Consider the following 230686-nt stretch of genomic DNA (forward strand, 5'->3'; position numbering starts at 1 on the left):
CATCCAGAAAGCTGCCCGCTCGCGTTATGGTTCTGAAACCAACATTCGTGCGGATATCAATTCCAAGACCGGCGAAATTCGTCTTCAGCGTCTTCTCGAGGTTGTCGAAAAAGCCGAAGATTATTCCACGCAGATCCCGTTGGAACTGGCGCGTGATCGCAACCCGGATGCTAAGATCGGTGACTTCATTGCCGATCCGCTGCCGCCAATGGACTTCGGTCGTATTGCTGCGCAGTCTGCCAAGCAGGTTATCGTGCAGAAGGTGCGTGAAGCCGAGCGTGACCGCCAGTTCGACGAGTTCAAGGATCGTATCGGCGAAATCGTCAACGGTACCGTGAAGCGCGTTGAATACGGCAATGTCATCGTTGATCTGGGCCGTGGCGAAGGCATCATCCGTCGTGACGAGATGATTCCACGCGAAAACATGCGTTACGGTGACCGCGTTCGTGCCTATGTTTACGACGTGCGTCGCGAACAGCGTGGCCCGCAGATTTTCTTGTCGCGTACCCATCCACAGTTCATGGTCAAGCTTTTCACCATGGAAGTGCCGGAAATCTACGACGGCATCATCCAGATCAAGTCGGTTGCCCGTGACCCGGGTTCGCGCGCCAAGATCGCCGTTATTTCCAGCGACAGCTCGATCGATCCGGTCGGCGCCTGCGTTGGTATGCGCGGTTCCCGCGTTCAGGCGGTTGTTGGTGAACTGCAGGGCGAAAAGATCGACATCATTCCGTGGAGCCAGGATCCGGCTTCCTTCATCGTCAACGCCTTGCAGCCTGCTGAAGTGGCCAAGGTCGTTCTCGACGAAGATGCAGAGCGTATCGAAGTTGTGGTTCCTGATGAGCAGCTGTCGCTGGCCATTGGTCGCCGTGGTCAGAACGTACGTCTGGCATCGCAGCTGACCGGCTGGGATATCGATATCATGACGGAGCAGGAAGAATCCGAGCGCCGCCAGAAGGAATTCAACGAGCGCACCAACCTGTTCATGGATGCACTCGACGTTGACGAAATGGTCGGTCAGGTTCTGGCATCCGAAGGCTTTGCCCAGGTTGAAGAGCTTGCCTATGTCGACCTCGACGAAATCGCCTCTATCGACGGCTTCGACGAAGACACTGCAAACGAAATCCAGACCCGTGCACGCGAATATCTTGAGCGCGTCGAAGCGGAAATGGATGCCAAGCGCAAGGAACTCGGCGTTTCCGACGAACTGCTGCAGATCGAAGGTCTGACATCGCAGATGATGGTTGCTCTCGGTGAAGACGGCATCAAGTCCGTTGAAGACTTTGCCGGTTGCGCTGCTGACGACCTGATTGGTTGGAGCGAACGCAAGGACGGTGAGACCAAGAAGTTCGAGGGTATCTTCTCGAAGCTCGATGTTTCGCGCGTTGAAGCTGAAAACATGGTTGTTCAGGCTCGTCTGCTCGCTGGCTGGATCACCCAGGAAGACCTGGATGCCCAGCAGCCTGCTGAGGAGGAGGCAGACGCCGCTGAACAGGAATGAGTGGCAAGTTACGCCAGTCGGATGCCGTCATCGAGGATGACGGCTTCGGCGCTATCAACGGTCGCATGTGCATTGTGACCCGCGAGAGCGACAAGCCAGATGATTTGATCCGGTTTGCACTTGGTCCTGACGGCGTTGTCGTCCCGGATATCAAGCGTCAACTGCCGGGTCGCGGCTGCTGGGTGAAGGCCGAGCGGCACTATGTGGAGAAAGCAATCGCGAAGAAGCTCTTCGCGCGCGCTTTCAAAAAGGAAGTGAAGGCTGGTCCTGAGCTTGTCGACATGGTGGACAGGCTTCTGGTGCAACAGCTTGCCGGAATGATGAACCTGGCCCGTAAGGCCAGCCAATTCATTACCGGCGCAACAAAAGTCGATGCGGCTGTGCGTTCCGGTGCAGCCCTTGCCGTCTTCCATGCCGCTGATGCGGCGCCGGACGGCGTTCGGAAAATAAACCAGGCCCGAACGGCCTGGCATCTCGGAATGGAAACCGAGGCAGCAATACCGTCCATTCGGCCGTTTACAGCGGCAGAAATGGACGAGTTGATGGGTCAGAATGCTTTTATCCACGCTTGCGTGCTTGCAGGGCAGGCAGGTGAGGGTGTAGTGAAGCGCGCAAACATGCTCCTAAGGTATCGCGATGGCGGTCAGTCCGGGGCAGAAGGCGGCGCTGGCCGGAATGAAGAATGACGCGGTTATCGGCTAAGGTCGACGCTGTGTTTCGGATACAGCAATTGAACGACGGGGCCTGATGTTTGTCATCCGGCCCGCGTCCGAAGGAACGGGAACGGAATGACCGACAACAACGACGACAAGACACTCAACGCACAGCCCAAAAAGACTCTCACTCTCAAGCCGAGCGGGATGAGTCAGGGTACTGTGCGTCAGGATATGGGTCGAGGTCGCACCAACGCGGTTGTAGTGGAAACACGCAAGCGTCGTCCCTCGCGTCCTGAAGACGAAAAGCAGGCTCCAGTAGCGGTTGCACCGGCTCCCAAGCCAGCGGCACCGGCAGCACCAGTTGCCGCCCGTCCGCAGCAGCAGCCTGCGGCGCCTGCGCCACGCATCCACCAGCCATCTTCTGGACAGCAGCCAAACCGTCCGAACCAGCAGCAGAACCGCCCGGGTCAGCAGAGCCAGCCATCGCGCCAGCCTGATCGTCCGCGTGGCAATGTTCTGCACGATCTGTCGGCCGGTGAAATGGAAGCCCGTCGCCGCGCGCTGATAGAAGCGCAGGCTCGCGACGTGGTTGAAGCCAAGCAGCGCGCTGAAGATGAAGCCCGCCGCAAGGTGGAAGAAGAACGCCGTATTGCTGAAGAGCGTGAAGAGGCTGCACGTCGTGTAGTTGAAGAAGCTGCTGCTGCCAAGGCCGCAGCAGCACAGGCTGCCGTGGCTGAACAAAAGCCGCAGCCTGTTGCTCCACGTTCTGCCGCTGCACCACAGGCAGCCCGCCCGGACGCTCGTCCGCAAGGCTCACGCCCTGTTCCTGCAAATGAAGAACCAGCTCCGAATGCTGCAGCACGTGTCCGTCGTCCAAACACCAGCGACGATGATGATCGTGGAGTGCGCCGTGGTCCGGGTATGCCTGTCCGTGGCAAGGTTGCCACGCCGGTTCCCGCCAAGCCTGCTGCACGTCTGAAGACAGAAGATGAACGCCGTCGTGGCAAGTTGACTGTGACTGCTGCCGGTCTTGACGAAGAAAAGCGTGGCCGCTCCTTGGCCTCGATGCGTCGTCGTCAGGAAAAGTTCCGTCGCAGCCAGATGCAGGAAACCCGCGAAAAGATTACGCGCGAAGTCATTCTGCCGGAAACCATTACCATTCAGGAACTGTCGCAGCGTATGTCCGAACGGGCCGTTGACGTGATCAAGTACCTGATGAAGGAAGGCCAGATGATGAAGCCGGGTGACGTCATTGACGCCGATCTGGCAGAACTGATCGCTGGCGAATTCGGTCACACGGTTAAGCGCGTTTCGGAATCCGACGTTGAAGAAGGTATCTTCAACGTGGTTGATGACGAAGGTGAAATGCTGCCACGTCCTCCGGTCGTTACCATCATGGGTCACGTTGACCATGGTAAGACCTCGTTGCTCGACGCAATCCGTAAGGCGAACGTTGTTGCTGGCGAAGCCGGTGGTATTACCCAGCATATCGGCGCCTATCAGGTTGAACAGAACGGTCACAAGATCACCTTCATCGACACCCCCGGTCACGCCGCATTTACCGCGATGCGTGCACGTGGTGCGCAGGCAACCGATATCGCCATCCTGGTGGTTGCTGCTGATGACAGCGTGATGCCGCAGACCATTGAATCGATCAACCATGCCAAGGCAGCTGGTGTTCCGATCATTGTTGCGATCAACAAGATCGACAAGCACGAGGCAAATCCTGAAAAGGTTCGCCAGCAGCTGCTGCAGCATGAAGTGTTCGTGGAATCCATGGGTGGTGAAGTTCTGGACGTCGAAGTTTCGGCCAAGAACAAGCTCAACCTCGACAAGCTGCTTGAAGCCGTGCTTTTGCAGGCCGAAATTCTTGACCTGAAGGCTGATCCAAGCCGTACGGCGGAAGGTACCGTTATTGAAGCTGAACTTGACCGTGGCCGTGGTGCCGTGGCTACCGTTCTGGTTCAAAAGGGTACACTGCGTCCGGGTCAGATCATTGTGGCTGGCGACCAGTGGGGCCGTGTCCGCGCTCTCGTCAACGACAAGGGTGAACACGTCAAGGAAGCCGGTCCGGCCATGCCTGTCGAAATCCTCGGCCTGTCCGGTACGCCATCTGCTGGTGACCGTTTCGCGGTTGTTGAAAACGAAAGCCGTGCTCGTGAAATTTCCGAGTACCGTCAGCGTCTGGCACGCGACAAGGCTGTTGCCCGTCAGACGGGTCAGCGCGGTTCGCTCGAACAGATGATGAGCCAGCTGCAGACGTCGGGACTGAAAGAGTTTCCGCTGGTCATCAAGGCTGACGTACAGGGTTCGGTCGAAGCGATTATCGCATCGCTCGACAAGCTCGGTACCGACGAAGTGCGTGCCCGTATCGTGCATTCAGGCGCCGGTGCGATCACGGAATCGGATATCTCGCTTGCCGAGGCATCCAACGCCGCGATCATCGGCTTCAACGTCCGTGCAAATGCCCAGGCCCGTACGGCTTCGGAACGTGCTGGCATTGAGATCCGCTACTACAACATCATCTACGATCTGGTAGATGACGTTAAGGCAGCAATGTCCGGTCTGCTCTCGCCAGAACGTCGCGAAACCTTCCTCGGTAACGCAGAAATTCTGGAAGTGTTCAACATCACCAAGGTCGGTAAGGTTGCCGGTTGCCGTGTTGTCGAAGGCAAGGTCGAGCGTGGTGCCGGTGTACGTCTGGTACGCGACAACGTTGTTATCCACGAAGGCAAGCTCAAGACGCTCAAGCGCTTCAAGGACGAAGTCAGCGAAGTGCCGGTCGGTCAGGAGTGCGGTATGGCCTTCGAAAATTACGAAGACATCCGTGCAGGCGATACGATCGAGTGCTTCCGCGTAGAGCATATCATCAGAACGCTCTAAGTTCGCTGCTCGAAACGACTAGAAAATGTGACGGGCGCCGGTTAGTCGGCGCTCGCTCCGTTTGAGGCTAATAAAATGGTAAAAGCAACTTCTTCCGCCCCGTCACAGCGCATGTTGCGCGTTGGCGAACAGGTGCGCGCCGCAATAACTCAGGTCCTGCAACGTGGTGAAGTCCGCGACGATCTCTTGGAAAAGACGGTCGTATCGATTTCAGAAGTGCGGATGTCGCCTGATCTGAAAATGGCAACTGCCTATGTGACGCCGCTTGGCGTTGCTGATCACACCCAGACGATTGACGCTTTGAACCGGCACGCGAAATATATTCGTGGTCGTCTCGGCGCGCAATTGCGACAGATGAAGTACATGCCGGAACTGCGTTTCCGGGATGATACGAGTTTTGACAATTACCAAAAGATCGATGCGCTGTTGCGCTCGCCGGAAGTCAGTCGTGATCTTGGAGCGTCTGCAGGCAAAGTCTCCGAAGATAAAGACGAAGAATAGAAATACGGCATGTCCAAACAGCGTAAACCACAACACCGCAAGCCCAAGGGCCGCCCGATTTCCGGCTGGCTTATTCTCGACAAGCCGTTGGATTTCGGTTCGACCGAGGCTGTTTCCAAAATCAAGTGGCTGTTTAACGCCCAGAAGGCCGGTCACGCGGGAACGCTTGACCCTTTGGCGTCCGGCATGTTGCCCATCGCCCTCGGTGATGCAACCAAGACTGTGCCATATGTCATGGATGGCCGGAAAATTTATGAATTCACGGTGACGTGGGGCGAAGAACGCGCGACCGACGACCTTGAAGGCGAAGTAGTCGAAAGTTCCGAGGCTCGTCCGGAAGAACAGGCGATCCGTGACCTTCTGGCGAAATACACCGGTACCATTCTTCAGACACCGCCGCAGTTTTCGGCCATCAAGATTGCCGGCGAGCGTGCTTATGATCTGGCACGTGAAGGTGAAACCGTCGAAATTCCGGCACGCGAAGTCGAGATTTACCGTCTGAGCTTGCTTGCTGTTACCGATAACAACCACGCGCATTTTGAAGTGGAATGTGGCAAGGGTACTTATGTGCGTGCACTGGCGCGCGATATGGGCCGCGACCTTGGCTGTTTCGGGCATATCTCTGAACTGCGTCGCACCATGGTCGCACCATTTGGTGAAGACGTCATGGTGCCGCTTGCAAAGCTTGTCGAGTTTGAGGCGGTTGAAGATCGTGACGAGCGGCTTGCCGCTCTCGATGCCTTCCTGATCGATACGGCGGAAGCCCTGTCGTCGCTGCCACAGCTGGTCATTAGTGATGACCAGGCGCATCGCCTGAAGATGGGTAATCCAATTCTGTTGCGCGGCCGTGATGCCCCGGCCGATCACCCCGAGGCCTATGCCATGGCACGTGGCAAACTGGTTGCCATCGGTGAAATCGGGCAGGGAGAGTTCAGGCCCAAGCGGGTTTTCGGATAAGACCATGCAGGAGGGGGGCGATTAATCGCCCCTTTTCTTTGTGTTGCAGATGGTTTATAGGCAGCCCCAGCTTAAGGCTTTTGCCTTTTGCCAATGAATGGCCAGAGCTGGACGACATCCCGGCTCTAGGCGTCCCGATTTTCCTTAGACAATAGAAAGGATCGTACGATGTCGATTACTGCAGAGCGCAAAGCCGCCCTTATCAAGGAATACGCAACCGTTGAAGGCGACACAGGTTCGCCTGAAGTTCAGGTCGCAATTCTGACGGAGCGGATCAACAATCTGACGGAACACTTCAAGGGTCACAAGAAGGACAACCACTCACGTCGTGGCCTTCTGACCATGGTTTCGAGCCGCCGTTCGCTTCTTGATTATCTCAAGAAGAAAGACGAAGCCCGTTACACAAAGCTGATCACAGCTCTTGGTGTACGCCGCTAAAAAAAATCCGGCGGGTCATCGGTTCGATGCCCGCCGGTTTTTCTATCCGGCAGTCTGCCGGACTATGCCCCGAATACCACACAGGTATCGCCGGGGAACAGGAAGATGGGCCGGATGGGCCGGTACCGTCTGAAACAACCGATGACCTGTCATGGGGCAGGATTGCCGGATGCTTTTGCAACGCTGATGACGTTGCAATGAACAAAGCCTCCAGTTGTCTTGCCCGTGATGTGTCGTAGCTGCGAAGACGAAACAATTTCGCAGCGACAGTTAAGGACAAAATATGTTCAAGCAACATTCCGTGGAAATCGAATGGGCAGGCCGCCCGCTCAAGCTTGAGACAGGCAAAGTTGCCCGTCAGGCTGACGGCGCCGTCATCGCAACCTACGGCGAGACCATGGTTCTCGCGACAGTCGTTTCTGCCAAGGCTCCAAAGCCAGGCCAGGACTTCTTCCCGCTGACCGTAAACTACCAGGAAAAGACCTATGCTGCCGGTAAAATCCCAGGCGGCTATTTCAAGCGCGAAGGTCGTCCAAGCGAAAACGAAACACTGGTTTCGCGCCTGATCGACCGTCCAATCCGTCCGCTTTTCCCTGAAGGCTACAAGAACGACACGCAGGTTGTCGTGACCGTTATCCAGCACGATCTGGAAAACAACCCTGATATCCTGTCGATGGTCGCAACTTCTGCTGCGCTGACACTTTCTGGCGTTCCTTTCATGGGCCCGGTCGGTGGCGCGCGCGTTGGTTACATCAACGGCGAATACGTACTGAACCCACACCTTGACGAGATGGACGAGTCTGTTCTCGATCTGGTTGTCGCCGGTACGCAGGATGCAGTTCTGATGGTTGAGTCCGAAGCAAAGGAACTCAACGAAGAAATCATGCTCGGCGCCGTCATGTTCGGCCACAAGGGCTTCCAGCCAGTTATCGACGCAATCATCAAGCTGGCCGAAGTTGCTGCCAAGGAACCACGCGAATTCGAACCGGAAGATTTCTCCGCGCTCGAAGCAGAAATGCTCGGCCTTGCCGAAGCAGAACTGCGCACCGCGTACAAGATCACTGAAAAGGCTGCACGTTACGCTGCTGTCGACGCAGTAAAGGCAAAGGTGAAGGCTCACTTCCTGCCGGAAGAAGGCGAAGCAAAGTACACAGCCGAAGAAATTGGCGCAGTGTTCAAGCACCTGCAGGCCAAGATCGTTCGTTGGAACGTTCTGGACACCAAGAGCCGTATCGACGGCCGCGACCTGTCCACCGTTCGTCCGATCATTTCGGAAGTTGGCCTTCTGCCACGTACGCATGGTTCGGCGCTGTTCACACGCGGCGAAACGCAGGCGATTGTTGTTGCCACACTAGGCACCGGCGAAGACGAGCAGTATGTTGACAGCCTGACCGGCATGTACAAGGAACGCTTCCTGCTGCATTACAACTTCCCGCCCTACTCGGTCGGTGAAACAGGTCGCATGGGTTCCCCAGGCCGTCGTGAAATCGGTCACGGCAAGCTGGCATGGCGCGCAATCCGCCCAATGCTGCCAACCGCTGAGCAGTTCCCGTACACACTGCGTGTGGTTTCTGAAATCACCGAGTCCAACGGTTCTTCCTCGATGGCAACCGTTTGCGGCACATCGCTCGCTCTGATGGACGCTGGCGTTCCTCTGGCCAAGCCAGTTGCCGGTATCGCCATGGGCCTTATCCTCGAAGGCGACCGTTTTGCGGTTCTCTCCGACATCCTCGGCGACGAAGATCACCTCGGCGACATGGACTTCAAGGTTGCTGGTACTGCGGACGGCATCACCTCGCTTCAGATGGACATCAAGATCGCCGGTATCACCGAAGAGATCATGAAGGTTGCTCTCGAGCAGGCTCAGGGCGGTCGCAAGCACATCCTCGGCGAGATGGCCAACGCCATCACAGAAAGCCGCGGCCAGCTTGGTGAATTTGCTCCACGCATCGAAGTGATGAACATTCCGGTCGACAAGATCCGTGAAGTTATCGGTTCGGGCGGCAAGGTCATCCGCGAAATCGTTGAGAAGACCGGCGCAAAGATCAACATCGAAGACGATGGTACCGTGAAGATCGCTTCTTCTTCCGGCAAGGAAATCGAAGCTGCTCGCAAGTGGATCCACTCGATCGTTGCAGAGCCGGAAGTCGGCGCAATCTACGAAGGCACAGTCGTCAAGACCGCTGACTTCGGTGCATTCGTTAACTTCTTCGGCGCACGTGATGGTCTGGTTCACATCTCGCAGCTCGCTTCCGAGCGCGTTGCCAAGACCTCCGACGTCGTCAAGGAAGGCGACAAGGTTTGGGTCAAGCTGATGGGCTTTGATGAGCGTGGCAAGGTTCGCCTGTCCATGAAGGTTGTCGATCAGGCAACTGGCAAGGAAGCCGAGAAGAAGGACGGCGAAGCAGCCGAATAAGGCCTTCGTTTCTTTCCGATATCGAGGCGCGGAAGATTTCCGCGCCTTTTTTCTATTTTCAAAAAGGTCGCAAATATGAGCCGTGACGCCGTCAAAACCCTGTTCCACCCGTTCGCCGCAGGCATGGTCGAAGCACCTGCGCAGGGTGAACGCGTACTGTTTCTTGGAGCCGAAGCCGGCGCACCAAGGCTCGAAGGATTTGAGGCCGAGATTGTTGCGGTTCAGAGCCTTCGTCCGCTTTACCGCGCCTTGCAGGCCGAACATGCCAATGTCACACCTGACCTGTCAGGCGAGGCGTTCGATGCGGCGCTTATCCTGTGCGGCAAGCACCGTGGTGAAAATGAAAACCGCGTTGCTGAAGCGCTTGAACGCGTCAAGGCAGGCGGCACAATCGTCATTGCCGGTTCAAAAGAAGATGGCATCGCCACCATGCGCAAGATGCTGTTGAAGCTGGGTGTGGAAGTCGAATCCACACCAAAATATCATGGTATTGCAGTGTGGTTTAAGCGCCCCGAAGAGGTGACTGCTTACGTTGCGAAACTGAAGCATGACGCCGTCACGGTTGATGGACGGTTCACGGCAATGCCGGGCATGTTCTCGCATGATCGTATCGATGATGGCTCCGAATTGCTGGCATCGCGCCTGCCAACCGATTTTGATGGCAATGCCGCAGATTTTGGCGCCGGCTGGGGTTATCTCTCGGTCATGCTCGCAGAGAAGTCTCCGCGCACCGCCCGCATCGATTTGTTTGAAGCAGACTGGAATGCATTGGAATTCGCCAAGACCAATCTCGAAGAAAACTGCCCGAAACTGACGACACGTTTCTTCTGGCAGGATCTTGCTGCTGAGCTACCAAAAGAGAAGTACGACTTGATCATCATGAATCCGCCCTTCCATGCAGGTGGACAGGCAGCTGAGCCTGCCTTGGGTCAGGCACTGATCAAGACAGCGGCAGGTGCTCTGCGTAATGGCGGCAAGCTGCTGATGGTTGCCAACCGTGGTCTTCCCTATGAAACCATTCTTGCCGGCGAATTCAAAACAAGCGGTGAAGTATGCCGTAACTCCCGCTTCAAGATCCTGAGCGCACAGAAGTAAGAGACAAAAAAGATGTTCCGCAAAACCGAAAGCAATGGTTTTGCGGGATTTTTTGATGTCAGGACTTTCTGACTTTTTGCGATGCCAGCACATTGCGGATCGCAAAGCTCGAATGAATACGTGAAACGCCGGGTAACTTTGACAGAATGTCCTTGTGGACACGCTCAAAGTCTCCGGCGCTTTCAATTTCCACCCGCACGAAATAATCGGCGCCACCGGTCATCAAAAAACACTCACGAATTTCAGAGTGTTTGCGCACTGCCACTTCGAAACGGTTGAGATAGTCTTCCGTCTGTCGATCAAGGGTTATCTGAACGATGACCGCAATACCTTCTTCGCCCGACGTATTGCCCGTCAGTACCGTGTAGCCACGGATTGCGCCGGACTGTTCCAGAATATTGATACGGCGCAGGCATGCCGAGGGTGACAAACCAACGGCCTCTGCAAGTTTGGTGTTGCTGATGCGCGCATTGGCGCGTAGCGCCCTGATGATATGCCGGTCTATCGCATCGAGTCCTGACATGTGGTTTCTTTCATTTCGTCGCAGATTGTTTCAATAAATAGCAATAATCTGAATAATCAACACATCATAGCCGGAAAATTCGACAATACGTGCATTACCATCCTTCATTAATAATGAGGGTGAACGATAATGAACATGCAAATCAGCCGCACACATGCGAGCGGTAATGCAAGCGGTTGGCTGACAATCGATCTGGGCGCTCTATTCGACAACTACCGGTTTTTGCAGGCGCAGGCACCAGCAAGTGCCGTGGCTGGCGTGGTGAAGGCAGATGCCTATGGGCTGGGCGCAGACCATGTCGCGACCACGCTATACGCCGCCGGATGTCGCGACTTTTTCGTTGCGCATATCGACGAGGCTATCAGCCTTCGCAAACTGATTGCGCAGGACGCACGGTTTTATGTGCTGAATGGATTGCAGCCCGGCAATGAAGCAAGCTGTGAAGCGTTCGATATCACGCCCGTTCTCAATTCTTTGGCGCAGGTCGCGCAATGGTCCGACTTCGCAATCAGCATCGGCAAGACGCTGCCAGCAATCTTGCAGGTCGACACCGGCATGTGCCGTCTTGGCCTGCCGCCGGAAGAACTTGAAATCCTGGCGAAGGACCAAAGCCGACTTTCGGGGCTGCGCATTGATTATATCATGAGCCATCTTGCTTGCGCTGATGAACCGGAAAACCTCGCCAATGCAGCGCAACTGGCTGTCATGTTGGAAGCGGCACTTGGCCTGCCGAATGCCAAAATCTGCTTTTCAAATTCCGGCGGTATCTTTCTCGGTCGCGGATATCACAACCACCTGATGCGGCCAGGTATTGCACTTTACGGCGGTGCACCGTCGGTGCTGCGACCAAATCCGATGAAGCCGGTTGTCGGGCTTCAGGTCGCTGTGGTGCAAACCCGCATCGTACCCGCAGGCTCACAGGTTGGTTATGGCGGTTCCTTCGTTGCAAAGGACCAGATGCGTCTGGCGACACTGGCGGCCGGTTATGCGGATGGGCTGCCACGGTCTTTGAGTAACATCGGAGCGGTGTGGTTTAATGGCCAGCGCTTGCCGATTGTCGGACGTGTGTCGATGGACAGTATCATTGTCGACATATCCGCTTTGCCTGAGGGAACCTTGCAGCACGGTTCACTCGTTGAAGTGATTGGGCCGCAGCAGAGTCTGGAAGACGTGGCCGATGATGCCGGTACCATTGCCTATGAAATTTTGACGAGCCTCGGCCGTCGTTATCAGAGAAAATACATCCAACCTAGGGACGCCGCAGCAGCACTGACTGACCGTGCCCCCAATGCGTGAGAATGGCATGAACATTACGATCCTTGGAGCCGGTGTTATCGGCGTGACATCTGCGTGGTACCTCGCCAAGGCAGGGCATAAGGTAACGGTTATTGACCGGCAGTCGGGCGCGGCACTGGAAACCAGCTTTGCCAATGCCGGCGAAATTTCTCCCGGCTATTCATCGCCTTGGGCAGCGCCAGGTATTCCGATGAAGGCGCTGAAATGGCTGTTCATGAAACATGCCCCGTTGATCGTGCGCCCGACGCTGGACGCGGCAACATGGAGCTGGATGCTGAAGATGCTGTCCAACTGCACGGCAGCCCGGTATGCGACCAACAAAGGTCGCATGGTGCGAATTGCCGAATACAGCCGCGATTGCTTGATGGCACTTCGTGATGAAACCGGTATTCAGTATGACCATCGCACGCAGGGCACATTGGAAGTGTTCCGCACCCAGAAGCAGTTTGATGGTATTGCCAAGGACGTCGCCGTCCTGAAGGCGGGCGGCGTACCGTTTGAAATACTCGACAGCAAGGGATGCGTGGCAATTGAGCCAGGCCTTGCGCCGTCGAGTGACAAGATCGTGGGTGGTCTGCGCCTGCCAGGCGACGAGACCGGTGATTGCTACATGTTCACCACGGAGTTGGCGAAGCTGGCCGAGCAGGCTGGCGTGACCTTCCTCTACGATACGGCGATCCATCGTCTGGTCACAGAAGGTTCGGTCGTCAAGGCAGTTGAAACCTCCAAGGGCCGGATTGAAGCTGATGTGTTTGTCGCGGCCCTTGGCAGCTACTCGCCGGCGCTGGTCAAGCCACTCGGCCTTGATCTGCCAGTTTATCCAGTGAAGGGCTACTCGATTACCGTGCCGATCATCGATGAAGCACGGGCACCTGTTTCGACCGTCATGGATGAAACCTACAAGGTTGCCATTACCCGCTTGGGCTCGCGCATCCGTGTGGGCGGCATGGCGGAAATCGCCCGTTTCAGCAACGATCTGCCCCAGGCACGCAAGGAAACTCTGACCCATTCCGTGGAAGATCTGTTTGGCGGGGCAGGAGATCAGTCGCAGGCCCTGTTCTGGTCGGGCCTACGCCCGATGACACCAGATGGTACGCCGGTTATCGGTAAGACCCGTTATGGAAACCTGTATCTCAACACCGGTCATGGCACTCTCGGCTGGACCATGTCTTGTGGTTCCGCCCGCGTTCTTCCTGATTTGATCAGCGGTCAAAAACCAGACATTGAGACGGCCGATCTTTCGATTTCCCGCTACGGCCGTTGAGGCCTCGGTATAGAGTCGAGTGAATAAGGGATTATGTAGACGGGGCTTTCAGGATGATATCCGAAGGCCCCGTTTGTCTATGCAGAAAGCACATAAAACAAAAAGGCCGGGCAAGCCCGACCTTTCACAACCGCTTTGCTTCATGCCAGTACATCCGTGGTCATGGCGAAGCGATTTTGTATTTCTGGACCACAACCTGAGGTTTTCGTCTCGTTGCTCACATCCTCGCGCCAATTGGTTAACATCAAGTTAACGTCAAGGCAGCGAATGCAGTAATCTTGTGCCGTGAGCGACGTGTGAAATACATGTGAACCCTATATGCCGTCGCATAAGGGCTTTTTCAAGGCCTGCTAAAATAAAACAGCTTTTGCAACCTCAAATATAACGCCAATAAAAAAGGCCGGTAAAACCGGCCTTTAATCGTGTGCAAAAAACTGAAAGCTTATTAAGCCTGCAGGTTGTCTGCAGACATCTTGCCCGAACGACGGTCCTGAACCAGTTCGTAGGTGATCTTCTGGCCATCCTTGAGGCCGTTCATGCCAGCGCGCTCAACAGCAGAAACGTGTACGAATACGTCCTGTGTGCCGTCGTCAGGCTGAATGAATCCGTAACCCTTGGTCGAGTTGAACCATTTAACTGTACCAGTTGCCATAACGATTTCCTTCCGTTGGCAAATTGAATTAGCCTCGAAAAATAGTCCTTTCGAGAGCAGTTGGTCGAATTTGCAGAAAAAAGATCGTCGTTTGCGTCTATGCGGCGCCGAAGTCTGGTCGTCAAACAAATATCGATGGCGCCGACATAATTGGCTTTGCAGTTGCTTGTCAAGAGACAGGAAAGTTTGTCAAAGGCTTGAAAAGCAAAAACCCGGTGCGGGAGGAGGTGCACCGGGTTCTTGAAACTGACTGACAATTGGGAGGAGGAGTATTGTCAGTCCAAATCGGCGGGCGCTGGGAGGAGGAGTGCGCCGCGTCGATGATTTAAATGTACCGGAAACCCGCACAAAATACAGCCACATGATTGCAGCGCAGCTTTGCAGTTAGTGCATGGCTTGGGGCTGTTCTATTGCCATTACTCAATCGGCCGCCTATCATTTAAGCATGAGCATTGAATCGGTCCGTACATATTTCGCCTCCAGATCCCCTGACATCACCGTCATCGAGACGGAGAAAAGCTCCGCAACGGTGGCACTCGCCGCTGAGGCGCATGGTGTGGAGCCAGATCAGATTGCTAAAACTATCTGCCTGCGTGCCGGTGAGACTGTTCTTTTGGTTGTAACAGCCGGAACCAGGCGGCTTGATAACAAGAAGTTCCGGGAGCAGTTTCAAGCTAAACCCCGCATGTTGGATGGGGAAGAGGTCGTGGCTGTTACCAGTCATCCGATCGGTGGTGTGTGCCCGTTCGGCCTTGCCACGGATGTTCCGGTTTATTGCGATGTGTCATTGAAGAACTATCAGGAAGTTGTGCCTGCGGCTGGCGCTACCAATGCTGCTGTCCGCATCTCGCCGGATCTGATGGCATCGCTCACCAACGCACAATGGGTTGATGTCTGCCAATAACATAAAGTTGGTAGGCCCGTGAGTTTAACCGCACCTTAAATCGCCGTATTTTATTCTCATTCGAATGAAATGCAGATCGAGCGTCGAAACACGCCCGTTTGCAAGGGCTTATCGTATCAGGAGTGGTTTCGGCCATATGGCAGGCAAAAGCAAATCAGGTCGCAGAATAGAACCTTCATTCGAGGATGATGAGCTCGAAGATGAAGAGATGCGCCTTGATGCTGGCGACCGCATTGCCGGAAATTCCGCCGTTCGCCGCAAAACCGCCGCTACTGCGGCCGCACCCAAGAAATCCAGAAAGAGCAAAGCAGCACCTGTAAAAGTCGCGAAATCAGGAGGGTTGGTCCGCTTGGTCAGGCGCTTGTTTTATTGGTGTGTGGTGCTGGGCATCTGGGGCGGCATCGCCGTCACGGGTTTGGTTCTTTATTATGGTGCACGCATGCCTGCTGCCAGCACCTGGTCTATTCCTGAGAGACCACCGAACGTCAGGATCGTTTCCGTTGATGGCGAAGTCATTGCCAACCGCGGGACTACCGGCGGTGAAGCTGTCGCGCTTGAGGACATGTCTCCTTACATACCGCAGGCGGTCATGGCCATTGAAGACCGGCGGTTCTATTCGCACTTTGGTGTTGACCCGCTCGGTTTGGCGCGTGCCGTGGTCACCAACGTGACCTCAGGGCGTATGGTACAAGGTGGCTCCACACTAACCCAGCAGCTTGCCAAGAACTTGTTCCTCTCCCAAGAGCGCACGCTTGAGCGCAAGGTACAGGAAGTGCTGCTGTCGTTTTGGCTGGAGCAAAAATACAGCAAGGACCAGATTCTTGCGATGTATCTGAACCGCGTTTATTTCGGCTCGAATGCCTATGGTGTGGAGGCCGCATCCCGCCGTTACTTCAACAAGTCTGCACGGGATGTAAACCTTGGAGAAGCCGCTCTCTTGGCTGGCCTCCTGAAGGCGCCGTCCCGTCTGTCGCCTGCGCGAGATCCACAAGCCGCCGAAGAACGGGCACAGATCGTTCTCTCTGCCATGCGCGAGGAAGGTTACATCACCGATAGCGAAAGCGCGACGGCGATGTCGCAGCCGCCAACCAAGGCCAAACATTTCTGGTCGGGTGCCCAGCACTACGCTGCCGACATGGTGATCGATGAGGTACGCTCGCTGGTCGGTGAGGTGAAGCAGGATCTGGTTGTCGATACCACCCTTGATCTCGGCCTTGAAGAAAAGGCTGATGAGGCCATTACCAAGGCATTGGCTTCCGAAGGAAAGAAGCTCGGCGTTTCGCAGGCCGCTCTCGCGGCGATCGATGGCACCGGCGCCATTCGTGCAGTGGTCGGTGGCGCAAGCTACGCTGACAGCCAGTTTAACCGCGCAACCAGAGCCAAGCGTCAACCGGGTTCGGCCTTCAAGCCATTCGTTTATGTGGCAGCTCTGGAAGCCGGTCTGCGTCCCAACTCCATCCGTAATGACGGTCCGGTTCGCATCGGCAATTGGACGCCTGAGAACTATGACCAGAAATATAGGGGCGAAGTGACGCTGTCATCCGCTCTGGCACAATCACTCAATACCATCGCTGCGCAATTGGTGATGGAGGTCGGTCCTGAGCATGTGACCAAGGTGGCGCATCGTCTGGGCATCGAATCTCAGTTGCAAGCCAATGCCTCGATTGCGCTCGGTACTTCGGAAGTCTCTCTGACAGAACTGACGGCCGCCTATGCGCCTTTCATGAATGGCGGTTACAAGGCCACGCCTCACATCGTCAAACGCATTTCTGACATGGACGGCAACATCCTCTATGAAAACAAATATGATAATCCACCTCGTGTGCTAAGCGAAGCGATCGTCGCTGCCATGAATAGCATGCTGACGCGTGTTGTCGATGAAGGCACGGGTAAGGCCGCCAGGCTGAAGGGTTGGCAGGTTGCTGGTAAGTCCGGCACAACCCAGTCATTCCGCGATGCGCTGTTCGTTGGTTACACAAGCAACCTGACGACCGGCATCTGGCTCGGCAATGATGACGGTACGCCCATGAAGAAGGTGACCGGCGGTGGCCTGCCTGCAAAAGTATGGCATGACTTCATGATCGCCGCGCATTCGGGCCTGACCCCATCACCATTGTTTGGTCAGGGTTATGTGACCGATGAACCGGTTTTTCCACCCGATCGTCCCAACGAGAACCAGCCGGGGTCTATAACTGACATTATCTCTGGCGCCTTCGGTGACCGTCCGTCATCGCAAGGCATGCCGCCTGAGCAGGTTGGTTCGGCCAATGGTCAGCCGATGGATATTCCGCAGCGCTCTTATCCGGGCGAGCCATCCTATTCAAATGGGCCGGTGCCGCCCGCCGATGTTGGAGCAAGTGATCAACGCGGTCCTCAGCCGGCAAGACAGACGACGCTTCTCGATTTTCTGATGGGAAATTGACGAGCAGGAGGCTGCAGGTGAGTCTTGTCTCTTAATGCGACATCCTGGTGCCGGGCGATTGCCAGCGATGTTACCGACGCCTTGGGCAGAATTCGTTCATTCGGCCTTCAAAATTTGGAATTCGTGTTTTGGTTGATTTTTCCAATCGTTTTTCTAAAGTTCTGATTTTTATCAATAATATCTAATTTCTAACGCCCGTTTGGCTCGTTTCAATTAACCCTAAGGCTTGTTTTTTCATTGGCTGCCCCATTTCTGATGACTTTCCAGGGTAAATGAATTATTACTTATGATTATTAGAATGCTTAGTTGCTGTACTAAATTTTTTTAATTGAGGATTAAGATGTTTAGACTTGGCGAGGCTCGCGCAGGTGGGTTCGAAGAGATTCAGCAGTCTGGTAGTATTGTTCTAGAACCACAAAATATTTTATTTGAGAATGATCAGGTTGAACAAACACCTATGCTGAAATTGCAGTTTGCAGTTAAGCGCCTTATTGATGTTTTCGGTGCTTTTTCTGCTCTCTTAATGTTGTCTCCACTCTTTGGTGTCGTCGCTCTTCTTGTGAAACTTGATAGCAAGGGGCCGGTATTCTTTTCCCAGATTCGCTGGGGAATGAATGGAGAGAAAATCCGCGTTTATAAATTCCGCTCAATGAGAACAGATCTGTGCGACGCAACGGGTGTCGCGCAGACCGTAAAAAATGATCCTCGTGTTACAAAGATGGGCGCTATTTTGCGCAAGACCAACATTGATGAACTGCCACAGCTGATCAATGTCCTAAAGGGTGACATGTCGCTGGTCGGACCACGTTGCCATGCCATTGGCATGTTTGCAGGCGGCCGTCTTTATGAGGATCTCGTACCAAACTACCACAAGCGTCACACTGTGCGTCCAGGCATTACCGGCCTTGCGCAGATGCGTGGCCTTCGTGGCCCGACGGACCGTGCGGACAAGGCAAGAGCCCGTATCGCATCGGATATCTACTACGTCGACAATTTCTCGGTGTGGCTGGATATCAAAATTATTTTCGGAACTTTGTGGTCCGAACTCAAGGGTGGCAAAGGCTTCTGATTTTTTGGCCTTTGTCTGATATTTTTTAAAACGCCTTTATTTTAGAAAGCCCCGCTCCGGTGATCCGAAGCGGGGCTTTTGTTTATTTCGCGGCCAGCGCATCCATGATCCGGATCCAGGAGCGGATACCCTTATGGAAGGACTGCAGGTCGTACTTCTCGTTCGGGGAGTGGATACGGTCATCGGTCAGGCCATAACCGACCAGAAGCGAATCCATGCCGAGCATCTTCTGGAAGTCACCAACGATCGGGATCGAGCCGCCCATGCCGATGACAACGGCAGGCTTTGGCCATTCGTCGGAGAGCGCATTTTTTGTCTTCGTCAATGCCGGAGAATCATAAGACAGCTGGATAGCCGGTGAGCCACCATGTTCGTGGAACTCGACCGAGCAATCCGCTGGAATTTTGGCGCGAACATAGGCGCGGAATGCTTCACGCACTTGGGCCGGATCCTGCTTGCCAACCAGACGGAAGGAGACTTTTGCCGATGCCTGCGCGGCGATAACGGTCTTGAAGCCATCGCCGTTGTAACCGCCGATAATTCCGTTCACTTCGGCGGTTGGTCTGGCCCATGTCAGCTCAAGAACCGAGCGGCCTTTTTCACCTGAAGGTACGGACAGGCCAACTTCACCAAGGAAGGCCTCTGCGGTGCGGCCGAGCGTTTCCCAGGAAGCTTTGATATTGGCTGGCGTTTCTTCAACACCGTCATAGAAACCGTCAAGCGTCACGCGACCTGTCGTGTCGTGCAGACCGGCCAGGATATTGGCCAGAATGTGGATCGGGTTGGCGGCGGCACCACCGAAGAGGCCGGAATGCAGATCGCGGTCCGCAGCGGTGATGACGACTTCTTCGCCAACCAGACCACGCAATGCGCCCGCAATCGCCGGTGTTTCCCGGTCCCACATGCTGGTATCACAGACGAGTGCGAACTCTGCCTTCAACTCGCTGGCATTGGCTTCGAGGAATGGCTTGAGGGACGGGGAGCCTGACTCTTCTTCACCTTCAAACAAGATGGTCACACGGATCGGCAGCGAGCCGTGAATTTCCTTGTAGGCGCGGCATGCCTCAACGAAGGTCATCAACTGACCCTTGTCGTCAGATGTGCCACGGCCGGTGATGACCTTGCGGTCGTTGCCAAGATCCTTGATTGCAGGCTCGAACGGGTCGTTTTCCCACAGGTTTAGCGGGTCGACCGGCTGTACGTCATAATGGCCATAAAACAGAACGTGTGGAGCATCCGCTGTCGCCGCCGCATGGTGCGCAACGACCATCGGGTGGCCTGCGGTATCACGAACCGACGCGTCGAAACCAATCGACGACAGCGAGGCTGTCAGCCATTCGGCGGCCTTGCGGCATTCAACCTTGAAAGCCGGGTCGGTAGAGATGGACTTTATTCTGACAAGTTCAAACAACCTGTCGAGGCTCGACGTCAGATTTTCATCGGCCTTGGCCAAAACGTTGGAAATATCAGTCATTGGGTATCCTGCCATTGGACAGCATTCTGAAACCCGCGCGGTTTGATGGGAATGCTGCCTTTTAATTCTAAGCCGGGCTTACGCATTTAATCGAAATGCGCAGTCAGTTGCCGATAACAACGTTATCGCATCGACCTACATCGCGGAAGTGTTTTTGAGCGCGCGCTGTACATACTCAATCAGCAACTCGCGCTCGAAGCGGCGGAAGCCGGAAAATGCCAATTCATCCGCCTCTTTGGCAGCGGTAATAGCCTGTTCCTCGAGCGAGCGACCCTGCGCGGTAAGTTCGATGATCTGGGCGCGTTTGTCCTTGGGGTGCTGCTTGCGGGTGATCAGGCTGTCGCGCTGCATGCGGGCCAATGTATTGGCAAGCGTTGCCTGCTCGATATCCAGCCGATCAAGCAATTGCCGTTGTGTGATGCCATCTTCATTCCAGAGCTCGAGCAAGATCGGAAATTGGCCTGGAGAAAAGCCAAGTGCCGAGGCTTTTTTATGCAAGGCACGTGAAAAGGCCTTGGCCAGCTGGGCAGTCAGATAGGCAGCAGAATCGGTTCTTGAAAAGCGCATGCGATTTGAGGTCCTGAAAACAAGTCTCGCACTGGTCGATGGCATCGACAGGGCGGCATACGCATAATGGTCCATTCTTTCCCCAAACATGCGGCGGCATTTTTAAGCGTCAAAGCTGAGGTACTTTTGCGGGGTAATGGCAATAAAAAAACCGCCACGGCCGGGAGGGGGTCGGCCATGGCGGCTTATCGAGGGACAAAGGCCCGGAGAGGGGGGAAGGCCTTTGTCCGGTCTGACGCGGCGGGGGACGAGCCAGCTATCAGACTACGGCGTGATCAGGCGCCGTTGAGTAATAATTGTGGTTGCAAATGAGGCTTTTCAAGGGAAGAAACTATTACAAATCGGTAACGTTAAGGTGAGCGGTGAGCACGGATTTTGAGTGAATCTTTCTGGGCATGAAACCGGGCCAAATCTAACTTTCTGTGGACGCAAGATGAGGCGCAAGGTAACGATGGCACCATGAAAAAAGGCGATCATCTCTTCCTCGTTGACGGTTCCGGCTTTATTTTCCGGGCGTTTCACGCAATTCCAGCATTGAACCGCAAGTCTGACGGCTTGCCGGTGAATGCAGTTTCCGGCTTCTGTAACATGCTCTGGAAATTGCTCAGGGATGCACGCAACACCGATGTTGGCGTTACGCCCACGCATTTTGCCGTCATTTTTGACTATTCCTCAAAGACATTTCGCAACGAGCTTTATGACCTTTACAAGGCAAACCGCTCTGCACCGCCAGAGGACCTGATCCCGCAGTTCGGATTGATCCGTCATGCGACCCGTGCGTTCAACCTGCCGTGCATCGAAAAGGAAGGATTTGAGGCCGACGATCTGATCGCCACCTACGCCCGGCAGGCCGAGGCGGTGGGCGCCGACACCACCATCATTTCGTCTGACAAGGACCTGATGCAGCTCATCACGGCCAACGTGCACATGTACGATGCCATGAAGGACAAGCAGATCGGCATCCCGGAAGTCATCGAAAAATGGGGTGTACCGCCGGAAAAGATGATCGACCTGCAGGCAATGACGGGAGATTCGACCGACAATATTCCGGGCATTCCAGGCATCGGTCCGAAAACGGCGGCCCAGCTTTTGGAAGAGTATGGTGATCTCGATACGTTGCTTGAGCGTGCGGGCGAAATAAAGCAGCAAAAGCGGCGTGAAAACATCATTGCCAATACCGAGCTTGCTCGGCTTTCCCGCCAGCTTGTGTCGTTGCGCACAGACGTACCGCTTGAAATGCAGCTCGACCAGCTGGTGCTGGAGCCGCAGGACGGACCCAAGCTGGTTGCCTTCCTGAAGGCCATGGAGTTCACGACGCTGACCCGCCGTGTGGCAGAGGCCACAGGTGCGGAAGCCGGCGAGATTGAGGCTGCAGTCGTACCCGTCGAATGGGGCGCAGATGCCCATGGTCCTGATGTCGGTGCTGGCACAACAGCTGCACCACAGCCATCGCAGGCAGCGGCGTCGGCAGACGCTGTAGAGGTCGTCCACAAGGACGGTTTTGCGCCGTCTGATCTGGCAGCATCGCGTGCTGCGCTGTTTGCATCATCGCCCATCGACACGACCGGCTATACGACGATCCGTGACGTGCAGAGTTTGGATAGATGGATAGCGGATGCGTACGAGACAGGCGTTGTTGCTTTCGATACCGAGACAACGTCTCTTGACCCGATGCAGGCCGAGCTTGTCGGTTTTTCGCTGGCACTCGCTGATAACAACAAGGATGGTTCCGGAACAACCATTCGCGCCGCCTATTTGCCTTTGACCCACAAGACTGGGTCTGGTGGTGACCTATTCAGCGATGGCATCAAGTTGAGCGAAGGCCAGATACCTTTCCGTGATGCTCTTGAGCGGCTGAAGCGCCTGCTTGAAGACCCTTCCGTCCTGAAGGTCGCACAGAACCTCAAATACGATTACCTGCTGATGAAGCGCCACGGCGTGGTGATTGACGGTTATGACGACACGATGCTGATGTCATACGTGCTGGAGGCGGGCAAAGGCACGCACGGCATGGATGCTCTGTCTGAGCGTTGGCTTGGTCACAAGCCGATTGCCTATAAGGACGTTGCGGGCTCTGGCAAAGCCAGCGTCACCTTCGATTTCGTCGACATTGAGAAAGCCACCGCCTATGCCGGTGAAGACGCGGATGTCACACTCCGCCTCTGGCTCGTGCTGAAACCGCGTCTGGCTGCTGAAGGCCTGACGTCAGTCTATGAAAGGCTGGAGCGGCCGCTGGTGGCTGTGCTGTGCCGCATGGAAGAGCGCGGCATCACCATTGACCGTCAAATCCTGTCGCGTCTCTCTGGGGAGCTGGCGCAAAAGGCCGCTGCCGCAGAAGAAGAGATCTATACGTTGGCAGGTGAACGGTTCAACGTCGGTTCGCCCAAGCAGCTTGGTGACATCCTGTTTGGCAAGATGGGGCTGCCCGGGGGTTCCAAAACCAAGACCGGACAATGGTCCACCTCTGCACAGGTGCTGGAAGATTTGGCTGCCGAGGGTGCGGAGCTGCCCTCGAAGATTGTTGACTGGCGTCAGCTGACCAAGTTGAAGTCAACCTATACAGATGCACTGCCGGGTTACATTCATCCCGAGACAAAGCGTGTTCATACATCTTACGCAATGGCCTCGACAACGACAGGACGTTTGTCATCGTCCGAACCGAACCTGCAGAATATTCCGGTTCGTACAGCCGAAGGTCGCAAGATCAGAACGGCATTTATCACCACGCCCGGTCACAAGCTTCTGTCTGCCGACTATAGCCAGATTGAATTGCGTGTGCTGGCGCATGTGGCGGATATTCCGCAGCTGCGGCAGGCCTTTGAGAATGGCGTCGATATTCATGCCATGACCGCCTCTGAAATGTTTGGCGTGCCGGTTGAGGGCATGCCTTCAGAAGTGCGCCGCCGCGCCAAGGCCATCAACTTCGGCATCATCTACGGCATTTCCGCTTTCGGTCTTGCCAATCAGCTGAGCATTGGCCGCTCGGAAGCCGGCGAATACATCAAAAAGTATTTTGAGCGTTTCCCCGGCATCAAGGACTATATGGAAGCGACCAAGGCCTTTGCACGAGACAAGGGTTACGTAGAAACAATTTTTGGTCGCCGGGCCTATTATCCTGAAATCCGCTCGTCCAACCCGTCTGTCCGTGCCTTTAACGAACGGGCGGCTATAAATGCGCCTATTCAGGGTTCTGCTGCGGATGTCATTCGCCGCGCCATGGTGCGTGTCGAACCGGCACTGTTGGCGGAAAAGCTTTCGGCGCGGATGCTGTTGCAGGTGCACGACGAATTGATATTCGAGGTTGAAGACGCGGAAATCGACAAGGCGTTGGAGCTTGTCGTGTCTGTCATGGAAAACGCGGCAATGCCTGCCGTATCCATGGCCGTGCCGCTGAAGGTTGATGCGAGAGCCGCGACCAACTGGGATGAGGCGCACTAATCCCGGTTTTGGAGCATCCATCAAAAAACTTCATCAACCGGATCACCGTCAAAGGATCGTCAGTCGATCATGCATCTGTCATGGAAGAAGCTGAAAACGCGCCTAGCAGCAGGCGTATTTTAAAAGCGTTGTGACAGGAGTAGCGAATGGAAAAGCTGACGCTCTATATAGGCAACAAGAATTATTCCTCATGGTCCTTCCGGCCATGGCTTGCCATGGAAGCGGCGGGAATTCCTTTTGAGGAAGTTCTGATTCCCTTCGACTTTGCGGCAGGCAATCCGAAGTTCAAGGATATCTCGCCCACCAAACTGGTTCCTGTCCTGCACCACGGCGATCTGCGTGTATGGGAATCACTTTCGATCATCGAATATGTGGCTGATCTCTTCCCTGAAAAACAGCTGTGGCCGACAAATATAAAAGACCGGGCAGTCGCACGCTCTGTTTCCATGGAGATGCTGGGCGGTTTCCGCGCTTTACGACAGGCCTGCCCAATGCACATGCGCAGGAAAAAGAGTAAACTTGAGGTCTCCGACGCGGTTCGCAAGGATGTCGAGCGTATTGAAAACATCTGGCGTGAATTGCGAGCCCGCTCTGGCGGACCCTATCTTTTCGGGGCTTTTTCGGCTGCAGACGCCATGTTTGCACCGGTAGTCTGCCGTTTTGATGTCTATGATCTGGTTTCCAGTGAAGATATTGTGGAGTATATGCAGGTGATCAAGTCGCATCCTGCATGGCAAAAGTGGTACCAGGCGGCAATTGTCGAGCCGTGGACTGTTCCCGAGGGTGAGGCATAACCCTGCAAAACCTGAAAAAATATGCGTGGGGACTGGTCAAGACCCGGTAAGGCATGTATAAGCGCGCCAAATTTCCGATTTCGAAACATGCGGCATTCAGCCATAAGTGGCAACATGCTCCGTTTCGTCCGTTAAGTGGAGTAACACAAATGGCTGTACCTAAAAGAAAAACAAGCCCGTCCAAGCGCGGTATGCGCCGTTCGGCTGACGCTCTCAAGGCTTCGACATACGTTGAAGACAAGAACTCCGGCGAACTGCGTCGCCCACACCATATCGATCTGAAGACCGGTATGTACCGTGGCCGTCAGGTTCTGACGCCGAAGGAAAGCGCATAAGCGTTTTCTGACTGACGGATTAAAAAAAGCTGGCCTTGTGCCAGCTTTTTTTGTGCCTGTAATTGGCCGACGACTCAGAGGGCAGCACAGTGCGTATTGGCCATCTTGGAAATCGGCAATCTTCCACATACACTCCCATCGAGGATGGAGACCCGGGCGACTGTTCGGGATTGCGTGAAAGCGCTGTATTGGAGGAAATGACCGGTGAAGCATCGCTGGATACCCGTGGCTGTCGTGTGTCTGGTCCTGGGCCTTGTCGCCATGACCAAGGGCAGCGAACTTGTTTCCCGCCATTTCATGAATGAAGCCTCCTCCCAGGCTCATACAACGCTCAGGCTGGCCGTTTCGGCTCTCGGTGGGCATCTGAGCCGCTACGAGCCTTTACCCGCCCTGATGGCCGATCACGACGATATTGAGGAACTGGTCAGCAACCCTTCCAACCAGTTGCTGCGTGACCGCGCCAATATCTATCTGAAAGAGATCAATACGCTTCTGCACTCGTCGGACATCTATGTCATGACGCTGGACGGTGAAACGATTGCTGCCAGCAACTTCGATGGACCGGCCACCTTCATTGGCCAGAATTTCAGCTACCGGCCCTATTTTCAGGAGGCAGCAAAAGGCCAGCAATCGCGGTTCTTTGCTCTTGGCACCACCTCGCATAAGCGTGGATATTATTTCTCCTCACCCATTTTGTTCGAGAATGTCATCAAGGGCGTGATCGTTTTTAAGGTCGATATTGAAGGCATTGAGGCTTCTTTCGGTAATGGTGAAAACCGGATCATCGTGTCTGATCCTGAAGGTATCATCTTCATGACTGGTACGCCGGAGTGGCTCTATGCCTCACTGCTGCCACTAACCAAGGATCGGTTGTTGCGAACCGAAACATCTCGCCGCTACTCCGATGCGACATTGCGTGAATTGCCATTAAGCATCGAAAGCAGTGACGGACATACGCTATTCAAGATCGCCAGCGGGCAGGGGGAGCAGGAATATCTCGCCCTGTCGCAACTGATGCCAGAAGCCGGCTGGACCGTGCGGGTGTTGATGGACACCAGTTCGGTGCGCAACCAAGTACGTACGACGGTCATTGCCGTGGTGCTCTGCCTTTGCCTTGCAGGGTTCATCCTTGCCGCCGTTTTGCAGCGCCGAGCACGTTTACAGGAACGTATGGTGCTGCAGGCCGAAACGCAGGCCGAACTGGAACGAAGGGTGGCGGAGCGCACGCAAGATCTGGCGCGGGTCAATCGCCATATTGAGCGTGAAATTGCCGAACGCCGGCAAACCGAAAAACAGCTGCGAAAAACGCAAGGGGACCTCATTCAGGCCGGAAAGCTGGCCGGTCTCGGCCAGATGTCGGCCGCCCTGTCGCATGAATTCAACCAACCATTGGCGGCAGCAAAAACCTACGCCGACAGTGCGGCCCTCCTTATTGGACGTAACAGGGTGGAGGAGGCCAGCGACAACCTCAAGAGGATCTCGGCTTTGATCGATCGCATGGCGTCAATCAGTCGCCACTTACGTAACTTCGCCCGCAAGCCGAATGAAAAGATGACGTCTGTCTCGCTTGAAGAGGCAATGCAGGACACGCTGGAAATTCTGCATGCGCGATTGAGGGCCGCCAACGCCGATCTTATCGTGGATTTTGGGACCAACCCCTTGAGCGTCAAGGCGGGCCTCGTCCGTTTGCAGCAAGTTCTGGTGAATATCATTTCAAATGCTGCGGATGCGGTGGAGACTTTGGAAGACCGCCGGATCTTTGTTACTGCGAAACAGCATGATGGCAGGGTCCTGATTTCGGTGCGGGATTATGGCCCGGGAGTGCCAGCCGCGATCATGGAACGTATCTTCGATCCGTTTTTTACCACCAAGGGCGTCGGTCGTGGCTTGGGACTTGGCCTGTCCATCTCGTACAACATTATCAAGGATTTTGGCGGAGAACTGCGCGTACGGAACCCCGACGGCGGCGGTGCCGAGTTCGTTATCGAATTGTCGGTGGCTGAGCGTATTGCGGAGGTCGCTGCGGAATGAATGGTGCCCGTGTCTTGCTGATCGATGATGAGGAAGAGCTTCGCCTTTCCACGGCGCAGGCGCTGGAACTGTCCGGATTTTCCGTGACCATGCTGTCCAGTGCCGAACATGCCCTTGAACTAATCGGTTACAGTTTTGATGGTGTTGTCGTCAGCGATATCAGAATGCCTGGCATGGATGGCATGACATTGCTGCAAAAGGTCCGGGAGCTTGATGCGGAAATTCCGGTTATTCTGGTAACAGGCCACGGGGACGTGCAGCTGGCCGTTAATGCCATGCGCAATGGCGCTTACGACTTCATGGAAAAGCCCTTCACTGCGCAATATCTGTCAGGTGTCATTCACCGCGCCATGGATAAACGGTCGCTGGTTCTGGAAAACAGACGCCTGCGCGCCGTCGCTGGCAAACGTGATGATCTTGAAACGAGGCTTCCCGGGCGCACCCAAGTCATGGTGGATCTTCGCTATCGTATCCGAGCGATTGGTGCCGCCGATGCCGATACCTTGATTATTGGCGCAACCGGTGCCGGCAAGGAAGTCGTGGCGCGTGCCCTGCATGATGTCAGCAACCGCGCCAATCGTCCGTTCGTGGCGATCAATTGTGCGGCCTTGCCACAGAACCTGATTGAAAGCGAATTGTTTGGCCATGAGGCAGGCGCCTTTCCCGGGGCCATTCGTGCCCGCTACGGCAAATTTGAACACGCTCGTGGCGGTACCATTCTGCTGGATGAAATTGGTTCGATGCCAATCGACATTCAAGCAAGATTCCTGCGCGTACTGCAGGAGCGGGTTATTACCCGTCTTGGTTCCAACGACATTGTGGAACTGGATGTCCGTTTTATTGCCACCAGTAAGGTCGATCTTGAGGCAGAGGTGGCTGCCGGCCGTTTTCGGCCTGATCTGCTCTATCGGCTAAACGTCGCAACCGTGCACGTGCCATCGCTGGCACAAAGGCGGTCCGATATTCCGCTGCTGTTCCTGCATCTGGTGCGTGAGGCGGCGGCTCGTTATGGCCGCGAGGATAGGGAAGTTCCGCAAAGTGTTATCGCGGATATAGCGACGCGGGAATGGCCAGGAAATGTGCGTGAACTGCGCAATGCTGCCGACCGTTTTGTGCTTGGCCTTTCATCTGAAAATGCCGAGCAGGTGGTCACCGATGATGATAACAGGCAACCACATCGTCTGGCGGATAAAGTGGCGTCTTATGAGCGCGATCTGATTGCCCGTTCAATCGCCCTTAATGCCGGAAATCTGAAGGCTGTCTATGAAGCGCTCGGCATTTCACGCAAAACGCTGTACGAAAAAATGCAGAAATACGGCCTCGATAAACGCCATTTGGGGAGTATGACCCAACTTGATGAAGAAGCTTTGTAACGCCAGCTGGCCAGATGGGTGGATTTCCACCCGTCATTTTTCCGCAATGTTTCGAATTCCACCCATTTACCATTTGTTCATAGCAAAAGATGCTGCGGCGTCATGCGAAGCCGATTGCAGTTTCGTTTCCCCCCGCTGCAAATGACGTATCCGCAGGTTCCGATTGAGGAGTCGGTTCTTGCGAACATCATCGTCACATTCTGGGAGGAACCGATGAATTTTTTTAAGACACTGTCGTCTGCCGTCATGGCTGCAACCGTTTCGCTGATTGCGATGTCTGCTTCTGCGCAGACCTATCCCGATCGCGGTATCACCATGGTGGTGCCTTTTGCAGCCGGTGGTCCGACCGATACTGTAGCCCGTCTGGTTGCGGAATCCATGTCCAAAGACCTTGGCCAGCAAATCGTCGTTGAAAATGTTGGCGGTGCCGGCGGCACGCTTGGTGCCGGTCGCGTCGCCGCTGCTGATCCTGATGGTTACACGATCCTGCTGCACCATATCGGCATGGCAACCAGCGCCACGCTCTATCGCAAGCTGGCCTATGATACGCTCAATGCATTCGAATATGTTGGCCTCGTCACTGAAGTGCCGATGACCATCCTGTCACGCAAGGATCTGGAGCCGACGGACCTCAAGGGCCTGATTGAATATGCCAAGGCCAACAAGGACACAGTAACGGTTGCCAATGCCGGTATCGGTGCCGCCTCGCATCTGTGCGGTATGCTGTTCATGAGCGCGATTGAGACACCGCTGGTGACTGTGCCTTACAAGGGAACTGGTCCAGCGATGACTGACCTTCTCGGCGGCCAGGTTGATATCATGTGCGACCAGACAACCAACACCACCAAGCAGATCCAGGGTAAAACAGTAAAAGCCTTCGCAGTGACCTCGCCAAATCGTCTTGATGTTCTGCCTGACGTACCAACTGCTGTTGAAGCAGGCCTGCCCGGCTTTGAAGTGGGTATCTGGCATGGTGTCTATGCACCAAAGGGCACACCGCAGGAGGCTGTCGATCGTCTCTCGAAGTCGCTTCAGGTCGCATTGAAGGACCCGAACATTGCAGCGCGCTTTGCTGAACTTGGCACCATCCCATCCCCGGAAGCAGATGGTACGCCAGCCGCGCTGAAGGCCAAGCTTGAAAGCGAAATCGCCCGCTGGAAGCCGGTCATCGAGTCTGCTGGCCAATACGCCGACTGATACCTCTATCTGAAAGAACCGGCGGCAAGGCCGCCGGTCCCTTTAGCCCTTTCCATGGTGCGCTAGCGTCTGATGCATGCGCGGAAGCGGAGCTTCTATGAAATCAGTTTCCTTCAATATGTCCGAAGCCGTTTGCGGGTTGATCTTTGTCGGTCTCGGCGTGGCGTTCGGTTGGCAGGCTTTCGAGCTCGATCTTGGCACGACATTTCGGATGGGGCCGGGGTATTTCCCCTTTGTCCTGTCATTGGTTCTCGTCGTGTTAGGTGCGGTCATATTCCTGCGTTCTGGCAAGGTGGCACATGAACCGCTGGGCGCTATCGCCTGGCGCGGCATGCTGCTTATTCTGCCCGCACCAGTCTTCTTCGGTTTGACCGTTCGCGGGCTAGGGTTTGTGCCGGCAATCTTTTTCACGGCGCTGATAGCTGCCTTCGCCTCCCGTAAAATGAAAGTCCACACCGCCGTTCTTCTGGCGGCCGGGCTGACTGTCTTTTCGGTCGTCGTGTTCAATTATGGTCTTGGCCTGCCGTTCCAGCGGTTTGGTCCATGGCTCAAGTTCTAAGAGGTTTCGATGGAACTTTTCGATAATCTCGCACTTGGTTTCAGCACGGCTTCTTCGCTTGGAAACCTGTTCTTCTGCCTGATTGGCGTGTTGCTGGGAACCTTGATCGGCGTGTTGCCGGGCATTGGCGCAACGGCAACCATCGCCATGTTGTTGCCGATCACCTTCCAGCTTGAGCCGGTTTCGTCACTGATCATGCTGGCCGGAATTTATTACGGCGCGCAGTATGGTGGCTCAACCACCGCTATCCTGATCAATATGCCCGGCGAATCCTCATCTGCCGTAACGGCCATCGATGGTTATCAGATGGCCCGCAAAGGTAAGGCGGGTGTTGCACTTGCCACAGCGGCAATTGGTTCTTTTTTTGCAGGGACAGTTGCGACATTCCTGGTGGCGATCTTTGCGCCGCCACTGACGGTGATTGCACTAAAGTTCGGTGCTGCCGAATATTTTTCACTGATGGTCGTCGGCCTGGTGTCGTCCATTGCCCTGGCGCACGGCTCCATCGTGAAGGCACTGGCGATGGTGGTGCTGGGCCTGCTTCTGGGTCTTGTTGGCACCGATATCTACAGCGGTACACCGCGCTTCACGCTCGGCATCCGTGAATATGCCGATGGCTTGAATTTCGTGGCGCTAGCAGTTGGTGTTTTCGGCATAGCGGAAATCCTGCGCAATCTCGAAGATGAACATTCCCGCTCGGTGCTGATGTCCAAAGTCAGCGGCCTATTGCCAGGCAAGGATGATTTCAAACGTATGATTGCACCTATTCTACGTGGCACCGTCATTGGCTCGGCTTTGGGTATTCTGCCCGGTGGTGGCGCAATCCTTGCCTCGTTCGCGTCCTATACTGTTGAAAAACGTGTGTCGAAAAACCCTGAGGAATTCGGCCACGGCGCGATTGCGGGCGTGGCTGGTCCAGAATCTGCCAATAATGCCGGTGCGCAGACATCCTTTATCCCGCTGCTGACGCTTGGCATTCCCGCCAATCCCGTTATGGCGCTGATGATTGGTGCGATGATCATTCAGGGCATTGTGCCCGGCCCAAATGTGGTGAGCGAACAGCCTGCCTTGTTCTGGGGTATCATTGCGTCGATGTGGATTGGCAACCTGATGCTGGTGGTGTTGAACCTGCCGTTGATCGGGCTTTGGGTCAAATTGCTGACCATTCCCTATTACGTGCTGTTCCCGATCATCATGGCCTTCTGTGCTATCGGTGTTTACAGCGTGAACTCCAATGTCTTCGACCTCTACGCCGTCGCCTTCTTTGGTTTCATTGGTTACGTGCTGGTGAAATTGCGCTGTGAGCCAGCGCCGCTGCTGCTCGGCTTCGTGCTTGGGCCGCTGTTGGAGGAGAACCTGCGCCGTGCCATGATCTTGTCGCGTGGCGATCCGACAACATTCGTCACACGGCCGATCAGCGCCATCCTGTTAGCTATTGCAGCTTTGGTTCTGGTTGTCGTCTTCCTGCCAAGCGTCAAGGCAAAGCGTGAGCAGGTTTTTCAGGAAGAAGAATAATCCTCATCAGCTTCCATTACTCGCAACCCCGGCATTCCTTGCCGGGGTTTTTCGTTGGTGAGTGTGTCGTCTGCCCCGTCATGTCATAGCGCGCATTCTGAAAATCAATTCCGATTTTGTGGGTGCTGTTGTACAATCTTGAAAATACCCCGCAGAAGGGATGCGCATGAAAAACGACGACGACCTTGAGATGACGCCGGAAGAAGCCCGGCAGGATCATTGGGACATGTTATGGTTTCTAGCGCGTAATGCCGGATTTGGGGCAAGCCTTGGCCTATTTATCGCGGCTGGTTTGATGTTCTTTGATATCGGCGGTCTTGGAACCCGGATTGAACATTCCCAAAATCCGCTGTTGCCGATGTTGCTGATTTCTCTGCCTCTTGTCACAACCTTTGCCGGTGCCGTGACGGCATCCGCAATCATGTTGATGCCGTATAAACGGCGTAAGGAAAGGTGAGGTAACATTATGCCGTCGGTTGACATTCTGCCGGTGTGGGTTGAATGCAGCACTGTGGAATAAATGAGGATATGCATGCCGACTGATATGGAAGCACGGGTAGTGTCACTGGAGGAAACGGTCGCCCATCAAAGCCGTGTTATTGATGAACTCTCGGATCAACTGGCGGAGCAATGGCGCGTCGTGGAACAAACGCGTGCCAAACTGGACCGTTTGACTGAGCGGTTTTTGAGCCTGGAAGAACAGTCATTGGACGCGCCCGCCATTACCAGGCCGCCACATTACTGAAATCCCCACATTGCAGAGGTAACAGCATTGATAGCAACAGCAGCCGAAATCATCACCTTCTGGAAAAATGCAGGTCCTGAAAAGTGGTTTGCCAAGGATGAGGATTTCGACCAGGAGTTCCATGATCGATTTAAAGCTGCGCATTTTGCAGCGGCTGCCCGTGAACTGGATGACTGGTTGAACAATGCGGAAACTGCACTGGCTCTTCTGCTATTGTTGGATCAGTTCCCACGCAACTGTTTCCGCGGAACGGGCCATATGTACGCGACGGATTCGCTTGCTCGACATTTTGCCCATAAGTCCATCGCACAAGGTCTTGATACGGCGGTCGATGAGGCGCTGTGCGTGTTTTTCTATATGCCGTTCATGCACTCGGAAGAGTTGGATGATCAGGAGTTCTGCTGCCGCCTGATAGAGATCATTGGTGGCCCGTCATTACACCACGCCATCGAGCACCGTGACATCATCAAGCGCTTTGGCCGCTTTCCTCATCGCAACAGAATTCTCGGCCGCGACACGACGCCAGAAGAACAGGCGTTTCTCGATGAGGGTGGATTTGCCGGATAATAAAAAGGCTGGAGATTGTCACAATCTCCAGCCTTTCAATTTTATGCCGTTACGTCAGACGCTTAGCCGTCAAAGAATTCCTTCATGCGGGCAAAGAAACCCGACGATTCCGGATTGTTTTCCTTCGACGAAAGCTGCTCGAATTCCTGCAGCAACTCTCTTTGACGTTTGCTGAGTTTCTGCGGCGTTTCGATCTGAATCTGGATATAGAGATCGCCCGTCTGCGCAGAACGCAGCACCGGCATGCCCTTACCCTTCAAACGGAACTGCTTGCCGGCCTGTGTGCCCTCAGGCACGGAGACACGCGATTTTGTGCCATCCAGTGTCGTCACATCGAATGTACCGCCCAGGGCTGCCGTAGTCATCGAAATTGGCACGGCGCAGTAAAGATCGGCACCATCTCGCTGGAAAAACTCGTGCGGTTTTACAGACAGGAAGATGTACAGGTCACCGGTCGGTCCACCGCGCATCCCGGCTTCACCTTCGCCTTGCAGACGAATGCGTGTGCCGTCTTCGATACCCGATGGAATGTTGACGGAAAGCGAACGTTCTTCGGTGACACGTCCCTGGCCATGGCACTTGCTGCACGGGTCGGTGATTGTTTGACCACGACCATGACAGGTAGGGCAGGTACGCTCGACCGAGAAGAAACCTTGCGCTGCGCGCACACGACCGGAACCCTGGCAGGTGCCACAGGTCTTGGGCTGCGTGCCGGGCTTCGCGCCAGAACCAGTGCATACGTCGCAAGTGATGGAGGTCGGAACCCGGATCTGCGCCGTTTTGCCGGTGAAGGCTTCTTCAAGCGAGATTTCCATGTTGTAGCGCAGGTCAGCGCCACGTTCGCGGCCACCGGACGAACGGCGTGCTCGACCGCCACCCATCATCTCGCCGAAGATGTCTTCGAAAATGTCCGAGAAGCCGCCATTGGCGAAACCACCGCCGCCACCGCCACCCATGCCGCCTTGTTCAAAGGCAGCGTGACCGAAACGATCATAGGCCGCGCGCTTTTGCGGGTCTTTCAGCGTTTCATAGGCTTCGTTGATTTCTTTGAATTTCTTTTCAGATTCGGCGTCATCTGGATTCTTGTCCGGATGATACTTCATTGCAAGTTTGCGAAAGGCGCTTTTCAGCTCCTTTTCATCGGCGGACTTGCTCACACCGAGGGTTTCGTAAAAGTCTGCTTTCGCCATGAAGATAACACGCCCCAAAATGGATTTCCGGCTGCACGAGGCAGCCGGATTTTAGTCATTCAATCAAGTACGTTCAGAAGCCAGCATTAAGCAGACTTCTTGTCGTCCTTGATTTCCTCGTAGTCTGCGTCGACGATATCGTCCTTGGCGCCTTCAGCATTGCCTTCACCGGCTTCTGCCTGCTGCGCTTCGTAGATCGCCTGACCAAGCTTCATGGAGACTTCCATGAGTGTCTGGGTTTTGGCCTGAATATCGTCTGCATCCGGCTCGGAAGCTTCAACGGCTGTCTTGAGCGATGCAATTGCATCTTCAATAGCCTTGCGGTCTGCTTCCGAAACCTTGTCGCCATACTCCGTCACCGACTTTTCGGTCGAGTGGATGAGGCTTTCAGCCTGGTTCTTGGCTTCAACGCCTGCACGGCGTTTCTTGTCGGCTTCAGCATTGGCTTCAGCGTCCTTGACCATCTTCTCGATGTCCGCGTCGGACAGACCACCAGATGCCTGAATGCGGATCTGCTGTTCTTTGCCTGTGCCCTTATCCTTGGCCGATACCTGAACGATACCGTTGGCGTCGATGTCGAAGGTCACTTCGATCTGCGGAACGCCGCGTGGTGCCGGTGGCAGGCCAACCAGGTCGAACTGGCCGAGAAGCTTGTTGTCCTGTGCCATTTCGCGCTCGCCCTGGCTGACGCGGATGGTTACAGCAGACTGGCTGTCTTCAGCGGTCGAGAAGGTCTGGCTCTTCTTTGTCGGGATCGTCGTGTTGCGGTCGATCAGACGGGTGAAGACGCCACCCAGTGTTTCGATGCCCAGCGACAGCGGAGTTACGTCGAGAAGCAGAACATCCTTGACGTCGCCCTGCAGAACGCCAGCCTGAATGGCAGCGCCCATGGCAACAACTTCGTCAGGGTTTACGCCCTTGTGCGGCTCTTTGCCGAACAACTGCTTTACGATTTCCTGCACCTTAGGCATACGGCTCATGCCGCCAACCAGAACGACTTCGTCGATCTCGGAGGCAGATACGCCAGCGTCCTTGAGAGCGGCCTTGCACGGCGCAACGGTGCGCTGAACGAGGTCATCAACCAGGCTTTCGAACTTGGCGCGGGTCAGCTTCAGTGTCAGGTGCTTTGGACCGGTAGCGTCTGCCGTGATGAATGGCAGGTTGATTTCGGTCTGTTGCGAAGACGAAAGCTCGATCTTAGCCTTTTCAGCAGCTTCCTTGAGACGCTGCAGCGCAAGCTTGTCGCCCTTCAGGTCGATGCCCTGATCCTTCTTGAATTCACCGGCCAGATATTCGACCAGACGCATGTCGAAGTCTTCACCACCAAGGAACGTGTCGCCATTGGTGGACTTTACTTCGAAAACGCCATCGCCGATTTCCAGAACGGAAATATCGAAGGTGCCACCGCCAAGGTCATAAACAGCAATCGTCTTGCCGTCCTTCTTGTCGAGGCCGTAAGCGAGAGCAGCCGCAGTCGGTTCATTGATGATGCGCAGAACTTCAAGACCGGCGATACGGCCAGCATCCTTGGTTGCCTGACGCTGTGCGTCGTTGAAGTAGGCCGGAACCGTGATAACGGCCTTTTCGACCTTCTCACCAAGGTAAGCTTCTGCGGTTTCCTTCATCTTCTGAAGAATCATCGCGGAGATCTGCGATGGGGAATATCCCTTGCCCTGGGCTTCTACCCATGCGTCGCCATTATCGCCCTTGACGATTTCGAAAGGAACGAGGCCCTTGTCCTTGGCGACGGTCGGGTCGTCATAACGACGGCCAATCAGACGCTTTACCGCGAACAGTGTGTTTGTCGGGTTCGTTACCGCCTGACGCTTGGCAGGCTGGCCAACCAGACGCTCACCATCGTCGCTGAACGCAACCATCGAAGGGGTTGTGCGTGCACCCTCTGCATTTTCAATGACCTTGGTGTCCTTGCCGTCCATAACTGAGACGCAGGAATTGGTCGTGCCAAGGTCGATACCGATTACTTTTGCCATTCTACTCTCTCCTTGAAGCGAGTTGTCGGAACCCCGGTAGGCATTCCATTGACAACTCCTTGACTTGGATTGTCTTGATATCTGTTCAGCATTTTTGCTGTTCTGGGGCGTATATAAGGAGCGATTTTTCCGGCTGCAAGGCGGTAAGCGGTGTGGAATGCGGCAAAACAAAAGAAATGGAATGGCCTACCACAGTTTATTGCCACAACATGCGTTCGCAGCCGTCAAACTCCTGAGCTCATATAGGTGCTGCTGGGTGAATAATTAGAAAAAATGACGTTTTTGGTATATTTTTTCTGGTAGGATCAACTCAAATAAAAACGGCCCCGAGGCGGGGCCGCAATCGTCACGGAATTTCACGTATTTCAAATGGCGAGCCACTTGCGCGGTGAATCCGGTGACTGGATTTTCAGCCACTTCAGATTGACACTGTGCCAGGGCTTTACTTCATTGGTGCGGTTGTCGAGCACATAGTCACCCTGGTCTGTTGTCACGACAAGTACGGCATGGCCGATGCCATTTGGCAGGCGAGCGACCGCGATACGCAGGGCGCCGGAGGGCCAGCCAGCAGCAAGCAGTTTGTGGCGTTTTGTCAGTGCGTAATCTTCGCAATCGCCTTGGGTGACATTAATCTCCCATGCGTCATTATCATCTTGATCTGACGTGTATTTTATGGCGCGGTTGATGCTGCTATTGATGTTTTTCAGCTGGCTCATCTTGTCGGGTGACAAAGATACTTTTTTACCGCTGCCCTGAACATCGCAATCTGCAGAGTTGGTTGTGCAGAAACTCGCGAAAGAAAATGGAGCAATGGTTGTGCGGCGGGTCGAAATATGCTGATCCGGCTTCGGTGCAGCGCTGCGCGCCAATCCACTTAAGGGTGCCGCAGCGAGGCTGCTGGTACCTGTCATTAACATAGCGAAAGACAGGAATGTTGCAGTTGCTGTTTTCTTGATAAGCATGTTAGCCCCGTTTCATTGCAACCTGAATTGTTTTTATTGGATGCTTGATATCAGGTAGTTTTTGCGGGCCAGTTAAGTGTGTATTTAAAATTTTAATGGTTGTAATTTAATTACTCATTCTGGACATATAAGTGCCATAAGGATTCTAAACAGTTTGCTTGTTTATTGAATTTTCTGCTCGGCAGGTAAATCGAGTGATATAAATGTGACGGCTTCCAGGGGTTGGAGAGGCTGGCGTTTATTGTTTTAAGCCTACTGTATTGCGCCATAACGCCGTGTGGCTTATGGAGTCTGTGATTTAAAGGGACTTGATTATATTATGCGTTTTTCGAGTGTGTTGCTTTTAAGCACAGCAGTTCTTTCTGGCTGCACTGTAACCTCTTCTTCGGGGCCGGATTTTAGGTCGATCGAATCTCAGGCATCCGTCAAACTTGTCGCTGACAAGAAGGGTGGCAATAAGGGCGTTGCAGGCATCGATTATGCGCTGATTGAAATCAACAGCCGAGTGCTTGGTTATATTGGTGGTGCAACGGGTGGTAGCATGGCGACCGGCTTCGGCGGTGGACGCGGCGGTCCACCATCTCTGCCGCTTGGCGTAGGCGACGTTGTTCAAGTCTCAGTCTTTGAATCCCAAGCCGGTGGTCTTTTCATTCCGCAGGACGCAGGTAGCCGCCCAGGCAATTATGTTTCTCTTCCAAACCAGACGATTGCGCGCGACGGTACCGTGAGCGTGCCTTACGCTGGCCGTGTACGCGCAGCAGGTCGCTCGGTGGAAGATGTTCAGGCCGATCTCGAAGAGCGCCTGGCAAACCGTGCTATCGAGCCGCAGGTGATGATCAACAAGATCAGTAGCCGCTCAGCGCAGGTTTCCGTTCTGGGGGATGTCAAATCCGCAGCTAAAATTGACCTGACAGATGCTGGCGAGCGTATCCTTGACGTGATCTCTGAAGCTGGCGGCTTGAGCTCGCCGGGCATTGAATCTTATGTCACACTTATCCGTAATGGTCGCTCTGCGAAGGTTCATTACGACTATCTGACCAGCCATCCGCAGGAAAACATCTATGTGATGCCCGGCGATGTGGTGATGGTTGATCGTGAGCGTCGTACATTCATGGCCTTTGGTGCTTCTGGTCTGAACGGTCGTTTCGATTTCGAAGAGTCTGAACTGAAATTGTCTGATGCACTCGGCAAGGCCGGTGGCTTGCTGGATTCAAGAGCAGATCCGGCGCAGGTCTTCCTGTATCGCGTCGTCAATCGCGACCTGCTGGTAAAGCTTGGCCTTGATACTTCGAAGTTCGTCAAGGACGAGGTTCCTGTGATCTTCCGGGCAAACTTGAGAGATCCAGCCACGTTCTTTGCCGTTCAGAAGTTCCCGATGCAGGACAAGGACATTGTCTACGTTACCAATTCGGATGCAATCGAACTGTACAAGGTTCTTGATCTGGTTGGTTCTGTACCTGCAACTGCAGCTGATGTTTCGAGTGACGTTCTTGCCACCCGCAATTCGGTTCGGGCACTTAAAAATTAAACATAATAATGGAAGCCGGTCAGGCTTTCTTTATTAATATTGCGTTAATCGTCCGTCTGTGTGATGGATTGAAAACAGATACTTATAGCCATTTATTTTGGGGATATTTGCATGGTTATTGTCAAGCATATGCTTGGGTTGCTCTCAGCTGCAGCCATCGTTGTAGTGGCTGGGCAGTCTTCGGCAATCGCTCAGGCAACTGCACCGCAAGTTGAAGCTCCCGCAGTTGAGCAAGTTAATACTCCTGCTGCTGAGCAGGTTGCTCCGGCGCCAGTTGCTGTTTCAAGAGCGGAAGGCGAGGCTATCGGTGCGTTCCTCGCTCGTGTTCAGGCTGGTATCGCTGGAGGAAGCGTTCAAGAGGAAGCTATGGCAGAGCAGGTTGCACTGCTGTTGCCACCTGAAACCACGGTAACGGACGCGACGCGTGCAATTGTGGACGAGGTTCTTGCATTTGCCCAAGCGAATTCGCCATCTGCCGAAGCTGTGGGTGACGGGTTGGCGTTGGCTGCAAATGCGGCAAGTAACGCAAACAACGCAGCTCTTGCTCGAATGATCCGTGTTCGCGTTGAAGGTGCTGCTGGTTTACTCGCTCAGGCATTCTCTGATAACTTCACGGCGACCGCAGCTGGCGGTGGCGCAGGAGCAGGCGGTGCCGGCGCTGGTGGCGGCGGTGCAATTGGTGGTGCGGCAGGTGCTGTCGGTGGCGGGACTGGTGGTCTCGGCGAAGGCTCATCACCGGTCACCCAGACCAATTCGACAACTGCTCCAACTGGTGGCAGTACGACGAGTTTTACTGCCGGTAACACTATTATCGGTGATGTTAGCCCAGGTTGACGCAATCTGTGCTCCACATTTTTCGATCCAGTAAAAAGGTCGAATTTCGATGTGGGGCACAATTAGGCCCAGAACTTTCGGCATCTACTTCTGACGTTAGGGATGTCACCTGAACTGTCCTGAAGTATCGTATTTCAGAGGTGAAAGTTTGCAGCTACATAATAGACAAATTTCAGAAAAAATTTCTCACGATAATATTGATGACGAAAACCGCGTTGATTTTATCGATTTTGATGCCTTGCTTGGTGCTGCTCGGCGCCAATGGTTAGTGGTGGTGGTTTGTGTCGGCTGTGCTGCTCTTGTCGGATTTGCAGTCGCCACGACTTCTGTTCCTCTTTACACTGCGACGGCTAAGGTTCTGATGGACCGCGATGCCAATCAGGTGGTTCAACAACTTTCTGTTATTGGCGGTGCGCTTGATGATGAAGCGAGTGTATTAAGTCAGGTAGAGCTGTTGCAATCTGAGACAATCGGTTTGGCTGTTGTCGATAAACTCGATCTTTCCAACGATCCCGAGTTTATGGCTGGACAGTCCTCGCTGCTGGGAAGCGTGGTAAGTTTTGTAAGATCTGTCGTTAACGTCTCCCAATGGTTCTCGAGTACCGAAGAGGATAGTATCGCTGCTGAGGCGAAACGGCGAGTGGCGCTTGGTCGAGTTTTAAAAGACATAGATGTATCGAGAGTGGGACGAACGTATGTCTTGCAGGTGAGTTACACGTCTCCATCACCAGAACTTGCTGCGCGCGTGACAAACGCCATTGCTTCGGAATATCTGCTGGATAAGCTGAACTCCAAATACGACGCAACCCGCCGAGCTAGCGTCTGGCTGCAGGACAGAATCGACGAACTTCGCCAAAAGGCAATGGAAACAGACCTTGCTGTTCAGAAGTTTAAATCGGCCAACGGCCTCGTAACTGCCGGCAATTCCCTCGTTTCAGACCAACAACTATCTGAGCTGAATAGCGCGTTGATTGTTGCTCAGTCTGACTCGGCAAAGGCTGCTGCAAAGCTTGATGGCATCCAAAAAGTGATTAGCGCAGGTCAGTCAGACGCAATTGTCACCGACGCACTTGATAGCTCCATCGTCAATGAAATGCGTAAGAAGTATCTTGCGGCCTCCAAGCTGGAGTCAGAAATCTCCACACGCCTGGGAACTCAGCACATTCAGGCAATTCGTCTCAGGAAAGAGATGGAAGAATACAGACGCCTGATGTTCGAGGAGCTGGGCCGTATTGCGGAAAGCTATAAGAGTGATCTCGCGATTGCAAAAGCGCGAGAAATGTCTCTTCAGAATAGCGTAACTTTGGCAACCGGTGTTAGCGCCGTTGCCAACGAAACACAGGTTCAACTGCGTGAGTTGGAGCGTGAGGCTGAGACGTATAAGAATCTCTACCAAACATTCTTGCAGCGTTATCAGGAAGCTGTGCAGCAACAGTCATTCCCAGTTACGGACGCACGTGTAATTTCTAGCGCAACTGCCCCAGACTCACCAAGTCAACCACGTAAGTTACTTATGCTTGCTGCTTTTTGTTTTGTTGGTGCTGCCTTCGGTGCAGGTGTTGGCGCATTCAGGGAATTCAGGGATCGGTTCTTCCGTACGGGAGAGCAGGTTCGTGATATCCTTGGCCTTGAATTCCTTGGCATCGCTCCGTTGATGAATGATGGTCTGCGGGTTGTTGATAACGCAACGGAAAGCAATCCTCGCAGTATTCGCAAGGCGACTGAAGTCACCAATTACGTGATTGACCATCCGCTATCATCGTTCGCTGAGACGCTTCGCAGCGCGAAGATTGCAGCTGACCTTGGAATTTCTGAGAAGGAATGCAAGGTCATAGGTATTGTTTCGACGTTGCCGGGTGAGGGCAAGTCCACGGTTTCAGTCAATTTCGCGGAGTTGCTGGCGAGCCAGGGATCCCGTGTTATCCTGATTGATGCCGACTTGCGCAATCCAGGTGCGACGCGCGCCATTGGTCGCCACGCGCAGGAAGGTCTTCTTGAAACCCTGCTTGAAGGGAAGAGCCCGAAAGATTGTTTCCTTTATAATGCCCGCACAGGCATGGCTTTCTTGCCAGCAGTGGTCAAGCATCGCGTTCCGCATTCCTCTGAGTTGCTCTCATCTGTTGCGATGAGGAAGCTGTTGAGCACGCTTTCTTCCAGTGCAGACTACATCATCATTGATCTACCGCCTCTTGGGCCGGTTGTGGATGCGCGCGCCATGGCAAGCCGTATCGATGGGTTTGTATATGTTGCAGAGTGGGGCAAAACGGCACGGCGTGTCGTGCGCCAGACACTCGAGACTGAGCCTTTGATCCGCCAGAAGTGCCTTGGTGTCATCCTGAACAAGGTTGATCAGGAAAAGATGAACCTTTACCGCTCCTACGGCTCGACCGAATATTATTATTCGCGCTACTCAGAATATTACCAGGAAAAGACCTGATTATGAGAGCGACGATTTTTGCTGCCGCCATTGTTATGGCGGCATCTTTATTGGTGCTGAGCTATGCATTTAAGGAGACTTGGTACAGTTCCAGGTTTGCGAATGTTTTGTCAATCGCGCAGGATGTGGATACCTATGGCAGCGTTCCCAACGAAACGCTATTCGCTTCGATGGACAGTCTTTCAGACATTGTCGATGACAATGTATGCCGCTCTGACATCGTCAAGGCCGGTATGTCGCTCGTTTTGAAGGATCTGGACTACCGCTACCAATTGCAGGAAATTGCGAGCAGATCCAACGGATTGATTTTTGCCGAACGATATCTCCGTCATGCTCTGAAGTGTTTGCCTGTTGATGGCAATGTCTGGTTACGTTTCGCAATGGTTCGCTATGCCAGAACGTCAAATTTGGACGAATTGGCGCACTCGATATCGCTGTCCCAACAACTCGCTCCAGCCGAGGAGAATATTATTCTCGGCCGGTTTGCACTGTGGAATTCGGCTCCCGCGCAGTTACAACAAAAAGCCGCCGCGGCCTACAATGCTGACAAAAATGCTGTTTGCGGTAGTCGATGGAACTTGGTCCGGAAGCAGTTACCGGATTTGTGCCCCAAAACCTCGTAGTTTGACACTAGGGTATAAACCGAAACCCGTGATTATCTCGCTGAGTTTTTAGACACGTGAACGGGATTTTCGAGCCGCGTTGTATTTTGATAATTCCGGCTGTCGCTGCGCGTCACCAAGTGTAGAGAGCTAAGTCTCGCTACTCTGCAGGCGGTCGCAAAAAAATAATCTCCAAAAGTAGCAGATACACTCAAAGGCTGTAACGCCTTGGCGTGAAAGGCATGTCAGCGTATGCTTTCACACAAACAGAATGCTGTGTTTTCTGCCGAAGCGCTTTTTTAAATTCGCTTAGGTTTTCTTTAACCATATTGGTGTTTTCTGTGGCCAACGAAACGGCCAGTTAACTATATTTATTAATAAGTTAGTAAGCATGATGCTGACGGCTGTTCACCGGTGTGTACCCGGAATGTCCCCTCCCTAAAATCAGCCAATTCAAGGGGCAACTTCCAATGACTAGCATTCTGACAAACATCGCAGCCATGTCTGCGCTGGAAACTCTCCGCAACATCAATTCCAACATGGAAACAACCCAGGGCCGCGTTTCGTCCGGCCTGCGTGTTGGTGAAGCATCCGACAACGCCGCTTACTGGTCGATCGCGACCACCATGCGTTCTGACAACATGGCTTTGGACGCCGTTTCCGACGCACTCGGTCTGGGCGCCGCCAAGGTTGACACCGCTTACACTGCGATGGAATCCGCCATCGACGTTGTTAAGGAAATTAAGAAGAAGCTCGTTACCGCGCAGGAAAACTCTGTCGACAGCAAGAAGGTGCAGGAAGAAATTGACCAGCTGCAGGACCAGCTGAAGTCGATTTCGGAAGCTGCTTCCTTCAGCGGCGAAAACTGGGTCATCGGCTCCGGCACGCAGTCTGTTGTTTCCGGCTTCGTCCGTGACAGCAACAACAATGTTACCGTCAAGCACACCGAATATGTTTTGAATAACGCTGGTACGGATGCGAACGTTCTGTTCGGCGTCAACACAGCTGGCAGCCTGGTAACAACAGCAGGTATTCTCGGTCAGGTTACGACCGTTGGCAGCGTTGGCTTCTCGGTTATCGAACTGGATGTTACCAACACAGCAACTGACTACCTGAAGAACGCTCTGGATATCGTTGAAACCGCTCTGAAGCAGATGACAAGCGCTGCTGCTGACCTCGGTTCGATCTCCATGCGTATCGACCTGCAGGAAGAATTCGTTGCCAAGCTCAACGAGTCCATCGAAAGCGGTATCGGTCGTCTGGTTGACGCTGACATGAACGAAGAATCTACCCGCCTGAAGGCTCTGCAGACACAGCAGCAGCTCGGCATCCAGTCGCTGTCGATTGCAAACAGCAACTCGGAAAACATTCTGTCGCTCTTCCGTTAATACACGGAGCAACGCTCACAAAAAGAAAGCCGCGCCAAAAGCGCGGCTTTTTTTTATTGGTTCGTTGGAGGAGTGATTGTCGATTTCAAAATTATTCTAATAAAACAATATATTGTCAGGCGAGCGCGTGGTTTTTCGACTTCAACTGCTCAAGCAATTTTTTACGATTTTATTAACTTTAGTAAACGACCGTTTAACCTTTGTTAACCATTTCTTCCTTAAATGACCTCATCGAAACGATGGGTTAACCAAGACGAAGAAATGGTTAACGGGCATCAAGCCGCTCCATTGTTCCCGGTGAAATCCGGAATGTCCCTGTTTATCAGCCAATTTAGGGGCAACGAAAATGACAAGCATTCTGACAAACACCGCAGCAATGGCAGCACTCCAGACTCTGCGTGGTATCAACACGAACCTTGAAGGTGCGCAGGAGCGTGTCGCATCCGGTTTGCGTGTTGGCGAAGCCGCAGACAATGCCGCTTACTGGTCGATCGCGACCACCATGCGTTCCGACAACATGGCTCTTGATGCCGTATCCGACGCAATTGGTCTTGGCGCCGCCAAGGTTGACGTCGCCTACGCTGCAATGGAAAGCGCCATCGACGTCGTTAAGGAAATCAAGAAGAAGGTCGTTGCTGCAACCGAAAACGCAGTCGACAAATCGAAGATCCAGGAAGAAATTCGCCAGTTGCAAGAGCAGCTTCGCTCGATTGCACAAGGTGCATCCTTCAGTGGCGAAAACTGGGTAGCTGGCAATGCTGGAACGCAGTCTGTCGTAACTGGCTTTATCCGTGACTCCTCGGGCAATGTGTCGGTTAAAACAACCAGCTATTACCTCGACCCGACATCTTCCCAGGGTAACGTTCTGTTCGGCACCAACACTGCAGGTGCAATCGTGACCACGACCGGTCTGGTTGGACTGGTATCGACCATCGGCACCATCGGTTACTCTCTCGATACACTGAACGTTGAAAGCACCACTGGCGACTACCTGACGGGCGCTTTGACCCACGTTGAAAGCGTGCTGAAGTCGATGACCAGTGCCGCGGCCGCCCTTGGTTCGATCTCTATGCGTATCGACCTGCAGGAAGAGTTTGTAAACCGCCTCAAGGAATCCATCGACAGCGGTATCGGGCGCCTGGTCGATGCGGACATGAACGAAGAATCCACGCGTCTCAAGGCCCTGCAGACACAGCAGCAGCTGGGTATTCAGGCTCTGTCTATCGCCAACTCCACCGCAGAGAACATCCTGCAACTGTTCCGTCAGTAAGCGGCGTCCCGGCTGGGGACGACTTCGTCCCGCTCTGGCAAAACAGTTACAGGCAAACGAAACCGCGCTTCGCAAGGAGCGCGGTTTTCGCATCTTCAGCGGCGATTAAACTAACGACCACCGGACCAAGAGGCACCAGAACCGGCGTGTGTGATATGGAAAGAGCCGCTTAAGTCAGGTGAAATCGTCTGAAAATGCCATGTAGCTTGCGTGAAACCTGCCATGCGCGCAGGAAGTGCAATTTAGCATGTGGCTAGTGCTTGCATAACGGCACAGATGTTTGTTACCTGTTCGTTAATGATTTGTTAACGAACGACAGGCCGATTGGCGAGTTTACGCCGCGGTGAGCATGATGCCCTCTGGTCGTTTCCGGTTTGCAACCGGATTTCCCACGCATATCGACCGAGGCCATATTTATGACCAGTATTATGACGAATGCCGCCGCTATGGCAGCACTGCAAACCCTGCGTATGATCGATAGAAATCTGGAAACAACGCAGGGCCGTGTATCGTCTGGATACCGCGTTGAAACCGCAGCCGACAACGCCGCCTACTGGTCAATCTCCACCACAATGCGCTCAGATAACAGCGCCTTGTCGGCTGTGCAGGATGCGCTCGGCTTGGGTGCAGCAAAGGTTGATACCGCCTATGAGGCGCTTGAGAGCGCCATTGAAGTGGTCAAGGAAATCAAGAAGAAGCTGGTGGCTGCTTATAGCGTTGGCGCCGACCGCGTAAAAATTCAGGAAGAAATGCAGCAGTTGCAGGAGCAATTGAAGAGCATTTCCGAATCCGCGTCCTTCTCCGGTGAAAACTGGCTGCAGGAGCGCATTGGCAATAGCGGCACTCTGCCGGCCGAAGAGCCGATTGTCAAAAAAATCGTTGCGTCCTTCATCCGTACATCATCAGGTGGCGTTGAAGTTACGACGGTTGATTACAGCCTCGATTCAAAGACCGTGCTGTTCGATTTGAGCGGCGGTAAGTTCGGTATTCTGGACAAGGAAGCGATCTTTGTTGGCCCGAACGAGGCGCAGGTCAATGTGAAGGTCACCGCAGGCACCACAACGACAACAACCGGTTACGTTGTCGAGAAGCTGAACGACACACAGATCGCAGCACTCAATGCCGCAACACCGGATACCAATACTGATCCGAATATCTACAGCGATGGTACGGACACCTATTATCAGGTAGCGACCAACAGCTGGGTCAAGATGGCCGGTACGCCGTCTACCGGTGCCGGTACTGAAGTGGCCTATACCGATGGCTCCGGCACTGACTGGTACTACGATATTGGCGCGACACCGGTTCTGGCGACGGACCGCTCGCTCTCGTTCTCCGTAACGACCCTTAACATCAACGAGCTCAACTCGGTTGCTGGCGTCATGAACGGTATGGTCACAGGCGGAAGCTATACCGATGCGGAAGCATTGGATGTGATGGTTCAGTTCGTGAACACCCAGCTAGAAGCCATGACCAGTGCGGCATCCAGCCTCGGTTCGCTGCAAAGCCGCATCAGCATGCAGGACGACTTCGTGTCGGCACTAATGGACGTGATCGATAAGGGTATCGGTCGTCTGGTTGACGCAGACATGAACGAAGAATCCACCCGCTTGAAAGCCCTTCAAACCCAGCAGCAGCTTGGTATCCAGTCGTTGTCGATTGCGAACTCCAACGCTGAAAATATCCTGATGCTCTTCAAGTAAGTATTTGCTGGCGTTGGGTGATTTTTAAGGGCGAGGAGGGGGCTCCTTCATCCTCGCACAAGTTTGAAGTTCTAGCGTTTCGAGTGAGTATCCTCGGCTTTTTCTGGCAGAGGGTGGAATTGACGATCTTCGAACATGGTGACGGGAATGATTTCACAACCGCATAGAAAACATGGCTTCTGGAGGCAGCACGGTGCCGCCACTCTCATGGCCATGGGCGGAGGAAGACGATGAGCGCGTCCATTGCCCGTTATCTGAAAGACTTTGGCGAAAGCCAGCCTGTCCTGCATGCGATGGATGAGACCGTAGCATTGCCGTCCTCATTTCCAGATTTTGATATGGGCGAGGACGACAGTTTTGCCATGCCCGCACCTGTCGATGTCGATGAAGAAAAGCGCATCTCCTATGCCGAAGGCCACGAAGCGGCGACTGCGGCATTGACCGAGCAATTCGAGGCTGAAAAACGCGCCATGCTTGAAAGCCATGCGGCGGAAATTGCCGAGTTTCAGGCGCGTTATCATACCGAGATGGCCGGTTTCATCACAAGCCGTCTGCAGGAAAATCACGACCTGGTGGTCAGTAACCTCGATGAACAGATTTCGGCTGTGCTGGCACCGGTCCTGAGTGATGCCCTAGCGCAGAAGGCTGTGGCCGGGTTGGCAGACATTATTCGCCCATCATTGACCGATGGAGAGGCCGTGACTTTGACCGTGAAAGGGCCAAAGCCACTTTACGACCGTTTAATTGAACTCCTTGGCGGCAATGAAAAGGCGTTTCGTTTTGTTGAAAATGCGGATGTTGATCTATCCGTTGAGATGGACAACAGCGTGCTGGTGACCCGCATGTCTGCGTGGGCGTCTAGCGTCCGGAAGGTGCTGAAATGAGTGAAAGCGAAAATCACCACCACGGCAAAAACGAGGTCATTATTGTCAAGCGCAAGGGTGGAGATCACGACGGCGCGCATGGTGGTGCATGGAAGATCGCTTACGCTGACTTCATGACCGCGATGATGGCGTTCTTCCTTGTTATGTGGCTGGTTAACGCCGCAAACGAAGAAACCAAGGCATCCGTTGCAAGTTACTTCAACCCGATCCAACTCTCTGATGAAAAGCCGACGACCAAGGGCCTGGAAAAGCCTGTCGATGAGAAGGATGGGTTGGAGAAGAACGAACGCTCCAAGGTTAAGGCGGAGAATGCGACAGTCGGGTCTGCGGCCGCAACCGGCGAAGATCAGACATCGCAAACCGGTGAAGAGGCCAATTACTCGGAAGCCGACTTCTTCCAAAACCCCTATTCGGTTCTTGCTGAAATCGCGCAGGAAGTTGGTCAGCAGGCCAATGTCAGCGCGAAAGGTGAGGGCGGTGCTGCCGATTCCGGCCCGGCAACGGGTGCCAGCGGCGGTGAGGCATATCGCGATCCGTTCGACCCTGATTTCTGGACACAGCAGGTGCGCATAACCCGCGCCGATCAACGTTCCGAAACCCAGCCGCAGGACACACAGGCCGCGCAGCAGGAAACTCAGGCGACCGAGAACCCGCAGGTGGCGGCTGCATCGCAGCAGAACCAGCAGCAAAACGAAGCTCCGCAGTCCAACGACATCATTGCTGACGTCGCCAAACTCAACGAGCAGAAACAGAATGACCACGAGCAGCAGGAAATTGCCGCGGTTATCCCGCAGCAGAAACCTGCTTTTGATCCAAATGAGATCAAGCCAACGCCGGATCCGGAAGAGGCTCAGCACAAGCCAACCCCTCTCGAGGAAAAGGAAGCCAAGGAGCTTCGTGACGAGATCGAGGCGCAGATCAGCGGTGTCAGCGGAAAGCTTGCAGAAGGCTTGATCGTGACGCCAGCCGAAGGTGGTATGCTCGTGACGATTTCCGATCAGAGCCAGGCGCCGATGTTCAATGTCGGCTCTGCGGTCCCGCGCCGTGAAATGGTTCTGGCGATGGAAAAGATCGGTCAGCTGTTGCAGGACAAGGGTGGTAGCGTTGTCATTCGCGGCCATACCGATGGTCGCCAGTTCAAGGGCAGTTCAAACGACAACTGGCGTCTGTCCATGGACCGTGCCCACAGCGCCTATTACATGCTGGTGCGTGGCGGTCTTGAGGAAAACCGCGTGAAGCAGGTATCCGGTTTTGCGGATCGTAGACTGCAGATTCCGTCAGATCCTCTGGCTGATTCCAACCGACGTATCGAAATTCTTCTGGAAGCGGATCGGGGATGATGCGGATGCGGCTTCCAAAACGCTGGGTATCTCTATTGGCTGCGGTCAGCACCTTTGTCGGTGCTGCCGAAAGCTTTGCCCAGTCGCCTGACAATCTGATGCCCTATTCGATGCTGCGGTCACTGCAGTTCGTGCAGGATTCCGTTGTACTTGGTGACCATTCGGCGGCCGAAATGCAGCGCTTTATGCTGACGACCATCGATGAACGTCTAAGAGATGCACCGCCGTCAATCTTTGCTGACCCGCGCAATGTGGACGCCGCACTGATCTATGCGATGAGTGGTGGTAATCCAGCGACGCTGGAATTGCTGGTGGCCAAGGACGTCGACGGCAATTTCGACACGCGCGTTGCAGATGCGCTGCGAAAATATCTCAGCGGCCGAGGTACCCTGATTGCCAAGGGTCTGGGCGCCATGGTGCCGGAATATCGCAAGACCCGCATCGGACCCTATCTGGCTTTGATCAGCGGTAACGTGACATTGGCGCAGGATCCGGTAGCCGCGTTGAAATTCTATGATATCGCCCGGCTTGAAGCGCCCGGTACGATTGTTGAAGAAGCGGCGTTGCGCCGCTCGCTGGCCATTGCCGTTGAGGACGGAGATGCAACACAGGGCTTCAAATACGCCCAGCGTTATGCACGTCGTTTTCTGCATTCGCCCTATGCTAGCCAGTTCGCTGATTTGATCGTGGCCCTTTCTGTGCGTCGCTATGAGCACATTGAAGAGGCGACGATTACCGATACGGTCGCACTGATGGATGCAGACCGTCAGCGCGAGACATATTTGCGTATGGCACGCATGGCGACAGTCGCAGGCAAGGAAAAACTGGCCCGTATGGCGGCAACGAGAGCCAAGGACCTTTCAACGGGTCTACCTGTTGTCGATGGGGCACCGGCAAATCTTTACGAAAGTCTCGCAAACATCGGTACTCCGGATATCGTCAGCGCGATCAAAACCATCACCAGCATCCCGGACGAACATCTATCTGACCGCGACAAGATCTTGCGGGACGCTGCAAAGGCCATTGCTGAAGAAGTCGTGCGCCCACCTGTGGCGAGTGCCGCGTCCTTGCAGCCCGGTACGACGGGCTGGGAAGGAGAGGCGACCTTGCCGGTCGCGGCAGCGCCTGGCAGCGAACCTCAGGCGGAGGGCAGTGGTGTTTGGCGCAATCCGACGCCTGTCATGGAAGACCTTAGTCCTGAATACAAGAGCACCGTCTCAAGCGGACGGTCAAAGCTGGATGAAATAGACGCACTGCTTAACAAAGAAGGCTCCTTGCAATGATCGATACGAGCGCATTTACACTGACGCCACCAGTATCTGACGCAAAACCTGCGAGCGCGGGCATTAGCAAGGGCGACTCTCGGCCGAGCGGGTTTGACGACGCGATGTCGGGTGCACGGAACGACCGTTCCGGGCCGCACGCGTACGACCGTCAGGCGAATGACCGTGGATCTGATGATGCCGCATCGGAAGACGATGCGAACTCGGCAAATGGCCGGCTGCAGGAAGATCAGGTCAGTGCACATGGCCAGAAGAACAAGTTGAATGGCTCGGCAGAAAATCTCCGTGCCCATCTGTCTGCCTATGACAAGATGACCAAAACAGCCGATGACACATCGACTGCCAAGCCGGGCAAGGCCGACCAGGTCAAGAAACGCCTTAAGGACATGGATGAAGGCGACGCGCTCAAGGGTGCGACTGTCGCCGACGCTGATCTTGCTGCCGACGACACGAAAGTACCGACAGTTCTTTCTGTCCTTGATCCGGGCGATGCAGCCGTGCACGAGCTGGCAAAAGCCATTGGCAAGGAAAATCCCGGCGTAACCTCACGCAGCGATGAGAAATCGACAACGAAGTCGAAGGCATCCAATGCTATCGACATGCTGTCTTCGGCCAAGACTGACAGTGACGCTGAAGATGTTGATGTGAATGCCGACCCACTGACAGTTCGCTTTTCTTCCTCGCGCGCCAGTTCCGGCCGTGACATGGACATGTCGATCCGGTCGGGCAGCGATGGCATCGAGTTCAAGGTCAGTGATGCAAAGGCTGGAGCGATGGAGAACGTCACGGTTCTCGATTCACGCCGGTTCATCGGCCTTTCCATGTCGACAAATGCGTCCGCATTGACCAGCCTGATCGCTGGTGACCCTGAATGGGTCAGCGCCATGCAGCCCGGCTCCGAGCTGTCGAATGCAGCCGCACAGAGCAGCACAGGTAGGGTCGTCCATACGCTGAAGCTGCAAATGACGCCGATCGACCTCGGCACGGTGACCATGTCACTGCGCATGGTTGGCGACGAATTGAACGTTCATGTGACCGTTCAGAACACTGCCGCCTATAGAAAATTGAGTGACGACAGCAAAAGCATCGTCGATGCGCTGCGTGCTCAGGGCCTTCAGGTCGATCAAATCACGCTAAATATTTCTTCGACAGAAAAAAGTGATCAGTCGAGTTCGCAAAATAATGGACAGCAAGGTCAGCAAAACAATCAGCAGGCTTTGAGTGGTCGCAACCAGGACGAGTCAGGCAGCCAGCGCGGGCAGTTCGCGGGACAGGGCAACGAAGGGGAACTTGATGTCATTACTGAAGGGAATTCTGGTCTCGCTTCCGGTAATCACAGTTCTGGCCTTTACCTCTGACGCATTAGCGGTTGGCGTGCAGGGTGCTTGTGAAAATGAGATCCGTTCTGCGGCTGCCAAATACGGCGTGCCCGAGGGGATCTTGTATTCCGTTGGCTTGACCGAAACCGGCCGCAAGGGGCGCCTTGATCCCAACGCGATGAATATCGAAGGAAAATCAGTGTTTTCCGCGTCGCGCAATGAGGCAATGGCGGCATTTGAAGAGGCAAAACGTAACGGCGCAAAACTGATTGACCTTGGCTGCATGCAGATCAACCAGTACTTCCATGGAGAAAATTTCAGTTCTCCGCAGGAAATGTTTGACCCGAAGCGCAACGTGGAATATGCGGCGATGTTCCTTAAAAATCTGCACGACAGGCATGAAACCTGGACGATGGCAGTTGCCAGATATCACGCAGGACCAAACAACGATCCGGCACAGAAGAAATATGTGTGCCGCGTGATATCGAATCTGGTCGCGACCGGGTACGGAAAATGGACCACGAACGCAAAGAATTTTTGCGACCAATAACAACTATAAATTGAGTTGCCCTATATGTGGCTGGAATCTGGAATTGTGGCGATCGTTTGCCGCAAATATGGTCCGGCAAGAGGGATTCTTATTGAATCGTACCTTTCTCCACATTAAAATAGTGTCGATTAGTTAAAATGCCTACTAAATGTAGATCAAATCGGCACTCAAAAGTTAATCAATTATTAATTTCTATAGTTAACATTCCACAGTTGTCGCTGATTCCCCCGATTCGTACCAATGCCAACATTGGCAACACCACACTGATTCGGAGGCGGACGAATGATCGTAGTGGTTGATGAGCGCGAGCTCGTTAAGAACGGATACACATCTTTATTTGGGCGTGAGGGCATTCCCTCGACGGGTTTCGACCCGCGCGAGTTTGGCGAATGGGTCACGACGGCTGCAGACACAGATCTGGCAGCTGTTGAGGCATTCCTCATCGGCCAAGGTAACGCGTACGCGAATTTGCCACGGGCAATTCGCGACAGAACCATGGCGCCGGTTATCGCGGTAAGCGATCAGCCTTCGCTGGAGGCTACTCTCGCATTGTTCGACAGCGGAGTCGACGATGTCGTGCGTAAGCCGGTTCACCCACGCGAGATCCTGGCACGTGCAGCGGCTATTCGCCGTCGCCTGAAGGTCATCAACAATTTTACGGACATCGGCCCGATCCGCGTTTTCTCGGATGGTCGTGATCCTGAAATCAACAGCGAAGTCTTCCCGTTGCCACGCCGTGAGCGTCGCATTCTGGAATATTTGGTCGCCAACCGTGGCCGTCGCGTTTCCAAGACACAGATTTTCAATGCCATCTACGGCATTTTTGATGATGACGTCGAAGAAAACGTCGTCGAAAGCCACATCAGCAAGCTGCGCAAAAAGCTCCGTAAGAAGCTTGGTTACGACCCTGTCGATTCCAAGCGCTTCCTCGGCTATTGCATTGATTGGCAATGATTTTTTGAACCTTTGCCGCATTTCATCGGAATGCGGCAAATGAGACAGCTTCACGCAAGGCCCATCTCTTAAGTTGCTATTCAACGACCACCACGAGGGTTCTTTTAATGAGTATTTTTGGAACGATGAAGACCGGCGTTTCCGGTATGAATGCGCAGGCTAATCGCTTGGCTACAGTCGGTGACAACATCGCCAACTCCAGCACAATTGGTTACAAGCGCGCTTCGACCGCGTTCTCGTCCATGGTTCTTCCGTCCTCGGGTGGAAACTACAATTCCGGTGGCGTCAGCTCCAACATTCGCTACAGCATTTCTGAATCTGGCGGTTATTCCTACACCACATCGGCGACTGATATGGCGATTGAAGGCAGCGGATTTTTCATCGTTGCAGATTCCCGTGATCCAGATGCGGCCCAGTTCCTTACCCGTGCAGGCAACTTCGCTCGTGAAACAGTGGAAGAGCCTGCAGGTTCGGGCGTCTACAAGACCTTCCTCAAGAATGCCGCTGGTTACTACCTGTTCACGCCTTCCCAGGCGACGGCTTCCAGCAACCGTTTCTCCGGTAGCGTTGTTGAAATGCCAGGCAATGACATCCAGTCGACACCGACAACGGCCGGCACGATGAAGTTCAACCTTAATAATCAGACTAAAATTGCCCCCGCGTCACCAGCCCTTCCCACGGCTGAGAATATTTGGAAAACTTCCATGACCGGTTTCGGCTACCAGGGTGTCGAGATCGTTTACGATTTCACGTTCACGCGAACTGCGGCAAACGAATGGTCATTGAGCGTCACAGACAAGCGGGACCCCTCCACAGTTCTGGTGGGGCCGGAGACGCTTACTTTTGACCCAGTAACTGGCGCATTGGATGCAGCCACAGGTAACCTGATAATTCCTGGTGTCGCCGGCCAGAATGACGACATCGAGGTCAGCCTTGCAGGTTCTACCACACAGAACACCGGCAGCACCATCATGAGCGGTGGCTTGAACGGTAACGGCGCTTCGGCGGTGAAAGATGTCATCATCGAAACCGATGGCAGCATCTACATTCAGTACCAGAACGGCTCCAAGGTGTTGACGGAAAGCAGGCTGATGCTTGCGACCGTTACCAGCCCGGATAACCTTAATCCGGTTAACGGCAATGCGTACAGCGCCAGCAACACGTCTGGCATTCTGATCGCCAACGATCCCGGCACAAAGGGCGTTGGTAACCTGATGACCAAGACGCTGGAAACCTCGAACGTCGATATCGCCAATGAATTGACCGAGATGATTGAATCGCAGCGCATCTACAGTGCTAACTCCAAGGTTTTCCAGACAGGTTCCGAATTGTTGGATGTCCTGGTCAACCTGAAGAGATAATAGATCTCACGAGGACAGATGAATGTCACTTTCGTCAGCAATGATTACTGCACAGTCAATTTTTAATAATACCGGCAAGCAAACTGATGTTGTCTCAAGCAACATCGCCAATGTTGGTAATAAAAATTACGTTAAAAGAACTGCAATTCTGAGCGCAACAGCTTACGGCGCATCGGTTGTTACGACGGCCCGCGTTCAGAACGACAGTCTTCTGCGGCAGACACTTGCTTCGTCCTCACTTTTTTCCGGTCAGAATGTCCTTCTGACCGGCCTCGAAGAAGTAAAGAGTATCTTTGGCGGAAATGACTACGAAAGCTCTCCGAGTGCATATCTCGGAGCGCTCCAGAAAAGCCTCGATACTTACGCTGGCAAACCCGGTGACTCTGCGCTCGCAGCAACCGTTGTCAACGCAGCAACCGACCTTGCGACCTCTCTGAACACCGCTTCCAATGAACTGCAGGCTATTCGTACCCGTGCAGACAAGGAAATGGCACTTCAGGTCGACAGCCTCAATCAGTTGCTTGCCCGTTTTGAAGTCGCTAACAATGCGGTGAAGTCGGCAACAGCATCTGGTGCTGATCCGAACGACGCCCTTGATATCCGCGACAGCCTCCTGAAAGACATTTCAAGCATTGTCGGCGTGTCCGTTGTGACGCGCGGTGACAATGACATGGCTCTTTACACCAGCGATCAGGGTATCACTCTGTTCGAAACCATTCCGCGCCAGGTCAGCTTCACACCGAAGATCGGCTACACCGCATCGATGGACGGCAATTCGCTGTATATTGACGGCGTTGCAGTCAAAGCCGGTGAAGGTAGCAACACTACGGCATCCGGCAGCCTTTCCGGTCTGTTGCAGTTGCGTGACGACGTCGTTCCGACGATGCAGAACCAGCTGGACGAAATTGCTCGCGGTCTGATCACTCTTTTTGCTGAAAAGCAGGCAGACAGCACCGGTACCGATCCGGATCTGCCAGGTCTGTTCACCTATAACGATCCTGCTACAGCCACCGTCCCGGCCGCTGGTACCATCACCAGAGGTCTTGCGGCTGCCATTAAAGTGCACCCGGATCTGATTATTTCCCAGGGTGGCAACCCGGAACTTCTTCGTGATGGAGGTATCAATGGTGCAGCTTACGTCAAGAATGATCTGTCGAATGGCGGTGGCACGGGCTACTCCGCGCTTATCCGCAGCTATGTAACGGCACTCGACACATCGATCGATTTCGATCCGACGACCCGTATCGACACGGACACGAGCCTTCTAAAATACGCTTCCAACTCAATGGGTTGGCTGGAGCAGATGCGTCAGGGCGCGACCAACGCCAACGATGTGAAGACTGCAGCTTATGAGCGCGCAGAAGAGGTTTATTCAAACACGACCGGCGTCAGCCTGGACGAGGAACTGTCTCTGCTGCTCGATATCGAACAATCCTACAAGGCTGCCACGAAGCTGGTCTCGACGATTGATGAAATGTTGCAATCTCTGATGAGCATGGTGAAGTAACATGAAGACATCTTTCATATCCTCACTGGCAATGCAGAATAGCATGCGTAGCACGATCCTGAAGGCTCAGCTTGAGATGACGGATCTGACCACGGAACTGACAACAGGCAAGCACGCTGATCTCGGCGTGGCTCTGGGTGCCAACACGGCACGCAGCCTGGACCTTAACCGTGATGTGCAGCGCCTGACTTCGATCATCGGCGTAAACTCGATTGCCACCCAACGTCTGGAAGCATCGCAGCTGGCACTGAAGAACATGTCGGAAGCGGCAAATGAAATTCAGAAGGTGCTTGTCCCGAACACCAGCGCGGAAGAACCGACGCTGAGCACTGTTCGCAACACGATCACCAATGCATTCAACAACTTCATTGGCTTTGCCAATACGTCCGTCAACGGCGAGTTCCTGTTCTCCGGCATCAACACCGATGTGAAGCCGGTCGATGATTACTTCGCTGACGATTCCAAGTTGAAGCAGGCCTATGACGACGAGTTGAACTACTACATGACGAACGTGGTATCGCCTGCAGTTGGCGATGCCTCGCAGTTGACCAAGGAACAGGTCGCGACGTTCATGTCCGACATGGAAAAGAAGTTCAACGGCGAAACCAAGGTCACCAACCCGCCGCACTCCACGTTGACGGCTGGTACGGACTACGATTTCTGGACCGCCTTTGGCTCGGATTCCAGCGATGTAAACATGACAAGCCGTATCAGCCAGACGGAAGTCGTCGAAACATCGACAAACGCCAATTCCAAGGGCATGCGTTACTTCGCCTTCACGGCAATGACCACCATGACCTTCCTTCAGGACAATATCGCTCCTGAAATCCGCGAACAGGTTTCCATGGACGCGGTCAATAACATCAAGTCCGCAATTGACGGACTGAACCAGCAGGCCAGTAAACTCGGTCTTTCTGAAGAGCGTGTTTCCAAGGCAAACGACGCTTTGTCAGCACAGAAAAAGATCATCGAAACGCACCTCATTGATCTCGAGGGCATCGATACATACGAGGCAAAGACACGCCTTGATCTGCTGAAGTCTCAAATAGAAATTGCCTACAGCTTGACGGCACGGCTGCAACAAATGAGCCTTGTAAACTACCTTTGATGATTAAAGGTAGCCGTAGATAAAGGATACAATGAATGTACCAGTTTTCCTATGCGGAGATAATGGAGGACGACGTCACCGACGCGAAGGATCGCGAGCGGCAGGCCTTGTCCAAATCTTTGGAATTACTGGACGCCGCGCAAAAAGACTCCGGGCAATACCGTCTGACGGTCGAAGCGCTCTATTACACTCGACGGGTTTGGGTGAGGTTCATAGAAGATCTCAAACACCCGGAGAACCAGTTGCCGAACGAACTTCGTGCCAATCTGATCTCCATCGCAATCTGGATTTTGAAGGAATGCGAGCGGATCAGAAAGAGGGAATCGAGCAACTTCCAAGGCATAATTGACGTAACAACCATCATCAGGGATGGACTTAAATGAAAAGTACTCTGCGCATTTCGCTCAAATCCGGCGAGAAAATCTTTATTAACGGGGCGGTGTTGCGTGTTGACCGCAAGGTTGCACTCGAATTCCTGAATGATGTTACCTTCCTTCTCGAGAACCATGTTCTCCAGCCAGAGCAGGCGACAACTCCACTGCGTCAGCTCTACTTCATCGCTCAGATGATGCTCATCAATCCAGAAGGTCGTGAACAGTCCACGACCATGTTCCGCAAGTCGGTGACGATGCTGCTGTCATGCTTCCAGAACGATGAAATTCTGGCCGAACTGAAGCGTATTGATGCGCTGGTTGCAACGGGCAAGGCGTTTGATGCCCTCAAGGCCATTCGCTCCATGTATGCGACTGAAGAGCAGATCTTGAGCAACCAGGAAATGACGCCAGCGACTATCGAACATATTCGCAAGGAGATTGCACCATGGCGGTAGATATTGTCGGCTCCACAGCTGCATCAAACCCTTGGGCAAATGCAGGTTCCGACACCTCGGCAAGCGACAAGGCGTCGCTGAATTATGACAGTTTCCTGAAGCTCCTCATTGCACAGATGAAGAACCAGGATCCGACAGAACCGATGGATGCCAGCCAGCAGATGTCTCAGCTGGCAAGCTTCTCGCAGGTCGAGCAGTCGATCAAGACGAATACGCACCTCAAGAGCATGCTGCAGGCTGAAGCCCTGACGCGCTCGACAGATCTTATCGGCAAACATATCACCAGCGCCGATGACAAGACCTCGGGTATCGTCAAGGAAGTCGAAATCTATTCCGACGGCATTATCGCCATCACGGAAGAGGGCAAGGGCATCCTGCTGCAGGTTGGCGTCAAATTCGGTGAGAAAAGTGGGACTTCCACATCGGACACCACAGATTCCACTTCGGATTCGAGCAGCGAATCTGATACTTAAGGTCAACAATTGTTGTTCTGAGGTTTTGCAATGAACGAGGCGGATGCGCTTGATATCATGCGGGCAGCCGTTTGGACCATTCTGGTCGCATCCGGTCCTTGCGTCATTGCGGGCATGGTGGTGGGGGTAACGATTGCCTTCATTCAGGCCCTTACCCAGGTCCAGGAAATGACCCTGACCTTCGTTCCTAAAATCGTTGCCATCATGGTGACGATTGGAATTGCGGCGCCTTTTATTGGCGCCCAGATTTCTCTTTTTACAAATCTCGTATTTTCTCGGGTGCAAACCGGGTTCTGAATTTTGTTGCAGCAATGCGCGGTTACCATTTTCGCGCAAGCTTCGGTCGCTAGTGATGGTGTGAAACCATGCGGCGGCCCTTATCGGTCGCCCCTTCTCATGAAGAGACAGGACGTTATCGATGGCGCAACCACCTGCAATATCAATACCGAAGGTCACTCCCAGCACGCGTGATGTTGGATTTGCCCTTGGTATCGTTGCAATTCTTTGCATTCTCTTTTTGCCAATCCCGGTTATTCTGGTGGATATGGGGCTGGCGTTTTCCATTGCGCTGTCCGTTCTGATCCTGATGGTATCCCTGTGGATCCAACGCCCTCTCGACTTCTCGTCGTTTCCGACAATCTTGCTGATTGCGACCATGGTGCGCTTGGCACTGAACGTGGCCACGACGCGTGTTATTCTCTCGCATGGTCACCAGGGACATGACGCCGCTGGTAGCGTGATTGCAGGCTTTTCCAGCCTCATCATGTCCGGCGACTTCGTTATCGGTCTGATCGTCTTCCTTATCCTGATCACGGTGAACTTCATCGTTATCACCAAGGGTGCGACGCGTATCGCGGAAGTGGGCGCGCGCTTTACCCTCGACGCGATCCCGGGCAAGCAGATGTCGATCGACGCCGACCTTTCTGCTGGCATTATCGATGAGAAGGAAGCTCAGCTTCGCCGCAAAGAGCTGGAAGCTGAAAGCTCGTTCTTCGGCTCCATGGACGGTGCGTCCAAATTCGTGCGTGGTGACGCCGTCGCCGGCCTCATCATCACCGCCATCAATATCTTCGGCGGCATCATCATCGGTTATTTCCGTCACGGCATGGAAATCGGCGAAGCTGCTGACGTTTTCGTAAAGCTGTCGGTTGGCGATGGTATCGTTACCCAGATCCCGGCTCTTATCGTTTCTCTGGCCGCTGGCCTTCTGGTGTCGCGTGGCGGCATGTCCGGTACCACCGATAAAACAGTTGTCGATCAGCTGAGCGCCTACCCGCGTGCGCTGTTCGTTGCGTCCCTTCTGATGGGACTGCTTGCTGTTATGCCTGGCCTGCCTTTCCTGCCTTTTATGGCGCTCTGTGGCGTCATGGCCTTCGGTGCCTGGTACATTCCAAAGCAGGTCGAGGCGATGAACCTCGTGCGTCGCGAAGAGGAAGAAAAGAAGGTTATCCAGAGTAAGGAAGCCGAGAAGGACTCCGTCAAGCTGGTGCTTAAAACCGCAGAAATCGAACTTGCCCTTGGCAAGCAGGTTTCGACACGCTTGCTGGGTGCCCATCAGGAGCTGGCGTTCCGCGTTGGCAAGATGCGCAAGAAATTCGCCAGCCAGTATGGTTTTGTGGTGCCCGAGATCAAGGTGTCCGACGACATCATGATCCCCGAAAAATCGTACCAAATTCGTATTCATGGAACGACGATTGCCTCCAGCTCACTGCGTGTCGGCGACGTTCTTGTCGTGACCGGTTCCGGCCGCAAGCCAACCATTCCAGGCGACGACATTCGCGAACCGGCTTTTGGCATGCCGGCTGTCTCTATCCTCGAAGCGTTTGCTGACGACCTGCGTCGCGAAGGTTTCCACCCGATTGATAACGTCTCGGTGGTTCTGACCCACCTGAGCGAAGTCATTCGCAACAACCTGCCGCAGCTTCTCTCCTATAAGGACGTGAAGGTGCTGATCGATCGTCTTGATCCGGAATACAAGAAGCTAGCAGATGAAATCTGCTCGTCGCACATGTCCTATTCCGGCCTTCAGGCTGTTCTCAAGCTGCTGTTGGCCGAGCGTGTGTCCATTCGTAACTTGCACCTCATTCTCGAAGCCGTTGCAGAACTTGCACCGCATGTTCGCAAGACGGAACAGATCGTTGAGCATGTTCGTATCCGCATTGCCCAGCAGCTGTGTGGTGACCTTGCCGACAACGGGGTCCTGCGTGTTCTGCGCCTCGGCAACAAATGGGACATGATTTTCCATCAGGCGCTGAAGCGTGATGGAAAGGGCGAAATTGTCGAATTCGACATCGATCCGCGCCATCTGGAAGAGTTCAGTGAGCAGGCATCGAAAGTTATCCGTGAATTCATGGACAGGGGCCTACCTTTTGTTCTTGTCACGTCGCCTGAAACACGGTCCTATGTGCGCATGATTATCGAGCGACTCTTCGCCACCTTGCCTGTGCTGTCGCATGTTGAACTGGCCAAGGGGCTTGAGATCAAGATTCTAGGCGCTATTTCATGATAACCGACCCGCAAGGGACAATATTGGCATTGTTCCTTGCATTTTGCCGCATCGGTGGCTGTTTCATGACCATGCCGGGCTTCTCAAGTGCCCGTCTTAACATGACCATCAGACTGCTTCTGTCCGCTGCGGTATCCATGGCTTTGACGCCGATTCTGTGGGATTCGGTCTATCCCAAAGTAGCGGGCGCGACACCCGGCGCCATCGTTGCGCTGATCTTTTCAGAAACCATTATCGGCGCCGTCTACGGCATGATTGCAAGGCTATATGTTCTCGGCCTGCAATTTACCGGCGCTATCGTTGGTAACGCCATCGGCTTCAACGCGCCCGGCGGTGCGGACGTTCTGGAAGATAGCCAGGAAAGTCAGTTGACCAACATGATCGTCTTTGGTGGCCTGCTGATGCTGTTCATCTTCGACTTTCATCATGTGGTTCTGAAAGCGGTTATCGATTCCTACAGCTCGACGCCCGTCGGTTTTGTGCTGGATTCGCAAAAAACACTGATCACCATGACCGATACCTTACGCGCGACCACCAATGTCATGTTGCGTCTGGCAAGCCCGTTTTTGATCTATGGCCTGATGTTCAACGTCGCGGTCGGTTTGATTAACAAGCTGGCGCCGCAGGTCCCGGTCTACTTCATTTCCACCCCCTATTTGCTGATGGGTGGTCTGTTCATGCTTTACCTTTCCATCGCAGCGCTGATTCGACAGTTCGCGGATGGGTTCGGACCGATATTCTTCGGTTATTGAGTGACGTGTTCGGCAAGTTGTCTTCGTAAAGGCCCGCCGTGAAGGAGAAGCGCCATGGCGCAGGATAAACGCTCCCGCAAGCTCAAGCGGCTTGTCACAGTTCAACGCCATATGGAAAAAATGGCGGAAGTGACGCTTGCCGATACCACCCGCCAGCGTGCGGAAGTCGCAGATTCCATGGATAGTATTCTCGGTGCTTTAAGCTCCATGGACCCGGTGCATCATCAGTTCTCAAAAATGTATTCGGAACGTTTCGGACGTCTCACCGTCAAGGACCGGCAGTTGGCCGGCGCGCAGCAATTGCAGGAAATGGCTGTTCTCAAAGAGAAAACCAAAGGCGATCGCCTGCAGGACAAAATGTACGAAGCGCGTGATGATGAAGATCGCGAAACCGATGACAATGCAATTTATGATCTATTGGAAATCATGAATGCGACACCAGCACCAGCCTCCAGCAAGGTTCGCGATACATAGTCGTCGCCACATCATACATCGCCCTTTAGTGGTGGTGAATATTCGTGATTGATGAAATGCAGATGTGGTGGGTCAAAACCTGCTGCATTCCTTTCAGGAGGTAATTGCGTGGCGATATCGATTGTTAGCGACCTTGTCATGGACGTTGTCCGTGCAGCCGATCCAACGGACGTGCAGGTTGCTCAGGATAAGCTCAAGGCAAACAAGGCGGCGTTTGCAGCGTCCAGCCTTGCCGATGCAGGTAAGGGATTTGATGCCGCTGTCGGCGTTTTGAACGATGCCGCATCCAAAGCCGGGTTGGGAGACACCAATCTGCGCGCTGAGCGTAAAGAAATTCCGGAAACCTTCCGTCAGTTTGAAGCATCCGTGCTGCGGACCTTCATTGGCTCCATGCTCCCGCAGGAGAGCGAGGAAGTCTATGGCAAGGGTAACGCTGGCGAAATCTGGAAAGGTATGCTGGCCGAGCAGTTGGCCAACAGTATGACTGAGAACGGTGGCATCGGTATTGCTGAGCAGGTCTACAAGGACACGCTGCGCAAGGCTGAAAGCCAGGGCTTCGAAAGCGTCTCCTCCGTCGAAGACAAGGATAACAATGCGGCCCTGCGTATGGTTGCAGAGTTCGAACGCAAGATTCTCGGTGTATCCAGTGACATGAACGACGAGGCTAGAAATGTATAATCATAACGGAACAGAAGTCATGGAAGCAGTGTCGAACGATCATCGTATTCAGTCGGTTCTCGGACGTCTGGAAACGATCATTGATAATGAAAACGAAAAAATTGGCAAAGACCCGAAATTCGATCTGAAGGTCTCCAACGCCCACAAAAGCCGTTGCCTTTATGAACTGACCATGCTGTTCCGTGATACACCGCATGAAGAAATTGCCGCCGGTTACATCAACCAGGTTCGTGGCATCAAGGAAAAGCTGGCAACGAATGCCCGCCGCGTCGAGGCACATCTCAATGCAGTGCGTGCGGTTGCCGACCTGCTGAAAAATGCCATACGCGAAGCTGACACCGACGGCACTTACTCGCAGGAACAATTTCTTTACGGCGCTACCTGATGTTAAAACTTCTCCTTACCGGCGTATGGGTTTGCGCAATCACGCTCGGCGCAGTGTATTTTTCCGTGCAGATGGCAATGCCACCGGCGCCGGTCAGCGAGGAGGAGGCCCGCAAGGCGTCGCTGGCTTTGGTCAAGGGAGAGCAGATTACAGTCCCGGTTATTAGTGAAGGGGCTGTAAATGGTTATTTCCTCACGCTGATCTCGTTGAATGTCGACAAGACAAAGGTCAACCTGATCGAAGGACCAAAAACAGAACTGATGACCGACGAGTTGATCACGCTTTTGGCTGGTTCCAACATGATCAACATTGCCAATGTTTCGACCTTTGATGCGGATGAGTTCAAGAAACGCATTCGCGAAGGACTGAACAAGAAGCTCGGTGATGACGTCGTGCAGGAAGTACTGATCGAAAAACTCGATTATCTTTCCAAAGCAGACATTCGTGCCCAGCAGGGTGGTGGTGAACCGCACTCTGTGAAGATTGTTGAAGGTGAAAAGGTCGAAGCGGCTCCGGCAGCCGAAGCAGCACCCTCACATTGAGTCAGGAAAGTTCGTCCAGACACCAATCAAAGGGCCGCTCTTGCGGCCCTTGTTGTTCCTGCATTTTTGAAATGATTAATATTCTCTTAAAAAAATGCTTCATATTCGAAAACGCTATTTGAAAGTAAATTCAATTCTGTCAAATAATATGCCTGAACAGCAAAGTTGCTGTTTAAGAGGAACTGCTAGCGCAGGACGGGTGTGGGTGTGAGTAAGTTTTCTGGATTTTCTTTTTCTGCATTTGAATTACCCGAAAAAACCACGCCTTTGGCGCATCGCGTTGACGTGAATCGTGCACGCAATATGCAAGCCAGCAAGACCTCGCAGGTTCACTATTCCACTGACCAGGAACCGGTACCAGAGGTGTTTTCGCGCCTTGGGTTTGAATGGCTTTATCGCATCATTCGCCACTGAAACGCGCCGCCGGAAACCTATCCGGCATTTTGGGCCGACAACCGCCTATATTGGCCTTTGTTAACTGTTTATTTGCCTTGTTGATTTAGGTTTCATTAATATTACGGGGGCTCCAACCAGTTCCGACCCGGAATATTGAGGTGGCTTGACGTGGCAGATCACGCGCAAAATATTGAACATTCGCATTTGTCGGATCGATTTGGTGTGCCAGCACAAACGCGCGGTGAAGCAAGTGCCGTGGCGCGGTCCTCGACGGGTTGGTTGAGCACCGTTTTCAAGAAAAACCCTTATCGGTTCGCAGTCAGCTGCACTGTACTTTTTACGCTGGCGGGTATCGCACTTGGCCTGATGATGACGCCGTCATCTGAGCCCGAAAAGCTGACGCAGATCCGTATCCAGTTCAATGTCGCTTCAACACAGCAGTCTGATTCCAAGACATTGATGACGGTAGCACAAAATGCCGTGCTGTCCGATGAGGGAAAGGCCGAGCTTGCACAACAGATCATCAATGACGGCCTGGTCCTGACATCCGCTCACGAGGCGACATGGTGGGGCCTGTTTGGTGAAGTGGTGCTCGGCAAGGTGCCAACGCCATCGGACCCTGTTCTGCGCGCCAGACATGATATGCGTGGACGTATTTCTCTGTCGCAAGCCGCTGATGGCAGTGCAATTTTTGTAACGACCTACGCCGAAACATCAGGTGCAAGCGCGCGGTTTGCGCAACATGCCGCCAATCGCATCGTAACTCATATCAATGCCAGCGCGACTGGTTCTATTCAGGGACATAACGACAGCAACCGTGCACTGTTTGAAAACGCGGAAGCGGCCGTTACTGGTTTTCAGGTCCGGCATGGCAACGACGCCATGGCAAAGATGGAAGCTGCGACACAGGATTTGGCGCTTGTTTCAGGATCGGTAGCCGAGCTGGAATCCCGTCTGGCGGACGTGACCCATAAGCTGTCAAATCTGACGCTGTTGCAGGGCGACAAGGCGCTTGCCCGTGAAATTCCAGATGATACGACGTTTCTTCCCCTTCAGGATGCTGTTCGGCAATATGTCGGCGCGTCCAAAGCGCTCGCCCAACTGTCTGTGCAATATGGCCCGAAACATCCGCACGTCATTGCGGCAACGCAGACCCAGCAGGAAACCAAGGCAAATGCTGCCCGTGCGTTGAAAAGCATCACCAGCGAACTGAAGCAGCAGGAGCAGGCGGCCAAGACAGAGCTTGCACAAGCCAGAAACAGACAGCAGGCGCTTGAACAGGAATTGGCGGTTTTTGGCGATGCGCCTGCGGAGCTAAACAGGTTGGAAGCAGAGCTGTCGCAAGCCCGCGAAACCTATTTCAACGGGCTGGCTGATAGTGACCCGAAATCGACACAGGCCGCTGCTCCATTTGCTGTCGCAAACGCACCGCTTGCGGTCAATATTCCGGCTGGTTTCCGCCAGATGATTTCAATGGCGGTGATTGGTGGTGGCTGCGGTCTTGGCCTTGGCGTGTTGACACTTGTTGCCTTGTACATCCGTTTCCGCAAGCGTGAGGTGTCAATACCTGCTCACGAGTCCGCCAACGGTCCAGACATTGGCTTTTATACGGATACGCCGCAGCCGGATGCCATTTTCCCGCAGCCGGAAAGCGATGACGCTCTGGATTATGCTGAAGAGGACTTTGCAACCCCTAAAGCCGCTGATGCCTACGATCTGGCCTACGACATCGCAGCAAATGACATTCCGCTCGATCAACGTGTCCGCGAAGTGTTGATGCGCAGAAGTATCAAGGCATCACCACAAGCCATCGCTGATCTGCCGCCTGTGTTGGCAGCGGCCCTACAAGGCCAATTCGAAGTGCAGTCCTACGACAAACCAGCTTTCAGCCAGCCAGTCTATGACGAGCTTGATGAAGTGCTTGAGGTCCGCCGCGACATCGCCGCCCTCCGTCAACGTTTGCACGATTACGCAAACCGCAGGGCGGCATCCTAAGCCTGAGATTATTGTCGCTTCTGTCGCAGCCTTTTTGCTTGCAATCGATATCATTCAGCAGCATTAGGGGCGAAACTCACACGGCTATCCGGTGTGATAGGGCAAGTCGTTGCCGGTGTTCTGCTGGCAGGCTGTTATTGGAGGCAGGCACATGGTTCAGGTTATTGACGGAAAAGCGAAAGCGGTATCGGTAACGGAGGCAGTTCGTGTTGCTGCTGAGACGCTGGAAAAGACCGCTGGCGTAAAGCCGGGCCTAGCCGTCATCATCGTGGGCGACGATCCCGCCAGCCATGCCTATGTTGGTTCCAAGAGCAGAATGGCCAAGCAGTGCGGTTTTAACTCCGTGCAACACACATTGCCGCTGGAAACCGGACAGGCTGAGCTTGAGGCACTAGTCGCATCCTTGAATGACGACCCTTCTATCCACGGGATCCTCGTGCAGTTACCGCTTCCAAGACACCTTGATTCCGAACCGGTCATTCAGATGATCCTGCCGGAAAAGGATGTCGACGGCTTGAGCGTCGTCAATGCAGGTAAGCTCGCCACTGGTGATCTGGCCTCGGGCCTGATCTCCTGCACACCGGCTGGCGCCATGCTTCTGGTCAAAGATATTAACGGCGAAGACCTGTCGGGTTTGAATGCCGTTGTCATTGGCCGTTCCAATCTATTTGGAAAACCGATGGGGCAGCTTTTGCTGAACGCAAACGCGACTGTCACCATGGCACATTCACGCACCAAGGACCTTGCAGCCGTGTGCCGTAACGCAGATATTCTGGTGGCCGCCGTTGGTCGTCCGCAGATGGTCAAGGCTGATTGGGTCAAAGCTGGCGCAACGGTGATCGATGTCGGTATCAACCGGATTGACGCGCCGGAAAAAGGCGAGGGCAAAACCCGCCTGGTCGGCGACGTTGCGTTTGAAGAAGCAAGTCAGGTTGCTGGTGCAATTACGCCGGTTCCCGGCGGCGTTGGCCCGATGACAATTGCCATGCTGATGGCAAACACAGTGATCACCGCCTACAGAAAATGCGGAAAGACTGCGCCGACATTCTAACGCGCTTTGACTTAAGCGTAGAAGCACGTTGCAATCGTTGACAAATGCAGCGTGCTTGAACCGCCGAATTAGGCCGGGGCAGGTCCGGTCGATGCGCGCACCACAAGCTCTGCTTTCCACAGTTCCTGCACCGGGTCCACCTCATCAAACGAAATGCGATTGATCAGTCGTTGTGCCACCCGGATGCCGGCAGCTCGCAGCGATGAACGGGTGGTGGTCAGCGGCACGGAAAAATTATGAGGCTTCAGCAGCGGCAAAACATCGTCATGAGCGATCAGAGAAACGTCTTTGCCGGGTTTCAATCCCCGCTGGTTGAGGGAGCGAATGGCACCGAGCGCCAGTGTGGTACTGGCACAGAGAATGGCAGTCGGTGGATTTTTCTGCGAAAGCAACTCTTCCATATTCAGAAAACCGATCTCGTCGGTCATGGCACTGTGCCGCAGACAGTCGGCACGCAGCGCGAGGCCATATTCCGTCAATGCCTTTTCGACACCGGCCTTGCGTCGGTAGGTGAAATCCAGACCTTCCGGGCCGTTCAGAAGGCCAATCCGGTTGTGACCAAGTTGCAAAAGCAATTTGGCGGCATCGTAAAAGGCACCTTCATTGTCGACATCGAGAAACGGGTAATCGGCATCTGCACCAAACGAGCGCCCATGCACCATGAACGGGATGTTGAACGACTTGAGAAGCGCAATGCGCGGATCGCGTTCCCGCATATAGGCCAGATAAATTCCATCGACATTGCCGCTGCCGGCTAGCCAGCGCAAAGCGTCTTCCTCGTTGCTGGGATCGGCAGGCATGATCAGCATGTGAAATGAATGCCGGGCAGCCTCTTCACCGAGACCGCTTAGAAACTCGCCAAAATGCATGTCGGACTGATGGGCGGGGGCAGTCGGCATGACCAGACCGATCGAGCCGGTCTTGCCTGTAGCCAGTCGACGTGCTGTCAGGTTGGGACGGTAACCCGTATCCTTGGCTGCTTGAAGCACGCGCTGGCGTGTTTCGGCATTGACTTCAGGGTAACCGTTCAAGGCGCGGCTAATTGTCGTTTGGGACAGACCGAGCAACTGGGACAATTGCTTCAGGTTCATCTTTTCTCCTCCTCCGCACGCTTCCAAATTTTAGCGAGACGAGCCAACGTCTCAAAAATTCAACTCCAAAGCGCTTTGAATTGTGTAACGCCACATTCCTTTTTGCTCAATGGAAAATACAGCTCAAAACTGCAATTTCGTTGCAAAACCTATTGAAGCAAGATAACTGCAACGTTACAGTTAGAGAAGGCACTTGACTCCTCATGTTTGTGCGGAGAATTAATAGCGTCCAAAGCGCTTTGAGGTGTTTGTATAGGTTTAAATCTTGATGTGATGGGAGGTAAGTCACATGCTTAAGACATTCCTGGCGACAACAGCAGCCATGGCCATTTTCATGAACTCCGCAATGGCTGCGGATTTGAAATTCGCCCCTGGCGAAGATGCAAAATTCAACTGGAAAAGCTACGAAGATTTCAAAGCTGCCCATGCCGATCTCAAGGGCCAGACCCTGACGATTTTCGGACCATGGCGCGGTGAAGATGAAGCCCTGTTCCAGACGGTCCTGGCATATTTCGCCGATGCGACCGGTATTAATGTAAAATATTCTTCTTCTGAAAATTACGAACAGCAGATCGTTATCGATACACAGGCTGGTTCTCCTCCCAATATCGCAATTCTGCCACAACCGGGTCTGCTGGCTGACCTCGCCGCCAAGGGCCTGCTCGTGCCACTCGGCGATGACGTCGCATCCTGGGTCAAGGACAATTACGGCGCCGGTGAATCCTGGGTGAACTACGGCACCTATAATGGCAAGGACGGCAAGCCTGCTTATTTCGCATTCCCGTTCAAGGCTGATGTGAAGTCGCTGGTATGGTTCGTGCCGGAAAATTTCGAAGAAGCCGGTTATGAAGTGCCTGAGAGCATGGAAGACCTGCTAGCTCTGTCCGACAAGATTGTTGCCGATGGCGGTACGCCATGGTGCATCGGTCTGGGTTCAGGTGGTGCAACCGGCTGGCCAGCCACCGACTGGGTGGAAGACCTGATGCTGCGCCTGCACAGCCCGGAAACCTATGACAAGTGGGTCAAGAACGAAATCAAGTTCAATGATCCGGCCGTCGTTGCCGCTATCGATGAATTCGGCAAATTTGCCAAGAATGAAAAATATGTCAGCGGTGGCATCGCGGCCGTTGCATCGACCGACTTCCGTGACAGCCCGAAGGGTTTATTTGATATTCCACCGAAGTGCTACCTGCACCATCAGGCATCCTTCATTCCGTCCTTCTTCCCTGAGGGCACCAAGGTCGGAACCGATGTCGATTTCTTCTACATGCCAACTTATGCTGCAAAGCCTGAGCTTGGAAAACCGGTTCTCGGTGCAGGTACGCTGGTGACCGTGACCAAGGAATCGCCAACTGCAAAGGCATTTGTCGAGTTCCTGAAGACGCCAATCGCACACGAAGTATGGATGGCGCAGTCCAGCTTCCTCACACCTTTCAAGGGTGTGAACACCGATGCCTACGGCAATGAGCAGATGAAGAAGCAGGGTGAAATTCTCACCTCGGCAACGACATTCCGCTTTGACGGTTCTGACCTGATGCCGGGCAAGATCGGTGCTGGCGCATTCTGGACCGGTATGGTGGATTTCGTCGGAGGTAAGTCTGCCGAAACCGTGGCGACTGATATCCAGAAGGCCTGGGACGGCCTGAAGTAATCATTTCCTGCCCCGCCCGGTAACATCGTTGCCGGGCGGTTGTTTCTAAAGCTTTTCGTTCTCGTGATCGGCAAAAGGTCGGACGACCGGGAATAAGGGAGGGGAATGTGATCGCTCAGATCGTTTCGGCAATCGGCGTCATGATTGTCGGTGTATTTGCTTGTGCCGCCTATTATTGGCTTTCCGACAAATTTTTGCAGGTTCTGTTCCCTGTAAGCGCAAAAAATGTCATCGACGCCTCTCGCAATCTCAATCGAAGAGCCGCTGTGCGTCCATGGCTATTCGTCGGGCCAGCGCTTATCCTGCTGTTGGTCTATCTCGTCTATCCTGTCATCGCGACGTTCTATCTGTCTTTTTATGACAGGACTGGCGTGAATTTTGTCGGCCTGGCGAATTACCGTTGGGCGTTTTTTGATGCCGGTTTCCGACAGTCGATTTTCAACAACATCCTCTGGCTTGCCGTTGTGCCGGCTGCCTGCACCTTCTTCGGGCTGGTTATCGCCGTGATGACCGACCGCATCTGGTGGGGCAATATTGCCAAGAGCATTGTGTTCATGCCGATGGCGATTTCCTTCGTAGGCGCCTCGGTTATCTGGAAATTCATTTATGAATATCGCGGTGAGGGGCAAACCCAGATCGGTCTTCTGAATGCTGTTGTCGCGTTTTTCGGCGGCAATCCGGAAGTGTGGATCTCCATGCCTTTCTGGAATAACTTTTTCCTGATGGTCATCCTGATCTGGATCCAGACCGGTTTTGCCATGGTCATTCTGTCAGCAGCACTGCGTGGTATTCCCGAAGAAACAGTTGAAGCTGCTGTCATTGATGGCGCCAATGGCTGGCAGATTTTCTGGAAAATTCTGGTGCCGCAAATCTGGGGCACAATTGCGGTTGTGTGGACAACGATCACCATTCTCGTTCTCAAGGTTTTCGATATCGTGCTGACCATGACCAACGGCCAGTGGAACACCATGGTTCTTGCGAACCTGATGTTTGACTGGATGTTCCGCGGCGGCGGCGATAGCGGCCGAAGTGCGGTTATCGCGCTGGTCATCATGGCAGCTGTGACCCCGATCATGATCTGGAACATTCGCCAGGCCAACAAGGAAATGGAGGGTCGCTGATATGGATATTGTAAAACGTATTCGCCGTGTCGGCCTTCCACGACTGATCGTTCATGCCAGTGTGCTGTTGATCGTCATTCTGTGGTTGCTGCCAACACTCGGCATCCTCGTCAGCTCGCTTCGTGACAAGGATCAGATCACCGTCTCCGGTTGGTGGACGGCTTTTTCCAGTTCAACGCAAACGGAAGCGGTGCGCCTGGCTGATCCGTCGACACAACGGCAGGAGGGTGACAAATTCATCATCTCCGGCTCGGTGTTCGAGAATGGCAAGGGTGGTCAGGTCTCCGCATTTGGTGTGCGCGTTCAGGACCCTGCTGCCTATCCGGCCGATGAAGTTGTCGATCTCGGTGATGGCGAAAACCTTCTGCTACAGAAGGACGGCGCTTATGAGTATAGCAAGAACGCCAGCTTTGAGGGTTCTCGCGGCAAGCGTATCTACATATCCGTTCTGTCTCCGCCGGTCTTCACTTTCGACAACTACCGCACCGTGCTTTTTTCAGAAGGCATAGGACAATCCTTCGTCAACTCGCTGACTGTGACAATTCCCGCGACGATCATCCCGATCCTCATTGCCGCCTTTGCCGCTTATGCCCTGTCTTGGATGCGCTTTTCCGGCCGTTCTTTGATGATTGCCATGGTGGTCGGCCTGATTGTGGTACCGTTGCAGATGTCGCTCATCCCGTTGTTGCGACTTTACAACGAGATCGGCAACATCTTCGGCGTACCATCCAAAACCTATGCCGGCATCTGGTTGGCGCACACGGCGTTCGGCCTGCCGCTCGCTATCTATCTGTTGCGTAACTACATCTCCGGTCTGCCCAAAGAAATCATTGAATCGGCGCGTGTTGATGGCGCCAGCGATTTCGAGATTTTCGTCAAGATCATCCTGCCGCTGTCGTTCCCGGCACTGGCATCCTTTGCAATCTTCCAGTTCCTGTGGACATGGAACGACCTGCTTGTCGCCATGGTCTTCCTTGGCACGCAGAAAGATCAGCTGGTGCTGACCGGCAGCCTTAATGCGTTGCTTGGTTCACGCGGCGGCAACTGGGAAATTCTTACTGCATCGGCCTTCGTCACCATCATCGTGCCGCTCTGCGTTTTCTTCGCCCTTCAACGTTATCTCGTACGCGGCCTGCTGGCCGGCTCCGTCAAGGGAGGCTGATATTCTATGAATGCTTATACCAAGGATAATGCAATGACGTCTTCGGTTACATCCGCTCTTAAGTCTGACAAGGATTGGTGGCGCGGTGCTGTCATCTATCAGATTTATCCGCGATCGTTCCAGGATTCCAATGGCGACGGCATCGGCGACCTGAAAGGCATTACCGACCGCCTCGAACATATTGCCCGCCTCGGTGCAGATGCGATCTGGATTTCGCCTTTCTTCACCTCGCCGATGAAAGATTTTGGTTATGACGTGTCGAACTATGTCGACGTCGATCCGATGTTTGGCACGCTGGCTGATTTCGATGGTTTGATCGCCGAAGCCCACCGACTGGGCGTGCGGGTCATGATCGATCTGGTGATGTCGCACACGTCCGACCAGCATCCGTGGTTTGTCGAAAGCCGCTCCAGCCGTGATAATCCGAAGGCCGATTGGTATGTGTGGTCGGATGGCAAGCCGGATGGCACGCCGCCTAACAACTGGCTGTCGATTTTCGGTGGCCCGGGCTGGCAGTGGGACCCGACCCGCATGCAGTATTACATGCACAACTTCTTGACCTCGCAGCCAGACCTCAACCTGCATAACCCGCAGGTGCAGGACGAGTTGTTGAATGCCACCCGTTTCTGGTTGAAGCGTGGCGTGGACGGTTTCCGTCTCGACACCATCAACTTCTATTTCCACGATCTGGAACTACGCGACAACCCGGCTCTTGCACCAGAGCGCCGCAATGCTTCGACTGCGCCGGCCGTTAATCCGTATAACTTCCAGGAACATCTCTACGACAAGAACCGTCCGGAGAACCTGGAATTCCTCAAGCGGTTCCGCGCCGTGTTGGACGAGTTCCCGGATATTGCCGCCGTCGGCGAAGTCGGCGACAGTCAGCGTGGTCTGGAAATTGTCGGTGAATATACCTCCGGCGATGACAAGATGCAGATGTGCTACGCCTTCGAATTCCTGGCTCCAGATGCACTCACCCCGCAGCGTGTGGCAGATGTTCAGGCAGCCTTTGCGACGGCTGCGCCTGAAGGCTGGGCGTGCTGGGCATTTTCAAACCACGACGTTGTCCGTCACGTCAGCCGCTGGGGTGCAGATGTGGCCGACAAGGATGCCTATGCCAAGGTGCTCTCAGCCCTGTTGCTGACGCAGCGCGGTTCGGTTTGCATTTACGAAGGTGAGGAACTTGGACTGACCGAAGCCGATATCGCTTTCGAAGACCTGCAGGATCCATACGGCATTCAGTTCTGGCCGGAATTCAAGGGGCGTGACGGCTGCCGCACACCAATGGTTTGGGATGCCGGTCATGCACAGGCAGGTTTCAGCACCTCTGAAAAGACCTGGCTGCCTATTCCTGCCGAGCACAAGGCCCGTGCCGTCAGCACGCAGGTAGGCAACGACGCCTCGGTTCTGGAGCATTATCGTCGCTTCCTGTCGTTCCGCAAGCAGCACCCGTCTTTTGCCAAGGGCGGGATCGAGTTTCTGCCGGTCAGCGACAGCGTCGTTGGTTACACCCGTTCCAAGGGCAACGAAACCATCGTCTGCTTCTTCAACCTGTCTCCGGCAGCTGCCACGGCGGCACTGCCTGACGGCAACTGGGAAGTTCTGGAAGGCCATGGCTTTGAAAGCAGTCTGAACGGACGCAATATTGAATTGCCTGCATGGGGCGCATTTTTCGCGCGTTATGCCTGAGAAAACGGGGAGGGTAAAATGGCGGGTCTGACACTTAAAGACATTCGCAAGTCCTATGGGCAGGTAAATGTTCTGCATGGTATCGATCTCGATATCAAGCAGGGCGAATTCATCGTATTCGTCGGTCCTTCCGGTTGCGGAAAATCGACCTTGTTGCGCATGATAGCCGGGCTTGAGGACATCACTGGCGGAGAGATGTTTATCGATGGCCAACTGGTCAACGAAATCCCTCCGTCCCGTCGTGGCATTGCCATGGTGTTCCAGTCTTATGCGCTTTATCCACACATGACTGTGTATGATAACATGGCGTTCGGCATGAAGATCGCTAAGGAAAGCCGGCAGGAGATTGACCGGAGGGTGAGGGCCGCTGCAGACATCCTGCAACTGACCCAGTATCTGGAACGCCTGCCAAAGGCGCTGTCCGGTGGCCAGCGTCAGCGTGTCGCAATTGGTCGCGCCATCTGCCGTAATCCGAAGGTCTTCCTGTTTGACGAGCCGCTTTCCAACCTCGATGCAGCACTGCGTGTTGCAACGCGTATCGAGATTGCCAAGCTCAACGAACAAATGCCCGACACCACGATGATCTATGTAACGCATGACCAGGTGGAAGCCATGACGCTTGCGGACCGTATCGTTGTTCTGAATGCCGGGCGTGTGGAGCAGGTCGGGGCACCGCTTGATCTCTATGAACGCCCCGCCAACTTGTTTGTCGCCCAGTTCATCGGTTCGCCTGCCATGAACATCCTGCCGGTCAAGATAACCGCTGCTGGTCCGGAAACTGCGCTCGAACTCAACGGCAACCAGAACCTTCGCATTGCCATCGAGACCGCGCAAAGCGAGGTTGGCAAGACGGCAAGTTTTGGTGTTCGCCCTGAGGATCTTTACATTGCCAAGGACGGTGAAGATTACCTGTTTGAAGGCAAGGTTTCCATTGTCGAAGCCTTGGGCGAGGTCACGCTTCTCTATATCGACAGTGGCTTTGTTCAGGAGCCGGTCATCGCAAAAATCCCCGGCATCGCGAATGTCCAGAAAGGCCAGACGTTGAAGTTTAATGCGATGAGAGAAAAACTGCATCTCTTTGACGCGAACGGGGCGACTTATCGCAAATAGAATGAATTTGTAAACCTTCTGCTAACCTTCAAGTTGCGTAATTTGCGGTTTGAAGGTTAGTTTCTGGAGGCGAAAGGTGAGGGAAATTCAAGTGTTTGATGGGTGCGGAGTGCCTGAAAATCAAGCCATTTTCTGCCGGTTACACTGCATTTACCGAAGTGTTTCATATCGAAACGCGCAAACAAACTTTTAAAGATTCTGATCTTAGTATGAACCCATAAATTCAGTGGGGAAATATTGTGAACGCCCGTCCTAATATTCAAAAAAGCAGTTACTTTAGCAGGGAAGAATCTTTCATGTATGACCGCGAGGGGCGGTTTAAGATGGAAGATACGATGAATGCGGCGCGCATCGAATATACTGAAAAAGCAGTCATGAATATGGCTTCCCGTCGTTGTGATGTTATCAAGATTTCACAGTCGGAAGCAGTTCTTGCTCTTTTGACACAGTATAACCTGCCGCAGCAATTTTATCTGGATATCCCTGACGCCCGTATCAGCAAGATTGGCTGCGTGTTGATGCGAGTCCACGCCAACAACACCATGCAGGTACGTTTCCTCCGTCTGTTGACGCAGAAGGAACTGGACCGGATTTTTGTGTTCAGCACGCATCCGGCGCATCGCGATAGGACCCTTGATCTTCGATCCTGGTAATCAGGAGCATGTCCATCGTCTGGATATGAAAAAGCCGCGTTGTCACCAACGCGGCTTTTTATATTTAGGGAAACTGGTTCAGTTGAACAGAACGCTGGCGCCCTGGTCTGCCGGTCCGGCATTCCGGCGGAATGTCGCAAACAACTCGCGGCCCATGCCCCATTCATTGCCAGACAGGTCCACCGTGGCCGGTTCGCGGCGAGCAAGTTCTGCCGCACTCACCAGAATCTCCAGCGTGCCGGTGACGGCGTCGAGGCGCAGGATGTCGCCATCGCGAACACGCGAGATCGGACCGCAGTCAACGGCCTCTGGGGTCACGTGAATGGCGGCAGGCACCTTGCCTGATGCACCAGACATACGACCATCAGTCACCAGCGCCACCTTGAAGCCACGGTCCTGCAACACACCCAATGGTGGTGTCAGGCGGTGCAGTTCGGGCATGCCGTTGGCTTTTGGTCCCTGGAAGCGCACGACAGCGATAAAGTCGCGGTTGAGCTTGCCGTCCTTGAAGGCGTCGTGAAGTTCCTGCTGATCGTTAAACACCACAGCCGGTGCCTCGATAACATGACGCTCGGGCTTGACGGCAGAAATCTTGATCACGGCCTTGCCGAGATTGCCGGTCAGCATTTTCAGGCCGCCCGTGGGCTGGAACGGTGTTTCGATGCTGGCAAGAACCTTGGGATCATGGCTGACCTCAGGGGACGCTTCACGAATGACCGAGCCGTTTTCACCAAGTTTTGCGTCAACGGTGTAGGCTTCGAGACCCTGGCCGAACACCGTGCGCACATCATCATGCAGGAAACCATGCTTGAGAAGCTGCTTGATGAGGAAGCCCATGCCGCCTGCAGCATGGAAATGGTTCACATCGGCAAGACCGTTCGGATAGACGCGAGCCAGCAGCGGCACAGCGTCGGAAAGATCAGAAATGTCCTGCCAAGTCAGGACAATGCCTGCAGCGCGCGCCATGGCGATAAGGTGCATGGTGTGGTTGGTCGAACCGCCAGTGGAGTGCAGACCAACGATGCCGTTGACGATAGAACGTTCGTCGATCATTTCGCCCGCTGGGGTAAATTCATTGCCCTGTGCGGTAATCGCCAGTGCGCGCTTTGTCGCTTCACGCGTCAATGCATCGCGCAGCTCGGTGCCGGGATTGATGAAGGAAGAACCGGGCATATGGAAGCCCATGATCTCCATCAGCATCTGGTTCGAATTGGCTGTGCCGTAGAAGGTGCAGGTGCCAGGACCGTGATAGGACTTGGATTCCGCATCGAGCAGTTCGGCACGACCGACCTTGCCTTCCGCATAAAGCTGGCGAATACGGGACTTCTCGTCATTCGGCAGGCCTGTTGTCATGGGACCGGCAGGAATGAAGATCGAGGGCAGATGACCGAAGGTCAAAGCGGCGATCACCAGACCGGGTACGATCTTGTCGCAGACGCCGAGGTAGACGGCAGCGTCGAACATATTGTGCGACAGGCCGATGCCGGCAGTCATGGCAATGGCATCACGCGAAAACAGCGACAGTTCCATGCCCGGCTGCCCCTGAGTTACACCGTCACACATGGCTGGAACCGCGCCGGCAACCTGCGCTATGCCGCCTGCTTCCTTTGCCGCATCACGAATGATGTTCGGGTAGATCTCATAGGGCTGATGCGCCGAGAGCATGTCATTATATGCAGTGATGATGCCGAGGTTTGGAACCTTGTCGCCGGCAAGGATGTCCTTGTCGGCGGGGGAACAGACCGCAAATCCATGCGCCAGATTACCACATGAGAGAACAGAGCGGTGAACACCCTTTGAAACCTGAAGCCTAAGTCGCTCCAGATAGGTTTCACGGAAAGGTTTGGAGCGTTCAACGATACGGTCTGTGATTGCCTGAATACGGGAATCGGCGGCCATGGGCGTTCATCCTGTCTGTTGGTGACCATCGGCCTCCGCTTGGGACGGACAGGCCGATGTTCATGTTGTTGTCAGTCTTGGGTAAACCCGGTTTCTGGCCGGTCACGATCCGGCCGGAGAAATCAGGGTGCCCAATAGATGTTTACGGGCGAATCTGCCCTGTTCAGTACGGCCCGAATGGGCATTTCGTCCTCATCCAGATCGGCTTTCGCTTTTTCAAGCGTTTCCTTCTTGGCGGCACCTTCAATGTGAAGAACAAGCAAGCGGGCATCGTGCAGGCTGGACAGATTGAAGGTCAATCTTTCTTCGCCTGCGGTTTCCGCCGCCATTGTCAGAACGCTGCGCGGTTCATCGAGGTCGAGTGCTTCTTCGAGATTGTCTCCACCGGGAAAAAACGAAGCGGTGTGCCCATCGGTTCCCATGCCGAGAATAACCACGTCGAACGGATCGCAGAACGGCTCCGTCTTTACCGTGGCAAGGGTCGCAGCATCTTCCGGTGTTGCGGCCGCCTGATAAAGCGGAATGAAATATGCGGACTTTGCGTTATTCTGTAGCAGATTGTCGGCAACCAGCTTGTGGTTGGACCGGTCATTATCTGCGGCAACAAAACGCTCATCCACCAGCGTCACATTAACCTTGCTCCATTCCAGATCGTGCTTGGACAGCGCCTGAAAAAACAGCTTTGGCGTAGAGCCGCCGGAAACGGCGATACTGGCCGTCTCCTTCTCGGTGATCGCTGCCTTGAGGCGTTCGGCAACGTCGGCGGCCAGCTTTTCAGCAAGCGCCGGGCCGTTTTCGAAAACATGCATCTGTGCGTCCATAAGCATATCTCCTTAGTCGGCGTCATGCCAGGTACGGCCGTCGCGCTCGATAAGAGCAATCGCACCGCTTGGACCCCATGTGCCAGCCGTGTAACCCTGAACGCCCTGTCCGATGTCTTCCCAGCTTTTCAGAATAGGATCGACCCACTCCCATGCGGCTTCGACTTCGTCGCGGCGCATGAACAGGGTCTGGTTGGAGCGGATGGTGTCCATCAGCAAGCGCTCGTAAGCGTCCGGGCTGCGCACGCTGAAGGCTTCTGCAAAGCTCATATCCAGCGAAACCTGACGCAGACGCATGCCACCTGGACCTGGATCCTTGATGAGCAGGGACTGCTTCACGCCTTCATCCGGCTGTAGGCGAATGACCAGCTTGTTGGCTTCGATCTTCCCGGCTGCATCGTCAAAGATCGAGTGCGGGATCTGCTTGAAGGTAACGACGATTTCCGAAACGCGCGTGGCAAGACGCTTGCCGGTGCGGATGTAGAAAGGAACGCCGGCCCAACGCCAGTTACCGATTTCAGCCTTGATGGCAACGAAGGTTTCCGTGTTGGAAACGCCACCTTCAAGCTCGTCCAGGTAACCCTTGACCGGGCCACCGGCAGATGCGCCAGCACGGTACTGGCCGCGGACGGTGGCCTTTTCGACATTTGAGCTGTCGATGGGTCTCAGCGAACGCAGGACTTTCAGCTTTTCGTCACGAACGGCTTCGGCATCGAGTGAAGATGGAGGTTCCATTGCAACAAGGCACAGAAGCTGCAGGATATGGTTTTGCACCATATCGCGCATCGCGCCAGCCTTGTCGTAATAACCTGCGCGACCTTCAAGGCCGACAGCTTCGGCGACGGTGATCTGCACGTGGTCGATATGTGCGGAATTCCACAGCGGCTCGTAGAGAGCGTTGGCAAAACGCAGCGCCATCAGATTCTGAACTGTCTCTTTGCCCAGATAATGGTCGATACGGAAAATCTGCTCTTCCTTGAAGACATGACCGATCGTGTCGTTCAGGTCGAGAGCGGATGCGAGATCACGGCCGATCGGCTTTTCAACAACGATACGTGTCGACTTGGTAATCAGCTTGTGTTCGCGGATCTTGTCGGCGATGTCGCCAAAAATGCCCGGTGCAACGGCGAGGTAAAATGCGCGAACGCGTTCCTTACCTTCTTCCAGCAGCTTCTTGAGAACATCCCAGCCATTGTCTGACTTCGCATCGACTGGCACGTAGAAAAGGCGTTCGCAGAATTTTGTGACCTGCGCTTCGTCATATTCACCTGACTTCAGATGCTCTTTCAGAGCATCCTTGGCAAATTTGCGATATTCTTCATGTGTCATGACCGAACGTGACGCGCCGATAATACGGGTCGGGTCCGTGAGTTGGTTCTCTACCTGACGATGATAAAGCGCAGGCAGAAGCTTGCGCTCTGCCAGGTCGCCTGTGCCGCCGAAAACGACGCAATCAAAGGGGTCAACAGGAATAATTTGACTGCTCATACCGATTCTCTCGATCTTCACGGGTTGGGGGCATTGATAATCTAATCGATTTAAAAACGCCAGAGTTTGTTGTCGGGAATTATTATTTTGATGTCACTTCGCTTTTATCCGGCGAAAATGAAAGTTTATCTATTGTTATGCCCACTGACAGAAGCGGGCGATTAAAAACGGTCTCGCAGCGCAAACCATGACAATGCGAGGAAAAGCAGAGGCGCACGCAACGTTGCCCCGCCGGGGAAACCTGGGACATTCAAGGAGGAGAACTGCTCGAGCGCTCGATCCTTGTCCGTCAGCATATCCGCATACAGCTTGCCGCAGTAGTTGGAAAGCATCACACCGTGACCGGAGTAACCACCGATCGACATGACGCCAGGCATCACCTCACGCACGAAAGGTTGGCGCGGCATGGTGATACCAACCGAGCCGCCCCATGCATGGGTAATCTCGATATTGGCAAGCTCTGGATAGATTTCGGCAATTTGCTTGCGAATATGGGTGGAAATGTCCCGTGGCGTATCGGCCGTATAGGCCTCGCGCCCGCCAAACAACAACCGGTTATCCGGCGTCATACGGAAATAACGAACCACGAAACGTGAATCGGCAACCGCCTCCTTGCCCGGCAGAATGCTCGGGAACTTGTCCAGTGGCGCGGTCGCACCAATAAAGGAGCGGATCGGCATGATATGGGCAGCGGTGACCGGTTCCAGATTGCCGATATAGGCGTTGGTCGCCAGCAACACGCGACGGGCTGTTATATTGCCCGTCGGCGTTTCGATGATTGTTTTGCCGCTTGACTGGCGAAGGCTGGTCGCAGCTGTCATCTCATAGATTTCAGCACCAGCGGCCTTGGCGGCTTTTGCAAGCCCCACCAACAATTTCAGCGGATGGATATGGCCGGTGCCGGTGTCACGAACGCCACCATAATAATGTGTGGAGCCAAGGCGTTCTTCGGCCTCTGCCTTGTCCATATAGGACATGTGCGGGTAATTATAACGCTCGACCGCCGCCTCGACACTTTTACGATAATGTTTTTCATAGGCCTGTTTGTGGGCCACATTCAACTGACCCGGCAGATACTCCATGTCGATGCCATGGGCTGCGGCGAAATCCAGCACGTAATGTTTGGCATTTTCTGCCAGATCGAACAGGCCCTTGGAGCGCTCGTAACCGATCTCGTCTTCCAGTTCATCCGGCCATGACCGTTGACCGGTGCCGAACTGGCCACCGTTGCGGCCCGATGCACCGTCACCAAAGCGGTTCGCTTCAATCAAGGCAACGGAAATGCCTTTCAAAGCCAGATTATAGGCGGCTTGCAGGCCAGTGAAACCGCCACCGATAATGGCGACCTCAACCTCTCTCGACCCATCCATCGCGGGATATTCAAGTCGGTCAGCAATTGTTGCCTGATACCAGGAAATTCCGGGAGCTATCGGGCTTTGCCATGTCATTGCACATTCCTTGACGGTGTTGGAGCGCCCACCCTTCGGCCAGACACATGAGCGTGCTCCAAGTTACTCAATTCTACGCATCGTGTTCCAAAGGTCGGCCTCGACCATGGCAGCGATGCCGTAGGATCAAACGTTCAGCAACAGGAATTCCCGCTCCCACGGGCTGATAACCTGCATGAACGTTTCGAACTCCCCCCGTTTCAGGCCAGCATAAAGACCAACGAACTCATGGCCAAACACCCGCTCCAGTTCCGGTTCTCCCTCCAGCAGCGCAACCGCTTCCAGCAGACCGCGCGGCAACTCGATGGAGCCTTCATTGGCAGTTTCATAGGTTGGTTCTGTCGGCTGTATTTCATTGACGATGCCAAGCCAACCACACGCCAGCGATGCGGCCAATGCCAGATATGGATTGGCGTCAGAGCTGGGCAGGCGGTTTTCAACACGCCGTGCCGACGGACCGGAAATCGGTACGCGGAAAGCGGTGGTGCGATTGTCATATCCCCACGCATTGTTCACCGGGCAGGCCATGTCAGGCGTCAGGCGGCGATAGGAATTCACGTAAGGCGCCAGCATCACCAGTGCATTGGGAACATAACGCTGCATGCCACCAACAAAATGGAAGAACTCCTTCGATGCGTCGCCGCTATCGGTCGAGAAAATGTTCTTGCCGGTTTCAATATTCAGAACCGATTGGTGAATATGCATTGCCGAGCCTGGCTGTCCCTGCATGGGCTTGGCCATGAAGGTTGCATAGATACCATGCTTGAGGGCTGCTTCGCGAATGGTTCGCTTGAACAGGAAAACCTGATCGGCAAGCTCGATGGGATCGCCGTGGCGAAGGTTGATTTCAAGCTGTGCCGGACCTTCTTCGTGGATCAGCGTGTCGATCTCAAGACCCTGCTTTTCCGAGAAGTGATAGATATCGTCGATCAACTCGTCGAATTCGTTGATGCCGGCAATTGAATAGCTCTGTCCGCCTACGATTGAACGGCCCGAACGTCCCTTTGGTGGGTGCAGCGGGTAATCCGGGTCATCGTTCATGGCGACCAGATAAAATTCGATTTCCGGTGCAACAACCGGTTTCCAACCCTTGTCGGCATACAGCGACAGCACGTTTTTCAGCACGTTGCGTGGAGTGTAGGGAACGGATTGTCCTTCGGCGTCAACCACGTCACAGATAACCTGTGCGGTCGGATCGCTTTCCCATGGCACAACCGACAGTGTCGAAAGATCAGGGACGAGCTTGAGGTCGCTGTCGCGTGGCTCATAACGGAAGTTCGCGGTTTCGTCCGGATATTCGCCGGAAATCGTATGGCGATAAAGTGCCGATGGCAGCGCCAGCGATGTATCGCCGGTAAATTTCGAGGTCGGCATCATCTTGCCGCGCGGTACACCGCCAAGGTCCGGTGTAATGCACTCAATGTCCTCGATACCCCGTGCCCGCAACCATTGTGCGGCTTCACGCCAGGAGGAAACACCACGAGTAGAGGAAAGGTCTGGAGCTGCCGGTTTTGCCATGGTTGCCGATTTTTTTGGGCGGAGCATGGTTCTCTTTGCAGGCATAAATCACCGAAGGTCTGTTTCGAATGGCGCTATCATAACCAGAGTTTGGCAATTGGCGAGGGGGAAACCGCATTGACATTGCTCCATGTTCTGAAAAGAGAAGGCAAGAGATAGCAAAGGATGAAAAATGGTTCGGCGATGCGATGTTCTGGTGGTGGGAGCAGGGGCTGCGGGCATGATGTGTGCCATCCGCGCCGGCCAGCGTGGACGCTCGGTCATCATTGTCGATCACGCCAAGGCACCAGGTGAAAAAATCAGAATTTCCGGTGGTGGGCGGTGCAACTTTACCAATATTCATGCCACGGCCAAAAACTACCTGTCGGGAAATCCTCATTTCGCCAAGTCGGCACTGGCGCGTTATACGCCCGCCGATTTTCTGACGCTGGTCGAAAAACACGGCATTGCCTGGCACGAAAAGACCCTTGGGCAATTGTTTTGCGACAATAGCGCCAAAGATATTATTGCCATGCTGCTAAAAGAGATGCGCGGCGTTGGCGCTGAGCTTCTGTTGCAGACAGAACTTTCCGGCGTCGAAAAAACCGACAGTGGTTTCAGCGTCTCCACTTCATCAGGTGTGATCGAGGCACAAAGTCTGGTTATTGCAACCGGTGGCAAATCCATTCCCAAAATGGGCGCGACTGGGTTTGCCTATCGTGTGGCCGAACAATTCGGCCTGCCGATTATCGAAACGCGGCCCGGCCTTGTGCCCTTAACACTTGATCCGACCATGCTGGAAAAGCTGTCCGTGCTTTCAGGCGTTGCGGTGCCTGCTGAAGTATCCTCAGGCAAAACGAGTTTCCGGGAAGCCTTGCTGTTTACCCATCGTGGTCTGAGCGGGCCGTCGATCCTGCAGATCTCATCCTATTGGCGGGAAGGCGAAACCATCCGCCTGAAGCTGGAACCGGACACAAATATTCTGGAACGGCTGAAAGAAGCCCGCAAAAGCAACGGCAAACAGTCACCGCAGACGGTGCTGGGAGATATCCTGCCGAAACGTCTGGCGCAGTATACCGTCGAAGCTTCCGGTATAACCGGGCCCTTGGCGGACATGGCTGATCGCAAGCTGGCGACCCTGGTTGAAGCTATCCGGAACTGGCAGATAAAGCCCTCCGGTTCGGAAGGATACCGCACCGCCGAGGTCACGCTCGGCGGCGTTGACACGAACGGCCTCGACTCCAGGGATATGCAGGCAAAAACCGTCCCAGGCCTGTATTTTATCGGTGAATGTGTTGATGTAACCGGCTGGCTTGGCGGTTACAATTTCCAGTGGGCATGGGCGAGTGGCCATGCGGCAGGCGAAACGGCCTGATCTGTAATAAAACAACGAGTTAAGTCATTTTTAATGGCGATGGTGAAACACCACGTTCATTAAGGACTTGTTAACAAGCGTCGAGGCATCCTGCTTGATACCAGCGCGGTTTATGCCGTTACATGATGTGCTGCTGGGCGCCGCCAAGCGGCATGCCGGTTATGTTTCTCGTTAGGAACCGCTTATGAAAAACAACAGCAGACGTGCCCGCGCAATTGCTATTGCCCGCGCAGAGGACCGTAAGCAGCTCCTCATCTTCAGGCTGACGCTTATTGCTGCTGGTGCTTTCGCCACGCTTTGCGCGCTGTTGTTGGCGTAATTTCTCGCAATCCAAATAGAAAAAACCGGGCAGTGGACCGCCCGGCTTGTTGTGTGCAGTGTAAAATCAGGCTGCCGCGTTGTTCTGGGCAACGATAACAGGGATCAACAGATCACCCCAATTACCGCCGCCGCTGTGGTGGCGTGCCGAGCGAACCAGCTCAACCGAAACACCCGCCTCAACCGCATTCATAACCGCCTGATTGAGGCGATGCAGATCATTGGCCAACATACGGATGGCGGCCTGCTGGTCTTGTGTCATGGCCGAAGACTGTTCCTCGGCCCGCTCACGAACTCTCGAAATAGAAGCCATTTCCTTTTCCTCCTTTGACGCATCGGTCCGGACCGGACTTTTGATGCGAGGTTTTGCAGTGCCAGTTATTCAGCCGCAGGGCGGAACTGGTCGTGTTCAGTCGATTCATGCATGGCGGTTGTGGATGATTGCCCGCCGGTAATCGCCAATGAGACCGCATCGAAATACCCGGTGCCAACTTCACGCTGGTGTTTTGTCGCCGTGTAACCGTTGATCTCGGCTTCAAATTCAGCCTGCTGCAATTCCGAATAGGCGGCCATCTGCCGGTCCTTGTATCCGCGTGCCAGTTCAAACATGCCGTAGTTGAGCTGATGGAAACCGGCAAGTGTAATAAATTGGAACTTGTAACCCATTGCTCCAAGCTCACGCTGGAACTTGGCAATGGTTGCGTCATCCAGGTTCTTTTTCCAGTTGAACGAGGGCGAGCAGTTATAGGCGAGCTTTTTGCCCGGATGAACCTTGTGCACGCCTTCGGCAAATTTGCGTGCCTGCTCGAGGTCCGGTTTTGATGTCTCACACCAGATCAGGTCGCAATAAGGCGCATAGGCATTGGCGCGTGCGATGCAGGGTTCAAGTCCGTTTTTGACGCGGTAGAAACCTTCAACCGTGCGGCCAGCATCGTAATCGACGAAGGGCTGATCGCGTTCATCGATATCGGATGTCAAAAGCTTGGCAGCCTCGGCGTCGGTGCGGGCGATCACCAGCGTGGAGACACCCATGACGTCTGCGGCAAGGCGCGCAGCGGAGAGATTGCGGATATGGGCCGCTGTAGGGATCAGCACCTTGCCGCCCAGATGTCCGCATTTCTTTTCCGATGCCAACTGGTCCTCGTAGTGAACACCGGCGGCACCCGCCTCGATAAAGGCCTTCATGATCTCAAACGCATTGAGCGGGCCACCAAAGCCGGCCTCCGCATCGGCAACAATTGGTGCAAACCATGTCTCCACCGACAGGCCCTTGCCCTCAGATGTTTCGATCTGGTCCGCCCGCTGCAGGGTGCGGTTGATGCGTTTTGCCAGCTCCGGTGCCGCGTTGGCGGGGTAGAGAGACTGATCAGGATACATGGCCGATGCAGTATTTGCGTCGGCGGCAACCTGCCAACCCGAGAGGTAAATGGCCTTCAAGCCGGCGCGAACCATCTGCATGGCCTGATTGCCCGACAGTGCTCCCAGCGCATTGATAAAATCATCCTGCTCCAGAAGCTGCCACAGTCTGTTTGCACCCATTTCCGCCAGGGAGTAACGAATGTCCACAGACCCGCGCAGACGCTTCACGTCTTCAGCGGTATATGTCCGCTCGATGCCGTCAAAACGGCCTTTGGGTGCGTTTGGTACCAGATTGTAAAAATCAGTCATATCTCTCTCCCGTATGTAAAATAGAAAAGGAGACGTTTCTTCCCAAAAGAATGTCTCAGATTTTCTATGACTGAATTTACATAATCACTCCGTTTGGTTCTATTGGAAACATAAAATCAGTGACTTGAAAGAGGTTAGGATGTAGTATCTTTTACTGACGGCTGTAGTAATTTTGTAAAAATTGTAAAAACAACGACAGCTCGATCTTGTAATATTCTTGTCAAAGGGAGGAGCCTGTGGCGGAGAATAAGATTTTTGCAGGCCCGCGTGTGCGGCGCGTGCGCAATGGCCTTGGTTTGACGCAGACCTCCATGGCAGAGGGGTTGGGCATTTCGCCGTCCTATCTCAACCTGATCGAACGCAACCAGCGGCCCTTGACCGTGCAGCTGCTGTTGAAACTGGCGTCTGTGTACAAGATTGACCTGGATGAATTACAGGGTGAAAGCGGCGGTGTTGCCACGCAGTTACGGGAAGTGTTTGCCGATCCGCTGCTGACGGGGGAGGTGCCATCTCCGCAGGAACTGGTCGAGGTGGCAGATGCTGCACCCAATGTGGCCGGCGGCATCATGAAACTGTATCGGGCCTACCGTGAACAGGCTGAACGGCTGTCTGACCTGGCGGGCTTGATGGCCAGGGATGGTCAAGGTCCGTCGCTGTCATCGGCGCGGTTGCCGATCGATGAGGTCCGCGATGCCTTTGAACATTGCAGCTATTATTTTGCCGTGATCGATGACGCGGCCGAAACATTCCATGAGCAATTGAAACCGGGTGACGACCTGCCGGCAGCCTTGAAAACCTGGCTGCAGAAAATGCACGGCGTCGTGGTGCGCACCTTCCCCATCCATGCGATGCCAAATCTTCGCAGGCGGTATGACAGGCATTCCATGCGGTTGTTTCTGTCCGAGCGGTTGTCACCTTTTGACCGGCTGCAGGAAATGGCGATGGAGGCATGCCTTCTGATGCTCCAGCCGGAGATACAGGCGTCGCTGGAAACCCTGGACCTCAGTAGCCCAGAAGCCAAACGCCTGGCGCGTTTTGAACTCGCCCGCTACGCTGCTCATGCCCTGATCATGCCTTACGGCTCATTTTTCGCGGCGGCGCAACGTTTCAGATATGATCTGGATCTTCTCGCGTCACGGTTTCAGGTGTCCTTCGAGCAGGTCGCCAATCGACTTGTCTCTTTGGGACGGCCGGGTGCGCCTGGCATTGCTTTTTTCCTGATGGAGATTGATCAGGCGGGCAATCGCTTTCGCAAGATAGGAGCGCATGGCTTTCCGCATTCAAGCTTTGGTGGCCACTGTCCGCGGCTCAATATCCATGCCGCCTTCAGTCAGCCGGGACAACTTATGGCCGAAGCGGCCGAGGTGCTGGATGGGGACACATTTTTAACAATCGCCAGAACGATCGAGGGTCCCAAAACAGCCTTTGGTGAAAGGGTGCGGCGCACAGCGATTTTGCTGGCCTGCGATATCACTCAAGGCGCCGAGACAATCTATGGTGATGTTGCCAGAGTAACGAGTGGCACCGTTGGCATCGGTGTTTCCTGTCGCCTGTGTGAACGCTCCGGTTGTCTCTCAAGAGCGCAAGCGCCGGTAACCCGTCCATTGGGTTTGGATGAAATGGTTACAGGATTGAGTGTTTTTGATTTTCAGTAACTCCAAAAAAGTGAAGTGGGAAAATTCTGCACTGCACATTTCCCGCTTGCCGATAATCTTTTTCCTTTCTAGTCTCATTCAAAAAGGGGATGCCGCCTGCTTCGAAAGGCGTATTAACAGGAGAAATCATGACGCAGCGCTCACTTGGTATGTCTGTCGCCTTCGCCGCAATGTTGATGGCCGGTACGGCCCTCGCACAGGAAAAAGTGGTCCATGTTTACAACTGGTCCGATTATATCGACGAATCGATCCTGACCGATTTCACCAAGGAAACCGGCATCAAGGTTGTCTACGACGTTTTTGACAGCAACGAACTGGTTGAGACCAAGCTGCTGGCCGGTAACTCCGGTTACGACGTTGTCGTGCCAACTGCACCGTTCCTCGCCCGCCAGATCCAGGCAGGCGTGTTTCAGAAGCTCGACAAATCCAAAATTCCAAACCTCAGCAACATGTGGCCGGAAGTCAGCGAGCGTCTCGCCAAGTACGACCCCGGCAATGAATATGCCGTGAACTACATGTGGGGCACAACAGGCATTGGTTACAATGTCGACAAGGTTAAAGCAGCTCTCGGTGACGTGAAAATCGATAGCTGGGACATTCTGTTCAAGCCTGAAAATGCCGAAAAGCTGAAGAGCTGTGGCATCAACATTCTTGATGCTTCGGACGAAACCTTCGCAATTGCAATGAACTACATCGGCAAGGATCCGGACAGCAAGGAAGCTGCTGATCTGGAAGCTGGTGGTGAAGTCTACAAGGCGATCCGTCCATCGGTAAAGACCTTCAACTCGTCTGCCTATATCGACGAACTTGCCAATGGCGATACCTGCATCACCATCGGTTGGTCCGGCGATATTCTTCAGGCAAAGACGCGTGCTGAAGAAGCCAAGAACGGTGTGACTGTCGACTACGTCATTCCGAAGGAAGGCACCTACATGTGGTTTGACAACCTTGCCATTCCTGCGGATGCCAAGAATGTTGACGAAGCTCATGCCTTCATCAACTACCTGATGAAGCCGGAAGTCATCGCCAAGGCGTCTGATTATGTTCAGTACGCCAACGGTAACCTGGCATCACAGGCGTTGATGGATGAAGCCGTTTCCAAGAACCCGGCAGTTTATCCTGACGAAGCGACAATGAAGAAGCTCTTCACCATCTCGCCTTATGGACCGAGAGAACAGCGCGTTCTGAACCGCGTCTGGACACAGATAAAAACCGGTAGCTGATTTTGGGCCCGCTGGTTCAGAAACGGCCGGCGGGCACGTTTCTGACCATTGGTTGCCAGCTTGTTGGGCTGGCAGCTACCATTTGCCCGCCTCATTGTTATTTTTAGGGGATTGCGAATGGCGAAGTCTCTCGGACCTGTAAAACGAAAATTCAGTCCCTGGGACGATCCCGCATCCGTACCCTTCATCCGCTTTGAAAACATCACCAAACGCTTTGGTGATTTTGTCGCTGTCAACAATCTGACACTTGATATCTATGAACGTGAGTTCTTCTCGCTGCTGGGACCATCCGGCTGTGGCAAGACCACGCTGATGCGCATGCTGGCCGGTTTTGAAGAGCCAACGGAAGGCCGTATCCTGCTGCAAGGCAAGGATATTTCAGGTACCCCGCCGCACAAACGACCGACCAACATGATGTTTCAATCCTACGCACTTTTCCCGCACATGACGGTCGAAAAGAACATTGCGTTCGGCCTGGAGCAGGATGGTTTGCCCAAAGCGGACATATCGGCGCGCGTTGAAGAAATGCTGCGCATGGTCAAGCTGACAGAGTTTGCAAAACGCAAACCAAGTCAGCTGTCGGGCGGTCAAAGACAGCGCGTTGCTTTAGCGCGATCGATTGCCAAACGCCCGAAGGTTTTGTTGCTGGATGAGCCGCTTGGCGCGCTGGACAAAAAACTGCGCGAAGAAACCCAGTTTGAACTCATGGATATCCAGCAAAGCCTGGGCCTGACCTTCCTGATTGTGACTCACGATCAGGAAGAGGCGATGACCGTTTCCGACCGTATCGCGGTCATGGACAAGGGTAATGTGGTTCAGGTTGCCACGCCTGCGGAAATCTATGAGGCACCCAACAGCCGTTATGTTGCGGACTTCATTGGCGATATCAACATATTCGAGGCAAGCGTGTTGTCCAATATGGCAGGTGTCGGCAAACCCGGAACCGTCCTTCTCGATTGTGAAGGTTTGGGTGTGACAGTCGAGCAGGATTGCAAGGCCGTAGTCGGCAACAAGGTTGCTTTTGCCATTCGACCGGAAAAGGTCCGTATCACTATCGATCCACCAGCAGATACCACGACAAATGCAGTCAGTGGGCAGGTCTGGGACATCGGTTATCTTGGGGACTTCTCGGTGTTCCTCGTCAAGCTGGCGGATGGCCGCATCATGCGTGCGGCTCAAGCCAACGTGTCCCGCCTTGTTGATCGCCCGATCACCTTTGATGATACGGTGTGGCTCAACTGGCGACCAGATTCCGGTATGGTTTTGACCAACTAAGGGAGGTTCTCATGGCAACGGCCTCTTCGGAAAACAAACAAAGTCTTGCACGCTGGTTGGTAGTAGCAGTTCCTTATTTCTGGCTGCTGCTGTTTTTTGCCGTACCGTTTTTTATCATTGTCAAAATATCGCTGTCTGCTACGGCGATTGCCATGCCGCCTTATACGCCGGTTTTTGAGGGTTTCGGCGCTATCGGCGATTTTCTGTCGCAACTCAATTTTGACAATTACCTCTTTCTCACCGAAGACGCACTTTACGTGAATGCCTATTTTTCTTCGGTAAGAATTGCCTTCATTTCAACGCTGATGTTGCTGCTGATCGGATATCCGATGGCACTTGCCATGGCGCGTGCACCGTCCACCATTCGCCCGACCTTGGTGATGCTTGTGATCCTGCCATTCTGGACTTCGTTCCTGATCCGCGTTTACTCATGGATCGGAATTCTGAAACCAGAGGGGCTGTTGACGGTGTTCCTGCAATGGCTGGGACTTATGGCGCCTGATCAGCAGGTCCATATCTTCCGTACGGAAACGGCCGTGTTTATCGGCATGGTCTATTCCTATCTGCCATTCATGGTTTTGCCGCTTTATTCAGCCTTGGAAAAACTCGACAATACCCTATTGGAAGCGGCAACCGACCTTGGTTGCCCACCATGGAAAGCCTTTTGGAAAATTACCTTCCCGCTTTCCATGCCGGGGGTGATTGCTGGCTCGATGATCTGCTTCATCCCGATTACCGGTGAATTTGTTATCCCTGATCTGCTGGGTGGTGCGGAAACATTGATGATCGGCAAGACATTGTGGACCGAGTTCTTCGGTAACCGTGACTGGCCAATTGCCTCGGCTGTTGCCGTTCTGCTTCTTCTGGTGCTGGTGGTTCCGATCGCCATCTTCCAGAACCAGCAGCAGAAAGCGTGAGGGCAGGGCAATGAAAAACAGAAAGTTCGACGTAACCGTCCTTACCCTTGGGTTCGCGTTTCTCTACATCCCGATCATCATTCTGGTGATCTATTCGTTCAATGCCTCGAAGTTGGTCACTGTATGGGGTGGTTTCTCCCTGCAATGGTACAGTGCCATGTGGTCAAACCAGGGTCTGATGGATGCCGCCTGGGTGACAGCCCGGGTCGGTGTATTGAGCGCCACCCTTGGCACGATCCTCGGCACATTGGCAGCGCTGTCGCTGGTACGTTTTGCCCGTTTTCCGGGACGCATGCTGTTTTCCGGTATGATCTATGCACCGCTCGTCATGCCGGAAGTCATCACCGGGCTTTCGCTATTGCTGTTGTTTGTGGCGGTTGGTGTCGACAGAGGTTTCTGGACGGTGGTCATTGCCCACACCACATTCACCATGTGTTACGTGGCAATCGTCGTGCAATCACGCCTTTTGACCTTTGACCGCAGCCTTGAAGAAGCAGCGCAGGATCTTGGTTGCCCACCTGTCAAAACTTTCTTCCGCATTACCTTGCCACTTATTCTCCCGGCGGTTCTGGCAGGCTGGATGCTGGCATTTACCCTGTCGCTTGACGACCTGGTTATTGCCAGCTTTGCGACAGGTCCGGGAGCCACGACGCTGCCCATCAAGATCTACTCGCAGGTTCGCCTTGGCGTGACACCGGAAATCAATGCGATATGTACGATCCTGATCGGTCTGGTCACCATGGGTGTGATCTTTGCGTCGATTGCCTCGAAACGGACCGAACTGCAACGCATTCGTGATGAGCACGCGGCGGCCAAGGCTGCGGCAGGCTGAACAGCATTGTAGGTTTGAACCTATCAGGCGCGTCAGGGTCAAACTCTGGCGCGCTTTTGCATTCGGCTCTAAGGCAATCCGGTGTCGGTTTAAGGCATGTGTCAAAAGACATGCGCGAGTTTTTGCCATTGATAGATTGGGGCGGTTTTTAACACACTGTTAAGAGGCGTTTGACAAAAGTAAACCAACGTGGGGCCATCCGATGAGTGGATGGCGCAAGGACCTCTGGTCCTACAGACATGATGTCGGCCTACTCCTCCTTTCGTTGAACAGCATTAATTTTTAAGGCAGCGTTAGCTGCCTTTCTTTTTGGGTGATTACTCAGACGGTCGCTGTTCGAGCGATCGTGAAACCAGTGCCACCGGAATAAGCCCTGCTGCAATGATGATGATGGCCGCGACAGATGCATCCTGCACCTTGGAGCGCGAGGCATCTTCATAGACAAGTGTTGCCAGCGTATTGAAGCTGAATGGGCGCAGCAGAATTGTCGCTGACAATTCTTTCAAAGATTCGATAAACACCAATAGCGATGCGGTCAGCGCTGCCGGCCGCATATTGGGAATGAGCACCGAGACAAGCGTTTGCAGTTTTGTGCGGCCCAGAGTGCGTGACGCCATATCCATATGTGGTGAAAGCTTCTGGAAGCCGGCATCCAGCGATCCTTCTGCCATGGTCATGAAACGCACTGTGCTTGCGTAGATGATCGCAAAGGCCGTTCCGCTCATCATCAGACCGGTTGAATAGCCAAATGTGCCGCGCATGAAAGCGTCGACCTGATTGTCAAAGCCGGCAAGCGGAATAAGCACGCCAATCGCCAGAACCGTGCCGGGTATTCCGTAACCCAGCGAGGCGACCCGGCCAGCTGTGCGTGTCACTGGTGAGGAATTGGCGCGGGCGGCATAGGACAGCACGAAACCCATGGCAAGTGTAAGGCAGGCCGCGGTGCCTGAAACAGACAGGCTATGCCATAGGGCTTCCAGCAGCTTAGGAGACAGAAATCCGTCAAGCCTTTTGGCCGCATAGGTGCCAAGCACCAGAACGGGAATGGCAAAACCGGTCAAAACCGGTATCGCACAGGTAACGGTCGCCAGCCATTTCCTGGGACCGGTTAGCGGTTTCAGCAGAAACCGTTGCGCCATCATCGTGGTTTTCGGGGTGGAAAAGCGTTGACGTTTACGCGCTGTTCTCTCCAACAGGATCAGCGCACCAACAATCAGCAGTACCACCGCAGCAATCTGCGTGGCGCCAGCCAAGCTGCCACGGTTCAACCATGTTTCGTAGATCGTGAAGGTAAGTGTCTGCACACCGAGATATTCGACAGCGCCGATATCATTGAGTGTTTCCATAAGCACCAGTGTCAGTCCGATCATGATCGCCGGGCGCGCCATCGGCAATTGCACCTGCCAGAAAATCCGCCAGGAAGAAGCGCCCATGGTACGCGCAGCTTCGGCCGCAAACCGTCCCTGCATACTGAACGCCGACCGGGCAGACAGATAGATGTAAGGGTAAAGTACTGAGCTGAGCACCAGCACCGCGCCACCCAGCGAGCGAATGTCCGGAAACCAGTAATCCTTGATGCTGTGATAGCCGAACAGGCTACGCACTGCCGACTGCAATGGCCCGGTAAAATCGAAAAATTCGCCGAAGGCATAGGCCGCCAGATAGGCGGGGATGGCGAGCGGCAGAACGAGCGCCAGAGACAGGATACGCCGCAGCGGAAATTCGAACGTCGTGACCAGCCAGGCGGTCAAGGCACCGAAGAAAGTTGCCAGCAAGCCGGTGCACAACAACAGCAATACCGTCCTACCACCGGCGCGTGGCAACACATAGGCAAACAAATGCTCCCAGTTTCCAACACCACCGCTCATGGCAATCCAGAAAACCGCAATGATGGGAATGGCGACCACGAGCGCCACGAGAATTGCAATGAGACTCAACAGGTTAAAGCGTGTGCTTGGCCCGGAGACATGCTGGAGACTGGTATCGGCTGACTGCAATTGTCTGATCCTTCCACCGGCTGTCCGGCAGAAATCCGTTACTGCAAAAGAAGTCCGCTATTTACAGCATCGTTACTCAAACAGGAACTGCTTTCATAAAGCATCATGTGAAAATCCCGCGGCAAAAGCACGCTGTCAAAAGCGGCCGCGGATTTGCGTGGCGAAGTTAACGTAAAAAGGGCGTTGCATTCCTGTGACGGGATGCAACGCCCTCTTAAAAATAATTCACTCAGGTGGCGAGAACGCGCTGCGAGGGAAAGTTGATTTCAACCAGCGTGCCTTCATTTTGCGAAGAACTGATCGAAAAATTCGCCCGGTTCGCATCAACCATCGCCTTGGTCAGCGGCAGGCCGAGGCCGGTACCATCGCCACGAATGCGGTTGCTGGACGCCACCTGCCGGAAAGGCTTCATCGCCTGTTCCAGTTCGGAACGGCTCATGCCGATGCCGGTGTCGCGAATACGCAGGTTGACACTGCCATTCGGCTCGTAGGCGGTTGACACAACAATCTGCCCGCCAGCCGGTGTGAAGCGGATGGCGTTGGAAAGAATGTTGAGCACGATCTGCTTGATCGAACGAAGATCGGCCACAATGGCGGGAACCGACTGCGACAGCGACGTGCGGATGATGACGCGCTGGTTGTTGGCCTGTGGCTGCACCAGCGATACCGCTTCGGAGATCGTTTCGTTCAGTTCAACAGCCACGAAATCGAGATCCATCTGGCCGGCTTCGATTTTCGAGATATCGAGCAGATCATTGACGATATCCAGCACATGGCGTCCAGAGCGGCCAATATCATTGGCATATTCGACATAACGCGGGTGTCCAATCGGCCCGAAACGTTCCGTTGCCATCATGTCGGCAAAACCGATAATGGCGTTAAGCGGCGTGCGAATTTCATGACTGACGCGGGCAAGGAAGTCGGTCTTGTGCGCGTTGGCGGTTTCCGCCACACGCTTTGCATTGCGCAATTCTTCTTCGGTACGTTTCCACTGGGTAATGTCGCGGATGACCGCGCAGAACCCTCTGGAAGACTTGAGCCGCCCAATGGTCATGAACAGCGGCAGGAAACCACCGCTTGCTTCGCGGCCGATAACGTCACGGCCGTCGTTCAGAACACTGGCGACACCATTGTTCGACAGGCCCGAAAGATAATCGAGAACGGCCTTCTGGCTTTCATGCGCAAACAGAACAACGAAGGGTTTGCCGCTGATCTCGCCATTGTCGTAATTGAACAAGGCGCTGGCAGACCTGTTGAGGGAGCGTATGGTGCCTTCCTCGTCCAGGATGACGATGCCATCAGTTGCCGTTTCGAGGATCGAGTGCAACTCATCGACTTCACCCTGCAATGTCTCGACCGCAAGGGTGTTCGCAGGAGCTTCGATCACCTCGGCCACTGGAGTGACAGGGGCTGGCTCCACGACCTTGTGGACCGGCACCAGCGACAACATCAGTGCGGCGGCGCCATTCCAGCGAATGGACTGCAGGCGGGCATTGACGGGAATCAGATCGTTTTCGGCACTTACGGCAACCATGCCGCCGCTGCCTTCGCCGATATTCTCCAGATCCTGTCTTTGCAGCAGCGCGTCAATGCCACCAACCGAAGCCAGTTCCTCAACAGAGCTATAGCCAGTCAGACGCAGGAAATCCGGGTTGGCGTGAATAAGGTCGTCGCCTGTGTGGATGAGCAGCGCCAGCGGCAGCGCATCAACGGTTTCTTCCGTCAATGTACCGACCTCACGGGCAGATGGCGCTTCGTGTTCCACCTCGGTGATCTCAGGTTCTACGTCGGTAACCTCAGGCGCTTCCGGTGCGTCAGCCTCTGACGTGGCTGTGATTTCTTCTTCTGCCGGTGTCAGCTCGTCAGTGAGCGAGATGGGCGCTTCAACAGCGATCTCTTCAGAAACGTCCGAGACATCAGCAACCGGGCTTTCCAGCTCAACCTCTTGCACGGGTGACAGAGGCTCGGACACCGGCGCAGGTTCCAATTCGTCCTTGGGCGTCAACTGGCGCGCAATTTCACGGAATGCAGCCTGTTCGCCGGGGCTCAAGCCATCGCGCCCACGGGAACGATGTTCTTCCAGCTGAATGATCTTGTCCGAGAAACGTCGATTTGGGGTTTCGCTGATCCGAAGCACAGGAACTTCTTCGTGCGGCGGCTGCAAAGCGGCAGGCTTTCCGCGTTCTGCTTCGCTCTGCTCCTCCGCGACGATAACCGGCTCGTCGGTCAGTTCGGCTTCCGGCTCATGGTCTTCGACCTCGGCGACTGGCGCCTCGTCTGCCTGTGGCTCTTCCTGAGGCAGAATAGTCTCGGCCTCTGGCAGCGTCGTGTCGACCACGTCTACCAAAGGAGCGATATCGGTTTCGGCAAGTGTCAGGCCGATAGCATGCGGGTCTTCAACGGCATCGGCCAATCTCACGATGCCGAAACCGCGAAAACCGTCAAACTCGCGGGTGCGCGTATAGGTCGGCAGGGCTGCCAGATCGATCGGCACAACAAGTGATGTGCCTTCGACCGGCCAGAAAATCGTTTTGCCGGACCATGTGTCACGTTTGCTGAGCAGTTCGGTAATCTTGCCGTCCTTGTCGAGGTTCAGCAGGCTCGAAACATCCGCAAAGGACATGCCCTCGACAGCGGCAGAGCGCGGTCCGACCGCTTCGGCAAATTCGTGCGAGATCGAACTGAAGCAACCATTCGCATCGATTTTCCAGACAAACCGCGAAGCCCGGGCCGATGGGTTGAATATGAATGTGCCCGCCGCCGCAGATGGTGCGTCGTCAGCCTGTTCAATTTCTTCGGCCACAGCTTCTGTTTCTAAAACAGTTTCTACAGCTACATCCGCGACGGTAACTGGTTCGATGTCGTCAAAAACAGGAAAGTCGAGGTCCTTGGAGCGCTCATCATAATTTTCGGTAACAGAGCGCTGTACTTCTTCCTCTGCAACATCAATGTTTTCCTCAGCCTCAGCCTCAGCCTCAGCCTCAGCCTCAGCCTCAGCCTCAGCCTCAGCCCGTTCAGGCGCTTCAACGTCAGAGAAGATCAGCGACGCCTGCGCATCAAGTGCTTCCGACGCATCAAACTCTTCGTCCTGCTGCGGCAGATCTTCAATGGTGGCGATATCGTTGATCAGTGTCTCGAATTTGTTTTCAGCTGGTTCAATAACCTGTTCTGTCACCTCTACAGCTGCCACGGGCGCTGCCAGAGCGACATCGTCTTGCTCACTGCCGTCGAAAACCGGGTCGAGTGTCCCGATTGCAGTTTCCACCACAAACAACAGGTTCATGATCGGTGTCTGGCTAAGCTGGCCGGTCGCAGCTGGCAAATAACCCTTGCCGGTTGGAATAGGGCGCTTAACCAGATGCCCGGCTTGATGCTGGGTCATTGTTGTCAGCGTTTTTACGGTATTAGGCGTGATGCCGAGATTGCGAAAATTATCCGACGCAGCAAGGATCAGCCCACTCTCATCCAGCACCGCCAAATGAATGTCGGGATCGCTGAAACCTTCGATCATGCGATTTGCACAGTCCTGCGCCGACGGTTGTTGCACATCAACGGGCGATGCAAAAAGAATGGCCTGGGTATTGTTATCGACCTCGATCAGTTCGACGATTGCCTTCACCGGAAAGGTTCTGAAACCCGCGGCAATACGCGCGGTAAAAAACTGGGAATCGCCAACGGCGGATAGCTTGCTCGCCGCCATCGAAATCTGTCGGAAGGTGATATCCTGCGGCTTCGGGCCATGATCCACAAAATCATAGATTGAAGGCGTGCCGAACAGCGAGGCGCCGCGACCGTTTGCCCACAGGACATGTTCGAGATCGACAGAAAACAACACGAGGGCTTCGCCCCGGCCAAAACGGTCACGCACACGCTCATGAACAGCTATATCTATGAAAGGATATTGAACGGCGGGCATCTCGAAACCTATTCTGGTACTGCTGACCCCAGCATGTTTCTGTCGCTTTTCCTCATGAAAAGCCAAGCATTAATGCGTACAGGGCATGTTAACAGAATATTAAATAACTTCCCAGCGCGCGGCGGTCCATAATCACCAGCAGGGAATTGGCAAACAGAGTTAATTGCCAGAAGTTTGGTTGTTGGTGGGCCTGCGGTCAATGATCGGCATTTGCTATTCCACGTCTTTTTTTGTAAAAAGTTCAAAGGGTCTTGCAAAAACGGAAAACACCCCGTATGTGACCCCCATAGCGGCCTTGCGGCCGGTCGTGTGCGGTTGTAGCTCAGTTGGTTAGAGCGCAGGTTTGTGGCACCTGAGGTCGGTGGTTCAACTCCACTCAACCGTACCATTTTTCCACATAAATTCAGACAGTTGTAAGACGCTAGGGATGTAAAAAGCCCCGGTTGCCCTGTCTGCTATGGTTTCTCACCATGTGACCGCTTTCTGGAGTTTTCGCAAATTTGCGTCCGGTGCGCCCGGTTTGTGTGTTCAGATCGAAATCACCGGCTTTGAAACGCGACTTGTGGCGCACTACGCCTAAAGCAGCACATTGATTCGCTTAAACGCGATTTTATCTCAACATTCTAACTGCATCTGTTTGTCGTTCAGGCAATCACTTTGGCGAGACTGAAAATGCGACAGATGAGGTCAAGCCACAGCAGAATGTCGCAAATCAGAACATCCTGATGTGTGAGAAGCCCAGTATTTTCATACAGTTTTTACGCACGGTCCCACAGCAAAGCATCATTCATTGCCTCGATATAGCGAGTGGTGCAGCATGGGGGAAAGGCCCGCAATGCAGGCCGACAAACGTTCCGTCACACGCTCTCCATCAAACGAATGCATTCTGTTGTGAGGAAAGCAGTTTTCGGGCTTGTGGTTGATTGACGAATCGCGCGCAATAACTACTATATGTAGCGTTCTAGGTTCTTCCGGTCGCAAGACATGGAAGCTAAGATGGGAATATGGTGAGCCAGCGTAGTCAGGCGATGCCATAGCTGCCCCCGCAACTGTAAGCGGATAGCGTCTACTTAATTCCGTCACTGAAGCATGTGTGCTTTGGGAAGACTGGGTATGATGCCGTGACCCGCGAGCCAGGAGACCTGCCTCGAACAAGACAATCCACGGGCGGGGTGTCCGAAGGGTGCGTGTTATCCCAGGCATAGCTTGGCATGCGCACATTTGACCCCTGCCAAAGCTTCGGGGTGAAAGCATGCTGTATGAAATACGTGTTCCGTTCGTCATGACGCGCGCGCGGTATTTAATCTGATGTGATTTCAGACCCCCGAGAATTTTAAGAACCAACGGTTTTGTCGTCAAGACGTAACCGAATGCATCCGCTTGCCCAATTTTATCGACCAACGAGGAACGTCATGAATATCACCGTCTACAGCAAACCTGCATGCGTACAGTGCACGGCCACGACACGCGCTCTCGAGCGACAGGGTATTGCGTACAATGTCATCGATGTTTCCGTTGATGATCAGGCGCTGATGCATGTGCAGAATCTCGGTTACCGTCAGGTGCCGGTTGTTGTGGCGGGTGACACCCATTGGGCCGGTTTCAGGCCGGATATGATCAGCACGCTGTCGTGACGGACGATCGGCATGGGGCTGATAGTCTATTATTCATCGACATCGGAAAACACCCGCCGTTTTGTTGAAAAGCTGGGGTTTCGGGCGCTGCGCCTACCAGTTGCGGCAGATCAGGTCCCGCCGCTGGTGACAGAACCCTATGTGCTCGTCGTGCCGACCTATGGTGGTGGCGGCGCAAAAGGTGCGGTGCCGAAACCGGTTATCCAGTTTTTGAACTCTACGGAAAATCGAAGCTTAATTCGCGGTGTTATCGCCGCTGGAAACACCAATTTCGGCGAGGCCTACTGCCTTGCCGGTGACATCATATCCCACAAATGCGACGTGCCCTTTCTCTACAAATTCGAGCTGTTGGGTACCGGGGAAGATGTTGCGAAAGCCAAACATGGATTGGAACGATTTTGGACGTCACAACACTCGAGCGCCCACTAAAGGCGGGTGAAACGGCGCTGGATTATCACGCGCTGAACGCGATGCTGAACCTCTATGATGAGGATGGCAAAATCCAGCTCGACAAGGACAAGCTGGCGGCACGGCAATATTTTCTGCAACACGTCAACCAGAACACGGTCTTTTTCCATAACCTGCGGGAAAAGCTCGATTATCTGGTCCTGGAAGGCTATTACGAACAGGAGGTTCTGGACCAGTATTCCTTCAATTTCGTGCGTGATCTTTTCGACGAAGCCTATGCGCGTAAATTCCGCTTCCCGACCTTCCTGGGTGCGTTCAAATATTACACCAGCTACACGCTGAAAACCTTTGACGGCAAGCGTTACCTTGAGCGCTACGAAGATCGTATCTGCATGGTGGCGCTGACGCTGGCGCGCGGTAATGAGCAGCTGGCCCGCGACCTGATGAATGAGGTGATTTCCGGTCGTTTCCAGCCGGCAACGCCGACATTTCTCAATGCCGGTAAAAAGCAACGCGGCGAGCTGGTGTCTTGCTTCCTGTTGCGCATCGAAGACAACATGGAAAGCATTGGCCGCTCCATCAATTCCGCCCTGCAATTGTCCAAGCGTGGCGGCGGTGTCGCCCTGTCCCTGACCAACGTCCGCGAAATGGGCGCACCGATCAAGAACATCGAAAACCAGTCATCCGGGGTCATTCCGGTGATGAAACTGCTGGAAGACGCATTTTCCTATGCCAATCAGCTCGGCGCACGCCAGGGGGCAGGGGCGGTTTATCTGCATGCGCACCACCCTGACATCATGCGGTTTCTCGACACCAAGCGCGAAAATGCCGATGAAAAAATCCGCATCAAGACCCTGTCGCTCGGCGTGGTCATTCCCGACATCACCTTTGAGCTGGCAAAGAACAACGAGGATATGTACCTCTTCTCGCCTTATGACGTGGAGCGGGTTTACGGTGTGCCGTTTACCGAGATTTCGGTGACTGAAAAATACCGCGAAATGGTTGCCGACAGCCGCATTCGCAAGAAGAAGATCAAGGCGCGCGAGTTCTTCCAGATCATTGCAGAAATCCAGTTCGAGAGCGGTTATCCATACATCATGTTCGAGGATACGGTGAACCGGGAAAACCCTGTTGCCGGTCGTATCACCATGAGCAATCTGTGCTCCGAAATCCTGCAGGTCAGCGACGCAAGTGTCTTTAATGATGACCTTTCCTACAGCCATATGGGCAAGGATATTTCCTGCAATCTCGGTTCTTTGAATATTGCTGCCGCGATGGACTCTGCAGATTTTGGCGCCACCATCGAGACTGCAATTCGCGCTTTGACCGCCGTTTCGCAGATGAGCCATATCTTATCCGTGCCATCGGTCGCAAAGGGCAATGAGGAAAGCCACGCGATTGGTCTCGGCCAGATGAACTTGCACGGTTATCTCGCCCGCGAGCGCATTTATTATGGTTCACCAGAAGGCGTCGATTTTACCAATATCTATTTCTACACTGTGGCTTACCACGCAGTCCGCGCATCGAACCGGCTGGCTACGGAACTTGGTGAAAGCTTCAAGGGCTTTGAAAACTCCAAATATGCGTCCGGCGAATATTTCGACAAATACACACAGCGCGAATGGACGCCTGCGACTGAGAGGGTTCAGGAACTGTTTGAAAAGGCCGGTATTCACATTCCGACCCAGGACGACTGGCAGGAATTGAAAGAAGCGGTCATGACATCTGGACTCTATAACCAGAACCTGCAGGCCGTGCCGCCAACCGGCTCGATCTCCTACATCAACCACTCGACGTCATCGATCCATCCGATTGTCTCGAAAATCGAGATCCGCAAGGAAGGCAAGATTGGCCGCGTCTATTATCCCGCAGCCTATCTGACCAATGACAATCTTGAATATTATCAGGATGCCTATGAGATCGGTCCTGAAAAGATCATCGATACCTATGCCGCGGCCACGCAACATGTCGATCAGGGACTGTCGCTGACACTGTTCTTCCGCGACACCGCCACCACCCGCGATATCAATCGCGCCCAGATCTATGCGTGGAAGCAGGGCATCAAGACCATTTATTACATTCGGTTGCGCCAGATGGCGCTGGAAGGCACGCAGGTTCAGGGCTGCGTTTCCTGTACGCTGTAAATTTGAGGGACAAGCAACATGAACATGCAAATCAAGACGGCCAGCCGTCTGCGTGCAATCAACTGGAACCGCATCGAGGACGACAAGGATCTGGAAGTCTGGAACCGTTTGACCGGCAATTTCTGGCTGCCGGAAAAGGTGCCGCTCTCCAATGATATCCCATCCTGGGCAACATTGACCTCGCAGGAACAGCAGCTCACCATCCGTGTGTTTACCGGACTTACACTGCTCGACACCATTCAGAACGGTGTCGGTGCGGTAAAGCTAATGGCAGATGCCACCACGCCGCATGAAGAGGCAGTGCTGTCCAACGTTTCCTTTATGGAGGCGGTGCATGCGCGCTCCTATTCTTCTATCTTCTCGACGCTGTGCCTGACACCTGATGTTGATGATGCCTATCGCTGGTCGGAAGAAAACGAGTTCCTGCAGCGCAAATCGACATTGATCATGGAGCAATATGCCTCCGATGACCCTCTCAAGAAGAAGGTCGCCAGCGTCTTCCTGGAAAGCTTCCTGTTCTATTCCGGCTTTTACCTTCCTATGTATTGGTCCAGCCGCGCCAAGCTGACCAACACGGCTGACTTGATCCGCCTTATCATTCGCGACGAAGCCGTTCACGGTTATTACATCGGCTACAAGTTCCAGCGGGCGCTGGTTCGTCTCAGCGATACCACGAAACAGGAGATCAAGGACTTTGCCTTTGATTTGCTGCTTGAGCTTTATGACAACGAGGCGAAATACACAGAGGAACTCTATGATGGTGTTGGCCTCAGCGAAGACGTCAAGAAATTCCTGCACTACAACGGCAACAAGGCGCTGATGAATCTGGGATATGAGGCCCTGTTTCCGCCGGAAGCATGCAAGGTTAATCCGGCAATTCTTTCAGCGCTTTCACCCAATGCAGACGAAAATCACGACTTCTTTTCCGGCTCTGGTTCGTCCTACGTCATCGGTAAAGCGGTTGCGACTGAGGATGACGACTGGGATTTCTAAACCGCGACCTGTTTGTCCAGTTCGCACGCAAAGTGGGGTGCACTGATTTTTTGTGATTGCGGTTGTGGTGTCAGGCTGCCGCCGCCATTGGGCAAAACAAAAAACGGTTGGCTAAAATGCCGTGTGCTGGTATGTTCTGCCCAACGAAACCTTTAAACGCCTGCGGCATTGCTTCTCGCTTTGCGCGGCGAAATGGACAAGACAGTGACTGACCCCGGCAGCGGCGAAAAGCCGTCAGAATCAGGGGCGTCGACGGTAAACAAGAGCAGAGCGAAACGCTCTCGACGTGGTAAAGGCAAGCGCAACGGTACTAACCGTGGCGCCCAAGTTGCTACGCCGGTTGTTGTCGTCGGTTCCTATGCTGATTCTCAGCATGAAACCTCACCCGGCCAGGATGCCGGTGAGCGCAAGCGCAAACGGCGCAGGCGTTCGCGCGGCAGCGGACAAAATTCCAATCCAGAAACAAAATCTACCAACGATGGTGCGCAAGCCAATGGCCAGGCCGCCAAGGCGGCGGGACCAAATGCCGGTTCACCCGAGGGACGCAAATCTCGCGACCGTCGCCGTGGACACCGCGGGCCGCAAGGCCGGCCGCTGGTTCCGACGCATGTTGCCAAGAACGGCAAGCCGCAAGGCCAGTCGTCCGGGCAGGACGGAACGGGATCGACATCGCGTGGTGATGGTCACCGGCATGGCCAGCGCCAGCACAGCCATGACCGTGATGCGGATCAGGCCGCCGATATGTATGCGGCGCTTGATCTCGGCACCAACAATTGCCGCCTGCTGATTGCCCAGCCAACGCGTCCCGGCCAGTTCCGTGTGGTTGATGCCTTTTCGCGTATCGTGCGCTTGGGAGAGGGGCTGATTTCAACCGGCCGCCTTTCTAATGAAGCGATGGACCGTGCCGTGGAAGCACTGCGCGTTTGTGCTGCAAAACTGTCGGGGCGTCCCATCCGGCGCATGCGCCTGATTGCGACCGAAGCCTGCCGCGCTGCCGAAAACGGGGAGGAGTTCCTTTCCCGCGTCACCCGCGAGACCGGCCTGGACCTCGAAATCATTAGCCGTGAAACTGAAGCGCGTCTTGCTGTCTCCGGTTGCTCGTCGTTGATTGGCCGTGATGCTCGCTCGGTTGTGCTGTTTGATATCGGTGGCGGTTCATCGGAAATTGCCGTTATCCGCGTTGGTGAAAATCGCTCCAACCGTCTTGCCAACCACATCACCCACTGGACATCGCTGCCGGTTGGCGTGGTCACCCTGTCGGAACGTCACGGTGGTCGCGATGTTACACCGCAGGTGTTTTCTGCGATGGTGACCGAAGTTGAAGGCCTTCTCGATTCGTTCGTGTGCCCGCCATTTGCGGCAAGCGACGTACTGGAAGATTTCCACCTGATCGGCACCTCAGGCACGGTCACCACACTGGCAGGTGTCCATCTGGATTTGCCACGGTATGATCGCCGCAAGGTGGATGGATTGTGGTTGTCGGACCGCGAAGTGACAGCTATGCAGAACAAGCTGCTGGATTGGGATTTTGCCGGCCGTGCCGCCAATGCCTGCATTGGCCCGGATCGTGCCGATCTGGTGCTGGCGGGTTGCGCTATTCTGGAGGCCATCCGTCGCCGCTGGCCAGCTCGACGTATGCGGGTCGCGGACCGCGGGCTGCGTGAAGGCCTGTTGACCGATATGATGGCGGATGATGGCGCGTGGCGACGCAATCGTCTCCGCCGCCAGCAAAACGGTGCGAGATAAGGAACAAAGTTTATGAGTAAGCCTCCAGTCGGAAGCAATCGCACCGGCCGCAAAATTGGCCAGAAGGTGAAAAAAACCAAACTCAAGGCGTCATCGCGCCGTTGGATTGAACGCCATATCAATGACCCCTATGTGCAACGCGCCAAGCTGGAAGGCTACCGCGCCCGCGCAGCCTACAAGCTTCTCGAGATCAACGACAAACATCAGATCTTGAAGGGTGCGACCCGCATTATCGACTTGGGTGCCGCTCCGGGCAGCTGGTCGCAGATTGCCGCCAAGGTTACGGATTCGACCGAAGACGATATCCGCGTTGCCGCGATCGACTTCCTTGAGGTCGATCCTATTCCGGGCGTTCGTCTGTTGCAGCTCGACTTCCTTGATCCGACTGCGCCAGAAAAGCTGAAGGAAGCAATCGGCGGCACACCGGATCTGGTATTGTCGGACATGGCAGCGCCGACCACGGGCCATCAGAAAACCGACCATATTCGCACCATGCATCTATGCGAAGTCGCGGCGGACTTTGCCATTGAGGTGTTGGCTGAAGGCGGACACTTCCTTGCAAAAACCTTCCAGGGTGGCACGGAGAAGTCGCTGCTTGATCTGTTGAAGCGCAACTTCAAACAGGTTCTACATATCAAACCTGCGTCATCGCGCTCCGAGTCGGTAGAAATGTTCCTGCTGGCCAAGGGCTTCAAGGGTCGAAAAGATACAGGTGTGGCCGTCCACCATGCCGACGAGCGCGATACTTTGGAGCAGGACGCCGACGAAGACGTCTAAGCGAAAACGTTTCGATCTTTAATGGCTGCGCAGCCCTTTCTAAAGCGCTGCGCAGTGTTGTTTTCCGTTGTTATCTGATTTTCGGACGATGCCCGGATATTGCTTCACCTGCGTTTTTATCCAGGCGGAACAGCGGTATCAGGGCGAGAAGCGAAAATGCCGCGACAATCACGAATGCCAGATGGAAGTCCGCAAGCTGCAGGTGCGAACCGGTCAATGCGGCACTGACTTCCAGAATGGTCGCCGCAAACGCCACGCCCAGAGCAAGGCTGATCTGTTGCAGAACCGACGACATGGATGTTGCCTGGCTGGCCTGATTGTTGTCGATCTCCGAATAGCTCAGCGCATTTGAGCCGGTGAAGAAGAACGATCGGGCAAAACCAGATACGACAAGAACACTGATGATGATCGCGTGCGGTGTTTCTGGCACAAACAGCGCATTGGCCGCTGTTGTAAACGCGCCAACTACCGAGGCGACAATCAATGTGGTCTTAAACCCCGTCGCGGCGAACATCCGCTTTGCAATAAACTTCGTAGTGATGGCACCGATCGCGCCCGCAAAGGTCACCATGCCGGACTGAAATGCATTCAATCCGAACCCGATCTGCAACATCAGCGGCATCAAGAAGGGAATGGCACCGGTCGAGATACGGAAGATCGTGCCGCTGACCGAGGTTATCCTGAATGTCGTATTCTGGAAAATCTTGAAGTCGAGGATCGGAGCCGGGTGCCTGCGGGCATGAATCACGTAAAGCACGCCAGCGACGATACCGGTGAGAATTGAGACGATGCCGATGGTCGGCGGCAGAGCGGGAAGGCTGATAACCGAAACACCGAAAACCACGCCCGATGCGGCGACGGATGACAGAATAAAACCTCTCACATCCATGGCCGGCGGATTGGTGGTTTCGATCACCGGCAAGTATATGCTGGACAGCACGATACCGGCGACACCGATCGGGATGTTGATCAGGAAAATCCAGTGCCAGGAAAAATAGGTCGTGATGAAGCCGCCAACCGGTGGTCCCGTCAGCGGGCCAAGCAGCGCTGGGATGGTGAGCAAGGCCATGGCCGATACAAGTTCCTTGCGGTCTGTTGTGCGCAACAGGACGAGACGACCAACCGGCGTCATCATTGCGCCGCCCATGCCCTGCAAGAAGCGCGAAAGCACGAATTCTGCCAATGAACCGGATACCGCACAGAACAGCGAACCCACCATGAAGACGCCGATGGCCAGCCGGAAGATGGTCTTGGCGCCAAATTTGTCAGCCATCCATCCGCTGATCGGAATGAAGATTGCCAATGCCACCATGTAGGAGGTGAGGGCCAGCTTGAGAGTAATCGGCCCGACATTGAGGTCCTGGGCAATAGTCGGCAAGGCTGTTGCAATAACGGTGGAATCCATCTGCTCCATGAACAATGCCACGGCAAGAATAAGCGGTATGATGCGGTTCATGGGAAATGCCTGCGCTGCGCTTGTGATCAGGTTCACACGGTGTGTGTTTAGTTTCTATGTGGGCTAATGCCAATTGCTTTGTCATTGATTTGACATCCATCACGTGTGTGTGATGTTTCATCTAAGTGGTATCAACGTCTTAGTCTTGTCTGCATACTCCTGTCCAAATGAAAACGGACATTTTTTTGAGGAGACAGGACAATGGCTGAGATTTCAAAAATCGGCAGACGCGTACTTCTGGGATCTGCCGGAACAGGTGTACTGGCTGCTCCGTTTATCATGGCGCGTGCGTCGATGGCGCAAACCGCGCAACCACAAACATCCATGGAGATAAACCACGCTATGGGGCCGGAAACAAATCGCTTCAAGCTTGGCAATTTCGAGGTTCTGGTCATCAAGGACGGTGCAGCCGTATCGGGACCGCCAAACGAAACCTTTGGCACCAACCAGTCTGCCGAAGCGGTCGGCGCACTTTTGGAAGAGAACTTTCTTCCCAAGGACAAGTTCGTCAACAGCTTTGCACCCGTCATGATCAATACCGGGTCCGAGCGCGTGCTGTTTGATACCGGCTTTGGTGAGGCTGGCCGCGCCAACGGCAATGGACGCCTGCAGGAAGGCCTGGCTGCAGCTGGTTACAAGCCCGAGAATATCTCGATCGTTGTCCTGACCCACATGCATGGCGACCATATTGGCGGCCTGATGGAGAAAGACGCACCGGCATTCCCCAACGCTCGTTATGTGGCAGGCAAGGTCGAATATGATTTTTGGACCAGCGACGCTCGCGTCGGAACTCCTGCCGAAAACGGCCACAAGGGTGTGCTCGGCAAGGTGAAGCCACTGGCAGACAAGATGACCTTTATCGGTGAAGGTGCTGAAGTTGTCTCAGGCATTACCGGTATCGAGGCTTTCGGCCACTCTCCCGGCCATATGATTTTTCGGGTGGAGTCGGAAGGTCGCCAACTTGTTCTGACCGCTGATACAGCCAACCATTATGTGCTGTCGTTGCAGCGTCCGGAATGGGAAGTGCGTTTCGACATGGACAAGGCTGCCGCTGCGGCAACCCGCAAAAAAGTCTTTGATATGATTGCGACCGACAAGCTGGCATTCCTCGGGTACCACATGCCATTCCCCTCCGTCGGTTATGTCGAAAAGCAGGACCAGGGCTACAGGTTCGTGCCGAAGTCCTACCAATTTGACCTGTAATAGCCTCCCGTTTTGGTTGAAACACAACGAGCTATGCATAATAGTGTGAGCTGATCAGCAGGCCCGGATTCATGAATCCGGGTTTTTGCTATTTCCTTCCTGTCATAGACGTGTTACCAGCCCTCGCCAACTTCCAAGAACTCCTTGTGAAACCACCGGTGGATGATTCCTCCCGGCGGATACCCTATTCTTTAATGAAGGAAATTGGCATGGCACGCATTATTCAAACGCCCACAGGTTTGGACGCCCTCACTTTCGACGATGTGCTCTTGCAGCCGGGACACTCCGAAGTGATGCCGGGCCAGACGAATATTTCGACGCGTATCGCACGTGATATCGACCTGAACCTGCCTATTCTTTCCTCCGCAATGGACACCGTCACGGAAAGCCGCCTGGCGATTGCCATGGCACAAGCCGGTGGTATCGGTGTTATCCACCGCAACCTTACCCCTGCTGAACAGGCTGAAGAAGTTCGTCAGGTGAAGAAATTCGAAAGCGGCATGGTTGTAAACCCGGTCACTATCGGTCCGGATGCCAGCCTTGCTGAAGCCCAGAGCCTGATGAAGGCACACGGCATTTCCGGTATTCCGGTTGTCGAAAACGGCGGTCAGGGCGGCCACAAAACAGGCCGTCTGGTTGGTATCCTCACCAACCGTGATGTTCGTTTTGCTTCCGATCCAGCTCAGAAAATCTACGAACTGATGACCCGCGAAAACCTCGTGACGGTCAAGGAAAGCAGTGTTGACCAGCAGGAAGCGCGTCGCCTTCTGCACAAGCACCGCATTGAAAAGCTGCTCGTGGTAGACGCCCAGGGCAACTGCGTTGGCCTCATCACTGTCAAGGACATCGAAAAGTCGCAGCTCAACCCGAATGCGACAAAGGATGCGCAGGGTCGATTGCGTGCCGCAGCTGCCATCAGCGTTGGCGATGACGCACGTGACCGTGCAGAACGCCTGATCGATGCCGGCGTGGACATCCTTGTTGTTGACACCGCCCATGGCCATTCGCAGCGCGTTCTCGACGCTGTTGCACAGGTCAAGAAGATGTCGAACGCTGTTCGCATCATCGCCGGTAACGTCGCGACAGCAGACGGCACCAAGGCGCTGATCGATGCAGGTGCTGACGCCGTCAAGGTTGGTATCGGCCCAGGTTCGATCTGCACCACACGTATCGTCGCAGGCGTTGGCGTTCCGCAGCTTGCAGCCATCATGTCGGCCGTTGATGCAGCACAGTCCCTGGACATCCCTGTGATCGCCGATGGTGGTATCAAGTTCTCCGGCGACCTCGCCAAGGCTATCGCTGCTGGTGCATCTGCCGTGATGATCGGTTCGCTGCTGGCCGGTACGGATGAAAGCCCAGGCGAAGTGTTCCTCTATCAGGGCCGCTCCTTCAAGGCTTACCGTGGCATGGGCTCCGTTGGCGCAATGGCACGCGGTTCCGCAGACCGTTATTTCCAGGCCGAAGTTCGCGACACTCTGAAGCTGGTTCCCGAGGGCATTGAAGGTCAGGTTCCGTACAAGGGCCCGGTTTCCGGCGTTCTGCACCAGCTGGCAGGCGGCCTGAAGGCTGCTATGGGCTATGTCGGTGGCGCAACCATTCCTGAATTCCAGGACCGCGCGACATTTGTTCGTATTTCCGGTGCCGGCCTGCGCGAAAGCCACGCCCATGACGTGACGATTACCCGCGAGAGCCCGAATTATCCGGGCAGCGTTTGATCCTTACGCAGGCTAGGTTGACGGCCAATTGAATTTTTGTGCGCTCCCTGATCCAGATCGGGTCAGGGAGCGTAACTATGAATACCGATGAAGGAGAACCCGCATGTCACCCACAACCGCAATGTTCTGGCCGATGATTGCGCATGCTTTCCTTGTTTTCGGTCTTTATTGCTTGCTTTTCATTCGACGGAAAAAATACACCTTCCTCAACGCGGAAGCGGCGCGCCGTTTCAGGGATGCCGGTGAGGAGGCGCGCGAGAGCCAGTTGGTCAACAAGAATATTGCCAACCAGTTCGAACTTCCCGTGCTGTTCCACGCGGCATGCTTGTTGCTCTACATCACTGATGCGGACAATATCGTCACTATCGTGCTGGGATGGATTTTTGTGCTTTCGCGTTACGCCCATTCCTACTTTCATGTCACCAGCAACCGCCTGCGTTATCGTGCACCGGCATTTGCCATCGGCTTTGCCGCGTTGGTCTGCATGTGGGGCTGGATGGTAATTTGGCTGGCATTTGAATAGTGGCGACTGCCGCAAAACTGCGACACTGTGAGAAACGAAACCGTTTTCTCTTGCGATAGATCAACTCTACTGAATGTTGTTGTTCTATCCTTCGACCGTTCTATGGTTGAAGGAGGCAAGACAAATGGCAGCAATGATGAAGGCCGCAGTCGTCAGGGAATTTGGCAAACCGCTTTCTATTGAAGAGGTGCCAATTCCCGATCCGGGCCCCGGCGAAATCCTCATGAAATATGAGGCGACCGGCGTTTGCCACACGGATTTGCACGCAGCAAACGGTGACTGGCCGGTTAAGCCCAATCCACCCTTTATTCCCGGCCATGAAGGCGTTGGTTATGTCGCCAAGATTGGCGCTGGCGTAACCGGCATCAAGGAAGGTGACCGTGCTGGCACGCCTTGGCTCTACAGTGCCTGCGGTTGCTGCGTTCCATGCCGCACCGGCTGGGAGACATTGTGCGCCGAACAGAAAAACTCCGGTTATTCTGTGAATGGCAGCTTTGCGCAATATGGCCTTGCCGATCCGAAATATGTTGGCCGTCTGCCTGACAATCTCGATTTCGGCCCTGCGGCTCCCGTGCTGTGCGCCGGTGTGACCGTCTACAAAGGCCTGAAGGAAACCGAGGTGAAACCCGGTGAATGGGTGGTCATTTCCGGTATCGGCGGTCTTGGCCACATGGCGGTGCAATATGCAAAGGCTATGGGCATGCATGTGGTTGCAGCTGATATTTTTGACGACAAGCTGGAACTGGCGAAAAAGCTCGGTGCGGATATCGTCGTTAACGGCAAGGCGCCGGATGCGATTGAGCAAGTGCAGAAAGCAACCAAGGGTGTTCACGGTGCATTGGTAACAGCCGTTTCGCCGAAGGCTATGGAGCAGGCCTTTGGTTTCCTGCGTTCCAAGGGCACGATGGCGCTGGTCGGTCTGCCACCGGGTTACATTTCCCTGCCGGTGTTCGATACGGTGTTGAAGCGCATTACAGTGCGCGGCTCGATTGTCGGTACGCGACAGGATCTTGAGGAATCCCTGACCTTTGCAGGTGAGGGCAAGGTGGCCGCCCACTTCTCATGGGACAAGCTGGAAAACATCAATGATATTTTCCACCGCATGGAGGAAGGCAAGATCGACGGCCGTATCGTTGTCGATCTGAACTAGTCTTTCACATGTCCGACAGCCTGTGTTTCTTTCGAAGCACAGGCTGTTATCATCTGTGCCAGTGCCGCCATGTCGTCCGCACGGGCGCTGGAGCGTCGCCAGGCGAGGCCAATCTGCCGGGATGGCTGCGGCTCGGCAAAGGCAACGATCCTCAGATTGTTGCGTTTGGTTTCCAAGGGTACCGCGATCTCGGGAATAAGTGTCATGCCCATATCGTGGGACACCATCTGCAGCAGCGTGGTCATCGACGTTGCACCAAAATTCACCAGACTACGTTTGCCGGCTGTGCCACACACCGCCAGTGCCTGGTCGCGCAGGCAATGACCTTCTTCCAGAAGCAGCAACCTGTTCATGTCGACCTGCGCTTCGGTCATCGGGGAGGAGAGCACGCTGTCTTCATTGCTGGCAACGGCCATGTAAAAGCGGTCCGTAAACAGCACCTGGCTGGCAAGTGATTCGTCATCCAGCGGCAGGGCAGCAATCACCGCGTCCAACTTACCTTCAAGCAGGTCACTGCGCAGCCGGTCTGTGACGGCTTCCTTCAATTCGATTTCAATGCGTGGATAGGTTTGGCGCAGTCGCGGTATCAGTTGTGGCACAAGATAAGGTGCAATGGTTGGAATGATGCCGATACGAACCGGACCCTCCAGCACACCCGACCCCTTGCGGGCCGTTGCCTCAAGCTGATCGACCTCAGCAAGAATTGCCCGGGCATGCTGTAATATTTCCATGCCTTTTTGGGTTATAATGACCCCGCTGCGGCTCCGCTCTACCAGCTTTACGCCGAGATGGTTCTCCATCTCCATAATCTGGGCCGATAGCGCTGGCTGACTGATGTTGGCTGCACGGGCCGCTCTTCCAAAGTGAAGTGTGTTGGACAGAGTTTCAAAATACCGCATTTGCCGAAGTGTAATCATGATAGGAAAATCCTATCGGAAATGAACGTAAATACAATTGGAAATTATGGAAAGGGGATGCCAAAAAACCAGTGTTAGAAGTATTCTAGACAAGCGTCCGGCCCGATTGCCGGTGACTTGCTGCCATCGAGAGTGAACCCAAAAGGAGGAAATCTTGGCTGATCGCCCGACAATGACAACCAGCGCAGGATCACCAATTCCTGATAACCAGAATTCCCTGAGTGCAGGCGAGCGTGGCCCGCTTCTGCTGCAGGACTACCAGTTGATTGAAAAACTGGCACATCAGAACCGTGAACGTATTCCTGAGCGTGCCGTTCACGCCAAGGGTTGGGGTGCCTATGGCACGTTGAAGATCACTGGCGATATCTCCCGTTACACAAAGGCCAAGGCCTTGCAGCCGGGCGCTGAGACGCCGTTGATCCTGCGCTTCTCCACAGTGGCCGGTGAGCAGGGCGCTGCCGACGCCGAACGTGACGTGCGCGGTTTTGCCATCAAGTTCTACACCGAAGAAGGCAACTGGGATCTTGTCGGCAACAATACGCCGGTGTTCTTTGTCCGCGATCCAGTCAAGTTCCCTGATTTCATCCACACGCAGAAACGTCATCCGCGTACTAATATGCGTTCGGCAACTGCCATGTGGGATTTCTGGTCGCTGTCGCCTGAAAGCCTGCACCAGGTGACGATCCTGATGTCCGACCGTGGTCTGCCAACCGACGTTCGTCACATCAATGGTTATGGTTCACACACGTATTCCTTCTGGAATGATGCCGGTGAACGTTATTGGGTAAAATTCCACTTCAAGACCCAGCAGGGCCACAAGCACTGGACCAATGAAGAGGCCGAAACCGTTATCGGTAAAACCCGCGAGTCGACGCAGGAAGACCTATTCAACGCACTGGAAGCTGGTGAATATCCGCGTTGGACTGTACAGGTTCAGATCATGCCGGAAATGGATGCCGAAAAGACATCCTATAACCCGTTCGATCTGACCAAGGTCTGGCCACATGCCGAGTACCCACCGATCGATATCGGCGTGATGGAGCTGAACCGTAACCCGGACAACTACTTCACCGAAATCGAAAACGCTGCTTTCTCGCCGTCCAACATCGTGCCAGGCATCGGTTATTCGCCAGACAAGATGCTGCAGGCGCGCGTGTTCTCTTATGCGGACGCCCACCGTCACCGCCTCGGTACCCACTACGAGAACATTCCGGTCAACGCTCCGAAGTGTCCCGTGCATCACTACCATCGCGATGGCCAGATGAATACTTACGGTGGTATCAAGACCGGTAACCCGGATGCCTATTACGAGCCAAACTCGTTTAATGGCCCGGTAGAACAGCCGGCTGCAAAGGAGCCACCACTGCGTATCTCCGGTGATGCCGCTCGTTACAACCACCGTATCGGCAACGACGATTACAGCCAGCCGCGCGCGCTCTTCAACCTATTCGATGCAGGCCAGAAGCAGCGTCTGTTCTCCAACATTGCTGCAGCCATGGGTGGTGTGCCCGGCTTTATCGTCGAGCGCCAGCTTGCGCATTTCCGCCAGGTTCATCCGGACTATGAAGCCGGTGTAAGAGCTGCCCTGAAGGCCGCTCACGGTTATCAGGCCGATACGATCAGCGCAGCCGAGTGACGACTAAACTGCCAGTTGAAAACGGAAAGCCGGGCTTTTGCCCGGCTTTTTGCTGTTTTCATTAAAAAGCCCGCAACGCAGTTCAACTTTCGTCAAAAAAGCTCATGCCATATCGCAACCATTGTGGTGGCAAGGGAGCTACCCGCATGTGTTTCAGGACGGGAAACAATATGCCAAGACGTGGTACGCCAGAACGCATTGAACCAAGAAAAACGCCACAACAGGATCGCAGCATCCAGCGCGTCAATGCCATTCTTGAATCGGCAACCAGACTGATTACCAAAAGCGGTGTCAGTTCCCTGACCATGACCGCTCTCGCCAAAGAGGCCGGTATTCCAATTGGGTCGATCTACCAATATTTTCCTGAAAAAGCCGCCATCCTGCGTGCGCTGTTCGACATGATCTCGAACCGTGTCGAAGATCATGTCATTCGGTCGCTGGACGAGGCGACGTCACTGGATGAACTGAAACAGCACGTTTTCGTTTTAATTGATTGGTATTATCAGGAGTGCCGCGAAAACCCCATCTATCTCAGCATCTGGCTGAGCATGGAGATGGACAAGGCGCTGGCCAGGTTGAACATCGACCAAAGCTATCGGTTGGCAGAGATTTTCATCCGTTACACCTCATCATTGCGCAGTCCACGTCCGGGCGAAGATTATGAAGCCCGCTGTAAACTACTCAGCTATTTTCTCGGCTCCTGCATGCGCTTGTCGCTGCTGAGTGATCAGGATGAGGCGCAACGTCTGTTGGCGGAGTGCAAGGTGCTGATCGGTCAAAGCATCTAACACCGTTCAGACCGTCGCTCACCAACCCGGCAGCATATGTCCGGCCCGCAGCCTCGGCATCTTCGGATAACTTTTGACGTCACTATCCAGATCATCGGTTGCCACAGCCGTCAGTGAAATATTGTCGAGGCAGGCCGAGATATGGTCGGTAATGGCGTTGGCAAGTGACGGCGAAATGCCCGGACGTTTCATCAGGCCGATTTGAACAGGCGGAAGTGGCGGGAAGCCATCACTGGCGGTCAGTACCTTCATGCCGGTCCTTAAAGCCGATTCCGGCAGGACCGAAACCGCCATGCCTGCGAGAACCGCTGAAGCGATAACCGTAGACGACCAACTGGTAAACAGAACCTGATAATCGCGACCATCGGCATCCAGCGCTGAACAGGCAAGCTGGCGCCAGTGACAGTCACGACGGCCCACGGCAAGCGGCACCGGTGCATTGTCACGCAAGGGATGGTTGGCGGATGCCACCCAGCACAATGGCTCGGTGCGCACCACATCGGAAATACGGGCGCGGGGATTGTGCGTCACCAGGGCGATATCAAGTTCGCCACGGGCCATCTTTTCCGCCAGGCTGACGGATGGTTCGCAGACGATGTAAAGCTCGACATTGGGATGTGTCTTGGCAAAACGCCCAATAATCTCCGGCATGTACCGGTCGGCGTAATCGTCAGGTGTGCCGATGCGCAATGTGCCTTCCAGACGATTATCATCGAATGCTGCGATTGCCTCATCATTCAGACGAATGATGCGCCGCGCATAATTCATCAGCTTCTCACCTTCGGTGGTCAGGCGGTTGCCGCGACCATCCTTGGTGAATAGCTGTTTGCCGATCCGCTCCTCAAGACGGCGCATCTGCATGGACACCGCAGATTGCGTTTTGAAAATACGATCCGCAGCCTTGGTAAAGCTGCCCGTATCCACGATGGCGATAAATGTGTGTAGCTGATCGATATCAAGCGGGGCGGACATGGTGCATCCCATAAGAACCATTGATGACTAACATTAAAAACATTCGTTGGACTGATCAATGGGGCTGCGTCATTAAAGGTGCAACTAAATGACGATCAGGACAGTAAGCCTGATGGTCGCAATCGTGCCAAGGAAAGGATCTCATCATGAGCACGGCAGACCAGATTATTGCAAGCGGTATTTGCCAGCCGGAAAAGCGTGTCGAACTACGCAATGTTTCCCGCTTCGGCATGCGCGTGAATATGGTTTGGCGCAACCTCGTGACCCGTTTCCAGGTCAACCGCCTGACCGATCTCGATGATCGAATGTTGGCAGATATCGGTATTGTTCGTCAGGACGTACTAAAAGCCCTGAATGTGGGCTTGCTAGATGACCCCGCTCAGCAGTTAATAAAGGCAGCGGAAGTGCACGCGACCCAACGGTTCGCTCGCAAGACGCTCTGATTTTTGGAGTTTTCCCCGCAGGGTGATTGCCAATAGCCCTGCTTTTGCCCGGTGCCAGGCTATGCCGCACCGGGCTTTTTTTATGTGCCCGGTGTCACAAATTGTCTTTGCTGCTCAATGCTTCGATGAGCCAACCCTGCTGACGCAAATTCAGTACTGGTATTCTTCGTAAGCCGGAGCAACCGACTGGTTCCAGCGGCCGTTATAGGCAGACAGCATGTCTTCTGCGAGTGTGTTCTTCTTGGCGATAACTTCATCAAGAGTGGACAGGAAAACTGTTTCGTCCTGACCTTCCGCGTTCAATCTGTTGCGGTTTTTCAGGCCAAGGTGAGAAATTTTGAGAACTTCACGACCAATATCCAGCAGGCTATGGCCGGTAATTTCTGCCTTCAGCGCCTTGGTCGGCACATCGTCACGCAACTGATTGACCTGCTCGAACGACCAGTCCTTGGTCAGTTCATCGGCAGCCGACAGGGCCTCGTCGTCATAAAGTAGACCCACCCAGAAAGCCGGCAACGCACAGATTCTGCGCCATGGGCCACCGTCTGCACCACGCATTTCAAGAAAACGCTTGAGGCGAACGTCCGGAAACAGCGTCGAGAGATGGTTTGTCCAGTCACCGAGTGTTGGCTGCCAGTCGGCAATTTCACCCTTCAATGCGCCATTCATGAACTGGCGGAAGGTGATGTGTGTGCAGTTGTGATATTTTCCGTCACGCACGACGAAATACATCGGCACATCCAGCGCCCATTCGACATAGTGGTGGAAGCCGAAATCTTCTTTCAGGCTAAAGGGTAGGATGCCGGAGCGGTTGTTGTCCGTATCGCGCCAGATATCGCCACGCCATGAAAGCTGGCCATTCGGCTTGCCCTCGGTAAATGGCGAGGAAGCGAACAGGGCGGTTGCAAGGGACTGCAACTTCATGCTGACGCGCATCTTGCGACGCATATCCGCTTCCGACGAGAAGTCGAGGTTCACCTGAATCGTGCAAGTCCGGTACATCATGTCCAGACCCTTGCTGCCGACCTTCGGCATATAGTCGGTCATGATGGCATAACGGGACTTAGGCATGCGCGGTGTGTCGGCAAAGCTCCAGGATGGCGTACCGCCCATACCCAGAAACCGAATGCCCAGCGGCTCTGCAATGTCACGTAGCACGGCAAGATGCTGGTTGGATTCCTTGCAGGTCTCGTGAATATTTTCCAGCGGTGCACCGGAAAGTTCAAACTGGCCGCCGGGTTCGATGGAGATAGCGCCCATGCCGGTGGGTTCGGCAAGGCCGATGATGTTTTCGCCGTCCATGATTGGTTCCCAGCCTAGCCGGGATTCCATGCCCTTGAGCAGGGCGGAAATGCTTGCGTCGCCAAAATAGGGCACAGGCTTATGTGTGTCGCGGAAAAACACGAACTTCTCGTGTTCAGTCCCGATGCGGAATTTCTCAACCGGCTTGTTGCCGCCTGCCAGATAGTCTGTCAGTTCCTGTTTTGAGGAGATCGGGGTCTGATCGGTAGTATCGCGAGCCATTGATGTAACCTTACTGCGCAACGTCTGTCTGTCATTCAAAAAGCCAGATAGGGCGGGACGATAGCCTCTGCAAATGAATTTCTTTCAATCATGGTTTAATGCCGATAATCGCCATCGCCAGGATTGATTATTGCCAGTCTCCGATGGCCGCCTGAATAACCGCAAGTGCGGCAACAGCAGCCGTATCCGCCCGCAAAATCCGTGGGCCGAGTGGTATCGGCGTCACGCTTTGGTGGTTGCGAAGCAGCTGTCGTTCTTCTTCGGAAAAGCCGCCTTCCGGGCCAATCAACAGCGCAAGTTGGCGCTCCTTGATACGTGACAGAGCGGGCAGGGGGTTCTGGCCCTCGTCGCCTTCATCGCAATAAATGATGCGGCGTGAAGATGGCCAGTTCTCCAGAAGGTCGCGCAGCTTTAGCGGCTGTTGCACTTGAGGAATGGCCAAGATGCCGCATTGCTCGGAGGCTTCGATTGCGTTGGCCTGCAAACGTTCCAGATTGGTGATCTTGCCCTGTACATGCTGCGTCATCACCGGTTGCAGAATGCCCGCACCCATTTCGACAGCCTTCTGGATCAGGTAATCGATACGGCCAACTTTCAACGGGGCGAAAAGATAATGCAGGTCGCAGGGCGCTGGCTGTGACCGGGTCTGTTCCTGTGGCACCAGCACGATTTTCTTTTTCGATGGGAACGCTAGACGCGCCTTCCACTCGCCATCACGGCCGTTAAAAATCAGCACCTCTGCGCCGTCCGTCATGCGCAGCACATTGGCCAGATAGTTGAACTGTTCACTGCTGGCGGCAATGCCGGTGCCGAGGATAATGGCATCCTCGACATAAAGACGTTGCATGCGAAAATTGGCGCGCATTTTCTGCTCTTACATTCCGTTATATGAAGAGCCGGAACATAACCCAATAAAGCCAGGCTGCAAGAGTGGCGCTTGCAGGAACCGTTATCATCCAGGCCGCAATGATGGTCATGAAATGCGAACGGCGCACCAGATAACGTCTGCGCATTTCCACGGTGTCCGTTTCAAACACATTGTCGGTTGCGCGGATCGGCTGTGCACGCACCGTAAGTTTACGGCGCTTGGAATTGCGGGTGTACCACTCACGGAAAAAGCCGACCCCAAACACCGCTCCGACGGCGGTATGTGTCGTACTGACCGGCATGCCGAGCCAGGATGCCAAGAGAACGGTCAGCGCTGTTGCGAGGGAAACGCAGAAAGCGCGCATCGGGTTAAGCTTGGTAATCTGTTCACCAACCAACCGGATCAGGCGCGGCCCGAACAGCAGAATACCGCAGGATAGCCCAAATGCGCCGATCAGCATGACCCACAACGGCACGTCAACGTCATTGCTCATCGAGTTGTTCTGAACGGCCTGTACGATTGCAGCCAAGGGGCCGACCGCATTGGATACGTCGTTTGCACCATGAGAGAAAGACAGCAACGCAGCAGAAAAAATCAGCGGTATCTGAAACAACTGGCGCAGGGACTGATTGCGGTTTTCAAGCCCTATCGACTGCTTTTTGACAAATGGTGCGCTGGCAAGCCAGGTAAGACCCGCACATAGCAATCCGATTAACAGAGAGGTGCCAACAGAAATCTGCACGATTTGCTGTACGCCGATCAGGGCCAGATAGCTCGCAAATACACCGGCCAGAATTGCCGACAGGATAGGCACCCAGAAACGTGCAGCTGCAACCTTGTCGGTACGGTAGATGATGAATTCCTTGATGAAGGCCAGGAATACGATGGCAACCAGTCCGCCCAACAACGGAGAGACCATCCATCCTGCTGCAATGCGCGCCATGGCAATCCAGTCAACGGCGTCAAGGCCGGACGCTGCAATGCCTGCACCGGCAACACCGCCAACAATCGCGTGCGTGGTGGAAATTGGTGCTTTCAGCCAAGTCGCGAGATTGACCCACAAGGCCGCCGCTAGCAGGGCGGACATCATGATCCACACGAGGACGTCGGCATTGGCGACGTCGGACGTGTCGATAATTCCGCTCGAAATCGTGTGCACAACTCCGCCGCCCGCTAAAAGCGCGCCGGCAATTTCAAAAACGGCAGCAAGCACAAGTGCTGCGCCCATGCTGATGGCTTTTGCGCCTACGGCCGGTCCAACATTGTTGGTCACGTCGTTGGCGCCGATATTGACGGCCATGTAGGCTCCGACAGCACCAGCCGCGATAATGATCCAGACCCCTGGGCTATTGCTGACCGACGCACCCGCAAAGAAACCTGCAACGATCAGAAACAGCGTTGCAGTGGCATAATTCGCAAATTGCCTGGCAAGATAATGCGTCGCCGCCTCGACATTGGTCAACTTGTCTAGGTCTTTGTCCAGTGTACGTTTTGTTAAGTCTGGCAATTCCATAGCCATCGTCACCTCTATGCCGGGTATCCTTTCATCCGTGGTTCAGGCGGCTTAAGGGAGGGTAGGAAAACTCATGATAACACTAGGCCTGCGAACGGAGCGCCAGGATAAAGCATTCGTTATCATGATGGGGAATATCGGTTAGTTTATGGAGCCCGCAAAATCAATATGGACGGCCCCCAAAGTCGGTATTCTTATCAGATTTTGGCTGGAATGACTGTAGAAATACGCTTTCCGAAAGAACGAATGAGAGTTTTCAACTCCGGTTCATTGACGCGGCTTGCAGCTTCTTCGACGGAAACCCATTCAAGTTTACGGCTGTTCTTTTCAGGGAAGTTCTTGATCAACTCTTCAACTTCCAGTGCATGGACTTGTACCTTGCAAAGAACATTCATGCCGTTGGATAGTTTTTTCTGGTATTCGTAGAAGCCGAGAATTTCCTTTTCGACTTTACCTTTTACGCCAGCTTCCTCGTAGGCTTCCTGCGCGGCAACCGTGTGAGCCTGCTTGCCGTCCATCGGCCAGCCCTTCGGAATAACCCAACGTCCGGTATCGCGGCTCGTCAGGACCAGGATCTCAACGTCGCCCTGCTTTTTCTTGATCCGATAGCACAAAGCCGCATATTGCTGACGCGGTGGACGGCGCAGCATGAGATAAACGTCATTGGTCAATCGGTTGAGCAGGTTCAATAACGGAGTTTCCTTCCATTTGGGCATACTTAAATATAAGCGATGTCGAATATTATGTGCAAATCATGAAAATATGATGATTCTCGATAGTCTGCGCTTGAAAAAGGACCGTCAATATCCTGTTTGCGGCATTCCGGCGACGTTCCACCGGAAATTTAAGTTTCACGCGCCAGCAATCGGGTAAGCCCCTCAATAACGCCATCGGCCATCGGTAATTTTGCAATCATCAATCGATCATTTGTGTTGCCAAGCTGGCGCAGTTCATCCAGTGCATTGGCGACGATAATGCCGCGCACACCGGGAATTTCAAACATGGCGCGGTCATTGCCAGTATCGCCAGCCACGATGATATCGCTTGGTGCGATGCCCAGCGATTTTGCAAGCCAAAGGGCGGCATAGCCCTTGTTGGCATTGCGTGGCAGCACGTCCAGATCGCGACTGCTGGAATACACAATCTGGGCTTGAAGCCCCGCATGTTCCAGCCGCTGTTGAATGGCGGTAAGCGCATTCTGCGTTGAATCGTGAAGATACCAGCTTGATTTCAGCGCATGCTGATACTCATCCGGCTGCTTCTTTATGCCGTCTATACCGGACATGACGCGTTCGACGGAATGGCTATCAAAGCCGTCGGCGATGGCCGAACTGAAGTTGTCGGAAAGACTGGTGTTTGTCTTGTGGTGCAACATCGTGCCGACGCCACCGATAATGAAGTCCGGTTCGGGCAGGCCGGTTTCGTCAATCAGCGCAAGCTGATCGTCCACCAGACGACCGCTGTTGTAAACCAGTACCGGGCGAATATCGTCAGGCAGGGAATGCCAGAAACGCGCAAAGCGACGGGTCGCTTCTGGGTTTCCGACAACCGTGCCGTCGAGGTCAGTCGAAAAAAGCCGCATCAATCGCCGTCATTCCACGGTTCTGCCCAATCGGCTTCTTCCAGCACAGGCATCATGCTTCGCCCTTCCACCAGTGCCAGCACCTGCTGTGCAATGCCGGTCCAGGTAAACAGGCTGCGAGCCTTGTGGGCACCCATCCGCGACAGGCGGCCATACAGCCTTTCATGTTTGAAGGGCTTCATCATGGTGATGCCCAGATCCTCCTTGTCGAAAGGATCGGCAAACAGTGCGTGACGACCATAACTGACCGCCCGGAACAAACCACCGTGAATGGTCACCACAGTGGGTGTGCCACTGGCCATCGCCTCGATGGCGGTCATCCCGAAAGGTTCGTAACGGCTGGAGAGAACAAACAAATCGGCTGCGCGGTAAATATCCGGCAAATCCTCATCTGACACGTAACCGGAGAATACGACCTTGTCCTGCAAACCAAGATCCTCGACCCTTTGCTTGAGCTGGTTGAGGATTGTTGTTTCCTGCGGATCCATGTTCTCGCCGCCAACGGCCAGATGCAGGCGAGCTTCCGGTTCGCGTTCCGCAAGAACCGAAAAGCCGTCAATCAGCAAATCATAGCCCTTGTTGGTCGCCAGCCGACCAAGCGCAAGCACGGTTTTTCCCTCGAAGCCAAAACGACTGCGCAGCATCTGGCGGGATGCTTCTGACACAGGGAAAAAGCGATTGTCATCATAACCCGGCGGAATCATGTGCACTTGCTTACGCTTGAGATTGTAGTCCTCAAGCAGCATGTCCAATTGTATTGGGGTCGTGGCGATCACCAGATCGCAGCTGCGATAGACGATCAGTTCGTGCTGGATGCGTTCCTTGAAGTTGAACTCCAGGTCGAAACTGTCTGCCTTCTCCGGGTAGTCGGTCTCCATCTGGCGTTTTTTCCAGATGCCGAGGGAGTGCGGCGTATGCAGGTGCGGCACCTTGAGCGCTTCGGACAAGCGTTGACCCGCGACACCGGCGTCCCAATAGTGACTGTTGATGAAGGAATAGGTGAGGTTGTTTTTCTTGATGAACCGCAGCGCATTCTCACACCATTCCATCATGTGGCGGTGCAGATATTCCTTGGGAATAAAATCGCCGCCGCCGCAGGGAATGCGGACCACGCGCACGCGTTCGTCAACCTCGTCGAATTCCGGCTGATCTTCAAAGCGCCGTGTATACAGGTCCACAGTGTAGCCGAGCTGCCCAAGTTTTCGGGCAAGTTCAAGCACATAGACAACCTGGCCACCGGTGTCTGCGGCGCCCAAGGGGGGATGGGCGGCCACATAGCCATGGGTCGAAACGAGTGCAATCCTTGGATAGCGATCCTGATCGGTCATGGGAAATATACATCCATCTTGGTATAATTTTTCAACTAATGAATGCAAATGCGACTTCGTTGAAAAAGTTCCATCGGAATGGTGCAGTTTCTGGTTTTTCTGTATTTCGACTGAAAAACGACGGTGTCATCGCTCCCAGTAGGGGACTGGTGCGTAAAGTGTCGTCAGGTAGTCGATGAACAGCCGCACTTTTGCAGGCAACAGTTTGCGACTGGAATAAACCGCCGAGAGCGAGACGTTTTTCGATCCCTCATAATCAGGCAAAACCTGAACGAGCGAACCGTCACGAAGTTCCTGCCCGATATCCCATGTCGAGCGCAGTGCAATGCCAAGACCGGCGATGACAGCTTCACGAATAACTTCACTCGAGTTGGTGACCAGCATGCCGTCGGGCCGCAATGTCACGGCACCATCGGGGCCCTCCAGCCGCCAACTGTCATTGTTATGGGCCGGCAGGCAGCGATGGTTGGCAAGGTCGCTGATGTCCTTCGGCAGTCCATGTGTCTCGACATAGCTGCGAGAGGCGCACAATACGCGGCGAACCGGGGCTAGGCGCCGTGCCACAAGACTTGAATCATTAAGGTCGGCGATGCGGATGGCCAGATCAAAACCGCCGGCCACAAGATCGGTGAACTCGTCGCTTAGCACCAGGTTGATGGCAAGGGCGGGATTGGCATCCATGAAGGGTTTGAGGTGGGGTGCGATATGCAGGCGCCCGAAAGAGTTGGGGGCCGAAATTTTCAGCGACCCTGAAATGGCATTGGCGCGTCCGGCGACAAAATCCTCTGCTTCGCCCAGACTGACGAGAATGCCTTGAACCCGCTCATAAAACCCCTGACCCGCTTCGGTCAATGAAAGCTGACGTGTGGTGCGCTGGAAAAGACGGACCCCAAGGCGTTCTTCAAGTCGTTTGATGCGTTTGGAAATAACCGCTGGCGAATATCCTAGGGAACGAGCCGCTTCTGACATGCTGCCGCATTGCGCCACGAGATTGAAGACTTCAAGGTCACCCAGATTGGTCAAAATCTTTTCCATTTATGCCGGAACGGTCATCAATCCAATAGCAGCAATTGCTAGCCACGTCATGGGTCAGGCAAGACGTTCCTGGCAGGTCAATCTGGTAAAATTCCAAACACGCCCTAAATGTTGAAGGCGGAAGTAAATGTTATGAATAGCGGAGGTATTTCATGGCAGACCCTATGTCCAACGAACCTGTGCGCTCCCCTGACGATAACTGGCTCGAACCGGGCAAAACCAACATCCAGCTGGTTTACATATTGTATCTGCTCAGCTTCGTTGTCGGCATTACCAGCATTGTCGGAGTTGTTATCGCCTATCTGAACAAGACAAAGGCAACCGGTTGGATGCAGTCGCATTACACCTGGGCTATCAGGACCTTTTGGATAGGCATTCTCTACGGCTTCATATCACTGATGCTGACAGTCGTTTTCATCGGTTTTCTGGGCATGCTGGCCACGATTATCTGGGTCGTTGTCCGTTGTGTCGTGGGACTGCAGAAAGCCGGTAATCAGGAACCGATCGCTGATCCCTACAAGTGGTTGATCTGACGGATCATTCAACCGGCGACAAAATCGCAAAACCATGACAGGGCGTCATCCACCCTGTCATGGATGGTGTGTCAGCCACCGAAAATGGTGCGCAGAATATCAATACCGCGATCGTTGAACGATACGTTGCCCTGCTTGTTGCCCGGGCCGACAACGATGACCTTCGTGCCGATATCGGCGCGGGCATACAGATGTTCGACATCCTTGTTCATCATACGGATGCAGCCGGATGACATATTCAGACCGATTGTCCACGGCTGGTTTGTGCCGTGAATGCGGAAGATGGTGTCGCGTCCGCCCTGATAGAGATAAAGCGCGCGTGCGCCCAGCGGATTGTCTTCGCCACCCTTTTGAACGGCTGGCAGAATGCGGCCTTTCGCGGCTTCGCGGCGGCGCATTTCAGCAGGCGGGGTCCATGTGGGCCATTCCGCCTTACGGCCGACTTTCACAACACCGGACCAACCGAAACCATCGCGTCCGACGCCAATGCCGTAGCGGGTCGCGCGGTTCTTGCCTTCAACGAAATAGAGAAACTTGTTGTTGGTATCGACGATGATCGTGCCGGGCGTTTCGCTGGTGGAAAGACGAACGACGCGGCGTTTGTATTTTTCCTCAACCTGCTTTTTCTGAATTGCCACCGGCTGGACATCGGTGCCTGCGGGTACGTTCAACGCCTTGTCGGCGAGTGTGACTGCCTCTGCGGACGGTACGGAAATCACAGTCAGCGCTGCCATCCCCATGGCTGATGCAAGAAGATCTCTTCGGTTCATCTATGCTCCCCTCAAACCTGATACAGGCTGAAGTTAGCCCAGCCGCCCATGAACGCAAGTCTAAACGTGCATCTGTTCCGGCAATACACGCTATACTGCCGGAATGTCGTGTTCTGTTTGTCGGCTTTAAAGCCTTTACATAACGATAACCTTGGTGCCGACATTGACGCGCTCATAGAGGTCGGTCACGTCCTCATTGCGCATGCGGATGCAGCCGGAAGAATTGTTGCTGCCGATTGTCCACGGCTGGTTGGTGCCGTGAATGCGGTAGAGGGTCGAGCCAAGATACATGGCGCGTGCACCCATCGGATTTTGCGGACCACCCTCCATGAATGCCGGCAGATAATGACCCTTTGCCGCTTCGCGGGTGATCATTTCTTTCGGTGGTGTCCAGCTTGGCCATTCCGCTTTTCGGGTAACCTGGTGGGTGCCCGCCCATTCAAAGCCGGGCTTGCCGACACCAACGCCGTAACGACGTGCCTTGCCATCTGCCAGAACCAGATAGAGGAAACGGTTCGGCGTATCGATAACGATTGTGCCGGCCGGATGCTGTGTCTGGTAGGATACGATCTGTGGCAGGAACTGCGGCGCGATCTGTGCCTTGGCCGGTGAATTTGGTCGTACAGCAACCTGCTGCACACCGGCCGGACGCTGGGTTGTCACGCCGTTATATTGGCGGGTTGGACGAACATTGACCGCCTGCTGGCGCTGGTAAACTGGCTGACGTACCGTCTGGCGCTGCGGTACCACCACGGGACGTGCACTGCCGCCACCAAGCTGCATTAGCCACGGTGCCGAAAGATCGGGGCTGACAATAACCGGAGGCCGTTCGCGATAGCGGTCATTTGCCAAAGCGGCTGAAGAAAAGACAGAAACAAGGCTTAATGCCAGACATAGAGACTTCATCGTCATCGGATCTACTCGTTACATGCACCGAAACATGTTTTGACGTTCTCACTTTCGGACAAGCGAATGGTAAATGCCGATTAATTAAAACAGGCGGGATCATGGAAACCTTGTCGTAAGGTTACTGTGGGGTTTTGAAACAGGGTGAATCAATGGTAATTCCATGGTGATTTGCACGAGGGATGGCATCAGATGAGTGAAAATGGGCTTCTGACGGGTCCGGATGGACAAGTGCGCTGCTCGTGGCATCAGGGGCTTGAAGATTACCGTCACTACCATGATGAGGAGTGGGGCAAGCCTGTGGTCGATGATATCAGGCTGTTTGAGAAAATCTGTCTTGAAGGGTTTCAGTCTGGCCTGTCCTGGCTGACCATCCTGCGCAAGCGCGAGGCCTTCCGCGCCGCCTTCAGTGGGTTCGATTTTTCCATCGTTGCAGCTTTCACTGAGGATGATGTGAACAGGTGCCTGGCCGACAAAGGCATTGTGCGGCATCGCGGCAAGATTGTTTCCACTATAAACAATGCGCGGCGTGCGCTGGACCTGAAACAGGAATTTGGCACGCTGGCCCATTATTTCTGGAGTTATGAACCGTCTGCGGACCAGCGTCCGGCGGTGTTCGATTATCAGGAACTGAGAGCCAACCCGACAACACCAACCTCGGTGCGATTATCTAAAGACCTGAAAAAACGTGGCTGGACATTTGTGGGCCCGACCACTGTTTATGCTTTCATGCAGGCCATGGGCATGGTCAATGATCATATCGAGGGTTGTTATTGCCGGAACCGGGTGGAAAAACTACGCGCGGAGTTTGTACGTCCTTGAGCGACGAGTTGAAAAAACGCCAGTTTCTGATGTTGCTTCTTGCATCATGTGCCGCGCCAATTACGGCAATGGCACAAGATGAGAGGCCGTCATGGCTCAACCCTGGCGAAGTGCTGAAAGATCTTGGCTCTTTTACGCCGGAAGGGCTGCATGTCGGCGGCTGGACGCGTCAAGGCAGAGGCAATGTCTACCGTCTCAATGTCAAGGTGGGCGACGCCATGCGGATAACACTGACGTCCTCAAGCGAATTCTTGAATTTTGCGGTTTTCGATATGGCCGATCCCGATGACGACGCAATTTTTTTCAGCGATGCCGGGGTGAAGGTCGCCACTCTAAAGGCTGACAAGGATAGCTGGTGGCTTATCCGTCCCATTCTTATCCTCAGTGCACCACGCCGCGGGTTGGGTGCACATTATGATTTACGTATCGAGAAAAACTGACGCCGGTGCCTGCGTTTTAACTGATATTCGAGGGAATGCGCCGGTCAGGCGCATTCCCTTTTTATCGTTTAGTGGCCTTTGCTTTTCAGCCATTCCTTCATCATGGCAATCTCGCCTTCTTGCGCCTTGATGACTTCTTCGGCCAGCTTGCGAATTTCAGGATCCTTGCCGTATTGTAGCTGAATGCGGGCCATATCGATAGCGCCCTGATGGTGCGGGATCATGCCACGTACGAAATCCACGTCGGCATCACCGGTAAATTCCAGCGACATGTCGCCGTGCATCTTGTCATTCGCTTCCATGAACGCCTTGGTCGATGGGCTCTCTTGCGTTTGGGCCGCCGCGCCATGACCGGCATGGCTGTTGGTGTCTTGCGCCAAGGTTTGGCCAGCGAGCATCGCAGCGAAGGCTGCCGTCAAAAGAAGTGTTTTGGTCATGAGTATAAATCCTGAGTTCTCATTGTTTCAGGGTAAAGCGGATGATCCGCGGGTTTGATTTGAACGATGAGAAATCAGGATCGGGGAGGCGGGATCGGAGGCGCAGAGGCGGAGGTCAGGAAAACGTCACCAAAATCCGGTGTGGGATAGGCGAAGATGTGTTTTCCGCTCTCAAAAACAGTGATGTGTGGTGCTGTCGTCAGACAGGCGGTACACAAGCCACTGTGTTTCATGTCTCCGCGGTGCGGACAGGGTTCGCCTTTCTGGGCCGCCTGCTGCTGATGCGCGGAAGTGTGGTCGACCTTTTTATGATCTGAATGAGAGGAGTTATCGCCTGTCATGTCCTGCATGATGGGGCGAACGTTCATCGGCTCAATGAGAAAAGCAGACTGTGCCGGGATCGACCCGTAAAACAGCCATGCCAAGATCATCAATGCTTTTGCCGCAAATCGCATAGGCTGATTTAAAGCTGGCGATCAGCGCACGTCAACAGCAATCACATTGTGCACGACTTTGTAATCGCGGCTCTCTTCACCCAGTGGCACCACCGGCCATACCCAGTCTGAAACAGGTGTTGGCGTTTCCACGCCATACAACAGATCTACGGTTTCATGGGTGTTTCCGTTACGATCGATAACCGTGTAGTCGGTATCGGTCAGCAGACAGACTGCGCAGGGCAGGTTTTCCAACCCCTCGACATGCGCCTTGATCAGCCGGGGCAGAACGTCCTGTTCTCTGGTTTCCAGCCCGTGTTTCGACAGTCGGTCGCGGGCACCGGTGCCGATCTGTGAAAGCACGTTGGCTGAAACGACAAAATCGAGATAGGGCACCAGCCGCAGAAACCCTAGTGGCTCACCGGGTCGATCTTCTGCTGCATCTTCATAACCGGAGAGGTCGCGGTAAACGAAGCGCAGGTTTTTCAGTTTGCGGAATGATTGTTCGAGCTTCACGCTGGCCGGGTGGACAAGATCGATCAACACGACGGTGTCGAACAGTCGACAGAGCTCTTTGACGGGCACATCGCGCCAAAGGCCGGAGCCCAGCACGACAGCGGTTCGCCGTTGCCGCAGTTTAGCAGCGCGTTCCAGTATGGTGCGCTTACAGTTTTCTTCATGCACCTTCCAATCCTGTGTGCAGCGTTTGGCACGCGCCCACAGGTTTATGCTGTAACGAATATAAGGCCGGAACTCCCGTGGAGTGACGGCAAACGTGGCAGCATAATGGATGGCTTCGAGAATCATGATGCCTTTATCGGTTTTTTGCAGGGTGTTTGAAAGAGTTTGCTGGCGGAAGCCGCGCTCGTATTGAGCGCGGCGTAACACGTCAGGCGCGGTGAGGGGCTACCAAAAGCCCGACGATCCTGCGCACCAGCGGCAGCACAAGAAGAAGCGTCGGGAAGGCAACCATCCACGACAGGCCCCATGCCGACATCCATTCACGTGCCGAGAAATCGCTGATACCGACCGCCTTGACGGTGGCAATCAGCGACACGATGAAGGTCATGATGATCGACAGGATCAAAGGTGTCAGAAGCGCACCATATTTCGCGGGTAAGCGTGACAGTTTCATAAAGCTTCGCTTTCTGGAAATTCGTCTTCATGGACAGCACCTTGGATAAGCGCCCTCCGGATGACGAAGGGTTAGGTGCGTTGCTTGACGTCAGACGCTTACGGTTGCTGCATGCAACGGGCAAGCGACTAACAGATGGTATGGCGCTTCGCAAGCGCTAAGGATGCAGGAAGCCGTCCTGATAAAAGCGGCTTTGGGTCGATCCCTTGCCGCGACAAAATCCAATCGGCAGGACTTGTGCTGATTTATCGACCGCTGGCCCATTCTCTGAGGCCAGATTGGTCGTGTTCGTGCTTGCCGCATGCAGCCCGATCCTCTAAGAACCGGCATTATCCTGAAGAAGACCGGAATGGTAAAAATGAGTGAAAAGCAGAAGAAACCGCAGAAACTGAAAGCACGCTTGCCGCGTGGATTTGTGGACCGTTCGGCTGCCGACATTCATGCCACCAATGAAATGGTCGAAAAAATCCGCAAGGTATACGAACTCTACGGTTTCGATCCGATCGAAACACCGCTGTTCGAATACACCGATGCGCTTGGAAAATTCCTGCCCGACAGTGATCGCCCAAATGAAGGCGTGTTCTCGCTGCAGGACGATGACGAACAGTGGATGAGCGCCCGTTACGATTTGACCGCGCCTCTCGCCCGTCATGTGGCAGAAAATTTCAACGAAATTCAGCTGCCATTCCGCACTTACCGCGCTGGCTATGTGTTCCGCAACGAAAAGCCGGGTCCTGGCCGTTTCCGGCAGTTCATGCAGTTTGATGCTGACACGGTTGGTGCTGCCGGCGTGCAGGCCGATGCGGAAATGTGCATGATGATGGCCGATACGCTGGAAGCGTTGGGCATCAAGCGTGGCGATTACGTTATTCGCGTTAACAACCGCAAGGTTCTCGACGGCGTTATGGAAGCACTGGGTCTGGGTGGCGACGAAAATGCTGCCCGTCGCCTCAACGTTCTCCGCGCCATCGACAAGCTCGACAAGTTTGGCCCTGAAGGCGTCAAGCTGCTGCTCGGCCCCGGCCGCAAGGATGAATCAGGCGATTTCACCAAGGGCGCAGGCCTTGATGAAGGACAGATCGAAAAGGTTCTGTTCTTCGTAGGTATCAAGAATTATGCGGAAAGCGCCGCTGATCTGGCAGCACTCGTTGCCGGCACCTCGAAGGGTGAAGAAGGCGTCGAAGAACTGAATATCATCGGCGCGCTGGTGACCAGCGCCGGTTACGATGAAACCCGCATCAAGATCGACCCGTCCGTCGTGCGTGGTCTCGAATATTACACCGGCCCGGTTTACGAAGCTGAACTGACCTTCGACGTTACCAATGACAAGGGTGACAAGGTCGTATTCGGTTCAGTCGGCGGCGGTGGCCGATACGATGGTCTGGTATCCCGCTTCATGGGCCAGCCTGTTCCGGCGACCGGTTTCTCCATTGGTGTTTCGCGCCTGATGACGGCGCTGAAGAATCTTGGCAAGCTTGGCCAGCAAAAGGCACTGGCGCCTGTGTTGATTACCGTCATGGACGGTGATGTGGAAAGCATGGGCCGTTACCAGCGTTTCACGCAGGCACTGCGCGCCGAAGGCATCCGCGCCGAAATGTATCAGGGCAACTGGAAGAAGTTCGGCAACCAGCTGAAATATGCCGACCGCCTCGGTTCTCCTGTCGCCATCATTCAAGGTGGTGATGAGCGTGCGCAGAGCGTCGTTCAGATCAAGGATCTAATCGAGGGTAAGCGACTTTCCGGCGAGATCGAGGACAATGCGACTTGGCGTGAGGCGCGTGTGGCGCAGGAAACCGTTCCGGAAGCTGAACTCGTTGCCAAGGTGAAGGAAATTCTGGCCGCACAGGCTGAAGACCGAGCGCGGGCAGGGTAACATGCCTTTCATCGACATGCCGGATTTTGCCGGTGAATTGCTGGATGAATTTGCCAAGCGCAAGACAGTGCGCATCGATACGCCTGTCATTCAGCCCGCCGAACCGTTTCTGGATATGGCGGGCGAAGATTTGCGCCGCCGTATTTTCCTGACCGAAAGCGAAACCGGCGCAAGCCTTTGCCTGCGCCCGGAATTCACTATTCCCGTTTGCCTTCGTCACATCGAAACCGCAACCGGGACGCCGAAACGTTATTCCTATATGGGGCAGGTATTTCGCCAGCGTCGTGAAGGCGCTAACGAATTTTACCAGGCCGGTATCGAGGATTTGGGCGATGCGGATATAGCTGCATCTGACGCCCGCGCCATCGTTGACGCAACGGCGGTTTTGAACCGACTTTTGCCATCGCAGGCGTTATCGACAACACTGGGCGACCAGAAGGTTTTCGAAGCGGTTGTTGCCGCCCTTGGCCTGCCATCAGGTTGGCAAAAGCGGCTTGTGCAGGCATTTGGCAATATCCAGCAACTGGAAGCCCTGCTCGAGGGACTGATCAATCCAAAACCGGTAACGGGACTGGATTCGCGGGTAGCAGGCCTGCTTGCCTCAGGCGATGAAACGGAGCTTGTCGGTTATATTGATACCGTCATGCAGCAGACAGGTTATTCCACCAATGCAAGCCGCGCACCGGCAGAAATTGCCCGACGTCTGCGCGAAAAGCTGGCATTGGCGGCAACCCGTCTTTCCGACCATAATTTCAACACCCTGAAGACATTCCTGTCCTTGCAATCGCCATTGTCAGGTGCATCCGAGGCGCTTGCCGCCTTTGCGCAGGAGGCCGGTTTGCAGCTCGGCGCAGCTCTCTCCACCTTCGATGGCCGCGTGGCTGCGCTGGCAAATTCCGGTGCCGACTTGGACAACATTCAGTACAAGGCGGCCTTTGGGCGTCCGCTGGACTATTACACCGGCCTTGTGTTCGAAATCACCAAAACCGGCAGTGTTGAAGTGCTGGCAGGCGGCGGACGTTTTGACCGGCTGATGACGCTGCTCGGCGCGACGGATCGTATCCCCGCCGTTGGCTTCTCCCTGTGGCTGGACCGTATTGAAATGGCGAGGGCTTCCAAATGACCATCACCATTGGCCTGCCCTCCAAGGGTCGCATGAAAGAGGAATCCTCTGCCATTCTCGAACGGGCAGGCATGAAGATTTCTGCCATTGGCAATGATCGTTCTTATCGCGCCCGTGTCGACGGACGCGACGATATCGAGATCGCCTATTTGTCCGCCTCTGAGATTGCTCGTGAAATTGGCAATGGCACAGTAGACTTCGGCGTGACCGGTGAAGATCTTGTGCGCGAAGGATTGGACAATGCCGACGGTCGCGTCGAGTTTTGTGCACGCCTCGGTTTCGGTCATGCGGATGTTGTCGTGGCGGTGCCGGAGATCTGGCTGGATGTCGACAGCATGGCGGATCTTGGTGATGTGGCGGCCGAATTTCGTGCGCGCCATGGACGTCGTTTGGCCATTGCCACAAAATACTGGCGTCTGACACAGCAGTATTTTTCCGGCAGCCACGGTATCCAGCTGTATCGCATTGTCGAGAGCCTTGGTGCCACCGAAGGCGCACCTGCTGCAGGTCAGGCTGATATCATCGTTGACATCACCTCGACGGGTTCGACACTGAAGGCAAACCACTTAAAGATCTTGTCGGATGGTGTCATCCTGCACTCCGAGGCCTGCTTTGTGCGGGCACGCAAGCCTGAACATGAGGGCGATGCGGTGGTGAAAGATATCATCGCCCGCGTGCAGTCTGCCCTTTAGACTGTCGGTTTCTGTACTGTTCACTTATGATGGCCTGCCTGAAGAGGGAGGCCATCCTGCATATTAGCGGGCAATGCCACTGTGGCCATGTCAAATTTGAAGCGGAAGCCGATCCGAGCCGTGTGGGCATTTGCCATTGCACTGATTGCCAGAGACTAACCTAACCGGCTCACCCTTCCGCGTCACACTGCTCGTTCCGAGGGCCGATCTTAAAATTCTCGATAACCAACCCAAGCTCTACCGGAAGGTCGGTGATAACGGCCGTGCCCGCCGGCAATATTTTTGTCCAGAGTGCGGTTCGCCCCTGTTTACCAGCGGCGAGGGCGAGGACGAGAAGGAATGGGGAATTCGATGGGGCAGCATCAACGAGCGTGATGTGTTGGCTCCCAAAGCCCAGATATGGGCGCGCTCATCAGTGGCATGGCTGTCGCAGATCGATGATCTTCCATCCCATGAGAAAGACTATGTGGAATAAAAAACCGCCGGAACAATCCGGCGGTTTTTGTGTTTTTCAGGAAGGGCTTATTAGCCCCGACGACCATCGATGGAATAGGCACCAGCGCCAGTTGCTGCCAGGCCGAGGAAACCACCTGCGACCGCAATGTTTTTCCAGAAGATTAAGCCGTTGAACATGGTCAGGAGGTTGTTTGCGCCTTCAGGAAAGTCGGGGACAACAATCGGGCCATTATGGAAGACGAATGCGGTGAACAAGCAGAAGAGCGCCAGAGCAAATGCTGCAATCTTCGTTTGGAAACCGAGAAGGATCGCAAGACCGGAAACGACTTCAAAGATGCCGGCAATGTAAGCAAGCGCGGTTGCGGCAGGCAGGCCAGCGCCGGCGATCATGCCAGCGGTGCCAGATGGGTCGATGAGTTTAGGAAAACCTGCGAGCAGGAACATGGCGGCAAGAAGTACGCGTGCGCCAAGCAAGATCAGGCTGTTGGTATTGGAATTTGTTGCAGACATATAAGGCTCCATGCGCCGTGTAGGCGATTGTGTGTGATGCTGAATTCTGCAACCATATTTGGATCAGTTTGTCTGTTTACGAAAGATAGACGAACAAAGACGATTTGTTCGCAATTGGTGAACAATAAAAATCCGAAGCGATGACTTTCGGGTTTAGTTGCAAGCATTAAAATATTTGCAACGCGCATACAGTCTCATAACGACCGAGGAGATGTGCCGTGATCGATCTTTCTGCTTTTCCTGTGACCACTCAATGGCCGGCCACCAATCCAGACATCATACAGCTTTATTCACTTGCCACGCCCAACGGCGTGAAGGTTGCAATTGCGTTGGAGGAATTGGGGCTACCCTATGAGGTTCACAAGATCGATATAGGAACCAATGTCCAGAAATCGATGGAGTTTTTGTCGCTCAATCCCAACGGTCGCATACCCGCAATCATAGATCCACATGGGCCAAACAAACGGCCCATTGGTATTTTTGAGTCCGGTGCCATCCTGCTGTATCTCGCTGAAAAAACTGGGAAACTTTTGCCCCGCGATCCGGAGAAGCGGTATCTTGCGATACAATGGCTATTTTTTCAGGTAGGTGGGGTCGGCCCGATGTTCGGCCAGTTTGGCCATTTCTTTAAGTATGCCTCCGACAAGGTCGCCAATAATTCATACGCGACGGACCGTTATCGTGAAGAAACCCAGCGCCTGCTGAGTGTTTTGGAAAAATGGCTGGAGCACAATCAATGGCTGGCAGGAGATGACTATTCGATCGCCGACATCGCGACATTTCCTTGGGTGCGGGGTCTGGAAGTCCATTACGGCGCGAGGGAGGCTCTGCAATTGGAACGTTATCCCGCTGTTGCAGCGTGGCACCATAAAGCAGAATCTCGCCCAGCCAGCATAAAGGGCCTAAAAGTTCCGGCCTAGGAAAGGGCTGGTTTGTCCTTCCACGGTCCCATACCCTATATCGGTCGGAGTTGGAGCTTATTGCGCGAAACGGGTTGAATAAAATGCATTCTGACCAACAGGCACCTGAAAGCGTGGGAACATGAAGAGGCCGGTTATGCTGCCGTAAAAACGCTCTTCTTGGCCGCGAGATTCACCTGCACAGAACACTGGTTGGCGTTTGTTGCCGTTTATTTTCACCGTTGTTGTGAAACAAAAGCGTGATGCAGCCATAGAAGCTTGCTCGAACAGGGCCAGAATGCTGGCGCGATCATGGGGATCATAACAGCGCATCAGGCTAAGCAAGCCGCATTCTTTACCTTCAAGACCATGAAGTGACGACGACAGGCTGCCAAGTTCAATGATGCCGTTTGACAGGTTGCCGGTCCATTTCTCCGAAACGCAGAGCTGCGAAAAAATTCCATGGTCCTCGTGGCTCCATGAAGGGGAAAATTCGGCATTGTTGTTTCGCGAAATCTTAAACACAGTAGTCCCCGAATTTTATGCCGGAATGCATTCGCTGGTCTCTCGTACTTGACGATATTGGAATGCAAAATGGCACTTTAACAATTCCCATACTCAAACACGTCGCGATGACCCCGATTTGCTGGCGTAGTTTAAGCTGTTGTTTTACGTATCGTTATCGCAAAGTTCCGGTACACTTGCGCGTGACACACTTCAGATTGCGTTTTTCGCTGAAGCATGTGGCATTGCGATGCTGGTTGCTCATCATGAGAAACCTGAAATCGTGAATATTGCGAATGCGCAAAGTATTCACTCATACGAATGTCGGCGAGTCTTGATAGATGCTTTTTGTTTTAGACGCGCTCTGAAATTTTATCTTAGAGTTGTCAATATCTGCTGTTCGCGCAGGATTTATAGTTTCTTTTTTTTAAACGGCAATGCATTTTTGCTAAAAAACATCACATACTATGTTTTTTCCGCGATAACTCGAAAATACGACAATTTGCTAGGTTTTCAAGGGTGTTCGTCTGTCAGCATCTACCATCCGGTAAGCTCAGAGACGGAAGAAGAAAGTCCTCATACTCTATTTTTCTACCGCGACAAGTATTTTCTAACATCAATGCTGTCCCATAATGATTCATATTAGATAATTTTGTATTTCTAATTTGTTGCAAACGGCATTTGAAACATAAAATAGTGACTGCCGTCAAAACTGTTTTGCTGAGATCTGAGGCAAAACTGTGAAGGATGCGCAAGTTGTAAAGGCACCGGGCGCGCAAAAGGCCCGATCTCACATTTAAATTGGCAAAAACGATAAGACCTGTGTGTTGACCGTTTTGTTTAACCGCGTGCATTAACGTTACAAGACGAGTATTGGCGAAAACAAAAAAAGGGCGATCCGAAGATCGCCCTTTCGTAAACGAAACGGGTAGGACTGATTAGAAGTCCATACCACCCATACCGCCCATGCCGCCGCCTGGAAGAGCCGGAGCATCCTTCTTTGGCAGTTCAGCAATCATGGCTTCAGTGGTGATCAGCAGGGAAGCAACCGAAGCTGCATTCTGCAGAGCTGTACGAACAACCTTGACAGGGTCAACGATGCCGAGAGCGATCAGGTCGCCATATTCGCCAGTCTGAGCGTTGTAGCCATAGTTGTCTTCGTTCTTTTCAAGGATCTTGCCAACAACGATAGAAGCTTCGTCACCAGCGTTGTCAGCGATCTGGCGAACCAGAGCCTGCAGAGCGCGGCGAACGATGTTCACGCCAGCTTCCTGATCGTCGTTCTCACCCTTGACAGTGATCTTCGTGGAAGAACGCAGCAGGGCAACGCCGCCGCCTGGTACGATACCTTCCTGAACAGCAGCGCGCGTCGCGTTGAGAGCGTCGTCGATGCGATCCTTCTTTTCCTTAACTTCAACTTCTGTCGAACCGCCAACGCGGATAACAGCAACGCCGCCAGCGAGCTTAGCAAGACGTTCCTGCAGCTTTTCGCGGTCGTAGTCAGAAGAAGTTTCTTCGATCTGAGCCTTGATCTGGGCAACGCGGCCTTCGATGTCGGACTTCTGGCCGGAGCCGTCTACGATCGTTGTGTTTTCCTTGGAGATCGAAACCTTCTTCGCCTTGCCGAGCATGTCGAGCGTAACGTTTTCGAGCTTGATGCCGAGGTCTTCGGAGATCACTGTACCACCGGTCAGGATGGCGATGTCTTCGAGCATGGCCTTGCGGCGGTCGCCGAAGCCAGGAGCCTTAACAGCAGCGATCTTCAGGCCGCCACGCAGCTTGTTGACGACGAGCGTTGCAAGAGCTTCGCCTTCTACGTCTTCAGCGATGATAACGAGTGGCTTGCCGGTCTGAACAACAGCTTCGAGAACTGGCAGCATAGCCTGCAGGTTCGAAAGCTTCTTTTCGTGGAGAAGGATGTATGCGTCTTCGAGATCCGCAATCATCTTTTCTGGGTTGGTTACGAAGTAAGGGGACAGGTAACCGCGGTCGAACTGCATGCCTTCAACGACTTCGAGTTCGGTTTCAGCAGTCTTGGCTTCTTCAACGGTGATAACACCTTCGTTGCCAACCTTCTGCATTGCTTCAGCAATGTCGAGACCGATCTGACGTTCGCCGTTTGCAGAGATCGTACCGACCTGTGCAACTTCTTCGGACGTGTTGATCTTCTTTGCCTTTGCCTGCAGGTCCTTGACGACTTCTGCAACAGCGAGGTCGATACCGCGCTTCAGGTCCATTGGGTTCATGCCAGCTGCAACGGCCTTTGCGCCTTCGCGAACGATAGCCTGCGCCAGAACGGTAGCGGTCGTGGTGCCGTCACCTGCAATGTCGTTGGTCTTGGATGCAACTTCGCGAACGAGCTGTGCGCCCATGTTCTCGAACTTGTCTTCCAGTTCGATTTCCTTGGCGACCGAAACGCCGTCCTTGGTGATGCGTGGTGCGCCGAAGGACTTGTCGATAACAACGTTACGACCTTTAGGGCCGAGAGTTACCTTCACTGCGTCTGCAAGAATGTCTACGCCGCGCAGCATCTTTTCGCGTGCGCTGCGGCCGAATTTTACTTCTTTAGCTGCCATTTTCAAAACTCCTGGTTTCGAATTGCCGGACGGTGTCCGGCTTAAAATTTAAGGAAACGACGGGTTCGGCAGATTAGCCGATGATACCCATGATGTCGGATTCCTTCATGATCAGAAGGTCTTCACCGTCGAGCTTGACTTCGGTGCCGGACCACTTGCCGAACAGAACGCGGTCGCCAGCCTTGACGTCGAGAGCGACGACCTTGCCGGACTCATCACGAGCGCCGGAACCGACGGCGACGATTTCGCCTTCCTGTGGCTTTTCCTTAGCGGTATCAGGAATGATGATGCCGCCCTTGGTCTTTGCTTCGGACTCAACGCGACGAACGACAACGCGGTCGTGAAGCGGGCGGAAAGTTGTGCTTGCCATTGTCTAATCCCTCGATCAAATGACATTCATGGATCTTGTGATCCATCTGGATAGTGTTAGCACTCCCTGTATGTGAGTGCCAGCGAGACGGAGATAAGCAGGCTACCTGTACGAGTCAAGGACAGCCTGTCGGAAAAATTTCATGTAAAATGGTTACTGCGTCTGCATGACAGATTTTTTGCGCCCCGACATTTCGACGACCCGCCCCTCATTTTTTGAGTTGACTGCGACCTTTGCCCGGATCGGCCTGCTTAGCTTTGGCGGCCCGGCTGGTCAGATCGGCATGATGCACCGTATCTTGGTTGATGAACGCCGTTGGATCTCTGAGGAGCGGTTTCTACATGCTTTGAATTATTGCATGCTGCTGCCCGGTCCAGAAGCACAACAACTTGCCACCTATTGCGGTTGGCTTTTACATGGTAGGCGCGGTGGCATCATTGCCGGAACACTTTTTATTCTGCCCGGCTTTATCGTCATCGTGGCGCTCGCGGCAGCTTACGCGCTTTATCAGGATACCCACTGGCTGCCAGCATTGTTGTCAGGTCTGAAAGCTGGCGTTCTCGCCATCGTCATTGAAGCACTGCTGCGGGTGGCAAAACGTGCCCTTGTCAGTCGGTCTCTTATGTATATCGCTGGCGCAGCATTCATTGCTCTGTTTCTGTTTGGTCTGCCATTCCCGTTGGTGATCCTGATCGCCGGTGCTGTCGGTTGGTTTGTGGCGCGAAGAGCCATGACCTCCAGTGCAGCTGGTGAGCAATCACCTTCTTTAGGAAGCGCGCCAAAGATCGACGTGCCGCCTTTGCACAAAAGAGCGGTCGGCCTGCTGTGCGGTATTGCTATCTGGCAAATCCCCTTTGCCTTGATCTGGATTTTTGCGGCACCTGAAACCCTGGCGCAATTGCAAACCTTCTTCTCAAAGATGGCCGTTGTGACATTTGGCGGTGCCTATGCGGTGCTGGCCTATGTGGCGCAGATTGCTGTCGAAAACCATGGCTGGATGACAGCAGGTGAAATGCTTGATGGTCTGGCTCTTTCGGAGGCGACGCCTGGTCCGCTGGTGCTGGTACTGTCCTACATCGGTTTTCTCGCAGCGTTCAGAAATCCCGGTCTGCTTGATCCGCTTTTGGCAGGTGTCATGGGGGCAAGTGTTGCGGCATGGGCAACCTTCGTACCCAGCTTTATTTTCATTTTTCTTGGTGCACCTTACATGGAAAGTGCGCGCCACAACCGCAGGCTTTCTGCCGCCTTGTCAGCAATCACCGCTGCCGTCGTTGGTGTCATTCTCAATCTTTCTGTCTGGTTTGGCCTGCATGTGCTGTTTCGGGATGTCGAGCGTGTGGCGCTCGTCCCTGTCATCAATCTCAACCTGTCGGTGCCGGTGTGGAACACGCTGGATCCGGTTGCGCTCGCACTGTTTGTGGCCTCAACACTGATGCTGTTTCGCTTCAAGCTTGGCATGGTGCCGGTTTTGGCGTTGTGCATCGCCGCCGGTTTCGCCCGCCTCTGGGTCGGCGGTTAACCGCCGTAACGTCAACTTGCCTTTCAATCCGGTGGCTTTTTTTCTTGCCATCGACGTTGCGCTTTGCAATGTCAGCCTCAATTGTCTTTTACCCGGAAAGTACTCATGGCCCACCGCATAACCACTCTTGGCGACATTACCGAGCAGTTCGACGTCATTCTGTCTGATGTATGGGGTGTTTTGCACAACGGCGTTTCGGCATTTCCGGATGCGGCCGTCGCCTTGGAAGAAGCGCGCAAGGTGGGCAAGACCGTGGTGCTGATTACCAATTCTCCGCGCCCGGCGCCCGGTGTGATTGCTCAGTTGCGCGTGCTCGGCATTCCCGATACTGCCTATGACCGCATCATCACCTCAGGCGACGTGACACGTGGACTGATCGCCGAAGGCCCAAGCAAGGTTTTCCTGCTCGGACCGGAACGTGACCTGCCGTTGCTCGACGGACTGGACGTTGAAATCGTACCAGAAGCCGACGCGGAATCGGTCGTCTGCACCGGCTTCTTCGATGATGAAACCGAAACACCTGAAGACTACACCGATATGCTGAAGGGCTTTATTGCCCGCTCCGTACCAATGATCTGTGCAAACCCCGATCTGGTGGTTGAGCGCGGCGAGCGCATCATTCCATGTGCAGGTGCCATGGCTGCCTATTATGGGCAGCTTGGCGGCGAGGTCCGTATTGCTGGCAAGCCGCACACGCCAATCTATCAGGCGTGCCTAGCTGCGGCCGAAGAGGTTCGTGGCCCGTTTCCGCAGGAGCGGATCTTGGCAATCGGCGACGGCATGCCGACAGATGTCAAGGGCGCCCTCTCGAACGGCCTGCAATTGCTCTATATAAGCGGTGGCATTCACGCTGCGGAATATACGCTGAACGGCCAGACGGATGAGGCATTGCTCAATGCCTATCTGAAGGGGCAGGGTGCGGCGCCTGGCTGGTGGATGCCACGTCTGGCGTAAACAGGAATTGGCGGAAATGACAGTATTTCATCGCAACGAAAAAAAAGAGCCGCTGCCGGAAAATCTTCGCGGTGGGGTCATTGCCATCGGCAATTTCGATGGCGTGCATCGCGGCCACCGGGCTGTGCTTGAGCGGGCACTGGAATTGGCCAGGTCGCGTGGCGTACCTGCGCTGGTGCTGACGTTTGAGCCGCATCCGCGCACGATTTTCAAACCGGATGAACCTGTTTTCCGTCTGAGCCCTGCGTCGCTCAAGGCGCGTTTGCTGGAAGCCGAAGGTTTCCAGTCGGTCATCGAATATCCATTCGACCATGATTTTTCGCAGCGCTCTGCCGATGAGTTCGTCAAATCCATATTGTCGGACTGGTTGGGTGCCAGTGCAGTGGTGACAGGTTTTGATTTTCATTTCGGCAAAGGTCGTGAAGGCGGGCCTGCATTCCTGATGGAAGCGGGCAAACGTTACGTTTTTGATGTCGCGCTGATTGATGCCTTCCGGGATGAAGGTGCAGAGGTGGTATCGTCCAGTCGTGTCCGGGCATTGCTGATGCAGGGCGATGTTGTCGGCGCTGCCGGACTTCTGGGTTATCGTTATACGGTTGAGGCAGTGGTTATCAAAGGCCAGCAACTTGGCCGCACCTTGGGGTATCCAACCGCCAATATGGCGCTTCCTCCGGAGACTGCACTGAAACCCGGCATTTACGCCGTGCGCTTCCGTCGTGCCGATGGCACGCTTCATGATGGTGTGGCGAGCTTCGGTTACCGCCCGACCGTCACGGAAAATGGCGTCGCATTGCTGGAAACATTTGTGTTCGATTTTTCGGGCGATCTCTACGGCGAAACCTGTTCCGTATCGTTCTTTGGTCATCTGCGCGATGAGTTGAAGTTTGACGGGCTTGAGCCTCTTGTCGCCCAGATCAAGCGCGATGAAGAAGAGGCTAGGGCGCTTCTGTCAGGTGTTCGTCCGCTGGGCGAACTGGATGCAAAAATCGCTTTTTGAGACGTCTTGCCATCCGCCGGAAAATTCGAGCGGACAATGCTTGATTGCACGGCAAGAGAGCGATTTTGTTGCATTTTTTTGGCGGGTGGCGGGCTATTGAGACGCTATCACCATCTATTCTCTTTTCAAACGGTCTGAAACGCCTTAAAGAACCGGCACTATGTTCCAATATCGGTCGACGTTCATATCCCGAATTATTGGCCCGGCCTTCCGCCCGCTGTAACAGCCGGAAGGTCCGGGATGTTGGCGCTTGTCGAGGCGCTTTCCGCTTTTGTTTATCAAAATCAATACGACGCGACCCCATGAGGGCGCCTCAGTAACGGTACGGTTATGAACGACACCGCAGAAAAACTAGACTATTCCTCCACGCTCTATTTGCCGCAGACGGATTTCCCGATGCGTGCAGGTTTGCCGCAAAAAGAGCCAGAAACAGTAAAGCGCTGGCAGGAAATGGGCCTGTATAAGCGCCTTCGCGCCTCCGCCGCCGGACGTGAGAAGTTCGTGCTGCATGATGGCCCTCCCTATGCCAATGGCAATATCCATATCGGCCACGCACTGAACAAAATCCTTAAGGACGTCATCACGCGCTCGTTCCAGATGCGCGGTTTCGACAGCAACTACGTTCCTGGCTGGGATTGCCACGGTCTGCCGATCGAATGGAAGATCGAAGAAGCGTATCGTGCCAAGGGCAAGAACAAGGACGAAGTTCCGATCAACGAATTCCGTAAGGAATGCCGTGATTTTGCAGCTGGCTGGATCGCGAAGCAGTCGGATGAATTCAAACGTCTCGGTATCGAAGGCGATTTTGAAAACCCTTACACGACCATGAACTTCCACGCGGAAGCGCGGATCGCTGGAGAACTGTTGAAGATCGCCAAAAGCGGTCAGCTTTATCGCGGCTCCAAGCCGGTCATGTGGTCGGTTGTCGAACGCACGGCTCTGGCTGAGGCCGAAGTTGAATATGCTGACGTCGAAAGCGACATGATCTGGGTGAAGTTCCCGGTTGTCGAAGGCCCGGCTGACCTGAAGGGCAACTTTGTTGTCATCTGGACAACTACGCCTTGGACAATCCCGGGCAACCGCGCGATCTCGTTCTCGTCGCGTTTCCCATATGGTCTTTATGAGGTTGAAACGGCCACCAATGATTTTGGCCCGCAGCCCGGCGAAAAGTTGATCTTCTCCACCCGCCTGGCGGATGATGCTGCAGCCAAGGCCAAGGTTACGTTCAAGTTGCTGCGCGGTGTCACAGCGGAGGAGTTGGCGTCGGTCACCTGCGCCCATCCGTTGGCATCCCTGGGTTACGACTTTGCGGTTCCGCTGCTGGACGGCGATCACGTCACTGACGATGCCGGCACTGGGTTTGTGCACACCGCACCAAGCCATGGTCGCGAAGACTTTGACGCGTGGATGGCCAGTGTTCGCGAACTGGAAGCGCGCGGCATCTCGCCCAAAATCCCGTTCCCGGTTGGTGATGACGGTTTTTACACCGAGGATGCTCCGGGCTTCGGTCCGTCGGCTGAAGGCGGTCCCGCACGCGTCATGGACGATAACGGCAAGAAGGGTGATGCCAATGATCGTGTCATCAAGGCGCTGATCGCCGGCAATAACCTGTTTGCACGCGGCCGTCTGAAGCACAGCTACCCGCATAGCTGGCGCTCCAAGAAGCCGGTTATCTTCCGCAACACGCCGCAATGGTTTGTCTACATGGACAAGGAACTGGGTGACGGCACCACGCTGCGCTCGCGCTCGCTTTCGGCCATCGACGACACCCGCTTCGTGCCTGCGTCCGGCCAGAACCGTCTGCGCGCAATGATCGAGAACCGCCCTGACTGGGTGCTGTCGCGTCAGCGCGCCTGGGGCGTTCCAATCGCTGTTTTCGCAGACGAGCAGGGTGAAGTGCTGGTGGACGACGCCGTCAATGCCCGCATCCTTGAAGCGTTCGAGGTTGAGGGTGCAGATGCATGGTTTGCAGATGGCGCCAAGGATCGTTTCCTCGGCGACGAGCACGATCATGCCAAGTGGCACCAGGTCATGGATATCCTTGACGTGTGGTTCGACAGTGGTTGCACGCACACCTTCACGCTGGAAGATCGCCCTGACCTGAAATGGCCAGCCGATGTTTATCTGGAAGGTTCTGACCAGCATCGCGGCTGGTTCCACTCGTCGCTGCTGGAAAGCTGCGCAACGCGTGGTCGTGCGCCTTACAAGGCTGTCGTCACCCACGGTTTCACCATGGACGAACAGGGCCGCAAACAGTCCAAGTCGCTTGGAAACGTTGTCGCTCCGCAGGACGTCATGAAGGAATCCGGCGCTGACATCCTGCGTCTGTGGGTTATGACGACCGACTACTGGGAAGACCAGCGTCTCGGCAAGGCCATCATCCAAACCAATATCGATGCCTATCGCAAGCTGCGTAACACCATCCGCTGGATGCTTGGTACGCTCGCGCATGACACCGGTGAAGACATTGCCTATGCCGACATGCCAGAACTGGAGCAGTTGATGCTGCACCGTCTGGCTGGTCTGGATAAGGTTGTCCGCGAAGGTTACGACGCCTTCGAATTCAAGAAGATCGCCCGTGCCCTGATCGATTTCTCGAATGTCGAATTGTCGGCATTCTATTTCGACGTTCGCAAGGACACGCTTTATTGCGACGCTCCGTCTTCGCTCAAGCGTCGTGCATCGCTTGCCGTTATCCGCAAGCTGTTCGATTGCCTGGTGAGCTGGCTGGCACCAATGCTGCCATTCACCACAGAAGAAGCGTGGCTCTCGCGTTATCCACAAAGCGAATCGGTTCACCTTGAGCAGTTCCCAACTGTGCCGGGTGAATGGAAAAACGATGCACTTGCTGCCAAGTGGGACAAGATCCGCAAGGTTCGTACCGTCGTCACCGGCGCGCTTGAAATCGAACGCCGTGAAAAGCGTATCGGGTCTTCGCTGGAAGCCGCTCCGGTTGTGCACATTGCAGATCCGGAACTGCTAAAGGCACTTGAAGGCCAGGATTTCGCAGAAATCTGCATCACCTCTGCCATCTCGGTGGTGACGGGCGAGGGTGCGTCTGATGCCTTCCGTCTGAACGAAGTACAGAAGGTTTCGGTTGAGCAGAAGCTGGCCGAAGGCAAGAAGTGCGCACGGTCCTGGCGGATTACGGCTGATGTCGGCTCCGACCCTGAATATCCTGACGTATCAGCGCGTGATGCAGCAGCATTGCGTGAATTGGCCGCAGTAAACTAAGGAAAATGACCGGATGAATTGCACTTTGGTGCTTCATCCGGTAAACCTGCCTGAAATTGGCCGGATTTTCCCAGCATTGCCAAATGAAATTGGCTATGTCTTTTGTTCTGGCTTGGCTTGAAGGGTTCGATGAAGATGATGCAAGGTTTACGCATGTCCGGCGGTATCGCAGGTGTTCTCACCGCTTGCCTGGCCTTGAGTGCATGTACCGGCAGTCCGACCTATGGCACGGGCAAATCCTCTATGGAGCAGCTTGTCGAAGATCTGGGTTCGTCGGTTTCGCTGACCGGCAATCAGGAAAATCGCAATCTGAAATACACGCCGCGTCCGGGCCTTGTTGTGCCTGCCAACGCCAACACACGTCAGCTCAACCAGCCGCAGCAGTCTCTTGCCAGCCGCGAAAACAACCCGCAATGGGTGGAAGCGCCGGAAGAAACCCGCGAGCGCCTGCGTGAAGAGGCGGAAGCCAACAAGGACAACCCGAACTACCGTTCGCCGCTCCTGGCAGGCAATGGCACCAATGGCCAGATGACCGAAAGCCAGAAGTGGGAAGCATTCCGTAAGGCCAAGGCGGAAGCCTCAGGCGGCAACGCCGTCAACGGCCAGCGCAAATACCTGACAGACCCGCCAACCGGCTATCGTTCCGCCTCACAAGAAGAGTTGAATGATCTGGGCGAACCGGAACAGAAAAAGGCCAAGCGCCTTAAGAAAGAGGCCGCAGCTGCCAAGCAGGGCAGCAAGTGGTGGATGCCATTCCAATAATGACCGGTTGAGGTATCATGCCGTTGCCCTTATCGCGACGGCATGAGATCGCAGCGTTTTAATCCTCTCGCTTGCTCTGGAAAAAATCTTTGAGCAGCTGCGCGGACGAAGTTTCGCCTATGCCGGAATAAACATCGGGTGCGTGGTGGCAGGTCGGCTGCTGGTAAAAACGCACACCATTGTCAACGCCGCCGCCCTTGGGGTCTTCGGCGCCGTAATACAGTCTGCGAATACGTGCAAATGATATGGCGGCAGCGCACATCGTGCATGGTTCAAGGGTCACATACAGGTCGGCGCCGCTTAGCCGTTCCTGCCCCAATGCCTCACATGCCATGCGGATCGCCATGATTTCGGCATGTGCCGTGACATCATTTAGTTCACGTGTGCGGTTTCCGGAACTGCCAATAACATAACCATCGAGGACGACCACAGCGCCAATAGGAACTTCCTGCTTTTCTCCAGCCTCTTGCGCAGCCGCAAAGGCAAGGTCCATGAAATGCATTGTTTCCGCCATTGTCTGCAATTTCCTCTTAACCACGGCCGTTTGACCTGATAGGACACGGCAAACAACAGGCAAACAACAAATGACATTCAAAGACAAGCCGACGCGCGGTGGTGACAAGAAATTTGACCGTGATCGCAAGCCTGGCAAGCCAGAAGGCAAGCCGGCGGCGAAAAAACAGTCCTATGACAAGGCGGCCGCCGCAAAGGTCGCAGCTGAAGACGCGCCGGTCGGCAAGCCGGAGCGCATTTCCAAGATCATGGCACGAGCAGGGGTCGCATCGCGACGTGATGTCGAGCGCATGATCATGGAAGGTCGTGTTTCAATGAACGGCGTCAAGCTTGATTCGCCGGTCGTGAATGCAACACTTGCCGATCAGATCGAAGTGGATGGCGTGCCGATCCGTGGTGCAGAACGCACCCGCCTGTGGCTCTACCACAAGCCTGCCGGTCTGGTGACCACCAATTTCGATCCTGAAGGTCGTCCGACAGTGTTTGACAACCTGCCGGAAGAATTGCCGCGCGTTCTGTCGATCGGCCGCTTGGACATCAATACCGAAGGTCTGCTTCTTCTGACCAATGACGGTGGATTGTCTCGTGTTCTGGAGCTGCCCACCACTGGCTGGCTACGCCGTTACCGCGTGCGCGCCCATGGTGAGGTCGATCAGGCAGAACTGGACAAGCTCAAGGAAGGCATTGCCGTCGGCGGCGTTCTCTACGGCGCAATTGATGCGACGCTGGACCGCAAGCAGGGCCACAATGTCTGGATTACCATGGGTCTGCGTGAAGGCAAGAACCGTGAAATCAAGAACGTTCTCGGTGCGCTCGGTCTGGAAGTTAACCGCCTGATCCGTATCTCCTACGGTCCTTTCCAATTGGGTGACCTGCCGGAAGGCAAGGTTGTGGAAGTTCGTGGACGCATGTTGCGCGATCAGTTGGGTCCACGCCTGATTGAAGCTGCTGGCGCCAACTTCGAAGCGCCGCTTTATAACGACAATGCCGGTGCAGAAGACGATGAGGCACCAGCTGCCCGTCCTGCGAAGGGTGAGTGGGCAAAGCGCTCGGACGGCGATGACAATTCACGTCCAGCAAGATCCGGCGATAAGCGCGACGACCGTGAACGTTCGCTAGGACGCCTCGATACAAAACGTTCTGACAAGCCCGCCGGGAAATTTGGTTCCAAGCCCGGTTCGAAATTTGGCGCGAAAGACCGCGACGAAAACGAAGGCGACGATCGCCGTCCATCCCGTCCTGCTTTGGGCAGCAGCCGTACTGCCAATGTCTGGATGGCACCCGGTGCAAAGCCGACCCGTGATGGCAAGGCACGCAAGACATCAGCGCGCGCTGAGGCTGAAAGCCTGTTCAAGCAGCCATCTGCACAGGAAGAAGCACGCCGTAGCGTCGTGCGCCATGCAGATGCAGAGGGTGAGTGGATTCGCTCCGATTCTCCACCGCGTGACGAAGAACAAGGCCGTGGCCGTGGTGAGCGTGGCGACCGACCACGCGGCGAACGGTCATTCGGTGACCGCCCACGCAGTGACAAGCCACGGGGTGACAAACCATTCGGCGACCGCTCGGATCGATCAGCCCGTGGCGACAAGCCGTTTGGTGCTCGGCCTCCACGTGGAGATCGTCCCGCTGGCGAACGTTCGTTTGGGGATCGCCCGCGCGAAGAGCGTTCTTTTAGAGACAGACCGGAGCGTGGTGAACGTTCCGAACGTCCAGCCCGTGGCGACAGACCCTTTGGCGACCGTCCACCACGTGGTGATAAGCCTTACGGTGATCGTCCAGCACGTGGCGACAGACCTTTCGGTGACCGCCCACCACGCGGCGATAAACCTTATGGCGATCGTCCGCCACGCGGAGATCGTGCTGAACGTGGCGAACGTTCTGAGCGTCCGGCACGCGGTGACCGTCCGTTTGGTGATCGCCCGGCCCGTGGCGAGCGCAGCGAGCGACCATTTGGTGACAAGCCACGCAGTGGCAAACCTGGCGGCGGACGTCCGGACGGCAAACCTGGTTTTGGAAAACCGCGCGGTGAACGTTCCGAAGGCGGCGCACGCGGCAAATTCGATGGTAATGGGTCTGGAGGCAAACCCGGCGGCAAAGGTCCTGGCAAGGGACCCGGCGGCAAGTCTTCAGGTGGCAAAGGGATGACACGGAATGCGGATCGTAGGCGGTGAGTTTCGTGGCCGTAGTTTAGCGGCCCCAAAATCAAACAGCATTCGCCCGACAATCGATAGGACCCGGGAAAGCCTGTTCAACATATTGAGCCACGCCTATCCGGAAGCACTGGATGGCACGCGCATTCTCGATGTGTTTGCTGGCACCGGTGCCGTCGGCCTTGAGGCATTGTCCCGAGGCTGTCGTATTGCGCTTTTTGTGGAAAACGGCGTTGAAGGCCGTGGTCTGCTCTGGGAAAACATCGACGCGCTGGGCCTGCACGGCCGGGCGCGTATCCTGCGGCGGGATGCGACCAAACTTGGCAGCGTCAACAATATCGAACCTTTCGATGTGCTTTTTGCCGACCCGCCCTATGGGCTGGGACAGGGTGAGAAGGCTTTTGTTGCCGCGCATGAGGGCGGCTGGTTGGTGCCAGGCGCTCTGGCCATTCTCGAAGAGCGTGGCGACGTCATGGTCAGTGTTGCTCCCGTCTTCAAGCCGCTGGAGCAGAGAACCTTTGGCGATACGAAGATGCATTTCTATCGTTACGAGCCGTAACATCATGCGGTGCGCAATGTCCCTGAAGATGTTTTCACTCTGAAGAGAAAACAGGAATGTAATGGTTGTTGTGAAGGACGCTCTCGAAATGCAGGACACACCTTCGCAACCAGCACTTACCCATAGCGAACCACGATTTGCAATTGCCCTTGGCGGCGGTGGCGCGCGTGGCATCTGCCACATCAACATCATCGAAGCCCTGGATGAGCTGGGCTTGAAGCCAGTCGCCGTGGCCGGGGCCTCAATCGGCTCGATTTTTGGTGCTGGTTACGCCGCCGGAATGACAGGCGCGGATATCCGCCATTATACGATCGACCTGATGGGCAAAAAAGGCAGCGTGGCAAACCGTCTTTGGAGCCTCGGGCCCGCCACCATGCGCCATCCCGTCGATGGTTTTCGTCTCGGCCAGTTTAATCTGGAACTTATCCTTGATGCCCTGCTGCCTCAGGCGATTCCGAAGACATTCGACAAGTTGCCAACACCGTTGAAGGTGGTGACGACGGATTATTACGGCCAGTGCGAGGCTGTGGTAACAGAGGGCGACATTTGCACGGCACTTGCTGCGTCATCAGCTATCCCGGCTTTGTTCATGCCGGTCCGGGTCAACGGCCGGGTGATGATCGACGGCGGCATCTTCAATCCCGTTCCCTATGAACCGCTTCTCGATGATGCCGATATTGTGATCGGTGTCGATGTGGTGGGCGGACCGGAAGGTGACGGCACCACAATTCCCAGCCGTATCGATAGCTTGTTCGGTGCAAGCCAGTTGATGATGCATTCTGCCATTGCTGCAAAATTGAAGCTCAATCCGCCACATATCTTCCTGCGTCCACCGGTAAACCGTTTCCGCGTCATGGATTTTATGAAAGCTGAAGAGGTTCTGGCAGAAACGGCGTCCGTGAAGGACGATCTCAAACGGCAGATCGAAACGCAGATCGAATTGTACCATCGCCGTCGGGAAGGGCGAATTTAATCCCGTCAAATCTGTGCGAGCTTTGAAAGTAGCTTCAGTTCTTTGCCTGATTTTGCGACCGAGTTCTCCCTTTACCCTTGATGATAGGCGCACCGGTCAATAAATGGAGCGTAACGAAAGGCGAAATAATGTCCTCTGAAATCAATTCCTCCGCTCTCATTGATCGCGCAAGCCAGTTGGTGGACCTTGCAAAACAGGCGGGTGCGGATAAGGCCGACGCTGTTGTAGTTCGTTCCCGCTCCCATTCTGTTGGCGTGCGTCTTGGCAAGGTTGAAAATACCGAGTCCTCGGAAAGCGATGATTTCGCCCTGCGTGTTTTTGTCGGCAACCGGGTCGCAAGTGTTTCTGCCAATCCAGGCTTTGACCTGAAAACCTTGGCCGAGCGTGCTGTCGCCATGGCAAAGGTTTCACCAGAAGATCCCTTCGCCTGCCTGGCGGACGAAGCACGCCTTGCTGGTCAATATGAGGATCTTGATCTTTTCGATCCGACCGAAGTGTCATCTGCTGCCTTGCAGGAAGCAGCCCTGGCCATGGAAGAGGCCGCTCTCGCAGTGAAGGGTGTTTCCAATTCATCCGGCGCCGGCGCCTCTACCGGCATGGGCGGTCTTGTGCTTGTCACTTCGCACGGGTTTGCCGGAAGCTATATGGGCAGCCGCTTCAGCCGTTCCGTCAGTGTTATCGCTGGCGAAGGAACGAAGATGGAGCGCGACTATGATTTCGACAGCCGCCTGTATTTTTCTGATCTCGACAGTGCACAGGACATTGGTCGTCGTGCCGGTGAACGGGTGGTTGAACGCCTGAACCCGCGTCAGGTCGATACGGGCAAAAACGTCACCGTCGTTTTTGATCCACGCGTCGCGCGTGGTTTCGTCGGTCATATCGCCGGTGCCATCAATGGTGCTTCAGTTGCCAGAAAGACCAGTTTCCTGCGTGACAAGATGGGACAGCAGGTTCTGAAAAGCGGCCTGTCTATTACCGATGATCCGCAAATCGTGCGTGGTTCGTCTTCCCGTCCATTCGATGGTGAAGGTGTCCGCGGCGAACGTCTTGTCATGATTGAGGACGGTGTGTTGAAGCACTGGTTCTTGTCCACATCGGCAGCCAAGGAAATTGGCGGTTTCGAGACCAACGGGCGCGGCGTTCGTGGTGGCACCACAGTTAGCCCTGCCTCGACCAATCTGGCGCTGGAACCGGGTGACGTTTCGCCGGAAGAGCTGATCGCAAGCGTCGGCAACGGTTTTTACGTGACAGAACTGATCGGTCAGGGCGTCAATATGATCACGGGTGAATACAGCCGTGGAGCAACCGGCTTCTGGATTGAAAATGGCAAATTGTCGTTCCCGGTATCGGAAGTGACGATTGCGTCCAATCTGAAGGACATGTTCATGCGTGTCACTCCAGCCAATGATGTCGACCGCAAATACGGCGTGGCAGCGCCCACTTTGGCCATTGAGGGCATGACGCTTGCCGGCCGCTGATACGGCAAAGCAGATAGCGATTAAACAATGACGGCAGAGCAAAACAACTGGCAGGCCGATCTCGACCTTATTCTTGCTGCTGCAAGGCAGGCAGGGGAGGTCGCTTTCGGTTACTTCGGTAATAAGCCTGAGGTCTGGTGGAAGAATGAAGGCCGCTCTCCCGTCAGTGCGGCGGATTATGCGGCGAATGCTGTTCTGGAAAAGGTTCTTCGCACAGCTCGGCCAGATTATGGCTGGCTTTCGGAAGAAACCGAAGACGGTCATGATCGTCTGAGCCGCAAGACAGCGTTTGTTGTCGACCCTGTCGACGGCACACGGGCCTTTATCTCTGGTCTCGCCACATGGTGCGTCAGCGTCGCTGTCGTCCACGACGGACTGCCGGTCGCAGGCGTTCTTGTTGCACCGGCGCTCGGGGAAGAATTTCTGGCTGTTAAAGGTGGTGTCGCCCAAAGAAACGGGCAGGCGATTACTGTGTCATTTCCGTCCTCGGTGCTCAATATTGCAGCCCCGGAAGATGTCGTGGCGGATCTGCAGAAAAACACTGCTCAGACCATCAATCGCATTAAACATGTGCCGTCGCTCGCCTATCGTCTGGCGATGGTGGCCGATGGCCGTATCGATGGAACGCTGGTACGCACAGGTTCACATGACTGGGATTTGGCCGCGGCAGATCTTATCCTGCAATGTGCCGGCGGTCGCCTTGTGAACCTTGATGGTTCACCAATCGTTTACAACAAGCCGGTGGTCAGTCATCCGTCATTATGTGCAGCCAGCGAAGGAGCGCTTGGCGGTCTTCTGAACGCTTTGTGAAGGCAGGTAATGGTTGACCTTTTGGCGGAAATCCCGCACAGGAAAGGGACCAGATCACATGGCAAGAGATAAAAGAAAATGACCGAATCCAGTGAAAAAAAACAACTTCTGCACCTCGTTTTTGGCGGCGAGCTTGAAAGTCTTGAAGACGTGCAATTCCGGGATTTGAACGGGTTGGATATCGTTGGTATCTTCCCGGACTATGCCTCTGCACTTACAGCTTGGAAAGCAAAGGCGCAGCAGACTGTGGATAACGCTCACATGCGCTACTTTATAGTGCATATGCACAGACTTCTTGATCCACAAACCACGAAATAACCGGGTTTAGACTTAAAGACCCCGATTTATGCTATAATATATATCGTAGAATCGCACGGCATGGGTGTAAAAACATCCGTGCCGCATCCAAAGTTTTTTGCCGCAAATGAACAAAAGATTCATGTCGGCTCAATTATTGACGCATTTCGAGAAGACAGAAAGTTCAAGAAAACACCTGACAAGGGGATGGCACCATTGGGCGCACGGATCGAAGGCATACCGTCATGAAAAGCCGAATTGCGCGGGTGGCACTTTCCGGTTACCGGTTGGCAGGCATGGCAGCCTATCCATTTGCCGGTCCCTACCTTACCTATCGTGCGATCAAGGGTAAGGAAGACCGAAGCCGAAAGCTGGAGCGCTTCGGTTATGCCAGCGTAGAGCGCCCTAGAGGCCCGCTCATCTGGTTTCATGCCGCAAGCGTCGGCGAAACAATGGCGCTTATTCCGTTGATCCGCGAAATCCGCAAACGCGAAATTCATGTGCTGCTGACAACCGGAACCGTGACGTCGGCAGAGCTGTGCCGCTCCAGACTTGGTAGTGACGTCATTCACCAATATGTGCCGCTTGATATCAAAATCGCGGTAAAACGTTTCATCAGCTATTGGCATCCGGATGCAGCCATCACGGCGGAGTCTGAGGTCTGGCCAGTGACGATGATGGAACTGGAACAGGCCCACATTCCGCAAATCCGCGTCAATGCCCGCATGTCTGACCGTTCCTTCGCCCGGTGGCAATCGCATGCCGATTTTGCCGAAACGATTTTCAACAAGATGTCGTTGGTTATCGCGCAGTCGGATCTCGATGCCGAGCGCTTCCGTGATCTGGGCGCCTGGCCGGTGATGACCTCAGGTAACCTCAAGGGCGACACGGATCCGCCGCCAGTGGATCAGGAACTGTTGGATCGCTATCGTCAGCAGATTGGCACCCGCAAGACATGGGCGGCCATCTCGACCTTTGAAGGCGAAGAGAAGATTGCCGGCACCGTTCATAACGCCATCAAGGCGCGCAATGGTCAGCTGTCGATTATCGTTCCGCGCCACCCTGACCGTGCCGACGCCATTGAAGCGCAGCTGAAGGAAATGGGGCTGGTTGTCGCCCGTCGCAGCCGCAACGATGTCATTGCGCCGGAAACGGATGTATTCCTCGGTGACAGCATTGGCGAGATGGGGCTTTATCTTCGTTTGACGGAAATCGCCTTTGTCGGTCGCTCGATGACCGGTGAGGGTGGCCAGAACCCGCTGGAACCGGCCATGCTCGGTTGCGCTGTGCTGTCCGGTGCACATGTGCAGAATTTCCGTGAGGCTTATCAAAAGCTGCTGCGGGCCGGTGGCGGACGTATCATTCGTGACGTCGAAATGTTGGCCAAGGCCGTTCATTATCTGATGGTCAACGACAACGAGCGTTACAAGATGATGGATGCGGGCGACCGGGTCATTCAGGAAATGCGTGGCGCCTTGTCCTCGACGATTAAGGGCCTTGAACCCTACATCGCACCGCTGACCGTGACTGCAAAGCTGATGCCAAGAAATGTGGCTGCCGGTTGATATCCACCAAAGCATGTCGCATCGAAGCCTGTTTATCCACGTTGCTTTCCATCATGATGATGTGCCGTGGCCTGACAGCGGGACAGCTGTCGGGTTTCCGGTAACATGTTTTAAAATTGGTGCTTTCCCGTGAACAAAGACACACAGTCGATTGCCGGTATCCTCTTCGACAAGGACGGAACCCTGTTGGGTTATGACGCAAGCTGGGGCCCGGTAAACCGGGAACTGGCCAGCATTGCCTCAATGGACGATCCTGAACTGGCAGACAGGCTGCTGTTGGCATGCGGCATGGACCCGGTCAGCGGAAAGGTCATGCCGGATAGCTTGCTGGCGGCCGGCAATACGCAGGAAATCGCGGCCGGTCTGGTCGCGGCTGGCTCCCCTTGCGATCAGGAAGAACTGACGAAACGCCTGGACACGCTGTTTACCGAAGCCGCTGCCCATTCCGTTCCGGTCACGGATCTGCGAGCTTTTTTTGAGCGCCTGCGCCAACGCGGTTATCGCCTCGGTATCGCGTCCAGCGACAATGAGCGCTCGATCCGTGAAACGGCGCGCCGTTTCGGTTTTGAAGAGCACATTGATTTTATTGCCGGTTATGACAGTGGATTTGGTACCAAACCACAGCCGGGTATGGTGCTCGGTTTCTGTGAGGCGGTAAAACTGTCGCCGTCGCAGGTTGCCGTGGTCGGTGACAATAATCATGATCTGCATATGGCAAAGAGCGCCGGGGCGGCCTTGAAGGTTGCCGTTCTCACCGGAACCGGCTCGCCGCAAAGCCTCAGTGACGACAGCGACTATTGCCTGTCCGATATCACCGCGCTAGAGCCGCTTTTGCCGCAACGGGCTGCAATCTAACCCGCTTTAAACAGTAAGCCGGGCTAACGTTTTGCCACTTTAGTATATTTTATCGTTTCAATCGGATATTGGCAGACAGCGTATTCGGCAGGAGCGAGAGATGATTTCGGAAGCGCCGCCTTTCTGGTGGAAAAAACCGGGCTGGCAGGCATATGCACTCAAACCCGTTTCATGGGTTTACGGCTGGATTGCGGGCAAAAGAATGCGCCGTGAGAACCGGCCATCCGTGCCTGTTCCGGTGATCTGCATCGGTAACTTTACGGTCGGTGGTGCCGGCAAGACGCCCACCGCTATCGCAATTGCCAAAGCTGCGGTCGAAAACGGGTTGAAACCTGGCTTCCTCAGCCGTGGATACGGTGGAACGCTGGATGTCACGACGCTAGTCGAACCGCATCATCGCGCCGCCGATGTCGGTGACGAACCGCTTCTGCTGGTCAGCCACGCCATGACGGTCATCTCACGGCGGCGAATCGAAGGTGCACGTCGTCTGATGGAGGCAGGCGCCGATCTCATCATCATGGATGATGGTTTTCAAAGCGCTCGTCTGACGCTGGATTATGCGCTTGTGGTGATCGATAGCGTGCGCGGCATTGGCAATGGTTGCCTTGTGCCGTCAGGGCCTGTGCGTGCGCCAATCCAGGAACAGATGCAGCAGCTGTCCGCCATTCTCAAGGTGGGCACTGGCGACGCCGCCGACCCGCTGGTTCGCAAAGCGGCAAGGGCGGGCAAGACGATTTATGTCTCTGCCATTCAGCCGGTTGTGCCCCCCGATTTTGTCGGCAAACGGGTGCTGGCCTATGCCGGTATTGCTGATCCCGATAAATTTTACAGAACGGTCGAAAGTCTCGGTGGCAATATCGTCGAGCGTCGCTCGTTCAGCGATCACCATACGTTCGAAGAGGATGAGATTTCCGATCTGCTGGCGCTCGCTGACAAACAGCAGCTGCAACTGGTCACGACCGCCAAGGACTTCGTGCGTTTGAAGGGTGTTCACGGCAAGGCAGAAGAGTTGCTGCAGCGGAGCCAAGTCGTTGAAATCGAAATGGTGTTTGATGACCCAAACACGGCTTCCGATATCATTCATGCGGCAATCGAGAACTGCCGCACGCGTGTGCTCAAGGGCAACTGACGATAATCAGGCCGTCGGGCGCTTCTGGTTCGGCAAAATGCCTGCAATCTTGTCTGCTTCCAGTGATGCAGCGGCATCGACATACGGTTCCTGTCGCGCAACGCTCCAGTAACGCAGTTCATCGACGGGGATCTGCTGCCCTGTCATGGCGCAGGTCACATAAGATCCATTGGTGACGATCTGAAAATCACCATCCAGATATTTGATCTTTGCTTCGCGGCTGCCGCTGCCTTCAAACCGGTTCATCCGCTGTCTCCATTCAATTTCGTGAGGTCAAGCACTGCCAATTGCAGGTCCGATCATCTCTATCCAATAATCGTTGCAGGTATGAAATACCAGCATTTAGCATCAGCTTCGGCCGAATAACCGCTCAATATCGGACAGTTTCAGTTCGATGTAAGTAGGCCGCCCATGGTTACACTGGCCAGAGCCTGGAGTGTTTTCCATCTGTCGCAGAAGCGCATTCATTTCTTCTGGCCGCAAACGACGACCGGAACGGACAGAACCGTGGCACGCCATTGTCGCGGCAACATACTCCAGCTTACCGTTCAGCGTTGATGCAGTGTCCCATTCGGCAATTTCATCCGCCAACTGGCGCACCAAGCCTTGAGCATCGACCTTGCCGAGCATGGCAGGTGTTTCGCGCACTGCAATGGCACCGGGGCCGAAACGTTCAATTGCTAGCCCCAAAGCGTCGAAACCTTCGGCATGCTCCATCAGCCGGTCACAATCTTCTTCCGGAAGATCGATGATTTCAGGTATCAACAACACCTGTGATGGCGGGCGCCGTGAACGCAGCGCCTTGCGCATTTCTTCAAAAACCAGACGTTCATGCGCCGCATGCTGGTCAACAATCACCAGTCCGTCATCGGTTTGCGCAACGATGTAATTTTCGTGAATTTGTGCGCGGGCTGCACCGAGTGGGTATTGCGCGCTCGATATGCTTTCAGTTGGCTGCTCGGCAAAAACCGTTGCCGTTTCCTGTCGGGCTGCAGGTGCTGTGACGTCCAGAAACTCGGCTTGCGTGTTCTCTGCAAAGCCAGCGGATGGCGGATAGGAAAAGGGACGGGATGGTGATGCAGCAGCACTCCACGCGGTTGCCGCCTGCGCTCTGGCTGCCGGAGCGGCTTGGAAACCCTGACGGAACGCATTCATCATGCCGCTGGTCGCCGTTGTCGAGGCGCGGTCACCTTCGCGCGAAAGCGCCTCACGGATCGCACCGACGATGAGGCCACGAACAAGTCCGGGATCACGGAACCGCACATCGGACTTGGCCGGATGCACGTTGACGTCCACCAGTGCCGGATCGAGCGTCAATGAGAGCACCGCAACCGGATAACGGCCATGCGGGATGGTCTCGGCATAGGCACCGCGAATGGCAGACAGCAGCAATTTGTCCTGAACCGGCCGCCCATTCACGAACATGTACTGATGGGCGGAGTTCCCGCGGTTGAAGGTCGGCACACCGGCATAACCGGACAGCGCAACATCCTCACGTGCCGCATCGATTGCAATCGCGTTGTCCCGGAATTCCACACCAAGGATCTGGCCCATGCGTGCAAGCGCATCGCTGCCAGTCGCGGGCAGTTCCAACGTGGACCGGTCCGTACCTGAAAGGACAAAGCGGATATTCGGGAAGGCAATCGCCATGCGTTTGACGGTTTCAGTAATCGCAGCCGTCTCCGCACGCTCGCTTTTGAGAAATTTCAGACGGGCAGGGGTCGCAAAAAACAGGTCACGCACTTCAACGACGGTGCCGACATTGGCGGCTGCAGGACGGACATCTGCCACTTTACCGCCAGTTACGGCAACGACGGAGCCTTGTTCCGAGCCATGCTGGCGGCTTGTAATAGTCAACTTTGCCACCGAACCGATCGATGGCAGTGCCTCGCCACGAAAGCCGAGTGTACGTATATCGTCCAGTGTCTGCGAGATCTTGGAGGTGCAATGCCGCTTGATGGCGAGCGCCAGATCGTCAGGGCTCATGCCAGTGCCGTTGTCGGTAATGCGAATGAGGCTTTTGCCGCCACCGGATGTCGCAACTTCGATACGCGTCGCACCGGCATCGATAGCATTTTCTATCAATTCCTTGGCCGCGCTGGACGGTCGTTCGATAACCTCGCCAGCGGCGATCTGGTTGATGAGCGTTTCTGAAAGCTGTTTTATGGACATGATTCTATTGTCGTGGATTTGTTGTGATGGGAAAAGAGAAATCGTATGTTTTCCGCGCCTTATTCACGGATGAAACCCGGCCATTAAGCAACGCTTAAGACAAAAACTGTAATCTCGCAAAGACTTGAAATGATTACGGGATAGTATTTCCGTCAAAGCATTGGGTGGCCAACCGGAGGGTCGCCAATTTGTAATATGTGCTTTGTTTCAAGGTCTGCCCGGTATGTTTTCTCAGCGATTGCAACAGTAACGGCCCCGTGCTCGACATCAGTTGTTTTATCAATTTTCGGAATGCCCTTGTGGCTGGAGGATAGGCGTGGGGAGCAGCAATGACTGATGTGACGTCGCAAGACGTAGACATCCAAATATCACTGCTGGAAACCGTGTGTGATGCACTGATGACCGCCGTCATTGTGTATGACAAAAACGACATCATTACCTTCGTCAGTCGCCACATTACCAATTATCTGCCATCGCTTGGAGAACGTGTTTTCGTTGGTATGCGCCTGCGGGACTTCCTGAATACACGTTATGACTGTGAGGACGTTTCCAGTCAGAATATCGCTTCAGGCCGCAAGAGCAGCCGTGAGGAATGGATCGCCGAACGGCTTGCCGCCCACTGGAAAGAAAAATCCGAACATCTTGAAAAACGCGGTAGCGACCGCTGGTATCGTTACGTCAAGAAACGGCTGCCATCCGGCATCGGAATGTGTGTGATCACAGATGTCTCCGAACAAAAGAAGCGCGAGGAGCAATGGCGCGCTGATCTCGAGCGGTTGCAGTTGACCGAGGAAATACTGGACAACATTCCGTTCCCGGTCGTCGTCAAGGACCGCAACCTGACCTATGTCGCCGTCAACAAGGCGACCTGCGATATGATGGAAGTCGGCCCGGAAGCAATGCTGGGCCGCACGGTTTTTGATATTCACAGTCATGAACTGGCAAGCCGGATCGATGCGATGGATCGCCGGATTCTGGAGACCGGCCAAAGCAGTACGATTCCCGAACACCTTACCAAAATTGACGGCGAACATGCATTGCTGATCACACGCAAGCAGCGTGTGGGCAAACCCGGCCGTTATTTCCTGGTCACAACAATGGAAGATGTCACGGCTCTGTCCGTGACCGATGAAACCGGTGAACCGGTTCTGCCGGGAATGAGGCACCTGCCTTTCGTCAAAACATCGCATAAGGGCAGGCCGGTTGAGAAGCGCGAGGAGCCGGATTTCGCCGCCCGCATGAAGGGATGCCGCATTCTTTTCGTGTCGCCAGATCAGGGCGTGCGGGATAATGCCTCGCACGTCTTTGCCTGTGTCGAAGCGGATTATGCGGCAGCCAGTAGTTTTGACGAGCAGGTGACCTTCCTTGATGTCGCGACATCATCAGGTGTGGCAATCGATCTCGTGGTTGTTGATTCCAACATGAGCCACGCCAGCCTTGATATTGCCAAGCAATATGGGCTGTCGGTGCTGACACTGGATGCGTTCCAGATCCAGCAAGACCTTGTCCGCCATATCTATAACTTCTTGGCCACGACATCGCAGGTCAACACATTATCCAGCGTCAAGGAAACCGCAGCGGACAATGCCATCAAGACTGCTCGCCCCAAGACCCAGACGTCGGTTATAGATGTGCTTGTCGTCGAGGACAACGAAGTCAACAAGATCGTTTTTTCACAGATCCTCGAAAGCCTGAATGTCGGCTACAAGGTCGCGGGCTCCGGTGAAGAGGCATTGCGGATGATCGACGCCCATTCACCGTCATTGTTGCTGGTTGATGCGACATTGCCTGACTTTGACGGGTTTGAATTGGCAAGACGTATTCGCTCCGCCGAAGGCGATAGTAAGAAGATCCCGCTGATCGGTGTGATCGCCCATGCTTTTGATGGTGATCGCCGAGCGTGCCTTGATGCCGGCATGGATGATATGATTCTCAAGCCGGTCAGCCCGGACATGATCGAAACCGTTCTCAGGCGATTTTTGCCTTCCAGCAGCACCGCTATGCGTAGCGATATGTGTGTATGATGGTCGGCCAGGTACGGGCCAGCGATAATCGTCGGTATTTAACCATTGTTAAATATACGCTATATGTTTCTTAAGACATAGCCATCATTGTGCGCTAAATCGTTGCAGATTTCTTAGGACGCGAACATGAAGTCGGCGGAAGCAAACTACCCGCAGATCAGTCAGCATGAGTTGCAGGCCATGGCCTATAGTGACCCATTGACCGGTCTTGGCAATCGCTATCGCCTTCGAGACAAGGTGCGTCAGCTTGCTGCGGAACGCGCCAGTGATCCTGCTCCCTTTACCATCGGTATTGCCAATATTGACGGCTTCAAGCCAATAAATGACTTGTTTGGTGCGGCTGCCGGTGACGAAATTTTGTGCCAGGTCGCCCATCGCCTGAAAGCCTGTATCCCCGATGGTGCGACGGTCACCCGCCACGAGGGTGACGAATTTGCATTCATTTTACCGCTTGTCTTCGAGCGTACAGGCGCCGAACGCATTGGTCATATGATCAAGGATGTGTTGTCGGCGCCTTATGATCTAGGGGACCGCAATGTGCGTCTATCGTCGTCCTTCGGTTTTGCCGTCTATCCCTTTGCGGGGCAGGAATTCGAAGATTTGCTGAAAAGCGCCGAAACTGCCTTGTATCGTTCCAAACGCCGTGGTCGCGGGCAGATCACAGTCTATTCCAGCGAAATTGCGCAGGAAATGAAGCGGGCGACGCAGCTGGAACAGGCGTTGCGTAATGCCATTATCACCGATGCCGTTGAAGTTCATTTCCAACCTATCGTTCGCCTGACCGATGAAATGGTCATTGGTTTTGAAGCCCTAGCGCGTTGGCACGATCCTGATCTTGGATTTGTATCTCCAGCCGTGTTTGTGCCACTGGCGGAAGAACGCGGTTTTATCGATGCACTGTCGGAAACGCTGCTGCGCAAGGCAGTTGAGGCTGCACTCTCCTGGCCACGCGACCTGTTCCTATCGTTCAACCTGTCTTCGGCACAGTTGATGGATCCGGGCACTGCAGACAATATTCTCTCCATCCTTGGCCGCGCGGGTTTCGATCCCAGCCGGTTGGAACTGGAAATTACCGAAACCGCCGTCATGACCTCTGCTGAAACGGCGACCAAAATCATTTCAGACCTCAAGCAGGCCGGTGTGCGTATTTCACTGGATGATTTTGGAACGGGTCAGTCGAGCCTTGGCCGTCTGCGGGACTTCACCTTTGACAAGGTCAAGATCGACCGTGCCTTCGTGTCGCGCATTTCAACGGATCGCCCGTCGGAACACATCGTCAAGGCAATCGTCGCCATGTGTGATGGTCTTGATCTCGAGGTCGTTGCTGAAGGGATTGAGAACCGCAACGAGTCTGAAAAACTGCGTGGGCTTGGTTGCGAAATGGGGCAGGGCTTTTTCTTTGGCCGCCCAGCAGATGCAAATGCAACACTACGTTATCTGCGCGACAATTTCCGCGATTTGGCACCAGTGGGCGCCTGAAAACGTCCGGGTAAAATCAGAATTTGAGCGGCGGAAACAGTTCCGCCGCTCATTTCTTTTAGGCGAGTCGATACGCGAAGTCGTGAACGCCATTCACGTCGATACCGAGATCGAATGTTGCACCCTGCAGGGCATCAGGCGACAGACCTGCATCCGCCATGCCATCAAAAGCTGACGTGACCAGGAGCCGATTTGCAGTCTTGCCGATGAACGCCGGGCATGTGGTTTGCAGACCCGGTACGGAATACTGTTCAAGCAACTGTCCATTGGCGTTGTAACGGGCAACGCGCCCGGCACCCCACTTGGCGTTCCAGATATCGCCGTTCTTGTCGCATACTGATCCATCTATACCAGCATCGTCATCGCTCGCGTCAACCAGAACGGATGGCTTCTCCGTCGGCAGGCCGGTCGAGGGATCAACCGCAACACGCATCAGCTTGTTTGACCTTGTGTCGGTGTAGTAGGCGATTGCTCCATCCGGTGAAAAGCAGATGGAGTTGGGGATGCTGATATTATCAAACAACGTCGTCACAGTACCATTGGCAACATGATAAATGCCGCCAGCGCCGTCTTCAGCTGATTTACCCATCGTGCCGATCCACAGGGCACCTGAGGCATGCACGCGTCCATCATTGGAGCGGTTTGCGGGTTTTCCGGGCTCGAAATCGGTATGCAGCGTCAACTCACCGGTTGCGATCTGGCGCAGGAACAGGCCATTTTCGGATGCAATCAACTGACGGTCATCATCCACCTTGGCCAGAACGCTGGCCATGAAGGGGAGTTTGTGAACGCTCTTTCGGCCGGATGCGAGGTGCAATTCATGCAACTCTTTTCCAAGAATATTGAACCACCATGCAGTGTCGGTCGCCGCGTCATAGGTCGGGCCTTCACCCAACTGAAGTGCAGTTTCGTCGAGAACTTTACCTGTGAAAGGATGTAGGGTCGCCATTATGCCTCCTTGATCGCAGCGTCATAGGCGTTGATGGTGAGGATGGCGCGTTCCTTGACTTCCGCAGCCGTGAGGCCGGGCTTGTACAGGCTTGTGCCAAGGCCAAAAGCTGTGATGCCTGCCTTGGTGTAATCGGAGAAGTTCTTGTCCGATACGCCGCCGACGGCTGCAATCAGCAGATCCTTTGGCAAAATTGTGCGGATGGCAACAATACCGGCGGGGCCGATAATGCTGGCCGGGAAAAACTTCAGACCGGTTGCACCGGCCTTGGCGGCCAGCAGTGCTTCGGTTGGTGTCAGTACCCCCGGCAATGTCACCATGCCTTTTTCGCGTGCGGCGGTGATAACCTCAACGTCGACATTCGGGCTAACCATCAGCTTGCCGCCAGCCTTGTCGAGATTTTCTACATCGTCAACGCTCAACACGGTGCCTGCACCGATCAGGCAATCGGCAGGGGCAAGCTTTGCAGCTATCTCGATGGACTTGAACGGCTCTGGCGAGTTCAGCGGAATTTCGATGGCGCGAAAACCGGTTTCGATCAGAACGCTGACCACATCATGGGTTTCTTCCGGCTTCAGGCCACGCAGAATGGCGACCAGCGGATATTTTATGGATGGAAATGGAATGCGCATGGGTATCAACCTTTCAAATTCGGCCAGATGGTCGTAGCGGCGGCGTAAAGACCGTGGCGTACGGCGGCATCGGCATCGATAAGCGTGTAGGAAATGTCCAGAGCCGCCAATGCGGCTTTGTAGAGTTCGCCAAGTCCGCCGGATGCGACCAGAACAACCTGCGTGTCACTGGATACCTGTGAACGGGCACCGGCAATTTCAACACCGATCAGAATGCCGGAGAGGCGTGCCTTGGCGTTGGTGGCGGACAGTGCATGCAGCAGCTGACCGGAGCGGACAGTGAACACATGGTGTGTCGCCATCTGCGGGTTCTCAACTGCCTTGCGCACGGCAGCTATAAATTCAGGGTTCTCGCCCGTCGTTGCTTCACCTTCCGAAACGGCGTGAGCAAGGATCGAATGTTTGGCGATAACTTCAAAAAGCTCACCGGTCATGTAGGTGGAGAAACCTTCAACGGTGCCGTCCTGCACGGTCACCCATTTGGAATGGGTTCCGGGCATGCAGACGAGGCAATTGTTTTTGACCTCATCGGAGGCCAATGCGCCAAGCAGTTGGGTTTCTTCACCGCGAATAACGTCTGGTGCTGTTTCTGCACGCTGGGCAAGACCCGGCAGAATACGAATGTCCTGGCTTTCGCCCGGAATACGAACAGCGCCCTTCAGGACGTCTTCGATTTGTGCGGGTACGTCAACGTAACCGGCTTCGATCCAGCCTTGGCGCGCACCAGCCATGCCGCATATCAGCACCGGAATATCGTCGGGCGCATCCGTCGCCGCCAGATGTGCGTTCAGTACCTCGGCGAAGCCGGTGCGGGCTGCCGTGGTCATACCTTCGTTGCTGCGTCGTTCAGCAAGAATGGCTCCGCTCTTGTCGAGTAGCCACATGCGGAAACTGGTGGTTCCCCAGTCCACGGCTACGAATGCGGGTTGCGCCATCAGAAAATTCCTCCGTCAACGATAATAGATTGTGATGTAATGGCCCCTGCCGCCTTTGAAGATAGGAAAAGGCACGGGCCGACAATATCTTCTGCAGTCAAGACGCGCTTGAGGCACTGCTTGCCCATTGTCGCTTCGATTGACTGTTCGGTGAGCCAAAGTTCCTTTTGCCGCTCCGTCACGATCATGCCCGGCAGGATACAATTGACCCGAATGTTTTCCGGCCCAAGCCGTCCGGCGAGACTTTTCGTCAGGCCGATGATGCCAGCCTTCGCTGCCGCATAGGATGGTAGATCACCCATGTTGAGCATGAAGGAAATGGATGAGAAATTGACGATCGCCGCATCCTTTTCCTTGCGCAGATAGGGAAGGGTAGCCTGCGTGACGAAAAACAGCTGTTTCAGGTTGATCGCCTGATTATTGTCCCAATAGTGCTCATTCACGGTGTCGATGTCATGACGGTCGTCCCATGCGGCATTGTTGACCAGCACGCGAAACGAACCGGCCTTGCGCCCAGCTTCATCGATTGCTGTTTTCGTTTCAGTGATATTGCGCAAGTCGGCATGGACGAAATTCACCGGATGGCTGCATTCGGCCGAAAGCCTTGCTGCCAGGGCTTCGCTCGGCGCCTTGGCGATATCGAGAAACGTCACTCGGGCGCCCGCGCGGGCAAATCCCTCAGTCAGCGCCGCACCAATACCGGAGCCTCCGCCGGAAATCAGAACGCCAGCATCTTTCAGATCGGAAAAACCGGGCCGCTGCATCTTAATCGTTCCTCGCCATAGACATTCAATCCCTGAAGTCTTGTTAATTCCATTATTTGGAACTATGTTCAATTAAATGGAATTATTCGTCGCTCTTTCGCAAGCTGTCAAGCTTGCGGCCAAGGATATCAAGGCAAATGCCCGACCATAATGTCGCATCATCAGTAAACACAGCCGGGGAAGAATCAGCAACCGGTACACTTGGCAAGGCCATGGCTCTGCTGGAATTGGTTGTGATGGCGCCCGAGCCTTTGCGTTTCACCGAGATATTAAACATTGTCGGGCAGCCGCGCGGCACTGTTCACCGGCAATTGACCCATTTGTTGCAGGAAGGGCTATTGGAACTCGACGCCCATCAGGCCTATGTGCCCGGCATGCGGCTTTTGAAGTTTGCCGGCAAGGCATGGGCCCGTAATGATTTCAGAAGTGTTGCCGCACCCTATTTGCGAGAATTGCAGGCGGTAACCGGAGAATCAGTGCATCTCGGTATGCTGCGCGACACTGAAGTCATCTATCTGGACAAGGTGGAGGGTAGCCGTGCCATTCGCATGCACTCGCAAATCGGCAATGCATCACCCGTCTTTTGCACCGGGGTTGGCAAAGCAGCATTGGCCACGCTTGAGCAGGAGAGGCTCTTGCAAATCGTTGATAATATTCAATTTCGTTCATTTACAGCCAGCACCATAACAAATGGTGAGGCGCTGCTGAAAGAGGTCAATGCCATAAGAGCCCGTGGATTTGGCTTTGATCTGGCCGAACATGAGGACGGTATCCACTGTGTTGCAGCGCCAATTCTTTGTACCGGTCATGACTTTGCAGCGGCAGTTTCCGTCACGGGTCCGGCGTATCGATTGACGCTTGAGCATCTTGAAAAGCTCGCGCCGGTTGTTTGTGAAATCGCCGATAAAATTGCAACTGATATATCCGTCAGAATATCTCCATCATCCCGTTAGGTCATTGATTTTCAATTTGTGGGGTTACACAAACGGCGCGGTTGTGGTTTTTTAGCTCAACTACGGTTTGTAAAAAAATGCGGTCTTGGGTAGATACTCGAACCACGTTTTCTGAAGCCGGTCTATTTGTTTTATCCATCTAAAGAAAAAGCCCAATGTCCATGTCTGAACACGATAGACCTGTCAGGACGCATGCAGAGCGTGTCACTGAGATCGAAGCGCTGAAGACACAATTTGATGTTTTCCGCTTTTTGAAAAATCTGACGGAAACCTGGGGTATGAAGGCATTCATGGTCGTCAATTTGCCCACCCAGGCAGGACTTGAATTATCGCAATATACGATTATCACCAATTGGCCGGCCGAACTGCTGCAGTCCTATGACAACGAAAGCCTCATCCGTGGCAGCACGGTCATGGCGGCGCTGCAAAAATCGACTGTTCCTTTTTTCGTTGATGCTGACTTTCTTAATCGAACAGAAGACCCGGCAACCACAAAAGTCGTGCGTGCGCTGTTTGAGCGCTTCGAAATGTTAAATTCCATATGGTGTCCGGCGCATGACGTTTCTGGGGCGCGGGGTGCCGTGTCCTTCTCTGGCAACAGAGAAGCGTTCTCGCATCAGGAAATTGCCGAAATTTCCTATATTGCCACCCATATCTTCGACCGGTTGGCGTATATCAAACGCCTCGACAACCGCGTACCGGACACATTGACGGACCGGGAACTGGATTGCCTGAACTGGACCGCTGCTGGTAAGACCAGCGCTGAGATTGCGGAAATCCTCATTCTCTCCGAGCACACGGTCAATCATTACCTCAACCGGGCAACCAAAAAGCTGGATACCGTCAACAGGACCCAGGCTGTAGCAAAAGCGTTGCGCGTGGGTCTTATAAAATAAGACGATTTTGCTGTTTGGTGATTGTTATCTGCCGCGCCATGCGCAATCCTCTATACGATTCGTCAGGAGGACCCGTGCTTGCCGGACAACCCCAATATCTCGGTTGGTTTTTCTCCTTCCGTCGATAGCGCAATTCTTGCGATTGCAGCTGAGAAGGGTTTTGCAGCGGATGAAGGCATCCGCCTTTCACTCGTTCGTAAAAACCTCGTTGGTGATATTGTCGAAGCCCTGCGCGATGACGAACTGTCATTGGGTCAATTGCCTGCAACATTCCCCGTTTTGTCTGCTTTGCAACTGGCTGGTATGCCCAAAGGGTATTTTGCACCCTTTACGCTGTCGCTCGGCGGTGCCAGTCTGGTTGTCTCTCCGGATTTGCATAAACGTCTGGAGGATGCTGGCGCGCTCGGTTTGAGCCCGTCCACTTTATCCATTGCCCTGTCGCGCCTGTGCGGACGCCGAAGAGCGCAAGGTCTGGCAACACCTCTAAAGATTGCCGTTGAAAGCAGATACGCCACCTCGTGGTATGAGCTGCGCTACATGCTGGCACACTGTCGCATCGCGGTGCCGACCGACGTCAGCATCGTTATCTCGTCACCACAGGCCATGCCTTATCTTCTGGAAGAGGGCACGATTGACGGGTTTTATGCGCCGGAGCCATTTGGCAGTGCGTCTATCCTCAATGGCACAGGCTTTATGGCCACCACCAAGTCCAATATCTGGCACAACTCTCCGGAAAGGGTGCTTGCCGTCAGCCAGGGCTGGGCCGAACAAAATATGCAGCATCTGGAAGCCTTGCTGCGCGCCCTTTACCGTGCCGGCCAGTGGTGCGCCAATGCCAGCAATATCGAGGAACTGACCGGCATTTTGGCGGCACCAAAATATCTGGGCGAAGATGGTGATCTTATCCTGCCGTCCTTCACCGGCTTTCTGTCGATATCCGATCTGCAGATGCTGGAAATCGAGGAGTTTTTTGTCACCAGTGGCAAGGCGGCCAATTTCCCATGGCAAAGTCAGGCGCTGTGGTACTTCAACCAGATGATGCGCTGGGGCGATTGCCCGGCCACACTGGCCGATGACCCCACGACATGCGAGGCGGTGCGAGATGCGTTCCGGCCGGATATTTTTCGCAAGGCCCTAAAACCGTTATTTGCGCATGTACCATCCGCCAATCTGAAAATGGAGGGAACATTGCGCCAGCCGGTTCATGTCGGCTCCTCTCGTTCGGGTCTCGTTTTGGGTCCAGACATGTTTTTTGATGGCCGGATTTTCGATCCGGAGCGGTTTGAAATCTTCAACGATCTTTGATCTATGTCAGGGATAGTGCAATCCGGGCATTGGCGAATGGCCCGGACGTGTTTATCTACGCTGGAAACCGGAAGGCAGCGCAGTCATGGCACAGGTCGAAAAACATAGAGTTCTCGAAGTTCTTGCGAAGGTTCAGGTGCCGGGCGGCCCCTCGAACATCGTGGATATGGGAATGGTTTCGGAAATCTTTGTCACCGATGGCAAAGTATATTTTTCCATTTCCGTGCCCGCCGGACGAGCAGAAGAGCTGGAGCCACTGCGAAAACAGGCTGAAACTTTGGTCAAAGCCATACCCGGGGTTGCCTCTGTTATGGTGGCCCTGACGGCTGACAAGAAGGCGGGCGAACCATCTTCCTCTGCGCAATCGCGGCCGGTTCCTCCCGTCGGCGGTTTGCGTCCACCCGCACCTCGGCCTCCTGCCAAGGCGGGCATTCCCGGCATCGGTGCCATTCTGGCGGTCGCATCCGGCAAAGGAGGGGTGGGCAAATCCACCACCGCCGTCAATCTGGCGCTCGGCCTTCAATCGATCGGCCTGAAAGTCGGTATTCTGGATGCCGATATTTACGGGCCCTCATTGCCGCGTTTGCTGAAAATTTCCGGTCGCCCGAAACAGCTGGAAGGTCGTACCATCGTGCCGATGGAAAATTACGGCCTTAAAACCATGTCGATGGGTTTTTTGGTCGATGAAGAAGCGGCCATGATCTGGCGTGGTCCCATGGTCCAGTCGGCATTGCTGCAAATGTTGCGCGAAGTCGCATGGGGAGAGCTGGACGTGCTGGTCGTTGATATGCCACCCGGCACAGGTGACGTACATCTCACCATGGCGCAGCAGGTTCCGCTGTCCGGTGCAGTTATCGTGTCGACACCTCAGGATCTGGCACTAGCCGATGCGCGCAAAGGCATCACCATGTTCCGCAAGGTGGAGGTTCCGCTGCTCGGTGTTATCGAGAACATGAGCTACTTCATCGCGCCGGATACTGGCGCGCGCTATGACATTTTCGGTCATGGCGGCGCCAAGGCAGAAGCTGAAAGGATCAATGTTCCTTTCCTTGGTGAAGTGCCGCTCACCATTTCGGTCCGTGAAATGTCCGACGCTGGAACGCCAATCGTTGCGATGGAGCCGGACGGTCCGGTTGCTAAAATCTACCGCGATATTGCCTTGCGTGTCTGGGATACGCTGAAGGCTGGAAGTGGCAAGGCTGCACCAAAAATCGTGTTTGAATAACACTCCGGTTTTGTGAGCCGATAAATAGCGCTTGATTATAAAACCGTTTACGGGCACATGCCTGCGCCGTTCAGACGTTGGATCAGGGCGTCCGAGGCTTGAACAAAAACAGAGCGGTAGGGCGGCTTAACTTTATCCCCTGCCGTTCTGGCTTGCTGCAATCATTTGTTTGTCGCCTCCGCCCGGATCATGATAATGAACGATTTGGCGGCAGGCTGATGACAGTCAGATTTGCAAACCGGAGAAACTGATTGATCAATGCCTATCGCTCGACCTGCGAGGCAGTAACCCTCTCGGCGCAACAGCCGATTGCGGAGCTATATCCCGATATAATCTGGATCGACATGCTCAATCCTACTCAGGATGAAGAGCGATATATAGAGACTCTGCTGGGCATAGAGGTTCCTACCCGCGAAGATTTGAAAGATATTGAACCGTCCAGCCGTCTTTATATTGATAACGGCAATGTCTTCATGACGGCATCTTTGATCTGCAAGGCAGAAACCGATGTGCCCCAGTTGACGGATGTCGCCTTCATTCTGGCTGGAAATAGACTGGTCACCATCCGATATGCTGAGCCGAAATCCTTCAATCTGTTCATTGCCGCCATTTCACGTGTTTCAGGCGAACAGCGCAACGGCGTTCAGTTCCTGCTGAAATTGCTGGAAACGATTGTCGACCGCACTGCGGAAATTCTCGAACGATCCGTAGCCGGCATTGATCAGCTTTCGGCAGGCATCTTTGGAAGTCAGGCTAGGGTCAAACGCAAGGCGCCACGGTTTCTGGAAGACCGTTTGGGCGACATTGCGTCCTATCATCGCCTGCTTTCAAAAGTACGCGATAGCCTGATGTCATTGTCGCGCCTGCAGACATTTTTGTTCAGCGTACCGGCAATTCAGCAGGACAAGGATGCAAAGGAGCTTTGCCGCTCCATTGGTCGTGATATCCCATCACTTTCGGAGCATGCGTCCTTTATCTCCGGCAACCTGTCGTTCTTGCTGGATGCGTCACTTGGCCTGATCAATGTCGAGCAGAACGCCATTATCAAGATATTCTCGATCGCGTCGGTCGTTTTCCTGCCCCCAACTCTGGTTGCGTCCATTTATGGAATGAACTTTCACATCATGCCGGAGTTAGACTGGACCTACGGTTACCCGGTTGCGGTGTGTGTAATGCTCTTGTCGGCAGTAATTCCGTTTCTCTTTTTCCGCTGGAAGGGGTGGCTCTGACGAGCCTGAGGTGACATGTCTCACGGATTTGGAAGTGAAGTTAACGATAGCCAAAACAGCGAAACAAAGTCTGCGGAAGGCTTGTTGGCGGCGACCCTAGGTTCCGTTGGTGTCGTCTATGGCGACATCGGAACCAGCCCGCTTTATGCCTTCCGGGAAGCCCTGAAGCCAATCGCCGAGGACGGCGTAACCCGGATCGAGATCATCGGCCTGATTTCCCTGATGATCTGGGCTTTGACGATCATCGTGACATTTAAATATGTGACGCTGCTGTTGCGTGCTGACAATGACGGCGAGGGCGGTACATTATCCCTCCTTGCCATGTTGATGAAGACGGCCGGCTCCAGACGGGCAACACTGATTGTCCTTGGACTGGTGGGTGCGGCGCTATTTCTTGGCGACGCCATGATCACACCAGCCCTTTCGGTCCTCTCGGCCGTTGAGGGCCTCAAGCTCGTCACACCTGCCATGGATGAGTTTGTCATCCCGATCTCTGTTGCCATTCTGGTTGGGTTGTTTGCCATCCAGTCACACGGCACCAGCACAGTCGCGAAATTCTTCGGTCCCATCACCGTCCTGTGGTTTCTGGTCATGGGTGGCGTTGGTGTCATGCACATCTCGGATGACTTTGGAATTCTTGCCGCGTTCAATCCGCTCTACGCAGCAGAGTTCCTGCTGCGAGAAGGATTTCTGGGCGTCGTCGTTTTGGGCGCGGTTTTCCTGACCGTTACCGGTGCCGAAGCACTTTATGCGGATCTTGGGCATTTTGGTCGGCGTCCTATCCAGCTTGCCTGGTTCCTGCTGGTCTTTCCGGCATTGACGTTGAACTATCTCGGGCAGGGCGCCTTTGTGCTCAAAACACCTGAGGCCATGTCCAACCCGTTTTACCTGATGTTCCCGCAATGGGCATTGCTGCCTGCGGTAATTCTTGCGACGGCGGCAACCATTATTGCCAGTCAGGCCGTTATCACCGGCGCCTTCTCTCTTGTTCGACAGGCCATCAACCTTGGTTACCTGCCGCGTATGGAAATCCTGTTCACTTCGGAAACCAATACCGGGCAAATCTATCTGCCGTCGGTCAACACCATTCTGCTTTTGGGTGTTATCGCATTGGTCTTCAGCTTCCAGAGCTCAGATGCACTGGCCACCGCCTATGGTATCTCGGTCACTGGTGCGATGGTCGTCACCAGCCTGATGTTCTTTGAGTTTGTGCGCAGCCGTTGGAACTGGTCACTGTGGCTGGCACTTGCGGTGCTTCTGCCACTGTTCCTGCTGGAAATGGTGTTTCTAGGCGCCAACTTGCTGAAGGTTCATGATGGCGGTTACGTGCCGGTTATGTTTGCCATTGTCTTCACTATTATAATGTGGACATGGCAGCGTGGCTCGAAAATCCTGTTTGCCAAGACGCGCCGCACCGATGTGCCGCTTAAACTGTTCGTGGCTTCGGTCGAGAAGGAAAGTGCGCATGCACCATTGCGTATTCCCGGCACGGCGATTTTCCTGACCGGTGACCCCGAGACCGCTCCTGCAGCGCTGCTGCATAATCTCAAGCACAATCACGTCCTGCACGAAAAGAATGTCATCCTGACGATTCGCACGGAAGACCAACCGCGTGTTAGTCAGGTGGAACGCTTCACCATGCGGCGGTTAAGCGACCGCTTTATTGTGGTGGAGCTGCATTTCGGCTTCATGGAAACCCAGAACGTCACACAGGCATTGGCCTATCTGCGTCGAGCCGGTTTCAAGTTCGATATCATGTCGACCTCCTTTTATCTCGGACGTCGCAAGCTGGTGCCAGATAAAAACTCCGAAATGCCGACATGGCAGAACCGCCTGTTTATTGGCCTTGCAGAAACAGCCGCTGATCCCTCGGACTATTTCCGCCTGCCAGCCAACCGGGTTGTTGAACTTGGCTCTCACGTGGTGATCTGAAAACGCCCGAAAAAACCTCAAGGAGCGGGCAGGGTGGATGACCACTCTGCTCACCTTGTTTTATGTCTCTCACTGCGTGTTGTGCTCATGGCTGGCGTCTCGCTAAGTCGTTCCGCACCGATTCACGAAAACGTGTGCCGATATTATGTGTCACTTTGTTAAATCCGCTGCGCAGGCGGACATCTCGTTAACCAAGCATCAAGGTTAACGAACTATTTTTGCTCATATACGAGTTCGTGTCGCTGGCCCCTCTGGTCGCGTCATTTGTGTGTGTCTGCGTGTTTGGAGTGCCGGTTTTGCGTTCAAAAGGTGTGATGCGTCGCGGGTCGTTCATTTCGAGTGGAAAATGGACCTCGCCTTTAGTTCTTGGCCTGGCTGCATGGCTGGCTTTCCCCACTTTGGCATCGCGGGCCGATCTGGCCGCCCTGCTTGCCGGCCTTGATGGCGGCAATAGCCAGTGGCGCATGGTGTTGACCAACTCGCCGGCTGGCTCGGTCCACTCTGCTTCACTTGCCTTTAATAATGCAGACAGCGCCTCGGCTTCATCCGGTGCCGGCATGACCCTGCCGGACGGCCGAAAGATCGCTTTTGCCGACGACAAGGAAAAACATCCGACAACGCCCGACAGCGAGCGCGTCAATCGCGCCGCCAAGAAGGGCCGCGTTGTCGCACTGGAAATCATGCAGCCACCGCCAGCTTTTACAGCGGGCTCAGTTCTGCAGCGCACAAGCATGATCGACGTCGAACCGCTGAGCCGCAAGGAGCGCCCGTCTTTTGTAAAGGCAAAGCGCGAAAAGCCAGTCGAACTGGCCTCATTCTATTTCCGTCGTGAAGAAAAGAAGATGGACAATGGCGTTTCGCCAATGCTGGCGTCGCTGGTCACCAACCGTAACGCGGATGTGCTGGCAACGGCCTATGCACCAGCAGAACCTGATTTTGCCCGCGAATCTCCCTTCGACGCTATTTTGAAGAAGCCGCAGACCGGACGTTTCATTCCTGACATCGGGCCGGACGACCATGCATGGGCGGCAACGCCACTGCCGCCGGCAGTCTTTTCTGCTGAGGAGCAGCAGTGCCTCTCTTCCGGCATTTACTTTGAGGCCCGTGGAGAATCGGTGAAGGGACAGGCGGCCGTCGCGCAGGTCATTCTCAACCGTGTTCGCAACCCAACCTACCCGTCAACGATCTGTGGTGTTGTCTATCAGAACAAGGACTGGCGCAATCGCTGCCAGTTCTCCTTTGCCTGCGACAACATCCGTGACCGCGTCAACTCGCAGCGTCACTGGAAAATGGCGCGCGAAATCGCCATGGCCACCACAGCCGGCAAAATCTGGCTGCCGGAAGTTGGTTCTGCAACCCACTACCATGCTGTTTACGTGCGCCCGGCTTGGGGCAAGAGCATGAAAAAGGTCGGTCGTATCGGATTGCACGTGTTTTACCGCACATATGGCGGCGGATGGAGCTGAAATTGTGGCCTGATGGCAACGATTAGTGTGAACAAATCCAGTGATTCCTGTGCGCTGTAGACGCCTGAAACTGGTTTTGAAGTCTAAGCTTATGTTTTTACAGTGTTAATTTGTATTTAATCAAGCGTGTTCAACGCCTTGACTATACGGGCACTCAAAACTATGTTGCGCGCGACTTCAGAACGGGCTGGAACATGTCAAAGCCCTTGCCGTTTACAACCTCAAAGCGTTCTGGCGGTGCTGGAACGAGGGAAGAAAAGGCAGGTGGGACATGAATAGCAACCGTGACGATAGTCTGGAAGAACGCCGTAAACGCCTCGCCAACGAGTTGGCAAAGGTGAAGACGGAGGATGAGGCCGAAGCAGCGGCGGAGAGAAATGCCGGTGAAACACGCAAGGGTTTCGCAATGGCAATGAAGCTGTCTTCTGAGTTCATATCCGCGATCGTGGTTGGCGCCATGCTCGGGTACCTTCTGGACTACTTAGCTGGTACGTCGCCTTGGGGGATGATTATACTTCTTCTTCTCGGCTTCTGTGCAGGTGTATTGAACGTTCTGCGTTCGGCCGGTGTCGTGGCTCAGCCACAATTTTCGGACGATGCGCAGACAAAGAAACAGAATGGGAAAAACAGCCCTTAAAGCTGGTTTTTCAATACGATGAAGAGGCGCCGTTGATGGCGCCAAAGGCAAAGAGGGCAGCCGGTGGCAAACGATCCGACACATCAGTTCGTGGTACAGCCGATTATTCCGATCGAAATCGGTGGGGTCGATTTTTCCTTTACCAACGCATCGCTGTTTATGGTCGCTACTATCGCAGCCGCTTCTGGTTTCCTGTATTTCGCAACATCGAACCGCGGTCTTATCCCGACCCGTTTCCAGTCTGTTGCTGAGATGTCCTACGAGTTTATTGCGTCGATGCTTCGCGAAGGCGCCGGAAGCAAGGGTATGAAGTTCTTCCCCTTTGTTTTCTCGCTGTTCATGTTCGTGCTCACCGCAAACCTGCTCGGCATGTTCCCATACTTTTTCACGATCACCAGCCAGATCATCGTAACCTTCGCACTGGCGTGCTTGGTTATCGGCACGGTCGTCGTTTACGGTTTCTACAAGCACGGTCTTCACTTCCTCGGCGTCTTTGCGCCGGCTGGCGTTCCAAAGGTTCTGTTACCTCTGGTGTCGTCCATCGAGGTGATCTCGTTCTTGTCCCGACCGATCAGCCTCTCGGTTCGTCTTTTCGCGAACATGCTGGCCGGTCACATCACCCTCAAAGTTTTCGCAGGTTTCGTTGCCACGATGAGCGCTATGGGCGCAGTCGGTATTGGCGGCGCTATTCTGCCACTGATCATGACTGTCGCAATGACTGGTCTGGAATTTCTCGTTGCCTTCCTGCAGGCATACGTCTTCGCGGTACTAACTTGCATGTACCTGAACGACGCCGTGCATGGTGGTCACTGAGAAGTAAAGTCGCTGGCCCCGGTTCCCGGGCGTCAATAAAAGCCGCAACAACCATTTCTAAGGAGCTTAACATGGAAGCGGAAGCAGCAAAGTACATCGGCGCAGGTCTCGCATGCCTTGGCATGGCTGGTACGTCCCTCGCTCTCGGCCGTATCTTCGGTGACTACCTCTCCGGCGCACTGCGCAACCCATCTGCAGCAGACAGCCAGTTCGGCCGTCTGGTATTCGGCTTCGCCGTTACGGAAGCTCTGGGCATCTTCTCGTTGCTCGTCGCTCTTCTTCTGCTGTTCGCTGTCTAATATCGACAGTGACGTTTATTGATCGCGGCGCGTTTTTTATGCGTGCCGTGATCTTTCGTATTTGCAGTACACCTGGAGGTAAGCATGTTTGTGACCCCGGCTTATGCCGAGTCAACACCGGCTGCTGGTGAAACGCATACGGAAACCGGCGTAGCACAAAGTGCTGAACACGGTTCTGGCGTTTTTCCCCCGTTCGATCAGTCTACATATGCTTCGCAGCTTTTGTGGCTGGCGATTACGTTCGGCCTTTTTTACGTGCTTATGCAAAAGGTCATCGTACCCCGCGTCGGCGGTATTCTTGAAAACCGTCACGGGCGTATAGCGCAGGATCTGGATGAAGCTTCTCGTTTGAATGCTGAAGCCGATGCCGCGATTGAAAGCTATGAAAAAGAACTCGCAGCCGCGAGAGCCAAGGGAAGCTCTATCGCTTCTTCGGCTCGTGACGCAGCCCAGGCTAAGGCCGATGCTGACCGCGCCGCTGTAGAGGCAGAACTGGCTGAAAAGCTGACCGCTGCCGAGCAGCGTATCGCCGGTATCAAGGAAAAGGCATTTGCCGAAGTTGGCGCCATTGCTGAGGAAACAACGACTGCGATCGTTGATCAGCTGATTGGTTCCAAAATTAAGGATACCGATGCCAAGGCGGCTGTTGCTGCCGCTTCTGAAAAGAAGGAGGCGTAACATGGCCTTAGACGCATCATTCTTTGCACTGGTTGGTCTTGTTCTTTTCTTCGTATTGATTGCCTACCTCAAGGTTCCTGGCATGATCGCGAAGTCCCTGGACGAGCGCGCCGACAATATCCGCAATGAACTCGACGAAGCAAAGCGTCTGCGTGAAGAAGCCCAGCACCTGCTGGCTGAATATCAGCGCAAGCGCAAGGATGCCGAAGCAGAAGCTGCAAGCATCGTTGCTGCGGCCGAGCGTGAAGCGGCAGCCCTGACAGCTGAAGCCAAGGCCAAGACGGAAGAATTCGTCGCACGCCGTACTGCTCTGTCTGAACAAAAGATCAAGCAGGCTGAAGACGACGCCATTGGTGCAGTTCGTTCCGCAGCTGTTGATCTCGCGATTGCTGCTTCTGAGAGGCTGATTGCAGACAAGTCTACCGCTGCTGTGCAGGGTAAGCTGTTCAAGTCTGCAGTAGGCGAAGTCAAATCTCGTCTGAACTAAGCGGATTGCAGTTTGAATTTTGAAAGGCCGGGGCAACCCGGCCTTTTTTGTATCTGGACGACGGCTGCGCCTGTCTTGGCCATGAGAAGGGTTGATCGGACGGCGTTGCATAGACACCGCCACACCGAACGCTGGCTGCGCAGTCTTGCATTGCCACCTTCTGGCAGTGCCACTCTGACCGGCTCGCTCCCGATTGCAATGAGTAATACTGGCGCTGTGATCAGAGTTGCCCGGCAACCTCGGGCTTGGGTCGTCTCATCACGGCATAACTGTCGGCCTTGCTCAATCAAGACATGGCGGCATAGGCGGGAAAGCTCAATCCTGACGCAGAGGACGAAAGCTCATGCGATGCAATGGGCAGGCGCCATGCCGTTCAATCGCCTGCCTGTGGGCTGCTGTGCCGTAACCTGCGTGCCCTGCAAAACCATAATGCGGGTACAGTTCTCCAGCCTGCTCCATCATTCTGTCTCGCATCACTTTGGCGACGATGGAGGCCGCTGCAATCGAGACGGATCGTGCATCGCCCTTGATCACGGCGCGGCCGGGGCAGGCTATGCCAGGCGGTACGTCACGACCATCGGCTAGGATGATGGCAGGTGATGTCGTCAGACCAAGGATTGACCGACGCATGGCATCAAGGCTGGCGCGCAAGATATTCATGTCGTCAATTCTTGTCGGTGAGGACGAGGCAATGGAGACGATTGAGGTTTCGAGGATAAGTTCGAAAAGGCTTTCCCGTTTGCTTTTGGAAAGCTGTTTGGAATCGTTCAGCCCCGGCGGAATATTGTTGGGATCGAGAATGACTGCTGCTGCCACCACCGGACCGGCCAAGGGGCCACGTCCTGCTTCATCCGTTCCGGCAACTGGCCAGAAACCTTGTTTTTGGCATTCGGTCTCAATGCTGAAATCCGGTCCAGTCAGCTGGAAATCAAAAAGAGCAGGAGAGTCGGGAGGCATACGCTTTTTCATGCGGCGGAAACTCGCATGCCAACCCGATCTCCTGCAAGCCCCGGTGCGATGATAATTGCAGCAAGTACCCGAGCGGCGGCAACGGTGGTTCTGCTGGCGGCCCCTGTCGTCATGACAGATGCGGCTGGATCATCACAAAGCGGTCCGGGGATCGGTTCGCGGCAGGGACGACGCGAACGATATCTTTCAAACACATTCAACCTTTGATCTGGCAGAGACCCAGGATGTCCTGAAGTCGCTGAAGACTGTGCTGAGGTGGAACGCGGTTCAGAGAAGCGAAAGCTGCACGCCAGCACCTCCCGGAGGAACGAACAGGTCATCGCGCAAATGGATGCCACGCCGCACCATGCCAAGGCGTTTGGTCGCCATCTCGAACCGTCTGCCGATCTGCCAGGCGTAGGGACCGGCACCCTTCATGCGCTTACCAAATTCAGCGTCATAATCTTTGCCATCACGCATCGAGCGAATAAGCGACATCACGTGGCGGTAACGGTCGGGATAATTCCGCAACAGCCAATCGCGAAACAGCGGGCTGACCTCAAGCGGCAGACGCAACAATACGTAGCTTGCCTCAGTTGCACCGGCAGCTTTAGCCGAATCGAGAATCCGTTCGATCTCGTGATCATTCAGCGCTGGAATGATCGGGGCGACCATGACGGATGTCGGAATGCCTGCCTCGGTCAGTGCCTTGATGGCTTCAAGCCGCTTTTCCGGCGTCGAGGCACGCGGCTCCATTGAGCGCGCCAGCTTCTTGTCCAGCGTCGTCACGGACAAGGCAACCTTGGCCAGACCCTTCTTTGCCAATGGAGCGAGAATATCGATATCGCGTGTTACCAGAGCCGACTTCGTCACGATAGCAACTGGATGCTCCGCCTCAGCCAGAACTTCGAGGATCTGTCGCATGATGCGCCATTCTCTCTCGATGGGCTGGTAGGGATCCGTGTTTGTGCCAATGGCTAGTGTGCGCGGTTTGTAACCGGGTTTCGCCAACTCGCGCTCCAGCAGTTTTGCAGCATCGGGTTTGGCAAAAAGCCGTGCTTCAAAATCGATACCGGCTGACAGGCCCATATAGCTGTGCGTCGGACGGGCAAAACAATAGATGCAGCCATGCTCGCAACCACGGTAAGGATTGATGGAGCGATCAAAGGGAATGTCGGGCGATTCATTGCGTGTGATGATGGAACGTGGCTTTTCAACCTGCACCTCGGTTTTGAAGGCAGGCAGGTCTTCCAGTGTCTGCCAGCCATCATCAAAGGCTTCGCGCTGTTCTGTCTCGAAGCGACCGGATGGGTTAAGCCCGGCACCACGCCCCCGGCGACGATCAATTTCGATACGCAGGCCGGATGCATTTGCAAGTGCGTTGGCAATATCTGCCGTATGGGCAGGCGCGAATGCGCTTTGCCCCGAAAGCATATGGTTTGTCATCTGGTTGCTCCGTGCGAAAACGACTCTTCGCTTCGATGATTAAATTCCTAAAACATTCATGAGAACATTACAAGAACAAAATGCACAAACAGATTGTGGCAATTTATGATCTGATACGATAATGCTAGGTTGCATAGGACATCAGGGGTTTGGACTGCGGCATGAGGGAAGATCGTTCGGTTTCGGAAGCAAGACCACGGATGGAAATGATGTCCATCAAGGTTTTGCAAAACAGAACTGACCGACTTTCACAGGGCTTAAGTGCTTCGATACGACCTTCCACAATCGCTGGCGATTGGGACCACCCATGCTGACAGTGATCATGGAATGCCGGGATCAAGAACCTGAGTTGGCTCACACCTTGTCCACGCTGGTATCAGGTGCAGTCGAAGGACTGGTAAGCGACGTTGTCATCTTGGATCATGGTTCACGTGATGGATCATCGCATGTTGCCGATGCAGCCGGTTGCCGCTTTCATGCCGAGTGGGACATCAATGACATCGTACAATCGGCACGCGGCGAATGGCTGTTGCTGCTAGAGCCGGGAGCGCGTCCGCAAACCGGTTGGATTGAAGACATTCAGGAATACGTGGCGCTGAACAGGGTTCCCGCCAAATTCACGCCGTCGCGCAATTACCGGCGGCCATTTCTTCGCCGCCTTTTTCAGAAGCCGCAACCGCTGGAATATGGGCTGCTTTTGCCGAAGAAGCAGGCGGTCAGCCTGGCCAAATCCAGCATGGCGCTTGAGCATTTCACCAAAGGCCAAAAGCTGCGCCGCCTGAGTGCGGAGATCATCCCTTCATGGGTGGTGACGGAAGCGCGGAAAGGCCGCTAACGGCCCCTGCAAAATTACCCGCGTTTCAGATGTTCATCCAACCGCGGCATGATTTCCACGAAGTTGCAGGGCATGTGACGGTAATCGAGTTGTGCTTTTAGTATGCCATCCCACGCATCCTTGCAGGCACCGGGAGAGCCAGGCAGCACGAAAATATAGGTGGCATTGGCCACACCACCAGTCGCCCGAGACTGGATGGTCGATGTTCCGATCTTGTCGTAGGAAATGCGATGAAACACTTCTGAAAAACCGTCCATGCGTTTTTCAAACAGGGGCTCGAGAGCCTCCGGTGTCACGTCACGTCCGGTAAAACCTGTGCCCCCGGTGGTAATCACCACATCGACACCCTCTGACAGGGTCCAGTCACGCACCGTGTTGAAAATCGCCTCGCGATCATCGGCGACGATGGCGCGGTCCGCCAGCCTGTGACCGGCCTCGGTTATTCTCGCAACCAGCGTGTCACCGGACTTGTCATTGTCCGGCGTGCGCGTATCGGAAACTGTCAAAACAGCAATATTGACCGGGATAAACGGGCGGGACGTGTCGCTCATGGCTGCGCTTCCTGTTTTGTCATGGTTGCCTTGAAGTACCAGTCCGGTCGTTGTGCTGCCAGTGATGCCTCAACCTGTTGTGCCGTCTCGAAAGAAGGGAATATCCCGAAACAGGTGGCTCCCGAGCCGGACATCCGCACCAGCGGGGCACCATGCTGTTTCAACAGGTCTGACACATCCTGGATGACCGGCAGGGCTGAAATCGCAGGCGCCTCGAGATCATTGCGCAAATTATGGATGAAAGCCTGCCAATCGTCTTTATTCTGCGGCAAGAATTTTGGCACGGGCGGATTGTTCTTCGTCTGCAGCCTGCGGAAAATCTCCGGTGTTGAGGCACCTGTCAAAGGGTTTGCCAGCACCATGGCAAATGCCGGTAGCTGTGGTAGCAAGGTCAGCTCTTCACCAATGCCACGCGCCATCAGCGGCATTCCGGCAAAACACATGGGTACATCTGCACCAAGCGACAGGGCAATCGTATCAAGTGTTTCATTGGGGATGGAGCAGCGCCAGAACCGCAGAAGCCCACGCAGCGCCGCTGCGGCATCAGCCGAACCGCCACCGATGCCCGACGCAATTGGCAGGTTCTTTTCCAGATGGATGGCCACGGCCGGTGCTTGCTGCCCAGTGGCGATCACCGCTTGACGCAAAAGATCACGTGCACGCAACACCAGATTATCGCTCAAACCGTCATTGTTGGCGAGTACAGCGGAAAAGGGGCCGGAGATTGAAAATCGATCCGCATCATCAGCTACGAAGGACAGCCGGTCACCAGCATGAGCGAATGTGACCAGCGTTTCCAGCAGATGATAGCCATCTGCCCTCTGCCCCACCACGTGCAGGGCAAGGTTGATTTTGGCCGGAGCGGTTTCGTAAAACTCCGCCGCTCCGGAAAAAAGCTGAACTGGCATGCGGTTGATCAGGATTTCTTGTCAGGCACAGGAGCAACCGGTTCTTCCGGTTTCACATCCTTTTTGGCGGTGTTTTCGGCATCCTTTTCCAGCGGCGGCAGGCCGTTGGCGATCTTTTCCTTGACCTTCGCCTTATCGACGTCATCGCTGTCGCCAATCAGTGCACGGTTCCACTGGTAAACGGCTTCAACTTTACGGCCAACGCGCCAGTAAACATCACCAAGGTGATCGTTGATGGTCGGGTCGCCAGCGCGCAGCTCGATGGCGCGTTCCAGTTCGACCACAGCTTCATCAAACTGGCCAAGGCGGTAATGAGCCCAGCCAAGCGAATCGACGATGTAGCCGTCATTCGGGCGCAACTCGACCGCGCGACGGATCATGTCCATCGCGTCATCAAGGTTGAGGTTTTTATCGACCCAGGAATAACCGAGGTAGTTGAGAACCTGCGGCTGTTCAGGGTTGAGTTCCAGAGCCTTCTTGAAGTTTGGCTCGGCCTGTTCCCATTCCTTCAAGCGCTCATAGGCGATGCCGCGCTGGAAATAGACGGCCCAATCACCACGTTTTGCCACTGGTCCGAGGATTTCAACGGCTTTGTCGTAGTTCTCAGCCATTGCCTTGTAGTCCTTGGCATCGGAGAGAACGCTGCCATAGGCGAGGTAACTGCGAATATCCTTCGGGTCAGATGCCAGCAGCGACTTCAGATGTTCGCGGGCTTCATCAACCTTACCTGTCTGGGCAAGAGTAAGACCAAGCTGCAACTCCGATATGCGGTGCATCGGCGATGTCGCAGGCACTTTCGAATAAAATTCGATAGCGCGTTCCGGCTGCTTGAGGTTCTCCGCAAGGCCACCCAGCAGGATCAGCGTATCGGCACTTTTCGAATCCAGTTCATGGGCAATCTGCAGGTAGAGCGTAACAATCTCTTCCGCGCCTTCGCGGTTCAACGCGCCGGCAATGGAAAACAGAACCGCGGAAGCACCTTCGGTCGCAGTGGTAACCTGCTGTTCCGGCTTTTCACCCTTTTCTATGCTTTCGCGCAGGGCCTTCAGCGGGGCATAGTTGTTGGCAAAATCATCGCCAACCGAAATGGCATCCAGTGCCTTCTGTTTATTGCCGGCTTTTGCTTCCAGGCGGGCAAGAGCCATCACGGCGCGCATATAGGTGTCGCTGGCGGTAGCGCCGCCTTCGCGGTCGGTGATCGCGGCGTTCAGTCGGCTGCGTGCAACTTCAACATTGCCTGCTACCAGCGCCATGGCGCCTGCGTGGTAGTTTTTGAAAATCGCGTACCAGCCGGGACCCTTCATGCCATCAATCATGGCAAGGGCTTCCTTGCTTTTGCCCGCACCCGCATTCGCCCAGGCGATCAGCAGCGTATTGACCATTTTGTCGAGGTCGTTCGGGCCGGTATATTTCAGCAGCTTTTCAGCTGAGGTGAATTCCTTTTTGCGCATCGCATCAAGTGCGCGAACGATGGTGGTTACCCGCTCGACGGACGAATCGTTCTTGAGGCTTTCTGCGATTTTTGCACCCGCGTCGAAATTGCCGTTCAGCAATTGTGCAATCATCAAACGCTGGCGGATTTCCGAATTGGCCGGATCGAAGTCAAGAGCCTTGGTATAAAGTGTAATTGCTGTATCGTAATCCTGATCGACGTCAGCGGTGCGGGCCGCCAGAAACGCTCCGGAAAATGAGTTGACGCTGGCCGGATCGAAGGTTTCGGCTTTTTCAGCAGGTTTCGTTTCAGCGCTGGCCGTTCCCGGTACCGCCCCCAAGGTGAGAGAGGCGACAAAAGCCACGCCATAGAGAAAACGAAATGCTGGTTTGCGCCGCATGTGGAAACCCTTGATTGGTGCCGAAGCACTGAAAATACAACTTTCCATTCTTCGTCACAACAGAATGGCTTTTTTGGAGCAGGCCCGCAACCAAATCGATTTTTGGTTGCGGGATGCCGGGGGAATGACGTTCCGAGAAAAGGCGCCCAGCTGGTTCAAAACCACACCGAACGGTTTTTCCGGTTCAGTTCACGCGCTCGATGCAGAAGTCGATGACTTCCATCAGCGCAGACTTCCAGGGCGTTTCAGGCAGCGGCGCGAGCGCATCGCGTGCAATCGTGCCGTAGTGGACGGCGCGGGTGATCGTATCTGAAAGGCCGTTATATTTGCCGATCAGGCCGAGGGCTTTTTCGAGGTTCTCGTTGGAGCTTTCGCCATTTTCAATGGCGTTTTTCCAGAATTGTCGCTCTTCCGGGCTGCCACGACGGTAGGAAAGGATGACCGGAAGTGTGATCTTGCCCTCACGGAAATCGTCACCGACGTTTTTGCCAAGGTCGGCAGCCTTGCCACCGTAATCGAGAACGTCATCGACCAGCTGGAAGGCCAGGCCGAGGTTCATGCCGTAGGACTTCAGTGCATTGCGCTCAGCCTTGGTGGTCTTAGCCACAATAGGACCAACTTCGGCGGCGGCTGCAAACAACGCTGCAGTTTTGGCGCGGATAACCGAGAGGTAATCATCTTCCGTCGTTTCCATGTTCTTGGCAACGGAAAGTTGCAGCACTTCACCTTCAGCGATAACAGAAGCGGCGGTAGACAGAACATCCAAAGCATCGAGAGAGCCGACTTCCACCATCATGCGGAAGGCTTGGCCAAGCAGGAAATCGCCAACCAGAACGCTGGCCTGGTTGCCCCATATGGTGCGCGCCGTGGACTTGCCGCGGCGCAGGTCGCTTTCGTCCACCACGTCATCATGCAGCAGGGTGGCCGTATGCATGAACTCGACGCTTGTTGCCAGCTTGATGTGATGATCGCCCGTATAACCAAACATCGCTGCAGAGGCGAGGGTAAGCATGGGACGCAGACGTTTGCCGCCGGAGGAAATCAGATGATTGGCAACCTCCGGGATCATCTGCACATCCGAACCGGCCTTGGAAAGAATAAGCTGGTTTACCCGTTCCATGTCTGCTTTTGTCAGCTCGACGAGCGGTTTTACGGATGCGTGTTTGTTTTTGCTCTCTTCAAGCGGTATGACGATGCCCAACGGCCCGGACTCCTGTTCATAATTTCGATTGGACAATAGAAAGGGGCGCTTTGCGCGGCAAGGGGCGAATTGCCACTGGGCATTCAAAATTATGGGATTATCGTTGATATGCTGGAAATAATCCGCACAAACGATGCAGTTCTTCTGTCGTTCGTGGAAACACTTTTGAGTGAAGCGGGGATTCATTGCATGATAGCAGACCAATCCATGAGCATATTGGAAGGGTCACTAGGGCTTCTGCCTCGGCGTTTTCTTGTCGAGGAAGGGCGTGCAGAAGAGGCGCGTACCATCCTGCGTGAGGCGGGACTGGGTGCTGAATTGCGTGACGAAAAGGCCTGAGGCAAGCGATGTCTGAGGTCGATGCGGACACAATCGATGCTTTTCATCGCGGACGGTTTCTGGTGGTGCAGCCCAAGGGGCGTGGCCACCGTTCCGGCATGGATGCTATGTTGCTTGCCTCGCTGGTCGCGGATGACCGACCGTGCAGAGTGGCGGATCTTGGTGCCGGTGCGGGTGCCGCTGGCATGGCCGTGGCTTCGCGGTTGCCAAAAGCAGAGGTTTCCTTATTTGAACGCTCGGACGAAATGGTTGCCTTTGCTGAGCGCAGCCTGAAACTTCCCGAAAACGCCTATTTTGCGGACCGTGTTTGCGTACATGCGGCCGATGTTACCTTGCGGGCCAAAGCGCGCGCAGCAGCCGGATTGCAGGACAACTATTTTGATCATGTGATCATGAACCCGCCCTTCAATGATGCCTCGGACAGGCGCACGCCGGATGGGCTGAAGGCGCAGGCCCATGCCATGACGGAAACATTGTTTGAGGACTGGCTACGAACGGCTGCCGCTGTGCTGATGCCCGGAGGTCAGCTATCTCTTATTGCCAGACCGGAATCGGTTGGTGAGCTGATAAGTGCCTGCGGCAAACGTTTTGGCGGGTTGGAAATAACGCTTGTTCATCCGCGTCCGGGCCAAAATGCCGTGCGGGTGCTGGTGACCGCCATCAAGGGGTCAAGGGCTCGTTTGTCCTTCCGTGCGGCGCTGGTCATGCATGCAGAAGAAGGCCACGTCTTCTCCAGTTTCGTGGATGATCTCAGTAACGGCCGTGCGGCCTATGCGCGCAAGCCCCTGAAAGGCGCGTAAAAACTGCGCTTTTTTTAACCATTGCCATTGCGTTTGACGCTTCGATGCATACATCACCAACCGAGAGCAGGATGCATCATGCTTGCTGAAAACCGGTGCGGTTTTCGCAGAGCGGCGTCCGCAAATGTGTAGCAGTGAGGAAGGTGTATGGCAGGTTTATTGAGGCGGCTTTTGCCCAAACGTTTTCGCAAACGGGAGACTGTGATCCCGGTTGTGAGAATGCATGGGGCTATCATGGCAGGCGGCAGCCAGTTCCGTCCCGCCCTCAACCTTGCCACCTATGCGCCATTGCTTGAAAAAGCCTTTGCCAGCAAGGACGCGCCGGTTGTCGCGATTTCTTTGAACTCGCCGGGTGGATCGCCGGTTCAGTCGCGCATGATTTATCAGCGCATTCGGATGCTGGCGGAAGAAAACGACAAGAAGGTTCTGATTTTTGTGGAAGACGTGGCCGCATCCGGTGGTTACATGATCGCCCTTGCCGGTGACGAGATCATTGCCGACCCGACATCGATTGTGGGCTCTATCGGCGTTGTTTCTGGCGGGTTCGGTTTCCCGGAACTGCTGAAGAAGATCGGTGTGGAACGGCGCGTTTACACCGCCGGTGAAAACAAGGCGATCCTTGATCCTTTCCAGCCTGAAAAGGAAAGCGATGTCGAATATCTGAAAACCCTGCAGATCGAAATTCACAAGGTTTTCATGGACATGGTGCGTATGCGTCGTGGCGATAAGCTGGCCGATGATCCCTATATTTTCTCCGGACTGTTCTGGACCGGCATGCGTGGTCTCGACCTTGGCCTGATTGATGGGCTTGGCGACATGCGGGACGTGCTGCGTCGCCGTTACGGCAAGAAAGTACAGTTGGAGCTGATAACCGGCGCACGCAGCCTTTTTGGCAAACGCGTCCCGGGCGTCTCGCTGAACGCGGAACACATTGCCGCAGCCTCTGTTGCAGGACTTGCAGAGGTGGCTGAAGAAAAGGCATTGTGGGGACGTTTCGGTCTGTAATCCGCCTCGCGTCGAAACGTGAGGCTGTTTCAAAAGCCCGACATCAAACAAAAAGACAGGGCAGCGGGAAACGCCAATTTCATCCGCTGCTTTTGGCCAATCGTGCCAAGGGGAACGCAGCATGGCGCAAATTATATTTCTGGTGGTCCTGATTGGCGGGGCTCTTCTTTTGTATCGGCGGTTTATCTCCGACGCGGAAAAGCTGGCTGCACGCTCGCGTCAGGAACGCAAGGAAAAGGAAACCGGCGCAACCGGCACGTTGGTCAAGGACCCGGAAACCGGTGAATATCGTCTCAAAAAGGACGATGAGGCCTGATCTTCAGACAATCGACGCGTGGTTACTACATGTTGAATAGATAGAGCTGGCTGTGCCTGTGCGCAACCGGCTCCATCAGCTGTTCAGTCGCTGTCCGGCGCGCATAAAACCTTGACCCGTCGCGCCGGTCGTGGCACCTGTCCGCATCCGAAATAAGCAAGTGCTGGCCTATCCCATGACCGACGTTCCAGATCATATGAACCCAAAGCGTTCTTTTCAGGCGCTCATTCTGACGCTCCATAACTACTGGGCTGACAAGGGCTGCGCCGTTTTGCAGCCTTATGATATGGAAGTGGGCGCTGGCACGTTCCACCCGGCAACAACACTGCGCGCCCTGGGCCCAAAACCTTGGAAGGCTGCCTATGTCCAGCCGTCGCGCCGCCCGTCCGATGGCCGTTACGGTGAAAACCCCAACCGCCTGCAGCACTATTACCAGTATCAGGTCATTCTGAAGCCGAACCCGTCCAACCTGCAGGAGCTGTATCTCGGCTCGCTGCGCGCCATTGGGCTCGACCCGTTACTGCACGATGTCCGTTTTGTGGAAGACGATTGGGAAAGCCCGACACTCGGTGCTTGGGGCCTTGGCTGGGAGTGCTGGTGTGACGGCATGGAAGTGTCGCAGTTCACCTATTTCCAACAGGTTTGCGGAATCGAGTGCTCGCCTGTCGCCGGGGAATTGACCTACGGTCTTGAGCGTTTGGCCATGTATGTGCAGGGCGTGGACAATGTTTATGACTTGAACTTCAATGGCCGCGAAGGCGACGAGAAGATTTCCTACGGTGATGTCTTCCTTCAGGCAGAGCAGGAATATTCCCGCCACAACTTTGAATTCGCCAACACCGAGATGCTGCATCGCCACTTTATCGATGCCGAGCAGGAGTGCATGGCACTTCTCGCCGCTGGTGCACCGGCCGAACATGATAACCACATGCTGCACAAGTGCGTGTTCCCGGCCTATGACCAGTGCATCAAGGCAAGCCATGTCTTCAACTTGCTGGATGCGCGCGGCGTTATCTCGGTCACCGAGCGCCAGAGCTATATCCTGCGGGTTCGCACGCTGGCCAAGGCTTGTGGTGAAGCATTCCTGCTGACGGATGCCGGCGGCGCAAACTGGAACAAGGCCGCCTGATCGGGCGAACCGTTTGCATGCATAGAAGCAGTGACAATATTTAGAGGAGAGAATATTGTCCGGCAGCAAATGACCTGGAACAGGAAGTTGCCGCACCACTCGGGTGGCAGCGGACTTCATGCTCTCAGTGGTCACGTAGGAGAGGGGTATCCTGAATGTTTACTGCGCTTGCCATTATTGCTGCCGTTCTTGTCTATGCCGTCATCGTCTATAACGGGCTGGTCAAATCCCGGCAGATGGTCGAGGAGGCATGGTCAGGTATCGACGTTCAGCTCAAGCGCCGTGCAGATCTTATTCCCAATCTGATCGAGACGGTGAAGGGGTATGCCGCCCATGAAAAAAGCACCCTCGAGGAAGTTATAACCCTGCGAAACAAGGCGCAGGCGGTACCTGCTGGTGACGTTGCCGGCCGTGCGCAGGCAGAAGGCATGCTGGGGCAGGCGCTGGGCAAACTGTTTGCTCTGGCAGAGGCCTATCCCGACCTGAAAGCCAATCAGGGCTTTCTCGATTTGCAGGCATCCCTTGAAACGCTTGAGGGCGAAATCCAGATGTCACGCCGGTATTATAACGGTGCGGCACGCGACCTGAACGTCAAGGTGGAAAGCTTTCCGTCCAATCTGGTAGCGCGCAATTTCGGCTTTACCAAAGCCAGCTATTTCGAAATCACCAACGAAGCAGACCGCGCCGTTCCTTCCGTGAAATTCTGAAACGCCAACAACCCGGCGTTATCCCGATGATACGGGAAACCATGAGATACAAATGACAGAACTGACGATTACTCCCCCCGGCAGACCTCTTACCGGCAAGGTGCAGCCTCCCGGCTCCAAATCGATAACCAACCGCGTGCTGCTTCTGGCGGGGCTGGCCAAGGGCGTCAGCCGGCTGACCGGCGCTCTCAAAAGCGATGACACGCTTTACATGGCAGACGCACTGCGCGCCATGGGTGTGACCATTAACGAGCCGGATGAAACGACCTTTGTCGTTGAGGGCAATGGCTATCTCAGCCAACCGGAAAACCCGCTGTTCCTCGGCAATGCAGGCACGGCCACCCGCTTCCTGACGGCCGCTGCCGCGCTGGTTGACGGTGCCGTCATCGTTGATGGCGACGAACATATGCGCAAGCGTCCGATCACGCCGCTGGTCGATGCTCTGCGTTCGCTGGGCGTTGAAGCCGATGCCCCAACCGGTTGCCCGCCGGTCACCGTGTGCGGCAAAAAAGGCTTCCTCAACGACAAGGTGACAATCGACGCCAACCTGTCCAGCCAATATGTGTCGGCGCTACTGATGGCAGCAGCCTGCGCGGGTAAACCGATTGACATCATTTTGGCCGGAGAGGAAATCGGTGCCAAGGGTTACATCGATCTCACCGTCACAGCCATGGAAGCTTTTGGGGCAAAGGTTACACGCGTTAGTGCCGCTGTCTGGCGTGTTGAGCCAACCGGTTATATCGCAACCGACTTCCATATCGAGCCGGATGCATCTGCCGCAACCTATCTCTGGGGTGCAGAAGTGCTGACCGGTGGCAAGATCGATATCGGCACACCGGCCGACAAGTTCTCACAGCCAGATGCTCGCGCTTACGACGTGATTGCGCAGTTCCCCAATCTGCCAGCTGTTATCGACGGCAGCCAGATGCAGGATGCCATTCCGACCATTGCGGTTCTTGCTGCCTATAACAAAACGCCGGTGCGTTTCGTCGGCATCGCCAACCTGCGCGTCAAGGAATGCGATCGTGTGCGTGCCCTGTCACTGGGGCTGAACAATATTCGTGAAGGTCTGGCGCATGAGGAAGGTGACGATCTGATCGTGCATTCTGATCCTGCACTGGCGGGACAGAGTGTGACGGCATCCATCGACACATTCCACGACCACCGCATTGCCATGAGCTTTGCGCTGGCTGGCTTGAAAACCGGTGGCATCGCCATCCAGAACCCGTTGTGTGTCGGCAAGACCTATCCCGGTTACTGGAAGGCGTTGGCTTCACTCGGGGTTGAATACACAGAAGCTTGAAGTTGCTGAAACTGCAGGAGGTCCGGATGAAAATCCTTGTTGCGAGACTATTGGGCCTGCTGCTGTTTTTGGCTGTTTCGCCAGCAATGGCGGAAGAATATATCCAGTCCTATCATTCGGTTATTGATGTTTCCGCTGCCGGTGAACTCACCGTCACGGAAACCATCAAGGTCAATTCCGAAGGTATCGACATCAAGCGCGGTATCTTCCGTGACTTCCCACTCTATGCGCAGAACGCTGAAGGACGGCGCACCAAGGTTGATTTTGGTGTCGTCTCCGTCGAGCGTGACGGTGCGCCGGAAGATTGGCACACGGAGAATATCTCCGGCGGTATACGCATTTACACCGGCAGCGCCGACCGTTTGTTGCAGGCGGGCGAGCACACCTACCAGATCACCTACACGACAGACCGGCAGATCCGTTATTTCGATGGTTATGACGAGCTTTACTGGAATGTGACCGGCAATGGCTGGCAGTTTCGGATCGAGGAGATTTCCGCAACAGTTGTTCTTCCGCCGACGGTGAAAGCCAGCGAAACGGCGGTCTTTACCGGTGCGGCAGGAGAGACGGGCACGGATGCTCAGGTCATGACCGAGGGGAACGAAGTGTTCTTCTCCAGCACGCGCGCCTTCAGCGAGGGCGAAGGCATGACCATCGCTGTCAAACTGCCCAAAGGTGCCATTGCCGCGCCGTCATCAGGGCAGGAAGGCCAATGGTATTTTCGTGACAATGCCGGTTATCTGCTGTCGATTGTTGGACTGGTTGTCGTTGCCCTATATTACCTCCGGGCTTGGTTTGCAGTGGGTCGCGATCCTTCCAAGGGCGTGGTCGTGCCGCGCTGGGATGCGCCGGAGGGCATTTCGCCCGCACTGATCAACTACATCGATAATAATGGCTTTTCAGGTGCAGGCTGGACAGCGCTTTCCGCCAGCGCCATCGATCTTGCGGTAAAGGGTTTTGTTGTTCTAGACGATTTGAAAAGTTCGATCGTCATTCGACGCACCGACAAACCGGCGGATGCGGACCTGCCAAGCGGCCAAAAGATTTTGCTGCAAAAAGTCGGCAAGGCCGGCTCGGAATTTCCTATCAACAAAACCAACGGCTCAAAGGTTGAAGCCATGGGGCGCGAATTCCGGCAGGCAATAGAGAAGGAACATCGTGGAAAATATTACCATTCCAATGCGGGATATACGCTGTTTGGCGTGTTCCTGAGCATCGCCTTTGTCGCGGCGGTTCTCATCCTGGGAGATCTCGATGAAAACGTTATTGCGGCGGCTATCATCGGGATATTTTTTGCCGTGTTTTTCAGCATTGCCGCAACCATCATTGGCAAGAACTTTCGCGGCAGCGCCAGCCTTCCGAAAAAGATTGGTGGCATTGTGGTGGGTGCGATTTTTGCGTTTACCGCTATCAGCATGTTCGCCAGCATCCTGTCGGCGATGTGGTTTGATCTCAGTCACAGCGCGCAGTTTCCGATCATTCTTGCTCTGGGTGGCATAACCTTGTTGAACGGTCTGTTTATCTTCTTGATGGGCGCTCCAACGCCATTGGGTCGCAAGATGATGGACGGTATCGAGGGATTGCGCATCTATCTCACACTGGCTGAAAAAGACCGCATGAACATGGCGGGCGCACCGCAAATGTCGCCATCGCATTTCGAGAAGCTGCTGCCCTATGCTGTCGCTCTTGGTGTGGAAAAGCCGTGGAGCAGGGCGTTTGAAACATGGCTGGCAACGGCCGCGGCCGGTGCCGCTACGGCGGCCTATGCACCGGGGTGGTATGGCGGCAATTATAGTGGCGGCTTCGGCGATCGGATCGGAGGTTTTTCCTCGTCGATGGCCTCAACCATTGCATCCACCATCCCGCAACCGGTCAGCAGTTCTTCGTCCAGTTTTTCCGGTGGCGGTGGTTCGTCAGGCGGCGGCGGTGGTGGCGGTGGTGGTGGCGGCTGGTAATTCCGCACGGCGCAAGAGTGCAAAAGGGCGGCTGTGAATGGCTGATACGTCACCATATGTTTTGGCACTCATCTGCATAGCAGTTGTCGCGCTCTATTATCTCGGTGTCAGGCTCAAGGTTGGCCCTGGCCTGCCGAAAGGTTTGATCAGACCACATTGGTCTGTTCCAGAGGACATGTCGCCCGTCCGCGCAAACTTTCTTGCGCACCACACTTTTTCGTCGGAAGGCTACACGGCCTTTTCTGCCAGTATATTCGAACTCGCGGTGAAAGGTTTTGTTGTGCTGACGGACCTGGGAACCGAGATTGTTTTCCGCCGCACCAATAAGTCAGAAGACAAACAGTTGCCGGCCAGCCAACAGGCCATTCTTTCCCACATTGCAAATCCAGGGTCAGAGTTCACCATCGACAGGTTCAATGGCTGGGCGGTTGACACGTTGGTCAAAGATTTTCGCCAGACGCTGGGAGGCGAAGATTTGGGACAATATCATGAGGATCACTCCTCATATTTTCTGTTCGGATTCATTCTCAGCATCGTGTCATTGGGTGTTTTTGTATTTTTGACCGACTTTAATTTTGAGCAGTTTAAAATACTCCTTGGCGTTTCTGTGGTTGTTCTCTTTTTCTTCATTCTTGTTCCCCTATTCATTTGGAGACTTATGGCTGAAGTCCGTGCGGGTTGTGCCGCCAAGATTTTTGTAACTGGTATCCTGGTGTTTGTTGTCTACCGGTGTAGGGATATCGCACTTAGCTTCCCGCACGACGTGTGGCAGGACACTATTGACCTTGGTTTACCTCCCATAATTTTGGCTATTGGCGGCATTTTTCTCACAAATGGGGCTTCTCTGTTCCTGATCGGCGGGCGGACACCACTTGGCCGTACGGTACTGGAGCGCTTTGAAGGTTTCAGCCTTTATCTGCAATTGTCAGAAAAGGAGCGCGCGGTGATGGCCCGCGCACCATTGATGTCTGCATCGCATTTTGAGGATATGTTGCCTTATGCCGTTGCTTTGGGTGTTGAGAAAGACTGGTGCCAGCAATTCAGAAATTGGTTGATCAGCGCAGGTGTTGCCTCATCCTATGCGCCATCATGGTATGGCGGTAGCCCCGAAAAATGTTTTGGTGACTGGATAGTCGACTTCTCCTCCACTCTTGCGCAAAGGGTTGAAGCCGTTGTTCCTGAACCTGAGAAAAAGTGATTGGCCGGTTTTTTCGCTATAGTTTTGCCGGATCATGGTGCTGGTTGCTTCTATCCGCTAGATAAACCTTACCTTGTCGGTAATTTAACCGTTTGCCGTGGTGACTTTTTTCACAGGGCTTGCTAAGTCCGCGACACTCTTTTGAAACAGATAAAGTTTTAATCCCATGCCCGATCTTCTGCTTGAACTCCGCTCCGAGGAAATCCCCGCCCGCATGCAGCGCAAGGCGGCGGGTGACCTCAAAAAGCTCGTCACCGACGCACTGGTTGAAGCTGGCCTGACCTATGATGGCGCGCGCGAATACTGGACACCACGTCGCCTGACGCTGGACATTCGCGGCCTGAACGCCCGTTCCGCCGATGTGCGGGAAGAAAAGAAGGGTCCACGCACCGACGCCAATGAAAAAGCGATCGAAGGCTTTTTGCGCGGCGCGGGTCTGAGCGATATTTCGCAGGCGCAGGTCGTTTCCGATCCGAAGAAGGGTGACTTCTATATCGCCGTGGTCAACAAGCCCGGCCGTCCGGCGGAAGAGATCATTGCTGACGTTATGCCGGGTATCATTCGTGGTTTTGCCTGGCCAAAGTCCATGCGCTCCGGCCCGGCTTCCATGCCAAAAGGTTCGAGCTACGGCGGCATCGAAGGCAAAGGTTCGGAAAGCCTGCGCTGGGTGCGCCCGTTGCAGTCCATCGTTTGCCTTTTTGGGCCAGAACATGACGAGACGCAGGTCATTCCGTTTGAGATCGATGGCATCGTTGCCGGCAACGTGACCTATGGTCACCGTTTCCATGCGCCTGAAGCGATCACTGTCCGCCGTTTTGAAGACTATGTTTCCAACCTCGAAAAGGCCAAGGTCATTCTCGATGCTGAGCGTCGTAAGGATATCATCCTGCATGACGCCAAGGACATCGCATTCGCCAATGGTCTCGAACTGGTCGAGGACGAAGGTCTTCTCGAAGAAGTGTCCGGTCTTGTAGAGTGGCCACAAGTGCTGATGGGAACGTTTGAGGAAGATTATCTGCAGATCCCGGCAGAAATCATCCGCCTGACCATCAAGACCAACCAGAAGTGTTTCGTGACCCGCCCGCAGGGTGCGGAAGAAGGTCTGTCCAACCGCTTCATTCTGGTGTCCAACCTTCAGGCAACCGATGGCGGCAAGGAAATCATGCATGGCAACGGCAAGGTTGTGCGTGCCCGCCTGTCGGATGCCAAGCACTTCTGGACCCGCGACCAGGGTAACCTGCCGGACCTCGAGACGCTGAAGGCATCTGCCGAAAAGTTCAACCTCGACCTTAATAAGCCGCTTGATCAGCGCATGGCCAAGCTGGACGCGCTCAACGTAACCTTCCATGCCAAACTTGGCACGCAGGGTGAGCGCGTAACCCGCATTCGCCAACTGGCAAAACAGCTGGCACCAATCGTTGGTGCCGATGCTGCGCTGGTGGATCGCGCTGTGGTTCTGGCCAAGGCCGACCTGCGCACCGAAGCTGTTGGCGAGTTTCCAGAGTTGCAAGGCCTGATGGGCCGCAAATATGCGCTGTTGCAAGGGGAAAACGAAAGCGTTGCTGCTGCCATTGAAGAACATTGGAAGCCGCAGGGCCCGACCGACCTCGTGCCACGTGACAAGGTTTCGCTGACTGTCGCGCTGGCTGACAAGCTGGACACATTGTCAGGGTTCTGGGCCATCGATGAAAAGCCAACCGGTTCAAAAGACCCGTTTGCACTGCGTCGTGCAGCACTTGGTGTTGTGCGCATAATCATGGAACGCAATGTTCGCCTGCCGCTGCTTTCCGTCATCAAGGACCCGGACCTCCTGTCGTTCTTCCATGACCGCCTGAAGGTGTATCTGCGTGATCTCGGTGCCCGTTACGATCTGATTGACGCGGTTCTGACACCGGAATCGGACGATCTCTTGATGGTTGCACGCCGCGTTGAAGCGCTGACGGCATTCATCACCGATCAGGACGGTATCAACCTTCTGGCTGGCACAAAGCGCGCCACCCAGCTTCTGGCTGCGGAAGAAAAGAAGGGCACCGTGGTTGCCGATGGCGTGGCAGACGAGCTGTTGAAGCTTGATGCTGAAAAGGCGCTTTATGCTGCAATAAAAACAGCCTCTGCTGATGCCGCCAAGTCTGTTGCAGGCGAGGACTTCCGTTCTGCCATGCAGGCGCTGTCAACGCTGCGTGCGCCGGTCGACAAATTCTTCGAAGACGTTCTCGTCAACGATGAAGATGCGGCGATCCGCGCCAACCGTCTGGCATTGCTGAAGGCTATTCGTGAAGCAACCGGCACTGTTGCCGACTTCTCGAAAATAACTGGCTGATAAAGGGGCGTCTGGTGGGCGGGAAAATCCTCATCAGCGCCTGCCTTCTGGGCCATGCCGTACGGTATGACGGCAAGGGAAAGCTGCTTTCCCATCCGGCGATAGAACGCTGGAAAAATGAAGGGCGTCTTGTGTCCATCTGTCCGGAAATGGCAGGTGGAATGCCCGTTCCCCGTCCTCCTGCTGAAATAGAAAATGGTGCCTCCGGTCTCGATGTGCTCGAGGGCCGTGCCCGCGTGCTGGAAATCACCGGCGGTGATGTGACGGCCGAATTCATTCGCGGTGCGCAAAAGGCGCTGGCTTTCGCGCAGGATAATGGCTGCGACTATGCCTTGCTGATCGATGGCAGCCCTTCCTGTGGTTCGATCGCCATTTACGATGGCTCGTTTTCCGGCGTGAAACATGCCGGCAACGGCATAACCGCCGCTCTTCTTGCAAAAGCGGGCATCTCGATTTTCTCCCACAACCAGATTGAACAACTCGTCCAACTGACCCAGTAAAAACGATCCGGCGCTACCACAGGCGATATCTCCGATGTCTCGAGGAACGTTAGGCTTTGCTACGCATTCTATGCCTGATGAGGAGGTCAATCGGGAGAAAACGAGAATGGCCAAGAATATGATCTGTCTCTGGTATGAAAGCGAGGCCGAACAAGCGGCGCGTTTTTATGCCGAACTTTTCCCGGATAGCGTGGTGGGCAAGGTCTATCGCGCGCCGAGTGATTACCCATCGGGCCACGAAGGCGATGTGTTGATGGTGGAGTTTACCGTCGCTGGCGTACAGTGCGTTGGTCTGAATGGCGGACCGGTGTTCAAACATAATGAGGCTTTTTCATTCCAGATCGCGACAGACGATCAGGAAGAAACCGACCGTTATTGGGATGCCATTGTCGGCTATGGCGGGCAGGAAAGTGAGTGCGGCTGGTGCAAGGACAAATGGGGTATCTCCTGGCAGATAACCCCACGTGTCCTGATGCAGGCGATGGCCGCTGGTGGAGCTGAAGCAAAGCGTGCCTTTGATGCGATGATGACCATGAAAAAGATCGACGTGGCAAAGATCGAGGCCGCTCGTCGCGGCTGAGATACGGTACTGCGATATGACCCAAACAAAAACGCCGGAGAGTGATCTCCGGCGTTTTGTCTTGTCTGAGGTTATGTTGCGACCTTAGCTTGCCCGGCGCATCTGCTGGCCCATGCCATAGAGGCTGCCGGAAGCGTTGGACGAGGCGGACACCCGGAAGGTGCGGATCAGCGTCAGCAGCTCTTCCGTATCCACGGCAAGGGCTTCAGCCGACGCCGTGGTTTCTTCCGCCATGGCGGCATTGTGCTGGGTGGCTGCGTCAAGCTGGTTCAGCGAGGACGAAATGGACCTCAGTGTCGTATCCTGTTCGGACGCCGAATGGGCAATCTTGGTGACAATCTCATTGGCCGATTTGATCTGGTCGGAAATACGCTTCAATGCATCGCCAGCCTCGCCAACAAGACGAACACCGTTTTCAACCTGACCGGACGAGCGGGCGATCTGGTCTTTGATTTCCTTGGCCGCAGCCGCAGATTTCTGAGCCAGCTCACGAACTTCCTGTGCCACGACGGCAAAGCCCTTGCCTGCTTCACCAGCGCGTGCCGCCTCAACACCGGCATTCAGCGCCAGAAGGTTGGTCTGGAAGGCGATGTCGTCAATCACGCCGATGATCTTGGAGATTTCATCCGAGGACTGCTCAATGCCGCTCATCGCGCCAATGGCCTGCTCGACAACGAGGTCGCTACGGCTTGCTTCACCGCTAATTGCGGTAACGCGCTTGGCGGCTTCATGTGCACCTTCGGCGGTCTGGCGAACGGCAACAGTCAGCTGGTCGAGGGCAGCGGAGGTTTCTTCAAGGTTTGCAGCCTGAAGCTCGGTACGCTGGGACAGTTCATTCGATGCCTTGCGGATTTCTTCCTTCGAGCCGCCAATGTCGATGCTCTTGGCGTTCACCTTGGCCATGGCAGCATCAAGATGCGTCAGGGCTTCGTTGAAGTTGCTGCGCAGATCCGCATAACGCGGGCCAAGATCACCACAACGAACGGTCAGATCGCCCTTTGCCAGCTTTTCAAGCGACTGGCCGATGATGGTGACGACATGCGCCTGCAATTCAGCTTCGCTGCGCTGCATATCAAGGTTGTTCTGGCGTTCTGTGTTCAGTTCGCGCTGTTGCTGTTCCTGACGCTCGACCATGGCGTGGCGTTCACGAACCTTCTGCTGCAGAGATGCAGTAGCCTTGGCCATCATGCCCACTTCATTGGTCATGGTGGTGTGCGGAATGTCGATGGCGACATTTTCGTTGGCAACTTCACCCAGTGCCTTGTGAATATCGGCCAACGGCTGGGAGATGCCACGAATGACATAAAGTGCTGCACCGATACCAAGCACCAGAACGGCGATGCCAAGCGACAATGCCTTGAAGATTTCAGCGCGAACCTGTGCTTGAAGATCGTCGACATAAACGCCGGTTACCACGACAAGCTGCCAGGGTTCAAAAGCCAGTGCATAGGAGCTTTTCAGGAAGGAGCCTTCTAGGCCAGGTTTTGGACCGTAAAAGTCGGTTTGGCCACCACCAGCGCGGCCAAGCTTTACCAGCTCGTCGCGATACTGGTAACCCTTGCTGTCCGGCTGGCCCTTGTAGTTCTGGCCAACGCGTTTTGCTTCTGGGTGGAACACCATCTTCACGTCGTAGTCATAACCGAACAGATAACCATCCGGCGTGTATCGGATAGCGGAAACGACTTCAAAAGCCTGCTTCTTGGCTTCCTCGGTCGTCAAAGTGCCTGCTTGTTCCTTGGCGTGGTACTCTTTGAGAATAGAGACTGCAGACTGAACCTGCGTGCGCAGCATGTTGTACCGCTCTTCATAGATCGCATTCGCGGAAGAGCTGATCTGATAATATGTTGCACCGGCAAATGCGATCATCAGGGTGATGACCAACAATAGCAACTGTCGGGAAATCGGAAGATTTTTCATATCTACTCATCGCGCTTTTGCGGCACCGCGTCTCATGAAGCGGTGGGGCAAGATCTAAAAAAAGGGGGAGCGCATTCTGCACTGGTCATCATGCTGCATCGCACAACCATGCATTAAAAAAATACATATTGTTGAATAAATATTTAATTGAGCAGTTGGTGTGGGGGAAATCGCTTCAAGAGACGAGTATTACGATGTCGTTATTCAGTATGATTAAGTTGATGATAAATAAAAATAAAACCAAAGCGAGCATTTTTCTGCGCCTGTCATAAATACTACATATTAATACATGGCGGCTTGTCGCTAATAATAAAATTCCCCGCAGTTGAGTTTTAAAAATATGTTGCGCCAAACCCCGCTTCGGGGATGCGAAAGAAATCTGACAAAAGACAAATAGTTAACGCGGTGGCTGGCAGTGCGCTGGTTCACAATCCGCTACTGGTTGCGTAAATCTGCGTCGGCTGATCGCAGCTCAAAGCCCAGCTGGCAGAAAGACATGCGCATAAAAACACCCGCCTGTTGTTGCCAAGCGGGTGAAACAGGCCTCAGGGCCGATCGCTGATGGTGTCTGTTAGTTTAAGCGCAGCGAAAAATTGCTGAAATCGGGTTTTGTCACAGTAGAAGCCGCAACAGGTGGCTGTGGTTTACTGATTGAGGTCGTTGTCGCCTCGAAATCAATGCCATCAGGTGCGTGTTCGGGGCCGTCCTTCGTGGCAGCCAGCGTTGTGCCGCTATCTTCCGCTGGCATCCAGGTCTTGGCTGTGCTCACGTAGACAACGGGCGAACCGCCCAGCCATGCTTCGGTGCGGAACATTTCCTTGGTGCCGTTCACATCACGGATTTCGGTTTTCTGAACGCCGGATTGCAGCGATGGCGCAACATACTGGCTAGCCGTCACCTTCTCCTTCAGGGGAGGGCAAGACCCGCAACGCAGGTTGATAATGCTCTTGTTGTCTGTGCGGTCATGGTCAATGACCTCGATCGAGGAAGCCATAGCGGCATGGCTTGTCAGTGCAAACAATGCAACCGAAACAAAATAACGCATGGGCCAATACTCCATCATTCGAAGAAGTATAGTAACCGGACTTCCTTTCCGTCCGGTCAGTAAAATTGGTAAATATTGAACGAATAACCTGTCAGGGCGACAGCTTATCAGCCCTGTTCGCGGGCAATCGCCAACCAGCCAATATCCTTGCGGCAGAAGCCATTGTCCCATTCGACCTTGGAAAGCAGGTCATAGGCACGACGCTGCGCTTCGCTCGCCGTTTTGCCGGTTGCCGTGACGTTCAGCACGCGACCGCCGGTGGCAACCAACTGGCCGTCCTTAAGCGCTGTGCCGGCATGAAACACCTTTGCGCCTTCGTCAGCCTGGGGAATGGCGAAGATGGGTGTGTTCTTTTCATAGGCTGCCGGATAACCCTTTGATGCCAGAACGACTGTCAGTGCGGTGTCGTCGATCCACTCTGCTGTCACCTTATCCAGCGTGCCGGTGGCCGTTGCGTAGAGAATAGGTAGCAGATCGCTCTTCAGGCGCATCATCAGGACCTGGCATTCGGGATCGCCGAAACGCACATTATATTCGATCAGTTCGGGGCCTTTTTTGGTGATCATCAGCCCGGCGAAAAACACACCGCTGAACGGATGGCCGTCCTTGGCCATGCCGTGAATGGTCGGCTCAATGATCTCCTTCATGGTGCGCTCGACCATGGCAGGTGTCATGACCGGAGCAGGGGAATAGGCACCCATGCCGCCGGTGTTGGGGCCGGTGTCGCCATCGCCAACGCGCTTGTGGTCCTGTGCTGTTGCCAGCGCCAGCGCCGTCTTGCCATCCGAAAGGCAGAAGAAACTTGCTTCTTCACCATCCAGAAATGCTTCAACAACCACTTCTGCGCCGGCAGCACCGAAGGCGCCATCAAAACAATCGTCAATGGCGGAAAGCGCCTCGGCTTCGGTCATCGCCACTGTCACGCCCTTGCCGGCGGCAAGTCCATCGGCCTTGATGACGATAGGTGCGCCCTGTTCGCGCACATAGGCCTTGGCCGGTTCTGCTTCCTTGAAACGTTGGTAGGCGCCGGTTGGAATATCGTAACGGGCGCAGAGGTCCTTGGTGAAGCCCTTGGAGCCTTCGAGTTGGGCCGCCGCCTTGGAGGGGCCGAAAGTGGCAATGCCTGCATCACGCAGATCATCCGCCAAACCTGCAACAAGCGGAGCCTCAGGACCAACGATGACAAAGTCTATCGCCTTTTCCTTGGCAAACGCGATGACCGCAGCGTGGTCTTCAACGTTGAGAGACACCAGCGTCGCATGTTCCGCAATGCCTGGATTGCCGGGTGTCGCATAGAGTGTGTCCAACAGGGGGGACTGCGCGATTTTCCACGCCAAGGCATGTTCGCGTCCGCCAGAACCGATCAACAGAACTTTCATAGTCTCACCCCTGTAATCTCGTTTCTGCGGCGTTAAGGGCAGGGGGGAGAAAGGTCAAGGAGAAAGCTGTCTTTCCGGCCTGTTTGTTCCCGCATATCCGCCTTCCGTGGCCTTTAACACCAGCTGTTCACGGTGCTTTATCGGCTTTTCTGTGGGTTTGTTCACACTTCGTGTTGTCATGCCACAATCAGCCTCTATGTTCGGCCAGATTTTAAACAGACCAGAGAAGCACATGTCCGCAGATAATGCCCGCCTCGCGCCAGTCATCGCATCTGAGATCAATGCCCGACCCGATCAGGTCAAGGCTGCCATACAGCTGCTCGATGAAGGCGCGACGGTTCCGTTCATCGCACGTTACCGTAAGGAAGTGACGGGTGGTCTGGATGACACCCAGCTTCGCACACTGGCCGAGCGGTTGTCGTACCTGCGTGAACTGAATGCGCGTCGTGCCTCGATCGTCGAATCCATCACCGGTCAGGGAAAAATGACCGACGATTTGATGGTCAAGATCGTATCGGCAGTCACCAAGGCCGAACTGGAAGACCTTTACCTGCCTTACAAACCAAAGCGCCGTACCCGTGCGGAAATCGCCCGTGAGCGTGGCCTTGGACCGCTGGCAGAAGCCATCTGGGACAATCGCAGTGCCGATCCTGCCAAGCTGGCTGAGACTTATGTTCAGGGTGAAGTCGCCGATGTAAAGGCCGCCCTTGAAGGTGCGCGTGACATTGTTGCCGAAACCATGACCGAAAATGCCGAACTGCTTGGCCGCCTGCGTGACTACATGCGCCACAACGCAACGTTCCGTGCCAAGGTTGTCGAAGGCAAGGAAGCAGCGGGCGAAAAATTCTCCGACTATTTCGCCCATTCTGAGCGCTGGGCCACAGTGCCGGGTCACCGTGCGCTGGCGATGTTGCGCGGCTGGAACGAAGAAATTCTGACACTGACAATCGACGTTGATGCAGATGATCCATCGCCGGTCAAACCGTGCCAGAGAACCATTGCCAGTGCATTTGATATCCGTTCCGGCGGAGCAGGCGATGCCTGGTTGATGGAGGTTGCCGGCTGGACATGGCGCGTCAAACTTTCCATGTCGCTGTCGCTCGACCTGATGCGAGAAGTTCGCGAACGGGCGGAAGAAGAAGCGATCCACGTGTTCGCCAGAAATCTGAAAGACCTTCTGCTGGCGGCACCTGCCGGTTCGCGCGCCACCATGGGTCTTGATCCGGGCATCCGTACCGGCGTCAAGGTGGCGATTGTCGATGGCACCGGCAAACTGCTCGATACCTCGACCGTTTACCCATTCCCGCCCAGAAACGACATTCGTGGCACGCAGGCGGAGCTGGCCGGCCTCATTCGCAAACATGGCGTTGAACTGATTGCGATTGGTAACGGTACCGGCAGTCGCGAAACCGAAAAACTGGTGGCTGACATGCTGACCCAGCTGACCGGTCCGAAACCCACCAAGGTTATCGTGTCGGAAGCTGGCGCTTCGGTCTATTCGGCCTCTGAGCGCGCCGCTGCCGAATTCCCCAATCTCGATGTTTCAATCCGTGGCGCGGTGTCGATTGCTCGCCGTTTGCAGGATCCGTTGGCCGAACTCGTCAAGATCGAACCCAAATCAATTGGCGTTGGCCAGTATCAGCACGATGTTGATCAGGGCAAGCTGTCGCGTTCGCTGGACGCGGTCGTGGAAGATGCGGTGAATGCGGTTGGTGTTGATCTCAACACCGCCTCGGCACCACTTCTGGCACGTGTTTCCGGCCTCGGCGCATCGATTGCCGACGCTATTGTTCTGCATCGTGACCAGACCGGTCCATTTGCCAGCCGCAAGGACTTGCTGAAAGTGCCGCGCCTTGGCCAGCGCACCTTTGAGCAGTGCGCAGGCTTCCTGCGTATTCCAAACGGCAAGGAGCCGCTGGATGCATCCTCGGTGCACCCGGAAGCCTATGGCGTTGCCAAGAAGATTGTTGCCGCTTGCGGCCGTGATCTGCGCACTCTTATGGGCGACAGTGCCACCCTGAAATCGCTTGATCCGAAAAAGTTCATTGATGAGCAATTTGGTCTGCCGACGGTCAAGGACATTATTGCAGAACTTGAAAAACCCGGTCGCGACCCGCGCCCAAGTTTCAAGACAGCAACCTTTGCAGAGGGCGTCGATGAAATTACCGACCTGAAGCCGGGCATGTTGCTGGAAGGCACGGTTACCAACGTGGCGGCCTTCGGCGCCTTCGTGGATATCGGTGTGCACCAGGACGGTCTTGTTCACGTGTCGCAACTCGCAGACCGTTTCATCAAGGATCCGCATGAAGTCGTCAAAGCCGGCGACGTGGTTAAGGTAAAAGTGGTTGAGGTTGACGTTAAGCGCAAGCGCATCGGCCTGACCATGCGCAAGGATGGTGGCGAAGCGGCACCTCAGTCGATGCGGGAAAAGGGGAATGCCAGCGCCATGAAGCACGCCAGTGCCAAACCGCAGGGTCGTGGCAATGATGCGGGCCAATCCGGTGGTGCTTTGGCTGCCGCACTCGCAGAGGCGATGAAACGCCGCTAACCTTATCTGCGATAAATTGAAGAACAAACAACGCCGCCCCGTGTGACTTACGGGGCGGCGTTTTGCGTCTGAAATGCATCAATTTTTTTGAAAACTGCCTGTCTTGAAACTTTGGCCGAAAGGAATACGGTTACAAAACTTGATAAGTGAGACTTAGCTTATTCGGGAGGTGAAATGGCCTCGTCTCTGCATGCATTGCTTGAGAAAATAGTCAGAACCGGCGACCTCGTCGTTACCGGTCCAAATGGACTTCACATTTACGGCGACGGTACAGGAAAACGGGTCGCGATCAGTTTTACCGATGATGAAGCGTCGGACGAGATTGCCAGAGACCCGACATTGAAACTCGCCGAAATCTATATGGAACGCCGTATGAATGTCGACGAGGGCGACATTTATGATTTTCTGGCGTTGATCAAGGCGAATACACTGAGCGAGGCGCTGACCTTCGGCATGATTTGGCGCGGTTTCGCGCGCATTATCGCCTCGCGCATAAAGATGCACCTGCCAGTCAATCACAACAAAAGCAACGTTTCACACCATTATGATTTGAGCGCCAAGCTGTTCGATCTGTTTCTGGACGAGGACTGGCAATATTCCTGCGCCTATTTCAATCCGCCCGGAATAACGCTGGATGAGGCACAGGCTGTCAAAAAACGACATATTGCCGCAAAACTGTTGCTAGCCGAGGACCAGAGCGTCCTGGAAATAGGCTCCGGCTGGGGCGGCATGGCGATGTATCTGAGCGAAAGTTCCGGTGTTGATGTAACTGGCATCACCTTAAGCGAAGAACAGCTAAGGGTATCGCGGGGTCGTGCGTCAAAACGCAACCTGTCGGAAAAGGTGCGGTTTGAACTGCAGGACTATAAATATCTGCCGTCCAAAAAATACGACCGTATCGTGTCGGTTGGCATGTTCGAACATGTTGGGCCAACTCATTATCGGGAGTATTTCAACAAGGCGGCAGAAGTGCTGGATGACTACGGCGTGATGGTGCTGCATTCCATCGGTCAACCCTATCCGGCGCTGGCCACCAACCCGTTCATCGAAAAGTATATTTTCCCCGGCGGTTATATTCCGTCACTGGCGGAAGTATTGCCTGCGGTGGAAAAAGCCGGCTTGTTGGTGCGCGATATCGAAATACTGCCGATGCATTATGCCCACACGCTGAGGCACTGGCGGCAACGTTTCGTCGCTCGAAAGGACGACGCCGTGGCGCTTTATGACGAGCGCTTTTTCCGGATGTGGGAATTTTATCTGGCCGGCTCAGAAATGGCCTTCACTCACGAGAATTTTCATATCTTCCAGCTGCAACTGGCAAAACGCGGTGATGTTGTTCCCGACAACCGCAATTACATTCAGTTGGCAGAACAGCGACTGGCAGAGTTTGAGAAGACCCGCCTGCCGATGGAGAAGGTCGAGTTCTGACACACAATCTCGGATAGGATTTGACACGCCGGCAGCTACTCTGCGTAGTTAACAGATTGGCAAGGGAATATGCTTAATTTGAAATGAGAGTATCTGTTTCTCCTTTCTGTTTTGCGTATCCGGAGTTCATACATGTCTTTTTCAAAGCTGGCTTTTTCCGCCTGCCTTATTCCCCTTTGTCTTGCGGGCACTGCACAGGCCGAAAGCTGGTTCTCCGGTGACTGGTACCTGAAAGTTGGTGCGGTCGGTTTTTCCGCGCCGAAGTATCAGGGCGATAACAAGAATGAGTTTGGCGCTGCGCCAATCATTTCGCTGGGCAAAGTCGGCCCGTCCGCAAAGTTTTCGTCGCGCAATGACAGTGCGTCGTTTGGTCTTCTCGATCAGGGAACGTTCCGCGCCGGCGTTGCTGCAAAGCTGATCATGCCACGTGATGAGGGTGATTCTTCTGACCTTCGTGGCATGCAGAAAATCAAGCTCGGCGGTGAACTCGGTGGCTTTGCTGAAGTCTACCCAACAGACTGGGTGCGTGTTCGCGGTGAAGTGCGCCAGGGCATACGCAGCCATAGCGGTGTCGTTGCCGATCTGTCAGCGGACGTTTTCACCGACATCACGCCCGGTCTGCAGATCTCGGCCGGTCCACGCGCGACATGGGTCAGCAACAAATATAACGACAAATATTACGGTGTAAGTTCTGCGGCTGCGGCGTCCGGTGGTCCTTCGGCCTATAATCCCGATGGCGGTCTGCATTCTGCCGGTGTTGGTGCCGCCATCACCTGGAAGGCAACCGACAATATCGAGCTGACATCCTTTGCCGAATACAAGCGCCTGATGGGCGACGCTGGCAAAAGCACGCTAGTCAGTGAACGTGGTTCGAAGAACCAGTTTGTTGTCGGTATCGGCGCCAGCTACAAATTCGGGTTCAGCGTTCCTTAATCATCCTTGCTTTGCAAAAAGCGCGGGTTTAGAGCCTTTCCTGTCTCATGGTAGCAGGAAAGGCTTGGAAACCCCGGTATGGTTCATAATAGCGATATGACTGGCCGCGTTTCAGACGCGCCATCCGACAATTGGGTTTACCGGCTGCTGCCACGCTGGGTCTGGCCGTATGCGCAGCTCGCCCGCTGGGATCGCCCGATTGGTTGGCAGCTTCTGATGTGGCCGTGTTTCTGGTCGGCCGCCCTGGCGGCAAATGTCGCCATGGACGCCGGAACATTTTCATGGGGCCTGCTGGCCTTCCATCTTGTGCTGTTTTTTATCGGTTCGGTCGCCATGCGTGGTGCAGGCTGTACCTATAATGATCTGGTGGATCACCAAATCGACATGGCCGTTGCCCGTACACGCTCCCGCCCATTGCCATCAGGGCGGGTTACACGCAAACAGGCGAAGATTTTTATTGTGCTGCAATCTCTGGCCGGTCTCGTGGTGCTGTTGCAGTTTAATACCTTCTCTTGGGCGCTTGGCATTTTTTCGCTAATCTTTGTCGTCATTTATCCCTTCGCCAAAAGATTTACCGACTGGCCGCAGTTCTTCCTCGGTCTTGCCTTCTGCTGGGGTGCGCTGATGGGGTGGTCGGGGCAGTTCGGCACTCTGGCACCGGCAGCATTCCTGCTTTACGGAGCGTCAATTGCCTGGACGATTGGCTATGACACGATCTACGCCCATCAGGACAAGGAAGACGACGAATTGGTTGGCGTGCGCTCAACCGCCCGCCTGTTTGGTGACAACACACGCACGTGGCTTATCGGTCTTTACGGTCTGGCGCTTGTATTGATGGTGATGTCTTTTGCATCTGCCGGTGTCGGCTTGCTGGCCTATGCTGGTGTTGCTGCCGCAGCAGGTATGTTCATTCGCCAGATCATCGTGCTGGATATCAATGATGGCGACCAGTGCCTTGCGCTGTTCAAGTCCAACACGCGGGTTGGCGCGCTGGTATTTGCCGGTCTGTTATTGCCGCTTGCCGTCAATCTGCTTCAATAAAGAAAACCCGGCAGGAATGACTTCCGTGCCGGGTTCTTTTTGATCTGGAGATCACGTTTAAAGTCAGTTGCGTGCGATAATTTCTTTGCCTTCGATCTTCATCGCGACGCCAAGCTTGCCGGTGGATCGGCGAACAAGGAAACGTGGACGACGATTTGCGAAGTAGGAATGGCGACGGCGCGGACGAAGGTCCTGCGGGCGTGGGCCGCCAATATGGTCTTCCAACGGACGGGCAACGCCATCTGCTTCAACCATCAGCATCGGAATGCGATAGGTTTCAGACCAGTTGCGCCAGTCGGCAGCAATGTCACAGAGATCATGGGCTACCAGCAGTGGAATGCACAGGGCAGGGTCCTCGTGGTGCAGTTCCAGCGTTACGGTAACCTGACCATCACCATGGTCGATGGCGCGGGCTGCAACACCCTTGAAAGCGCGTGCTGGCAGGGCAAAGGAAAGCGGCAGGCCGCTTGAATTGAGTGTTTTCTTGAGTACGGCACCGCGTTCATCAAGTGTAATGACAACGTCGGAACATCCGTCGCGGACTCCATAAGTGACCTGTTGCGGAAACCGCGCTGGATCGAGTCTGAGTGTCGCTGCGGCCCATTCGGGCTTCAAAACCGTATTTGTCATATTCATGCAACCCTTGTTTTACCTGAGAGCCTTTTGGGCATCTCCCGGGACTTTTCGTCCTCTGATGTTGTGAATATAGCGCCTGCTCATTCTGGACCGCTTAAAAAACGAGGTTAAAAAACTTTGCATTCCCAGATGGTTAGCAAAGTGCCCAATGATCAGGGTTGCGGAAGTGTGAACGGAGACAGTGCAATTTTCTCCAATTGGCCACGGTAAAGGTCCCATGGTTCAAGCTCCGGGCAAGGCTACGCGGGCATTTTGCCAATCTCGGAGTTCTGTGCGATTTTATCGGACGGAATTGCTTGGTTTTGTTTTGCGGTGGAATTTACGCGAAGGAATACGCGCAATGGTGTCGACTTATCTCAGCTACGATTTGATAAACCGGGACATGAAAACCAGTTTGTCACGCGTTGCCCAGCAAAGCATGACCGCCCGGCAAACCGAGTATTACAAGGAGAACATCGGCAAGGTGAAAACCGTCGATGAGTTTCTGGATAATTACCAGCTCTATACGTATGCCATGGAAGCCTTCGGTCTGTCCGACATGAGCTATGCCAAGGCGTTCATGAAGAAGGTGCTTGAGAGCGACCTGAATGATTCAAACAGCTTTGCCAACAAGCTGACTGACACCCGCTATCGCCAGTTTGCCGAGGCGTTCAATTTCAGTACACCGACCAGCACCTTGCAGTCGGATTCGCAGCTGGAAGCGATGATCGGCCTCTACAACACCAATGTTGCGGATGCGGACTCGGCGATTACCGAAGAAAATCGCTATTACAATGTGATGATCAAGACGATTGATAACGTCGACAAGCTTATGCAGAACGAGCGCCTTCGCTCCTATACGCTCAGTGTCTTCGGAATTGATCAGCAGTATTTCTCCTATGCCAACATCAGGGGATTGCTGACCAGTGATACAGATGATCCCAACAGCTATTTCAACATTACCTACGGCGCTAAATACGGTGCCAATGCCGCGCGTCTGGCCGAAATTAACACCACGCTGACCGAAATCACCGGGCGTGCCACAGCTATTACCAAGGTCAGTGATCTCAATAGCGCGATTACCAAAGGTGATGCCCTTCAGGTGCAGATTGATGCGGCGCAGGAGGAACTGGACAATGGCGGTGACGAGGAAACACTGACTGCCAAGATCGAAGATCTGAAAACCCAGCTTGCCAGCGTGTGGAGCAAGGTCAGCGTGACCGACCGTGATGCGGCGCAGGCTGCAATCACCACCAATCAGGCGCTGATTGACGATTATAACACCCGTCTTCCAGCCGTTGGCACTGAGACAACGGCTTTGACCACGAAGTTGAATGCCGAAAAGACCACGCTGACGAAGACCAACTCTGATCTGGATGTCTTCCGAGCCCTTGCCGATGCGTTTGATTTCAATGCTGATGGCACCGTAGCCCCGGGCAGTGCTCAGACGGAAGAAAACCGTCTGGTGATGAACAATGCCTATATCCTGACCAATCCTCGCTCGACCATCGCCAAGGCAGAGCTGGAGCGGGATTATTTCCTGAGCAAGATCAACACGATCACCTCGGTTGAACAGATTGCCGGCGGTAGCGGCGTAACCGGAGACGCTCGCCTTCTGGCCTATATCCAGACTGCGTTCAACCTGACTGATGCGACGATCATGCCGGCAACGATCAAGAACATTCTGACGGCTGATCTGAGCGACCCGAACAACTACATTGCGACAGTCGGCAAAAACGACGAGCGGTATATTGCGTTGAGAAACGCATTCAACTTCCAGTCGGATGGCACGCTTGCCGATGGCACTCTGCCGCAAACGTCTGAACAGAGCCGTATTACCAATATGGGCTATATGAGCTACCATAACGACAAGGATGAAGCCGCCGACGAAAAGGCGCTTGCGTCGTTCAAGACCCAGATTGCCACGGTCACGTCGCTGTCGACCTTCATGACCAACACCAGCGTTTACAGCTATGCCCTTAAGGCTGTGGGCCTGGACCCGAACACGGAAAGCGAACGCACCATTAAAGAGGTGCTAAAAAGCGACCTTCAGGACCCGAAAAGCTTTGTCTACACCCTGAAGGACGAGCGCTACGTCAAGCTGGCGGAGCTTTTCAACTTCAAGTCGGATGGCACAATCGGCGCGCCGGTTCTCGCGCAGTCGGAGCTTGACGTGCAGACCGTGGCGGCCGCCTATATCAATGGCCGCTCTGCATTCGGCACCGAAGATGAAAAGACTCTGGCGAAAAAAGAGTCCGAATATTACACAGAAGAAATTCAGAAGATCAAATCTCTCAAGGACCTGTTGGGCAATGCCAGGCTGCTGGCCTTTGCCATGGAAGCCTTCGACATTGATCCGGCCAGCGTTACGACCGAACAACTCTACAAGATTTTCACGTCCGATCTGGACGATCCGAAAAGCTACATCAATACGGAAGCCGACACCTCTTTCCGCAGGCTGGTAACGTCCTTCAATTTTGACACCGAAGGCAACCTGATGCGGGAAGACCGTGCCTCCATTCAAAACCGCAGCGGTCTTTATGAGACGCTCGACAACTATCTGCAGCAGACCTTGGAAACCCAGGCGGGTGAAGACAATGCCGGTGTTCGTCTTGCGCTGTATTTCCAGCGTATGGCCAAGGATACGACATCCTATTACACCATCCTTGGTGATACGGCGCTTCAGAAGTTCATTACGACGACCTTCGAAATTCCTGACGAAATGGCCAATGCGGAGGTCGACACGCAGGTCACGATGATGAAGAAATACTTCGACATCGAGGACTTCCAGGATGAAGAAAAGGTCAAGAAGCTGATCTCACGCTTCACCGTAATGTATGACATGGTCAATGGCAGCTACAATCCGACACTGGCCATGTTCAGTGGGTCTACAACCATCAGCGTCGACACGTTGATGGCGGTAGCAACGCTCGGTTCGTCGCGGTAATGACAATAGGGCGGCGCCTGTTATGGCGTCGCTATGACCTTGCCAGGATTCATAATGCTGGCAGGGTCAAATGCGGACTTGATGCGCCGCATGAGATCGATCTCGATACCATCCCTGATATGGGCGAGTTCATCGCGCTTCAGCTGACCAATGCCGTGTTCGGCAGAGATTGACCCGCCATGGGACAAGACCAGCTGATGCACGACGGCATTGACCTCGCGCCAGCGACCAATGAACTCTGCTTTGTCTGCTCCAATCGGCTGGGAGATATTATAATGGATGTTGCCGTCACCCATATGGCCGAAGGCGCAGATACGGGCATCCGGAATAACCTGCAACACAGCCGTCTCTGCCGCTGCCATAAATTCCGGGATGCTGGAAACCGGTACTGACACGTCGTGCTTGATCGAACCGCCTTCAGGGCGCTGCGCTTCCGACATGCTTTCACGCATATGCCAGATTGCCTGACGTTGTGCGTCTGATGTCGCAATGACGGCATCCTCAACGATACCGTTTTCCAGGCCCTGCTCCAGCAGGACCTGCATCATCGCATCGGCTGCATCGCTGGAATCGGATGTCGAGATATCGATCAGCACATACCAGGCATGTGGCCGTGCCAGCGGATCCCTGACACCGGGAATGTGTTTGGTGGTGAACTCAACGCCGAGGCGCGGCATCAATTCAAAGCCGGTCAGGGCAGAGCCGCACAGGCTGGTTGCTTTTTCAAACAGCGTCAAGGCGGCATCAGGGCTCGCCAGGCCGACAAAAGCAACCTGATGGCCGAGCGGTTTGGGAAACAGTTTCAAAACGGCAGCGGTAATGACACCGAGTGTACCTTCCGAGCCGATGAACAGATCCCGCAGATCATAACCCGTATTGTCTTTTTTCAGTTTTCGGAGCCCGTTCCAGATTTCACCTGTCGGTAAAACCACCTCAAGGCCAAGGCAAAGCTGGCGCATATTGCCGTAGGCCAGAACGGCAGTGCCCCCGGCATTGGTGGCAAGGTTACCGCCGATGCGGCAGGACCCCTGCGATGCAAGCGTCAACGGAAACATGCGATTTATACTGTCGGCCGCCGTATGAATGTCTTCAAGGATGCAGCCGGCGTCGGCAACAATGACATTGGCCACGGCATCGATTTCACGCACCTTGTTCATGCGTTCCAGTGACAGAATGATATCGCTGGCTCCGGCCCGTGGTGTCTGACCGCCAACAAGGCCAGTATTGCCGGTTTGTGGGACGATGGCCGTGCCGGTTTTGCTTGCCAGCTTCATGATCTCGGCAACTTCTTCTGTCGAAGCAGGTTTCAGCAGCAAGGGTGATGTACCCTGGTAAAGACCACGGTTTTCGACAAGGCGCGGCGCGAGTTCGGCCTGATCGCGAACGGCGTGGCTTGCACCGACAATGGCCGTGAACTGTGCAATGAGATGGTCTGAAAGAGCGGCAACAGTCATCTTTCACCTTTATCGTGGAGATTGCTGGATCTTATGAACGGGGTGCGGCGGCTCGTGCCAGTCGATCATTGATCGCTTCACCGAGACCATGCTGCGGAATGGCGGTAACCGCAATGCTGGCAGCACCACTGGCATCCGCCAGTTTGAGATATCCGAAAAGATTTGTGGCGGCCTCGGCCAGATCACCTGATGGACTGAGGTTGAGAATGGTCTTTGCCTTGTCCTGTCCCGGCAACGGCGCGATGTCACCGAAGGAGATAAGGGCTTCGCCTGCGTCAACCGATGTGGCTTGCAGACGCACGGACGCACCCGGGGCATAGTGGGAGGCCAGCATGCCCGGTGCTTCAATGGCTGGTGATGCCGTTCTGGACCGCAACAATTTTTTGCCTGCAACCCGTTCGATATCCTGTGAGGCAAGACCGCCCGGCCGTAACAGTCGCAAACTGCCGTCTTCTTCAACTTTTACGATGGTGGATTCGACTCCAACTCCTGCGGAACCTGCATCAAGCACCAGCTTGATCTTTTCGCCCAGATCATCTTCGACATGCGAGGCGCTTGTCGGGCTGATCTTGCCGGAGCTGTTGGCGCTTGGTGCAGCAAGCGGTCGATCAAATGTCTTGATCAGCTCGCCGGCAAAACCCTGCGGCACACGAATACCGACCGTATCGAGACCGGCAGTGGCCAGCGGATGAATGCCGCTGTTGTCTTTTAACGGCAAAACGATGGTTAGCGGGCCTGGCCAGAATGCCTTCGCCAGCGCAAGAGACAGGTCATCGAACTTTGCGTAGTGCTGCGCCATCTCAAGATCAGACATATGGCAGATCAGTGGATTGAAACGTGGGCGGCCCTTGGTCTCGTAAATGCGGGTAATCGCTGCGGGATTGGTCGCATCGGCAGCCAGGCCGTAAACAGTTTCCGTCGGAATTGCCACGGGATAACCGTCGCCGAGAATTGCGGAGGCAACCTCAAGGGCTTCCTGTGGATGTGTATGGATATTGATATGCCGAGCCATCTAATGCACCGTTCCTGTGGTGTGGTGCATAGCGCATTTTAGGTCCGCCTGTGAAGCGCACATTATCAGTGCGCCACGGGCGGTCTGTTTACATCGCCATGATGAGCTTGCGCATTTCTTCCGTACGCGCACCAAGCGTCAGCACGTTTTTCAACGCGACCTTGGGGTCATGCGTGCGAAACAGCAGACCGTCCTTGTGAACCGAACGATCGATCTCAACGCTGCGGCCGTTGACCGCGTTCATCGCGATGGCAAAATACATGCGGGAATAGCGTGGATCAATCTCAACGAAGAAGCCGTCCTTGTCACCGCCGATTTCCGCGAAGAAATTCGCAAAATAGAACGACCACAGGATCTGTCGGCGCATGTCGAAACTGGTTTTCGACGCCGTCACGTGGCAGTAGCCAAGATGCGGACTGTCTTCGAGCGTCTTGTGAAAGATCATGCTCGGGAACTGGATGGACCGGTGGAAATTGTTGAGGTGGGAGTGCGTCTTGTATCCCGCCGTTTCGAGCTTGCGACCGGTACGGTCCGCAACCTCGTCATGCGTCATGTAACGCTTTTCGTCGGGCAACCAGCGTTCTTCGTAACGCAGGATGCGTCCGGTCCGCAGGAATTCCGAATGCATATTGCGCGCACGGGCGGGGGCCTTCTTGCGCGCACTGGCGTCGTAATAACGGATACGTGTTGCCTGTTCCACGCGACAGGTTCTCCATGGTCACTGGGACATCAGTTTAGATTTAAGGAGTTAATACACGGTTTCCGGTGATTTTCTGAACAGGTGGCATGTCTGGTTGCGACTTCGTGTGTCGGAAATCTAATTAAACTATTGATTATAAACAATGATGTAGATCACGGCATTGTTTCGCCATGTCGCAAATTGTCGCCAATGCGGAAAACCATGTCGCTGTTTGCGCACCTGCGCTCTTTCAGGCGTGATTAGATGTTCACATGCCGTTGAAACAGCAGTTGGAGTACCTCTTCGACATTCTGTTTTGCCAATGAGGAATGTGGCCATGGATTTGCGTGACACCGTTTTGCGCCAGCTGAAGAACCGTCGGGAAGGCTTCAGTCTTGAGCAGCCATTTTACATCGACAAGGATTATTTCCAGCTTGATATGGAAACAATCTGGTACCGTGACTGGCTGTTTATCGGACATGATTGCGAAGCGCCGAAGGCTGGCAATTACTTCACCGTCCAGATCGGCAATTATGCCGTGGTCATCGTGCGCGGCAAAGATGGTGTCATCCGCGCTTTCCATAACTCCTGTCGCCACCGCGGTTCTCGGGTCTGCACCAGCCATAAGGGACAGTCGGCACGTCTCGTTTGCCCATATCACCAATGGACCTATGATCTGGATGGCAAACTGCTGTTTGCCCGCCATATGGGTGATGATTTCGACAAGAGCGAATTTGGTCTTAAGCCGGTCGCCTGCGAAAGTGTCGCCGGTTACATCTTCATCTGTCTTGCCGAAGATCCGTTAGATTTCTCGCTGGTGCGTGCGCAGGTCGAGGGCTACATGGCCCCGCATCGCATTGCCGATGCGAAGATCGCCCATGAAAGCACGATCATTGAAAAGGGTAATTGGAAGCTGGTGTGGGAAAACAACCGCGAATGTTACCACTGCGCGGCAAACCACCCGGAACTGTGCCGTACCTACCCGGAAAACCCAAGTGTAACAGGCACGGATGGTGGCGCTGATGACCCCGAAATTGGCGGTCACTGGTCACGGTGTGAGGACGCAGGCCTGCCAAGCCGCTTCCAGATTGATCCACGTGGACAGTTCCGTGTCGCGCGTATGCCGCTGATTGGCGACGCAGAAAGCTACACAATGTCCGGCAAGCGTGCGGTGCGACGTCAGCTCTCGGATGATGTCACGATCAGCCACATCGGCGCATTGCTGCTGTTCCACTATCCAACAACATGGAACCACTTCCTGGGCGATCACACGATTTCCTTCCGCGTGTTACCGCTTGGGCCCGAGGAAACCATGGTCACCACTAAATGGCTGGTGCACAAGGATGCGGTTGAAGGGGTGGACTATAATATCGAGGAACTGACCCACGTTTGGAACGAGACCAATGACCAGGATCGCCAGATCGTGGAAGAAAATGCCTTTGGTATTCGCTCACCTGCCTATGAGCCGGGACCCTACTCCATGGTTCATGAAGGCGGTGTCATGCAATTCGTCAACTGGTATGCGGATTTCATGATTGATCGCCTGCAGGGCGACAAGGCAAAACTCGCAGTGGTTGCCTGACGTGAACATGGTGCTCTCTTATAAACATCTCGACGAAATGAAGCCGTGGAGCGACAAGCTCCACCTTCTCGAATGCCTGTCCGCGACACCGGAAACTTCAGATGTGATGACGTTCCTGTTTCGCTCGGAAGAGCCGAACTGGTTCCGCTACATGCCGGGTCAATTTGTGACGCTGGAGCTTCCTGTCGGCAACGACGTGCTATTGCGCACCTACACGCTGTCATCCAGCCCCTCACGGCCCTATGCATTGTCGGTGACGGTGAAGGCGCAGGCCAATAGTATCGGCACGCGCTGGATGTTCGACAACCTCAAACCGGGCATGAAGATCCGGGCGCTGGGGCCATTCGGTGACTTTTCCTATGTGAAACATCCCGGCGACAAATATCTGTTCATCTCGGCGGGTTCCGGCATCACTCCGATGATGTCGATGGTGCGCGACATGAGTGATCGCGCGCCGCAAAGCGATATCGCCTTCCTAAACTGCTCTCGCTCGCCCTCCGATATCGTGTTCCGGCACGAGCTGGAATATCTGGCGCGTTTTATGCCGAAACTGTCGCTCGGCTTCATCGTTGAAAATTGCGGGCGCACAGACCTCTGGTCCGGCCTTAAGGGCATGGTGGATAAGGCCAAGATTGCACTTCTTGCGCCTGACTTCATGGATCGCACGGTGTTTTGTTGCGGTCCGGAACCGTTCATGACAGCGGTACGCTCGTTGCTGGAAGCCTCTGGTTTCGACATGAGTCGGTACCATCAGGAAAGTTTCGCTCCGGCCGCGCCGCCGCCTCTGGCTGAAGTTATCGCTGGTGCAGATGGTGAGGTGCTGTCCACAGTCACCTTCACGCTTGCCGGCAAGGAAGCCTTCTGCCAGCCGGGACAGACAATTCTGACCACCGCACGTGCTGCCGGTGTTCGTATAGGGGCAGCATGTGAATCCGGTATTTGCGGAACCTGCCGGGTGCTTAAACTTTCCGGTAATGTCGATATGGCCCATAATGGCGGCATTCTCGATGAGGAGATCGAGGAAGGTTATATTCTTGCGTGCTGCTCACGGCCGCTGGGTGATGTAAAAGTTGAGGTCTGAATACAATCACATGATTTTTACTTTGGTTATCGCAATGTTGCGGAACAAAGTCCTATCAAGCTCGTTTCTCTATAGTTGAATTTGAAGTTAGTGTACTCCCCGCGATAGTCGTCTGGTAAGTGCATGCCCTCAAAAGAACTTCGTTTCGTCATTGACGATTTACTATGGAGGAATACCCATGATGCGATTTCGTACGACAAGCGTTGCTACGGCGATCGTGATGTGCCTAAGCGGCGTTATTCCAGCTCAGGCATTCCAGATGCCCACTGTGCAGCAGCCAGACGATAATCGGTTACCTACTGTTCAGGTGAGGGATGAGTTTCAGCGCCTAGGCCGGGATCGGAATGGCAATATTGTAGATATGCCGAGGTATATACCGAGACACGGCCGAAATGTTTCGCCCCGTGATCGTTGGGACGGACCACGAGTAAGAGATAACGGTCCACGCTATGGCTGGTACAATGGCCACCGTGGTTATTCCGACAGACGTCCCGGATATCGTTATCACAATGGTTACTGGTTCCCCATGGCAGCGTTTGCTGCGGGTGCCATTATAGGTGGCGCTATGCAGCAGGGCCAGCCATCTTATGGCAACAGCCACACAAGCTGGTGCGCCAACCGGTGGAGATCCTACCGCGCTTACGACAACACCTATCAGCCCTATAACGGTCCACGCGCTCAGTGTGTGTCGCCTTATGGTCGATAAACAGAATTTATTAACCCGCGATTCAATCGCGGGTTAATTTTTTAAAAGACGGGTTTTCCTGCGATTTCATTCGTTAATGCTGGGTTCATGCGAACTGAAATATGTTCGTAATATAAATTCCGGATAGACCTGCGTGGTGCAGATGTAGTTCGGTAGAACAAATAACGTTTATCGCTCTGTTGGTGCAGACTTGCCCAGAGTAGGGAGAAGTCAGATGAGTAACTACCTCAAGAAAATTGCCGGTGCCGGTTTTGCTGCACTTGTTGCAGTAACAGCGATCGCACCGGCGCAAGCCATGCCGCTGCCGGTGGTTCCAAGCCAACCCAGCGTTAACTCCGACGTGGTTAATGTGCAGTACTACCGCGACTATGATCGCGGCCCTCGCCGTGGCTATTACAACGGTTATCGCGGTTATCGCGAGCCTCGTCAGGGCTATCGTCATCATGACGGTTACTGGTTCCCGCTTGCTGCATTTGCGGCGGGTGCGGTGATTGGCGGCGCTATGGCCGCTCCGACCTACAGACCAGCCCCGGTCTATCGTCCTGCGCCAGTCTATCGCCCGGAACCAGTTTATCGCCCGGTTCCTACGGGCAATATCAATCCACGTCACTACGACTGGTGCTCGGCCCGTTACCGGTCTTATGATTCCTATAGCAATACGTTCCAGCCAAATTACGGCCCCCGCCGTCAGTGCCTGTCGCCGTATTTCTGATCCGCATCCCAGAGATGTCAATCAAGCTCCGTCCGGTTTCAAACCGGGCGGAGTTTTGTTTTGTGCTTTATGCATTGGCTCGACAGCCATTGGTGCTCAATGGGAATTCAATCTCATCAGTAAATTGACGTTTACGTAAAAATAAATTATTTCTGAAAACCATACGTGAAAACGTGGTGTGTAAGGTCGTGGGAGGAATGCCGTGCAGGATAACCATATCGTGGTGGAAAGGTCTGAGGACGGATCAGGCGTTCTCGTCATTCGATTTAACCGGCCTGAGAAAAAAAACGCGATAACGCAGGCAATGTATCGTCGTATGGTGAAAACACTGAATTCTGCCAATGAAGACGAGGGCGTGCGGGTTGTTGTTTTTCTCGGCACGGAAGGCTGTTTCTCGGCCGGCAACGACATGGCCGACTTCTTGACCTATGGCATGGGGCAGGCGGTGGAACCGCCCGCAGGTTTTGAGTTTATCAAAGCGCTGGCGGAAGCGAAAAAGCCCTTGGTGTCCGGTGTTGATGGTTTGGCGATTGGCATCGGCACGACGCTTCATTTGCATTGCGATATGACGGTCGCATCGTCACGCAGCCTGTTCAAAACGCCTTTCGTCGATCTGGCGCTGGTGCCAGAAGCCGCGTCCAGTCTGCTGGCACCACGCGTTATGGGCCACCAACGTGCTTTTGCGTTGCTGGTGGCAGGGGAGGGGTTTTCGGCAAAACAGGCTTTTGAGGCTGGCCTGATCTGGAAAGTCACCGAGCCCGAGAATGTGGAAACGGAAACGCTGGAAATCGCCCGCAAACTGGCAGCCAAGCCACCGCAGGCTCTGCGCATTGCACGCGACCTGCTGCGCGGAAGCGAGCAGGAAAAACTGCAGAGAATGGATGAGGAATTTGCCCATTTCAGTTCTCGCCTGAAAAGTGCAGAAGCGCGGGCTGCCTTTGAGGCTTTCATGCGCCGTTAATGCTGAAGGCGGTAAAAGAATGCCGCTGGCAACCAAACGCTTAAACGGGTGTTGAAGCCAGGATGATCGGTTATTCGGGAACCAATGTAATGCGTAAAATTGCCCTTGCCTGCATGGCGCTGCTGCTCACCACAGCCGCCGAAAGCCGTGACATGCCAGCCATGTCTGTTGTGCCAAACAGTGATGTTTTGCTGGCGCAGTCTCAGAACATGGATTTTAACTCTTCGCAGTCACGCCCAGATCGTCAAAAAAACAACCGCGCACGTTTTGCCTGCGTGATCACGCCGCCAGAAAGCGCACGGCGCTCGCAACCCTATGTCTGCCGTGTCGAAACCGGCCGGGCAGGCGGGCGCTGCCGCTGCCCGGGCATTGTCGGGAGCGGCAACCTTCAGCCAGTCTGGTAAAAAGAGATCTTTGGGGGTGAGCGTGCTGCACTCACCCTATTTTTCGAGCAGTGCCACCGCTTCCACATGGGGTGACCACAGGAACTGGTCCACAGGCACAACGCGCACGATGCGGTAGCCACCTTCCACCAGAATGGACAGATCGCGTGCCAGCGTCAGCGGATTGCAGCTGACCGCAGCGATTTTTTTGATGGTGCTGCGTGCCAGCTCTTTCGATTGCGCTTCTGCACCGGCCCGTGGCGGATCAAACACAACGGCATCAAAAGTCTTGAGCTCGCTTGTCATCAATGGCCGACGGAACAAGTCACGTTTTTCGGCTTTGACGGGTTTCAAGCCCTGTGTTTTGCGAGCACCGGCATCCAGTGCCTTGATGGCCTTGTCATCGCCTTCAACCGCGAGAACCTGCGATTTTTCCGCCAGGCGCAATGAGAACGTGCCGCAACCTGCAAACAGGTCAACCACACGCTTGGCCTTGCCAAAATGGTCAACCACGATGTCCGCCATCGCATTCTCAGCAGCAATGGTTGCCTGCGTGAAGTTGCCGGGCGGCGGGTTAACCTCGGCCTTGCCAAATTTTAGCGCCGGTTTTTGCGGTTCGATGAGGATTTCACCATTCAACGAAACGCGGGCAATGCCTCTCATCGCCAAAACGGTCTGAGTCAGTAGATGGCGCTGTTTGTCATTGATGGATTTTATGCCTTCGACCGCGACATCAAGGCCCGACAGGCTTTCCAGCACCGTCATGCGGAATGGTTCGGCACTCTGAACCATGGCTGTACCAATGGCCCGAAGATCGTTCAGTCGGCTGACAATGCCATCCGAAGTGACAGGACATTCTGCAATATCGACGATGTGGTGGCTGCCTGCCTGGCTGAAACCGAGAAGCATGCTTTTTTCGGTTTTGCGCAGGGCAAAGACCGCGCGCCGACGCTGTTTGGGCTGACAGGTCACCAGAGCATCGACCTCAGGTGTCAGGCCCTTGGCCTTCAAGGCAGAAACGACGAGATCGCGCTTGAATTCGTGATAGGCTTCATCACCCATGTGCTGCAGCGAACAGCCGCCACAGGTGCCGCCCTGACCATCCGGTCCGAAGTGGCGACAGAGCGGTTCGCGTCGCTGCGCAGAAGCTTCCGAAATCGACATGATCGTGCCTTGGTCCTTAACTCGCGCAATGGCGACGGTTTCGCCGGGCAGGCTGAACGGGACATAGACGGTGCCGTCGGGACAGTGTGCAATGCCGTCGCCCTGCGCGCCCATGCTCTGGATTTTCACCGTTTGCGTTGTCATGGCTTTTGGCCTCCGAGCAAAAATTCGATGTTTCCGTCTCCTCCTGCGATCGGCGAGGGAATGAGGCCAAGGCTTAGCCAGCCCATGTCCTCAACCAGCCATCGCTCCAGTTCGCGTGCAACATCAGGCGCGGTTTCTGGCGCCTTGAGTAGTCCGGCTTTGCTGATGGCATCTCTGCCCGCTTCAAATTGCGGTTTGACCAGCAACACTGTGTGGGCGCCAGCTTCGGCAAGCTCCAGCGCAGGCGCAAGCGCCAGCTTTAGCGAGATAAAGGAAACGTCCGAGACAATAAACGTTACCGGCCGGTCGAAAATATCTTCCGCTGTCAGGTAACGCGCATTGAGCCCTTCGATGTTGGTCACCGACGGATTCTGTTCAATGCGGGCGTGCATCTGGCCATGGCCGACATCGATTGACGTTACATGGGCTGCACCGCGCTCAAGAAGCACTTCGGTAAAGCCGCCGGTCGAGGCACCGACATCGAGGCATTCCTGGCCGCGCGGATCGAGTTTGAAATGGTCGAGTGCCGCCACGAGTTTCAGCGCTGCTCGCGAGACATAGTCCTGCGCAGGGTCCGCGGTGCTGATGGCCACGTTGGCTGCAAACATCGCAGCTGGTTTGGTGACCACCTGCCCGTTGACGCTGACCGTGCCACGTTCAATGGCATCGCGCGCCCGCGAACGGCTGCTAAACAAACCAAGTGCCACCAGCAACTGGTCTAGGCGTTGTGTTTCTGTTGAGTGAGACATGGGAAGTGTCAATGACTGCGGTGCGCCCTGAACGCAAGCCTTTTGTCGAGGCGAACACCGATCTGACAACCATATGGCGGTGATGGGCATCATCTTTGCAACGCAAATGGTTTGTTCTGACCTATAATTTTGCTGCATACGCGAAATCCGGGCGCTTTTGCGTGGCCGATTAAGTGATTTTAAACGCGCTATCTGCAAGGTGCGATTGGCTGGCTGCCTTTAATCCCGCCGATTTGCCATGAGGGCATTTTCTAAAAATCCATGTTGCGACACCGGGGTTCTTGAGCGTCGGGCATGGTGCTGTTGATACATCAACTGTTCCGGAAAGAGCATTCAATGTCCTTGAAGAATTTCTCGATCAATTTGAAACTGATCATAACCTTCGTCGCCTTGATGGGGGTCTGTCTCGTGGCGTCTGCCGTGGTTTTCTGGCAGACACTTGATACGAAGCGTATTTCCGAAGAACAGTTCAGAACTGACAAGATCGTCGAGTCGGTGGATGCGGCGCTCGCAGCAATGCTTGAGCAGGCCGTCAACCAGCGCGGATTCCTGCTGTTCCGCAGCGACAGCACATACAATGACGTATTCGCCAACCGCGAATTGATGCTGAACAAGCTCAATGAAGCCCGCACTTATGCAGCCGGCATGCCAGAGATCATTAAATCGATCGATGCGATGGAAGCATCGGCAACGGTATTCCACAAGCAGCTTGCCGAGCCACAGATTGCTGCGCGCAAGACGACGGAAGCGCCGATTTCCGAGATCATTGAAATTGGCCGTAACCAGGCCAAGGGTCAGCTGGATGGCTTCCGCACCAATGCGACGACCATCAAATCGCAGCTTGCTGAACTGTCTGCATCACACTATGCGGCACAGGACGCCGCACAGTTTAACCTGCAGATGGCGCTTCTTGGCGGCGGTGCAGTTGCTGGCGTGATTGCCATTGCCCTGATCCTGCTTCTGGCACGCGCTATCGCGACGCCAATCGTCCAGATGACGGAATCGATGAGCCGCCTTGCACAGGGTGACAACACTGTCGAAGTGCCGGCACTCGACCACAAGGACGAAGTCGGTAAAATGGCGCAGGCCGTTCTGGTCTTCAAACAGGCCGGTATCGAAAAGCTGCGTCTTGCCGACGAGACCGAAAGAATGCGCCTGTCGTCGGAAGATGAACGTCGCCGAAACGAAGCTGAAAAGGCTCGCGAAGATGCTGAGAACAACGTAGCGGTTGAAGAACTCGCGAATGGCCTGACGGCTCTTTCCAACGGCAATGTCGCCTATCGTATTGAAAAGCAGTTCGCCCCGCGTCTGGACTCGCTTAGAAACGATTTCAACAATTCGCTTGAAAAGCTGCAGCAGACGCTGCGCTCGGTTGGCGAAAATGCTTCCGCCATCAACTCTGGCGCTGCTGAAATGTTGTCCTCTGCCGATGACCTTTCCCGACGTACTGAACAACAGGCTGCATCGATCGAACAGACGGCCGCTGCTCTGGAGGAAGTTACAACGACAGTTCGCGATTCTGCCCGTGGTGCGGAAGAAGCAGGCAACCTCGTACAGCGTACCCGTGAAGGTGCCGAAAAGTCTGGCGTGGTGGTGCGTAATGCCGTCAAAGCCATGAAGGAAATTGAAAAGTCTTCGGGTGAAATCGGTAACATCATCGGTGTTATCGATGACATCGCCTTCCAGACCAACCTTCTGGCGCTGAACGCCGGTGTTGAAGCGGCGCGTGCTGGTGAAGCAGGCAAGGGCTTTGCGGTTGTTGCGCAGGAAGTTCGTGAACTGGCGCAGCGTTCCGCCAATGCTGCAAAGGAAATCAAGTCGCTGATCACCGCTTCGAGCCAACAGGTCGAAAACGGTGTGAACCTCGTTGATGAAACCGGCAAGGCGCTGGAAAAGATCGTCTCCGACGTCGCTGAAATCAGTACGCATGTCAGCGCCATTGTCGTTGCCGCTCGCGAACAGTCCACTGGCCTTCAGGAAATCAACACGGCCGTCAATGCCATGGACCAGGGCACGCAGCAGAATGCTGCCATGGTCGAACAGCAGACGGCAGCCAGCCATTCACTGGCCCGTGAAGCCGAAGGCCTGAACACGTTGCTTGGCCAGTTCAATATCGGTGTCGTCAACCGCGTTGCTGCGACGGGAACATCATCCCACCGCCAGTCGTCGTCAGTGCGTCCACCGGTTCAGCCAGTGGTCAGAAAAACAGTGACAAGCCGTGGCCCGATTGCGGCGACTGAAACGTCGCGTCCGGCTGCGTCACCAGCCCGTTCCCTGGGACAGACACTGGCACGTGCCTTTAATGCCAAACCGGCAGAAAGCACAGCCAAAGCCGCTGAGCAGGATTGGACAGAATTCTGATAAGCGGTTCCTGAAAGCGCTGTAGGCAATTACTTACAGCGTCATGGTTTCCATACGAAGATCCGAAAACGCCGTGCGTCCGACTGGAGGCACGGCGTTTCTGCTTTCAAGCAGCAGTGCGAAACCCCCGCTCGGTGTTGCGCACTGCCTGCCTGGACATGGGAACATGTCTGCAACACCGGGTGTGACGTCCCGTTTGCTGCAAAATCAATGTATCGAATATGGAGGGTTGATCTTTGCGCTAAAGCACGTTGCGGAGGCATCCTGCCCCTCGCAAACGATGTGCCTCCATGTCATCCATGGCATGATGGAGGGAAGGACGCCGGCGTTAACCGGCGTAACCCGTACCCGGCTGTGCCTGGCCCAGTGCCTTGAACACAGTGTTGACGATGCCAGCGCGGTCAAGCCCGGCATTGGCATACATGGTTTCCGGCTTGGCCTGTTCAACCCACTGGTCTGGCAATGTCAGAGTGCGAACCTTGAGGCCCGTATCCAGGAGACCGGCACTGGCCATGAAATGCAGCACATGGGCACCGAACCCACCCGCAGAACCTTCTTCAATGGTAAGCAGGACTTCATGATGGCTGGCAAGTTGGCGGATAAGGTCGAGATCCAGCGGCTTGGCAAATCGTGCATCGGCAACCGTTGTCGAAAGTCCGGCGGCGTCAAGATCTTCCGCCGCCATCAGGCATTCGGCAAGCCGTGTCCCAAATGACAGGATGGCAACCTTACTACCCTGCTTGATGACACGGCCTTTGCCAATTTCAAGGATTTCACCACGGGTTGGCATTTCAATGCCAACACCTTCACCACGCGGGTAACGGAAGGAAATAGGACCTTCATCATAGGCGGCAGCTGTGCGCACCATATGTTTGAGTTCGGCTTCATCAGCGGCTGCCATGACCACCATGCCGGGCAGGGTGGCAAGGAATGTGGTGTCGAATGAACCGGCATGGGTTGGGCCATCGGCACCAACAAACCCGGCGCGGTCGATGGGGAAGCGCACAGGCAGGCCCTGAATGGCAACGTCATGGACGACTTGGTCGTAACCGCGCTGCAGGAATGTCGAATAAAGCGCGCAGAACGGCTTGTAACCATCCGCAGCAAGTCCGGCTGCAAATGTAACGGCGTGCTGTTCGGCAATACCGACATCAAAGGTCCGCGACGGAAAGAGATCGGACAGCTTGTCGAGGCCAGTGCCGTTTGGCATGGCCGCGGTAACGCCAACGATCTTTTCGTCAAGCGTCGCTTCCTGCACCAGCGCTTCAGCAAATACGCTGGTGTAGCTCGGTGCATTGGGCTTGGCCTTGGCCTGCGCACCAGTAATGACGTCGAACTTGTTGACGCCGTGGTATTTGTCGGCCGCAGCTTCGGCAGGGGCGTAGCCCTTGCCCTTTTGTGTCACCACGTGAATGAGTACAGGCCCTTGCTGGTTGTCGCGCACATTGCGCAGCACTGGCAGCAGATGGTCAAAGGAATGACCGTCAATCGGGCCGATATGGTAGAAACCAAGCTCTTCAAACAGCGTGCCGCCAGTTACATAACCGCGGGCATGAGTGACGGCGCGTGTAATGGCGCGGTCGATGGTCTTGCCCAGATAGGCGGTCAGCTTCTTGCCGAAATCACGGATGCCCATATAGGTGCGGCCAGACGCCAGACGCGCCAGATAGGCGCTCATCGCACCGGTTGGCGGTGCAATAGACATGTCGTTGTCGTTCAGAATAACGATCAGGCGCGCATCGAGTGCACCGGCATTGTTCAGCGCCTCAAAGGCCATGCCGGCAGACATTGAGCCGTCACCGATGACAGCAATGACCTTGCGGTCGCTTTTGTCGAGTTCGGCTGCCACAGCCATGCCCAGACCGGCAGAAATCGACGTGGACGAGTGACCTGCACCAAAGTCGTCATATTGGCTTTCGGCCCGACGGGTAAAACCAGAAAGACCGTCTTCCTGACGCAGCGTGCGAATACGGTCACGACGTCCGGTCAGGATCTTGTGCGGATAACACTGGTGCCCGACGTCGAAGATAAGCCGATCTTCAGGCGTATTGAAAACCTTATGGATAGCGATGGTCAGCTCAACCACACCAAGGCCAGCACCGAGGTGGCCACCGGTACGGGAGACAGCATCGATCATTTCATCGCGAAGTTCCCGTGCCAGTTGGGGCAGGTCGCGGTCTTCAATCGTTTTCAGATCGGATGGAAACTGCACCCGGTCAAGCAATGGTGTTTCTGGCAATACGGTCAATCGTCCGGCCTTTATTCAGATGGCTCCAGCAGCAGATAAATTATCGCAAATCCATGTATTGCGAAATTCTGTCTGAGCAATTGGTCCACTTCTACAAAATGTCAACCTTGCGGCAAAGGAACAAACTCTTCTTCATCACCCGGAACAATGTCAAACCGGGCGGTTCTCCACTCTTCCTTGGCCTGTTCAATACGTTCTTTTGATGAAGAAACGAAGTTCCACCATATATATCGTTTGGAATTGAGGGCAGCCCCGCCAAACAGCATGATATGACAGCCTGTTTGTCCGCCCTTCAGCGTTATATTGTCGCCGGGGCGAAACACCAGCAACTGATCGGCGGCGAAAATATCGCCAGCAACATCCAGAGAACCGGAAAGAATGTAGATTGCCCGCTCTTCATGCATCGCGTCGAACGGGAATGTAACGCCGGGTTCGAGGCTGATATCAGCGTAGAGTGTATCGGAATAGGTTGTAACCGGCGAAACCAGTCCACCCATCGAACCAACAACGACACGGCCGCGTACACCTTTGACATCAATATCAGGCATATGTTCACGCCCGGTATGGGCAAAGGCCGGTGCCATTTCTTCCAGATGATCGGGCAGCGCCAGCCATGTCTGCAAGCCGGACATCGAAAGCGGATGCCCGCGCAGGTTCTCCGGTGTGCGCTCCGAATGAACAATGCCACGACCGGCCGTCATCAGATTGATATCGCCGGGGCGAATGACCAGTTCGGTCCCCAAGCTGTCGCGATGTTTGATCTCGCCGTCAAACAGATAGGTGACAGTTGAAAGGCCGATATGCGGGTGTGGCTTCACATCCAGCGCTTCACCGGCTTTCAAAATGGCAGGGCCCATACGGTCAAAAAAGATGAATGGCCCGACAAGGCGTCTTTGCCGGGTGGGCAGTGCCCGGCGCACTGCAAAACCGCCAATATCACTCGAGCGCGGAATGATCAAGTTTTCGATCGCGTCGCAACTGAATGCATCACCGGCGGCAGGATCGTTCCCGGGAAAAAAGGACATCGTGTATTTTCCTTCTTATTTCCCGGCAAACTAGCACAGATGAACGAAATTGGCAGAGCACGTCTTGTGAACAGCGTGTACTGTTTTTGAACCGATCAACTTAAAGCGGAAATCCGCCTGAACGACTTATTCGCCGTCGAGCGGCTCAACACCCTGTGGTGCACCATTCCGATCAAGGCGGATTTTTTCGATGCGCTTTTCTGCGGCGGTCAGCAGGTTTTCGCAATGCTTTTTCAGGGCTTCGCCGCGTTCGTAAATCTTGATGGAATCATCAAGTGCAACATCACCACGTTCAAGACGGGCCACGATGCTTTCCAGTTCCGCGACAGCTTTCTCGAAAGAGTAGCTGCTAACATCGGTTGCGCTGGTCGTGTCCGTCATATTCAACCCTTCATCATTCTCAAAATATGCATGGCCGCCGATTCCGCCAGCCCTTCCAGATCATAACCACCTTCAAGCAGGCTGACGACCCGGTTCTGACAATATTTGTCCGCCATCTCCAGAAGTCGGCCCGTTGCCCAGTCGAAGTCATCACCAACCAGATTGATATGCGCCAGCGGATCGCGGTAATGGGCATCAAAGCCGGCAGAGATGATAATCAGGTCCGGCGAAAAATCGGAGATCGCTGGCAAGATGCGGGATTTGAACGCCTCACGGAAATGATCGCTGCCGGTGTTGGGAGACAGAGGCGCATTGACCACGTTGTTCTTCACGCCGGTTTCGTTCTTGTCACCGCTCCACGGATAAAGTGGCATCTGGTGCGTGGAGCAGAACAGCACGGAGGTATCTTCCCAAAAGATATCCTGTGTGCCGTTGCCATGGTGAACGTCCCAATCGACAATGGCCACGCGTTCAGCACCATGCACTTTCTGTGCGTGGCGTGCGGCGATAGCGGCATTGTTGAACAGACAAAAACCCATGGCTTTTGACGTCTCCGCATGGTGGCCGGGAGGGCGTGATGCCACAAACACGTTATCGGCGGCGCCGGAAAACACATCATCCACCGCCGCCATAGCCGCGCCAATGCCGGTCAATGCGGCCTTAAGGCTTTTCGGTGAAGCATAGGTGTCGGCCTCAAGGCGGTTGATACGGCCTTCCTCTTCCGGAATTTCCCGCATCACGCTCAGAAGATGTTCTTCCGGATGTGCCAGAAGCACCGCGTCCTCATTGGCCTGCGGCGCCTGCTTGCGCTCGAGGCCGCCGAAATTCGGGTGCTCCAGCGCAATGTTGAGCGACCGTAACCGATCGGGGCGCTCAGGGTGCCCCTCCGGTGTCAGGTGTTCAAGAAAAATGGGATGCTCATAAAGACGTGTGGCCATGGTCTATCCAGGTGTCTTTTCGAAAAAAAAGGATCGGATGTGGGGATTACGGTCAGGCGCGATGCGGCAAAAGCGGATAACCCGCCAGAACTGCACGCCCTGCAAGTGCCGCCAGAACAGCCTTGAGAACGTCACCTGGAATGAAGGCCAGCGAACCAAGGAAAGCTTTTTCCAGACCCGTGCCGGCCGCGTAACCCAGATAAGGCACACCGAAAGCATAAAGCACCACAACACCGCCGGTGACGCTGGCAATGAAGAAACCAACGCCTTGGACCAGACCGGACTGCTGACGATTGACCAGTTTCTCCGAGAGGTAACCGGTGACGAAGGCAGCAAAAATCCAGCCGATCAGATAACCAGTTGTCGGCGTGTTGAAAATCGACAGACCTCCGCGACCGCCCGATAGCACCGGCAGGCCGATGGCGGCAATCAGGATCGTCAACAACACGGCCAGCGTGCCACGTTTTGCGCCAAGCACGACACCGGCCAGCATCACACCGAGAGACTGCGCCGTAATTGGAACGGGGATAATGGCGACCGGAATTGGCGGCAGCAATCCAAGCGCAATGATGATCGCTGAAAACAACGCAATAAGAACGAGGTCACGGGTCTTCATGGGTTTAGTCTCCCCTCAAAATATCAGGAGATGAGGTTTGGCCTCTGAAACCGCGCGCGTCAATGGCGTCGGCAATCGCATCCGCATCCTTTAACGTCATAATAATCAGCGGAACAAGGATTGTGTGCAATTTCGCCCGTATCCCGCGTGCCCGATGGGCGTCCTGCAACAACTCGTAGCGGTGAACGACCTCTGGTACGAAACGAATAACCAGCCCAACCGCAAGGCCGATGTCAGCAGCCTTGGCCAGTCCCAGTTTTTCCAGCGGACGAATGGCAAGCGTGATTTCGTCCATGAACTGCGAGATACTGACACTTGCCGTTATCGCGGTTGCCAAGAGCGTGAGCGCAGTTAGACGAAAAAGGGCAATGGTGGCTTCCAGCGGTGAGGCAAACACGAAGCTAAACAAGGCGATTACCGTAATCGTCAGCATGACCGGCCGCAGCCGCGATAGGGTTTCTTTCAAGCCCAGATGTGCCTGCCACAACACGCCACCACCGACCATTAGCCCGACGGCTAAGAGAAAGGGATCGCGCGTCATGAAAAGTGCAATGCTGAACAGGGCAAGCGAAATCAGTTTGATGCGTGGCGACAAACGGTAAAGCCAGCCGGTTCCCTCAACGTGCAGGCTTCTCATGACAAGGCCAATTCGCGGTAGAGGCTGATGGCATTAGCAGGTGACGTATCGGCATGCAGACTACCCTGATTGAATACCAGCACACGATCGAAAGTTTCCAGCAGGGCAAGATCATGGGTGATGACAATCAAGTCCTGCTCCAGCCCAGCCATTGTTTTTTCCACAAGCGCACGGTTCTTCAGATCAAGCTGGTTGGTCGGTTCATCCATGATCAGGATTTGTGGGCCGGTTATGGTCAATGCGGCCAGAGCCACCAGCTGCAACTCGCCACCGGAAATCTCATGAGCGCGACGGTTTGCCAGATGTTCGATGCCAAGACGTTGCAAAACGGCTTCAACTGCGGCATCCAATG

Annotated in this window: 206 protein-coding genes, 1 tRNA gene, 1 pseudogene and 1 riboswitch (2 of these 209 only partly in view); of the genes and pseudogenes, 143 read left to right on the forward strand and 65 right to left on the reverse strand. The window is 54.5% G+C overall.

Annotated elements, in window-relative coordinates:
• The 8 genes from nusA to ACZ5FM_RS01430 all read left to right on the forward strand — a co-directional run.
• Nucleotides 1–1501, forward strand: the 3' portion of a protein-coding gene (gene nusA, locus ACZ5FM_RS01395) for a transcription termination factor NusA (RefSeq protein ID WP_192486976.1). It extends 104 nt beyond the left edge of the window; 1501 of the gene's 1605 nt are visible here — the last part of the coding sequence; its start codon lies off the left edge, out of view; it ends in the stop codon at nt 1499–1501.
• Complete coding sequence (locus ACZ5FM_RS01400; RefSeq protein ID WP_464039493.1) at nt 1498–2187, forward strand: RNA-binding protein; 690 nt, start codon at nt 1498–1500, stop codon at nt 2185–2187. The genes nusA and ACZ5FM_RS01400 overlap by 4 nt, the downstream gene beginning before the upstream one ends.
• A 102-nt stretch (nt 2188–2289) precedes the next feature.
• Nucleotides 2290–5040 (forward strand): translation initiation factor IF-2, encoded by a 2751-nt coding sequence (gene infB / locus ACZ5FM_RS01405; protein ID WP_464039494.1) that lies wholly within the window; start codon nt 2290–2292, stop codon nt 5038–5040.
• Between the two features lie 75 nt (nt 5041–5115).
• Nucleotides 5116–5541, forward strand: a complete 426-nt coding sequence (gene rbfA / locus ACZ5FM_RS01410; RefSeq protein ID WP_192486979.1) for a 30S ribosome-binding factor RbfA — start codon at nt 5116–5118, stop codon at nt 5539–5541.
• Between the two features lie 9 nt (nt 5542–5550).
• Nucleotides 5551–6498, forward strand: coding sequence for a tRNA pseudouridine(55) synthase TruB (truB, locus tag ACZ5FM_RS01415; protein WP_464039495.1), 948 nt, complete (start codon nt 5551–5553; stop codon nt 6496–6498).
• Nucleotides 6499–6666: 168 nt separating this feature from the next.
• The gene (gene rpsO, locus ACZ5FM_RS01420; protein WP_192486981.1) at nt 6667–6936 is read left to right on the forward strand and encodes a 30S ribosomal protein S15; all 270 of its coding nucleotides are present in this window, start codon (nt 6667–6669) and stop codon (nt 6934–6936) included.
• Between the two features lie 283 nt (nt 6937–7219).
• Nucleotides 7220–9352, forward strand: a complete 2133-nt coding sequence (gene pnp / locus ACZ5FM_RS01425; RefSeq protein WP_464039496.1) for a polyribonucleotide nucleotidyltransferase — start codon at nt 7220–7222, stop codon at nt 9350–9352.
• A 75-nt stretch (nt 9353–9427) separates the two neighbouring features.
• The gene (locus tag ACZ5FM_RS01430; protein ID WP_464039497.1) at nt 9428–10447 is read left to right on the forward strand and encodes a class I SAM-dependent methyltransferase; all 1020 of its coding nucleotides are present in this window, start codon (nt 9428–9430) and stop codon (nt 10445–10447) included.
• Between the two features lie 58 nt (nt 10448–10505).
• On the opposite strand, the gene ACZ5FM_RS01435 is transcribed toward ACZ5FM_RS01430, so the two are convergent.
• Complete coding sequence (locus ACZ5FM_RS01435) at nt 10506–10970, reverse strand: Lrp/AsnC family transcriptional regulator (protein ID WP_192486984.1); 465 nt, start codon at nt 10968–10970, stop codon at nt 10506–10508.
• A gap of 129 nt (nt 10971–11099) precedes the next feature.
• Here ACZ5FM_RS01435 and alr point away from each other — a divergent pair, with 129 nt between their 5' ends.
• Both alr and ACZ5FM_RS01445 read left to right on the forward strand, forming a co-directional pair.
• Complete coding sequence (gene alr, locus ACZ5FM_RS01440; RefSeq protein WP_464039498.1) at nt 11100–12266, forward strand: alanine racemase; 1167 nt, start codon at nt 11100–11102, stop codon at nt 12264–12266.
• Between the two features lie 7 nt (nt 12267–12273).
• Nucleotides 12274–13530 (forward strand): D-amino acid dehydrogenase, encoded by a 1257-nt coding sequence (locus tag ACZ5FM_RS01445; protein WP_464039499.1) that lies wholly within the window; start codon nt 12274–12276, stop codon nt 13528–13530.
• Nucleotides 13531–13975: 445 nt separating this feature from the next.
• Here the strand turns inward: ACZ5FM_RS01445 and ACZ5FM_RS01450 are convergent, their stop codons facing one another.
• Nucleotides 13976–14182, reverse strand: a complete 207-nt coding sequence (locus ACZ5FM_RS01450) for a cold-shock protein (protein ID WP_192486987.1) — start codon at nt 14180–14182, stop codon at nt 13976–13978.
• A 445-nt stretch (nt 14183–14627) separates the two neighbouring features.
• Here ACZ5FM_RS01450 and ACZ5FM_RS01455 point away from each other — a divergent pair, with 445 nt between their 5' ends.
• The 3 genes from ACZ5FM_RS01455 (at nt 14628) to ACZ5FM_RS01465 (ending at nt 18577) form a co-directional block, all read left to right on the forward strand.
• On the forward strand, nt 14628–15086 hold the full coding sequence (locus tag ACZ5FM_RS01455) for a YbaK/EbsC family protein (protein WP_250983560.1): 459 nt from the start codon (nt 14628–14630) through the stop codon (nt 15084–15086).
• Between the two features lie 136 nt (nt 15087–15222).
• On the forward strand, nt 15223–17508 hold the full coding sequence (locus tag ACZ5FM_RS01460) for a transglycosylase domain-containing protein (protein ID WP_464039500.1): 2286 nt from the start codon (nt 15223–15225) through the stop codon (nt 17506–17508).
• Between the two features lie 340 nt (nt 17509–17848).
• Nucleotides 17849–18577 carry a sugar transferase gene (locus ACZ5FM_RS01465; RefSeq protein ID WP_250983562.1) on the forward strand — a complete coding sequence of 243 codons (729 nt, stop codon included), beginning with the start codon at nt 17849–17851 and terminating at the stop codon, nt 18575–18577.
• An 82-nt stretch (nt 18578–18659) separates the two neighbouring features.
• Here ACZ5FM_RS01465 and ACZ5FM_RS01470 read toward each other — a convergent pair whose 3' ends face one another.
• Both ACZ5FM_RS01470 and ACZ5FM_RS01475 read right to left on the reverse strand, forming a co-directional pair.
• Complete coding sequence (locus tag ACZ5FM_RS01470; protein WP_464039501.1) at nt 18660–20051, reverse strand: M20/M25/M40 family metallo-hydrolase; 1392 nt, start codon at nt 20049–20051, stop codon at nt 18660–18662.
• 135 nt (nt 20052–20186) lie between these two features.
• Nucleotides 20187–20618: a MarR family winged helix-turn-helix transcriptional regulator gene (locus tag ACZ5FM_RS01475; RefSeq protein ID WP_250983564.1), complete on the reverse strand. Its 432-nt coding sequence runs from the start codon at nt 20616–20618 to the stop codon at nt 20187–20189.
• Between the two features lie 459 nt (nt 20619–21077).
• Between ACZ5FM_RS01475 and polA the strand changes: the two genes are divergently transcribed.
• The 11 genes from polA to ACZ5FM_RS01530 all read left to right on the forward strand — a co-directional run bounded on the left by polA (nt 21078) and on the right by ACZ5FM_RS01530 (nt 33172).
• The gene (polA, locus tag ACZ5FM_RS01480; protein WP_464039502.1) at nt 21078–24056 is read left to right on the forward strand and encodes a DNA polymerase I; all 2979 of its coding nucleotides are present in this window, start codon (nt 21078–21080) and stop codon (nt 24054–24056) included.
• A 146-nt stretch (nt 24057–24202) separates the two neighbouring features.
• Nucleotides 24203–24850 carry a glutathione S-transferase family protein gene (locus tag ACZ5FM_RS01485; RefSeq protein WP_464039503.1) on the forward strand — a complete coding sequence of 216 codons (648 nt, stop codon included), beginning with the start codon at nt 24203–24205 and terminating at the stop codon, nt 24848–24850.
• 149 nt (nt 24851–24999) lie between these two features.
• Nucleotides 25000–25185: a 50S ribosomal protein L32 gene (gene rpmF / locus ACZ5FM_RS01490; RefSeq protein WP_006724402.1), complete on the forward strand. Its 186-nt coding sequence runs from the start codon at nt 25000–25002 to the stop codon at nt 25183–25185.
• Between the two features lie 204 nt (nt 25186–25389).
• A complete protein-coding gene (locus ACZ5FM_RS01495; protein ID WP_464039504.1) occupies nt 25390–27216 on the forward strand; it encodes a sensor histidine kinase in 1827 nt (608 codons plus the stop codon).
• The gene (locus ACZ5FM_RS01500; RefSeq protein WP_250983568.1) at nt 27213–28589 is read left to right on the forward strand and encodes a sigma-54-dependent transcriptional regulator; all 1377 of its coding nucleotides are present in this window, start codon (nt 27213–27215) and stop codon (nt 28587–28589) included. The genes ACZ5FM_RS01495 and ACZ5FM_RS01500 overlap by 4 nt, the downstream gene beginning before the upstream one ends.
• Before the next feature lie 213 nt (nt 28590–28802).
• Complete coding sequence (locus ACZ5FM_RS01505) at nt 28803–29786, forward strand: tripartite tricarboxylate transporter substrate-binding protein (RefSeq protein WP_250983569.1); 984 nt, start codon at nt 28803–28805, stop codon at nt 29784–29786.
• 97 nt (nt 29787–29883) lie between these two features.
• Nucleotides 29884–30345: a tripartite tricarboxylate transporter TctB family protein gene (locus ACZ5FM_RS01510; RefSeq protein WP_312951297.1), complete on the forward strand. Its 462-nt coding sequence runs from the start codon at nt 29884–29886 to the stop codon at nt 30343–30345.
• A 9-nt stretch (nt 30346–30354) separates the two neighbouring features.
• The gene (locus ACZ5FM_RS01515; protein WP_464039505.1) at nt 30355–31860 is read left to right on the forward strand and encodes a tripartite tricarboxylate transporter permease; all 1506 of its coding nucleotides are present in this window, start codon (nt 30355–30357) and stop codon (nt 31858–31860) included.
• 166 nt (nt 31861–32026) lie between these two features.
• Nucleotides 32027–32317, forward strand: a complete 291-nt coding sequence (locus ACZ5FM_RS01520) for a hypothetical protein (RefSeq protein ID WP_192486999.1) — start codon at nt 32027–32029, stop codon at nt 32315–32317.
• A gap of 75 nt (nt 32318–32392) precedes the next feature.
• Nucleotides 32393–32605: a SlyX family protein gene (locus ACZ5FM_RS01525; RefSeq protein ID WP_259147497.1), complete on the forward strand. Its 213-nt coding sequence runs from the start codon at nt 32393–32395 to the stop codon at nt 32603–32605.
• A gap of 27 nt (nt 32606–32632) precedes the next feature.
• A complete protein-coding gene (locus tag ACZ5FM_RS01530; protein ID WP_464039506.1) occupies nt 32633–33172 on the forward strand; it encodes a DUF924 family protein in 540 nt (179 codons plus the stop codon).
• Nucleotides 33173–33234: 62 nt separating this feature from the next.
• On the opposite strand, the gene dnaJ is transcribed toward ACZ5FM_RS01530, so the two are convergent.
• From dnaJ to ACZ5FM_RS01545, 3 genes are all read right to left on the reverse strand, one after another.
• A complete protein-coding gene (dnaJ, locus tag ACZ5FM_RS01535; protein WP_259147494.1) occupies nt 33235–34362 on the reverse strand; it encodes a molecular chaperone DnaJ in 1128 nt (375 codons plus the stop codon).
• 86 nt (nt 34363–34448) lie between these two features.
• Nucleotides 34449–36353 carry a molecular chaperone DnaK gene (gene dnaK / locus ACZ5FM_RS01540; RefSeq protein WP_192487001.1) on the reverse strand — a complete coding sequence of 635 codons (1905 nt, stop codon included), beginning with the start codon at nt 36351–36353 and terminating at the stop codon, nt 34449–34451.
• Nucleotides 36354–36718: 365 nt separating this feature from the next.
• Nucleotides 36719–37315 (reverse strand): transglutaminase-like cysteine peptidase, encoded by a 597-nt coding sequence (locus ACZ5FM_RS01545; protein WP_464039507.1) that lies wholly within the window; start codon nt 37313–37315, stop codon nt 36719–36721.
• 319 nt (nt 37316–37634) lie between these two features.
• On the opposite strand from ACZ5FM_RS01545, the gene ACZ5FM_RS01550 reads away from it, so the two are divergent.
• The 29 genes from ACZ5FM_RS01550 to folD all read left to right on the forward strand — a co-directional run bounded on the left by ACZ5FM_RS01550 (nt 37635) and on the right by folD (nt 67464).
• A complete protein-coding gene (locus ACZ5FM_RS01550) occupies nt 37635–38843 on the forward strand; it encodes a polysaccharide biosynthesis/export family protein (RefSeq protein WP_464039508.1) in 1209 nt (402 codons plus the stop codon).
• 111 nt (nt 38844–38954) lie between these two features.
• Nucleotides 38955–39677, forward strand: coding sequence for a hypothetical protein (locus ACZ5FM_RS01555; RefSeq protein ID WP_464039509.1), 723 nt, complete (start codon nt 38955–38957; stop codon nt 39675–39677).
• A gap of 169 nt (nt 39678–39846) precedes the next feature.
• Nucleotides 39847–42114: a polysaccharide biosynthesis tyrosine autokinase gene (locus tag ACZ5FM_RS01560; RefSeq protein WP_464040408.1), complete on the forward strand. Its 2268-nt coding sequence runs from the start codon at nt 39847–39849 to the stop codon at nt 42112–42114.
• A 2-nt stretch (nt 42115–42116) separates the two neighbouring features.
• Complete coding sequence (locus ACZ5FM_RS01565) at nt 42117–42737, forward strand: hypothetical protein (protein WP_464039510.1); 621 nt, start codon at nt 42117–42119, stop codon at nt 42735–42737.
• A gap of 449 nt (nt 42738–43186) precedes the next feature.
• Nucleotides 43187–44104, forward strand: a complete 918-nt coding sequence (locus tag ACZ5FM_RS01570; RefSeq protein ID WP_192487006.1) for a flagellin N-terminal helical domain-containing protein — start codon at nt 43187–43189, stop codon at nt 44102–44104.
• A 346-nt stretch (nt 44105–44450) separates the two neighbouring features.
• The gene (locus tag ACZ5FM_RS01575; RefSeq protein WP_464039511.1) at nt 44451–45374 is read left to right on the forward strand and encodes a flagellin N-terminal helical domain-containing protein; all 924 of its coding nucleotides are present in this window, start codon (nt 44451–44453) and stop codon (nt 45372–45374) included.
• A 416-nt stretch (nt 45375–45790) separates the two neighbouring features.
• Nucleotides 45791–47077 (forward strand): flagellin N-terminal helical domain-containing protein, encoded by a 1287-nt coding sequence (locus ACZ5FM_RS01580; RefSeq protein ID WP_250983577.1) that lies wholly within the window; start codon nt 45791–45793, stop codon nt 47075–47077.
• Between the two features lie 230 nt (nt 47078–47307).
• The gene (locus ACZ5FM_RS01585) at nt 47308–47961 is read left to right on the forward strand and encodes a hypothetical protein (protein WP_464039512.1); all 654 of its coding nucleotides are present in this window, start codon (nt 47308–47310) and stop codon (nt 47959–47961) included.
• Entirely contained in the window at nt 47958–49301 is a 1344-nt protein-coding gene (locus tag ACZ5FM_RS01590; RefSeq protein ID WP_275640551.1) for a MotB family protein, read from the forward strand. Before ACZ5FM_RS01585 ends, ACZ5FM_RS01590 begins: the two co-directional genes overlap by 4 nt.
• Nucleotides 49298–50584, forward strand: a complete 1287-nt coding sequence (motC, locus tag ACZ5FM_RS01595; RefSeq protein ID WP_464039513.1) for a chemotaxis protein MotC — start codon at nt 49298–49300, stop codon at nt 50582–50584. The genes ACZ5FM_RS01590 and motC overlap by 4 nt, the downstream gene beginning before the upstream one ends.
• Nucleotides 50581–51942, forward strand: a complete 1362-nt coding sequence (locus tag ACZ5FM_RS01600; protein WP_464039514.1) for a flagellar hook-length control protein FliK — start codon at nt 50581–50583, stop codon at nt 51940–51942. The genes motC and ACZ5FM_RS01600 overlap by 4 nt, the downstream gene beginning before the upstream one ends.
• Nucleotides 51878–52453, forward strand: a complete 576-nt coding sequence (locus ACZ5FM_RS01605; RefSeq protein ID WP_250983582.1) for a lytic transglycosylase domain-containing protein — start codon at nt 51878–51880, stop codon at nt 52451–52453. The genes ACZ5FM_RS01600 and ACZ5FM_RS01605 overlap by 65 nt, the downstream gene beginning before the upstream one ends.
• A 282-nt stretch (nt 52454–52735) precedes the next feature.
• Complete coding sequence (rem, locus tag ACZ5FM_RS01610; RefSeq protein WP_192487013.1) at nt 52736–53407, forward strand: transcriptional activator Rem; 672 nt, start codon at nt 52736–52738, stop codon at nt 53405–53407.
• 107 nt (nt 53408–53514) lie between these two features.
• Complete coding sequence (locus ACZ5FM_RS01615) at nt 53515–54768, forward strand: flagellar hook protein FlgE (protein ID WP_464039515.1); 1254 nt, start codon at nt 53515–53517, stop codon at nt 54766–54768.
• Between the two features lie 22 nt (nt 54769–54790).
• Nucleotides 54791–56275 carry a flagellar hook-associated protein FlgK gene (flgK, locus tag ACZ5FM_RS01620; protein WP_464039516.1) on the forward strand — a complete coding sequence of 495 codons (1485 nt, stop codon included), beginning with the start codon at nt 54791–54793 and terminating at the stop codon, nt 56273–56275.
• A gap of 1 nt (nt 56276) precedes the next feature.
• Nucleotides 56277–57383, forward strand: a complete 1107-nt coding sequence (locus tag ACZ5FM_RS01625; RefSeq protein ID WP_259147471.1) for a flagellar hook-associated family protein — start codon at nt 56277–56279, stop codon at nt 57381–57383.
• 35 nt (nt 57384–57418) lie between these two features.
• The gene (gene flaF, locus ACZ5FM_RS01630) at nt 57419–57766 is read left to right on the forward strand and encodes a flagellar biosynthesis regulator FlaF (RefSeq protein ID WP_192487017.1); all 348 of its coding nucleotides are present in this window, start codon (nt 57419–57421) and stop codon (nt 57764–57766) included.
• A complete protein-coding gene (gene flbT, locus ACZ5FM_RS01635; RefSeq protein ID WP_192487018.1) occupies nt 57763–58212 on the forward strand; it encodes a flagellar biosynthesis repressor FlbT in 450 nt (149 codons plus the stop codon). Before flaF ends, flbT begins: the two co-directional genes overlap by 4 nt.
• Nucleotides 58203–58685 (forward strand): flagellar hook assembly protein FlgD, encoded by a 483-nt coding sequence (gene flgD, locus ACZ5FM_RS01640; protein WP_192487019.1) that lies wholly within the window; start codon nt 58203–58205, stop codon nt 58683–58685. Before flbT ends, flgD begins: the two co-directional genes overlap by 10 nt.
• A 30-nt stretch (nt 58686–58715) precedes the next feature.
• Nucleotides 58716–58982 carry a flagellar biosynthesis protein FliQ gene (fliQ, locus tag ACZ5FM_RS01645; RefSeq protein WP_192487020.1) on the forward strand — a complete coding sequence of 89 codons (267 nt, stop codon included), beginning with the start codon at nt 58716–58718 and terminating at the stop codon, nt 58980–58982.
• Between the two features lie 121 nt (nt 58983–59103).
• The gene (gene flhA, locus ACZ5FM_RS01650) at nt 59104–61191 is read left to right on the forward strand and encodes a flagellar biosynthesis protein FlhA (RefSeq protein ID WP_192487021.1); all 2088 of its coding nucleotides are present in this window, start codon (nt 59104–59106) and stop codon (nt 61189–61191) included.
• The gene (locus tag ACZ5FM_RS01655) at nt 61188–61943 is read left to right on the forward strand and encodes a flagellar biosynthetic protein FliR (RefSeq protein ID WP_259147463.1); all 756 of its coding nucleotides are present in this window, start codon (nt 61188–61190) and stop codon (nt 61941–61943) included. Before flhA ends, ACZ5FM_RS01655 begins: the two co-directional genes overlap by 4 nt.
• 54 nt (nt 61944–61997) lie before the next feature.
• Nucleotides 61998–62417 carry a hypothetical protein gene (locus tag ACZ5FM_RS01660; RefSeq protein WP_250983587.1) on the forward strand — a complete coding sequence of 140 codons (420 nt, stop codon included), beginning with the start codon at nt 61998–62000 and terminating at the stop codon, nt 62415–62417.
• Between the two features lie 108 nt (nt 62418–62525).
• Nucleotides 62526–63095 (forward strand): rod-binding protein, encoded by a 570-nt coding sequence (locus ACZ5FM_RS01665; RefSeq protein WP_192487024.1) that lies wholly within the window; start codon nt 62526–62528, stop codon nt 63093–63095.
• Nucleotides 63096–63114: 19 nt separating this feature from the next.
• On the forward strand, nt 63115–63480 hold the full coding sequence (locus ACZ5FM_RS01670) for a hypothetical protein (protein WP_192487838.1): 366 nt from the start codon (nt 63115–63117) through the stop codon (nt 63478–63480).
• Nucleotides 63480–64022: a hypothetical protein gene (locus tag ACZ5FM_RS01675; protein WP_259147460.1), complete on the forward strand. Its 543-nt coding sequence runs from the start codon at nt 63480–63482 to the stop codon at nt 64020–64022. Before ACZ5FM_RS01670 ends, ACZ5FM_RS01675 begins: the two co-directional genes overlap by 1 nt.
• A 201-nt stretch (nt 64023–64223) precedes the next feature.
• Nucleotides 64224–64436 carry a hypothetical protein gene (locus ACZ5FM_RS01680; protein ID WP_464039517.1) on the forward strand — a complete coding sequence of 71 codons (213 nt, stop codon included), beginning with the start codon at nt 64224–64226 and terminating at the stop codon, nt 64434–64436.
• A 204-nt stretch (nt 64437–64640) separates the two neighbouring features.
• Nucleotides 64641–66413, forward strand: a complete 1773-nt coding sequence (locus tag ACZ5FM_RS01685; protein ID WP_464039518.1) for a GumC domain-containing protein — start codon at nt 64641–64643, stop codon at nt 66411–66413.
• 151 nt (nt 66414–66564) lie between these two features.
• The gene (gene folD, locus ACZ5FM_RS01690; protein ID WP_250983590.1) at nt 66565–67464 is read left to right on the forward strand and encodes a bifunctional methylenetetrahydrofolate dehydrogenase/methenyltetrahydrofolate cyclohydrolase FolD; all 900 of its coding nucleotides are present in this window, start codon (nt 66565–66567) and stop codon (nt 67462–67464) included.
• A gap of 68 nt (nt 67465–67532) precedes the next feature.
• Here folD and ACZ5FM_RS01695 read toward each other — a convergent pair whose 3' ends face one another.
• Entirely contained in the window at nt 67533–68555 is a 1023-nt protein-coding gene (locus ACZ5FM_RS01695; RefSeq protein WP_312943263.1) for a LacI family DNA-binding transcriptional regulator, read from the reverse strand.
• Nucleotides 68556–68844: 289 nt separating this feature from the next.
• On the opposite strand from ACZ5FM_RS01695, the gene ACZ5FM_RS01700 reads away from it, so the two are divergent.
• From ACZ5FM_RS01700 to ACZ5FM_RS01725, 6 genes are all read left to right on the forward strand, one after another.
• The gene (locus tag ACZ5FM_RS01700) at nt 68845–70206 is read left to right on the forward strand and encodes an ABC transporter substrate-binding protein (RefSeq protein WP_259147452.1); all 1362 of its coding nucleotides are present in this window, start codon (nt 68845–68847) and stop codon (nt 70204–70206) included.
• Nucleotides 70207–70313: 107 nt separating this feature from the next.
• On the forward strand, nt 70314–71327 hold the full coding sequence (locus ACZ5FM_RS01705; RefSeq protein ID WP_250983593.1) for a carbohydrate ABC transporter permease: 1014 nt from the start codon (nt 70314–70316) through the stop codon (nt 71325–71327).
• Between the two features lies 1 nt (nt 71328).
• On the forward strand, nt 71329–72489 hold the full coding sequence (locus tag ACZ5FM_RS01710) for a carbohydrate ABC transporter permease (RefSeq protein ID WP_312943264.1): 1161 nt from the start codon (nt 71329–71331) through the stop codon (nt 72487–72489).
• 33 nt (nt 72490–72522) lie between these two features.
• Nucleotides 72523–74178 carry a beta-galactosidase BglA gene (bglA, locus tag ACZ5FM_RS01715; protein ID WP_259147449.1) on the forward strand — a complete coding sequence of 552 codons (1656 nt, stop codon included), beginning with the start codon at nt 72523–72525 and terminating at the stop codon, nt 74176–74178.
• A gap of 18 nt (nt 74179–74196) precedes the next feature.
• Complete coding sequence (locus tag ACZ5FM_RS01720) at nt 74197–75288, forward strand: ABC transporter ATP-binding protein (protein ID WP_464039519.1); 1092 nt, start codon at nt 74197–74199, stop codon at nt 75286–75288.
• Between the two features lie 296 nt (nt 75289–75584).
• The gene (locus ACZ5FM_RS01725; RefSeq protein WP_192487035.1) at nt 75585–75941 is read left to right on the forward strand and encodes a hypothetical protein; all 357 of its coding nucleotides are present in this window, start codon (nt 75585–75587) and stop codon (nt 75939–75941) included.
• Nucleotides 75942–76019: 78 nt separating this feature from the next.
• Here the strand turns inward: ACZ5FM_RS01725 and edd are convergent, their stop codons facing one another.
• The 5 genes from edd to ACZ5FM_RS01750 all read right to left on the reverse strand — a co-directional run bounded on the left by edd (nt 76020) and on the right by ACZ5FM_RS01750 (nt 83160).
• A complete protein-coding gene (gene edd, locus ACZ5FM_RS01730; RefSeq protein WP_464039520.1) occupies nt 76020–77840 on the reverse strand; it encodes a phosphogluconate dehydratase in 1821 nt (606 codons plus the stop codon).
• Between the two features lie 122 nt (nt 77841–77962).
• Nucleotides 77963–78661 (reverse strand): 6-phosphogluconolactonase, encoded by a 699-nt coding sequence (gene pgl, locus ACZ5FM_RS01735; RefSeq protein WP_259147445.1) that lies wholly within the window; start codon nt 78659–78661, stop codon nt 77963–77965.
• A gap of 12 nt (nt 78662–78673) precedes the next feature.
• Entirely contained in the window at nt 78674–80149 is a 1476-nt protein-coding gene (gene zwf / locus ACZ5FM_RS01740; protein ID WP_259147442.1) for a glucose-6-phosphate dehydrogenase, read from the reverse strand.
• Between the two features lie 161 nt (nt 80150–80310).
• Entirely contained in the window at nt 80311–81597 is a 1287-nt protein-coding gene (locus ACZ5FM_RS01745) for an NAD(P)/FAD-dependent oxidoreductase (protein WP_464039521.1), read from the reverse strand.
• 126 nt (nt 81598–81723) lie between these two features.
• Nucleotides 81724–83160 (reverse strand): glutamine synthetase family protein, encoded by a 1437-nt coding sequence (locus ACZ5FM_RS01750; protein WP_250983601.1) that lies wholly within the window; start codon nt 83158–83160, stop codon nt 81724–81726.
• A gap of 127 nt (nt 83161–83287) precedes the next feature.
• Between ACZ5FM_RS01750 and ACZ5FM_RS01755 the strand changes: the two genes are divergently transcribed.
• Nucleotides 83288–84469: a BaiN/RdsA family NAD(P)/FAD-dependent oxidoreductase gene (locus ACZ5FM_RS01755; RefSeq protein WP_464039522.1), complete on the forward strand. Its 1182-nt coding sequence runs from the start codon at nt 83288–83290 to the stop codon at nt 84467–84469.
• A 184-nt stretch (nt 84470–84653) separates the two neighbouring features.
• A complete protein-coding gene (locus ACZ5FM_RS01760; protein WP_259147434.1) occupies nt 84654–84788 on the forward strand; it encodes a hypothetical protein in 135 nt (44 codons plus the stop codon).
• Between the two features lie 66 nt (nt 84789–84854).
• On the opposite strand, the gene ACZ5FM_RS01765 is transcribed toward ACZ5FM_RS01760, so the two are convergent.
• Entirely contained in the window at nt 84855–85100 is a 246-nt protein-coding gene (locus tag ACZ5FM_RS01765) for an SMc00767 family acetate metabolism repressor (protein ID WP_192487042.1), read from the reverse strand.
• A gap of 65 nt (nt 85101–85165) precedes the next feature.
• On the reverse strand, nt 85166–86455 hold the full coding sequence (aceA, locus tag ACZ5FM_RS01770) for an isocitrate lyase (RefSeq protein WP_464039523.1): 1290 nt from the start codon (nt 86453–86455) through the stop codon (nt 85166–85168).
• Nucleotides 86456–86691: 236 nt separating this feature from the next.
• On the opposite strand from aceA, the gene ACZ5FM_RS01775 reads away from it, so the two are divergent.
• The 5 genes from ACZ5FM_RS01775 (at nt 86692) to ACZ5FM_RS01795 (ending at nt 92357) form a co-directional block, all read left to right on the forward strand.
• Nucleotides 86692–88110: a helix-turn-helix domain-containing protein gene (locus ACZ5FM_RS01775; protein WP_464039524.1), complete on the forward strand. Its 1419-nt coding sequence runs from the start codon at nt 86692–86694 to the stop codon at nt 88108–88110.
• 128 nt (nt 88111–88238) lie between these two features.
• Nucleotides 88239–89333 (forward strand): polyamine ABC transporter substrate-binding protein, encoded by a 1095-nt coding sequence (locus tag ACZ5FM_RS01780; RefSeq protein WP_192487045.1) that lies wholly within the window; start codon nt 88239–88241, stop codon nt 89331–89333.
• A 117-nt stretch (nt 89334–89450) separates the two neighbouring features.
• Entirely contained in the window at nt 89451–90608 is a 1158-nt protein-coding gene (locus ACZ5FM_RS01785; protein ID WP_464039525.1) for an ABC transporter ATP-binding protein, read from the forward strand.
• An 11-nt stretch (nt 90609–90619) separates the two neighbouring features.
• On the forward strand, nt 90620–91525 hold the full coding sequence (locus ACZ5FM_RS01790; RefSeq protein WP_259147418.1) for an ABC transporter permease subunit: 906 nt from the start codon (nt 90620–90622) through the stop codon (nt 91523–91525).
• Between the two features lie 10 nt (nt 91526–91535).
• Nucleotides 91536–92357 carry an ABC transporter permease gene (locus ACZ5FM_RS01795; RefSeq protein ID WP_192487048.1) on the forward strand — a complete coding sequence of 274 codons (822 nt, stop codon included), beginning with the start codon at nt 91536–91538 and terminating at the stop codon, nt 92355–92357.
• A 317-nt stretch (nt 92358–92674) separates the two neighbouring features.
• Here ACZ5FM_RS01795 and ACZ5FM_RS01800 read toward each other — a convergent pair whose 3' ends face one another.
• Nucleotides 92675–94225: an ABC transporter permease gene (locus tag ACZ5FM_RS01800; RefSeq protein WP_464040409.1), complete on the reverse strand. Its 1551-nt coding sequence runs from the start codon at nt 94223–94225 to the stop codon at nt 92675–92677.
• A gap of 358 nt (nt 94226–94583) precedes the next feature.
• Entirely contained in the window at nt 94584–98270 is a 3687-nt protein-coding gene (locus tag ACZ5FM_RS01805; RefSeq protein ID WP_464039526.1) for an ATP-binding protein, read from the reverse strand.
• Nucleotides 98271–98581: 311 nt separating this feature from the next.
• Here ACZ5FM_RS01805 and ACZ5FM_RS01810 point away from each other — a divergent pair.
• The 7 genes from ACZ5FM_RS01810 to ACZ5FM_RS01840 all read left to right on the forward strand — a co-directional run bounded on the left by ACZ5FM_RS01810 (nt 98582) and on the right by ACZ5FM_RS01840 (nt 105972).
• A tRNA-His gene (locus ACZ5FM_RS01810) sits at nt 98582–98658 on the forward strand.
• A gap of 558 nt (nt 98659–99216) precedes the next feature.
• A riboswitch (cobalamin riboswitch) is annotated at nt 99217–99434 on the forward strand.
• 248 nt (nt 99435–99682) lie between these two features.
• Nucleotides 99683–99904, forward strand: coding sequence for a glutaredoxin-like protein NrdH (gene nrdH / locus ACZ5FM_RS01815; RefSeq protein WP_192487051.1), 222 nt, complete (start codon nt 99683–99685; stop codon nt 99902–99904).
• Nucleotides 99905–99916: 12 nt separating this feature from the next.
• Nucleotides 99917–100333: a class Ib ribonucleoside-diphosphate reductase assembly flavoprotein NrdI gene (gene nrdI, locus ACZ5FM_RS01820; protein ID WP_275640571.1), complete on the forward strand. Its 417-nt coding sequence runs from the start codon at nt 99917–99919 to the stop codon at nt 100331–100333.
• Entirely contained in the window at nt 100303–102456 is a 2154-nt protein-coding gene (nrdE, locus tag ACZ5FM_RS01825) for a class 1b ribonucleoside-diphosphate reductase subunit alpha (protein WP_464039528.1), read from the forward strand. Before nrdI ends, nrdE begins: the two co-directional genes overlap by 31 nt.
• A gap of 18 nt (nt 102457–102474) precedes the next feature.
• Nucleotides 102475–103449 (forward strand): class 1b ribonucleoside-diphosphate reductase subunit beta, encoded by a 975-nt coding sequence (gene nrdF, locus ACZ5FM_RS01830; protein ID WP_464039529.1) that lies wholly within the window; start codon nt 102475–102477, stop codon nt 103447–103449.
• 192 nt (nt 103450–103641) lie between these two features.
• Nucleotides 103642–105195: a Ppx/GppA phosphatase family protein gene (locus ACZ5FM_RS01835; protein ID WP_464039530.1), complete on the forward strand. Its 1554-nt coding sequence runs from the start codon at nt 103642–103644 to the stop codon at nt 105193–105195.
• Between the two features lie 12 nt (nt 105196–105207).
• Entirely contained in the window at nt 105208–105972 is a 765-nt protein-coding gene (locus tag ACZ5FM_RS01840; RefSeq protein WP_464039531.1) for an RlmE family RNA methyltransferase, read from the forward strand.
• 70 nt (nt 105973–106042) lie between these two features.
• Here ACZ5FM_RS01840 and ACZ5FM_RS01845 read toward each other — a convergent pair whose 3' ends face one another.
• Entirely contained in the window at nt 106043–107428 is a 1386-nt protein-coding gene (locus tag ACZ5FM_RS01845; protein WP_464039532.1) for an MDR family MFS transporter, read from the reverse strand.
• A gap of 201 nt (nt 107429–107629) precedes the next feature.
• Between ACZ5FM_RS01845 and ACZ5FM_RS01850 the strand changes: the two genes are divergently transcribed.
• From ACZ5FM_RS01850 to adhP, 4 genes are all read left to right on the forward strand, one after another.
• Nucleotides 107630–108631 carry an MBL fold metallo-hydrolase gene (locus ACZ5FM_RS01850; protein WP_464039533.1) on the forward strand — a complete coding sequence of 334 codons (1002 nt, stop codon included), beginning with the start codon at nt 107630–107632 and terminating at the stop codon, nt 108629–108631.
• A gap of 209 nt (nt 108632–108840) precedes the next feature.
• The gene (gene guaB / locus ACZ5FM_RS01855; protein WP_192487059.1) at nt 108841–110346 is read left to right on the forward strand and encodes an IMP dehydrogenase; all 1506 of its coding nucleotides are present in this window, start codon (nt 108841–108843) and stop codon (nt 110344–110346) included.
• A 121-nt stretch (nt 110347–110467) separates the two neighbouring features.
• Nucleotides 110468–110869, forward strand: a complete 402-nt coding sequence (locus ACZ5FM_RS01860) for an MAPEG family protein (protein WP_192487840.1) — start codon at nt 110468–110470, stop codon at nt 110867–110869.
• Nucleotides 110870–110993: 124 nt separating this feature from the next.
• Nucleotides 110994–112019, forward strand: coding sequence for an alcohol dehydrogenase AdhP (gene adhP, locus ACZ5FM_RS01865; protein ID WP_250983613.1), 1026 nt, complete (start codon nt 110994–110996; stop codon nt 112017–112019).
• On the opposite strand, the gene ACZ5FM_RS01870 is transcribed toward adhP, so the two are convergent.
• A complete protein-coding gene (locus ACZ5FM_RS01870; protein ID WP_275640577.1) occupies nt 112016–112936 on the reverse strand; it encodes a hydrogen peroxide-inducible genes activator in 921 nt (306 codons plus the stop codon). The genes adhP and ACZ5FM_RS01870 overlap by 4 nt on opposite strands.
• Before the next feature lie 154 nt (nt 112937–113090).
• Here ACZ5FM_RS01870 and katA point away from each other — a divergent pair, with 154 nt between their 5' ends.
• Both katA and ACZ5FM_RS01880 read left to right on the forward strand, forming a co-directional pair.
• Entirely contained in the window at nt 113091–114572 is a 1482-nt protein-coding gene (gene katA / locus ACZ5FM_RS01875) for a catalase KatA (protein ID WP_464039534.1), read from the forward strand.
• A gap of 170 nt (nt 114573–114742) precedes the next feature.
• On the forward strand, nt 114743–115360 hold the full coding sequence (locus ACZ5FM_RS01880) for a TetR/AcrR family transcriptional regulator (RefSeq protein WP_464039535.1): 618 nt from the start codon (nt 114743–114745) through the stop codon (nt 115358–115360).
• An 18-nt stretch (nt 115361–115378) separates the two neighbouring features.
• Here ACZ5FM_RS01880 and ACZ5FM_RS01885 read toward each other — a convergent pair whose 3' ends face one another.
• On the reverse strand, nt 115379–116332 hold the full coding sequence (locus tag ACZ5FM_RS01885; RefSeq protein ID WP_464039536.1) for a LysR substrate-binding domain-containing protein: 954 nt from the start codon (nt 116330–116332) through the stop codon (nt 115379–115381).
• A 146-nt stretch (nt 116333–116478) separates the two neighbouring features.
• On the opposite strand from ACZ5FM_RS01885, the gene ACZ5FM_RS01890 reads away from it, so the two are divergent.
• Nucleotides 116479–116775, forward strand: coding sequence for a DUF1127 domain-containing protein (locus tag ACZ5FM_RS01890; protein WP_192487065.1), 297 nt, complete (start codon nt 116479–116481; stop codon nt 116773–116775).
• Between the two features lie 150 nt (nt 116776–116925).
• Here ACZ5FM_RS01890 and ACZ5FM_RS01895 read toward each other — a convergent pair whose 3' ends face one another.
• The 7 genes from ACZ5FM_RS01895 to ACZ5FM_RS01925 form a co-directional block, all read right to left on the reverse strand.
• Nucleotides 116926–118299, reverse strand: a complete 1374-nt coding sequence (locus ACZ5FM_RS01895; RefSeq protein ID WP_464039537.1) for a glutamate--cysteine ligase — start codon at nt 118297–118299, stop codon at nt 116926–116928.
• 127 nt (nt 118300–118426) lie between these two features.
• Nucleotides 118427–119164 carry a 16S rRNA (uracil(1498)-N(3))-methyltransferase gene (locus ACZ5FM_RS01900; RefSeq protein ID WP_464039538.1) on the reverse strand — a complete coding sequence of 246 codons (738 nt, stop codon included), beginning with the start codon at nt 119162–119164 and terminating at the stop codon, nt 118427–118429.
• Between the two features lie 19 nt (nt 119165–119183).
• Nucleotides 119184–120686 carry an inorganic phosphate transporter gene (locus ACZ5FM_RS01905; protein WP_464039539.1) on the reverse strand — a complete coding sequence of 501 codons (1503 nt, stop codon included), beginning with the start codon at nt 120684–120686 and terminating at the stop codon, nt 119184–119186.
• A gap of 191 nt (nt 120687–120877) precedes the next feature.
• The gene (locus ACZ5FM_RS01910; RefSeq protein ID WP_250983621.1) at nt 120878–121369 is read right to left on the reverse strand and encodes an NUDIX hydrolase; all 492 of its coding nucleotides are present in this window, start codon (nt 121367–121369) and stop codon (nt 120878–120880) included.
• Nucleotides 121370–121524: 155 nt separating this feature from the next.
• Nucleotides 121525–122262: an HAD-IIB family hydrolase gene (locus ACZ5FM_RS01915; protein WP_312943278.1), complete on the reverse strand. Its 738-nt coding sequence runs from the start codon at nt 122260–122262 to the stop codon at nt 121525–121527.
• Nucleotides 122262–123590 carry a glycosyltransferase family 4 protein gene (locus tag ACZ5FM_RS01920; RefSeq protein ID WP_285200574.1) on the reverse strand — a complete coding sequence of 443 codons (1329 nt, stop codon included), beginning with the start codon at nt 123588–123590 and terminating at the stop codon, nt 122262–122264. The genes ACZ5FM_RS01915 and ACZ5FM_RS01920 overlap by 1 nt, the downstream gene beginning before the upstream one ends.
• A gap of 126 nt (nt 123591–123716) precedes the next feature.
• Entirely contained in the window at nt 123717–124613 is an 897-nt protein-coding gene (locus tag ACZ5FM_RS01925; protein ID WP_464039540.1) for a LysR family transcriptional regulator, read from the reverse strand.
• A 164-nt stretch (nt 124614–124777) separates the two neighbouring features.
• On the opposite strand from ACZ5FM_RS01925, the gene ACZ5FM_RS01930 reads away from it, so the two are divergent.
• On the forward strand, nt 124778–125158 hold the full coding sequence (locus tag ACZ5FM_RS01930) for a DUF4870 family protein (RefSeq protein ID WP_192487072.1): 381 nt from the start codon (nt 124778–124780) through the stop codon (nt 125156–125158).
• Nucleotides 125159–125229: 71 nt separating this feature from the next.
• Here the strand turns inward: ACZ5FM_RS01930 and ACZ5FM_RS01935 are convergent, their stop codons facing one another.
• Both ACZ5FM_RS01935 and ACZ5FM_RS01940 read right to left on the reverse strand, forming a co-directional pair.
• Nucleotides 125230–125928, reverse strand: coding sequence for a L,D-transpeptidase (locus ACZ5FM_RS01935; RefSeq protein WP_312943281.1), 699 nt, complete (start codon nt 125926–125928; stop codon nt 125230–125232).
• A gap of 135 nt (nt 125929–126063) precedes the next feature.
• Nucleotides 126064–126840 carry a L,D-transpeptidase gene (locus ACZ5FM_RS01940; protein WP_464039541.1) on the reverse strand — a complete coding sequence of 259 codons (777 nt, stop codon included), beginning with the start codon at nt 126838–126840 and terminating at the stop codon, nt 126064–126066.
• Between the two features lie 186 nt (nt 126841–127026).
• On the opposite strand from ACZ5FM_RS01940, the gene ACZ5FM_RS01945 reads away from it, so the two are divergent.
• Nucleotides 127027–127656 carry a DNA-3-methyladenine glycosylase I gene (locus tag ACZ5FM_RS01945; RefSeq protein ID WP_192487074.1) on the forward strand — a complete coding sequence of 210 codons (630 nt, stop codon included), beginning with the start codon at nt 127027–127029 and terminating at the stop codon, nt 127654–127656.
• Complete coding sequence (locus tag ACZ5FM_RS01950) at nt 127653–128096, forward strand: hypothetical protein (protein WP_464039542.1); 444 nt, start codon at nt 127653–127655, stop codon at nt 128094–128096. The genes ACZ5FM_RS01945 and ACZ5FM_RS01950 overlap by 4 nt, the downstream gene beginning before the upstream one ends.
• A gap of 68 nt (nt 128097–128164) precedes the next feature.
• Here ACZ5FM_RS01950 and copM read toward each other — a convergent pair whose 3' ends face one another.
• The 3 genes from copM to ACZ5FM_RS01965 form a co-directional block, all read right to left on the reverse strand.
• On the reverse strand, nt 128165–128533 hold the full coding sequence (gene copM / locus ACZ5FM_RS01955; protein WP_464039543.1) for a CopM family metallochaperone: 369 nt from the start codon (nt 128531–128533) through the stop codon (nt 128165–128167).
• A 476-nt stretch (nt 128534–129009) separates the two neighbouring features.
• Complete coding sequence (locus ACZ5FM_RS01960; RefSeq protein ID WP_464039544.1) at nt 129010–129774, reverse strand: hypothetical protein; 765 nt, start codon at nt 129772–129774, stop codon at nt 129010–129012.
• 82 nt (nt 129775–129856) lie between these two features.
• A complete protein-coding gene (locus tag ACZ5FM_RS01965) occupies nt 129857–130102 on the reverse strand; it encodes a DUF2798 domain-containing protein (RefSeq protein ID WP_192487078.1) in 246 nt (81 codons plus the stop codon).
• Nucleotides 130103–130460: 358 nt separating this feature from the next.
• Between ACZ5FM_RS01965 and hisS the strand changes: the two genes are divergently transcribed.
• The 4 genes and pseudogenes from hisS to ACZ5FM_RS01985 all read left to right on the forward strand — a co-directional run bounded on the left by hisS (nt 130461) and on the right by ACZ5FM_RS01985 (nt 134265).
• Nucleotides 130461–131975: a histidine--tRNA ligase gene (hisS, locus tag ACZ5FM_RS01970; protein ID WP_259145836.1), complete on the forward strand. Its 1515-nt coding sequence runs from the start codon at nt 130461–130463 to the stop codon at nt 131973–131975.
• A 1-nt stretch (nt 131976) separates the two neighbouring features.
• Nucleotides 131977–133098, forward strand: coding sequence for an ATP phosphoribosyltransferase regulatory subunit (locus ACZ5FM_RS01975; protein WP_464039545.1), 1122 nt, complete (start codon nt 131977–131979; stop codon nt 133096–133098).
• Nucleotides 133095–133790: an ATP phosphoribosyltransferase gene (gene hisG / locus ACZ5FM_RS01980; RefSeq protein WP_464039546.1), complete on the forward strand. Its 696-nt coding sequence runs from the start codon at nt 133095–133097 to the stop codon at nt 133788–133790. The genes ACZ5FM_RS01975 and hisG overlap by 4 nt, the downstream gene beginning before the upstream one ends.
• A 56-nt stretch (nt 133791–133846) precedes the next feature.
• Nucleotides 133847–134265, forward strand: a pseudogene (locus tag ACZ5FM_RS01985) (GFA family protein).
• A gap of 50 nt (nt 134266–134315) precedes the next feature.
• Here ACZ5FM_RS01985 and ACZ5FM_RS01990 read toward each other — a convergent pair.
• The gene (locus tag ACZ5FM_RS01990) at nt 134316–134756 is read right to left on the reverse strand and encodes a DoxX family protein (RefSeq protein WP_259145831.1); all 441 of its coding nucleotides are present in this window, start codon (nt 134754–134756) and stop codon (nt 134316–134318) included.
• Nucleotides 134757–134974: 218 nt separating this feature from the next.
• Here ACZ5FM_RS01990 and ACZ5FM_RS01995 point away from each other — a divergent pair, with 218 nt between their 5' ends.
• Nucleotides 134975–135676, forward strand: a complete 702-nt coding sequence (locus ACZ5FM_RS01995) for a glutathione binding-like protein (RefSeq protein ID WP_312943290.1) — start codon at nt 134975–134977, stop codon at nt 135674–135676.
• Nucleotides 135677–135733: 57 nt separating this feature from the next.
• Here ACZ5FM_RS01995 and ACZ5FM_RS02000 read toward each other — a convergent pair whose 3' ends face one another.
• From ACZ5FM_RS02000 to groES, 3 genes are all read right to left on the reverse strand, one after another.
• Nucleotides 135734–136180 (reverse strand): hypothetical protein, encoded by a 447-nt coding sequence (locus ACZ5FM_RS02000; protein ID WP_464039547.1) that lies wholly within the window; start codon nt 136178–136180, stop codon nt 135734–135736.
• 917 nt (nt 136181–137097) lie between these two features.
• Nucleotides 137098–138735 carry a chaperonin GroEL gene (groL, locus tag ACZ5FM_RS02005; RefSeq protein WP_192487086.1) on the reverse strand — a complete coding sequence of 546 codons (1638 nt, stop codon included), beginning with the start codon at nt 138733–138735 and terminating at the stop codon, nt 137098–137100.
• Nucleotides 138736–138808: 73 nt separating this feature from the next.
• On the reverse strand, nt 138809–139105 hold the full coding sequence (gene groES, locus ACZ5FM_RS02010; RefSeq protein WP_027673890.1) for a co-chaperone GroES: 297 nt from the start codon (nt 139103–139105) through the stop codon (nt 138809–138811).
• A gap of 166 nt (nt 139106–139271) precedes the next feature.
• Here groES and chrA point away from each other — a divergent pair, with 166 nt between their 5' ends.
• The 5 genes from chrA (at nt 139272) to ACZ5FM_RS02035 (ending at nt 146571) form a co-directional block, all read left to right on the forward strand.
• Complete coding sequence (gene chrA / locus ACZ5FM_RS02015; protein WP_464039548.1) at nt 139272–140624, forward strand: chromate efflux transporter; 1353 nt, start codon at nt 139272–139274, stop codon at nt 140622–140624.
• 105 nt (nt 140625–140729) lie between these two features.
• Nucleotides 140730–141578, forward strand: coding sequence for a TIGR01459 family HAD-type hydrolase (locus ACZ5FM_RS02020; RefSeq protein WP_250983639.1), 849 nt, complete (start codon nt 140730–140732; stop codon nt 141576–141578).
• Between the two features lie 16 nt (nt 141579–141594).
• Nucleotides 141595–142575: a bifunctional riboflavin kinase/FAD synthetase gene (locus tag ACZ5FM_RS02025; protein WP_464039549.1), complete on the forward strand. Its 981-nt coding sequence runs from the start codon at nt 141595–141597 to the stop codon at nt 142573–142575.
• Nucleotides 142576–142905: 330 nt separating this feature from the next.
• Nucleotides 142906–145809 carry an isoleucine--tRNA ligase gene (ileS, locus tag ACZ5FM_RS02030; RefSeq protein WP_464039550.1) on the forward strand — a complete coding sequence of 968 codons (2904 nt, stop codon included), beginning with the start codon at nt 142906–142908 and terminating at the stop codon, nt 145807–145809.
• 129 nt (nt 145810–145938) lie between these two features.
• Nucleotides 145939–146571: a hypothetical protein gene (locus ACZ5FM_RS02035; protein WP_464039551.1), complete on the forward strand. Its 633-nt coding sequence runs from the start codon at nt 145939–145941 to the stop codon at nt 146569–146571.
• A gap of 58 nt (nt 146572–146629) precedes the next feature.
• Here the strand turns inward: ACZ5FM_RS02035 and ACZ5FM_RS02040 are convergent, their stop codons facing one another.
• Nucleotides 146630–147085 (reverse strand): nucleoside deaminase, encoded by a 456-nt coding sequence (locus tag ACZ5FM_RS02040; protein WP_250983642.1) that lies wholly within the window; start codon nt 147083–147085, stop codon nt 146630–146632.
• Nucleotides 147086–147155: 70 nt separating this feature from the next.
• On the opposite strand from ACZ5FM_RS02040, the gene ACZ5FM_RS02045 reads away from it, so the two are divergent.
• From ACZ5FM_RS02045 to lpxK, 10 genes are all read left to right on the forward strand, one after another.
• Nucleotides 147156–149255: a pseudouridine synthase gene (locus ACZ5FM_RS02045; RefSeq protein ID WP_464039552.1), complete on the forward strand. Its 2100-nt coding sequence runs from the start codon at nt 147156–147158 to the stop codon at nt 149253–149255.
• The gene (rsmD, locus tag ACZ5FM_RS02050; RefSeq protein WP_192487094.1) at nt 149236–149793 is read left to right on the forward strand and encodes a 16S rRNA (guanine(966)-N(2))-methyltransferase RsmD; all 558 of its coding nucleotides are present in this window, start codon (nt 149236–149238) and stop codon (nt 149791–149793) included. The genes ACZ5FM_RS02045 and rsmD overlap by 20 nt, the downstream gene beginning before the upstream one ends.
• 61 nt (nt 149794–149854) lie before the next feature.
• Nucleotides 149855–150766, forward strand: coding sequence for a patatin-like phospholipase family protein (locus tag ACZ5FM_RS02055; RefSeq protein WP_409515519.1), 912 nt, complete (start codon nt 149855–149857; stop codon nt 150764–150766).
• Nucleotides 150767–150894: 128 nt separating this feature from the next.
• Nucleotides 150895–152244 carry a TldD/PmbA family protein gene (locus ACZ5FM_RS02060; protein WP_464039553.1) on the forward strand — a complete coding sequence of 450 codons (1350 nt, stop codon included), beginning with the start codon at nt 150895–150897 and terminating at the stop codon, nt 152242–152244.
• A 27-nt stretch (nt 152245–152271) separates the two neighbouring features.
• On the forward strand, nt 152272–153054 hold the full coding sequence (locus ACZ5FM_RS02065) for a 3'(2'),5'-bisphosphate nucleotidase CysQ (RefSeq protein WP_464039554.1): 783 nt from the start codon (nt 152272–152274) through the stop codon (nt 153052–153054).
• A gap of 78 nt (nt 153055–153132) precedes the next feature.
• Nucleotides 153133–153372 (forward strand): DUF4170 domain-containing protein, encoded by a 240-nt coding sequence (locus ACZ5FM_RS02070; protein WP_192487097.1) that lies wholly within the window; start codon nt 153133–153135, stop codon nt 153370–153372.
• Between the two features lie 60 nt (nt 153373–153432).
• A complete protein-coding gene (locus ACZ5FM_RS02075; RefSeq protein WP_464039555.1) occupies nt 153433–153600 on the forward strand; it encodes a hypothetical protein in 168 nt (55 codons plus the stop codon).
• Nucleotides 153597–154916: a lipid IV(A) 3-deoxy-D-manno-octulosonic acid transferase gene (waaA, locus tag ACZ5FM_RS02080; protein ID WP_250983646.1), complete on the forward strand. Its 1320-nt coding sequence runs from the start codon at nt 153597–153599 to the stop codon at nt 154914–154916. Before ACZ5FM_RS02075 ends, waaA begins: the two co-directional genes overlap by 4 nt.
• A gap of 129 nt (nt 154917–155045) precedes the next feature.
• Nucleotides 155046–155771: an HAD family hydrolase gene (locus tag ACZ5FM_RS02085; RefSeq protein WP_464039556.1), complete on the forward strand. Its 726-nt coding sequence runs from the start codon at nt 155046–155048 to the stop codon at nt 155769–155771.
• Between the two features lie 100 nt (nt 155772–155871).
• Nucleotides 155872–156900, forward strand: coding sequence for a tetraacyldisaccharide 4'-kinase (gene lpxK, locus ACZ5FM_RS02090; protein WP_464039557.1), 1029 nt, complete (start codon nt 155872–155874; stop codon nt 156898–156900).
• A gap of 6 nt (nt 156901–156906) precedes the next feature.
• On the opposite strand, the gene ACZ5FM_RS02095 is transcribed toward lpxK, so the two are convergent.
• Both ACZ5FM_RS02095 and mutL read right to left on the reverse strand, forming a co-directional pair.
• On the reverse strand, nt 156907–157146 hold the full coding sequence (locus ACZ5FM_RS02095) for a DUF2093 domain-containing protein (RefSeq protein ID WP_192487100.1): 240 nt from the start codon (nt 157144–157146) through the stop codon (nt 156907–156909).
• A gap of 102 nt (nt 157147–157248) precedes the next feature.
• The gene (gene mutL / locus ACZ5FM_RS02100) at nt 157249–159072 is read right to left on the reverse strand and encodes a DNA mismatch repair endonuclease MutL (protein ID WP_464039558.1); all 1824 of its coding nucleotides are present in this window, start codon (nt 159070–159072) and stop codon (nt 157249–157251) included.
• A gap of 329 nt (nt 159073–159401) precedes the next feature.
• Here mutL and ACZ5FM_RS02105 point away from each other — a divergent pair, with 329 nt between their 5' ends.
• Nucleotides 159402–161096 (forward strand): response regulator, encoded by a 1695-nt coding sequence (locus tag ACZ5FM_RS02105; protein WP_464039559.1) that lies wholly within the window; start codon nt 159402–159404, stop codon nt 161094–161096.
• Between the two features lie 126 nt (nt 161097–161222).
• The gene (locus tag ACZ5FM_RS02110; RefSeq protein WP_275640603.1) at nt 161223–162575 is read left to right on the forward strand and encodes a putative bifunctional diguanylate cyclase/phosphodiesterase; all 1353 of its coding nucleotides are present in this window, start codon (nt 161223–161225) and stop codon (nt 162573–162575) included.
• Nucleotides 162576–162633: 58 nt separating this feature from the next.
• Here the strand turns inward: ACZ5FM_RS02110 and ACZ5FM_RS02115 are convergent, their stop codons facing one another.
• From ACZ5FM_RS02115 to ACZ5FM_RS02130, 4 genes are read right to left on the reverse strand one after another with little or no spacing between them, the layout of a single operon-like run.
• Nucleotides 162634–163524, reverse strand: a complete 891-nt coding sequence (locus ACZ5FM_RS02115; RefSeq protein ID WP_464039560.1) for an SMP-30/gluconolactonase/LRE family protein — start codon at nt 163522–163524, stop codon at nt 162634–162636.
• The gene (locus ACZ5FM_RS02120; RefSeq protein WP_192487105.1) at nt 163524–164156 is read right to left on the reverse strand and encodes a 2-dehydro-3-deoxy-6-phosphogalactonate aldolase; all 633 of its coding nucleotides are present in this window, start codon (nt 164154–164156) and stop codon (nt 163524–163526) included. The genes ACZ5FM_RS02115 and ACZ5FM_RS02120 overlap by 1 nt, the downstream gene beginning before the upstream one ends.
• Before the next feature lie 5 nt (nt 164157–164161).
• Complete coding sequence (locus ACZ5FM_RS02125; protein WP_464039561.1) at nt 164162–165091, reverse strand: 2-dehydro-3-deoxygalactonokinase; 930 nt, start codon at nt 165089–165091, stop codon at nt 164162–164164.
• Nucleotides 165091–165855: an SDR family NAD(P)-dependent oxidoreductase gene (locus tag ACZ5FM_RS02130; protein ID WP_464039562.1), complete on the reverse strand. Its 765-nt coding sequence runs from the start codon at nt 165853–165855 to the stop codon at nt 165091–165093. Before ACZ5FM_RS02130 ends, ACZ5FM_RS02125 begins: the two co-directional genes overlap by 1 nt.
• A gap of 137 nt (nt 165856–165992) precedes the next feature.
• Between ACZ5FM_RS02130 and ACZ5FM_RS02135 the strand changes: the two genes are divergently transcribed.
• From ACZ5FM_RS02135 to ACZ5FM_RS02190, 12 genes are all read left to right on the forward strand, one after another.
• Nucleotides 165993–166808 carry an IclR family transcriptional regulator gene (locus ACZ5FM_RS02135; RefSeq protein ID WP_259145796.1) on the forward strand — a complete coding sequence of 272 codons (816 nt, stop codon included), beginning with the start codon at nt 165993–165995 and terminating at the stop codon, nt 166806–166808.
• Between the two features lie 155 nt (nt 166809–166963).
• Nucleotides 166964–167704 (forward strand): helix-turn-helix transcriptional regulator, encoded by a 741-nt coding sequence (locus tag ACZ5FM_RS02140; protein ID WP_405049384.1) that lies wholly within the window; start codon nt 166964–166966, stop codon nt 167702–167704.
• Nucleotides 167705–167782: 78 nt separating this feature from the next.
• Nucleotides 167783–169009, forward strand: a complete 1227-nt coding sequence (locus ACZ5FM_RS02145; RefSeq protein ID WP_259145795.1) for a CmpA/NrtA family ABC transporter substrate-binding protein — start codon at nt 167783–167785, stop codon at nt 169007–169009.
• An 85-nt stretch (nt 169010–169094) separates the two neighbouring features.
• A complete protein-coding gene (locus ACZ5FM_RS02150; RefSeq protein WP_464039563.1) occupies nt 169095–170234 on the forward strand; it encodes an Mrp/NBP35 family ATP-binding protein in 1140 nt (379 codons plus the stop codon).
• A gap of 251 nt (nt 170235–170485) precedes the next feature.
• Nucleotides 170486–171463, forward strand: coding sequence for a magnesium/cobalt transporter CorA (gene corA / locus ACZ5FM_RS02155; RefSeq protein ID WP_275640610.1), 978 nt, complete (start codon nt 170486–170488; stop codon nt 171461–171463).
• 15 nt (nt 171464–171478) lie between these two features.
• Entirely contained in the window at nt 171479–173395 is a 1917-nt protein-coding gene (locus ACZ5FM_RS02160) for a potassium transporter Kup (protein WP_259145791.1), read from the forward strand.
• A gap of 314 nt (nt 173396–173709) precedes the next feature.
• On the forward strand, nt 173710–174861 hold the full coding sequence (locus tag ACZ5FM_RS02165) for a cell wall hydrolase (RefSeq protein ID WP_464040410.1): 1152 nt from the start codon (nt 173710–173712) through the stop codon (nt 174859–174861).
• Between the two features lie 271 nt (nt 174862–175132).
• Complete coding sequence (locus ACZ5FM_RS02170) at nt 175133–175498, forward strand: AtpZ/AtpI family protein (protein ID WP_192487113.1); 366 nt, start codon at nt 175133–175135, stop codon at nt 175496–175498.
• Nucleotides 175499–175561: 63 nt separating this feature from the next.
• The gene (locus ACZ5FM_RS02175; protein ID WP_192487114.1) at nt 175562–176311 is read left to right on the forward strand and encodes a F0F1 ATP synthase subunit A; all 750 of its coding nucleotides are present in this window, start codon (nt 175562–175564) and stop codon (nt 176309–176311) included.
• A gap of 71 nt (nt 176312–176382) precedes the next feature.
• Nucleotides 176383–176610 carry a F0F1 ATP synthase subunit C gene (locus ACZ5FM_RS02180; protein WP_003494147.1) on the forward strand — a complete coding sequence of 76 codons (228 nt, stop codon included), beginning with the start codon at nt 176383–176385 and terminating at the stop codon, nt 176608–176610.
• A gap of 84 nt (nt 176611–176694) precedes the next feature.
• The gene (locus tag ACZ5FM_RS02185) at nt 176695–177288 is read left to right on the forward strand and encodes a F0F1 ATP synthase subunit B (protein WP_464039564.1); all 594 of its coding nucleotides are present in this window, start codon (nt 176695–176697) and stop codon (nt 177286–177288) included.
• Between the two features lies 1 nt (nt 177289).
• A complete protein-coding gene (locus tag ACZ5FM_RS02190) occupies nt 177290–177775 on the forward strand; it encodes a F0F1 ATP synthase subunit B (RefSeq protein WP_259145784.1) in 486 nt (161 codons plus the stop codon).
• Between the two features lie 315 nt (nt 177776–178090).
• On the opposite strand, the gene ACZ5FM_RS02195 is transcribed toward ACZ5FM_RS02190, so the two are convergent.
• Complete coding sequence (locus ACZ5FM_RS02195; RefSeq protein ID WP_250983663.1) at nt 178091–178744, reverse strand: ribonuclease HII; 654 nt, start codon at nt 178742–178744, stop codon at nt 178091–178093.
• Between the two features lie 15 nt (nt 178745–178759).
• On the opposite strand from ACZ5FM_RS02195, the gene ACZ5FM_RS02200 reads away from it, so the two are divergent.
• Nucleotides 178760–178951 (forward strand): hypothetical protein, encoded by a 192-nt coding sequence (locus tag ACZ5FM_RS02200; RefSeq protein ID WP_250983664.1) that lies wholly within the window; start codon nt 178760–178762, stop codon nt 178949–178951.
• Nucleotides 178952–179011: 60 nt separating this feature from the next.
• On the opposite strand, the gene ACZ5FM_RS02205 is transcribed toward ACZ5FM_RS02200, so the two are convergent.
• Nucleotides 179012–180169, reverse strand: a complete 1158-nt coding sequence (locus tag ACZ5FM_RS02205; protein WP_464039565.1) for a PA0069 family radical SAM protein — start codon at nt 180167–180169, stop codon at nt 179012–179014.
• A gap of 307 nt (nt 180170–180476) precedes the next feature.
• Here ACZ5FM_RS02205 and ACZ5FM_RS02210 point away from each other — a divergent pair, with 307 nt between their 5' ends.
• Nucleotides 180477–181004, forward strand: a complete 528-nt coding sequence (locus ACZ5FM_RS02210) for a glycosyltransferase family protein (RefSeq protein WP_275640613.1) — start codon at nt 180477–180479, stop codon at nt 181002–181004.
• A 14-nt stretch (nt 181005–181018) separates the two neighbouring features.
• Here ACZ5FM_RS02210 and moaB read toward each other — a convergent pair whose 3' ends face one another.
• The 4 genes from moaB to ACZ5FM_RS02230 all read right to left on the reverse strand — a co-directional run bounded on the left by moaB (nt 181019) and on the right by ACZ5FM_RS02230 (nt 185496).
• Nucleotides 181019–181555: a molybdenum cofactor biosynthesis protein B gene (gene moaB / locus ACZ5FM_RS02215; RefSeq protein WP_250983667.1), complete on the reverse strand. Its 537-nt coding sequence runs from the start codon at nt 181553–181555 to the stop codon at nt 181019–181021.
• Nucleotides 181552–182463 (reverse strand): 4-(cytidine 5'-diphospho)-2-C-methyl-D-erythritol kinase, encoded by a 912-nt coding sequence (locus ACZ5FM_RS02220; protein WP_464039566.1) that lies wholly within the window; start codon nt 182461–182463, stop codon nt 181552–181554. Before ACZ5FM_RS02220 ends, moaB begins: the two co-directional genes overlap by 4 nt.
• An 8-nt stretch (nt 182464–182471) precedes the next feature.
• Nucleotides 182472–184295 (reverse strand): tetratricopeptide repeat protein, encoded by a 1824-nt coding sequence (locus ACZ5FM_RS02225; protein WP_464039567.1) that lies wholly within the window; start codon nt 184293–184295, stop codon nt 182472–182474.
• A gap of 184 nt (nt 184296–184479) precedes the next feature.
• Complete coding sequence (locus tag ACZ5FM_RS02230; protein ID WP_192487124.1) at nt 184480–185496, reverse strand: polyprenyl synthetase family protein; 1017 nt, start codon at nt 185494–185496, stop codon at nt 184480–184482.
• Nucleotides 185497–185604: 108 nt separating this feature from the next.
• Between ACZ5FM_RS02230 and ACZ5FM_RS02235 the strand changes: the two genes are divergently transcribed.
• The 12 genes from ACZ5FM_RS02235 (at nt 185605) to ACZ5FM_RS02290 (ending at nt 197648) form a co-directional block, all read left to right on the forward strand.
• The gene (locus tag ACZ5FM_RS02235; protein WP_192487125.1) at nt 185605–185835 is read left to right on the forward strand and encodes a putative signal transducing protein; all 231 of its coding nucleotides are present in this window, start codon (nt 185605–185607) and stop codon (nt 185833–185835) included.
• 8 nt (nt 185836–185843) lie between these two features.
• Nucleotides 185844–186635, forward strand: a complete 792-nt coding sequence (locus ACZ5FM_RS02240; protein WP_464039568.1) for a tRNA1(Val) (adenine(37)-N6)-methyltransferase — start codon at nt 185844–185846, stop codon at nt 186633–186635.
• A 147-nt stretch (nt 186636–186782) separates the two neighbouring features.
• Complete coding sequence (locus tag ACZ5FM_RS02245; RefSeq protein ID WP_464039570.1) at nt 186783–187640, forward strand: S49 family peptidase; 858 nt, start codon at nt 186783–186785, stop codon at nt 187638–187640.
• A 121-nt stretch (nt 187641–187761) separates the two neighbouring features.
• Nucleotides 187762–187956: a hypothetical protein gene (locus tag ACZ5FM_RS02250; RefSeq protein ID WP_250983673.1), complete on the forward strand. Its 195-nt coding sequence runs from the start codon at nt 187762–187764 to the stop codon at nt 187954–187956.
• A 196-nt stretch (nt 187957–188152) separates the two neighbouring features.
• Complete coding sequence (locus ACZ5FM_RS02255) at nt 188153–189085, forward strand: glycine--tRNA ligase subunit alpha (protein ID WP_464040411.1); 933 nt, start codon at nt 188153–188155, stop codon at nt 189083–189085.
• 155 nt (nt 189086–189240) lie between these two features.
• Entirely contained in the window at nt 189241–189792 is a 552-nt protein-coding gene (locus ACZ5FM_RS02260; protein ID WP_250983674.1) for a LemA family protein, read from the forward strand.
• A gap of 52 nt (nt 189793–189844) precedes the next feature.
• Nucleotides 189845–191095, forward strand: coding sequence for a 3-phosphoshikimate 1-carboxyvinyltransferase (locus ACZ5FM_RS02265; RefSeq protein WP_464039571.1), 1251 nt, complete (start codon nt 189845–189847; stop codon nt 191093–191095).
• 26 nt (nt 191096–191121) lie between these two features.
• Entirely contained in the window at nt 191122–193050 is a 1929-nt protein-coding gene (locus ACZ5FM_RS02270) for a DUF2207 domain-containing protein (RefSeq protein WP_464039572.1), read from the forward strand.
• A 37-nt stretch (nt 193051–193087) separates the two neighbouring features.
• Entirely contained in the window at nt 193088–194248 is a 1161-nt protein-coding gene (locus ACZ5FM_RS02275; RefSeq protein WP_464039573.1) for a DUF2207 family protein, read from the forward strand.
• 166 nt (nt 194249–194414) lie between these two features.
• Nucleotides 194415–196568 carry a glycine--tRNA ligase subunit beta gene (gene glyS, locus ACZ5FM_RS02280; RefSeq protein WP_464039574.1) on the forward strand — a complete coding sequence of 718 codons (2154 nt, stop codon included), beginning with the start codon at nt 194415–194417 and terminating at the stop codon, nt 196566–196568.
• Between the two features lie 14 nt (nt 196569–196582).
• Complete coding sequence (locus tag ACZ5FM_RS02285; protein WP_464039575.1) at nt 196583–197068, forward strand: 2-thiouracil desulfurase family protein; 486 nt, start codon at nt 196583–196585, stop codon at nt 197066–197068.
• Between the two features lie 106 nt (nt 197069–197174).
• Nucleotides 197175–197648, forward strand: coding sequence for a VOC family protein (locus ACZ5FM_RS02290; protein WP_464039576.1), 474 nt, complete (start codon nt 197175–197177; stop codon nt 197646–197648).
• An 84-nt stretch (nt 197649–197732) separates the two neighbouring features.
• Here the strand turns inward: ACZ5FM_RS02290 and ACZ5FM_RS02295 are convergent, their stop codons facing one another.
• The 3 genes from ACZ5FM_RS02295 to purD form a co-directional block, all read right to left on the reverse strand.
• A complete protein-coding gene (locus ACZ5FM_RS02295) occupies nt 197733–199565 on the reverse strand; it encodes a methyl-accepting chemotaxis protein (protein ID WP_464039577.1) in 1833 nt (610 codons plus the stop codon).
• Nucleotides 199566–200136: 571 nt separating this feature from the next.
• Nucleotides 200137–200610 (reverse strand): plant virulence effector HPE1-like domain-containing protein, encoded by a 474-nt coding sequence (locus ACZ5FM_RS02300; protein WP_250983205.1) that lies wholly within the window; start codon nt 200608–200610, stop codon nt 200137–200139.
• A gap of 107 nt (nt 200611–200717) precedes the next feature.
• On the reverse strand, nt 200718–201989 hold the full coding sequence (purD, locus tag ACZ5FM_RS02305; RefSeq protein WP_464039578.1) for a phosphoribosylamine--glycine ligase: 1272 nt from the start codon (nt 201987–201989) through the stop codon (nt 200718–200720).
• A 232-nt stretch (nt 201990–202221) separates the two neighbouring features.
• Between purD and ACZ5FM_RS02310 the strand changes: the two genes are divergently transcribed.
• The 4 genes from ACZ5FM_RS02310 (at nt 202222) to ubiA (ending at nt 207939) form a co-directional block, all read left to right on the forward strand.
• Entirely contained in the window at nt 202222–204537 is a 2316-nt protein-coding gene (locus tag ACZ5FM_RS02310; RefSeq protein WP_464039579.1) for a Tex-like N-terminal domain-containing protein, read from the forward strand.
• Nucleotides 204538–204711: 174 nt separating this feature from the next.
• Nucleotides 204712–205965: a class I SAM-dependent methyltransferase gene (locus ACZ5FM_RS02315; RefSeq protein ID WP_464039580.1), complete on the forward strand. Its 1254-nt coding sequence runs from the start codon at nt 204712–204714 to the stop codon at nt 205963–205965.
• Between the two features lie 132 nt (nt 205966–206097).
• Entirely contained in the window at nt 206098–206898 is an 801-nt protein-coding gene (locus tag ACZ5FM_RS02320; RefSeq protein WP_250983201.1) for a MipA/OmpV family protein, read from the forward strand.
• A 78-nt stretch (nt 206899–206976) separates the two neighbouring features.
• The gene (gene ubiA, locus ACZ5FM_RS02325; RefSeq protein ID WP_464039582.1) at nt 206977–207939 is read left to right on the forward strand and encodes a 4-hydroxybenzoate octaprenyltransferase; all 963 of its coding nucleotides are present in this window, start codon (nt 206977–206979) and stop codon (nt 207937–207939) included.
• Nucleotides 207940–208002: 63 nt separating this feature from the next.
• Here ubiA and ACZ5FM_RS02330 read toward each other — a convergent pair whose 3' ends face one another.
• Nucleotides 208003–208569: a DUF6101 family protein gene (locus ACZ5FM_RS02330; protein ID WP_192487849.1), complete on the reverse strand. Its 567-nt coding sequence runs from the start codon at nt 208567–208569 to the stop codon at nt 208003–208005.
• 346 nt (nt 208570–208915) lie between these two features.
• Here ACZ5FM_RS02330 and ACZ5FM_RS02335 point away from each other — a divergent pair, with 346 nt between their 5' ends.
• Nucleotides 208916–211501 (forward strand): DUF1217 domain-containing protein, encoded by a 2586-nt coding sequence (locus tag ACZ5FM_RS02335; RefSeq protein ID WP_464039583.1) that lies wholly within the window; start codon nt 208916–208918, stop codon nt 211499–211501.
• Between the two features lie 20 nt (nt 211502–211521).
• Here ACZ5FM_RS02335 and ACZ5FM_RS02340 read toward each other — a convergent pair whose 3' ends face one another.
• From ACZ5FM_RS02340 to ACZ5FM_RS02350, 3 genes are all read right to left on the reverse strand, one after another.
• Entirely contained in the window at nt 211522–212955 is a 1434-nt protein-coding gene (locus ACZ5FM_RS02340; RefSeq protein ID WP_464039584.1) for an FAD-binding oxidoreductase, read from the reverse strand.
• A gap of 31 nt (nt 212956–212986) precedes the next feature.
• On the reverse strand, nt 212987–213967 hold the full coding sequence (locus ACZ5FM_RS02345) for an L-threonylcarbamoyladenylate synthase (protein WP_464039585.1): 981 nt from the start codon (nt 213965–213967) through the stop codon (nt 212987–212989).
• 88 nt (nt 213968–214055) lie between these two features.
• Entirely contained in the window at nt 214056–214667 is a 612-nt protein-coding gene (locus ACZ5FM_RS02350) for a DUF6656 family protein (protein ID WP_250983196.1), read from the reverse strand.
• Between the two features lie 316 nt (nt 214668–214983).
• Between ACZ5FM_RS02350 and ACZ5FM_RS02355 the strand changes: the two genes are divergently transcribed.
• From ACZ5FM_RS02355 to ACZ5FM_RS02380, 6 genes are all read left to right on the forward strand, one after another.
• Nucleotides 214984–216228 (forward strand): aromatic ring-hydroxylating oxygenase subunit alpha, encoded by a 1245-nt coding sequence (locus ACZ5FM_RS02355; RefSeq protein WP_464039586.1) that lies wholly within the window; start codon nt 214984–214986, stop codon nt 216226–216228.
• Nucleotides 216229–216235: 7 nt separating this feature from the next.
• The gene (locus ACZ5FM_RS02360) at nt 216236–217309 is read left to right on the forward strand and encodes an FAD-binding oxidoreductase (protein WP_464039587.1); all 1074 of its coding nucleotides are present in this window, start codon (nt 216236–216238) and stop codon (nt 217307–217309) included.
• Between the two features lie 178 nt (nt 217310–217487).
• Nucleotides 217488–218015, forward strand: coding sequence for a BA14K family protein (locus ACZ5FM_RS02365; protein ID WP_250983193.1), 528 nt, complete (start codon nt 217488–217490; stop codon nt 218013–218015).
• A gap of 214 nt (nt 218016–218229) precedes the next feature.
• Nucleotides 218230–218727 (forward strand): BA14K family protein, encoded by a 498-nt coding sequence (locus ACZ5FM_RS02370; RefSeq protein WP_464039588.1) that lies wholly within the window; start codon nt 218230–218232, stop codon nt 218725–218727.
• A 202-nt stretch (nt 218728–218929) separates the two neighbouring features.
• A complete protein-coding gene (locus ACZ5FM_RS02375; RefSeq protein WP_464039589.1) occupies nt 218930–219688 on the forward strand; it encodes a crotonase/enoyl-CoA hydratase family protein in 759 nt (252 codons plus the stop codon).
• A gap of 89 nt (nt 219689–219777) precedes the next feature.
• Nucleotides 219778–220092, forward strand: coding sequence for a hypothetical protein (locus ACZ5FM_RS02380; protein WP_275640637.1), 315 nt, complete (start codon nt 219778–219780; stop codon nt 220090–220092).
• A 36-nt stretch (nt 220093–220128) separates the two neighbouring features.
• Here ACZ5FM_RS02380 and ACZ5FM_RS02385 read toward each other — a convergent pair whose 3' ends face one another.
• Nucleotides 220129–221379 (reverse strand): class I SAM-dependent RNA methyltransferase, encoded by a 1251-nt coding sequence (locus ACZ5FM_RS02385; RefSeq protein WP_464039590.1) that lies wholly within the window; start codon nt 221377–221379, stop codon nt 220129–220131.
• Complete coding sequence (locus ACZ5FM_RS02390) at nt 221376–222128, reverse strand: TlyA family RNA methyltransferase (RefSeq protein ID WP_464039591.1); 753 nt, start codon at nt 222126–222128, stop codon at nt 221376–221378. Before ACZ5FM_RS02390 ends, ACZ5FM_RS02385 begins: the two co-directional genes overlap by 4 nt.
• 336 nt (nt 222129–222464) lie before the next feature.
• Between ACZ5FM_RS02390 and ACZ5FM_RS02395 the strand changes: the two genes are divergently transcribed.
• The gene (locus ACZ5FM_RS02395) at nt 222465–224489 is read left to right on the forward strand and encodes a methyl-accepting chemotaxis protein (protein WP_464039592.1); all 2025 of its coding nucleotides are present in this window, start codon (nt 222465–222467) and stop codon (nt 224487–224489) included.
• 328 nt (nt 224490–224817) lie between these two features.
• Here ACZ5FM_RS02395 and dxs read toward each other — a convergent pair whose 3' ends face one another.
• The 7 genes from dxs to ACZ5FM_RS02430 form a co-directional block, all read right to left on the reverse strand.
• Complete coding sequence (dxs, locus tag ACZ5FM_RS02400) at nt 224818–226737, reverse strand: 1-deoxy-D-xylulose-5-phosphate synthase (protein ID WP_464039593.1); 1920 nt, start codon at nt 226735–226737, stop codon at nt 224818–224820.
• A 101-nt stretch (nt 226738–226838) separates the two neighbouring features.
• Entirely contained in the window at nt 226839–227762 is a 924-nt protein-coding gene (locus tag ACZ5FM_RS02405; protein ID WP_250983185.1) for a pirin family protein, read from the reverse strand.
• A 126-nt stretch (nt 227763–227888) separates the two neighbouring features.
• Nucleotides 227889–228143 carry an exodeoxyribonuclease VII small subunit gene (locus tag ACZ5FM_RS02410; RefSeq protein ID WP_192487158.1) on the reverse strand — a complete coding sequence of 85 codons (255 nt, stop codon included), beginning with the start codon at nt 228141–228143 and terminating at the stop codon, nt 227889–227891.
• Nucleotides 228144–228145: 2 nt separating this feature from the next.
• Nucleotides 228146–229081: a histone deacetylase family protein gene (locus ACZ5FM_RS02415; RefSeq protein ID WP_464039594.1), complete on the reverse strand. Its 936-nt coding sequence runs from the start codon at nt 229079–229081 to the stop codon at nt 228146–228148.
• 52 nt (nt 229082–229133) lie between these two features.
• Nucleotides 229134–229697, reverse strand: a complete 564-nt coding sequence (locus ACZ5FM_RS02420; RefSeq protein ID WP_250983183.1) for a biotin transporter BioY — start codon at nt 229695–229697, stop codon at nt 229134–229136.
• Between the two features lie 4 nt (nt 229698–229701).
• Nucleotides 229702–230334, reverse strand: a complete 633-nt coding sequence (locus ACZ5FM_RS02425; protein WP_275640645.1) for a CbiQ family ECF transporter T component — start codon at nt 230332–230334, stop codon at nt 229702–229704.
• Nucleotides 230331–230686, reverse strand: the 3' portion of a protein-coding gene (locus ACZ5FM_RS02430) for an energy-coupling factor ABC transporter ATP-binding protein (protein WP_464040412.1). It continues 325 nt past the right edge of the window; only the last 356 of its 681 coding nucleotides appear in the window; its start codon lies off the right edge, out of view; it ends in the stop codon at nt 230331–230333. The genes ACZ5FM_RS02425 and ACZ5FM_RS02430 overlap by 4 nt, the downstream gene beginning before the upstream one ends.

The sequence above is a fragment of the Agrobacterium sp. 5Ca50 genome (genome assembly GCF_055381905.1).

Coding starts and splice junctions, on each gene's coding strand:
- ACZ5FM_RS02185 (WP_464039564.1), top strand. CDS start 176,695: ATGTTTGTGACCCCGGCTTATGCCGAGTCAACACCGGCTGCTGGTGAA.
- ACZ5FM_RS02255 (WP_464040411.1), top strand. CDS start 188,153: ATGAACCCAAAGCGTTCTTTTCAGGCGCTCATTCTGACGCTCCATAAC.
- ACZ5FM_RS01500 (WP_250983568.1), top strand. CDS start 27,213: ATGAATGGTGCCCGTGTCTTGCTGATCGATGATGAGGAAGAGCTTCGC.
- pnp (WP_464039496.1), top strand. CDS start 7,220: ATGTTCAAGCAACATTCCGTGGAAATCGAATGGGCAGGCCGCCCGCTC.
- bglA (WP_259147449.1), top strand. CDS start 72,523: ATGACGTCTTCGGTTACATCCGCTCTTAAGTCTGACAAGGATTGGTGG.
- ACZ5FM_RS01805 (WP_464039526.1), bottom strand. CDS start 98,270: ATGCCCGCCGTTCAATATCCTTTCATAGATATAGCTGTTCATGAGCGT.
- ACZ5FM_RS01795 (WP_192487048.1), top strand. CDS start 91,536: ATGAAAAACAGAAAGTTCGACGTAACCGTCCTTACCCTTGGGTTCGCG.
- ACZ5FM_RS02275 (WP_464039573.1), top strand. CDS start 193,088: ATGGCTGATACGTCACCATATGTTTTGGCACTCATCTGCATAGCAGTT.
- ACZ5FM_RS02330 (WP_192487849.1), bottom strand. CDS start 208,569: ATGACAAATACGGTTTTGAAGCCCGAATGGGCCGCAGCGACACTCAGA.
- ACZ5FM_RS02405 (WP_250983185.1), bottom strand. CDS start 227,762: ATGTCCTTTTTTCCCGGGAACGATCCTGCCGCCGGTGATGCATTCAGT.
- ACZ5FM_RS01880 (WP_464039535.1), top strand. CDS start 114,743: ATGCCAAGACGTGGTACGCCAGAACGCATTGAACCAAGAAAAACGCCA.
- ACZ5FM_RS02235 (WP_192487125.1), top strand. CDS start 185,605: ATGCTGGAAATAATCCGCACAAACGATGCAGTTCTTCTGTCGTTCGTG.
- ACZ5FM_RS01590 (WP_275640551.1), top strand. CDS start 47,958: ATGAGTGAAAGCGAAAATCACCACCACGGCAAAAACGAGGTCATTATT.
- ACZ5FM_RS01750 (WP_250983601.1), bottom strand. CDS start 83,160: ATGCCTGCAAAGAGAACCATGCTCCGCCCAAAAAAATCGGCAACCATG.
- ACZ5FM_RS01760 (WP_259147434.1), top strand. CDS start 84,654: ATGAAAAACAACAGCAGACGTGCCCGCGCAATTGCTATTGCCCGCGCA.
- ACZ5FM_RS02070 (WP_192487097.1), top strand. CDS start 153,133: ATGACCGAATCCAGTGAAAAAAAACAACTTCTGCACCTCGTTTTTGGC.
- ACZ5FM_RS02290 (WP_464039576.1), top strand. CDS start 197,175: ATGGCCAAGAATATGATCTGTCTCTGGTATGAAAGCGAGGCCGAACAA.
- ACZ5FM_RS01900 (WP_464039538.1), bottom strand. CDS start 119,164: ATGCGCGCCAATTTTCGCATGCAACGTCTTTATGTCGAGGATGCCATT.
- ACZ5FM_RS01840 (WP_464039531.1), top strand. CDS start 105,208: ATGAGTAAGCCTCCAGTCGGAAGCAATCGCACCGGCCGCAAAATTGGC.
- ACZ5FM_RS02310 (WP_464039579.1), top strand. CDS start 202,222: ATGTCCGCAGATAATGCCCGCCTCGCGCCAGTCATCGCATCTGAGATC.
- ACZ5FM_RS02190 (WP_259145784.1), top strand. CDS start 177,290: ATGGCCTTAGACGCATCATTCTTTGCACTGGTTGGTCTTGTTCTTTTC.
- truB (WP_464039495.1), top strand. CDS start 5,551: ATGTCCAAACAGCGTAAACCACAACACCGCAAGCCCAAGGGCCGCCCG.
- lpxK (WP_464039557.1), top strand. CDS start 155,872: ATGATTTCGGAAGCGCCGCCTTTCTGGTGGAAAAAACCGGGCTGGCAG.
- ACZ5FM_RS02105 (WP_464039559.1), top strand. CDS start 159,402: ATGACTGATGTGACGTCGCAAGACGTAGACATCCAAATATCACTGCTG.
- ACZ5FM_RS01945 (WP_192487074.1), top strand. CDS start 127,027: ATGAGTGAAAATGGGCTTCTGACGGGTCCGGATGGACAAGTGCGCTGC.
- copM (WP_464039543.1), bottom strand. CDS start 128,533: ATGACCAAAACACTTCTTTTGACGGCAGCCTTCGCTGCGATGCTCGCT.
- ACZ5FM_RS02295 (WP_464039577.1), bottom strand. CDS start 199,565: ATGAAAAATCTTCCGATTTCCCGACAGTTGCTATTGTTGGTCATCACC.
- ACZ5FM_RS01615 (WP_464039515.1), top strand. CDS start 53,515: ATGAGTATTTTTGGAACGATGAAGACCGGCGTTTCCGGTATGAATGCG.
- ACZ5FM_RS02365 (WP_250983193.1), top strand. CDS start 217,488: ATGATGCGATTTCGTACGACAAGCGTTGCTACGGCGATCGTGATGTGC.
- ACZ5FM_RS01935 (WP_312943281.1), bottom strand. CDS start 125,928: ATGAACCGAAGAGATCTTCTTGCATCAGCCATGGGGATGGCAGCGCTG.
- ACZ5FM_RS01460 (WP_464039500.1), top strand. CDS start 15,223: ATGGCAGGCAAAAGCAAATCAGGTCGCAGAATAGAACCTTCATTCGAG.
- ACZ5FM_RS02110 (WP_275640603.1), top strand. CDS start 161,223: ATGAAGTCGGCGGAAGCAAACTACCCGCAGATCAGTCAGCATGAGTTG.
- ACZ5FM_RS01710 (WP_312943264.1), top strand. CDS start 71,329: ATGGATATTGTAAAACGTATTCGCCGTGTCGGCCTTCCACGACTGATC.
- ACZ5FM_RS02210 (WP_275640613.1), top strand. CDS start 180,477: ATGCTGACAGTGATCATGGAATGCCGGGATCAAGAACCTGAGTTGGCT.
- ACZ5FM_RS02060 (WP_464039553.1), top strand. CDS start 150,895: ATGTCCTCTGAAATCAATTCCTCCGCTCTCATTGATCGCGCAAGCCAG.
- ACZ5FM_RS01655 (WP_259147463.1), top strand. CDS start 61,188: ATGATAACCGACCCGCAAGGGACAATATTGGCATTGTTCCTTGCATTT.
- ACZ5FM_RS01850 (WP_464039533.1), top strand. CDS start 107,630: ATGGCTGAGATTTCAAAAATCGGCAGACGCGTACTTCTGGGATCTGCC.
- ACZ5FM_RS02135 (WP_259145796.1), top strand. CDS start 165,993: ATGCCCGACCATAATGTCGCATCATCAGTAAACACAGCCGGGGAAGAA.
- ACZ5FM_RS02265 (WP_464039571.1), top strand. CDS start 189,845: ATGACAGAACTGACGATTACTCCCCCCGGCAGACCTCTTACCGGCAAG.
- ACZ5FM_RS02390 (WP_464039591.1), bottom strand. CDS start 222,128: ATGTCTCACTCAACAGAAACACAACGCCTAGACCAGTTGCTGGTGGCA.
- ACZ5FM_RS01885 (WP_464039536.1), bottom strand. CDS start 116,332: ATGTCCGCCCCGCTTGATATCGATCAGCTACACACATTTATCGCCATC.
- hisG (WP_464039546.1), top strand. CDS start 133,095: ATGACCATCACCATTGGCCTGCCCTCCAAGGGTCGCATGAAAGAGGAA.
- glyS (WP_464039574.1), top strand. CDS start 194,415: ATGCCCGATCTTCTGCTTGAACTCCGCTCCGAGGAAATCCCCGCCCGC.
- ACZ5FM_RS02125 (WP_464039561.1), bottom strand. CDS start 165,091: ATGGCGCAACCCGCATTCGTAGCCGTGGACTGGGGAACCACCAGTTTC.
- ACZ5FM_RS01465 (WP_250983562.1), top strand. CDS start 17,849: ATGTTTAGACTTGGCGAGGCTCGCGCAGGTGGGTTCGAAGAGATTCAG.
- ACZ5FM_RS02115 (WP_464039560.1), bottom strand. CDS start 163,524: ATGGCGACCCTACATCCTTTCACAGGTAAAGTTCTCGACGAAACTGCA.
- fliQ (WP_192487020.1), top strand. CDS start 58,716: ATGAACGAGGCGGATGCGCTTGATATCATGCGGGCAGCCGTTTGGACC.
- ACZ5FM_RS02260 (WP_250983674.1), top strand. CDS start 189,241: ATGTTTACTGCGCTTGCCATTATTGCTGCCGTTCTTGTCTATGCCGTC.
- ACZ5FM_RS02065 (WP_464039554.1), top strand. CDS start 152,272: ATGACGGCAGAGCAAAACAACTGGCAGGCCGATCTCGACCTTATTCTT.
- ACZ5FM_RS02170 (WP_192487113.1), top strand. CDS start 175,133: ATGAATAGCAACCGTGACGATAGTCTGGAAGAACGCCGTAAACGCCTC.
- ACZ5FM_RS02025 (WP_464039549.1), top strand. CDS start 141,595: ATGACAGTATTTCATCGCAACGAAAAAAAAGAGCCGCTGCCGGAAAAT.
- ACZ5FM_RS02240 (WP_464039568.1), top strand. CDS start 185,844: ATGTCTGAGGTCGATGCGGACACAATCGATGCTTTTCATCGCGGACGG.
- ACZ5FM_RS02075 (WP_464039555.1), top strand. CDS start 153,433: ATGGGTGTAAAAACATCCGTGCCGCATCCAAAGTTTTTTGCCGCAAAT.
- ACZ5FM_RS01660 (WP_250983587.1), top strand. CDS start 61,998: ATGGCGCAGGATAAACGCTCCCGCAAGCTCAAGCGGCTTGTCACAGTT.
- ACZ5FM_RS02370 (WP_464039588.1), top strand. CDS start 218,230: ATGAGTAACTACCTCAAGAAAATTGCCGGTGCCGGTTTTGCTGCACTT.
- ACZ5FM_RS02195 (WP_250983663.1), bottom strand. CDS start 178,744: ATGAAAAAGCGTATGCCTCCCGACTCTCCTGCTCTTTTTGATTTCCAG.
- ACZ5FM_RS02395 (WP_464039592.1), top strand. CDS start 222,465: ATGTCCTTGAAGAATTTCTCGATCAATTTGAAACTGATCATAACCTTC.
- ubiA (WP_464039582.1), top strand. CDS start 206,977: ATGGTTCATAATAGCGATATGACTGGCCGCGTTTCAGACGCGCCATCC.
- ACZ5FM_RS02270 (WP_464039572.1), top strand. CDS start 191,122: ATGAAAATCCTTGTTGCGAGACTATTGGGCCTGCTGCTGTTTTTGGCT.
- groES (WP_027673890.1), bottom strand. CDS start 139,105: ATGGCAAGCACAACTTTCCGCCCGCTTCACGACCGCGTTGTCGTTCGT.
- alr (WP_464039498.1), top strand. CDS start 11,100: ATGAACATGCAAATCAGCCGCACACATGCGAGCGGTAATGCAAGCGGT.
- waaA (WP_250983646.1), top strand. CDS start 153,597: ATGAAAAGCCGAATTGCGCGGGTGGCACTTTCCGGTTACCGGTTGGCA.
- folD (WP_250983590.1), top strand. CDS start 66,565: ATGGTTCAGGTTATTGACGGAAAAGCGAAAGCGGTATCGGTAACGGAG.
- ACZ5FM_RS02335 (WP_464039583.1), top strand. CDS start 208,916: ATGGTGTCGACTTATCTCAGCTACGATTTGATAAACCGGGACATGAAA.
- nrdF (WP_464039529.1), top strand. CDS start 102,475: ATGAACATGCAAATCAAGACGGCCAGCCGTCTGCGTGCAATCAACTGG.
- ACZ5FM_RS02150 (WP_464039563.1), top strand. CDS start 169,095: ATGGCACAGGTCGAAAAACATAGAGTTCTCGAAGTTCTTGCGAAGGTT.
- ACZ5FM_RS01435 (WP_192486984.1), bottom strand. CDS start 10,970: ATGTCAGGACTCGATGCGATAGACCGGCATATCATCAGGGCGCTACGC.
- ACZ5FM_RS01515 (WP_464039505.1), top strand. CDS start 30,355: ATGGAACTTTTCGATAATCTCGCACTTGGTTTCAGCACGGCTTCTTCG.
- ACZ5FM_RS01965 (WP_192487078.1), bottom strand. CDS start 130,102: ATGAAACTGTCACGCTTACCCGCGAAATATGGTGCGCTTCTGACACCT.
- rpsO (WP_192486981.1), top strand. CDS start 6,667: ATGTCGATTACTGCAGAGCGCAAAGCCGCCCTTATCAAGGAATACGCA.
- ACZ5FM_RS01845 (WP_464039532.1), bottom strand. CDS start 107,428: ATGAACCGCATCATACCGCTTATTCTTGCCGTGGCATTGTTCATGGAG.
- guaB (WP_192487059.1), top strand. CDS start 108,841: ATGGCACGCATTATTCAAACGCCCACAGGTTTGGACGCCCTCACTTTC.
- ACZ5FM_RS02120 (WP_192487105.1), bottom strand. CDS start 164,156: ATGCGCATTCCATTTCCATCCATAAAATATCCGCTGGTCGCCATTCTG.
- ACZ5FM_RS01555 (WP_464039509.1), top strand. CDS start 38,955: ATGGTTATTGTCAAGCATATGCTTGGGTTGCTCTCAGCTGCAGCCATC.
- ACZ5FM_RS01545 (WP_464039507.1), bottom strand. CDS start 37,315: ATGCTTATCAAGAAAACAGCAACTGCAACATTCCTGTCTTTCGCTATG.
- ACZ5FM_RS02205 (WP_464039565.1), bottom strand. CDS start 180,169: ATGACAAACCATATGCTTTCGGGGCAAAGCGCATTCGCGCCTGCCCAT.
- flgD (WP_192487019.1), top strand. CDS start 58,203: ATGGCGGTAGATATTGTCGGCTCCACAGCTGCATCAAACCCTTGGGCA.
- rem (WP_192487013.1), top strand. CDS start 52,736: ATGATCGTAGTGGTTGATGAGCGCGAGCTCGTTAAGAACGGATACACA.
- rbfA (WP_192486979.1), top strand. CDS start 5,116: ATGGTAAAAGCAACTTCTTCCGCCCCGTCACAGCGCATGTTGCGCGTT.
- ACZ5FM_RS02160 (WP_259145791.1), top strand. CDS start 171,479: ATGTCTCACGGATTTGGAAGTGAAGTTAACGATAGCCAAAACAGCGAA.
- ACZ5FM_RS01915 (WP_312943278.1), bottom strand. CDS start 122,262: ATGCGGCTTTTTTCGACTGACCTCGACGGCACGGTTGTCGGAAACCCA.
- ACZ5FM_RS02220 (WP_464039566.1), bottom strand. CDS start 182,463: ATGCCAGTTCAGCTTTTTTCCGGAGCGGCGGAGTTTTACGAAACCGCT.
- ACZ5FM_RS01670 (WP_192487838.1), top strand. CDS start 63,115: ATGGAAGCAGTGTCGAACGATCATCGTATTCAGTCGGTTCTCGGACGT.
- ACZ5FM_RS01890 (WP_192487065.1), top strand. CDS start 116,479: ATGAGCACGGCAGACCAGATTATTGCAAGCGGTATTTGCCAGCCGGAA.
- ACZ5FM_RS01745 (WP_464039521.1), bottom strand. CDS start 81,597: ATGACATGGCAAAGCCCGATAGCTCCCGGAATTTCCTGGTATCAGGCA.
- ACZ5FM_RS02245 (WP_464039570.1), top strand. CDS start 186,783: ATGGCAGGTTTATTGAGGCGGCTTTTGCCCAAACGTTTTCGCAAACGG.
- ACZ5FM_RS01525 (WP_259147497.1), top strand. CDS start 32,393: ATGCCGACTGATATGGAAGCACGGGTAGTGTCACTGGAGGAAACGGTC.
- ACZ5FM_RS02380 (WP_275640637.1), top strand. CDS start 219,778: ATGCGTAAAATTGCCCTTGCCTGCATGGCGCTGCTGCTCACCACAGCC.
- ACZ5FM_RS01510 (WP_312951297.1), top strand. CDS start 29,884: ATGAAATCAGTTTCCTTCAATATGTCCGAAGCCGTTTGCGGGTTGATC.
- ACZ5FM_RS01430 (WP_464039497.1), top strand. CDS start 9,428: ATGAGCCGTGACGCCGTCAAAACCCTGTTCCACCCGTTCGCCGCAGGC.
- groL (WP_192487086.1), bottom strand. CDS start 138,735: ATGGCAGCTAAAGAAGTAAAATTCGGCCGCAGCGCACGCGAAAAGATG.
- ACZ5FM_RS02045 (WP_464039552.1), top strand. CDS start 147,156: ATGACATTCAAAGACAAGCCGACGCGCGGTGGTGACAAGAAATTTGAC.
- ACZ5FM_RS02200 (WP_250983664.1), top strand. CDS start 178,760: ATGCCAACCCGATCTCCTGCAAGCCCCGGTGCGATGATAATTGCAGCA.
- ACZ5FM_RS01675 (WP_259147460.1), top strand. CDS start 63,480: ATGTTAAAACTTCTCCTTACCGGCGTATGGGTTTGCGCAATCACGCTC.
- adhP (WP_250983613.1), top strand. CDS start 110,994: ATGGCAGCAATGATGAAGGCCGCAGTCGTCAGGGAATTTGGCAAACCG.
- ACZ5FM_RS02345 (WP_464039585.1), bottom strand. CDS start 213,967: ATGGCTCGGCATATCAATATCCATACACATCCACAGGAAGCCCTTGAG.
- ACZ5FM_RS01800 (WP_464040409.1), bottom strand. CDS start 94,225: ATGAGCGGTGGTGTTGGAAACTGGGAGCATTTGTTTGCCTATGTGTTG.
- ACZ5FM_RS01565 (WP_464039510.1), top strand. CDS start 42,117: ATGAGAGCGACGATTTTTGCTGCCGCCATTGTTATGGCGGCATCTTTA.
- aceA (WP_464039523.1), bottom strand. CDS start 86,455: ATGACTGATTTTTACAATCTGGTACCAAACGCACCCAAAGGCCGTTTT.
- ACZ5FM_RS01755 (WP_464039522.1), top strand. CDS start 83,288: ATGGTTCGGCGATGCGATGTTCTGGTGGTGGGAGCAGGGGCTGCGGGC.
- dnaK (WP_192487001.1), bottom strand. CDS start 36,353: ATGGCAAAAGTAATCGGTATCGACCTTGGCACGACCAATTCCTGCGTC.
- ACZ5FM_RS01920 (WP_285200574.1), bottom strand. CDS start 123,590: ATGACCGATCAGGATCGCTATCCAAGGATTGCACTCGTTTCGACCCAT.
- ACZ5FM_RS02095 (WP_192487100.1), bottom strand. CDS start 157,146: ATGAACCGGTTTGAAGGCAGCGGCAGCCGCGAAGCAAAGATCAAATAT.
- zwf (WP_259147442.1), bottom strand. CDS start 80,149: ATGAGCAGTCAAATTATTCCTGTTGACCCCTTTGATTGCGTCGTTTTC.
- ACZ5FM_RS01475 (WP_250983564.1), bottom strand. CDS start 20,618: ATGCGCTTTTCAAGAACCGATTCTGCTGCCTATCTGACTGCCCAGCTG.
- motC (WP_464039513.1), top strand. CDS start 49,298: ATGATGCGGATGCGGCTTCCAAAACGCTGGGTATCTCTATTGGCTGCG.
- nrdI (WP_275640571.1), top strand. CDS start 99,917: ATGGGGCTGATAGTCTATTATTCATCGACATCGGAAAACACCCGCCGT.
- rsmD (WP_192487094.1), top strand. CDS start 149,236: ATGCGGATCGTAGGCGGTGAGTTTCGTGGCCGTAGTTTAGCGGCCCCA.
- ACZ5FM_RS01585 (WP_464039512.1), top strand. CDS start 47,308: ATGAGCGCGTCCATTGCCCGTTATCTGAAAGACTTTGGCGAAAGCCAG.
- chrA (WP_464039548.1), top strand. CDS start 139,272: ATGACAGATTTTTTGCGCCCCGACATTTCGACGACCCGCCCCTCATTT.
- ACZ5FM_RS01960 (WP_464039544.1), bottom strand. CDS start 129,774: ATGATTCTCGAAGCCATCCATTATGCTGCCACGTTTGCCGTCACTCCA.
- ACZ5FM_RS01470 (WP_464039501.1), bottom strand. CDS start 20,051: ATGACTGATATTTCCAACGTTTTGGCCAAGGCCGATGAAAATCTGACG.
- moaB (WP_250983667.1), bottom strand. CDS start 181,555: ATGAGCGACACGTCCCGCCCGTTTATCCCGGTCAATATTGCTGTTTTG.
- ACZ5FM_RS01625 (WP_259147471.1), top strand. CDS start 56,277: ATGAAGACATCTTTCATATCCTCACTGGCAATGCAGAATAGCATGCGT.
- ACZ5FM_RS02055 (WP_409515519.1), top strand. CDS start 149,855: ATGGTTGTTGTGAAGGACGCTCTCGAAATGCAGGACACACCTTCGCAA.
- ACZ5FM_RS01570 (WP_192487006.1), top strand. CDS start 43,187: ATGACTAGCATTCTGACAAACATCGCAGCCATGTCTGCGCTGGAAACT.
- pgl (WP_259147445.1), bottom strand. CDS start 78,661: ATGGACGCACAGATGCATGTTTTCGAAAACGGCCCGGCGCTTGCTGAA.
- mutL (WP_464039558.1), bottom strand. CDS start 159,072: ATGTCCATAAAACAGCTTTCAGAAACGCTCATCAACCAGATCGCCGCT.
- ACZ5FM_RS01575 (WP_464039511.1), top strand. CDS start 44,451: ATGACAAGCATTCTGACAAACACCGCAGCAATGGCAGCACTCCAGACT.
- ACZ5FM_RS01780 (WP_192487045.1), top strand. CDS start 88,239: ATGACGCAGCGCTCACTTGGTATGTCTGTCGCCTTCGCCGCAATGTTG.
- ACZ5FM_RS02425 (WP_275640645.1), bottom strand. CDS start 230,334: ATGAGAAGCCTGCACGTTGAGGGAACCGGCTGGCTTTACCGTTTGTCG.
- ACZ5FM_RS01785 (WP_464039525.1), top strand. CDS start 89,451: ATGGCGAAGTCTCTCGGACCTGTAAAACGAAAATTCAGTCCCTGGGAC.
- rpmF (WP_006724402.1), top strand. CDS start 25,000: ATGGCTGTACCTAAAAGAAAAACAAGCCCGTCCAAGCGCGGTATGCGC.
- ACZ5FM_RS01520 (WP_192486999.1), top strand. CDS start 32,027: ATGAAAAACGACGACGACCTTGAGATGACGCCGGAAGAAGCCCGGCAG.
- ACZ5FM_RS02180 (WP_003494147.1), top strand. CDS start 176,383: ATGGAAGCGGAAGCAGCAAAGTACATCGGCGCAGGTCTCGCATGCCTT.
- ACZ5FM_RS01790 (WP_259147418.1), top strand. CDS start 90,620: ATGGCAACGGCCTCTTCGGAAAACAAACAAAGTCTTGCACGCTGGTTG.
- ACZ5FM_RS01990 (WP_259145831.1), bottom strand. CDS start 134,756: ATGTCTGCAACAAATTCCAATACCAACAGCCTGATCTTGCTTGGCGCA.
- ACZ5FM_RS02360 (WP_464039587.1), top strand. CDS start 216,236: ATGGTGCTCTCTTATAAACATCTCGACGAAATGAAGCCGTGGAGCGAC.
- flaF (WP_192487017.1), top strand. CDS start 57,419: ATGTACCAGTTTTCCTATGCGGAGATAATGGAGGACGACGTCACCGAC.
- nrdH (WP_192487051.1), top strand. CDS start 99,683: ATGAATATCACCGTCTACAGCAAACCTGCATGCGTACAGTGCACGGCC.
- ACZ5FM_RS01905 (WP_464039539.1), bottom strand. CDS start 120,686: ATGGCTATGGAATTGCCAGACTTAACAAAACGTACACTGGACAAAGAC.
- edd (WP_464039520.1), bottom strand. CDS start 77,840: ATGGCCGCCGATTCCCGTATTCAGGCAATCACAGACCGTATCGTTGAA.
- ACZ5FM_RS01835 (WP_464039530.1), top strand. CDS start 103,642: ATGGACAAGACAGTGACTGACCCCGGCAGCGGCGAAAAGCCGTCAGAA.
- hisS (WP_259145836.1), top strand. CDS start 130,461: ATGAGTGAAAAGCAGAAGAAACCGCAGAAACTGAAAGCACGCTTGCCG.
- ACZ5FM_RS01485 (WP_464039503.1), top strand. CDS start 24,203: ATGGAAAAGCTGACGCTCTATATAGGCAACAAGAATTATTCCTCATGG.
- ACZ5FM_RS02410 (WP_192487158.1), bottom strand. CDS start 228,143: ATGACGGACACGACCAGCGCAACCGATGTTAGCAGCTACTCTTTCGAG.
- ACZ5FM_RS02225 (WP_464039567.1), bottom strand. CDS start 184,295: ATGCGGCGCAAACCAGCATTTCGTTTTCTCTATGGCGTGGCTTTTGTC.
- ACZ5FM_RS01400 (WP_464039493.1), top strand. CDS start 1,498: ATGAGTGGCAAGTTACGCCAGTCGGATGCCGTCATCGAGGATGACGGC.
- ACZ5FM_RS01455 (WP_250983560.1), top strand. CDS start 14,628: ATGAGCATTGAATCGGTCCGTACATATTTCGCCTCCAGATCCCCTGAC.
- ACZ5FM_RS02020 (WP_250983639.1), top strand. CDS start 140,730: ATGGCCCACCGCATAACCACTCTTGGCGACATTACCGAGCAGTTCGAC.
- ACZ5FM_RS02130 (WP_464039562.1), bottom strand. CDS start 165,855: ATGCAGCGGCCCGGTTTTTCCGATCTGAAAGATGCTGGCGTTCTGATT.
- ACZ5FM_RS01445 (WP_464039499.1), top strand. CDS start 12,274: ATGAACATTACGATCCTTGGAGCCGGTGTTATCGGCGTGACATCTGCG.
- ACZ5FM_RS02250 (WP_250983673.1), top strand. CDS start 187,762: ATGGCGCAAATTATATTTCTGGTGGTCCTGATTGGCGGGGCTCTTCTT.
- ACZ5FM_RS01930 (WP_192487072.1), top strand. CDS start 124,778: ATGGCAGACCCTATGTCCAACGAACCTGTGCGCTCCCCTGACGATAAC.
- ACZ5FM_RS02300 (WP_250983205.1), bottom strand. CDS start 200,610: ATGCGTTATTTTGTTTCGGTTGCATTGTTTGCACTGACAAGCCATGCC.
- ACZ5FM_RS01895 (WP_464039537.1), bottom strand. CDS start 118,299: ATGGCTCGCGATACTACCGATCAGACCCCGATCTCCTCAAAACAGGAA.
- ileS (WP_464039550.1), top strand. CDS start 142,906: ATGAACGACACCGCAGAAAAACTAGACTATTCCTCCACGCTCTATTTG.
- ACZ5FM_RS02315 (WP_464039580.1), top strand. CDS start 204,712: ATGGCCTCGTCTCTGCATGCATTGCTTGAGAAAATAGTCAGAACCGGC.
- ACZ5FM_RS01505 (WP_250983569.1), top strand. CDS start 28,803: ATGAATTTTTTTAAGACACTGTCGTCTGCCGTCATGGCTGCAACCGTT.
- ACZ5FM_RS02320 (WP_250983201.1), top strand. CDS start 206,098: ATGTCTTTTTCAAAGCTGGCTTTTTCCGCCTGCCTTATTCCCCTTTGT.
- dnaJ (WP_259147494.1), bottom strand. CDS start 34,362: ATGGCGAAAGCAGACTTTTACGAAACCCTCGGTGTGAGCAAGTCCGCC.
- ACZ5FM_RS02385 (WP_464039590.1), bottom strand. CDS start 221,379: ATGACAACGCAAACGGTGAAAATCCAGAGCATGGGCGCGCAGGGCGAC.
- flbT (WP_192487018.1), top strand. CDS start 57,763: ATGAAAAGTACTCTGCGCATTTCGCTCAAATCCGGCGAGAAAATCTTT.
- ACZ5FM_RS02035 (WP_464039551.1), top strand. CDS start 145,939: ATGAAGATGATGCAAGGTTTACGCATGTCCGGCGGTATCGCAGGTGTT.
- ACZ5FM_RS01600 (WP_464039514.1), top strand. CDS start 50,581: ATGATCGATACGAGCGCATTTACACTGACGCCACCAGTATCTGACGCA.
- infB (WP_464039494.1), top strand. CDS start 2,290: ATGACCGACAACAACGACGACAAGACACTCAACGCACAGCCCAAAAAG.
- ACZ5FM_RS01860 (WP_192487840.1), top strand. CDS start 110,468: ATGTTCTGGCCGATGATTGCGCATGCTTTCCTTGTTTTCGGTCTTTAT.
- ACZ5FM_RS02140 (WP_405049384.1), top strand. CDS start 166,964: ATGTCCATGTCTGAACACGATAGACCTGTCAGGACGCATGCAGAGCGT.
- ACZ5FM_RS01580 (WP_250983577.1), top strand. CDS start 45,791: ATGACCAGTATTATGACGAATGCCGCCGCTATGGCAGCACTGCAAACC.
- ACZ5FM_RS01550 (WP_464039508.1), top strand. CDS start 37,635: ATGCGTTTTTCGAGTGTGTTGCTTTTAAGCACAGCAGTTCTTTCTGGC.
- ACZ5FM_RS01605 (WP_250983582.1), top strand. CDS start 51,878: ATGTCATTACTGAAGGGAATTCTGGTCTCGCTTCCGGTAATCACAGTT.
- ACZ5FM_RS01975 (WP_464039545.1), top strand. CDS start 131,977: ATGCCTTTCATCGACATGCCGGATTTTGCCGGTGAATTGCTGGATGAA.
- ACZ5FM_RS02165 (WP_464040410.1), top strand. CDS start 173,710: ATGCGTCGCGGGTCGTTCATTTCGAGTGGAAAATGGACCTCGCCTTTA.
- ACZ5FM_RS01695 (WP_312943263.1), bottom strand. CDS start 68,555: ATGAACCTGAAGCAATTGTCCCAGTTGCTCGGTCTGTCCCAAACGACA.
- ACZ5FM_RS01700 (WP_259147452.1), top strand. CDS start 68,845: ATGCTTAAGACATTCCTGGCGACAACAGCAGCCATGGCCATTTTCATG.
- ACZ5FM_RS02040 (WP_250983642.1), bottom strand. CDS start 147,085: ATGGCGGAAACAATGCATTTCATGGACCTTGCCTTTGCGGCTGCGCAA.
- ACZ5FM_RS01725 (WP_192487035.1), top strand. CDS start 75,585: ATGTATGACCGCGAGGGGCGGTTTAAGATGGAAGATACGATGAATGCG.
- ACZ5FM_RS01720 (WP_464039519.1), top strand. CDS start 74,197: ATGGCGGGTCTGACACTTAAAGACATTCGCAAGTCCTATGGGCAGGTA.
- ACZ5FM_RS01870 (WP_275640577.1), bottom strand. CDS start 112,936: ATGATTACACTTCGGCAAATGCGGTATTTTGAAACTCTGTCCAACACA.
- purD (WP_464039578.1), bottom strand. CDS start 201,989: ATGAAAGTTCTGTTGATCGGTTCTGGCGGACGCGAACATGCCTTGGCG.
- polA (WP_464039502.1), top strand. CDS start 21,078: ATGAAAAAAGGCGATCATCTCTTCCTCGTTGACGGTTCCGGCTTTATT.
- ACZ5FM_RS01940 (WP_464039541.1), bottom strand. CDS start 126,840: ATGACGATGAAGTCTCTATGTCTGGCATTAAGCCTTGTTTCTGTCTTT.
- flgK (WP_464039516.1), top strand. CDS start 54,791: ATGTCACTTTCGTCAGCAATGATTACTGCACAGTCAATTTTTAATAAT.
- ACZ5FM_RS02355 (WP_464039586.1), top strand. CDS start 214,984: ATGGATTTGCGTGACACCGTTTTGCGCCAGCTGAAGAACCGTCGGGAA.
- ACZ5FM_RS02340 (WP_464039584.1), bottom strand. CDS start 212,955: ATGACTGTTGCCGCTCTTTCAGACCATCTCATTGCACAGTTCACGGCC.
- ACZ5FM_RS01450 (WP_192486987.1), bottom strand. CDS start 14,182: ATGGCAACTGGTACAGTTAAATGGTTCAACTCGACCAAGGGTTACGGA.
- ACZ5FM_RS02420 (WP_250983183.1), bottom strand. CDS start 229,697: ATGAAGACCCGTGACCTCGTTCTTATTGCGTTGTTTTCAGCGATCATC.
- ACZ5FM_RS02415 (WP_464039594.1), bottom strand. CDS start 229,081: ATGGCCACACGTCTTTATGAGCATCCCATTTTTCTTGAACACCTGACA.
- ACZ5FM_RS01765 (WP_192487042.1), bottom strand. CDS start 85,100: ATGGCTTCTATTTCGAGAGTTCGTGAGCGGGCCGAGGAACAGTCTTCG.
- flhA (WP_192487021.1), top strand. CDS start 59,104: ATGGCGCAACCACCTGCAATATCAATACCGAAGGTCACTCCCAGCACG.